General features: G+C 59.6%; 196 protein-coding genes, 5 tRNA genes, 10 pseudogenes and 1 riboswitch (2 of these 212 only partly in view). Of the genes and pseudogenes, 125 read left to right on the top strand and 86 right to left on the bottom strand.

Translation table 11 applies throughout. The annotated features are described in order from the left end of the window. The 3 genes in view from AB4N53_RS13580 to AB4N53_RS13570 are tightly spaced (at most 29 nt apart) and all read left to right on the top strand, a layout consistent with a single transcriptional unit that may run on beyond the window. Window positions 1-273: the final stretch of a GGDEF domain-containing protein gene (locus tag AB4N53_RS13580; protein WP_460121067.1), read on the top strand. 834 nt of this gene lie to the left of the window's left edge; the window shows 273 of its 1,107 coding nt (coding positions 835-1,107); its start codon lies beyond the left edge, outside the window; it ends in the stop codon at window positions 271-273. Beyond that, window positions 266-1,201 (top strand): iron-sulfur-binding ferredoxin reductase, encoded by a 936-nt coding sequence (locus AB4N53_RS13575; protein WP_460121065.1) that lies wholly within the window; start codon window positions 266-268, stop codon window positions 1,199-1,201. Before AB4N53_RS13580 ends, AB4N53_RS13575 begins: the two co-directional genes overlap by 8 nt. A 29-nt stretch (window positions 1,202-1,230) precedes the next feature. Beyond that, window positions 1,231-1,974 (top strand): enoyl-CoA hydratase-related protein, encoded by a 744-nt coding sequence (locus tag AB4N53_RS13570; protein ID WP_460121064.1) that lies wholly within the window; start codon window positions 1,231-1,233, stop codon window positions 1,972-1,974. 137 nt (window positions 1,975-2,111) lie between these two features. On the opposite strand, the gene AB4N53_RS13565 is transcribed toward AB4N53_RS13570, so the two are convergent. Both AB4N53_RS13565 and pyk read right to left on the bottom strand, forming a co-directional pair. Then, window positions 2,112-3,407 carry a hypothetical protein gene (locus AB4N53_RS13565; RefSeq protein WP_460121062.1) on the bottom strand — a complete coding sequence of 432 codons (1,296 nt, stop codon included), beginning with the start codon at window positions 3,405-3,407 and terminating at the stop codon, window positions 2,112-2,114. A gap of 201 nt (window positions 3,408-3,608) precedes the next feature. Next, window positions 3,609-5,060: a pyruvate kinase gene (gene pyk, locus AB4N53_RS13560; RefSeq protein WP_024014116.1), complete on the bottom strand. Its 1,452-nt coding sequence runs from the start codon at window positions 5,058-5,060 to the stop codon at window positions 3,609-3,611. 190 nt (window positions 5,061-5,250) lie between these two features. Between pyk and AB4N53_RS13555 the strand changes: the two genes are divergently transcribed. The 6 genes from AB4N53_RS13555 to AB4N53_RS13530 all read left to right on the top strand — a co-directional run bounded on the left by AB4N53_RS13555 (window position 5,251) and on the right by AB4N53_RS13530 (window position 21,605). Beyond that, the gene (locus tag AB4N53_RS13555; protein ID WP_016773461.1) at window positions 5,251-5,637 is read left to right on the top strand and encodes a tetratricopeptide repeat protein; all 387 of its coding nucleotides are present in this window, start codon (window positions 5,251-5,253) and stop codon (window positions 5,635-5,637) included. A 230-nt stretch (window positions 5,638-5,867) separates the two neighbouring features. Beyond that, window positions 5,868-6,227, top strand: coding sequence for a PilZ domain-containing protein (locus tag AB4N53_RS13550; protein WP_460121060.1), 360 nt, complete (start codon window positions 5,868-5,870; stop codon window positions 6,225-6,227). Between the two features lie 188 nt (window positions 6,228-6,415). After that, window positions 6,416-9,667, top strand: coding sequence for a hypothetical protein (locus AB4N53_RS13545; RefSeq protein ID WP_460121059.1), 3,252 nt, complete (start codon window positions 6,416-6,418; stop codon window positions 9,665-9,667). A gap of 140 nt (window positions 9,668-9,807) precedes the next feature. After that, complete coding sequence (locus AB4N53_RS13540) at window positions 9,808-13,422, top strand: Tc toxin subunit A (RefSeq protein WP_460121057.1); 3,615 nt, start codon at window positions 9,808-9,810, stop codon at window positions 13,420-13,422. Window positions 13,423-13,477: 55 nt separating this feature from the next. Next, window positions 13,478-17,602, top strand: coding sequence for a Tc toxin subunit A-related protein (locus AB4N53_RS13535; RefSeq protein ID WP_460121055.1), 4,125 nt, complete (start codon window positions 13,478-13,480; stop codon window positions 17,600-17,602). Beyond that, on the top strand, window positions 17,595-21,605 hold the full coding sequence (locus tag AB4N53_RS13530; RefSeq protein ID WP_460121053.1) for a hypothetical protein: 4,011 nt from the start codon (window positions 17,595-17,597) through the stop codon (window positions 21,603-21,605). The genes AB4N53_RS13535 and AB4N53_RS13530 overlap by 8 nt, the downstream gene beginning before the upstream one ends. Before the next feature lie 10 nt (window positions 21,606-21,615). Here AB4N53_RS13530 and AB4N53_RS13525 read toward each other — a convergent pair whose 3' ends face one another. From AB4N53_RS13525 to AB4N53_RS13500, 6 genes are read right to left on the bottom strand one after another with little or no spacing between them, the layout of a single operon-like run. Continuing rightward, on the bottom strand, window positions 21,616-22,944 hold the full coding sequence (locus AB4N53_RS13525; protein ID WP_460121051.1) for a DUF58 domain-containing protein: 1,329 nt from the start codon (window positions 22,942-22,944) through the stop codon (window positions 21,616-21,618). Further along, on the bottom strand, window positions 22,941-23,942 hold the full coding sequence (locus AB4N53_RS13520; protein WP_460121049.1) for an AAA family ATPase: 1,002 nt from the start codon (window positions 23,940-23,942) through the stop codon (window positions 22,941-22,943). The genes AB4N53_RS13525 and AB4N53_RS13520 overlap by 4 nt, the downstream gene beginning before the upstream one ends. Next, window positions 23,939-25,102 carry a DUF4350 domain-containing protein gene (locus AB4N53_RS13515; protein ID WP_460121047.1) on the bottom strand — a complete coding sequence of 388 codons (1,164 nt, stop codon included), beginning with the start codon at window positions 25,100-25,102 and terminating at the stop codon, window positions 23,939-23,941. Before AB4N53_RS13515 ends, AB4N53_RS13520 begins: the two co-directional genes overlap by 4 nt. After that, window positions 25,099-26,637: a DUF4129 domain-containing protein gene (locus tag AB4N53_RS13510; RefSeq protein WP_460121046.1), complete on the bottom strand. Its 1,539-nt coding sequence runs from the start codon at window positions 26,635-26,637 to the stop codon at window positions 25,099-25,101. The genes AB4N53_RS13515 and AB4N53_RS13510 overlap by 4 nt, the downstream gene beginning before the upstream one ends. Then, window positions 26,624-27,601: a stage II sporulation protein M gene (locus tag AB4N53_RS13505; protein ID WP_460121044.1), complete on the bottom strand. Its 978-nt coding sequence runs from the start codon at window positions 27,599-27,601 to the stop codon at window positions 26,624-26,626. Before AB4N53_RS13505 ends, AB4N53_RS13510 begins: the two co-directional genes overlap by 14 nt. Then, a complete protein-coding gene (locus tag AB4N53_RS13500) occupies window positions 27,598-28,314 on the bottom strand; it encodes an RDD family protein (protein WP_460121042.1) in 717 nt (238 codons plus the stop codon). The genes AB4N53_RS13505 and AB4N53_RS13500 overlap by 4 nt, the downstream gene beginning before the upstream one ends. A 267-nt stretch (window positions 28,315-28,581) precedes the next feature. Here AB4N53_RS13500 and sbcB point away from each other — a divergent pair, with 267 nt between their 5' ends. Further along, entirely contained in the window at window positions 28,582-30,012 is a 1,431-nt protein-coding gene (gene sbcB, locus AB4N53_RS13495; protein ID WP_460121040.1) for an exodeoxyribonuclease I, read from the top strand. A 97-nt stretch (window positions 30,013-30,109) separates the two neighbouring features. On the opposite strand, the gene mvaT is transcribed toward sbcB, so the two are convergent. Continuing rightward, entirely contained in the window at window positions 30,110-30,487 is a 378-nt protein-coding gene (mvaT, locus tag AB4N53_RS13490; RefSeq protein WP_016773476.1) for a histone-like nucleoid-structuring protein MvaT, read from the bottom strand. A 336-nt stretch (window positions 30,488-30,823) separates the two neighbouring features. Here mvaT and purU point away from each other — a divergent pair, with 336 nt between their 5' ends. Together purU and AB4N53_RS13480 are read left to right on the top strand one after the other, a co-directional pair. After that, entirely contained in the window at window positions 30,824-31,672 is an 849-nt protein-coding gene (gene purU / locus AB4N53_RS13485; RefSeq protein WP_016773477.1) for a formyltetrahydrofolate deformylase, read from the top strand. Between the two features lie 81 nt (window positions 31,673-31,753). Beyond that, the gene (locus AB4N53_RS13480; protein ID WP_460121037.1) at window positions 31,754-31,930 is read left to right on the top strand and encodes a hypothetical protein; all 177 of its coding nucleotides are present in this window, start codon (window positions 31,754-31,756) and stop codon (window positions 31,928-31,930) included. Here the strand turns inward: AB4N53_RS13480 and AB4N53_RS13475 are convergent. The 5 genes and pseudogenes from AB4N53_RS13475 to AB4N53_RS13455 form a co-directional block, all read right to left on the bottom strand. Further along, on the bottom strand, window positions 31,914-32,912 hold the full coding sequence (locus AB4N53_RS13475; protein ID WP_460121034.1) for a lysylphosphatidylglycerol synthase transmembrane domain-containing protein: 999 nt from the start codon (window positions 32,910-32,912) through the stop codon (window positions 31,914-31,916). The genes AB4N53_RS13480 and AB4N53_RS13475 overlap by 17 nt on opposite strands. Continuing rightward, window positions 32,909-33,667 carry a DUF2334 domain-containing protein gene (locus AB4N53_RS13470; RefSeq protein WP_460121032.1) on the bottom strand — a complete coding sequence of 253 codons (759 nt, stop codon included), beginning with the start codon at window positions 33,665-33,667 and terminating at the stop codon, window positions 32,909-32,911. Before AB4N53_RS13470 ends, AB4N53_RS13475 begins: the two co-directional genes overlap by 4 nt. Window positions 33,668-33,671: 4 nt before the next feature. Next, window positions 33,672-34,763 (bottom strand): glycosyltransferase family 4 protein, encoded by a 1,092-nt coding sequence (locus tag AB4N53_RS13465; protein WP_460125454.1) that lies wholly within the window; start codon window positions 34,761-34,763, stop codon window positions 33,672-33,674. Between the two features lie 195 nt (window positions 34,764-34,958). Continuing rightward, window positions 34,959-35,723, bottom strand: a complete 765-nt coding sequence (locus tag AB4N53_RS13460) for a methyl-accepting chemotaxis protein (RefSeq protein WP_425375757.1) — start codon at window positions 35,721-35,723, stop codon at window positions 34,959-34,961. Between the two features lie 141 nt (window positions 35,724-35,864). Then, a pseudogene (locus AB4N53_RS13455) lies at window positions 35,865-36,704 on the bottom strand (HAMP domain-containing protein); the annotation flags it as partial. 330 nt (window positions 36,705-37,034) lie between these two features. Here AB4N53_RS13455 and AB4N53_RS13450 point away from each other — a divergent pair. Then, window positions 37,035-38,522 carry a helicase HerA-like domain-containing protein gene (locus AB4N53_RS13450; RefSeq protein ID WP_460121030.1) on the top strand — a complete coding sequence of 496 codons (1,488 nt, stop codon included), beginning with the start codon at window positions 37,035-37,037 and terminating at the stop codon, window positions 38,520-38,522. 90 nt (window positions 38,523-38,612) lie between these two features. On the opposite strand, the gene AB4N53_RS13445 is transcribed toward AB4N53_RS13450, so the two are convergent. Beyond that, window positions 38,613-39,068 (bottom strand): DUF721 domain-containing protein, encoded by a 456-nt coding sequence (locus tag AB4N53_RS13445; protein ID WP_460121028.1) that lies wholly within the window; start codon window positions 39,066-39,068, stop codon window positions 38,613-38,615. A 308-nt stretch (window positions 39,069-39,376) separates the two neighbouring features. Here AB4N53_RS13445 and secA point away from each other — a divergent pair, with 308 nt between their 5' ends. From secA to AB4N53_RS13425, 4 genes are all read left to right on the top strand, one after another. After that, window positions 39,377-42,118: a preprotein translocase subunit SecA gene (secA, locus tag AB4N53_RS13440; protein ID WP_460121026.1), complete on the top strand. Its 2,742-nt coding sequence runs from the start codon at window positions 39,377-39,379 to the stop codon at window positions 42,116-42,118. A 121-nt stretch (window positions 42,119-42,239) separates the two neighbouring features. Then, window positions 42,240-43,457, top strand: a complete 1,218-nt coding sequence (gene argJ, locus AB4N53_RS13435; RefSeq protein WP_460121024.1) for a bifunctional glutamate N-acetyltransferase/amino-acid acetyltransferase ArgJ — start codon at window positions 42,240-42,242, stop codon at window positions 43,455-43,457. Window positions 43,458-43,616: 159 nt separating this feature from the next. Continuing rightward, the gene (locus AB4N53_RS13430) at window positions 43,617-44,249 is read left to right on the top strand and encodes a glutathione S-transferase family protein (RefSeq protein WP_460121022.1); all 633 of its coding nucleotides are present in this window, start codon (window positions 43,617-43,619) and stop codon (window positions 44,247-44,249) included. Further along, complete coding sequence (locus AB4N53_RS13425) at window positions 44,246-45,193, top strand: Nudix family hydrolase (RefSeq protein WP_460121020.1); 948 nt, start codon at window positions 44,246-44,248, stop codon at window positions 45,191-45,193. The genes AB4N53_RS13430 and AB4N53_RS13425 overlap by 4 nt, the downstream gene beginning before the upstream one ends. Before the next feature lie 113 nt (window positions 45,194-45,306). Here AB4N53_RS13425 and AB4N53_RS13420 read toward each other — a convergent pair whose 3' ends face one another. The 3 genes from AB4N53_RS13420 to AB4N53_RS13410 are packed head-to-tail and all read right to left on the bottom strand — an operon-like array spanning window position 45,307 to window position 48,894. Continuing rightward, window positions 45,307-45,891 (bottom strand): cob(I)yrinic acid a,c-diamide adenosyltransferase, encoded by a 585-nt coding sequence (locus tag AB4N53_RS13420; RefSeq protein WP_460121018.1) that lies wholly within the window; start codon window positions 45,889-45,891, stop codon window positions 45,307-45,309. 3 nt (window positions 45,892-45,894) lie between these two features. Further along, window positions 45,895-47,931: a sensor histidine kinase gene (locus AB4N53_RS13415; protein WP_460121016.1), complete on the bottom strand. Its 2,037-nt coding sequence runs from the start codon at window positions 47,929-47,931 to the stop codon at window positions 45,895-45,897. A gap of 45 nt (window positions 47,932-47,976) precedes the next feature. After that, window positions 47,977-48,894 carry a putative 2-dehydropantoate 2-reductase gene (locus tag AB4N53_RS13410; RefSeq protein WP_460121014.1) on the bottom strand — a complete coding sequence of 306 codons (918 nt, stop codon included), beginning with the start codon at window positions 48,892-48,894 and terminating at the stop codon, window positions 47,977-47,979. A gap of 140 nt (window positions 48,895-49,034) precedes the next feature. Between AB4N53_RS13410 and AB4N53_RS13405 the strand changes: the two genes are divergently transcribed. Continuing rightward, window positions 49,035-49,520, top strand: coding sequence for a YajQ family cyclic di-GMP-binding protein (locus AB4N53_RS13405; protein WP_016773491.1), 486 nt, complete (start codon window positions 49,035-49,037; stop codon window positions 49,518-49,520). Window positions 49,521-49,680: 160 nt separating this feature from the next. Then, complete coding sequence (locus AB4N53_RS13400) at window positions 49,681-50,523, top strand: mechanosensitive ion channel family protein (protein ID WP_460121012.1); 843 nt, start codon at window positions 49,681-49,683, stop codon at window positions 50,521-50,523. A gap of 113 nt (window positions 50,524-50,636) precedes the next feature. Here AB4N53_RS13400 and AB4N53_RS13395 read toward each other — a convergent pair whose 3' ends face one another. Next, complete coding sequence (locus AB4N53_RS13395; RefSeq protein WP_076563946.1) at window positions 50,637-51,986, bottom strand: OprD family porin; 1,350 nt, start codon at window positions 51,984-51,986, stop codon at window positions 50,637-50,639. Window positions 51,987-52,874: 888 nt separating this feature from the next. Here AB4N53_RS13395 and AB4N53_RS13390 point away from each other — a divergent pair. Next, a complete protein-coding gene (locus AB4N53_RS13390; RefSeq protein WP_460121010.1) occupies window positions 52,875-53,300 on the top strand; it encodes an HIT family protein in 426 nt (141 codons plus the stop codon). A gap of 3 nt (window positions 53,301-53,303) precedes the next feature. Then, entirely contained in the window at window positions 53,304-53,510 is a 207-nt protein-coding gene (locus AB4N53_RS13385; protein ID WP_039758193.1) for a SlyX family protein, read from the top strand. Between the two features lie 64 nt (window positions 53,511-53,574). Here the strand turns inward: AB4N53_RS13385 and AB4N53_RS13380 are convergent, their stop codons facing one another. Then, window positions 53,575-54,177 (bottom strand): cold-shock protein, encoded by a 603-nt coding sequence (locus tag AB4N53_RS13380; RefSeq protein WP_460121006.1) that lies wholly within the window; start codon window positions 54,175-54,177, stop codon window positions 53,575-53,577. Between the two features lie 311 nt (window positions 54,178-54,488). On the opposite strand from AB4N53_RS13380, the gene AB4N53_RS13375 reads away from it, so the two are divergent. The 19 genes from AB4N53_RS13375 to nadA all read left to right on the top strand — a co-directional run bounded on the left by AB4N53_RS13375 (window position 54,489) and on the right by nadA (window position 69,541). Next, on the top strand, window positions 54,489-54,959 hold the full coding sequence (locus AB4N53_RS13375) for a Dps family protein (RefSeq protein WP_016773497.1): 471 nt from the start codon (window positions 54,489-54,491) through the stop codon (window positions 54,957-54,959). A gap of 181 nt (window positions 54,960-55,140) precedes the next feature. Further along, window positions 55,141-55,479, top strand: coding sequence for a ribbon-helix-helix domain-containing protein (locus tag AB4N53_RS13370; protein WP_460121004.1), 339 nt, complete (start codon window positions 55,141-55,143; stop codon window positions 55,477-55,479). Between the two features lie 130 nt (window positions 55,480-55,609). Beyond that, window positions 55,610-55,831, top strand: a complete 222-nt coding sequence (locus tag AB4N53_RS13365) for an FmdB family zinc ribbon protein (protein WP_016773499.1) — start codon at window positions 55,610-55,612, stop codon at window positions 55,829-55,831. A 98-nt stretch (window positions 55,832-55,929) separates the two neighbouring features. Continuing rightward, window positions 55,930-57,705 carry an aspartate--tRNA ligase gene (gene aspS / locus AB4N53_RS13360; protein ID WP_039758189.1) on the top strand — a complete coding sequence of 592 codons (1,776 nt, stop codon included), beginning with the start codon at window positions 55,930-55,932 and terminating at the stop codon, window positions 57,703-57,705. A 119-nt stretch (window positions 57,706-57,824) separates the two neighbouring features. Further along, entirely contained in the window at window positions 57,825-58,571 is a 747-nt protein-coding gene (locus AB4N53_RS13355) for a YebC/PmpR family DNA-binding transcriptional regulator (protein WP_250607526.1), read from the top strand. Window positions 58,572-58,725: 154 nt separating this feature from the next. Beyond that, a complete protein-coding gene (gene ruvC / locus AB4N53_RS13350; protein ID WP_016773501.1) occupies window positions 58,726-59,253 on the top strand; it encodes a crossover junction endodeoxyribonuclease RuvC in 528 nt (175 codons plus the stop codon). 114 nt (window positions 59,254-59,367) lie between these two features. After that, on the top strand, window positions 59,368-59,976 hold the full coding sequence (gene ruvA, locus AB4N53_RS13345; protein WP_460121001.1) for a Holliday junction branch migration protein RuvA: 609 nt from the start codon (window positions 59,368-59,370) through the stop codon (window positions 59,974-59,976). Then, window positions 59,977-61,038, top strand: a complete 1,062-nt coding sequence (gene ruvB, locus AB4N53_RS13340; protein WP_024014087.1) for a Holliday junction branch migration DNA helicase RuvB — start codon at window positions 59,977-59,979, stop codon at window positions 61,036-61,038. Window positions 61,039-61,165: 127 nt separating this feature from the next. Next, window positions 61,166-61,633, top strand: coding sequence for a tol-pal system-associated acyl-CoA thioesterase (gene ybgC, locus AB4N53_RS13335; RefSeq protein WP_186530005.1), 468 nt, complete (start codon window positions 61,166-61,168; stop codon window positions 61,631-61,633). Beyond that, entirely contained in the window at window positions 61,623-62,318 is a 696-nt protein-coding gene (tolQ, locus tag AB4N53_RS13330; RefSeq protein WP_008080223.1) for a protein TolQ, read from the top strand. Before ybgC ends, tolQ begins: the two co-directional genes overlap by 11 nt. Before the next feature lie 23 nt (window positions 62,319-62,341). Next, window positions 62,342-62,794 carry a protein TolR gene (tolR, locus tag AB4N53_RS13325; protein ID WP_163012734.1) on the top strand — a complete coding sequence of 151 codons (453 nt, stop codon included), beginning with the start codon at window positions 62,342-62,344 and terminating at the stop codon, window positions 62,792-62,794. Beyond that, window positions 62,794-63,870, top strand: a complete 1,077-nt coding sequence (gene tolA / locus AB4N53_RS13320) for a cell envelope integrity protein TolA (RefSeq protein WP_460120999.1) — start codon at window positions 62,794-62,796, stop codon at window positions 63,868-63,870. The genes tolR and tolA overlap by 1 nt, the downstream gene beginning before the upstream one ends. Window positions 63,871-63,887: 17 nt before the next feature. Beyond that, window positions 63,888-65,168 (top strand): Tol-Pal system beta propeller repeat protein TolB, encoded by a 1,281-nt coding sequence (gene tolB / locus AB4N53_RS13315; protein WP_082367955.1) that lies wholly within the window; start codon window positions 63,888-63,890, stop codon window positions 65,166-65,168. A 52-nt stretch (window positions 65,169-65,220) separates the two neighbouring features. Then, complete coding sequence (pal, locus tag AB4N53_RS13310; RefSeq protein WP_003178634.1) at window positions 65,221-65,718, top strand: peptidoglycan-associated lipoprotein Pal; 498 nt, start codon at window positions 65,221-65,223, stop codon at window positions 65,716-65,718. Between the two features lie 6 nt (window positions 65,719-65,724). Then, on the top strand, window positions 65,725-66,561 hold the full coding sequence (ybgF, locus tag AB4N53_RS13305; protein WP_460120997.1) for a tol-pal system protein YbgF: 837 nt from the start codon (window positions 65,725-65,727) through the stop codon (window positions 66,559-66,561). Between the two features lie 167 nt (window positions 66,562-66,728). Then, window positions 66,729-67,376, top strand: a complete 648-nt coding sequence (gene queE / locus AB4N53_RS13300; protein WP_460120995.1) for a 7-carboxy-7-deazaguanine synthase QueE — start codon at window positions 66,729-66,731, stop codon at window positions 67,374-67,376. Window position 67,377: 1 nt separating this feature from the next. Beyond that, the gene (gene queC, locus AB4N53_RS13295; RefSeq protein ID WP_041479788.1) at window positions 67,378-68,070 is read left to right on the top strand and encodes a 7-cyano-7-deazaguanine synthase QueC; all 693 of its coding nucleotides are present in this window, start codon (window positions 67,378-67,380) and stop codon (window positions 68,068-68,070) included. A 63-nt stretch (window positions 68,071-68,133) separates the two neighbouring features. Then, window positions 68,134-68,209: transfer RNA gene (locus AB4N53_RS13290), tRNA-Lys, on the top strand. Window positions 68,210-68,482: 273 nt separating this feature from the next. After that, window positions 68,483-69,541, top strand: coding sequence for a quinolinate synthase NadA (nadA, locus tag AB4N53_RS13285; protein ID WP_093098981.1), 1,059 nt, complete (start codon window positions 68,483-68,485; stop codon window positions 69,539-69,541). A 133-nt stretch (window positions 69,542-69,674) separates the two neighbouring features. Here the strand turns inward: nadA and AB4N53_RS13280 are convergent, their stop codons facing one another. The 12 genes from AB4N53_RS13280 to arcD (AB4N53_RS13225) all read right to left on the bottom strand — a co-directional run bounded on the left by AB4N53_RS13280 (window position 69,675) and on the right by arcD (AB4N53_RS13225) (window position 84,383). Further along, window positions 69,675-70,163: an RDD family protein gene (locus AB4N53_RS13280; RefSeq protein WP_460120991.1), complete on the bottom strand. Its 489-nt coding sequence runs from the start codon at window positions 70,161-70,163 to the stop codon at window positions 69,675-69,677. A 97-nt stretch (window positions 70,164-70,260) separates the two neighbouring features. Next, window positions 70,261-70,473 carry a cold-shock protein gene (locus AB4N53_RS13275; protein ID WP_003227496.1) on the bottom strand — a complete coding sequence of 71 codons (213 nt, stop codon included), beginning with the start codon at window positions 70,471-70,473 and terminating at the stop codon, window positions 70,261-70,263. A gap of 403 nt (window positions 70,474-70,876) precedes the next feature. After that, window positions 70,877-72,001 (bottom strand): glycine cleavage system aminomethyltransferase GcvT, encoded by a 1,125-nt coding sequence (gcvT, locus tag AB4N53_RS13270; RefSeq protein WP_460120989.1) that lies wholly within the window; start codon window positions 71,999-72,001, stop codon window positions 70,877-70,879. A gap of 51 nt (window positions 72,002-72,052) precedes the next feature. After that, entirely contained in the window at window positions 72,053-73,429 is a 1,377-nt protein-coding gene (locus tag AB4N53_RS13265; RefSeq protein ID WP_016773512.1) for an L-serine ammonia-lyase, read from the bottom strand. A gap of 204 nt (window positions 73,430-73,633) precedes the next feature. Beyond that, window positions 73,634-76,486: an aminomethyl-transferring glycine dehydrogenase gene (gene gcvP, locus AB4N53_RS13260; protein ID WP_460120987.1), complete on the bottom strand. Its 2,853-nt coding sequence runs from the start codon at window positions 76,484-76,486 to the stop codon at window positions 73,634-73,636. A gap of 11 nt (window positions 76,487-76,497) precedes the next feature. Continuing rightward, entirely contained in the window at window positions 76,498-76,881 is a 384-nt protein-coding gene (gene gcvH, locus AB4N53_RS13255; protein ID WP_039758162.1) for a glycine cleavage system protein GcvH, read from the bottom strand. A 439-nt stretch (window positions 76,882-77,320) separates the two neighbouring features. Next, window positions 77,321-78,829, bottom strand: coding sequence for a sigma-54-dependent transcriptional regulator (locus AB4N53_RS13250; protein ID WP_460120984.1), 1,509 nt, complete (start codon window positions 78,827-78,829; stop codon window positions 77,321-77,323). A gap of 208 nt (window positions 78,830-79,037) precedes the next feature. Next, window positions 79,038-79,400, bottom strand: coding sequence for a DUF5064 family protein (locus AB4N53_RS13245; protein ID WP_460120982.1), 363 nt, complete (start codon window positions 79,398-79,400; stop codon window positions 79,038-79,040). Window positions 79,401-79,462: 62 nt separating this feature from the next. Further along, complete coding sequence (gene arcC, locus AB4N53_RS13240) at window positions 79,463-80,392, bottom strand: carbamate kinase (RefSeq protein WP_016770621.1); 930 nt, start codon at window positions 80,390-80,392, stop codon at window positions 79,463-79,465. A gap of 191 nt (window positions 80,393-80,583) precedes the next feature. After that, window positions 80,584-81,594, bottom strand: a complete 1,011-nt coding sequence (locus tag AB4N53_RS13235; RefSeq protein ID WP_126365799.1) for an ornithine carbamoyltransferase — start codon at window positions 81,592-81,594, stop codon at window positions 80,584-80,586. Window positions 81,595-81,663: 69 nt separating this feature from the next. Then, window positions 81,664-82,920, bottom strand: coding sequence for an arginine deiminase (arcA, locus tag AB4N53_RS13230; RefSeq protein WP_460120979.1), 1,257 nt, complete (start codon window positions 82,918-82,920; stop codon window positions 81,664-81,666). Between the two features lie 35 nt (window positions 82,921-82,955). Next, window positions 82,956-84,383, bottom strand: a complete 1,428-nt coding sequence (gene arcD / locus AB4N53_RS13225; RefSeq protein WP_460120977.1) for an arginine-ornithine antiporter — start codon at window positions 84,381-84,383, stop codon at window positions 82,956-82,958. A 438-nt stretch (window positions 84,384-84,821) separates the two neighbouring features. On the opposite strand from arcD (AB4N53_RS13225), the gene arcD (AB4N53_RS13220) reads away from it, so the two are divergent. Further along, window positions 84,822-86,249, top strand: coding sequence for an arginine-ornithine antiporter (gene arcD / locus AB4N53_RS13220; protein ID WP_460120975.1), 1,428 nt, complete (start codon window positions 84,822-84,824; stop codon window positions 86,247-86,249). 105 nt (window positions 86,250-86,354) lie between these two features. Here arcD (AB4N53_RS13220) and AB4N53_RS13215 read toward each other — a convergent pair whose 3' ends face one another. From AB4N53_RS13215 to gap, 9 genes and pseudogenes are all read right to left on the bottom strand, one after another. Beyond that, the gene (locus tag AB4N53_RS13215) at window positions 86,355-87,701 is read right to left on the bottom strand and encodes a CoA transferase (protein WP_460120973.1); all 1,347 of its coding nucleotides are present in this window, start codon (window positions 87,699-87,701) and stop codon (window positions 86,355-86,357) included. 191 nt (window positions 87,702-87,892) lie between these two features. Beyond that, window positions 87,893-88,420 (bottom strand): annotated as a pseudogene (locus AB4N53_RS13210) (methyl-accepting chemotaxis protein); the annotation flags it as partial. A 378-nt stretch (window positions 88,421-88,798) separates the two neighbouring features. Further along, a pseudogene (locus AB4N53_RS13205) lies at window positions 88,799-89,758 on the bottom strand (methyl-accepting chemotaxis protein); the annotation flags it as partial. 441 nt (window positions 89,759-90,199) lie between these two features. Continuing rightward, the gene (locus AB4N53_RS13200; RefSeq protein WP_460120971.1) at window positions 90,200-90,610 is read right to left on the bottom strand and encodes a YbaN family protein; all 411 of its coding nucleotides are present in this window, start codon (window positions 90,608-90,610) and stop codon (window positions 90,200-90,202) included. A gap of 152 nt (window positions 90,611-90,762) precedes the next feature. After that, window positions 90,763-91,359, bottom strand: a complete 597-nt coding sequence (locus tag AB4N53_RS13195; RefSeq protein ID WP_460120969.1) for a biliverdin-producing heme oxygenase — start codon at window positions 91,357-91,359, stop codon at window positions 90,763-90,765. Between the two features lie 110 nt (window positions 91,360-91,469). Then, window positions 91,470-94,055, bottom strand: coding sequence for a TonB-dependent receptor (locus tag AB4N53_RS13190; RefSeq protein ID WP_460120967.1), 2,586 nt, complete (start codon window positions 94,053-94,055; stop codon window positions 91,470-91,472). Window positions 94,056-94,177: 122 nt separating this feature from the next. Next, window positions 94,178-95,143, bottom strand: coding sequence for a FecR family protein (locus tag AB4N53_RS13185; RefSeq protein WP_460120965.1), 966 nt, complete (start codon window positions 95,141-95,143; stop codon window positions 94,178-94,180). 118 nt (window positions 95,144-95,261) lie between these two features. Continuing rightward, a complete protein-coding gene (locus tag AB4N53_RS13180) occupies window positions 95,262-95,789 on the bottom strand; it encodes an RNA polymerase sigma factor (RefSeq protein ID WP_460120963.1) in 528 nt (175 codons plus the stop codon). 223 nt (window positions 95,790-96,012) lie between these two features. Then, window positions 96,013-97,014: a type I glyceraldehyde-3-phosphate dehydrogenase gene (gene gap / locus AB4N53_RS13175; protein ID WP_016773526.1), complete on the bottom strand. Its 1,002-nt coding sequence runs from the start codon at window positions 97,012-97,014 to the stop codon at window positions 96,013-96,015. A gap of 220 nt (window positions 97,015-97,234) precedes the next feature. On the opposite strand from gap, the gene edd reads away from it, so the two are divergent. The 11 genes and pseudogenes from edd to AB4N53_RS13120 all read left to right on the top strand — a co-directional run bounded on the left by edd (window position 97,235) and on the right by AB4N53_RS13120 (window position 110,811). After that, window positions 97,235-99,061 carry a phosphogluconate dehydratase gene (gene edd, locus AB4N53_RS13170; RefSeq protein WP_016773527.1) on the top strand — a complete coding sequence of 609 codons (1,827 nt, stop codon included), beginning with the start codon at window positions 97,235-97,237 and terminating at the stop codon, window positions 99,059-99,061. Continuing rightward, complete coding sequence (locus AB4N53_RS13165) at window positions 99,058-100,017, top strand: glucokinase (RefSeq protein WP_460120961.1); 960 nt, start codon at window positions 99,058-99,060, stop codon at window positions 100,015-100,017. Before edd ends, AB4N53_RS13165 begins: the two co-directional genes overlap by 4 nt. A 180-nt stretch (window positions 100,018-100,197) precedes the next feature. Beyond that, window positions 100,198-100,929: a response regulator gene (locus AB4N53_RS13160; RefSeq protein WP_016773529.1), complete on the top strand. Its 732-nt coding sequence runs from the start codon at window positions 100,198-100,200 to the stop codon at window positions 100,927-100,929. Continuing rightward, window positions 100,919-102,388: an ATP-binding protein gene (locus tag AB4N53_RS13155; protein ID WP_039758121.1), complete on the top strand. Its 1,470-nt coding sequence runs from the start codon at window positions 100,919-100,921 to the stop codon at window positions 102,386-102,388. Before AB4N53_RS13160 ends, AB4N53_RS13155 begins: the two co-directional genes overlap by 11 nt. 207 nt (window positions 102,389-102,595) lie before the next feature. Continuing rightward, a complete protein-coding gene (locus AB4N53_RS13150; protein ID WP_460120958.1) occupies window positions 102,596-103,855 on the top strand; it encodes a D-mannose isomerase in 1,260 nt (419 codons plus the stop codon). A gap of 118 nt (window positions 103,856-103,973) precedes the next feature. Next, window positions 103,974-105,275 (top strand): ABC transporter substrate-binding protein, encoded by a 1,302-nt coding sequence (locus AB4N53_RS13145; RefSeq protein ID WP_024014061.1) that lies wholly within the window; start codon window positions 103,974-103,976, stop codon window positions 105,273-105,275. A 112-nt stretch (window positions 105,276-105,387) separates the two neighbouring features. Beyond that, window positions 105,388-106,296 (top strand): carbohydrate ABC transporter permease, encoded by a 909-nt coding sequence (locus AB4N53_RS13140; protein WP_016773533.1) that lies wholly within the window; start codon window positions 105,388-105,390, stop codon window positions 106,294-106,296. Beyond that, a pseudogene (locus tag AB4N53_RS13135) lies at window positions 106,289-107,131 on the top strand (carbohydrate ABC transporter permease); the annotation flags it as partial. The gene AB4N53_RS13140 and the pseudogene AB4N53_RS13135, both read left to right, overlap by 8 nt. A gap of 6 nt (window positions 107,132-107,137) precedes the next feature. Beyond that, window positions 107,138-108,298, top strand: coding sequence for an ABC transporter ATP-binding protein (locus tag AB4N53_RS13130; RefSeq protein ID WP_197892547.1), 1,161 nt, complete (start codon window positions 107,138-107,140; stop codon window positions 108,296-108,298). Window positions 108,299-108,491: 193 nt separating this feature from the next. After that, window positions 108,492-109,841 carry a carbohydrate porin gene (locus AB4N53_RS13125; RefSeq protein ID WP_039758111.1) on the top strand — a complete coding sequence of 450 codons (1,350 nt, stop codon included), beginning with the start codon at window positions 108,492-108,494 and terminating at the stop codon, window positions 109,839-109,841. A gap of 112 nt (window positions 109,842-109,953) precedes the next feature. After that, window positions 109,954-110,811, top strand: a complete 858-nt coding sequence (locus AB4N53_RS13120; RefSeq protein WP_460120955.1) for a D-hexose-6-phosphate mutarotase — start codon at window positions 109,954-109,956, stop codon at window positions 110,809-110,811. A gap of 143 nt (window positions 110,812-110,954) precedes the next feature. Here the strand turns inward: AB4N53_RS13120 and AB4N53_RS13115 are convergent, their stop codons facing one another. Both AB4N53_RS13115 and AB4N53_RS13110 read right to left on the bottom strand, forming a co-directional pair. After that, complete coding sequence (locus tag AB4N53_RS13115; RefSeq protein WP_460145128.1) at window positions 110,955-111,104, bottom strand: hypothetical protein; 150 nt, start codon at window positions 111,102-111,104, stop codon at window positions 110,955-110,957. Window positions 111,105-111,234: 130 nt separating this feature from the next. Beyond that, complete coding sequence (locus tag AB4N53_RS13110) at window positions 111,235-112,095, bottom strand: MurR/RpiR family transcriptional regulator (protein WP_169842436.1); 861 nt, start codon at window positions 112,093-112,095, stop codon at window positions 111,235-111,237. A 226-nt stretch (window positions 112,096-112,321) separates the two neighbouring features. Here AB4N53_RS13110 and zwf point away from each other — a divergent pair, with 226 nt between their 5' ends. The 4 genes from zwf (at window position 112,322) to AB4N53_RS13090 (ending at window position 115,923) form a co-directional block, all read left to right on the top strand. Next, the gene (gene zwf, locus AB4N53_RS13105; protein ID WP_016773537.1) at window positions 112,322-113,788 is read left to right on the top strand and encodes a glucose-6-phosphate dehydrogenase; all 1,467 of its coding nucleotides are present in this window, start codon (window positions 112,322-112,324) and stop codon (window positions 113,786-113,788) included. Beyond that, window positions 113,775-114,488, top strand: a complete 714-nt coding sequence (gene pgl / locus AB4N53_RS13100) for a 6-phosphogluconolactonase (RefSeq protein ID WP_460120953.1) — start codon at window positions 113,775-113,777, stop codon at window positions 114,486-114,488. Before zwf ends, pgl begins: the two co-directional genes overlap by 14 nt. Window positions 114,489-114,505: 17 nt before the next feature. Beyond that, window positions 114,506-115,171 (top strand): bifunctional 4-hydroxy-2-oxoglutarate aldolase/2-dehydro-3-deoxy-phosphogluconate aldolase, encoded by a 666-nt coding sequence (locus tag AB4N53_RS13095; RefSeq protein ID WP_016773539.1) that lies wholly within the window; start codon window positions 114,506-114,508, stop codon window positions 115,169-115,171. 170 nt (window positions 115,172-115,341) lie between these two features. Further along, entirely contained in the window at window positions 115,342-115,923 is a 582-nt protein-coding gene (locus AB4N53_RS13090; protein ID WP_460120951.1) for a peptidase associated/transthyretin-like domain-containing protein, read from the top strand. Here AB4N53_RS13090 and AB4N53_RS13085 read toward each other — a convergent pair. Together AB4N53_RS13085 and AB4N53_RS13080 are read right to left on the bottom strand one after the other, a co-directional pair. Continuing rightward, window positions 115,920-117,101: an aminotransferase class V-fold PLP-dependent enzyme gene (locus AB4N53_RS13085; RefSeq protein ID WP_460120949.1), complete on the bottom strand. Its 1,182-nt coding sequence runs from the start codon at window positions 117,099-117,101 to the stop codon at window positions 115,920-115,922. The genes AB4N53_RS13090 and AB4N53_RS13085 overlap by 4 nt on opposite strands. A gap of 30 nt (window positions 117,102-117,131) precedes the next feature. After that, a complete protein-coding gene (locus AB4N53_RS13080) occupies window positions 117,132-117,368 on the bottom strand; it encodes a DUF3820 family protein (protein WP_460120946.1) in 237 nt (78 codons plus the stop codon). Between the two features lie 206 nt (window positions 117,369-117,574). On the opposite strand from AB4N53_RS13080, the gene AB4N53_RS13075 reads away from it, so the two are divergent. Beyond that, window positions 117,575-118,042: a ferritin-like domain-containing protein gene (locus AB4N53_RS13075; RefSeq protein WP_460120944.1), complete on the top strand. Its 468-nt coding sequence runs from the start codon at window positions 117,575-117,577 to the stop codon at window positions 118,040-118,042. 126 nt (window positions 118,043-118,168) lie between these two features. Here the strand turns inward: AB4N53_RS13075 and AB4N53_RS13070 are convergent, their stop codons facing one another. Both AB4N53_RS13070 and AB4N53_RS13065 read right to left on the bottom strand, forming a co-directional pair. Further along, entirely contained in the window at window positions 118,169-118,639 is a 471-nt protein-coding gene (locus AB4N53_RS13070) for a MaoC family dehydratase (protein WP_003227420.1), read from the bottom strand. 42 nt (window positions 118,640-118,681) lie between these two features. Further along, window positions 118,682-119,626 (bottom strand): alpha/beta hydrolase, encoded by a 945-nt coding sequence (locus AB4N53_RS13065; RefSeq protein ID WP_460120941.1) that lies wholly within the window; start codon window positions 119,624-119,626, stop codon window positions 118,682-118,684. 224 nt (window positions 119,627-119,850) lie between these two features. Between AB4N53_RS13065 and fadD2 the strand changes: the two genes are divergently transcribed. Continuing rightward, complete coding sequence (gene fadD2 / locus AB4N53_RS13060) at window positions 119,851-121,539, top strand: long-chain-fatty-acid--CoA ligase FadD2 (RefSeq protein WP_460120938.1); 1,689 nt, start codon at window positions 119,851-119,853, stop codon at window positions 121,537-121,539. A 347-nt stretch (window positions 121,540-121,886) separates the two neighbouring features. Continuing rightward, entirely contained in the window at window positions 121,887-123,584 is a 1,698-nt protein-coding gene (gene fadD1, locus AB4N53_RS13055) for a long-chain-fatty-acid--CoA ligase FadD1 (protein ID WP_460120936.1), read from the top strand. A gap of 156 nt (window positions 123,585-123,740) precedes the next feature. Here the strand turns inward: fadD1 and AB4N53_RS13050 are convergent, their stop codons facing one another. Next, window positions 123,741-124,118: a hypothetical protein gene (locus tag AB4N53_RS13050; protein WP_016775519.1), complete on the bottom strand. Its 378-nt coding sequence runs from the start codon at window positions 124,116-124,118 to the stop codon at window positions 123,741-123,743. 195 nt (window positions 124,119-124,313) lie between these two features. Between AB4N53_RS13050 and AB4N53_RS13045 the strand changes: the two genes are divergently transcribed. The 3 genes from AB4N53_RS13045 (at window position 124,314) to def (ending at window position 126,161) form a co-directional block, all read left to right on the top strand. Beyond that, a complete protein-coding gene (locus AB4N53_RS13045) occupies window positions 124,314-124,505 on the top strand; it encodes a CsbD family protein (RefSeq protein WP_016775518.1) in 192 nt (63 codons plus the stop codon). Between the two features lie 163 nt (window positions 124,506-124,668). After that, window positions 124,669-125,625, top strand: a complete 957-nt coding sequence (locus AB4N53_RS13040) for a YihY/virulence factor BrkB family protein (protein ID WP_217862711.1) — start codon at window positions 124,669-124,671, stop codon at window positions 125,623-125,625. Continuing rightward, entirely contained in the window at window positions 125,622-126,161 is a 540-nt protein-coding gene (gene def, locus AB4N53_RS13035; protein WP_041479189.1) for a peptide deformylase, read from the top strand. The genes AB4N53_RS13040 and def overlap by 4 nt, the downstream gene beginning before the upstream one ends. A gap of 115 nt (window positions 126,162-126,276) precedes the next feature. Here def and AB4N53_RS13030 read toward each other — a convergent pair whose 3' ends face one another. Further along, window positions 126,277-126,699 (bottom strand): GNAT family N-acetyltransferase, encoded by a 423-nt coding sequence (locus AB4N53_RS13030; RefSeq protein ID WP_460120931.1) that lies wholly within the window; start codon window positions 126,697-126,699, stop codon window positions 126,277-126,279. Window positions 126,700-127,418: 719 nt separating this feature from the next. Here AB4N53_RS13030 and AB4N53_RS13025 point away from each other — a divergent pair. Together AB4N53_RS13025 and AB4N53_RS13020 are read left to right on the top strand one after the other, a co-directional pair. Further along, a pseudogene (locus tag AB4N53_RS13025) lies at window positions 127,419-128,144 on the top strand (PAS domain-containing protein); the annotation flags it as partial. Between the two features lie 54 nt (window positions 128,145-128,198). Then, window positions 128,199-128,738, top strand: a complete 540-nt coding sequence (locus AB4N53_RS13020; RefSeq protein ID WP_253505351.1) for a methyl-accepting chemotaxis protein — start codon at window positions 128,199-128,201, stop codon at window positions 128,736-128,738. A 136-nt stretch (window positions 128,739-128,874) separates the two neighbouring features. Here AB4N53_RS13020 and AB4N53_RS13015 read toward each other — a convergent pair whose 3' ends face one another. Further along, the gene (locus AB4N53_RS13015; RefSeq protein ID WP_460120929.1) at window positions 128,875-130,299 is read right to left on the bottom strand and encodes an MFS transporter; all 1,425 of its coding nucleotides are present in this window, start codon (window positions 130,297-130,299) and stop codon (window positions 128,875-128,877) included. 125 nt (window positions 130,300-130,424) lie between these two features. Continuing rightward, window positions 130,425-130,865, bottom strand: coding sequence for a PACE efflux transporter (locus AB4N53_RS13010; protein WP_336355249.1), 441 nt, complete (start codon window positions 130,863-130,865; stop codon window positions 130,425-130,427). A gap of 122 nt (window positions 130,866-130,987) precedes the next feature. Here AB4N53_RS13010 and AB4N53_RS13005 point away from each other — a divergent pair, with 122 nt between their 5' ends. After that, window positions 130,988-131,860, top strand: a complete 873-nt coding sequence (locus AB4N53_RS13005; RefSeq protein ID WP_460120926.1) for a LysR family transcriptional regulator — start codon at window positions 130,988-130,990, stop codon at window positions 131,858-131,860. A gap of 118 nt (window positions 131,861-131,978) precedes the next feature. Here AB4N53_RS13005 and gntR read toward each other — a convergent pair whose 3' ends face one another. Further along, window positions 131,979-133,010: an HTH-type transcriptional regulator GntR gene (gntR, locus tag AB4N53_RS13000; RefSeq protein WP_460120924.1), complete on the bottom strand. Its 1,032-nt coding sequence runs from the start codon at window positions 133,008-133,010 to the stop codon at window positions 131,979-131,981. A gap of 216 nt (window positions 133,011-133,226) precedes the next feature. Here gntR and AB4N53_RS12995 point away from each other — a divergent pair, with 216 nt between their 5' ends. Both AB4N53_RS12995 and AB4N53_RS12990 read left to right on the top strand, forming a co-directional pair. Then, on the top strand, window positions 133,227-133,760 hold the full coding sequence (locus tag AB4N53_RS12995) for a gluconokinase (RefSeq protein ID WP_460120922.1): 534 nt from the start codon (window positions 133,227-133,229) through the stop codon (window positions 133,758-133,760). 82 nt (window positions 133,761-133,842) lie between these two features. After that, window positions 133,843-135,195, top strand: coding sequence for a GntP family permease (locus AB4N53_RS12990; protein ID WP_016773551.1), 1,353 nt, complete (start codon window positions 133,843-133,845; stop codon window positions 135,193-135,195). Between the two features lie 177 nt (window positions 135,196-135,372). Here AB4N53_RS12990 and alaC read toward each other — a convergent pair whose 3' ends face one another. Continuing rightward, window positions 135,373-136,581: an alanine transaminase gene (gene alaC / locus AB4N53_RS12985; RefSeq protein WP_460120920.1), complete on the bottom strand. Its 1,209-nt coding sequence runs from the start codon at window positions 136,579-136,581 to the stop codon at window positions 135,373-135,375. A gap of 138 nt (window positions 136,582-136,719) precedes the next feature. Between alaC and AB4N53_RS12980 the strand changes: the two genes are divergently transcribed. From AB4N53_RS12980 to AB4N53_RS12970, 3 genes are all read left to right on the top strand, one after another. Beyond that, window positions 136,720-137,382 (top strand): LysE family translocator, encoded by a 663-nt coding sequence (locus tag AB4N53_RS12980; RefSeq protein ID WP_016773553.1) that lies wholly within the window; start codon window positions 136,720-136,722, stop codon window positions 137,380-137,382. Between the two features lie 69 nt (window positions 137,383-137,451). Beyond that, a complete protein-coding gene (locus AB4N53_RS12975; RefSeq protein ID WP_460120917.1) occupies window positions 137,452-137,937 on the top strand; it encodes a GyrI-like domain-containing protein in 486 nt (161 codons plus the stop codon). Window positions 137,938-138,025: 88 nt separating this feature from the next. Beyond that, the gene (locus tag AB4N53_RS12970) at window positions 138,026-138,514 is read left to right on the top strand and encodes a GNAT family N-acetyltransferase (protein WP_460120915.1); all 489 of its coding nucleotides are present in this window, start codon (window positions 138,026-138,028) and stop codon (window positions 138,512-138,514) included. 122 nt (window positions 138,515-138,636) lie between these two features. Here the strand turns inward: AB4N53_RS12970 and AB4N53_RS12965 are convergent, their stop codons facing one another. Together AB4N53_RS12965 and AB4N53_RS12960 are read right to left on the bottom strand one after the other, a co-directional pair. Beyond that, window positions 138,637-139,242: a pyridoxamine 5'-phosphate oxidase family protein gene (locus AB4N53_RS12965; RefSeq protein ID WP_460120913.1), complete on the bottom strand. Its 606-nt coding sequence runs from the start codon at window positions 139,240-139,242 to the stop codon at window positions 138,637-138,639. 18 nt (window positions 139,243-139,260) lie between these two features. Next, window positions 139,261-139,746, bottom strand: coding sequence for a GNAT family N-acetyltransferase (locus AB4N53_RS12960; protein ID WP_460120911.1), 486 nt, complete (start codon window positions 139,744-139,746; stop codon window positions 139,261-139,263). A 142-nt stretch (window positions 139,747-139,888) separates the two neighbouring features. Here AB4N53_RS12960 and AB4N53_RS12955 point away from each other — a divergent pair, with 142 nt between their 5' ends. Genes AB4N53_RS12955 through AB4N53_RS12945 form a run of 3 tightly spaced genes read left to right on the top strand, consistent with a single transcriptional unit; the run spans window position 139,889 to window position 141,921 of the window. After that, complete coding sequence (locus tag AB4N53_RS12955; protein WP_024014040.1) at window positions 139,889-140,314, top strand: YybH family protein; 426 nt, start codon at window positions 139,889-139,891, stop codon at window positions 140,312-140,314. 40 nt (window positions 140,315-140,354) lie between these two features. Continuing rightward, on the top strand, window positions 140,355-140,699 hold the full coding sequence (locus AB4N53_RS12950; RefSeq protein WP_039758054.1) for a YciI family protein: 345 nt from the start codon (window positions 140,355-140,357) through the stop codon (window positions 140,697-140,699). Next, complete coding sequence (locus AB4N53_RS12945) at window positions 140,692-141,921, top strand: RNA polymerase sigma factor (RefSeq protein ID WP_460120909.1); 1,230 nt, start codon at window positions 140,692-140,694, stop codon at window positions 141,919-141,921. The genes AB4N53_RS12950 and AB4N53_RS12945 overlap by 8 nt, the downstream gene beginning before the upstream one ends. A 146-nt stretch (window positions 141,922-142,067) precedes the next feature. Here the strand turns inward: AB4N53_RS12945 and AB4N53_RS12940 are convergent, their stop codons facing one another. After that, complete coding sequence (locus AB4N53_RS12940; protein WP_460120906.1) at window positions 142,068-142,922, bottom strand: LysR family transcriptional regulator; 855 nt, start codon at window positions 142,920-142,922, stop codon at window positions 142,068-142,070. An 89-nt stretch (window positions 142,923-143,011) separates the two neighbouring features. Between AB4N53_RS12940 and AB4N53_RS12935 the strand changes: the two genes are divergently transcribed. After that, entirely contained in the window at window positions 143,012-143,449 is a 438-nt protein-coding gene (locus tag AB4N53_RS12935) for a multidrug/biocide efflux PACE transporter (RefSeq protein ID WP_460120903.1), read from the top strand. A 128-nt stretch (window positions 143,450-143,577) separates the two neighbouring features. Here the strand turns inward: AB4N53_RS12935 and AB4N53_RS12930 are convergent, their stop codons facing one another. Further along, window positions 143,578-144,336: an SDR family NAD(P)-dependent oxidoreductase gene (locus AB4N53_RS12930; protein WP_460120901.1), complete on the bottom strand. Its 759-nt coding sequence runs from the start codon at window positions 144,334-144,336 to the stop codon at window positions 143,578-143,580. A 121-nt stretch (window positions 144,337-144,457) separates the two neighbouring features. On the opposite strand from AB4N53_RS12930, the gene AB4N53_RS12925 reads away from it, so the two are divergent. After that, window positions 144,458-145,354: a LysR family transcriptional regulator gene (locus AB4N53_RS12925; protein ID WP_460120899.1), complete on the top strand. Its 897-nt coding sequence runs from the start codon at window positions 144,458-144,460 to the stop codon at window positions 145,352-145,354. Window positions 145,355-145,485: 131 nt separating this feature from the next. On the opposite strand, the gene AB4N53_RS12920 is transcribed toward AB4N53_RS12925, so the two are convergent. Further along, window positions 145,486-146,508, bottom strand: a complete 1,023-nt coding sequence (locus AB4N53_RS12920; RefSeq protein ID WP_460120897.1) for a transporter — start codon at window positions 146,506-146,508, stop codon at window positions 145,486-145,488. Between the two features lie 275 nt (window positions 146,509-146,783). On the opposite strand from AB4N53_RS12920, the pseudogene AB4N53_RS12915 reads away from it, so the two are divergent. After that, window positions 146,784-147,473 (top strand): annotated as a pseudogene (locus AB4N53_RS12915) (methyl-accepting chemotaxis protein); the annotation flags it as partial. A gap of 165 nt (window positions 147,474-147,638) precedes the next feature. Then, window positions 147,639-148,406 (top strand): methyl-accepting chemotaxis protein, encoded by a 768-nt coding sequence (locus tag AB4N53_RS12910; protein WP_408005036.1) that lies wholly within the window; start codon window positions 147,639-147,641, stop codon window positions 148,404-148,406. Between the two features lie 181 nt (window positions 148,407-148,587). Here AB4N53_RS12910 and AB4N53_RS12905 read toward each other — a convergent pair whose 3' ends face one another. Together AB4N53_RS12905 and AB4N53_RS12900 are read right to left on the bottom strand one after the other, a co-directional pair. Next, a complete protein-coding gene (locus tag AB4N53_RS12905) occupies window positions 148,588-148,893 on the bottom strand; it encodes a PepSY domain-containing protein (RefSeq protein ID WP_030142484.1) in 306 nt (101 codons plus the stop codon). A 156-nt stretch (window positions 148,894-149,049) separates the two neighbouring features. After that, the gene (locus AB4N53_RS12900) at window positions 149,050-150,177 is read right to left on the bottom strand and encodes a glycerophosphodiester phosphodiesterase (RefSeq protein ID WP_460120893.1); all 1,128 of its coding nucleotides are present in this window, start codon (window positions 150,175-150,177) and stop codon (window positions 149,050-149,052) included. Window positions 150,178-150,397: 220 nt separating this feature from the next. Between AB4N53_RS12900 and AB4N53_RS12895 the strand changes: the two genes are divergently transcribed. The 5 genes and pseudogenes from AB4N53_RS12895 to AB4N53_RS12875 form a co-directional block, all read left to right on the top strand. Further along, window positions 150,398-150,724: a DUF2025 family protein gene (locus tag AB4N53_RS12895; RefSeq protein ID WP_460120891.1), complete on the top strand. Its 327-nt coding sequence runs from the start codon at window positions 150,398-150,400 to the stop codon at window positions 150,722-150,724. Window positions 150,725-150,817: 93 nt separating this feature from the next. Next, window positions 150,818-150,865: pseudogene (locus AB4N53_RS12890) on the top strand (DUF2025 family protein); the annotation flags it as partial. A 46-nt stretch (window positions 150,866-150,911) separates the two neighbouring features. After that, a pseudogene (locus AB4N53_RS12885) lies at window positions 150,912-151,052 on the top strand (DUF2025 family protein); the annotation flags it as partial. Window positions 151,053-151,142: 90 nt separating this feature from the next. Next, window positions 151,143-151,289, top strand: a pseudogene (locus AB4N53_RS12880) (DUF2025 family protein); the annotation flags it as partial. Between the two features lie 90 nt (window positions 151,290-151,379). Continuing rightward, window positions 151,380-151,526 (top strand): annotated as a pseudogene (locus AB4N53_RS12875) (DUF2025 family protein); the annotation flags it as partial. A gap of 108 nt (window positions 151,527-151,634) precedes the next feature. On the opposite strand, the gene AB4N53_RS12870 reads toward AB4N53_RS12875, so the two are convergent. From AB4N53_RS12870 to AB4N53_RS12860, 3 genes are all read right to left on the bottom strand, one after another. Further along, on the bottom strand, window positions 151,635-152,156 hold the full coding sequence (locus AB4N53_RS12870) for a DUF1003 domain-containing protein (protein ID WP_460120887.1): 522 nt from the start codon (window positions 152,154-152,156) through the stop codon (window positions 151,635-151,637). Between the two features lie 115 nt (window positions 152,157-152,271). Next, window positions 152,272-153,591 (bottom strand): methyl-accepting chemotaxis protein, encoded by a 1,320-nt coding sequence (locus AB4N53_RS12865; RefSeq protein WP_460120885.1) that lies wholly within the window; start codon window positions 153,589-153,591, stop codon window positions 152,272-152,274. 232 nt (window positions 153,592-153,823) lie between these two features. Continuing rightward, on the bottom strand, window positions 153,824-154,432 hold the full coding sequence (locus AB4N53_RS12860; RefSeq protein ID WP_460120883.1) for a TetR/AcrR family transcriptional regulator: 609 nt from the start codon (window positions 154,430-154,432) through the stop codon (window positions 153,824-153,826). Between the two features lie 211 nt (window positions 154,433-154,643). Between AB4N53_RS12860 and AB4N53_RS12855 the strand changes: the two genes are divergently transcribed. Beyond that, window positions 154,644-155,699, top strand: coding sequence for an MBL fold metallo-hydrolase (locus AB4N53_RS12855; RefSeq protein ID WP_460120881.1), 1,056 nt, complete (start codon window positions 154,644-154,646; stop codon window positions 155,697-155,699). A gap of 10 nt (window positions 155,700-155,709) precedes the next feature. Here AB4N53_RS12855 and AB4N53_RS12850 read toward each other — a convergent pair whose 3' ends face one another. From AB4N53_RS12850 to AB4N53_RS12835, 4 genes are all read right to left on the bottom strand, one after another. Continuing rightward, entirely contained in the window at window positions 155,710-156,027 is a 318-nt protein-coding gene (locus tag AB4N53_RS12850; protein WP_122602120.1) for a helix-turn-helix domain-containing protein, read from the bottom strand. After that, window positions 156,017-156,328 carry a type II toxin-antitoxin system RelE/ParE family toxin gene (locus tag AB4N53_RS12845; RefSeq protein WP_202883384.1) on the bottom strand — a complete coding sequence of 104 codons (312 nt, stop codon included), beginning with the start codon at window positions 156,326-156,328 and terminating at the stop codon, window positions 156,017-156,019. The genes AB4N53_RS12850 and AB4N53_RS12845 overlap by 11 nt, the downstream gene beginning before the upstream one ends. Before the next feature lie 98 nt (window positions 156,329-156,426). After that, window positions 156,427-156,744, bottom strand: coding sequence for a helix-turn-helix domain-containing protein (locus AB4N53_RS12840; protein WP_460120878.1), 318 nt, complete (start codon window positions 156,742-156,744; stop codon window positions 156,427-156,429). A gap of 93 nt (window positions 156,745-156,837) precedes the next feature. Further along, window positions 156,838-157,605: an AraC family transcriptional regulator gene (locus tag AB4N53_RS12835; protein ID WP_460120876.1), complete on the bottom strand. Its 768-nt coding sequence runs from the start codon at window positions 157,603-157,605 to the stop codon at window positions 156,838-156,840. 112 nt (window positions 157,606-157,717) lie between these two features. Between AB4N53_RS12835 and AB4N53_RS12830 the strand changes: the two genes are divergently transcribed. Continuing rightward, window positions 157,718-158,533: a sulfite exporter TauE/SafE family protein gene (locus AB4N53_RS12830; RefSeq protein WP_460120874.1), complete on the top strand. Its 816-nt coding sequence runs from the start codon at window positions 157,718-157,720 to the stop codon at window positions 158,531-158,533. Between the two features lie 102 nt (window positions 158,534-158,635). Further along, a complete protein-coding gene (locus AB4N53_RS12825; protein WP_460120872.1) occupies window positions 158,636-159,325 on the top strand; it encodes a DUF6933 domain-containing protein in 690 nt (229 codons plus the stop codon). A gap of 3 nt (window positions 159,326-159,328) precedes the next feature. Here AB4N53_RS12825 and AB4N53_RS12820 read toward each other — a convergent pair whose 3' ends face one another. Further along, window positions 159,329-160,315 (bottom strand): hypothetical protein, encoded by a 987-nt coding sequence (locus AB4N53_RS12820; protein WP_460120870.1) that lies wholly within the window; start codon window positions 160,313-160,315, stop codon window positions 159,329-159,331. A 188-nt stretch (window positions 160,316-160,503) separates the two neighbouring features. Here AB4N53_RS12820 and AB4N53_RS12815 point away from each other — a divergent pair, with 188 nt between their 5' ends. Further along, complete coding sequence (locus AB4N53_RS12815; RefSeq protein ID WP_460120868.1) at window positions 160,504-161,601, top strand: HNH endonuclease; 1,098 nt, start codon at window positions 160,504-160,506, stop codon at window positions 161,599-161,601. 136 nt (window positions 161,602-161,737) lie between these two features. Here the strand turns inward: AB4N53_RS12815 and AB4N53_RS12810 are convergent, their stop codons facing one another. From AB4N53_RS12810 to AB4N53_RS12800, 3 genes are all read right to left on the bottom strand, one after another. Beyond that, complete coding sequence (locus tag AB4N53_RS12810; RefSeq protein WP_460120866.1) at window positions 161,738-162,271, bottom strand: BRO-N domain-containing protein; 534 nt, start codon at window positions 162,269-162,271, stop codon at window positions 161,738-161,740. 348 nt (window positions 162,272-162,619) lie between these two features. Beyond that, the gene (locus AB4N53_RS12805) at window positions 162,620-163,870 is read right to left on the bottom strand and encodes a ribonucleotide-diphosphate reductase subunit beta (RefSeq protein WP_016773579.1); all 1,251 of its coding nucleotides are present in this window, start codon (window positions 163,868-163,870) and stop codon (window positions 162,620-162,622) included. A gap of 550 nt (window positions 163,871-164,420) precedes the next feature. Further along, window positions 164,421-164,681 (bottom strand): DUF2790 domain-containing protein, encoded by a 261-nt coding sequence (locus AB4N53_RS12800; RefSeq protein ID WP_016773580.1) that lies wholly within the window; start codon window positions 164,679-164,681, stop codon window positions 164,421-164,423. A 409-nt stretch (window positions 164,682-165,090) separates the two neighbouring features. Here AB4N53_RS12800 and acs point away from each other — a divergent pair, with 409 nt between their 5' ends. From acs to argR, 7 genes are all read left to right on the top strand, one after another. Continuing rightward, window positions 165,091-167,046 (top strand): acetate--CoA ligase, encoded by a 1,956-nt coding sequence (gene acs / locus AB4N53_RS12795; RefSeq protein ID WP_039757973.1) that lies wholly within the window; start codon window positions 165,091-165,093, stop codon window positions 167,044-167,046. 715 nt (window positions 167,047-167,761) lie between these two features. Further along, complete coding sequence (locus AB4N53_RS12790) at window positions 167,762-168,535, top strand: ABC transporter substrate-binding protein (RefSeq protein ID WP_024014020.1); 774 nt, start codon at window positions 167,762-167,764, stop codon at window positions 168,533-168,535. Window positions 168,536-168,626: 91 nt separating this feature from the next. Continuing rightward, window positions 168,627-169,316, top strand: coding sequence for an ABC transporter permease (locus tag AB4N53_RS12785; RefSeq protein WP_016773583.1), 690 nt, complete (start codon window positions 168,627-168,629; stop codon window positions 169,314-169,316). Beyond that, window positions 169,313-170,011: an ABC transporter permease gene (locus AB4N53_RS12780; protein ID WP_460120863.1), complete on the top strand. Its 699-nt coding sequence runs from the start codon at window positions 169,313-169,315 to the stop codon at window positions 170,009-170,011. The genes AB4N53_RS12785 and AB4N53_RS12780 overlap by 4 nt, the downstream gene beginning before the upstream one ends. Next, entirely contained in the window at window positions 170,011-171,123 is a 1,113-nt protein-coding gene (locus tag AB4N53_RS12775; protein WP_460120861.1) for a succinylglutamate desuccinylase/aspartoacylase family protein, read from the top strand. The genes AB4N53_RS12780 and AB4N53_RS12775 overlap by 1 nt, the downstream gene beginning before the upstream one ends. A 27-nt stretch (window positions 171,124-171,150) precedes the next feature. Then, window positions 171,151-171,915, top strand: coding sequence for an ABC transporter ATP-binding protein (locus AB4N53_RS12770; RefSeq protein ID WP_460120859.1), 765 nt, complete (start codon window positions 171,151-171,153; stop codon window positions 171,913-171,915). Window positions 171,916-172,161: 246 nt separating this feature from the next. Beyond that, entirely contained in the window at window positions 172,162-173,142 is a 981-nt protein-coding gene (gene argR, locus AB4N53_RS12765; RefSeq protein WP_041479242.1) for a transcriptional regulator ArgR, read from the top strand. 7 nt (window positions 173,143-173,149) lie between these two features. On the opposite strand, the gene AB4N53_RS12760 is transcribed toward argR, so the two are convergent. Continuing rightward, window positions 173,150-180,922: a dermonecrotic toxin domain-containing protein gene (locus AB4N53_RS12760; protein ID WP_460120857.1), complete on the bottom strand. Its 7,773-nt coding sequence runs from the start codon at window positions 180,920-180,922 to the stop codon at window positions 173,150-173,152. A 303-nt stretch (window positions 180,923-181,225) separates the two neighbouring features. Between AB4N53_RS12760 and AB4N53_RS12755 the strand changes: the two genes are divergently transcribed. From AB4N53_RS12755 to astE, 7 genes are all read left to right on the top strand, one after another. Continuing rightward, window positions 181,226-182,446 carry an aspartate aminotransferase family protein gene (locus AB4N53_RS12755; protein ID WP_460120855.1) on the top strand — a complete coding sequence of 407 codons (1,221 nt, stop codon included), beginning with the start codon at window positions 181,226-181,228 and terminating at the stop codon, window positions 182,444-182,446. Between the two features lie 225 nt (window positions 182,447-182,671). Beyond that, window positions 182,672-183,691 (top strand): arginine/ornithine succinyltransferase subunit alpha, encoded by a 1,020-nt coding sequence (aruF, locus tag AB4N53_RS12750; protein ID WP_016773587.1) that lies wholly within the window; start codon window positions 182,672-182,674, stop codon window positions 183,689-183,691. Window positions 183,692-183,742: 51 nt separating this feature from the next. Then, window positions 183,743-184,768: an arginine N-succinyltransferase gene (astA, locus tag AB4N53_RS12745; protein ID WP_460120853.1), complete on the top strand. Its 1,026-nt coding sequence runs from the start codon at window positions 183,743-183,745 to the stop codon at window positions 184,766-184,768. Next, window positions 184,765-186,234, top strand: a complete 1,470-nt coding sequence (gene astD / locus AB4N53_RS12740; RefSeq protein WP_460125449.1) for a succinylglutamate-semialdehyde dehydrogenase — start codon at window positions 184,765-184,767, stop codon at window positions 186,232-186,234. Before astA ends, astD begins: the two co-directional genes overlap by 4 nt. A gap of 163 nt (window positions 186,235-186,397) precedes the next feature. Further along, entirely contained in the window at window positions 186,398-187,744 is a 1,347-nt protein-coding gene (gene astB / locus AB4N53_RS12735) for an N-succinylarginine dihydrolase (RefSeq protein WP_236168357.1), read from the top strand. Window positions 187,745-187,800: 56 nt separating this feature from the next. Next, window positions 187,801-188,091, top strand: coding sequence for a hypothetical protein (locus tag AB4N53_RS12730; protein ID WP_016773591.1), 291 nt, complete (start codon window positions 187,801-187,803; stop codon window positions 188,089-188,091). A 12-nt stretch (window positions 188,092-188,103) separates the two neighbouring features. Next, entirely contained in the window at window positions 188,104-189,111 is a 1,008-nt protein-coding gene (gene astE, locus AB4N53_RS12725) for a succinylglutamate desuccinylase (protein ID WP_400557761.1), read from the top strand. Between the two features lie 132 nt (window positions 189,112-189,243). Here the strand turns inward: astE and AB4N53_RS12720 are convergent, their stop codons facing one another. Continuing rightward, on the bottom strand, window positions 189,244-189,753 hold the full coding sequence (locus tag AB4N53_RS12720; protein WP_460120849.1) for a 6,7-dimethyl-8-ribityllumazine synthase: 510 nt from the start codon (window positions 189,751-189,753) through the stop codon (window positions 189,244-189,246). A gap of 103 nt (window positions 189,754-189,856) precedes the next feature. After that, window positions 189,857-190,028, bottom strand: a riboswitch (FMN riboswitch). 277 nt (window positions 190,029-190,305) lie between these two features. Here AB4N53_RS12720 and ltaE point away from each other — a divergent pair. The 7 genes from ltaE to AB4N53_RS12685 all read left to right on the top strand — a co-directional run bounded on the left by ltaE (window position 190,306) and on the right by AB4N53_RS12685 (window position 196,266). Beyond that, window positions 190,306-191,310 (top strand): low-specificity L-threonine aldolase, encoded by a 1,005-nt coding sequence (gene ltaE / locus AB4N53_RS12715; protein ID WP_460120847.1) that lies wholly within the window; start codon window positions 190,306-190,308, stop codon window positions 191,308-191,310. A gap of 146 nt (window positions 191,311-191,456) precedes the next feature. After that, entirely contained in the window at window positions 191,457-194,072 is a 2,616-nt protein-coding gene (alaS, locus tag AB4N53_RS12710; RefSeq protein ID WP_056788068.1) for an alanine--tRNA ligase, read from the top strand. Window positions 194,073-194,162: 90 nt separating this feature from the next. Then, on the top strand, window positions 194,163-195,404 hold the full coding sequence (locus tag AB4N53_RS12705) for an aspartate kinase (protein ID WP_460120845.1): 1,242 nt from the start codon (window positions 194,163-194,165) through the stop codon (window positions 195,402-195,404). A 187-nt stretch (window positions 195,405-195,591) separates the two neighbouring features. Next, on the top strand, window positions 195,592-195,780 hold the full coding sequence (gene csrA / locus AB4N53_RS12700; RefSeq protein WP_002554426.1) for a carbon storage regulator CsrA: 189 nt from the start codon (window positions 195,592-195,594) through the stop codon (window positions 195,778-195,780). A gap of 62 nt (window positions 195,781-195,842) precedes the next feature. Continuing rightward, window positions 195,843-195,933 (top strand) — tRNA-Ser (locus AB4N53_RS12695). Between the two features lie 107 nt (window positions 195,934-196,040). After that, a tRNA-Arg gene (locus AB4N53_RS12690) sits at window positions 196,041-196,117 on the top strand. Window positions 196,118-196,189: 72 nt separating this feature from the next. Next, window positions 196,190-196,266, top strand: a tRNA-Arg gene (locus tag AB4N53_RS12685). A gap of 19 nt (window positions 196,267-196,285) precedes the next feature. Here the strand turns inward: AB4N53_RS12685 and AB4N53_RS12680 are convergent. Beyond that, window positions 196,286-196,798, bottom strand: coding sequence for a cell envelope protein SmpA (locus tag AB4N53_RS12680; protein WP_460138957.1), 513 nt, complete (start codon window positions 196,796-196,798; stop codon window positions 196,286-196,288). 321 nt (window positions 196,799-197,119) lie between these two features. Between AB4N53_RS12680 and mgtE the strand changes: the two genes are divergently transcribed. After that, the gene (mgtE, locus tag AB4N53_RS12675; RefSeq protein ID WP_016773597.1) at window positions 197,120-198,562 is read left to right on the top strand and encodes a magnesium transporter; all 1,443 of its coding nucleotides are present in this window, start codon (window positions 197,120-197,122) and stop codon (window positions 198,560-198,562) included. Between the two features lie 115 nt (window positions 198,563-198,677). Here mgtE and AB4N53_RS12670 read toward each other — a convergent pair whose 3' ends face one another. After that, the gene (locus AB4N53_RS12670) at window positions 198,678-199,004 is read right to left on the bottom strand and encodes an Arc family DNA-binding protein (protein WP_003178899.1); all 327 of its coding nucleotides are present in this window, start codon (window positions 199,002-199,004) and stop codon (window positions 198,678-198,680) included. A gap of 388 nt (window positions 199,005-199,392) precedes the next feature. Between AB4N53_RS12670 and phnN the strand changes: the two genes are divergently transcribed. Beyond that, entirely contained in the window at window positions 199,393-199,962 is a 570-nt protein-coding gene (gene phnN / locus AB4N53_RS12665) for a phosphonate metabolism protein/1,5-bisphosphokinase (PRPP-forming) PhnN (RefSeq protein WP_460120843.1), read from the top strand. Here the strand turns inward: phnN and AB4N53_RS12660 are convergent. Together AB4N53_RS12660 and AB4N53_RS12655 are read right to left on the bottom strand one after the other, a co-directional pair. Beyond that, window positions 199,937-200,116, bottom strand: a complete 180-nt coding sequence (locus tag AB4N53_RS12660; RefSeq protein ID WP_016773599.1) for a PA3371 family protein — start codon at window positions 200,114-200,116, stop codon at window positions 199,937-199,939. The genes phnN and AB4N53_RS12660 overlap by 26 nt on opposite strands. A 20-nt stretch (window positions 200,117-200,136) precedes the next feature. Next, entirely contained in the window at window positions 200,137-200,370 is a 234-nt protein-coding gene (locus AB4N53_RS12655; protein ID WP_460120841.1) for a hypothetical protein, read from the bottom strand. 298 nt (window positions 200,371-200,668) lie between these two features. Between AB4N53_RS12655 and AB4N53_RS12650 the strand changes: the two genes are divergently transcribed. Continuing rightward, window positions 200,669-200,745, top strand: a tRNA-Arg gene (locus tag AB4N53_RS12650). Between the two features lie 74 nt (window positions 200,746-200,819). Here AB4N53_RS12650 and AB4N53_RS12645 read toward each other — a convergent pair. Then, a complete protein-coding gene (locus AB4N53_RS12645; RefSeq protein ID WP_460125446.1) occupies window positions 200,820-204,956 on the bottom strand; it encodes a CheR family methyltransferase in 4,137 nt (1,378 codons plus the stop codon). Between the two features lie 395 nt (window positions 204,957-205,351). Here AB4N53_RS12645 and AB4N53_RS12640 point away from each other — a divergent pair, with 395 nt between their 5' ends. The 4 genes from AB4N53_RS12640 to AB4N53_RS12625 all read left to right on the top strand — a co-directional run bounded on the left by AB4N53_RS12640 (window position 205,352) and on the right by AB4N53_RS12625 (window position 210,655). Continuing rightward, window positions 205,352-206,956, top strand: coding sequence for a tetratricopeptide repeat-containing response regulator (locus AB4N53_RS12640; protein ID WP_016773603.1), 1,605 nt, complete (start codon window positions 205,352-205,354; stop codon window positions 206,954-206,956). After that, window positions 206,953-207,645 (top strand): sensor histidine kinase, encoded by a 693-nt coding sequence (locus AB4N53_RS12635; protein ID WP_016773604.1) that lies wholly within the window; start codon window positions 206,953-206,955, stop codon window positions 207,643-207,645. The genes AB4N53_RS12640 and AB4N53_RS12635 overlap by 4 nt, the downstream gene beginning before the upstream one ends. A gap of 316 nt (window positions 207,646-207,961) precedes the next feature. Beyond that, window positions 207,962-209,203 (top strand): glutamine synthetase family protein, encoded by a 1,242-nt coding sequence (locus AB4N53_RS12630; protein WP_460125443.1) that lies wholly within the window; start codon window positions 207,962-207,964, stop codon window positions 209,201-209,203. A gap of 69 nt (window positions 209,204-209,272) precedes the next feature. Further along, window positions 209,273-210,655, top strand: coding sequence for an MFS transporter (locus tag AB4N53_RS12625; protein ID WP_460120838.1), 1,383 nt, complete (start codon window positions 209,273-209,275; stop codon window positions 210,653-210,655). 73 nt (window positions 210,656-210,728) lie between these two features. On the opposite strand, the gene AB4N53_RS12620 is transcribed toward AB4N53_RS12625, so the two are convergent. The 4 genes from AB4N53_RS12620 to flgA form a co-directional block, all read right to left on the bottom strand. Next, entirely contained in the window at window positions 210,729-211,475 is a 747-nt protein-coding gene (locus AB4N53_RS12620) for a flagellar brake protein (RefSeq protein WP_041479276.1), read from the bottom strand. Window positions 211,476-211,564: 89 nt separating this feature from the next. Next, complete coding sequence (locus tag AB4N53_RS12615) at window positions 211,565-212,032, bottom strand: flagella synthesis protein FlgN (protein WP_041479278.1); 468 nt, start codon at window positions 212,030-212,032, stop codon at window positions 211,565-211,567. A 48-nt stretch (window positions 212,033-212,080) separates the two neighbouring features. After that, window positions 212,081-212,407 carry a flagellar biosynthesis anti-sigma factor FlgM gene (gene flgM / locus AB4N53_RS12610; RefSeq protein ID WP_016773609.1) on the bottom strand — a complete coding sequence of 109 codons (327 nt, stop codon included), beginning with the start codon at window positions 212,405-212,407 and terminating at the stop codon, window positions 212,081-212,083. A gap of 162 nt (window positions 212,408-212,569) precedes the next feature. Next, on the bottom strand, window positions 212,570-213,331 hold the full coding sequence (gene flgA, locus AB4N53_RS12605) for a flagellar basal body P-ring formation chaperone FlgA (RefSeq protein ID WP_217852925.1): 762 nt from the start codon (window positions 213,329-213,331) through the stop codon (window positions 212,570-212,572). Between the two features lie 82 nt (window positions 213,332-213,413). Here flgA and AB4N53_RS12600 point away from each other — a divergent pair, with 82 nt between their 5' ends. The 6 genes from AB4N53_RS12600 (at window position 213,414) to flgE (ending at window position 218,555) form a co-directional block, all read left to right on the top strand. Next, window positions 213,414-214,346, top strand: coding sequence for a chemotaxis protein CheV (locus AB4N53_RS12600; RefSeq protein ID WP_016773611.1), 933 nt, complete (start codon window positions 213,414-213,416; stop codon window positions 214,344-214,346). A gap of 46 nt (window positions 214,347-214,392) precedes the next feature. Continuing rightward, a complete protein-coding gene (gene cheR / locus AB4N53_RS12595; protein WP_460120836.1) occupies window positions 214,393-215,220 on the top strand; it encodes a protein-glutamate O-methyltransferase CheR in 828 nt (275 codons plus the stop codon). A gap of 370 nt (window positions 215,221-215,590) precedes the next feature. Next, on the top strand, window positions 215,591-216,001 hold the full coding sequence (flgB, locus tag AB4N53_RS12590; RefSeq protein WP_016773613.1) for a flagellar basal body rod protein FlgB: 411 nt from the start codon (window positions 215,591-215,593) through the stop codon (window positions 215,999-216,001). Window positions 216,002-216,004: 3 nt separating this feature from the next. Beyond that, window positions 216,005-216,448, top strand: a complete 444-nt coding sequence (gene flgC / locus AB4N53_RS12585) for a flagellar basal body rod protein FlgC (protein ID WP_016773614.1) — start codon at window positions 216,005-216,007, stop codon at window positions 216,446-216,448. Window positions 216,449-216,463: 15 nt separating this feature from the next. Continuing rightward, window positions 216,464-217,189 carry a flagellar hook assembly protein FlgD gene (gene flgD / locus AB4N53_RS12580; protein ID WP_460120834.1) on the top strand — a complete coding sequence of 242 codons (726 nt, stop codon included), beginning with the start codon at window positions 216,464-216,466 and terminating at the stop codon, window positions 217,187-217,189. Between the two features lie 31 nt (window positions 217,190-217,220). Then, on the top strand, window positions 217,221-218,555 hold the full coding sequence (gene flgE / locus AB4N53_RS12575; protein ID WP_056788088.1) for a flagellar hook protein FlgE: 1,335 nt from the start codon (window positions 217,221-217,223) through the stop codon (window positions 218,553-218,555). An 860-nt stretch (window positions 218,556-219,415) separates the two neighbouring features. Here the strand turns inward: flgE and AB4N53_RS12570 are convergent. Beyond that, window positions 219,416-222,310 carry a ribonucleoside-diphosphate reductase subunit alpha gene (locus AB4N53_RS12570; protein ID WP_024013986.1) on the bottom strand — a complete coding sequence of 965 codons (2,895 nt, stop codon included), beginning with the start codon at window positions 222,308-222,310 and terminating at the stop codon, window positions 219,416-219,418. A gap of 855 nt (window positions 222,311-223,165) precedes the next feature. Here AB4N53_RS12570 and AB4N53_RS12565 point away from each other — a divergent pair. Then, window positions 223,166-223,888, top strand: a complete 723-nt coding sequence (locus AB4N53_RS12565; RefSeq protein ID WP_415761767.1) for a response regulator — start codon at window positions 223,166-223,168, stop codon at window positions 223,886-223,888. Then, entirely contained in the window at window positions 223,885-225,495 is a 1,611-nt protein-coding gene (locus AB4N53_RS12560; protein WP_024013984.1) for an ATP-binding protein, read from the top strand. Before AB4N53_RS12565 ends, AB4N53_RS12560 begins: the two co-directional genes overlap by 4 nt. A 107-nt stretch (window positions 225,496-225,602) precedes the next feature. On the opposite strand, the gene AB4N53_RS12555 is transcribed toward AB4N53_RS12560, so the two are convergent. After that, window positions 225,603-226,328: a 4'-phosphopantetheinyl transferase family protein gene (locus AB4N53_RS12555; protein ID WP_460120831.1), complete on the bottom strand. Its 726-nt coding sequence runs from the start codon at window positions 226,326-226,328 to the stop codon at window positions 225,603-225,605. A 152-nt stretch (window positions 226,329-226,480) separates the two neighbouring features. Further along, complete coding sequence (locus tag AB4N53_RS12550; RefSeq protein WP_460120829.1) at window positions 226,481-227,272, bottom strand: dienelactone hydrolase family protein; 792 nt, start codon at window positions 227,270-227,272, stop codon at window positions 226,481-226,483. 143 nt (window positions 227,273-227,415) lie between these two features. Here AB4N53_RS12550 and AB4N53_RS12545 point away from each other — a divergent pair, with 143 nt between their 5' ends. From AB4N53_RS12545 to AB4N53_RS12535, 3 genes are all read left to right on the top strand, one after another. Beyond that, a complete protein-coding gene (locus AB4N53_RS12545) occupies window positions 227,416-228,021 on the top strand; it encodes a membrane protein (protein ID WP_039757849.1) in 606 nt (201 codons plus the stop codon). A gap of 149 nt (window positions 228,022-228,170) precedes the next feature. Continuing rightward, the gene (locus tag AB4N53_RS12540; protein ID WP_016773623.1) at window positions 228,171-228,848 is read left to right on the top strand and encodes a response regulator transcription factor; all 678 of its coding nucleotides are present in this window, start codon (window positions 228,171-228,173) and stop codon (window positions 228,846-228,848) included. Beyond that, window positions 228,845-230,191: an ATP-binding protein gene (locus tag AB4N53_RS12535; protein WP_024013980.1), complete on the top strand. Its 1,347-nt coding sequence runs from the start codon at window positions 228,845-228,847 to the stop codon at window positions 230,189-230,191. Before AB4N53_RS12540 ends, AB4N53_RS12535 begins: the two co-directional genes overlap by 4 nt. A 95-nt stretch (window positions 230,192-230,286) precedes the next feature. Here the strand turns inward: AB4N53_RS12535 and AB4N53_RS12530 are convergent, their stop codons facing one another. After that, on the bottom strand, window positions 230,287-230,686 hold the 3' end of the coding sequence (locus tag AB4N53_RS12530; RefSeq protein WP_460120826.1) for an AraC family transcriptional regulator. The gene runs 599 nt beyond the window's last position; the window shows 400 of its 999 coding nt (coding positions 600-999); the start codon falls outside the window, past its right edge; it ends in the stop codon at window positions 230,287-230,289.

The following is a 230,686-nucleotide window of genomic DNA, read 5'->3' as shown; positions in this document are numbered from 1 at the left end:
GCGCGCTATGGTGGCGAGGAGTTCGTGGTGCTAGTGCCCGACTGCGATGCCGAACGCCTGACCGCCTGTTGCGAGCGTTTGCGCATTGCCTTCAGCGAGGTTGAGTTGATGGGCTTGCAAGTGCGCAACCTGAGCCTGTCGGCGGGCATGACCCTGTTGGCGGTTGGCGATGATCTGGACGAAGCCTTGCAGCGCGCCGATCAGGCGCTGTACCGGGCCAAGCGTGACGGACGCAATCGTTGTGCCGCCGCGTGGGAGAACGTCGATGCCTGAATTGCGTGTCGGTGATCGGCAATGGACGGTTGATGCGGGCAGCAACCTGCTCGACAGTCTGAATCAGAACGGCGTCGCGGTGCCCTACAGCTGTCGCGCCGGCAGTTGCCACGCCTGTCTGGTGCAATGCGTGCAAGGCCTGCCCACTGACAACCGCCCGGACGCCTTGAGCGCCGAACAGCGCCAGCAGGGCTGGCGGCTGGCCTGCCAATGCCAGGTGAGCGAAGATCTGCAGGTGCACACCTTCGATCCGATTGCCGACGGTCGCCCGGCCGTGGTCGAGGCGCTGGACTGGCTCAGCGACAACGTTTTGCGTCTGCGTCTGGTCCCGCAACGGCCACTGCGTTACAGCGCCGGCCAGCATCTGGTGTTGTGGATCGGCCATATCGCCCGTCCGTATTCGCTGGCGAGCCTGCCGCAGGAAGACCGATTTCTTGAGTTTCACCTCGATTGCCGCCAGCCCGGCGAATTCGTCGATGCCGCACGCAAGCTGCAGATCGGCGACTCAATCCGCCTCGGCGAACTGCGCGGTGGCGCCTTGCATTACGATCCGGACTGGCATGCGCGACCGCTCTGGCTGCTCGCCGCCGGCACCGGTTTAGGCCCGTTGTTCGGCGTGCTCCGCGAAGCCTTGCGCCAGGATCACCAAGGCGCCATCCGCGTCATTCACCTGGCCCATGACGAACGCGAGCACTATCTGGCCAAACCCCTTGCCGCACTGGCCGCGCAGCGGGAAAACCTCCGCGTCGAACTGTGGACAGCGGCCGAGTCAGCCGCCGCTTTGGCGCAACTGCGCCTTGTTTCCCGGCAAACCCTGGCCTTAGTCTGCGGCTCGACGGCCAGTGTCGACGCCTTCGCCAAGCGTCTGTACCTGGCCGGATTGCCGCGCAACCAACTGCTGGCCGACGTGTTCCTGTCCCGTGGTTGAGCGCTGATATTTCAGACGCGAGACACGCCATGACCGAAGTCATCCTGCTGGAACGCGAGCGCGGTTTGCTGACCCTGCGCCTCAACCGCCCGGACAAGAAAAACGCCCTGACCCGCGCCATGTACAGCCGCCTCGCCGAGGCCCTGAAACAGGCCGACGATGACCCGCAAATCAATGCCGTGCTGATCAGCGGCAGCGCCGAGTGCTTCACCGCCGGCAACGACATCGCCGACTTCCTCGAGCAACCGCCGAGCGACCTCGACAGCCCGGTATTTCACTTCATGCTCAATCTGCTCGAATGCCGCAAACCGGTGATCGCCGCCGTGGCCGGAGCAGCGGTGGGGATTGGCACGACCCTGCTGCTGCACTGCGATCTGGTCTATGTCAGCCGCGATGCGCGCCTGCGCATGCCATTCGTCAATCTTGGTTTATGCCCGGAGTTTGGCTCCAGTCTGATCCTGCCGCGTTTGCTTGGGCAGGCCAAAGCGGCAGAATTGTTGTTGCTGGGTGAAAGCTTCAGCGGCGCACAGGCTGCGCAGTGGGGAATTGCGACAGACGCACTGGACAGTGGCGCGGCTGCGTTGAGCAAAGCAAGGGAAATGGCGCTGCGGTTTGATGAATTGTCGGCTGAGGCGGTGCAAATCAGCAAGCAACTGATGCGAGCGCCAGATCGCAAGTTGCTGCGCAAAGTGATTGAAGAGGAGGGCGCGTTGTTCACCCAGCGGCTGCGTTCGCCGGAGGCGATGGCGGCGTTGAGCGGGTTTTTTCGCTGAATCTTGAGACGCCTTCGCGAGCAGGCTCGCTCCCACAGGAGATTGCATTTCAAATGTGGGAGCGAGCCCGCTGGCGAAGGACCTGGCCAGCCAATAAAACTATCAATCAGGGGAATCCCGGCGATCCCGTCGCCAGCTCACTCGATTAGTCCACGGCCGACGCATGGAACCCGTTGGCCTTCGACTTGCCGCTGGCCGAGGAACGTCAGTTTACCCTCCGCGATTGCAGCCCCCCGCCAAACACCCCTCTCCATGTCGAACACTCGCCAGCCTTTGCCATCCGCAAAATCCGTGTCCAGTCTGCCGTCATCGATGAAGCTGGCAATAACATAGTTAAAACCAGAGGACAGGTGACTCAGCCCCGCAACAAGTATGTGTCCACTGCTCTGGATGGACGCGTCAAGCCATAGGGTGTCAATGCCTTGCAGTCTGCTCAGAAGTGGTTCGCCTGCGTTGAACTGGATGTTGGGTTTGCCGTCGGATTCCCGGCTGATCAATACGCCATGGTGTGCAGGCTCCGTATACCCAACGGATAACAGCCGCTTATTCGTCTGCCCGATAACTTTCAAGACATTGACGCTCAGCGAGTTTTCTACTGGATCCATCACTTCAAAGCCGTCATCGGCGAACGAGTCATCAATTTTCCCGGTGGCAGTCAAGCGGTTGAGTACTGCCCGGTAAGGATGATTGCTACGTACACAGCCCGCGAGCACGTAGGTGCCATCCTGTTTTGCCAATAGATCGTATAGCTCTGTGTGAGTGAAATTCGGGTGGAGAACGTAAGCGATTTCTCCCTGGTTGAATTCAACATCCCGTGTGCCGTCAGGCAAGAGTCGAATGACTGCTGTCGCTATTTTGTTTCCATCCCGACCTACGGTGGTATGCAATACGATCTTGCCGTCAGGCAGAACGGTTGACCGCTGGCTACCCGATTCTGAGTTCGTTGGGTTGAGTAGTTGCTGGTGCGTCTGATGTGCCGGGTCATCATCCGAGAGGTAAACAGCGACTTTGCCGGTTTTGTTGAATGCAGGATCAAGGTTGCCAGCGACGTCGAGACGCACGACTCCTATGGCACGCTTAAGGCTAGCCTGAAAGAAACTGCCGATGAGCAGCAGTTTGCCGTCAGCCTGTTCCACTATTTCGTTAGCGAAGGAATGCGATCCTTCCCCGTCCTCAAATTGACCGGTTACGTACCCGTTCTGGCCAAATTGAGTGTCGTGTACGCCATTGATATCCAGTCTGATCAGGTAGTAAGCGTTACCGGTCGATTGACCTATGCTTCCCGCGATATAGGTGCGTCCTGTTTTGTCGACCATCAAACCTCTCAGGACAAGATTTCCTAAAGCGTCGGGAGGTTTTTTCGGAGTGGCAACGCCCTGATTGCCAAACGTCGGGTCGAACTTACCTGGCGAGATGTTTGCCGCAATTTCCATCTTCAATCCTCCCTGATCACAAGTCGTGTCCAGTCTTGAGTGGTTGGGTGACGAAGTTGCACGCTAATCAGGAATGGCTCTCGCGACAACTGACAAAACTGACAGTTGAAGTTCTGCGAAAATTGGTTTTCAGCAACATGCAGGCAACAAAAAGCCCCGCCATTCACATGGCGGGGCTTTGGTGTTTCAACTTCCGATCACTCAGACCTGCGGATCACCGACATGCAGGATCTTCATGCCGTTGGTGCCACCGGTGGTGTGGTAGCTGTCGCCCTTGGTCAGGATGACCCAGTCGCCTTTTTCCACGACGCCGCGCTTGGTCAGCTCGTCGATGGCTTTCTGGCTGACTTCGTGCGGTTCCAGCGAGGCCGGATCGAACGGGATGGTGTAGACGCCACGGAACATCGCCGCGCGGGCCTGGGCTTCGCGGTGCGGGGTAAACGCGTAGATCGGCACCGAGGAGCGGATACGCGACATGATCAGCGGGGTGAAGCCGCTTTCAGTCAACGCAATGATCGCTTTGACGCCCGGGAAGTGGTTGGCGGTGTACATGGTCGCCAGCGCAATGCTCTCGTCACAGCGGCTGAACTCCTTGCCGATGCGGTGGCTGGAGGTCTTGCCGGTCGGGTGCTTCTCGGCGCCGACGCAGATGCGCGCCATCGCCTGCACGGCTTCCAGTGGGTACAGGCCAGCGGCAGATTCGGCCGACAGCATGACGGCGTCGGTGTAGTCGAGCACGGCGTTGGCCACGTCGGACACTTCGGCGCGGGTCGGCATCGGATTCTGGATCATCGACTCCATCATCTGCGTTGCCACGATCACCGCCTTGTTGTGGCGACGGGCGTGCAGAATGATTTTCTTCTGAATGCCCACCAGCTCGGCATCGCCGATTTCCACACCGAGGTCGCCACGGGCAACCATCACTGCGTCGGAAGCCTTGATCAGGCCGTCGAGGGTTTCGTCGTCGGCCACGGCTTCGGCGCGTTCGATCTTCGCCACCAGCCAGGCAGTGCCGCCGGCCTCGTCGCGCAGTTGACGGGCGTATTCCATGTCGGCGGCGTCACGCGGGAAGGACACCGCGAGGTAGTCGACTTCCATCTCGGCGGCGAGCTTGATGTCGGCCTTGTCTTTTTCAGTCAGGGCCGGAGCGGTCAGACCGCCACCACGACGGTTGATGCCTTTGTGATCGGACAGCGGACCGCCGATGGTCACCACGCAATGCAGCTCGGTGGCCGTGGCGGTTTCAACGCGCATCACCACGCGGCCGTCGTCGAGCAGCAGCTCGTCGCCAACGCCGCAGTCCTTGACCAGATCCGGGTAGTCGATGCCGACCACCTGCTGGTTGCCTTCGGTCAGCGGATGACTGGTGGAGAAGGTGAACTTGTCACCGATCTTCAGCTCGATCTTCTTGTTGGCGAATTTGGCGATACGGATTTTCGGGCCTTGCAGGTCGCCGAGCAGGGCGACGAAGCGGCCGTGCTTGGCAGCGAGGTCACGCACCAGCTTCGCGCGAGCCTTGTGCTCGTCGGGGGTGCCGTGGGAGAAGTTCAGACGGGCGACATCCAGACCAGCCAGAATCAGCTGTTCGAGAACTTCCGGCGAGTTACTGGCCGGGCCAAGGGTAGCGACGATTTTGGTACGACGGACGGACATGCAAAGACTCCTGAGTTCAAGCGCAGGCAGAGGCTACTATGGTCTAGGGGTGTAGTCATTGTTCGTTTGCACTACTTTTTGTGAAGAGCTTCGTTATTGCTTTCTTTATTGAACGCGGCAACTTTGCGACCAGCGCGCCTGAAGATTTCCGACCAGGGGTCGATACAGAGCACAAGACAGGAGAACCCCCATGCGATTGTTGCCCATTGCCGCCCTTGCCCTCAGCGTCCTCGCCGCGACGGGCTGCACCCGTTGGTCGATGAACCATCATTTGAACAACGCCTACAGCGCCTATGAGCGCGGCAATTGCGAGCAGGTGATGCTCGAGTTGTCCAAGGTCGAACGTGCCAGCCGCGCCCGGCCGTACGTGTGGCCTGAAGTGTCGATGATGCGCGGCCAGTGCCTGGAACGGCAGAAGCTCTACATCGACGCGGTGCAGACTTACCAGTTCATCATCGCTTCGTACCCGAACAGCGAATACGCCTACCGCGCCCGCGCGCGTCTGGAAACCTTGCAGAGCCTGGGCCATTACCCGACACGCAGCGCCGCTGCTGTGGTGCGGCCGACGCGCTTCTGACGGTGTTGCCCTACAAAATCTGGCCGTCTGTACAAGCTCCGCTATAGTCAAGGAAACCGCTCGCGAGCCTTGTCTCGATAGCGGCGCAACACCTGCGACTGGCAGTGGTAAAGGTGACGGCGCTATTGCGACCGTCACACCGGAAGCGGGGAGAGCGGGCCTGCTCCACAGGTTCGTTCCGAAGCACAGGTGCGGCTCCTTGCTGAGCCCTGCATGGCGAACAGCACATCATGTTTACCGACCGCCGGATCGAACGGCACCAATTGCCGTACTACCTCAGAGTATTCAACAGCGTCACCGACAGACCCGTCGGCTTTCTCGGCAATGTATCGGCGGACGGGCTGATGCTCATCAGCAACCTGCCGATGATGGTCGGGATGGATTTCCAGTTACGCGTCAAAGTCCCGGCCCGCGATGGCAGCCAGCAAGTGATCGATTTCAGCGCCTGCTGCGTGTGGTGCCATGAAGACGCCACGCCGTTGCATTACGACGCCGGCTTCATCCTGCGCCGCGCGCCGGCGGAATTCGGGCAACTGGTGCTGGCGTTGCAGCGCTACTTCAGTTTTCAACCGATGCCGGCATCGGCTTGATTGGAATCCGCTGAGTCCAGGTAGCCAGGTATCGAGCGTGCGCCCGCCGGTTAAATAGTTGTTTCGCTATTGTTATGACGTTTTTAATGCCAACAAGGTCTTTTCGACTGTCAGAACTGACAGTGGTCGCTCATTCCGCAGTCCCGTAGCTTCGGTGCAAGTTTGCCTACTTGCGCAGGAGCACTGAAATGGACAACGAGATTGGAAAATCCAAGAGCGGGAATGAGCAGGAGAGCGAGAATCAAGCTCACACCAACCGCTTAACGGACGAATCTCTCGCTGATAAGGCTTCCTTCGCAGGTGTGGGCGAGGGGGAACAATATTCCGAAGTGTTCTGGGCCAACACTGTCACCACTACCCTTTATCAGACTCACCCGCGCGTGCCTTCCCTGACTACCGAACTGAAGTGTCAATACAAGTTTGAAAATGGATGGATTTATGTAAGGACCTTAAGGTACAGAATGACTACCCGATATGGGAACTGGTATCGCGCCAATATTGATTTGGCGCTCAACGCTGGTGCATATGAACGCAAAAACTCACCAGACACGATGAGCCAAGACACACAGTGGCATGACTACTCAGCTCACTTGAGCGTGCCACTTGGGGCGTATGGTGTAGAAGTTTATCTGCAAATGCGTATTCAATATGACGGAACTAATAATGATGTCGGGCCTTCGGAGGGTTGGAATCAAAAAATCGTTCCCGCACCGCCGCCTTTCATAACATCACCGAAACCAGATCAACTGGTCAGTACGTCTTTCAATGTTCAGGGAAACGGTCATCTGCCTGCTGGTACTATCTATCTGTTCGGGCTGCGTGGCCCTTTTTCAGTCGCGTTGGCCACTGCGATTCCGACAGGGGGCGGTAATTGGATTGCGTCCATTACATTGCCCTCGGACATTACGTCGTTTTATGCAGTCCAGCAGATAGGTTCTGAGAGATCGCTTGGATCCGGTGTAGTCGCGATTCGAAAATTGCAGGTTGAAATAACCTCACCCTTGGCAAACACCCTGGTGAATCACTCGCAATTGGTTTTCAAGGGGACTCGTAACAGAGAAGCAGAAATTTCGGTACAGGACGCGCGCAATAACAATGTTACGTTGACCGTAAGCGACGATTCCAACACTGACACTTGGGCGCTTCCCCTTAAGTCTGGGATATTCGTCCCCTCCGGTTATTTTTTAGTCAGAGCAAAAAACCAATCGGCCGGTCAATCTGACTCTTACTCAAACGAAGTAGCCTTGAGGATGTTGGGTTTTCCCGCCATCGATTCCGAAGTTTTGCAAGAGGCGGCTTTCGACCTTGAAGGCGATAATGGATTGCTCGGCGCCAAGGTCGAAGTTTTCGAGGATCTGAGCAACGTCCTGTTAGGTGCAAGTGAGGAGCTGACAAACGCTAATTGGCGCGTCAAATTGAAAGGCTTGGCACCGGGTCCGCTCTCTCTTGTGGTGAGACAAACGCTCCAGGGTCTCTCCTCCGGGGCACTCAAGGCGCATGGCTTCCGCATTCGTCCGCCGACGCTTGAAATACCCAAGTACGAATTTCCTTTCGCACAAACAGTGCAGTTCTCCGGCGCCGGCCACTACAACCCGAAACTCGCCACGCGAATCCGGTTTATCGTCAAAAGTTTCCCAGGCCCCACGCCACCGAACACGCCTCCCCTCGTCGACGTGCGAAACGATGGTTCCTGGGTCGTAACAGCAACAGGCTGGGGGCTGGGCAATTATTCAGTCGAGGTCGTGCAGCAGATCGCCGACAACGCCAGCGGCTGGATCGACTCGCATGCCTGTCAGTTTGATGTCAAACACTGGATTCCACAGGTCAGCGAAGTCACTCATACCCCAACCTATCGTCCGGTGTTCAGCGGCAAGGGCTACCCAGGTGCGACTGTCCGGTTTATTCGTCCTGACGGCTGGGAAATTGCTCCCAGCACGGTCGTGGTGAATGAGCGGTGGTCAAGCGCTACCCTTGATGAGTTGGGGCCGACTAAAGATCAGACAATCGGCATTCACCAGTCCATAGCGAATGTAGGTGCACCTGAACCCCTCGTGTATTCCTTTTCCATCCCGCCTCAGGCGCCAGGCCTGAATGATCCACAGGAAAACGGCCAGTCGCCAATATTTACCGGCACCTGCTGGCCGGGTGCCGAGGTACTCCTGGCCTTCAACGGCGACGGTCGGTATGTGGCTGAAACGGATGAGGGTCAATGGCGCTACGAAAAGCCCGGTGGTTTTGTACCGGGTCAATACACCGTCACTGTCACCCAGATTGCTGCCGAACAGGAGTCGGTTGCGGTCAGAAAAGACTTCGCGGTCAGCCGAAGCGTGCTGAAACCGCAGATCGACACACCGCTGGAAGGTGCCGTGGTCGCAGCGGATCTGATTGTGACCGGCAGCAACGGCATGGCCGGCGCCTCGATGCAATTGCGCGATGCGCAATATGGCAATGCACTGGGGCAACCACTGGACTTGACCGCAAATGGCCCCTGGTCGATCAACCTGACCGATCTGTCGCGGCGTTGGTACAGCATTGATGCGCAGCAAACGCTGGAGGAGCAGAAATCCGAGCCCAGTGATCCGCGTGCATTCACGGTAGCGCTACTCGCCCCACAGATCACCGTTCCCGAGCAGGACGGCACCATGCCGCGCGATGGCAGGATTGAGGGCACCGGTTGGCGCGGCGCCTACGTTGAAATATGGGACGTGGATGCGAACGTGCAACTGGCCGCCGATATCGAAGTCCAGCCTGATGGTTCCTGGCACTGGGAGTTGAAACAGTTGACCGGACACCATCAACTCTGGGCCCGGCAAGCGTTCGCGGGGACCCGGTCCGAAGAAAGCCCGATACGCAGCTACAGGGTTGTCCCGAACGCTCCTTCCATCGAAACCCCAACCGCCGACGATCATGTGGGCAGGCGAGTGTGGGTGTGCGGTTTTGGCGTACCCGGCGACAAAGTACTGGCGACACTGGGCGATGCCCGGGGCGAGGCCGTGGTCGCGGACAATCGCACCTGGTCGATGCTGTTGAACCTGAGTGTTGCAGGCGGCAATCACGCGTTGCAGGTGATTGCTTCATCCGCAGAGTTTCAATCTGAGCCGACCCTGCAGCAGCTGGCGGTGGGCACTTATCTGCCAGTCATCGAGGCGCCGCAACCAGGGCGCCAGGTCGATCGCAACCCTTGGTTCCGAGGACATGGTCGCCCGGGTGTCGGCCAACTGGTGAGCTGGTTCAATCCTGAGGTGGTCTGGCTCGAGCACGTTCCAGTGGACGGAGGGCAATGGCAGGGCCAGTCAGGACAATCGCTGCCGGCAGGTAACACTTGGTGCTGGTTTCACCAGACGCTCACTGATGACCAAGGAGAAACAGTGTCAGAGCGGGTGCTGAGTTCGCGTTTCGAGGTTGACGCTGGAGACGCGCCAGCGAAACAGCGTCGGTAGAACCCGATGAACGGTAGACAAACCTGTCAGTTCTGACAGGCGACAGTTGGCGGTCATGAGCGCTTAATTCCAGTCAATCCGACGTCGCTGCGGACAATTGGCGAGGTGGTTCAGCGCCGTCATACCCAAGGATACCGATCATGGCAGATACGCTTCGTCCCGCTCAGCAATTGCTGGACCAGATATTCGGTGAGTCAGCGTTCGCTGAAAACACCGGCCTGGCAAAGCTGCGTGCCGACCTCCAGGACAGCTCGATTTTCCCGCTGGTTAAACACAACGCCGAGGGTTTGATCAGCCGATATGGTCTGAGTCCCGTTGATGCACAAAGAATCATCCGGCCACTGCGCTCTATGGCCACCTATATCTTGCGCCAGTACATCGAGCACACCCAGCGCGGGAGCCACAGGGCGCCAGCCGAGTCTTTCAGTGGGCTGCTTTCCATAGTCGACGGTCCCAATCTGGAGCGCCTGTTTACCCCCGGGTTTGAACAGATGTGTCCTGTGGGTTCGCCCGAGGCTATTGATTCGCTGCAGGCGTATCTGGTGAACCTCTACCAGTTCGTTGACGAGATCGAGGTTGCAGGCGACCCCGCAAGCAAGCCATTGCACGATCGGCGAGCGGACCTCAAGCACCTGTTGATCGACGAGCAATCGGTGCACCAGCGCGTGTCTTCGGTCGAAGTCAGTAGTTCGATCCTGCAGACTTTCATCGACTCGAACATTCCGATAGAGGATCAGCGAGAGGCACTGATTGCTGCGCGTTATCCCAATGGTCTGCCCTACTACCAACCCTGGAGCACCATTGAAGAAGTGGTGCGCGCCCATGAGCTGTTGGCAGGTGATTTTGTGCGGGCTATCGATTTGCTGTCGCCTGGTTTCCTTCGTTCGGATAACTGGGTTGCCGGGTCAGGGGCTGCATGGGCGCATGACACGGGCCTGGGGCCCTATCAGCGCAAGCTTCTGACAGAGCCTTTCATCCCGTTCGACGCCGAAGTCTATGGGAAATTTTATACCGACAACTTCGGCGTTGAAGGCACGGATGTGTTCAACCTCAATCAGGTCAAGTTTTTTTGCGAACGGACGAAACTCGATACGCCAATGCTGACGCGCCTGTTATCGGTAGGTGCTTTCGAATCGGAACGCTCGCCAAATGTGCGGTACGACATCGCCGATGACGGTACATCCGAAAGCGGACGCTACGGTTCGGTTTATATCAATGGCGGTAAGCATCCCGGTATTGGTTTCTATGACGGTGGCAGTCAATACGCGCGAATCTACCTGGCGCCCTACACCGCTCAGGGCCTGAACGGTTTCGACCGGATGAACCGCAAGTTACGCCTGGATAAATGGTTTGAAATGCCCAGTGGCGAAGTGGATGACGTCGTGGCGGCCTTGATCAACGCCGAGCGTCGCGGCGCGGGAAACAAGCAGTGGGCGATCTCCGAAAACGTCGTTCATGGTCTGGGTCTGTTCCAGCGGTTACGCAAGCATTACAACTGTTCTGCGGCGGATTTCGCCGTGTTCGTCGACCAACTGGCGATCTATGGTCGCGGCGAAGCACTCTCGCAGTTCGATCGGATCTTCAATAGTCTGGGAAGTCACAGGGCCCCTTTTGTACTTGACGGTGAAGGCTTTGACTGGGTGCCCGCGCCGGGCATTGTCGACCTGACGATCAGTCAATTGTGCAGCGGACTGGGTATCAACCTTCAGACCTACGCCTACCTGGCTCTCGCCGTGGCCGGCGCCTACACGCCCAATCCGAAGTTGCCGCGCAGCAGGGCAGTCATTTCGAGCTTCTATCGACTGGTGGCACTGGCGCGAATGTTCGGGATCACGCCCGTAGAAGCGATTTCGCTGTTGAGCCTGGTCGGTGGGAAAGCGTGGCTTGACGGTCTGGCGGGAGAACCGAGCATCGATCCCGCAGGGGAAGGTCCGGATGCCTTGCACCTGATCGAAGCCATGCACACCTGTGTCCAGTGGTGCCGTCAAAGCGACCTGCCGGTGCTTTGGATGTTGCAGCACGTCTCGCCCTTGCTGCCGGTGAGTGAAGCAACGGATCGCGACTTGCAGTTTTTTGAACAGGTTCGCGGCTTGCTGCCCGCAGCGCTATTTTCCGAGAGCGCCCTGATGATGGCGGGCGTGCCAGTTGCAAGGGTTGATAGCTGGGTGCAATTGCTGTCGATCGAGGCCGCAGGTCTGCAGCCCCTGATTGATGATGATGGTCTGCTGCTGTCCCCACCGGGGACAGCTGAGGAATACCGCCTCTTTGTCCTGAACAAACTTCGCTGGGCGATCAGGACCGCTCTCGGCGACCTGCCCCCCGCAGAACTTGAAACGACACTCGCGATCATGCTGACAGTTTTCAATCAGGCCAGCGAGGCGCAGTCATCGATAGTCCAGGAAACCCTTGCCGTTTACGCCAATATTGCAGCCGAGCAAGTCCTGTCAACGCTCAATTGGGCTGGCGCGACAGTGTTCGGGTTATTGCGTCAGATAAAAGACTTGCCGATGACCGAAGCCGAACAACCGCGTCGCGCACGCAATGAAAGTCCCCCTGAACTGCTTGGACTTCTTGCCCAAGTGCGCCGCTTCAGTGAAATCGTCACACAGCTCGGCTTGAGCGCAAGTCTGCTGGAGGACTACCTGGCCTATGGATCACAGGCCTGGATCGGCCATCCGCCGGAAGATTTTTCGTTGTCCACACTTTACTACCTGACGGTGATGACCCAGGCGATTGCCATCAGCGAGCAGCCTGAGCAGGACTTGCTGGACTACTTTCAAGAGGTCAATGAGCTGCGTGAAGATCTCAGCGGTGATGCACTGACGCTGGCGCAAAAGGCAGCGGAAGTCAGGCTGGCGCTCTTTTTGGGCTGGAGTGTGCAAGACGTGCATGAATGTCTCTTGCACATAGTGCCGGCGACCAAGGTGCTGAAAAATCTTCCTCAGCTGGACGTTCTGATGCGCCTGCGCAGGCTGTCTGCAGAGAGTGGCATGGATGCCAAGACCATGCTTCTGATCGGCAAGCTGCCGGAAGAAGACGTCAGCAATGCATATGAAGCGGCTGCCGAGTTCGCCCTGCTCAGCGAAACCGAACCGCTGGTTCCCGTTATTCCGGGGGCGGGCGATCTGGATCAACTGGTCAACGTGGTCTGGACATTGAGCCCTGCCACGGTCATCGCCAACAAACCCGGTGAAAAAGCCACATATACCGTTACTGTCACCGACGCCAATAACAAGCCGCTCAGTGGCCTTCGCCTGAACTGGCAAACGACGCTGGGCGACATTGTCAGCAACGACACCAATCTAGAGGGTGTACTCACCGCGACCTTCACGCCGGGGGCGTTGCCGGGCAGAGAAACACCGCTCTTCTGGCCTGCACTGTTCGAACCGAGACCCGCAGGCCCCGTTGATATTGTCGTGGACCTGACCTCCATGACGCCTGAGAAGACATCACAGCTGCCGCCTGGCAGTGTCAGGATCGGCCAGACTGTCGCATTCAGCATCCAGTTGCTGGATGACTACGGCAATCCCGGCAAAAAACGCAAGGTTGAGTGGAGCTGGAGCTTGCCATCGCCAAGCGAAGGAGTCGCGGTCATTGAACCGGATCATGGCGTTACCGATGAGCAAGGCCGCTCACAGGTAGTTGTCTCCAGCCATACCGGCGGCACGTTCGAAATCATCGTGAGAAGCGCTGATAGCGGCATTGCAGCCTATTTCGATCCCATCACGTTCGAAGATAACGAGCCGGCTTCCTGAGGGTATCGCTTTTTCACACATTTGAACTCAAGCCATATTCCAAGGAGAGAGGACGATGAATTCGCATGTCACTGGCACGCTGCTGGAGAAACACCGCTCGGCATTGATCGATTTTTGTATCGGCGCACTCGCGCGCAAATCCGGGCATGATTTCCTCAAAACAGAGGCGGATCTGTCGGAGTTGTTTCGCACCGACGTGCAAAACACCCTGGCCGTAGAAACCTCCTACGTGGCAGAGGCGACGAGTTGCGCTCAGCAGTTCATCGATGCGGTATTGCACAAACTTGAGCCGGGTTACCAAAGTCACACCTTCAACCCCGAACTGCTTGAGCGTTGGAAGCTGGAAAGAACCTATTCCGAATGGGCCGCAGCGCAATTGATCCAGACTCATCCTTCCAGCTATATCAACGCCTATGTGCGTCAACGCAAAACCAGCCTGTTCAGGATTCTCGAAAACGATCTCAACCAGACCCGCCTCAGTGCCGATTCGGTTCTGATCGCGCTGCGCAACTATCTGCAAGCCTTCGAGCGGATCTGCAATCTTGATGTGATCAGTGGCTACATGGACGGCCTCGGGCCTGCCGACTCTGTTTATTGCTTCATCGGCAGAGAACGCGTTCCTCCGTACCAGTACTACGTACGCAAAGTTCGCGTCGAACTGCTCAAAAGCAGTCGCGCGGTCAATCCGGCGGCTTGGGATGAATGGCAAGCTGTCGATATTCCAGCGGTGAACGGTGTCCTGGACATGCGCCCGCTGATCTGGAACGGCCGGCTTTGCGTGGTCTGGGCTCAGTGGCGTGACAAAGTCACCGGCAAAACCGCGGAAGACTTCATCCCCCACAAGCTGGACATCAACCTGGCGTTCATGACCGAGAACGGCCAGTGGTCGGCACCGCTGAGTCTGCACAGTTCAGAACATGCCGACCCAGTGACGCGCCCCGATCCGGTCCGGCTGATCGCCACGATCTGGACCGACCATCAACACCCCAAAGGCAAGCTGGGGGTGTTGCTGACGGGGACGGTGATGGGAGCAGCAGTTGATGAAAATGGCGACCGGGAAGAGGGCAGGGCAGAGCCCAGCCCATTCAACCAGTTCGCTGTGTTCGATGTGCTGATGCGCCCTGTCACGGATTCAGGCGCATGGCTGACGTCTGCCCGGGACGACCGCTTTCTCACTGCCGAGACAGTTCAGCACCCACTGGGCAGCCAGGTCACCATCGTCAGCGAAGATGCCCCGGCCGGCAGCATGACGCCGTATCTGGATCTGAATGTCTTCGCGTTGCGAGTGGGTGAAAACGATGTGCTGACCGTCGATGGTCTATGCCGCCCGACCCCACTGGATGGCAACGACGTGATGATGAAGCTGACAATCCTCGGGGATCCGCCGGCTGGTGATCCGCCGCCTGTTGAAACCATGCAGAAACCCGCAGGCAACTGGACAATGCCACTGGGCAAATTCACGCGGACAAAAGGCACATGGCCAAATCCCACGAGTTTCTCGCTGGGCACTGATGCAGCGGGATACGGCAGGAAAAAATTCGATCTGAGCATCGTCGACCTGATGGACTTCATCCCGCCAACCCTGTTGAAAAACACCATCGATGCGGCGCAGTTTCTCGACCTCAACCTGGGCGCGGACTACGCCCTCAAGTATGTGCGGCTCAATTCCCTGTTCGGCCCCGAACTGGTGCAGCGCGCCAATATTTCTCCGGACGCGGTTCTGGATTGGCAAACGCAGCACCTGAAAGAGCCGGGTCCTACAGGCATTCCTGCATTCGAAGAACCCAACGGGCCTTTTGACGGTGCCAATGGCCTGTTCTTCTGGGAACTGTTTTTCCACGCGGTGCATCTGGTGGCAACACGACTGCGCGATGAGGATCGGTTCAGCGATGCGCAGCAATGGCTGCATTACCTGTTCGCTCCCCACGCTCCTGCCGACCCCGACACGGTGCCAGATGCCCGTCCGAGCTACTGGCGTTGCCGTCCGTTGACCGGTCCAGGCAACTCTGGTGCCGAGAGCCTTGCCCCGCTGGACCCGGATGCCATCGCCTATTCCGAGCCGAAACATTACAGGCTTGTAGTATTTGTCGAATACGTGAAAAACCTGATGGCATGGGGAGACTGGTATTACCGCCAGTTGACTCGCGAAAGTCTTGCCGCTGCCCATCTGCGTTACGTACAGGCCGGTTTTTTCATGGGCAAGCCACCCTCGGGGAGTACCGTCAGCCGTTGGCAGGCGGTCACTTTGGGGGCGCTGCTGGAAGACTGCAGCAAACGCCCGGATCTGGAAAAGTTTGAAAGCGAATTTCAGTTCAGTCTGGCAGACATTCCCGCAGGCTCTGATGTCGCCCCACAGTTGGGCCTGTTGGCCTGCGGCCCTTTCAAAATTCCGATCAATCAGGTGTTGGTCGACTGGATCGAGGCGCCGCAAAAGCGCCTGTTCAATCTGCGCAACAATCTGACCATTGACGGTCGTCCGCTGGACATACCGTTGTTCAGCCCGCCGGCTGATCCCAACCAGTTGTTGCGTGACCGGGCAGCCGGCAGCAATGGCAGACCGCGCTCGATGGGGCAGACGCGGGTCATCGCTTTCTATTGGCGGGTAGCCTTCGAACTCGCCTTGCGGGCGGTGGAAACCATGCAGCAGTTTGCCGCAGAGATACTCAACGTGCTGGAGCGCCGTGATCGCGCTGAACAAGAGGAACTGCAGCAAAGCCATCTCGTCGAGCTGGGCAATTACGCGCTGACCGTGCAAGAGCAGACCATTGCCCAGATGGAGGCGGTAGTCGTATCGCTTACCGAAAATCGGCAAAAAGCCGTCGAGCTTGCTCAAGCGTATGCGACACGCTACGAAGAAAACGTATCGGACGCCGAGTATGCAGTCATGTCCAACCTGCAACGCTCCAAGGAACTGGCGATGCAGTCTTCTGCGCTCAGAACGGCGGGCGGAGCGGTCGCAGCGCTGCCGAAGATTTTCGGCATGTCCAATGGCGGCGCGCTGCCTGAGCAAATACTGTTTGCCTCTGCCGACCTGTTCAATATTTTGTCGATCGGCGCGCAGGCGGATGCCGACAAACAAGGCACCAACGAAACCTATCGCCGGCGACGCAATGACTGGGCACTGCAACGTGACCAGGCACTGGCGGAGGTACGCGCAATCGATGCGCAAATCGTAGCGCAGAATCATGCTGTGGCCGCCGCCCGAATCAACCTCGCACAGACGCTCAGGGCGAACGGTCAGGCGGTGACGATGTACAACTTCCTGAAAAAACGTGCGACCAATGCCGAGCTGTTCAACTGGATGCTCGGCCAGCTCAAGGCGTTGCACTATCAGGCCTACGATGCGGTGGTCAGCCTGTGCCTCAGCGCACAGGCGTCACTGAGCGCGGAAACGGGTAATTACGCAGTAAACCCGCCGCCCCAGGTGTTGCATGACCAATATCATGGACTGACCGCCGCCAATCATCTGCGCAATTACCTGCTGCTGCTGGAGCGTGAGTATGTGCAGCGCACCGAGCTGAAGCTGCAATTTGTGAGGACCATCTCGTTGCGCTCGTTGTGCGATGACGTTACTGACCCTCAACCCGGTATCGAAAACTGGGCGCACGCGCTGAAGCAGCTATGCGATACCGGAGCGCTGGAATTCAGACTCACGCAGTTGCTCTTCGACCGTGATTATCCGGGGCACTACTGCCGTCAGATCAGTTCAGTGGCTGTCACGCTGCCGGTCGTCGCCGGGCCATTCGAGAACACGCGAATGATTTTGACGCAGGTGAGCAATATGACGGCCACTCAGGCCACGGCGCAATCGGTACAGTATTTGCTCGACCCGACAGGGGATGTAGCGCCCGTCGATGTTGTGCATAACGTGCGCAGCGGTCAGCAAATCGCGATTTCGCTGGCCGTCGGTGATGACGGCACGTCTGCGGTGAAACCGGAAGAGGGCCTGCTGCGGCCTTTCCAGTTTACCGGCCTGATCGGCACCTTCTCGTTGTATTGCCCCTGGTTTGACCGGGCTCGCCAGGCGCAACAGCTTGCCAGCCTGACTGACATCATTTTCGAGATTCACTACACAGCCAGAGCCGGCGACCCGACGTTTACCCAAAAAGTCATGGATCTGGTGATTGAAGCGGAAGAAAACGCAGAAGCTGCGGGCAAGGGAGGGCGCGGTCATGCCTGAAGCGATCATCCATGCACGCGAGAACCTGGTGAACGATGGCGAGTTTCTCCAGGGTTTGAGGCTGTGGCAGAAGCAGGGGCGCGTCGATAAGGAATCCGAGCCTTATCAGGGTAAGGATCAATCCTTTCTGGCTGCGCGTAACGAAGGCAAAGCGTGGCAAGACATCACCTTGCCCAAGTCATCGGCTGACGATACGCGTTATGTCCTGAGCTTCCTCTGGGAAACCCGCCACACTCAGCCGGGCTTGCTGTCGGTGCACAAAAATGGCGTCCGGGTCGAACACTTCGAGCTGCCGCCCGGCAACGCCCGCGACCGCGAGCAGGACCAGATCCGTCTCAACGCCGGGCTCCCGCTGGATTTGAAACCGAACCTTTTCCGTGAACCGTTGATGTCATCGTTTGTTGCGGGCGATGTTTTGCGAATCGAGATAAGCAGTCCGAAAAACGCCCCTTCCTCACGGGAAAAAGTCTGCATCACCTGCATTGATCTGCAATTGGAACTTGATGAACCGAAAGTGCAGAGCATCATCCTGGATGGACATGCCCGCACGGCCGGCGCTCCGCTTTATCTGTGCCTGGGCTCCGAGATCCTCGGCGGGCACCGGGTGCGGTTCTGCCTGGCGGATGATAGTCCGTGGCTCGGCACTCAGGCAGCACTGGCCATTGCGAACAATCCCATGGGAGCAGTCACTGCTGAGCCCCGCTGGGAAACCAACCAGCCACTGACCGACGAATGGGTCATCAACTGCCCGCTGCTGGACGATGCGCAAGACTATGCATTCACATTGAACCTGATCAATCAGTACACCGCCGAGCCCTATGCGATGCAGGTGTCTTTGGGGCATCACCGTCTGGTGTTTCAGGAAACGCGAGAGGCGGCTTATTACCCGTTGCTCGGCGAAAGTGTTTCCCTGGGCGTGAAAGTGGTGTCGCCTTACACCGGTCAGGGCGTTGGCGGGCGGACTGTAAACTGGTCGATCGCGGGTGACGTCATTGGCGCCTGCATTACCGATCAGCAGGGTTGGGCGTATATCGATTATTCGCCCACCAGCGAGCATGTGGGCGATGTGGTGATACAGGCTTCGGTTGCAAGTCCTTATGACGTTGACGGGGTGGCGAGGGAAGATTTCGCGGTCAAGGTTCTGGCTGAAAGCCCATGGCTGCATCTTGTGATTTTTGAAAACGGGGTCATTACCGAATGGCCGGAGGACGGCTACCCAAATCGTGGTTCGGCGCACATCATTGATGTATCCATACCCAGGGACAACCCGTTGCGAGACCTGCCGATTTCGCTGCATTGGTCCGGCGACCCCGCCGACGATTTGGGAATAGCCGTCGAGCCGGCACTGGGTGAATGGCAAGAACCAGCGGCCGGCCTGCGTTGGTCGCTTGCTGCGCAGGACAAGGTCGATGGCCAGTTCGGTCTGTTTCTGGTGTGCTCCAGATTACTGAAACCGTCACCGATAAAACGCATGTTCCTGGCACGCAACAAAGTCGAAATCGGCGAGGTCCGCGACGCGGACAGATCGCCCGTACTGGATGAAAACGAAAGCGCGCTGCTGCGGCTGCAGGTCATTCATCACACCGACAGCGGCGAGAAAAACGGCGTCATCGGCGCGCAGGTCGAATGGAGCATGCCGGGGGGCCAAACCGTCCATACGACCTCAGGCTGCGACGGCTGGGCGGGGGCGTGGTGCAAGCCCCTGGAGGTGGGGGAAACCACCGTCGATGTCAGCGTCAGGGCGCATTCCCAGGCGCCATCCGTTCCCTGGTCATTCAAGGTCAATGCGATCGCGACCAGCCCCTGGAACAGCAGGGTGCGGATTTTGCTTGATGGTGCCGAGGTCGAGCGCAACACCCTTGGCCTGCTCTGCCATCGCGGGCAGAAACATGAGCTGGAGATCTTGCCGCTTACGGAAGATTGGCGTGACCGCAACGTCAGCCTGCACTGGCGCGGCGACGATCCTCGGATCGGTCTGCACATTCCTGAATTGGATGTGGCCAGACCTCTCACCGGTCAAGGCCTGAGGTGGACGCTCGATGCTACTGAAAGTGACGTGAGCAGCCTCTTTCAATTGAGGCTGCACATTGACGGCAACGAGGCGGATCGAGAGTTGACCGGGCGGCTGTTCTGGCAGGAACCGAGCCGGGAAATGAGCCTGATGCTCGACCAGATCCACGCCGCGCTGGATACACAGGCTTTTTATCCGTGTCTCGCAGCGGCGCACGACTTCAAGGTCCTGCCCCAGGCTTTGAGTCCACTCACCGGGCTGGATATCGCGTTGGTATGGTCGGGAACTGCGGCAGAGGAACTGGACGCGCAAGTATTTCCAGCATTGGACTCGACGCAGAAATTGACTGACGGTGGTTTCGTCTGGTCGCTGGATTTCTCCCGTAGCGCCCGGCCCGGGAAGTTTCAGTTAACCGTGTCGCTGCCCCAGCTGGCCCTGTCATCAGAGGGCAAACCCATGGACCTGGCGCACAACAAGCTGCGAATCGCGCAATGGCACGAGACCACGGTGACTCCGGTGGTGGGTGGAGAATCGTTATGTCTGTGGGCTCGTGTGATCTCGGCATTCTCAGGCCTTGGTGTCGGCCAGATTCCGGTGCAATGGAAGGGCAGCGCCGAACAGGTCGAGCCCACCGATGAGGAGGGGTGGAGTGCTTATGCCCACGCGCCTGCAGCCGCCGGAGAACAGGCAATCACCGCAGCGATATACAGCCCTTATAACGCGTCCAGCGAACAGCGCTCGATGAAGGTCAGGGCATTGGCCAGCGATCCCTGGAAGGGCCTCACGATCAGCGTTGACAGGGGAGAGCCGCAAGCCTTTGGTGAAAAAGTCCTGTTCGCACGCCGCTCGCTTGATTACCGGATCGAAGTGAATGCCGACGAGGGAAGTCAGTTATTCGAACGCAATCTGAGCCTGGGTATTGCCGACAGAGGGCCATCTGCATTTGGCATCCGCGGTCTTGACTCCGTATTGGGTGTCCCGAAACCCTTCAGCGATTCCGGCCTCGTGTACGAGTTCAGCGTTGGCGACGAGAACAACGGTAGCTTCGGTTTTTATTGTGCTGCCGAAGATCTGGCAAGTCTGTCGCCGATTCATGCCGTCTCGGTGGGCGAAGGCTCGCAAATGATGACCATCGCCGAGCGCTCGCGAGTTCTTCGGACACTGTTCTGGGGTGACACCGTATCCGAGCAGATTACGCTGGTCTCGATTGACGGGAACAAGCCGATGCGCGGCACAACGGTGGTCTGGAGCCATCCGGATTTCGGTGAGCGGGTCACCACGACCGACTATTACGGCGTGGCGCGCATTGCTTTTGTGCCTACTTCTCCAGGCGCTTGGTCGCTGACGGCGAGGGCGGGGGATGGGCTATATTCGGAGTCGCTTTCGTTGCCGTTTTTTCTCCAGGAGCCTCGAGAGATCAAAGAGCTGGTCTGTGATGAACCTTCCGGTTATCCCGGGCAAAAGATCATCGTTCAGGCGTTGGTGGTTTCGGCTATCACCGGCGAACCTTTGAGCAATGTCGAAGTGATGTGGGATTACGACAACAAAGCCTTGCCGGCGACCAAGACGGGAGCCGACGGCTGGGCCACGCTTGGCTTCATCCTGGAGGCGCCGGGGGAGGCGGCCCTATGGGCGACGGTAACGGGAGGGGTTGCGGGCTGGGATGTGAGTTGGCTGGCACTAAATATCGTTGAGCGTGCAGCGGCCGTAGCGTCTGTTGTTGCGTCGCGAAATCCGGTTCCCTTGCAGACATACGTCAGCATGACTGCATTGATTGTGGCCAAGGGAAGCCAGGAACCCATGCCCGGACGAAGAATCCTGGCCTCCACTAATGGAGCAACGTTCGTTCAAGCTCTTACCGATCATCAAGGGCGATACACCTCCCATTGGCGCCCGATGAGCATTGACGAGAAGATTTCCCTGGTCGTCAAAGTAGAAAACAGCGACGGTACTTCGCACAGCGGCGCTGTGTATGTTTCGGTCACCAGTTGAACTGAAACTGTCAAATCGCAGCGGTTTTTTTCCATTGCATGTAACGCGTCACCAGCTCGGCCCCCAGCTCGGCGGGCCGGACATCCATCACCGTGATTCCATGAGCCGTGAGCCGCTCATGCTGTTGCGAGCGGTCATTCAGGAAGTCGATGGTGCCGCAGTAGGCGAGCGCCTCGGGCAGCGTTTGCACCGGTGCCTGACGTAACGTGTCCAGCGCTTCTTCGCGCAGACTGGCCACCAGCACCCGGTGTGTTGCGCTCAACCGTCTGACCGCGCCCAGCAGTTGATCATCGTCATCGCGCACATTGGTCACCAGCACCACCAATGCCCGGCGTTTTTGTCGGGCCAGTAACTGGCTGGCGGCGGCCTGATAATCGGCAGGGCGTCGCGTAGGTTCGAGGTCATACACGGCGTTGATCAAGACGTTCAGCTGGCCGCTGCCTTTGACTGGTGTCACATGGCGCGGCGCATCACCGGCAAAGGTACTCAGCCCCACCGCATCCCCCTGTCGCAGCGCAACATAAGCGAGCAACAGACAGGCATTGAGCGCGTGATCGAAGTGCGACAGCTCACCGTCCTGGCTGCGCATCTGCCGGCCGCAATCGAGCAGAAAGATGATCTGTTGATCGCGTTCATCTTCGTACTCCCGGGCAATCGGCGTGCGTTGGCGCGCGGTGGCTTTCCAATCGATCTGGCGCAGGCTGTCGCCTTCGCGGAATTCGCGCAGTTGATGAAATTCCTGACCCTGCCCGCGACGTTGCCGCTGGCGTATGCCGAGCTGGCTCAGCCAGTTGTCGACGGCGCGTAATTCACCCCCGTAGAGCCGGGTGAAGTCGGGATACACACGGGTCTGATCGGCGACCTCGATCAGGCGTTTGCCTGACCATAAGCCCAAGGGACTCGGCAGATTGACTTCGCACTGCTCGAAGCGCAGATGCCCGCGTCTGGTCGGGCGCAGACGGTATCGGATCTGGCTCGAATGACCGGGTTGGAGCTCGACGACCAATGGCAGATGTTCGAACGCGAGGCCCTCGGGGACGTGGTCGAAAAGATCGATGTTCAGTGGCTCGGCAAACTCATGGGCAACTTCCAGTTGCACCTCTGCCCAGCGCCCCAGTGCCAGGCTGCCGGGTATTTGCCGTCTGATGCGCGGCGAGGGCAGACGTCTGAGGCGCACCGCGTCAATAACGGCCAACGCCAGAAGTGCGAGCAGTAACCCCCAGTTGATCGAAATCAGGCTCGAGGGGAGCTCTGTGTCGAGTGCCTGAAGTGCGCCGAGCACAATGCTGAACACCAGCAGCAGCGCCAGCCAGATCAGCAGCAGTCGCGAGGGTTTCACAGGCGCGGCGCCGGCACTTGGTCGAGCAATTGCGCAAGCACCTGATCGACCTGCAGACCTTCGATGTCCAGCTCTGGTGCAACACGCACGCGGTGGCGCAGCACCGCCAGCGCGCAGCCTTTGATGTCATCCGGAATGACAAATTCGCCGCCGCGCAACAACGCCCGGGCACGAGCACACCGAACCAATGCAATCGAGGCGCGCGGTCCGGCGCCGAGGGTCAGCCCCGGCCAGGTGCGGGTGCTGCGCGCCACACGCACGGCATAGTCGAGGACCTGATCGTCCAGCGGCAAATCACTGGCGATGCGTTGCAGGGCTTGCACGTCCTTGGCCTGCAACACCGTGCGCAGCGGTTGCACATCGAGCATGTCGGCGCGGGTCGAACGACAGACCTGACGGACCATGTTCAACTCCTGATCGGCGTCGGGATAATCCATGCGCACCTTGAGCATGAAGCGGTCGAGTTCGGCTTCCGGCAGTGGATAGGTGCCTTCCTGTTCGATCGGGTTCTGCGTCGCCAATACCATGAACGGTTGCGCGATGGGCAGCGCGCGACCTTCGAGTGTCACCTGACGTTCCTGCATGGCTTCGAGCAGTGCCGCCTGGGTTTTCGCCGGGGCGCGGTTGATCTCATCGGCCAGCAGCAGATTGGTGAATAACGGGCCTTTGCGCAGCTTGAACTGTTCGGTCTGCAGGTCGTACACGGCGTGACCGGTGACGTCGCTGGGCATCAGATCGGGGGTGAACTGGATGCGCGCAAACTCGCCGCCGAAACAGCGTGCCAAGGCCCGCACCAGCAAGGTCTTGCCCAGACCGGGCACGCCTTCGAGCAGCACATGGCCGCCGGCAATCAGCGCGGTCAGGACGTCGTCGACCACCGCTTCCTGGCCGATCAGTGCCTTGTTCAATTCGTTGCGCACCGCCTGCGCCAACTGGCTGGCACGCTGGCGTTGCTGGGCGGCATGCGTCGCGCTGCCGGGCTCGATCTGTTCAGTCATAACGCGTTCCTCAAAGTTTGCAGATGAGCGACCTGACGGCTGAATTCGGCGCTGGACAATCGCTGCTTCGGTCGTGGGCTCAGGGCCTGGCTGATGGCGCGGGTGGGTTGCCGGGTCAGGCGCGATAGCGCCAGCCATTGTTCGGCCACATTCAATTGATCAAAACCGGGATGGCGGCGGCGGGCACGGCGCAGGATGTCTTGTTGCAAGGCTTGCAGCAGCGCCTGCTGGTCGTTGTGGCGCAGGAGGAAATCGGCGCTGGCGCGCAAATGTTCGAGCAATTGTCGGCGACCCGCTGGCGCCGGCATTTGCACGGGGCCGTGACGCACGCCGGCCTGCCACAAACACAGGCCGATCAAGGCGAACAGGGCGACGATAGCCTGCGGGAAGTAGCGCCAGAGCAGCGTCCACAAACCGTCGTGCACCGTGTTGTAAATCAGCGTGACGTCGGTGTCGGCGCTCAGGTACCAGAGCAGCCAGGCGTTGTCGTATTTGCCGATAGCCGGGGTTTTCCACAGCTCGGCATCGGTGACCACCGTGATCGTGCCGAGGCCGTACACCCGTTGCATCATGTGCGTGGCTTTGGCGCTGTTGGCCCAGGCTTGCGCGACATTGTTCGGGTCGTCGAGGTGGAAGTCGGTGTCGAAACCGGCGTAGGCCGGCGCGTCTTCATCTTCCAGATACAGTTTGGTCAGTTTCGGGAAGCGGTCCTTTTCCCCGTCCTCGGGAGGATCTTTCAAGTCCTTGCTCAGCGATTGGTGCAGTTGCACCTTATCGAGCAGCAGATCATTACTTTGCCCGGTTTGCGCATCCCACAACGATTCGGCGACGAACACCAGACGTCCTCCGGCGCGAGTCCAGTTCAGCACCTGATCGACTTCACGCGGCGTCATCCGTGCGCGCTCGCCGAACAGCAACAAGGTGTGGCTGTGCGGATCAATCTGCGGCAGCACCGTCAAGGTCTCGGCGTGGCTGACCGCGAGGCCGCGCTCGCGCAGGAAAATTTCTGCCGCCAGATACGGGTTGGCTTGCGCCGTGGGGGAGGGGCCGTGATCGACGACTTCCTGATACGGGCGTGCTTTGAGAAACAGAAAAAGACTCAGACCGCCGAGCAGCAACAGCGCCAATGCACCCAGCGACCAGCCGATGCGCCGGTTCAATGCCGAGCCCCTTCACTGAACAATTCACGCCAGCCGTTGCACAGTTCGGCTCGCAGGTGCGCGGCCGGAACCCGGTGCCCGTAGGCCATGTTCTGCCAGTGAACAGTGAGGTTGCGGCTATAGGCGAGCAGGTCCGGGCGTTGCAATTGCTCGATGCGGTTGAGGATCTGGCTCTCGGTGTCGGCGGCTTTGAGCGTCAGGTCGAAATCATGCAGCAGATGGCTGAGCAGGCCGCGATAGAGCAGGCCCAGCGCGGCGCGAGGTTCGCTCAGCCACAATTGTTCAGCACTGGCGGCGATGTCATCGGGAAGGGTTTCACGGTTCAGATCCAGCCCGAAGACGTGTGGCGGCGCCGGTGGTTTGCTGCGCGAGGGCAGGTTCGGGCGACGACTGACGAAGGCCCGGAGAAATTCGCGATAACGCCAGACCAGCCAGCCCAGCGCGGCAATCAGCGCGCCCCACAACAGCACTTCAATCACGTTCGCCAAGGCATCAAGGTGTCGACCGTCGAGCCAACCGAGAAGGGTTTTCAGCCACTGCGGAGCCTCACCCGGTTGCGCGTCCTTGGCCGGGCTTGCCGGGTCGTCTCCGAAGCGATAGCGGGTGACGCTTTCCTTGTTCTTGAACGGCGGTTGTTCGAGCAGCGACTGGATGCTGTCGCGCGATGCCTGACTGGTCAGCGGCTGATTGAGCAACCGTGGAGCATCCGGCGCATCGCTGGCCCATACCGGTTGCAGGTTCGGCAGCAGCAGACACGCCGCCAACAACACACCGAGCACGCCGTTGTTCAAGCGCTGGCGCAAACGGCGGAAGACCAGCTCTATGTCCCAGGCTTCCAGTTGCGTGCGCCGGTTCAGGTAGAGGCTGAAGCCGCAGGCGACATAGATCGGCTCCCAGACGACCAGAATCAGCGCGTAAAACGCGTTGGTCAGGTGTTCCAGCCAGCGCCAGTCCTGATCGGCGGCGAGCAGCAGCGACTGCCAGTCCCAGTCGGTTTCGATCTGCTGCGGCAGCAACATATAGAACAGCAGCATCAGGCCGATCCACAGTGCGGTTTCCAGATGCACGCCAATAATCGTCAACCATTGCGCAGCGCCGCCGTTGCGTTGCAGCAGCACCTGCAGCCGTTGTTGCCTGGCCTCGCCGTCGAGACCTTCGAGTTGCATCACCGGCAGTACAAAGCTGCGGCTCAGACTCAGCCGGCGCCAGGTCAGACTGGCCAGCAGTTGCGGCTTGAGCAGGCGCGGCCATTCACGCAAGGCTTGTTTGAGGGTTGGCGTTTCACCGAACAGCGCTTTGGAGAGGATGTACAGCGGCAGGCGTTCGTAGGCCGGTTTCAGCCACCAGAAAATGAACACCGCCAGCGATGGCGACTCCCACAGCAGCAGGCTGAGCAGAGCGAACAGCGGCAGGGTGACGATCGCCCAACTGGTCATCAACAACCGGCGATGCTGCTGGCTCATCAATACGCCCAGGTCCATGGCTTCCCAGGTCGTGCGCGGGCGGATCACCACGCTGGCGTCACTCAGGCGCATGGCGGGTCCTTCCGGCAAACAGCAGATATACCGCGACGGCCAGCCACAGAGCAGCGCCGACGGCGTATTTGGTCAGCGGCGTGACACTGGTTTTCGACGACCAATAAGCCTCGATAAATGCAGCGGTCAACAAGAACAGCATGACCCCGCACACCAGCCTTACGCTTTTGCGCGCAGCCAGGCGCAGTGCCTCATCGCGCGTCAGGCGTCCCGGTGCAATCAGCGCCCATCCCAGCTTCAGGCCCGCTGCTCCGGCGAGAGCGATGGCGGTCAGTTCGAATGCACCGTGAGCGATCACGAACGACCAGAAGGTCTGGCCAAAACCGATTTCGCTGAGGTGTCCGGCCACCGCGCCGATGATCATGCCGTTGTAAAGCAGGAAGAAACCACTGCCAACGCCCATCAGCAAACCGCTGGCGAAGGTCTGAAAGGCAATGCCGATGTTGTGCATCACGTAATAGCCGAACATCACCCAGTCTTCACTCGCCGCTCGCTCGGCCGAGCGTCCGAGGTGGCCGGCAACGGGGTCGTACATGCCTTGCATCTCGCGCACCTGTTCGGCCGGAATAAGGTTGTAGATCAGTTCCGGGAACAGGTAAACCAGCACCGCGAAACCGATCAGGCTGCCGAAGAACAGCAGGCTGGCGACCGCGACGAAGCGCCACTCTTCGCGCACCAGTCGCGGGAAGTCGGCGAGAATAAAACTGATGATTTGCGCACCCAGGCGACTGCGATGCCGATACAGCTGTTGATGGCCGCGCAGCACTTGCTGTTGCAACGAATCGATCAGAAAACTGCTGTAGCCGCGCGCCTGGGCCAGGGCCAGATGGTGGCAGAGACGCCGATAGGCCTTGGGGAAATCGTTGACTTGCGCTGTGTCTTTGCCTTGTTCGAGGCGTTCGAGCGCCACGGCGAAGCGCTCCCATTCGACCTTGTGGCGACTTTCGAACAGGCTCTGCTTCATGGGGTCGGCCCCAACAGACTGCGCGCAATGCCATTGAGTTCGGACACCGCTTTGGGCGCAGAGATATGCAGCGGCTGAGCCAGCAATGCCGCCAGCTCATTGACCCGGGCCGGCGATAGCTGCGCCTGACGTTCGGCGAAACCGAGCACCGCGCGTTGTTCGCGTAGCGTGAGTGCAAAGGGGCAGGGGCGAGGTTCGGCGTCAGGCAGTTGCGGGCGGCTCAGCGGCCTCTCGCTGTAAACCACCAGCGTGCCGGCGGCAAGATCGCCGAGGCGCTTGAAGGTCGGGTGTTGCAGGCAACTGAGCGCACCGAGGAAATAGCCGAAGGGCAGCAGATCGACAAAGCGCAGCAGGTTGCGCAGCAGTGAGGCCGACCAGCCGATCGGCGTGCCGTCGTCGTGCACAACGCGCAAGCCCATGCACTGTTTACCCGGCGAGCGGCCCTGACGCAGCACCTCGAACAACACCATGTACCACCAACTGATGGCAAACAGCAGTAAAGAGCCGAGGCCCATGCCAAGCTTGCCGAGAAATGCCAGTGCGATAAACAGCACGCCCAGAATCAGGCCGCGAATGCCCAGATCGATGGCGAATGCCACGGCGCGCACCATCAACCCGGCAGGGCGCAATGGCAGGTCGATGCCTTCCGGCGTTTCGACCTGATGCCGCGTATCCAGCGGTGCTTTCCTTGGCGGTGCTGTGGGCTCGAGCATGGGCTACCTGATGTTCGCCTGTTCGGGATGCAAGTGCGCCTGATGCTAGCAGCCTCTCGGGTGTGGGAGCGAGCCTGCTCGCGAATGCGCAGGATCAGTCAGCCTATGTGCAACTGACGGAAAGCCTTCGCCAGCAGGCTCGCTCCCACAATATCGATGCATTCCAGTTGTAGGAATCTGGAGAAATTGCCGTTCCAGGGCTACGAGGCTGGCCGTGTTAACCCTGAAACGCCTAGACTTCGCCGATCTACTGTTCAGGATTCGCCCGTGACTTCAATCTTCTGGTACGACTACGAAACCACTGGCATCAATCCGCGCAACGACCGTCCGCTGCAAGTGGCCGGGATCCGCACCGACCATGCGCTCAACGAAATCGACGAGCCGGTCAATCTCTACTGCCAGCCCAGCGAAGACATCCTGCCGCACCCGGCGGCGTGTGCTATCACTGGCATCACTCCCGGTCAGCTCGCTGAAAAAGGCCTGAGCGAAGCCGATTTCATGACTCGCGTACATGCGCAATTGGCCGCGCCGGGCACCTGTGGCGCCGGTTACAACACCTTGCGTTTCGACGATGAGATGACCCGCTACAGCCTGTATCGCAACTTCTTCGACCCCTATGCGCGGGAATGGCAGGGTGGCAACAGTCGCTGGGATCTGATTGATGTGGTGCGCGCCGCCTATGCACTGCGTCCTGATGGGCTGGTCTGGCCGACCGATGATGAAGGCCGCGTGACTTTAAAGCTTGAACGCCTCACTGCCGCCAACCATATCGATCACGGCCATGCCCACGAGGCGCTATCGGATGTGCGCGCCACCATTGCGTTGGCGCGGCTGATTCGCGAGAAACAACCCAAGCTCTACGAGTGGCTGTTCCAGTTGCGCAGTAAACAGAAAGTGATGGATCAGATCCGCCTGTTGCAGCCACTGGTACATGTGTCCGGGCGGTTCTCGGCGGCACGCAGTTATGTCGGCGTGGTGTTGCCGCTGGCCTGGCACCCGAAGAATCGCAACGCCTTGATCGTCTGTGATCTGCATCTGGACCCGCAGGGGTTGCTCGACCTGGATGCGCAAGCCCTGCGTCAGCGTCTTTATACCCGCCGCGATGAGCTGGCCGAAGGTGAGTTACCGGTACCGCTCAAGCTGATTCATATCAATCGTTGCCCGGTAGTGGCGCCGTTGGCGGTACTGCGCGCACAAGATCAGCAGCGCCTTGGGCTGGACATGGCGCTTTATCAGCAACGGGCAGTGCGACTAACTGACGCACAACAAGTCTGGAAAGATAAAGTCGCGGCGATTTATGCCAGCGAAGATTTCACTCCCAGCGAAGATCCCGAGCAGCAGTTGTACGACGGATTTATCGGTGATCGTGATCGGCGTCTATGCGAACAAGTTCGAACGGCTGATCCTCTGCAATTGGCGCAAGAGCAGTGGCCTTTCGATGATGAACGTTTGCCTGAATTACTTTTTCGATATCGAGCACGCAACTTTCCCGACACCCTGGATGTTGCCGAGCAGGAACGCTGGAGATTGTTTTGTCAGCAGCGTCTGACGCAACCCGAGGCAGGCGCGCCGAATACCGTGCAGTCATTTATAGAAGCTGCCGAGCAATGGTCGCTTAGTGCGACGCCAATCCAGCGCGAGGTACTCAATGACTGGCAGAACTATGTCCAGGCATTACGCAAACGTTTGAATCTTTGAAATCGAACATACCCGGAATTAATTTGCGGGCATAAAAAAACGCCAGCGCAAGCTGGCGTTCTTTTGTTCGCGGATCGCTCTGCGAAGGCGTCGCGGCTTAGCCCAGCAGGGTCGCCCAGCCTTCAACCACGTCACCGCCCCACTTGGCTTTCCACTCTTTCAGAGTCTTGTGGTTGCCACCTTTGGTTTCGATGACTTCACCGTTGTGCGGGTTTTTGTATTGCTTAACTTTGCGTGCACGCTTGGTGCCGGTAGTTTTTACTGCGCCGCCACGTGGAGCCTTGGATTTGGCTTCCGGATCCAGCAGCGCGATGATGTCACGCAGCGACTTGGAGTATTCGCCCATCAGCGTGCGCAGTTTGCCTTCGAATTCCAGTTCAGCTTGCAGTTTGTCGTCTTCGGACAGGTTCTTCAGACGGGCTTGCAGCTCTTTGATGGCTTCTTCGGTGGCGCGATATTCGTTGATCAAGGACATGAGTACTACCTTTTGTAGAATGCTGAATGACAGGGGACAGTGCCGCAATAATAGTCAGGCTGTTTCATCAAGTAAACATTTAGATCGGCTTTTTATTTAAATGAGTTACAGGAATTAGCCGTGAATTGAATGTTCAGTTAAATAATGTGATGCAGTCAGCACAGATATTTACAGTTGTCTGACAAAAGTCTCGCGAAAGCGTCACGGTCTTGACGAATACCTGCGTCAGGAAGTCGTTTCGCCTAGCTTCGTTGCGCCCGGCGCGCATGCGTACTGCAGTTTTTCTGCACAGTCGCTAGAATGGCGGCCTTTGTGAAGTTCTGGAGTTTCCCCCTCATGCGCACTTTTCGGCTGGTGATATCTTGCCCGGACCGCGTTGGCATCGTTGCCAAAGTCAGTAATTTTCTGGCCTCTCATAACGGCTGGATCACCGAAGCGAGCCACCACTCTGACAATCAAGTGGGCTGGTTCTTCATGCGTCACGAAATCCGTGCCGATTCGCTGCCGTTCGGTATTGAAGAGTTGCGCGAGAAGTTCGCACCGATCGCCGAAGAGTTCTCGATGGACTGGCGCATCACTGATACCGAGCAGAAAAAACGCGTGGTGCTAATGGCCAGCCGCGAATCCCACTGCCTGGCCGACCTGCTGCACCGCTGGCACAGCGACGAACTGGACTGCGAAATCTCCTGTGTGATTTCCAACCACGACGACCTGCGCAGCATGGTCGAATGGCACGGCATCCCGTACTACCATGTGCCGGTCAATCCACAGGACAAGCAGCCAGCGTTCGACGAAGTGTCGCGCCTGGTCAAGCAACACGATGCCGAAGTGGTGGTGCTGGCGCGCTACATGCAGATCCTGCCGCCGGACATGTGCCGCGAATACGCACACAAGGTCATCAACATTCACCACAGCTTCCTGCCTTCGTTCGTCGGCGCCAAGCCGTATCACCAGGCGTCCCTGCGTGGCGTCAAGCTGATCGGCGCGACCTGCCACTACGTGACCGAAGAGCTGGACGCCGGTCCGATCATCGAGCAGGACGTGGTACGAGTCAGCCACAGCGACAGCATCGAAGACATGGTGCGTTTCGGCCGTGACGTCGAGAAGATGGTGCTGGCCCGTGGCCTTCGTTATCACCTGGAAGACCGCGTGCTCGTGCACGGCAACAAGACGGTTGTGTTCTGATCGAGCACTGCATGCTTGAAAATCCAGGGGCCTGGGCGTTGAATCGCTCAGGCCCTTGTCATTTGAGCCCGAGGAAAAGCCATGAACGATCTACTGGACAAAGCCACTTCAAAAGCGCCCGCCACCCTCGGCGAGGGTTGCCTGAGTCGTTACGACCCGGATGACATGAGCCCCGAGGACGGCACCGAATTCCCCGGCGCCGCCGAGTTGTGGGAGCAGCTGCAGCAAGAGCAGGACGAACCTAAGAAGCCTGCCTGACGTTCATCAACTTCTTCAGCAACGGCTTGCCCAGCATCAACACGAACACCGGGCCGCCAACCAGCAGATAGAAGTAATACGTCACCACACGCCAGATCAGGATCGCCGCCGCTGCGGTGGATTTGCCCACCATTGGCGCCAGCAGCGCTGCAGAAGTCAATTCTGCTGCCCCCGCACCGCCGGGCAACAGGCTGAATTGACCGGCGCCCAGCGATAGCATTTGCACCAGAAAACTCCACGCCCACTGCAAGTCGGCGCCGAGCCCGCGTAGCGCCAGATACAGCACGCTATAGCGCAACAACCAGTGCACGCAGGTCAGGGCGAACACCTGGACAAGCGTCTGCCAAGGCAGCTTCAAGGTATCGGTAAACGCCGCGAGAAAATGCAGCAACTTGCGCGCCCAGCGTCGACGCGTACGCGCTGTGACGTTCATCCCCGCCAACAGCCGCCCGCTCAAACGGATCAGGGCACGGTGATAGCGCGCAATCAACACGCAACTGCACAAGCCGCCGAACAGCGACACCGCGCTGACTGTCAGCAGCCATTCGAGCCGATCGCTCAGGTGCTGGAACAGCGCGTAAATCAGAATTGCGCTCAGCGCACAGAGAAAGAACAGCAGATCACTGAGCTGATCCATGGCAAACACCGCACTGCCTCGCGCCGGACGTACTCCGCAGCGCGCCAGCAACGCCATGATCGTCAGCGGCCCGCCACTGCCGCCGGGCGTGGCGCAATAAGCGAACTCTGCCGCCATCACCACACCGAGGCTCTTCAAGGGGGCGACCTTGTCACGCTGGTCGCCGAGCAACAAACGCAGGCGCAGGGTATTGATCCCCCAGCACAGCAGAATCATGCCGAACATGATCAACAGCCAGTTCAGCGGAAAACTGCGCAGGCGCGACCAGGTTTCGCCGCCGCCGAGCAGCACCGGAATCATCACCGCCGCGAGCAGGCCGATCAGCAACAACAGGCTGCGCTTCATGCTGCGCGTTCCAGCTGACCGTGTTGGCGGGCAAGCCAGTCGATCTTGGTCAGCGGCACGCGTCCGTCTGCCAGCAGGCGTTGTAAGGTGTGTAGCCAGTAATCACGAGAAAAGCGGTGGCGCATGTCCACCGGATGCAGTCCCAGGCGAATCACCGGTGCCTCGCGCCAGCGCTGTTCACGCTGGTCGCTGAGGATTTTCGACAAGCCGCGACGCCAGGCACTGCGCGCACTCCACACCAGCCCCGGTGCATCTATGGCGCTGAAGTCGGGCAAGCGATAAAGATGCTGCGGATCGCTGGTGTAGCTGAGCGGTAATTCGCGCAAGGCGTGGCGGGTGCCGTCGCTCATCAGCCAGGCCGGGGCGACGAAACCCTGCACCGGCCAGTCGTAGCGCTGAAACATGTCCAGACCCGCGTGCAGGCGGGCCAGGGCTGCTTCGCGGGACAGACGGTAGAACTCGCCTTCATGGGTGTAGACCCGGCGCATGAACCAGTCGCGCGGGTTGTGCGACATGGGTTCCTGATCGTCGTGGTAATAACCGTGCAGTGCCAGTTCATCGCCACGAGCGACCCGGGCATCGAGCACTCGGCGAAACGCAGGGTTGGCGTCGAGCGCATCGTGGCGGTGGAAGTCCGGCACCACCAGCCACGTCATCGGCACATCACCCAAGGCATCGACAGCCTCGACGAAGGGCTGGTAATCCGCCCACGTCGAGGGCGCCACATCATGCAACACCAGACATACGGCTTTCATGTGTTCAACCATTGGCCACCCGTGGCAGCGTATGGCCGAGCACGGCGTGATAGTGGCTGAGCAGGCTGTCGACCACGGTGTCCCAGGCATAATGCCGTTCGACGTGCTGGCGCGCCTGTTGACCGAGGCGGACGCAGCCGCGACTGAACAGCTCGCGCACGGCATTGGCCATGGCTTGCGGGTTATTCGGTGCACAGAGCAGACCGCAGGAGTCGTTGACGATTTCTTCAAACGCCCCGGCCGCCACCGCCACCACGGGAATGCCGCAGGCCATGGCCTCAAGGATGACCAGCCCGAATGTCTCCTGGTCGCCGGCATGCACCAGTGCGTCGGCGCTGGCCATCAGCCGCGCGACTTTCGGCGCCGGGCAGAATTCGTCGATGACGCTGACGTTATCCGGTACCGCAGCGGGCATTGAGGAGCCGACCAATAGCAAGTGATAACGCGGGCCGAGACGCTGCATGCACTTGAGCAACACCGGCAGGTTTTTCTCCTTGGAACCGCGCCCGGCGAAGATCAGCAGGCGGGTGTCTTCGGCAATCCCCAGTTCGGCGCGCAGGCCGGGATCGCGCGCATCGGGGTGAAAAGTGTGCAGATCCACGCCCAGCGGTTGCACATGAACATTGCGTACGCCGAGCCCGGTGAGCTTGTCAGCCATTACCTGACTTGGCGCGAGAACGCGGTCGAAATTGCCATAGAGACGAGTGACGTAAGCCTCGACATTCGGCGTGACCCAATGGCCCATGCGATTGCCCACCAGCAGCGGCAGATCCGAGTGATAAAAGCCGATCACCGGCACATCCAGTTGCCGCCGCGCATCCAGCGCCGCCCATGCGGTGAGGTAGGGATCGCCAACTTCGATCAGATCCGGCTGCAAATCCTGCAGGACGTTGCGCCAGGGCGCCAGGCGCAGGGGGAAGCGATAGCCTTTGCCGAAAGGCAGGGCAGGCGCTGGAACCGTGTAGATGTCGTCATGTTCACCCAGTCGCGCGCCGGGGATCAGCAGGCTATGACGAATACCGCTGCGGTCGCCGAGGCGACGGTGTTTGGCATCCAGATAAGTACGCACGCCTCCGCTGGCCGGGGCGTAGAACATGGTGATGTCGGCGATATGCACGGTGAGCAACCCTCCGCTGCGTTGTTCTCCCTTGGTTGACCGTTATCCAGAATAGATGTTCGGTCGGGATCGCGCGGTGCAGGGCACATGCAAAAAGATCGCAGCCTTCGGCAGCTCCTACAATTGGAATGCGTTTCCCCTGTAGGAGCTGCCGAAGGCTGCGATCTTTTGCTCTTAAATCCTGAAGCTGCCCACCAGTTGCTTGAGACGCGAAGCCTGCTGCTCCAGATCCGAGCACGCGCGCAAGGTCGCCTGCAGGTTCTCCACGCCTTCCTGGTTCAGCGTATTGATCTCAGTAATATCGACGTTGATCGACTCGACCACCGCAGTCTGCTCTTCAGTCGCGGTCGCCACCGACTGGTTCATCCCGTCGATCTCACCGATGCGCAAGGTCACGCTGTTCAGGCGTTCGCCGGCAAGGTTGGCGATCTCCACGCTGTCCTGACTGTGGCGCTGGCTGTCGCTCATGGTGCTCACCGATTCCCGGGCGCCGACTTGCAGCTCCTCGATCATGGTCTGCACCTGTTGCGCCGATTCCTGAGTGCGGTGCGCGAGATTGCGCACTTCGTCGGCCACCACAGCAAAACCACGACCGGCCTCACCGGCGCGCGCTGCTTCGATCGCGGCGTTCAGCGCCAACAGGTTGGTCTGCTGGGAAATGCTGGTGATCACTTCGAGAATCTGGCCGATGTTGACAGTCTTGCTGTTCAGCGACTCGATGTTGGTGCTGGACGCGCTGAGCATGCTCGACAGTTGATTCATCGCCTTGATGCTGCGCTCGACCACTTGCTGGCCATCCTCGGCCAGACCCCGGGCGTCGCTGGCCTGATTCGATGCTTGCGCGGCGTTGCGGGCGATTTCCTGGGCGGCGGCGCCGAGCTGATTGATCGCGGCGGCGACGCTGCTGGTGCGCGACGCTTGCTGATCGGAGTTGTACATCGACGAGTTCGACGCAGCGACCACGCGCAGGGCTACTTCGTTGACCTGGCCGGTGGCCGAGGACACTTCGCGGATCGAACCGTGAATGCGCTCGACGAAGCGGTTGAACGCGGTGCCGAGGATGCCGAATTCATCGTTATTGACGATGTTCAGGCGTTTGGTCAGGTCGCCTTCGCCGTCGGCGATGTCTTCCATGGCGCGGGTCATCACGTGCAGCGGCTGGATCAGCAGGCGAATGAGCATGCCGAGCAGGGCAATGATGATCGCCACGGCAATAATGGTCGCGATCACCGCCGAGGTGCGGAATTCGCTGAGCATCGCGTAGGCCTGGTCTTTATCGATCGACAGGCCGATGTACCAGTTCACCGACGGCAGGCCTTTGATCGGGGCGAAAGTGACGATGCGGGTTTTGCCATCAACCGTCACTTCGCTGAAATCGCTGCTGATGCGCGGGGTGTCCTGCGGATAGGCTTCCTTGAGCGACTTCATCACCAGAGCCTTGTCCGGGTGGACGAGGATCTTGCCGTCGGCGCTGACCAGAAACACGTAGCCCATGCCGTCGAAATCCCGTGCGGCGAGGGTATCGATCAGCGACTGCAGGCTCAGGTCGCCGCCGACCACGCCAACGCTCTGCCAGGCCTTTTTCGACGCGGTGGCGATGGAGATGATCAACTGGCCGGTGGCCGCATCGATGTAGGGTTCGGTCAGGGTCGACGTGCTGCTGCTTTCGGCGCCTTTATACCAAGGGCGCACGCGCGGATCGAAACCGTCCGGCATCTTCACGTCCGGGCGGATGGTGAAATGCCCGGTGGCATCGCCCAGGTAGGTGGCCATGAACGTCGAGGTCAGGCTTTTCTGTTCGAGCAGGCTGGCGACCGTGGCAGGTTCCGGATTGATGGCGATGTTCTGCGCGGCGTTCTCGATCAGCAGGATGCGCCCGCTGAGCCAGGTCTGGATATTGCCGGCGGTGACCTCGCCCATCTCGTTGAGGTAATTGTTCAGGTCATCGCGGATCGCATTGCGCTGCAGCCAATCGTTGTACAACGTGAACGAGGCGAAAGCGGCAATGACGATGAGGGCGGCGGCAAGCAAAATCTTATGGCTGAAGCGCAGGTTTTTGTTCATGGCTTGGGGTTCCGCTAAGGTCTTAATGTCCTGGGCGTGCTTTGATAGAGACGCGCACTATGGGCAAGGTTGAAAAACTGAAATTTCCGGCTCTCCTTAGGGAAATGTCCGACCCGATTTTCTGACGGGCCTGTCCAATTGATGTATCGGCCATGTGTCATCAAAGATTAACCATTGGGTGAGAAAATGCCTGACTCTTCGCAACTCGTTATCGGCGCTGATCCGGCCGCGCAACCCATCGCTCAGGCCATGCGCCTGGCCAACCGCCACGGGCTGATTGCCGGCGCCACCGGCACCGGTAAGACCGTGACATTGCAGCGTCTGGCCGAAGCGTTCAGCGACGCCGGTGTGGCGGTGTTCGCCGCCGACATCAAGGGCGACCTCTGCGGGCTCGGCGCCGCTGGCAACCCGCAGGGCAAAGTGGCCGAGCGCATCGCCGGCATGCCCTGGCTCGGTCACACGCCGCAGGCTTATCCCGTGACGCTGTGGGACATCCACGGTGAATCCGGTCATCCGCTGCGCACCACCCTGAGCGAAATGGGGCCGCTGCTGATCGGCAGCCTGCTGGAGCTGACCGACAGCCAGCAGTCGGCGCTGTACGCGGCTTTCAAAGTGGCGGATCGCGAAGGCTTGCTGTTGCTGGATCTCAAGGATCTGAAAGCGCTGCTCAATCACCTCAAGGACAATCCGCAGCTGCTGGGCGAAGATGCGGCACTGATGACCACCGGTTCCAGCCAGGCGCTGCTGCGCCGTTTGGCGACGCTGGAACAGCAGGGCGCCGAAGCCCTGTTCGGCGAGCCGGCGCTGCAACTTGAAGACATCCTGCAACCGGGCGCCGATGGCCGTGGACGCATCCATCTGCTCGACGCCAGTCGGCTGGTGCACGAAGCGCCGAAGGTTTACGCAACGTTCCTGCTGTGGTTGCTGGCCGAGTTGTTCGAGCAACTGCCCGAGCGCGGCGATGCTGACAAGCCGCTGCTGGCGCTGTTTTTCGATGAGGCGCACTTGCTCTTCGGCGATACGCCCAAGGCTCTGCAAGAAAGGCTTGAGCAGGTGGTGCGCCTGATCCGTTCCAAGGGTGTTGGCGTTTACTTCGTCACCCAATCGCCAGCGGATCTGCCGGATGACGTGCTGGCGCAGTTGGGCTTGCGCATTCAACATGGCCTGCGCGCGTTCACCGCGAAAGAGCAGAAATCCCTGCGCGCCGTGGCCGATGGTTTTCGGCCGAATCCGGCATTCGACAGCCTGTCGGTGCTGACCGAACTGGGGATTGGCGAGGCGCTGGTGGGCACGCTGACCGAGAAGGGCACGCCGGAAATGGTCCAGCGCGTGCTGGTGGCTCCGCCGCAATCGCGGATCGGCCCGCTGACTGAAACCGAGCGCACCGTGCTGATCGCTGGCTCGCCGTTCAAGGGCCGTTATGACAAGCCGATCGATCGTGAGTCGGCCTATGAGATTTTGATGGGACGCAAAGGGCTGGCGCCCGAGGCTGAAACATCAGAGGGCAAACCGGCGGCCGAAGAGCCGAGCCTGGCTGATCGCGCGGGAGAATTCCTCGGCACGGCGGCAGGGCAGGCGCTGAAATCAGCCATGCGCCAGGCGGCCAATAACCTTGGCAAGCAGTTGGTACGCGGGTTGATGGGGTCTCTGCTCGGAGGCAGCAAGCGCCGCTAAAAGCAAAGATCGCAGCCTTCGGCAGCTCCTACAGTTGAAATGCATTCATTCTGTAGGAGCTGCCGAAGGCTGCGATCTTTTGATTTTGCTTCAGGCTTTCCCCTTGGCATGCGCCGCCAGCCGCTCCAGCGCCGCGCGCAGTCCCGGATCGCTGATCCCGTCGGCCGTCGACTGAATCGTCTCCGCCGCACTGCTCGACAAATCCATCGTGTGCCCAGTTGCCCGATGCTGCACGATCGGCGGGCGTACGCTGAATTTGATCCGGGTCAGGTTGGCGAACTCTTCGAACAGCTGCAACTGCCGTTGCAGGCGTTTTTGCTGGTAGCGCAGGCGCGTTGCCCAATGGCCGTCAGTGACCACCAGCGACAGTTCGCCCTCACGCCACTTGGCCACCCGGCAATGTTCACGGGCGGCCGGTTGCAGCTGGCTTTCGAGCAGACGCTGCAAATGCTCCAGGCGCTGGGCATGGCCGAGGATGGCTTTCAGCGGTTTGGCTTCGCGTAGCAGAACGGCGGGGGCTCTGGCCGTGAGAGGGCGAAACGCCATGATTAAACACCTGAAGTCACAGAGGCGCCATGTTAGCAGAAAGCTGTGGAACCTCTGGCCCATTGCTTTTGTCCCTGCTTTGCTCATTAAATCAACGCCTGACTTCTTTCCCTCGACGGGTTGAAGTTGAGCAAAACGCCCCTATTTTAAGTGAGCCCCGTCAAAGCGCAGTGCCAGCATCGTGGAACATCGCCACTTTCCTCACCACCGTTTCCGGGTAGAATGCTCGTTCGCATGCGGCCATGAGGGCTGCACGGGCGACTCACGGGGCCGCCCTCCATCCCTTTAGTGTGGAAGATCCTGCCGATATGTTTGCGCCTTTGTTAAAGAAACTTTTTGGAAGCAAGAACGAGCGTGAAGTCAAACGCATGCTCAAGACGGTGCAGCTCGTCAATGCCTTCGAAGAGCAAATGGTGGCCCTTTCGGACGATCAATTGCGCGCCAAGACCGCCGAGTTCAAGGCCCGTATCGCCAAAGGGGAAACCCTCGACAAGCTGTTGCCGGAAGCCTTTGCCGTAGCCCGCGAGGCCGGCAAGCGCGTGATGGGCATGCGCCACTTCGACGTGCAACTCGTCGGCGGCATGACCCTGCACGAAGGCAAGATTGCCGAAATGCGCACCGGTGAGGGCAAGACCCTCGTCGCCACCCTGGGTGTTTACCTCAACGCACTGTCCGGCAAGGGCGTGCACGTTGTGACCGTGAACGATTACCTGGCCCGCCGCGACGCCAACTGGATGCGCCCGCTGTATGAATTCCTCGGCCTGACCGTCGGCGTCGTGACGCCGTTCCAGCCGCCGGAAGAGAAGCGTGCCGCCTACGCCGCCGACATCACCTACGGCACCAACAACGAATTCGGTTTCGACTACCTGCGCGACAACATGGCGTTCAGCATGGATGAAAAATTCCAGCGCGAACTCAACTTTGCCGTGATCGACGAAGTCGACTCCATCCTCATCGACGAAGCGCGTACCCCGCTGATCATTTCCGGTCAGGCCGAGGACAGCTCCAAGCTGTACACCGAGATCAACAAACTGATCCCGCAGCTGGAACTTCACGTCGAGGAAGTCGAAGGCCAGGTCACCAAGGCCGGCCACTACACCGTTGACGAAAAGACCCGTCAGGTCGAACTCAACGAAGCCGGTCACCAGTTCATCGAAGAAATGCTCACCCGCGTCGGCCTGCTGGCCGAAGGCGAGAGCCTGTACTCGGCGCATAACCTTGGCCTGCTGACTCACGTCTACGCCGGTCTGCGTGCGCACAAGCTGTTCAACCGCAACATCGAATACATCGTTCAGGACGGCCAGGTCGTACTGGTCGACGAACACACCGGTCGTACCATGCCGGGCCGTCGTCTGTCCGAGGGCCTGCACCAGGCTATCGAAGCCAAGGAAGGTCTGAACATTCAGGCCGAGAGCCAGACCCTGGCCTCGACCACCTTCCAGAACTACTTCCGTCTGTACACCAAGCTGTCCGGCATGACCGGTACCGCCGACACCGAAGCGTTCGAATTCCACCAGATCTACGGTCTGGAAGTCATGGTCATTCCGCCGAACAAGCCGTTGGCGCGTAAAGACTACAACGACCTGGTGTTCCTCACCGCCGAAGAGAAATACGCGGCGATCGTGGCCGACATCAAGGAAAGCATGGCCGCCGGTCGTCCGGTGCTGGTGGGTACCGCGACCATCGAGACCTCCGAGCACATGTCTGAATTGCTCGTCAAAGAAGGCATCGAACACAAGGTTCTCAACGCCAAGTTCCACGAAAAAGAAGCTGAAATCATCGCTCAGGCCGGTCGTCCGGGTGCGCTGACCATCGCCACCAACATGGCCGGTCGTGGTACCGACATCCTCTTGGGCGGCAACTGGGAAGTGGAAGTCGCTTCGCTGGAGAACCCGACTCCTGAGCAGATCGCCCAGATCAAGGCCGACTGGCAGAAGCGTCACCAGCAAGTGCTGGAATCCGGGGGCTTGCAGGTGATCGCTTCCGAGCGTCACGAATCGCGCCGTATCGACAACCAGCTGCGTGGCCGTGCCGGCCGCCAGGGCGATGCCGGTTCGAGCCGCTTCTACCTGTCGCTGGAAGACAGCCTGATGCGCATCTTCGCCTCTGACCGGGTGAAGAACTTCATGAAAGCCCTGGGCATGCAGCCGGGCGAAGCGATCGAGCACCGCATGGTGACCAACGCGATCGAAAAGGCGCAGCGCAAGGTTGAAGGCCGCAACTTCGACATCCGCAAGCAACTGCTCGAGTTCGACGACGTCAACAACGAACAGCGTAAAGTGATCTATCACATGCGTAACACGTTGCTGGCCGCTGACAACATCGGTGAGACCATCGCCGATTTCCGTCAGGACGTGCTCAACGCTACCGTCAGCGCGCACATTCCGCCGCAATCGCTGCCAGAGCAGTGGGACGTGGCCGGTCTGGAAGCGTCGATCGAAAGCGATTTCGGCGTGAAGCTGCCGATCCAGCAATGGCTCGACGAAGACGATCACCTGTACGAAGAAACCCTGCGCGAGAAGCTCATGACCGAGCTGATGGCGGCGTACAACGAGAAAGAAGACCAGGCCGGTGCCGAGGCGCTGCGCTCGTTCGAGAAGCAGATCGTCCTGCGCGTGCTGGACGACCTGTGGAAAGACCACCTGTCGACCATGGATCACCTGCGTCACGGCATTCACCTGCGTGGCTATGCACAGAAGAACCCGAAGCAGGAATACAAGCGCGAGTCGTTCACGCTGTTCTCCGAACTGCTCGATTCGATCAAGCGCGACTCGATCCGCGTGCTCTCGCACGTTCAGGTTCGTCGCGAAGATCCGGAAGCCGAAGAGCAACGCCTGCGTCAGGAAGCCGAAGCACTGGCTGCGCGCATGCAGTTCGAACACGCCGAAGCGCCGGGGCTGGATCAGCCGGAAGCGCTGGGTGAAGACGTCGATGTGGCACTGGCCACCGCCGCTGCCCCGGTGCGCAACGAGCAGAAGCTGGGCCGCAACGAACTGTGCTACTGCGGTTCGGGCAAGAAATACAAGCATTGCCACGGGCAGATCCAGTAAAACCCGTTTCAATCGCTGAACACCCCGCGCCGCGACCGGCTCCTGCCGTCGCGGCGTTTTGCCATTTATCCCACCGTCCTTTCCCGTGGCGGTGCTGACATCATTAGTAAGGAGCGCATTCATGGCTGTTGGTCTTGGTCCTTTGCCAACGTTGCACCCGGTTGCCGGTTTTGAACTCGGTATCGCCTCGGCCGGCATCAAGCGCCCGGGGCGCAAGGATGTAGTGGTGATGCGCTGTGCTGAAGGTTCGACCGTGGCTGGCGTGTTCACCCTGAACGCGTTCTGCGCCGCGCCGGTGATCCTGGCAAAAAAACGCGTACACAATGCCGTGCGTTATTTGCTGACCAACACCGGCAATGCCAACGCCGGCACCGGCGAACCGGGTCTGGCCGCCGCCGAGCGCACCACTGCCAAACTCGCTGAGCTGACCGGCGTCGATGCCAGCCAGATTCTGCCGTACTCCACTGGCGTGATCGGCGAGCCGCTGCCGGTCGAGAAGATCGAAGGCGCACTGCAAGCCGCGCTGGACGACCTGTCCGAGAACAACTGGGAAGCCGCAGCCACCGGGATCATGACCACCGACACTCTGCCGAAGGGCGCCAGCCGCCAGTTCGAGCATGACGGCGTGACCATTACTGTTACCGGCATCAGCAAAGGCGCCGGCATGATTCGCCCGAACATGGCGACCATGCTTGGCTACATCGCCACCGATGCCAAAGTCTCCCGCGAGGTGCTGCACAACCTGATGCTCGACGGCGCCAACAAGTCGTTCAACCGCATCACCATCGACGGCGACACCTCGACCAACGACTGCTGCATGCTGATCGCCACCGGCAAAGCCGCGTTGCCGGAAATCACCCGCGCTGAAGGCGAGCTGTTCGGCAAGCTGAAGCAGGCGGTGTTCGAAGTGTGCATGGACGTCGCCCAGGCCATCGTGCGCGACGGCGAAGGCGCAACCAAGTTTGTTACCGTCGAAGTGAATGGCGGCGGCAATCATCAGGAATGCCTGGACGTCGGTTACACCGTGGCGCACTCGCCGCTGATCAAGACCGCGCTGTTCGCCTCCGACCCGAACTGGGGCCGGATCCTCGCCGCCGTTGGCCGTGCCGGTGTGGCGGACCTGGACGTGAGCAAGATCGACGTGTTCCTCGGTGACGTGTGCATTGCCAGCCGTGGCGCCCGCGCCGCGACCTACACTGAAGCCCAGGGCTCGGCGGTGATGCAGCAGGAAGAAATCACCATCCGCATCGAACTGGGGCGCGGTGATTGCAGCGAAACCATCTGGACCACCGACCTGTCGCATGAGTACGTGAAGATCAACGCTGAATACCGTACTTGACCTGATCCGGGACCGAGCCGCTCCATTCGCGAGCAGGCTCGCTCCCACAGGGTATTCTCGCTGCAGTTCGGTTTTCTGTGGGAGCGAGCCTGCTCGCGAAAACGGCGATCCGGACACAACCCATTCAGAAGCATTCCTCTGACGAAAAGGCGCCACACCATGTCCCTGCACCTGATCATCGGCGACAAACTGCTTTCCTCCTGGTCCCTGCGCGCGGCGCTGGCGCTGGAGCTGACCGGCGCGCCCTACAGCGAAGAGCTGATCAGGCTCGGCAAGCCCGACACCCGCGAGCGCCTGCTCAAGCATTCGCCGACCGGCAAAGTACCGCTGCTGCAAACCACCCGTGGCACCATCGCCGATTCGCTGGCCATCGCTGAATACCTCGCCGAGCAGTTTCCGTCCGAGCAACTCTGGCCGAGCGATACCTTCGCTCGCGCCCAGGCCCGCTCGGCCTGCGCACAAATGCACAGCGGCTTCTTCGCGATGCGTAACCACATGCCGTTCAACCTGAGCCAGGACGCACCGCTGAACCCGGTGCCGCCGGAAGTGAAGGTCGATATTGAGCGCATGCTCGCGCTATGGGCCGAATGCCGCGCGGCAGCGACGGAAGAGGGGCCTTACCTGTTCGGTCGTGTCAGTCTCGCCGATGCCTTTTTCGCGCCGATCGCCGTGCGCCTGCGCACCTATCAGGTGAAGCTGCCGACAGTCGACGAAGCTTATGTTGAAACCGTCTACCAATGGCCCGCCTTCAAAGCGTGGCAAAAGGCTGGACTGGAGGAATTGACCCCGTGAAACGCGTCCACGTCGCCGCTGCCGTCATTCGTGACGGCGCCGGCAAAATCCTTATCGCCCGCCGTGCCGACACTCAGCATCAGGGCGGCTTGTGGGAATTTCCCGGTGGCAAGGTCGAGGCTGACGAGTCGGTCGAATCGGCACTCGCTCGCGAGCTGCATGAAGAGCTGGGCATCGTCGTTGATGCTGCCCGTCCGCTGATCAAAATTCGCCACGATTACCCGGACAAACAGGTGTTGCTGGATGTCTGGGAAGTCTCGGCGTTCAGCGGCGAGCCCCACGGTGCGGAAGGCCAGCCGCTGGCTTGGGTCACTGCCAGGGAGTTGATCAACTACGAGTTCCCGGCGGCCAATCAGCCGATCGTCGCGGCAGCGCGTTTGCCTGCCGAATACCTGATCACTCCGGAAGATCTGGAAGGCCCGGCCTTGTTGCGCGGCATCCAGACGGCGATTGCTGGCGGCATCAAACTGATCCAGCTGCGCGCACCGAACGGCTACGACCCGAAATACCGCGATCTGGCGGTGGATGCGGTGGGCCTGTGCGCCGGCAAGGCGCAGTTGATGATCAAAGGGCCCTTCGAATGGCTCGGCGATTTCCCGTCAGCCGGTTGGCACATCACCGCTGCGCAACTGCGTAAATACGCAGCGGCAGGACGTCCGTTGCCGGCCGAGCGCTGGCTCGCGGCATCCTGCCATAACGCCGAAGAGCTGGCGCTGGCCGAGCAGATGGGCGTCGACTTTGTCACCCTGTCACCGGTGCAGCCGACGCTGACGCACCCGGATGCGCAGCCGTTGGGGTGGGAGCAGGCACAGGCATTGATCGACGATTTCAGCAAACCGGTGTTTCTGCTCGGTGGAGTAGGGCCGGCGGAGCGCGAGAAAGCCTGGCGTGCTGGGGCTCAGGGTGTGGCGGGAATTCGGGCGTTCTGGCCGGATCCAGTGTAAGGGTTACCGACCTCTTCGCGAGCAGGCTCGCTCCCACAGTGGATTGCATTTCTCCAGTCAGAATGCAGTCAAATGTGGGAGCGAACCTGCTCGCGAAGGCGCCCTGACAGGCGCTACTTTCCTTCAGGTTTAGCAGCCGGCTGCCACAAAATCTCCGCCACTCCCTGCCGCCGCGCAATCAACCGCGCCACAACAAACAGCAAATCCGACAGCCGATTGATATACGCCAGGCCAACCCCGGCCAATGGCTCGACCGAGTTCAAATGCTGACAGCGCCGCTCGGCACTGCGCGCCAGGCTACGGCAGACATGTGCCTGCGCAATCAGCATCGAACCACCCGGCAAGATGAAGTTCTCCAGCGGCCCCAGCTCTTCATTCCACACATCGATCGCCGCTTCCAGTCGCTCGATTTCGGCCTCATTCAGCGCCTGATATTCAGGCATCGCCAATTCGCCGCCGAGGTCGAACAGGCGATGCTGACACGGCGCCAACACTTCGAAGATTTCATTCAGTCCCGGGTGCACTTCACGCTCGGCGAGCAAACCGGCGAGCAGCACGCCGACCTGACTGTTCAGCGTATCGACCTCACCGATCGCCTCGATGCGCGGGTGATCCTTGGGAACGCGGCGGCCATCACCGAGGCCGGTTTCGCCTTTGTCGCCGGTGCGGGTGTAGATCTTCGACAAGCGAAAGCCCATGGGTTACCTCGGTAGTGAATTGGTTTCGGTGGTCAACGGCGCAGGTTGCGCCAGCGGCAGACGCAGGGTGAAGCAAGTGCCCTGGCCGGGCGCCGACTGCACTTCCATCTGGCCCTTGTGATTGTTGGTGATGATGAAGTACGACACCGACAGACCAAGCCCCGTGCCCTGGCCGATTTCCTTGGTGGTGAAGAACGGCTCGAAGGTACGCTTGCGCACGTTCTCGCTCATGCCGATGCCATTGTCCTCGACCTGGATCTCGGCCCACGGCGGATTGAGCCGGGTGCGCAGAATGATCCGGCCCGGCTCGCTGTCGTCTTCGCGCTGATGAATCGCCTGCGCGGCGTTTTTCAGCAGATTGAGCAGCACCTGTTCCAGCTCATTGGCGGTGCCCGGCACCGGACCCAAGGCCGGGTCGAACTGGCGGATAATCGCCTGGCCCTTGAAGTCGAAACCGATGGCCAGATCGAAGTCGTTGCCGGCGATTTCCACGGCTTGATCGATCAGCGCCGGCAGATCGCACGGCGCCATTTGTCGGGTGCTGCGGCGGCTGAAGCTGAGCATGTGCGTGACGATTTTTGCCGCACGGGCGCCGGCCTGTTGAATGCCGTCGAGCAATTGCGGGACTTCGCGGCCTTGCAGGTAGCGGTTCACCGTGTCCAGTTCGATGCCCAGTTGCTCGGCGGTCTCGATGTTCTTCGGCAGATCCGCCGACAGACGCCGCCGGATGTTCTGCACGTTGTGCAGGATCGCACCGAGCGGGTTGTTGATTTCGTGGGCCATGCCGGCGGCGAGGCCACCGACCGAGAGCATTTTTTCCGACTGCACCATCATCTCTTCCAGCGACAGACGCTGAGTGATGTCGTCGATGCGGATCACCACGCCGCGCCCGGCACCGCCCATCAGCGGATAAAAAGTCAGTGCGTAGTGTTTGGGTTCATCGTCCTTGAACCAGGTCACCCGGTCGACCTTGGCCACGGTGTGCTGTTCGACGGTGGCCTTGAGCTGCGGCAAAAACGGTTTCAGCGGTTCGAAGGCGAGGAAGATCGGTTGGTTCAGCGCCTCGTCCAGACGCGTGCCGGAGAGCGCGCTGGCTTCCTGGTTCCACTGGGTGACGTAAAGCTGCTCGTCGAGGGCGATCAGCGCCGACGGCATCGAGTCGATGATGCTATTGAGGTAATTCTGGAAGCCGGTGAGTTTCTTCTCGATCTTGCTGCGCACCTGGACTTCCAGCTCCAGTTTGCGGTTGGTGTGGCGGGTTTCCTCGGCCAGCCCCTGGGCCTGATCGTAGGCGGCCTGCGAGTCGTCGCGGGCGCGTTTGAGCTGCTGCTCGCGAGCTTCGATGCGCGAAAGCATGGTGTTGAAGGCCTCGGCCAGACTGCCGATTTCGTCATGGTTACCGCGTGCGGCGCGCAGCGCGTAGTTTTCTTCGCGGGTGACCTGCCGGGACAATTCCTCAAGCTGATGAATGGGGCGGGTGATCAGACGTTTGATCTGCCGGGCAATCACCAGCCACAACAAAACGCTGAAAATCAGGATGCCGAGGCTGGCGGTCAGCGTGCCGGTGTAGAACGCCATCGGCAGCTCGCTACTGGCTACCAGCAACAGATGCCCCGGCGCAGCACCGGGACGGGGCAGGGTGATCAGTTGATTGCTGCGAAACTCGGTGAGTTGCCAGGCTTCGACATGCCGATAGCGCTCCGGCAAGTGAAGTTTGTCGCCGCGCTGCACCTGCGCCAGACGTTCACCCTTGCCGTCGTACAGGGCGGCGGCGCGCAGCGGTGAATAACTGTCGAGCTCCTTGAGCAGGCGCTCGGCGCTGCGCGGCGACTCCAGCGCATCGCTGACCAAACTCGGATTGGCTATCAGCCGGCCGATGGTCTGCAAGGCTTGTGGCGCCATGCTTTCCTGAGAAATGTAGTAGGCGGCGCTGATAAAGGTCAGGTTGGCGACCAGCAGAACCGTGGTCAACAACACCAGCAGGGCGGCCAGCAGTTTCTGGCCGACCGGCAGGTTTTCGAGGCGCTGGCGCAATGGCATCAGGTTTATCGCAGCAGGGGAACAAGTCGTCAGCCTAGCGGCTGCTCAGTCGCTGGGCAATCCACGCTTGTGCAGATGAGCGACCAGACGTTGCTGCAATTGGTGCAGATGCGGCAGGTGCAACTGATGGCGCTCGGCGACTTTGCAGGCGTGGCCCAACAGATAGCTGATCTCGGTGCGGCGCTGGTTGGCGACGTCCTGATACATCGAAGAATAATTGGCGGCGGTGGCGTGGATCACCCGTTCGACTTCTGCATGCAGATTCTCCGCCGCCGCAGGTTGGCCGCAACGTTGGAGCAGTTCGGCCAGTTCGGCGCAGAGTGTGGCGACTTCGCAGTGATGCTCGCTCAGCCCGCCGTTGCGGCAATCGTGGAGCACGGTCAGTGGGTTGATCGCGCAGTTCAGCGCCAGTTTGCGCCATAGCCGAGTGAGGATATCAGCACTCCATTCATGGGGAATGTTCGCCGCTTGCAGGTCATCCAGCCAGATCGGCGCCAGCGGATTTGCGCCATCGCCCAGCCAGTTGAAACCGTGGCCGGCGAACACCACGCGCCAATCGCCAGCGCGGAACGCGCCCTCGGTGCTGGACGCGCTGATGCAGCGCGCTTGCGGTACCCGCGCGGCCACGGCGTCCTGACTGCCGAGGCCGTTTTGCAGAAGGATCAGTTCGGCGTCCGGAGCGAGGCGTGAAGCGAGACGGGCGACGGCCTCTTCGGCGTCATAGGCCTTGCACGCGACCAGCAATCGGCGAATGGGCTCGGGGCTGTCAGGGGTTTCGCCGGGAACTGCATAAGTGTGAGCTTGTCCGTTTTCTACCAGGGTTAATCCGCCCACTGTCTCGTAGCTTTGCAAGCGCGCCGCATCGCGCAGGATCAGGCGCACGGGCAAGCCGGCGCGGGCCAGACGTGTCGCCCAGAGTGTGCCGAGACTGCCGGCGCCAAGTACGTGCCAGGTGGTCGACATCAGTTTTTTGCTCGATTGCTTGCAGGCATGTGCGGCTCGCCGTATCGGTAGGAAAAGACCCGTTATAATGAGCCCGATTTTAACCGCAAGCCAAGCGCGCTCCATGCACATCGAGCGCGCCTTTTTATTGGAGAGATTACATGCCGTCGTTCGACGTGGTATCCGAACTGGACAAACACGAACTCACCAACGCGGTCGAGAACGCCGTGAAGGAACTCGATCGTCGTTATGACCTGAAAGGTAAAGGCAGCTTCGAGTTCAAGGAAAAAGACCTGACTGTCAGCCTCACCGCCGAAGCGGCTTTCCAGCTCGAAGCGATGATCGAAATCCTCAAACTCGCGCTGACCAAGCGCAAGATCGACGTGCAGTGCCTTGAGGTCAAGGACGCCTACGCTTCCGGCAAGCTGATGAAACAGGACGCCATCCTCAAGGAAGGCATCGACAAAGAGCTGGCGAAGAAGATCGTCGGCCACATCAAGGAAGCCAAGCTCAAGGTCCAGGCCGCCATTCAGGGCGAGCAGGTGCGTGTCACCGGCAAGAAGCGCGACGACCTGCAGGAAGCCATCGCGGCCCTGCGTGCCAAGGAATTCGGCATGCCGCTGCAGTTCAACAACTTCCGCGACTAAGCTTGGTCTGAAGGCTACGTGGGAGCGAGCCTGCTCGCGAATGCGGTGTTTCATTCAGCGAAGAGTTGACTGACACACCGCTTTCGCGAGCAGGCTCGCTCCCACAGTTGTTTTGTTGTTTTGAATACACCCCGGGAAGCCGGAAATCAGGAGATAGAACATGGATTTGAATGCGGAAGTGGACCACCTGGTCAAAGCGTCCCAGGCGTGGATCCCGATGATCATGGAATACGGCAGCCGCGTACTGCTGGCAGTGATTACCCTGGCGATCGGCTGGTGGCTGATCAACAAGGTCACGCAGAAACTCGGCGGTCTGCTGGCTCTGCGCAATGCCGATCTGGCGCTGCAAGGCTTTATCAGCAGCCTGGCCAACATCATTCTCAAGGTGCTGCTGATTGTCAGCGTCGCGTCGATGATCGGCGTCGAAACCACCTCGTTCGTTGCGGCTATCGGTGCTGCCGGTCTGGCGATCGGACTGGCCTTGCAGGGCAGCCTGGCCAACTTCGCTGGCGGCGTGCTGATTCTGCTGTTTCGTCCGTTCCGCATCGGTGACTGGATTGAAGCCCAAGGCGTGGCGGGCACCGTCGACAGCATCCAGATTTTCCACACCGTGCTGCGTACCGGTGACAACAAGACCATCATCCTGCCCAACGGCAACCTGTCGAACGGCATCATCACCAACACCAATCGTCAGCCAACCCGCAAAGTCGTGTTTGATGTGGGCGTGGATTACGAAGCGGATCTGCAGAAGGCCCGCCAGGTATTGCTGGATCTGGCCAAGGATCCCCGCGTCATGCAGGACCCGGAGCCACAGGCGGTGATTTCGACATTGGGTGACAGTTCGATCACGGTGTCCCTGCGCGTCTGGGTTAAAACTGCGGACTATTGGGATGTGATGTTCATGTTCAATGAACAGGCGCGTGATCGTTTGAAGAGTGCTGGTATTGATATTCCTTTTCCGCAGCGGGTTATACGTGTAGTGCAGGAATCGGCGGCGCAATGATAGGTTGCTAGCTAACTACTTGCTTTGGTAGTCAGTCTTTAAAACAAGTGAAAATAAAAAAGGCCCATCAGAAGATGGGCCTTTTTTTATGCTGTGAAACTAACCACTGACAATTACAAGATGTTCAGCGGGTACTCGGTGATCAGACGGAACTCTTTGACGTCGCCTTCACCTTCGTCGGCGTTGGCAACGTGCCAAGCTTGACGAATGCGGAAGGACAGGTCTTTAGCCGGACCGCTTTGAACAACGTACTTGGCTTCAAAGTTGGTTTCGTGGTGTTTGCCATCTTCACCATACAGACCGGCGTAAGCGCTGCCAGCTGGAGTGTTGGTACCGTCGATATCCCAACCTTTGACGTAACGAACCATGAAGCTCAGGCCAGGAACGCCGTACTCGGCCATTTTCAGGTCGTAACGGGCTTGCACGGATTTCTCGCCAGCGCCGTTGAAGTCAGAGTACTGGATGGAGTTGGCAAGGAAGATCGAGTCGCCACCACGGTTGTTCTTGCCCACGCCGATGTAGTCGAACGGGGTGTCGCCGTTGACCTTCTGGAACGCCAGGGTGAAGGTGTGCGCTTTGAGGAACGACAAAGCGGTTGCCAGCGAGAACGTGGTGTTGCTGATGTCGCCCGCTTCGGCGCTACCGGTGTCGGTGGTGCGGTAGATGTTGAAGTCGGTGTTCAGCGAAGTATCACCACCGAACGGGGTGGTGAGGTTCACGTTGGCGTAGTACTGGTTCCAGATGTCTTCCAGCTTGGCGCCGTACAGCGATGCAGTGAGGTTGTCAGTGATCGAGTACTTGCCGCCGAAGTAGTCGATGTTGTTCGCTTCAACACCGGCGTAGGTAGCGTAGAGGCCGCCATCGCGTGCGTTCTTGTCCTGGCTGGAGCCGGAGTAGAAGTGGCCGGCTTCCAGGTCCAGATCTTTGACTTCGCTGCTCTGCAACTGGAAGCCAGTGGCAGTTTGCGGAAGGATACGGGAACCGCCGACAGCGAACACTGGAGAGGTGCTTGGCTGCATGTCGCCGAATTTCAGTTCGGTCTTGGAGACGCGGAACTTGATCGAAGCGCCTGCTTTGCCCTGACTGTCATTGACGTCGCGAGCATAGCCGTTCGCCTTGACGGTATCGCTACGGCTCATGTTGCCAGTACCGGAGGTACCGTCACCGCCATCCAGTTTCAAGGCCAGATAGCCGTAGGCATCGATACCTACACCCACGGTGCCCTGGGTATAACCGGAGGTGAAGTTGCCGAGGAAACCCTGGGTCCAGTCTTTCTGGTCACGGCCACCGTTCTTGTTGTCGCGGTTGAAGTAGTAGTTCTTCAACGTCTCGGTGAGTGTCGCGTCTTCAACGAAACCTTTGGCTTCTGCCTGGTCACTTACAAACGGGGCGGCCGTAGCCAACTGCGAACTGGCTGCTGCTGCAACTGCCAGTGCGATCATGCTCCACTTCATCACGCGCATCGTGATTTGCTCCTTTGGTTTTAGAAGAGTACTGCCGTCCCACCTGTTTTATTATCTGGGCGGCTCTTTCTTTTTGTGTCGGCGCAAACTTATATCACGCCGACAATGTTGGCGATACTTGCGAAACCAACCTTTCAGCTTCTTTACGGCGTTGTCGCGAAAGGAGCGCTGGATGTCGCAAATTCACAGTACCGATGCAGCCGGACTGACAACTTTATCGCTGTTTCCGGGCCTTTTTGCATCGCTAAAAAAGAGTCCCTGGCAAAACACTTGAATCTCCATCGGGCAACCCTGCCACTGTTTTTATTGGCTTCAGGCGACCACTTCCAGTGGTGCGCTTATAGTCCATACGGTTACTAATGCAACAAGCGTGCACAAACCGCGAAATTGCTGCGGTTATTTTTCTGTGGGGCGCCCGCATATGTGAAAACCTTGTGAAAACGGGGCCTCGAGCCTCTTTTGTCACACGCTTGACGTGGTTTGCCCAATGGTGTTGCAACGCACCAAAGGTGCGCGGGACAGCAAAAAACGTTACCGGTTCACCCCATATTGAGTATTTGGCGGATGCTCGACCCAGTGAGCGTAGACGTGTTGTGCAGTTTTGGTGCAAAAAAATCACAATCAAGCCTTGGTCAATCCGCAGGCGACTGACCTGAGGCATGGCAGATCAAGGATTTTCCTGCGGCTCTTCACGTCAAGGCTCATGTCCAGGCCTGTATTGGTGCGTGGCCTGGATAAATGTCTCATGTCGGCGCGCTTGGCGAATTACTGCCGGGGGGAGCGTGAAGCCCGCTGCATTCGCAGGTATGCTGCCGTCCTGTCGCTTGGCGCGCCGCCTTTTTGGTGCCGCCGCTAAGCTGAGTCATAGGATCAACGGGAGTGCTCACAGTGTTTGCTTTGGATTCACGACTTCAACAGGACACCCTGGTCATCGGTGACTTTCCGTTGTGCCGGCTGTTGCTGTCCAACGACAGCAATTACCCGTGGTTCATCCTGGTGCCTCGGCGCGAGGATATAAGCGAGTTGTTTCAGTTGGATGTCGCCGATCAGCAGCAGCTCTGGCGGGAAACCACCACGCTGGCCGAGTTGCTCAAGGATTCGTTCGACGCTGACAAGCTGAACGTCGCAACACTGGGTAACGTTGTCAGTCAACTGCATATGCATGTCATCGTGCGTAAACGCAATGATGCTGCGTGGCCGGCGCCGGTCTGGGGCAAACACCCGGCCAAGCCTTACAGCGCCGAGCAGGTTGCGGCCATTCGCGAACGCTTGCGTCTGGTGCTGACCGAAGAATTCACCTTTGTGGAGGGCTGAGTCATGAGCCTTGAAGAGCGCGTAACCGATCTGGAAAGCCGTCTGGCCTTTCAGGATGACACCATTCAGGCATTGAACGATGTGCTGGTGGCCCAGCAGAAAGTCATCGAGCGCCTGCAATTGCAGATGGAAGCGCTGATCAAGCGTCACGAAGAAATGGTCGGGCAGTTCGGTGCTTTTGAAGAAGATGCGCCACCGCCGCATTATTGAGCCATTCGGCAGGCATAAAAAAACCGCGGACAGCCAGGCTGTTCGCGGTTTTTTTTGCTTTGGATCAGCGACGCGGCAGAGCGGCGATCACGTCCTCGGCTTGCAGGCCTTTGTCGCGGTTCATCACCGAGAACTCGACGCGCTGGCCTTCGACCAGAACACGGTGGCCTTCGCCACGAATGGCGCGAAAGTGCACGAAAATATCATCGCCGGAATCTCGGGAGATAAACCCGAAACCCTTGGAAGTGTTGAACCACTTTACGGTGCCGGTATCGCGATTGCTCATGTCATAGCTAGTCGGCGCAGCGGCCGGTGACGATTTGTAAAAGCTGACGGCCAGGTGCAGCAGCACGGCAACCAGGGCGATCACCAGGCTGAACAATACGGCTGGCTGGCCAGCGATGACCGGCATCGGTGCGATCAAAGTCAAGGTTTGCAGGACGACAGTCAGCACCAGAAGGGCGCTGACCAGATTTTGCAGATGCTGGCGCGGGCCTTTGTTCCAGTAGGGAATCACTGGAGCGATAACCAGGTTCAGCAGGCCGAAAAAGGCCAGGTAAAGTGCATCGGGCTGTTGCAGGTAAGGAACGGCTTCGGCTTTCAGGCTGGGTATGAACGACAGCAGCAAGGCTGCTGCGCCCATTAGCAGGTGGACGATTTTCAACATTTTGATTGGCTCACGTTATGACGGCTCACAAGGAAGAGCTGAAGGCGCACGGTTCGCTTCAGGACAAAATAAGAGGCGGTGGACACGTACACGGCATCAGCCTATGCGCAACGCCCCGGAAAATAGGGCATGGCGACACACTGCCTATTTAACAGCAAAGCCTGCGGCTACTCAAATCAGCCCGGCCAGCGGCAGCGAAACGGTCGATTTGTCGCAGTCCGATCACTGATTCATAGCTGCGAGCCGGCGCTTGCCTTGCTAAAGTGGGGGCGAACCTGCTGGATGAATTCACTCATTGTTAGGGGGTAAGCATGGCCATTGATATCGGTATCAGTGAAGAAGACCGCAAATCCATCGTCGAAGGGTTGTCGCGACTGCTGTCGGACACCTACGTGCTGTATCTGAAAACCCATAACTTTCACTGGAACGTCACCGGCCCGATGTTTCGCACGCTGCATTTGATGTTCGAGGAGCAGTACAACGAATTGGCGTTGGCCGTCGATTCGATCGCCGAGCGTATCCGTGCGTTGGGCTTCCCGGCGCCGGGTGCCTACGCGACCTACGCGCGTCTTTCTTCTATTAAGGAAGAAGTGGGTGTGCCGAGCGCCGAGGACATGATCAAGCAGTTGGTCGAGGGCCAGGAAGCCGTGACCCGTACCGCACGCGGTATCTTCCCGCTGTTGGACAAGGTCAGCGACGAGCCGACCGCCGATCTGCTGACCCAACGCATGCAGGTGCACGAGAAAACCGCGTGGATGCTGCGCGCGCTGCTCGAAGAGTGATCCGGCCGCTGCGGACGGCTTGAGCTCGTCCGCACGCTGTCCAGACTCTTACCATTGTCGTTGGCTTATCCTACGAGGCTGGTCAACAAGTCGTATGGCGCTAACTTTGTCACTGGGTTTTTATGAAGGCGCAGGATGTTGCCTTATAAATCAGCAGTCATGGCAAAGGAGTGTCAACGCTATGGTAGAAGGAGACAGGCGAAGCGACAGGATGTCGGCTTCGCGGCACGTTATAAAAGTCGACCCGTTTGTCAGCGAGTTCGACATGAATCTGATCCGGCCGTTGTCGCGATCGATTCGCCTCAATGGTTTTGCGACCTGCCTGCGACTCGAACAGGTCTACTGGAATATCCTCGGCGGCATGGCCGAGGCCAATCATTGTTCGATCAGCACACTGCTGTCCCATGTCGACCGTGAGGTGCATCTGCGTCACGGTGGGGTAAAAAATTTCAGTGCGCTGGTACGCGTGGTTTGCGTCATGAACGGGATCAAAGACCTCGCACCCGCCGTTTCGCGCTGAAACGGCGGTTGCAACGAGGTTGCGGGCTGTGCAGTGTTACGGCTGCACAGCCCGCATTTAATCGATATAATCCCGCGCTTTCGCCGCAAAGCTCCGCGCGCGGCAGCAATCTGATCGCCGAGACACCCCCATGCCAATGTACGATTACCAATGTGCTTCCTGTGGTCATCAGTTGGAAGCCATTCAGAAGATCAGCGACGCACCGTTGGTCGACTGCCCTGCCTGCCAGGCGCCCGAACTGAAGAAACAGCTGTCCATGCCGGGTTTTCGCCTCAGCGGCAACGGTTGGTACGAGACCGATTTCAAGACCGGAGCCAAGAAGAATCTGGCCGGTGGCGACAAAGCTGACTAGGGTTCAAACCCTGAACGAACGACACGCGTGAGTGGCCGCCTTGCTTGAAGGCGACAGTTACTCCACCGAATTTCGAATTACGAGAAGCGAACCACACCATGATGCGCAGCCACTATTGCGGCCAACTGAACGAAAGCCTGGAAGGCCAGGAAATTACCCTTTGCGGATGGGTTCACCGTCGCCGCGACCACGGCGGGGTGATTTTCCTCGACATCCGTGATCGTGATGGTCTGGCCCAGGTGGTGTTCGATCCGGATCGCGCCGAGAGCTTCGCCGCCGCCGATCGCGTGCGCAGCGAATACGTCGTGAAAATCACCGGCAAGGTGCGTCTGCGTCCGGCCGGGGCGACCAACGCCAACATGGCTTCGGGCATGATCGAAGTGCTGGGTTACGAACTCGAAGTGCTGAACGAGTCCGAAACCCCGCCGTTCCCGCTCAACGAGTTCTCCGACGTTGGCGAGGAAACCCGCCTGCGCTATCGCTTCCTCGACCTGCGTCGTCCGGAAATGGCCGAGAAGCTGCGTCTGCGCTCGCGCATGACCACCAGCATCCGCCGCTTCCTCGACGAAAACGGCTTCCTCGACGTCGAAACGCCGATCCTGACCCGGGCCACCCCGGAAGGTGCGCGTGACTATCTGGTGCCGAGCCGTACCCACGCCGGTTCGTTCTTCGCCCTGCCGCAATCGCCGCAGCTGTTCAAGCAACTGCTGATGGTGGCCGGCTTCGACCGTTACTACCAGATCGCCAAGTGCTTCCGTGACGAAGACCTGCGTGCCGACCGTCAGCCGGAATTCACCCAGATCGACATCGAGACCAGCTTCCTCGATGAAAAAGAGATCATGGGCCTGACCGAGCAGATGATCCGTAACCTGTTCAAGGAAGTGCTGAATCTGGAATTCGGCGAATTCCCGCACATGACCTTCGAAGAAGCCATGCGCCGCTACGGTTCGGACAAGCCGGACCTGCGTATTCCGCTGGAACTGGTTGACGTTGCCGACCAGCTCAAAGAAGTTGAATTCAAAGTGTTCAGCGGCCCGGCCAATGATCCGAAGTGCCGCATCGCCGCGCTGCGCGTTCCAGGCGGGGCGAGCATGCCGCGCAAGCAGATCGATGACTACACCAAGTTCGTCGGCATCTACGGTGCCAAGGGCCTGGCGTACATCAAGGTCAACGAGCGCGCTGCCGGTGTTGAAGGTCTGCAGTCGCCGATCGTGAAAAACATCCCGGAAGACAAGCTCAACGTGATCCTCGATCGCGTTGGCGCAGTCGATGGCGACATTGTGTTCTTCGGTGCCGACAAGGCCAAGATCGTCAGCGAAGCCCTGGGCGCGCTGCGGATCAAGCTCGGTCACGACCTCAAGCTGCTGACCTGCGAGTGGGCACCAATGTGGGTCGTCGACTTCCCGATGTTCGAAGAGAACGACGACGGTAGCTTCTCGGCGCTGCACCACCCGTTCACCGCACCGAAGTGCACCCCGCAGGAGCTCGAAGCCAACCCGGCCGGCGCACTGTCCCGTGCGTACGACATGGTGTTGAACGGCACCGAGCTGGGTGGCGGTTCGATCCGTATCCACCGCAAGGAAATGCAGCAAGCGGTATTCCGCCTGCTGGGCATCAACGAAGCGGAGCAGGAAGAGAAGTTCGGCTTCCTGCTCGATGCGCTGAAGTACGGTGCACCGCCGCACGGTGGTCTGGCCTTCGGTCTGGACCGTCTGGTGATGCTGATGACCGGCGCCCAGTCGATCCGTGAAGTGATCGCCTTCCCGAAAACCCAGAGTGCTGCCGACGTGATGACGCAGGCTCCGGGCGTCGTGGATGCCAAGGCATTGCGCGAGCTGCACATTCGCCTGCGCGAAACGCCAAAGGCTGAGTAAGACGGGCCTGAAGGCGCATCTTCGGATGCGCCTTTTTTCTTTCTCAGGTCGAATTTTTCAATTGCCGGCCGCTGCCTCGGCAGGGCGGGCAAGGTTTCAAAGAGCATTCGGAGCAAGTTATGGCAGGTCATTCCAAGTGGGCAAACATCAAGCACCGCAAAGAACGTCAGGATGCCAAGAGGGGCAAGATCTTCACCAAGTGGATCCGTGAACTGACCGTTGCGGCCCGTCAGGGTGGCGGTGATCCGGGTTCCAACCCGCGTCTGCGCCTGGCCCTGGACAAGGCTTTGAGCGCGAACATGAGCCGCGACATCATCGACCGCGCCGTCGCGCGCGGTGCCGGTGCCACCGAAGCGGACAACGTTGAAGAACTGACCTACGAAGGCTACGGCCCGGGCGGCGTCGCGGTGATGGTCGAGTGCATGACCGACAACCGCAACCGTACCGCCGCAGCTGTGCGCCATGCGTTCAGCAAATGTGGCGGCAACCTCGGCACCGACGGTTCGGTGGCGTATCTGTTCGAGCGCAAGGGCCAGATCAGCTTCGCCCCGGGCGTCGATGAGGACGCACTGACCGAAGCGGCACTGGAAGCGGATGCCGATGACGTGGTCTCCCACGAAGACGGCTCGATCGACGTGTTCACCTCGTTCACCGGTTTCTATGCAGTGCGTAACGCGCTGGAAGCGGCCGGGTTCAAGGGCGACGACGCGGAGATCGTCATGCAGCCGACCACCAGCGCCGAACTGGATCTGGAAGGCGCCGAGAAGGTGCTCAAGCTGATCGACATGCTTGAGGATCTGGATGACGTGCAGAACGTCTATTCCAACGCGGATATCCCGGAAGACGTGGCTGCTCAGCTTGGCTGATAAGCGACTAGTCTTCCTTGTGGGAGCGAGCCTGCTCGCGAAAGCGGTGTGTCATTAGCACCTGTATCTGCTGACATACCGCCTTCGCGAGCAGGCTCGCTCCCACATTTGCTATTGGCTGTCAGGTAAATCGTTTTATGAATCTGCAGGCGTTATGACTCTAATTCTTGGTATCGACCCCGGTTCGCGCATCACCGGTTACGGGATCGTTCGCGATACCGGGCGCGGCGGCTGCATTTACGTGGCTTCGGGCTGCATTCGCACCGGGTCCGGCGAGCTGCATGAGCGTCTGCAAATCGTCTATCGCGGTGTGCGCGAGATCATCAAGACCTACGGCCCGGTGACCATGGGCATCGAAAAGGTGTTCATGGCGAAAAACGCCGACTCGGCGCTCAAACTCGGTCAGGCGCGCGGCGCGGCCATCGTCGCGGGCGCCGAAGAGTGTCTGGAAATCGCCGAGTACACCGCCACGCAAGTCAAACAGGCCGTGGTCGGCACCGGTGCGGCCAATAAGGAGCAGGTGCAGATGATGGTCATGCACATGCTCAAGTTGACCAGCAAGCCGCAGATCGACGCCTCCGACGCCCTCGCGATCGCCATTTGCCATGCGCACACGCGCTCAAGCCTGCTACCGCACGGTCTGGGAACCGCACGCAGTCGTGGCGGGCGCCTGCGTCTCTGATAGCATCAGCATCAATTTTCCTGAAAGTGGCGTTGCGGTGCCTGTGTTGTCGGCGTGCAAGCCACCTTCAATCGTCGCCAGCCCACGGCTGGCCAGCGCTCAAGGATTCAAAACGTGATTGGACGCTTGCGCGGCACCCTGGCTGAGAAACAGCCGCCGCACCTGATTCTCGATGTGAATGGCCTCGGCTATGAGGTGGAAGTGCCGATGACCACCCTTTATCGGCTGCCGTCGGTCGGTGAACCGCTGACCCTGCACACCCATTTGGTCGTACGCGAAGATGCGCAATTGCTCTATGGCTTTGCCGGCAAGCGTGAGCGAGACTTTTTCCGCGAACTGATTCGTCTCAACGGCGTAGGGCCGAAACTGGCACTGGCATTGATGTCGAGTCTGGAAGTCGATGAACTGGTACGTTGCGTACAGTCCCAGGATACCTCGGCGCTGACCAAGGTGCCGGGGGTTGGCAAGAAGACCGCCGAGCGCCTGCTGGTCGAATTGAAAGACCGCTTCAAGGCTTGGGAAACCACGCCGGCGATGTTCGCGCTGGTGCCGAATCAGCCGGATGGGCCGGCGCCGGTCAATAGCGCCGAGACTGATGCGGTCAGTGCGTTGATCTCGTTGGGCTACAAGCCGCAGGAAGCGAGCAAGGCGATTTCCGCGATCAAAGACAAGAACCTGAGCAGCGAAGACCTGATCCGCCGCGCTCTGAAGGGAATGATTTAAGTGATTGAAGCTGATCGTCTGATCGCCGCCGCGCACAGCCCGCGCGAGCGCGAAGAAGTCCAGGACCGGGCCATTCGCCCGGTCAGTCTGGCCGACTACATTGGCCAGCCGACCGTGCGCGAGCAGATGGAACTGTTTATCCAGGCCGCCCGTGGCCGGAGCGAATCCCTCGATCACACCTTGATCTTCGGCCCACCGGGGCTGGGCAAGACCACGCTGGCGAACATCATTGCCCAGGAAATGGGCGTGTCGATCAAGAGCACCTCCGGGCCAGTGCTGGAACGCCCGGGTGATCTGGCCGCGCTGCTGACCAATCTAGAGCCGCACGACGTGCTGTTCATCGACGAAATTCATCGTCTGTCGCCAATCGTTGAAGAAGTGCTGTACCCGGCGATGGAAGATTTCCAGCTCGACATCATGATTGGCGAAGGGCCGGCGGCGCGCTCGATCAAGCTCGATCTGCCGCCGTTCACTCTGGTCGGCGCAACCACCCGCGCGGGCATGCTGACCAATCCATTGCGTGATCGCTTCGGTATCGTCCAGCGTCTGGAGTTCTATAGCACAGCGGATCTGGCGACGATTGTCAGTCGTTCGGCGGCCATTCTCGGTCTGCCGCTGGATCCGGAAGGTTCGTTCGAGATCGCCCGTCGCGCCCGTGGCACCCCGCGAATTGCCAACCGTCTGCTGCGACGGGTGCGCGATTTTGCTGAAGTGCGCGCCAAGGGCCACATCACCAAAGCGGTGGCGGATCTGGCGCTGAACCTGCTGGACGTCGACGAACACGGTTTCGATCACCAGGACCGGCGCCTGCTGTTGACCATGATCGAGAAGTTCGACGGCGGTCCGGTTGGTATCGACAGTCTGGCGGCGGCGATCAGTGAAGAACGCCACACCATTGAAGACGTGCTCGAGCCGTATCTGATCCAGCAGGGCTACATCATGCGCACGCCACGGGGCAGGGTGGTGACCCGGCATGCCTATCTGCATTTCGGTTTGAATGTTCCGTCACGCATGGGCGAGATGCCCGTGGCAGACGAGTTTCTCGACGCCGTCGACGATTGATACACATTTGTTGGTGATTTATTCAGGGTTTGTACTGTCAGACGACGGTACTTTTGCGTTAAAGCTTTGAAACCACGAAAAACAGTTGTCTGGCCGGATTGGCAACCTGAGGAGTAAGCACTAGAGTATGCGCGCGCAAAACGGGCTTGAGCCGTTCGCACATCGTTGTCGCGTTTATTACGAGGACACCGACGCGGGCGGCATCGTGTATTACGTTAATTACCTCAAGTTTATGGAACGGGCTCGAACCGAGCGGCTACGGGAACTGGGTTTTGCCCAATCTGCGCTCGCCGGAGAGGACCTGTTGTTCGTCGTGCATTCCAGCGAAGCGCGCTACCACGCGCCGGCGCGACTGGACGACGAACTGCTGGTAAGCGCTGATGTAATCGAATTGAACCGTGCCAGCCTGCGCTTCAAACAGCAGGTCAGGCGGGCCACGGATAATGTGCTGCTCTGCGAAGGGCAGTTTTTGGTGGCCTGCGTGCGCACCGACAGTTTGAAACCCCGGGCCCTTCCCGAAGACCTGCGTGCGGCCTTCGCCGACGCGGTCGGCCCGGGTACACACTCAAAGCAGGAGATAAAGCGTGGAAGCTAACGTCGTCGACCATTCCTCCATGTGGAGCCTGGTCAGCAATGCCAGCATCGTGGTGCAGTTGGTAATGTTGACCCTGGTGGCCGCATCGGTGACCTCATGGATCATGATCTTTCAGCGCAGCAATTTGCTGCGTGCCGGTCGACGCGCCCTGGAGAGCTTCGAAGAGCGCTTCTGGTCGGGTATCGACCTGTCCAAACTGTACCGTCAGGCCGGCAGCAACCCTGATCCGGATTCGGGCGTGGAGCAGATCTTCCGTGCCGGTTTCAAGGAATTCTCCCGTCTGCGTCAGCAGCCAGGCGTCGATCCTGAAGCCGTGATGGAAGGCGTCGCCCGTGCCATGCGCGTGGCCATCTCGCGTGAAGAAGAGAAACTCGAGCAGAGCCTGCCGTTCCTCGCCACCGTTGGATCGGTCAGCCCGTACATCGGTCTGTTCGGTACCGTGTGGGGGATCATGAACTCCTTCCGCGGTCTGGCCAGTGCTCAGCAAGCGACCCTCGCCACTGTTGCCCCGGGTATCGCCGAAGCCCTGATCGCCACGGCGATCGGCCTGTTCGCTGCGATCCCGGCGGTCATCGCTTACAACCGTTTTGCTGCTCGCAGCGAAACCTTGCTGGGCCGCTACTACACCTTCGCCGATGAATTCCAGGCGATCCTGCACCGCAAAGTGCACACCAGCGAAGAATAAGCAGGTATTTCCCGATGGCTTTAATCGCTCGAGCTCGCAAAAAGCGCAAGCCGGTCGCCGAGATGAACGTGGTGCCCTACATCGACGTGATGTTGGTGCTGCTGGTCATCTTCATGGTGACCGCGCCAATGCTCAATCAGGGCGTGAAAGTTGATCTGCCCAAGGTTTCCAGCGAAGCCTTGCCGCAGGACAACAACACCCAGGTCCTGACCATTTCGATCAAGGCTGACAAGACCTACTACTGGAACCTTGGCAGCGAAGTCGACACCGAGAAGCAACAGGACAGGGCCATGACCCTGCCGCAAATGACCGACGCGGTGACCAAGATCATTCGCACTGGCACTGAAAACGGCAAACGCACCCAGGTGTTCATTCGTGGCGACAAGACTGTCGACTACGGCGCCGTCATGGGTGCAATGGGCGGGTTGCAGAAAGCCGGGGTCGGTAACGTTGGTCTGATTACCGAGGCCCCCTGATGCAGCAACAGCGAGAGCCGTCCGCCTCGGAAAGCTACTTCTGGCCTAGTGTTCTGGCAATTGTCCTGCACGTGCTGGTGTTCGGCATGCTGTTCGTCAGTTTTGCCTTCACGCCCGAACTGCCGCCGGCCAAGCCGATCGTCCAGGCGACTCTGTACCAGCTGAAATCGAAAAGTCCGGCGACCACCCAGACCAATCAGAAGATTGCGGGTGAGGCGAAGAAAACTGCCGCGCGCCAGACTGAAGTCGAACAGCTCGAACAGAAGAAGATCGAGCAGGAAGCGGTGAAGGCGGCGGAACAAAAGAAAGAGGAAGCGGCTCAAAAGGCCGAGGAAGCCAAGAAGGCCGACGAGGCGAAAAAAGCGGACGAGGCGAAAAAGGCTGATGAAGCCAAGAAAGCCGACGACGCGAAGAAAGCCGAAGCGAAAAAGGCCGAAGAGAAACAATTGGCTGATATAGCCAAGAAGAAGGCTGAAGACGAAGCGAAAAAGGCTGCTGAAGAAGAGGCGAAGAAAGCCGCTGCTGAAGAAGCCAAGAAGAAGATCGTCGAAGACGCGAAGAAGAAAGCCGCCGAAGACGCCAAGAAGAAAGCTGAAGCTGAAGAGGCGAAGAAGAAAGTCGCCGAAGATGCGAAGAAAAAGGCTGCGGCTGACGCTGCCAAGAAAAAGGCCCAGGACGCAGCTCGTAAATCGGCTGAGGATAAAAAGGCCCAGGCATTGGCTGAGTTGCTTTCGGACAAGACGGATCGGGCAGCGACCAAGGCCGATGAACTTGGCGACAGCGTCGCGGGCGATTTCGATGATCTGATCAGGCTGCGTGTTTCGGAAGGCTGGAATCTTCCACCTTCGGCACGTAAAGGCATGAAGGTAGAGCTTCGAATCAGTATGTTGCCGGACGGTACCGTAACGGGCGCCACGGTCACGAAGTCCAGCGGCGATGCTTCGTTTGACGCTTCGGCGGTAGCTGCAGTCAAGAACATCGGGCGGTTGACGGAAATGCAGGGCTTGAGCCCTAGTGATTTTGCTCCGTATCGTTCATTCAAGATGACATTCAATCCTGAGGATTTAGGCTTGTGAGAAATATTCTTCGATCAATGCTGGTCGTTATCTGCTGTCTTGCAGGGATAGCGGTAGCAGACGAAAAGAACATCCTGATCAGCAGTGGCACTGACCGGGCAACTCCGATCGCCGTCGTACCGTTCGGCATGCAGGGCGGTGCCGTGCTACCGGATGACATGGCCGAAATCATCGGTAACGATTTGCGCAACTCGGGCTACTACGCGCCAATCCCCAAGCAAAACATGATCAGCCAGCCAAGCCAGCCGAGCGAAATCATCTTCCGTGACTGGAAGGCACTGGGCGCTCAATACGTAATGGTCGGCAGCATCGCTCCAGCCGGTGGTCGCTTGCAGGTGCAGTGGGCACTGTTCAACGTAGCCACCGAGCAGAAAGTGGCGGACGGCAGTGTTTCCGGCACGACCGACCAGATCCGTGACATGGCGCACTTCATCTCTGATCAGTCTTTCCAGAAGCTGACCGGTATTGACGGTGCCTTCTCGACACGTCTGCTGTACGTAACGGCCGAGCGTTTCTCCGAGAAGAACACGCGCTACACCCTGCAGCGCTCCGACTATGACGGCGCCCGCGCAGTGACTCTGCTGCAATCGCGCGAGCCGATTCTGTCGCCGCGTTTTGCACCGGATGGCAAGCGTATCGCCTACGTGTCGTTCGAGCAGAAGCGTCCGCGTATCTTCATGCAGAACATCGACACCGGTCGCCGTGAGCAGATCACCAACTTCGAAGGCCTCAACGGTGCGCCAGCCTGGTCGCCGGATGGCAATCGCCTGGCGTTCGTGCTGTCGAAAGACGGTAACCCGGATATCTACGTGATGAACCTCGGTTCGCGTCAGATCAGCCGCGTAACCAACGGTCAGGGCATCAATACCGAACCGTTCTGGGGCAAGGATGGCTCGACCATCTACTTCACCTCGGACCGTGGCGGCAAGCCGCAAATCTATAAAACCAGCGTCGGTGGCGGTGGTGCCGAGCGTGTGACGTTCGTGGGTAACTACAACGCCAACCCGAAACTGTCGGCTGATGAAAAGACTTTGGTGATGATCCATCGTCAGGATGGCTTCACCAATTTCAAGGTGGCAGCTCAGGATCTGCAGAGAGGTAGTGTAAAGATCCTCACTGATAGCACTCTGGACGAGTCACCTACTGTTGCGCCCAACGGCACCATGGTAATCTACGCCACCCGCCAACAGGGCCGGGGAGTCTTGATGCTCGTGTCCATTAATGGACGCGTGAGGCTCCCGCTTCCTACCGCTCAAGGCGAAGTCAGAGAACCGTCCTGGTCCCCTTACCTGAAGTGAGCGGGCGCTACACGTTTTACTTAACACACTGGGGTTCATTAGGAGTTTCACGATGGAAATGCTGAAGTTTGGTAAATTTGCTGCGCTGGCTCTGGCCATGGCTGTAGCTGTAGGTTGCTCGTCCAAAGGCGGCGACAACGCCGGTGAAGGCGCTGTTGATCCAAACGCTGGTTACGGCGCAAACACTGGTGCCGTTGACGGCTCCCTGAGCGAAGAAGCTGCTCTGCGCGCAATCACCACCTTCTACTTCGAATACGACAGCTCGGACCTGAAGCCAGAAGCCATGCGCGCTCTGGACGTTCACGCCAAAGACCTGAAAGCAAACGGCGCTCGCGTTGTTCTGGAAGGCAACACCGACGAACGTGGTACTCGTGAGTACAACATGGCACTGGGCGAGCGTCGTGCGAAAGCCGTTCAGCGCTACCTAGTACTGCAAGGTGTTTCCCCAGCTCAGCTGGAACTGGTTTCCTACGGCGAAGAGCGTCCAGTTGCTACCGGCAACGACGAGCAGTCCTGGGCCCAGAACCGTCGCGTCGAACTGCGTAAGTAATTCGATATGCGAACGTGCCGTCGTGCTGTAACTGTTCTGGCTCTCAGCCTCGCGCCGCTTGCGGCGTGGGCTGCGGTTCCTGTGGTCGATGACAACTCCGGTTATAACAATAGCGGGAGCAGTTATCCGCCTGCGGGTTACGGTACGAACGGCGCCTATGCCGGGGGAGCGGCTTCGGCCCCTGCCTCGGCACAAGGCATGCTGTTCAACCAATTGCAACAGATGCAGGATCAGATCTCGCGCCAACAGGGCGTGATCGAAGAACTGCAGAATCAGGTTGCGCGCATGAAGCAGGAATCCCTGGAGCGATACCAGGATCTTGATCGGCGCATAGGATCCGGCGTTGCACCAGCCGCGAGTCCCGAGAATTCTTCTGCCGGTGGCGATGCAAGTGCTGCCGGTGCTGCCGCAGGGGCGGGTGCTGCTGCGGCCGCCCAAGCCCCTGCTGCGGGTAGCGAACCGGCTGATCCGGCCAAGGAAAAGCTGTATTACGATGCCGCTTTCGACCTGATCAAAGCCAAGGATTTCGACAAGGCCAGTCAGGCCTTCGCCGCTTTCCTGCGCAAATACCCCAATAGCCAGTACGCGGGCAACGCCCAGTACTGGTTGGGCGAAGTGAACCTGGCCAAGGGTGATCTGCAAGGTGCAGGTCAGGCCTTTGCCAAGGTTTCGCAGCTGTATCCCAAGCACAACAAAGTGCCGGACTCGCTGTACAAGCTCGCTGACGTAGAGCGCCGCCTCGGTCACACCGACAAGGTCAAAGGCATTCTGCAGCAGGTGGTGTCCCAATATCCGGGCACTTCCGCCGCGCAGCTGGCCCAGCGTGATTTGCAGCGCATGTAAGCCGGTTCATCCGTGTTTTGAAGAAACCCGCGCTTGTCGCGGGTTTTTTCGTTAGAATTCACGCCCTTTTTCTGAAACACGCTTCTTGCGGTCTACGCGTTGGCGGGATTGCCTGAAGTGCCTGACGGAGGCGGACAGCCTGTTTAGCTGTTACGCCCGTGGCGACTATGCAAGACACATTGAGAATCACCGAAGTTTTCTACTCGTTGCAGGGGGAAACTCGGACTGCCGGGCTGCCTACGGTTTTCGTACGCCTGACCGGTTGCCCGTTGCGTTGCCAATATTGCGACAGTGCTTATGCATTCAGCGGCGGTACTGTCCGCACCCTCGACGACATCCTTGAGCAAGTGGCCGGATATCGTCCGCGCTACGTTTGTGTCACTGGCGGTGAGCCGTTGGCTCAGCCGAACGCCATCGCTTTGCTTGAACGGTTGTGTGATGCCGGTTACGAGGTTTCGCTGGAAACCAGCGGCGCCCTCGACGTATCCGCTGTCGATCCACGTGTCAGTCGCGTCGTCGATCTGAAAACGCCGGGCTCGAAAGAAGCCCACCGCAACCGTTACGAGAACATCGAACTGCTGACCCGCAACGATCAGGTGAAGTTTGTCATCTGCTCGCGGGAAGACTATGACTGGGCGGTATCGAAGCTGATCCAGTACGGGCTTGATCGACGTGCGGGCGAAGTGCTTTTCTCCCCAAGTCATCATGACCTCAATGCCAGGGATCTGGCGGATTGGGTGGTGGCAGACAACCTGCCAGTGCGGCTGCAACTGCAGTTGCATAAATATCTATGGAATGATGAGCCGGGGCGCTGAGATGATTGAACAACTGAACACTACCGAAAAACGTGCCGTTATCCTGCTTTCGGGCGGCCTCGACTCGGCCACCGTCGTGGCGATGGCACGCGCCGAAGGCTACGCCTGCTACACCATGAGCTTCGATTACGGCCAGCGGTCCCATGCCGAATTGCACGCCGCCGCCCGCGTCGCTCGCGATCTGGGTGTGGTCGAGCACAAGGTTATCGGGCTGAACCTCAATGGCATGGGCGGCTCGGCGCTGACTGACACCAGCATCGATATCCCGGAAGAATTGGGCGAAGGCATTCCGGTGACTTACGTACCGGCGCGTAACACCGTGTTCCTGTCGCTGGCATTGGGTTGGGCCGAAGTGCTCGGCGCCCGCGATATCTTCATCGGCGTCAACGCGGTGGATTATTCCGGCTATCCCGATTGCCGCCCTGAATTCATCGAGTCGTTCGAGCGCATGGCCAATCTGGCAACCAAGGCCGGCGTGGAAGGCAACGGCTTCCGCATCCAAGCGCCACTGCAGAACCTGAGCAAGGCGCAGATCGTCCAGGCTGGGGTGAAGCTCGGCGTGGATTATGGCCTCACGGTTTCCTGCTATCAGGCCGATGATGACGGCCGCGCCTGCGGCAAATGCGACAGCTGCCGCCTGCGTGCAGAAGGCTTCGCGGCGGCGGGTGTGAGCGATCCAACTCCTTATTTTTAATCTTTTTCAAAAAAGGTGTTGAATAGTCCTTAAAAATCAGTATTATACGCGCCACCACACAGCGGGTCGTTAGCTCAGTTGGTAGAGCAGTTGGCTTTTAACCAATTGGTCGTAGGTTCGAATCCCACACGACCCACCATATTTGGCGGTTTAGAAAATCCGGAAGGCCCACGAAAGTGAGGATTTCCGGGTTTTTTTTTTGCCTGCAATTCGGGCGTTCGATGTTTCAGTGCGGCCCTGCCTGACACAGGTCAGAATCATCTTTTGTATCAACGGGATATTCTGTAGCCTTGCGCAGCTTCAACGCTGTCCCGTGCCTGATGATACTCACTCTCCCGGCGGTACCCTCTAGCGGTCCGGAGCCGGGTGTATACTCGACTTTCGCGCGAATGCGCCTGCAGGTCTTGCGAACATGACGCAGATTTCCGAACGCCTTCTGGTTCAAGCTCACCTCGATGCCAAACAGCCCAAACCGCTGACGGCAGAGGAGGAGGCCTACTACCGTTCCGCCATCGCCGCCGAGCTCAAGGCTCAGGACGCGGTGCTCGTGGCTCACTTCTATTGCGATCCGGTGATTCAGGCTCTGGCCGAAGAAACCGGCGGCTGTGTTTCCGACTCCCTGGAAATGGCCCGCTTCGGTAATGCCCATCCGGCCAGGACCGTGGTGGTCGCCGGCGTGAAATTCATGGGCGAGACGGCAAAAATTCTCAACCCGGAAAAGCGCGTGCTGATGCCAACCCTGGAGGCGACCTGCTCGCTGGACCTGGGCTGCCCGGTCGACGAGTTCTCGGCATTCTGCGATCAGCATCCAGAGCGTACCGTAGTGGTTTACGCCAACACCTCGGCCGCAGTGAAAGCGCGGGCTGACTGGGTGGTGACTTCGAGCTGCGCACTGGAGATCGTCGAAAGCCTGATGGACAACGGCGAGACGATCATCTGGGGCCCGGACAAGCACCTGGGCACTTACATCCAGCGCAAGACCGGTGCAGACATGCTGCTTTGGGACGGCGCCTGTATCGTTCACGAAGAGTTCAAGTCCAAGCAGCTCGAGGACATGAAAGCGTTGTACCCGGATGCGGCGATTCTGGTCCATCCCGAGTCGCCGACTTCGGTGATCGAGCTGGCCGACGCCGTAGGTTCAACCAGTCAGTTGATCGCCGCCGCGCAAAGCTTGCCGAACAAGACGCTGATCGTCGCCACCGACCGGGGCATCTTCTACAAGATGCAGCAGCTGTGCCCGGACAAGGTCTTCATCGAAGCGCCAACGGCCGGTAATGGCGCGGCGTGCCGCAGTTGCGCGCACTGCCCATGGATGGCGATGAACACCCTTGAGCGCACGCTCAAGAGCTTGAAGGAAGGCACCAACGAGATCTTTGTCGATCCGGCGCTGATTCCCCAGGCGATCCGCCCGTTGAAGCGCATGCTGGACTTCACCCAGGCGGCACGGATGAAGCTGGCGGGTAACGCCTGATTTTCAGGCAACGCAAATCAAATGTGGGAGCGGGCTTGCTCGCGAAAGCGGTGTATCAGTCACCATTGAAATTGACTGATACGACGCCTTCGCGAGCAAGCCCGCTCCCACATTGGTATTCGGTGTCGGGAAATTATTTGCTCTTCTTCGGGATCCGCACCACGCGTGTATCCGAATAGATGTCATGCCAGGTGCGCTTCTGCTTGTCGAGCAATGACCATAAGAAACCCAGCCCGATACACAGCCATGACGCGATCGACACCATAAAGCGCAACAGCGCCTGCCACAGGCTGATGGCCGTGCCGTCGGTGTTCTGCACGCGAATGCCCCACACCTGCATGCCGAGTGTCTGCCCGCCATGGGTCCAGAACTTGGCGAAAAAGCCGAACAACACTAACAGCAGCACCGTGGAATAGAGTGGATCGCCATCGAGCTGGCCGGCATCGGTCATTGCCCGCAGACGTTCTTCGCCGACAATGGCGGCCTGGATCAGCTTGTAGATGAATCCGGTGACGATCAGCAGGGCGGTGCACAGCAGGAAGTCGTAGAACATTGCCGCCAGACGACGACCGAGAGCAACGGGAGGAAAGTCCCCTTGCGGCGTGAGCAGGTGTTTCGACATGGCAGCCTCGGGACGCGAATGGAAGCGCCATTTTACGGATTGGCGCGCACAAAAAAGCCCCTGATATCAATATCAGGGGCTTTTTCGTATCAGAAGATCAGGCTTCTGCTTGTACTTCGTCAGCCTGCATGCCTTTCTGGCCTTGCACAGCAACGAAAGTCACTTTCTGACCTTCTTTCAGGCTTTTGAAGCCGTTGCCCTGAATGGCGCGGAAATGTACGAACAGATCCGGACCGCTTTCTGGAGTGATAAAACCAAAACCTTTCTCGTCGTTAAACCACTTGACGGTACCGCTCTGACGTGTGGACATTTCTTATTTCCTTTGACGCATAAATTGATGACAGCCCCTTTCACATGAAAGAGTACTGGAGCTGGTTGCAAGGAGTAAGAAGACGTCGAGCGGGATGTAGCTAACTTGTAGGCTACTGCCCAGGTCACGATTCCAAGCTGACCCATGCAAACACAGTGGACAAACTCTACGCCAACTACGGGAGAAAAAACAAGCCCCGCGAAGGCCCCGGTTTTACTGCCCTTCATGGCAGTTCGTCAGTTAACTAGTTGAGTCTTAGACGATTGCCTGGTTGTATTTTCAGCAAACGTTATAAGCAACGTTCATATCCGAAAAAGATGTTAAAAAACGCACTGTTTTATGGCGATTGCGTTACACATTAGTGCACGCATAACGCAATCGCGTTACTTATAGAAACAGTCGATCAACCACGATAGTAGCGTTGTGGAACAAATGGCATTTTGCTTACAAGCATTTGCACCTTTTTCCCACGGACGATGGCCCACACGGGCGTGTCTAGAGCAACGTAGGCGCTGTCGAGGTAACCCATTGCCAATGGCCCGCCCAAAGTCGGACCGAAGCCACCGCTGCAGACGCTACCGATGATCTCGCCGGCCTCGTTGACGATCTCTGCGCCTTCACGCACCGGGGTGCGTTCCTGGGGCAGCAGGCCAACGCGTTTGCGTGCGACACCGTTTTGTTGTTGCGCGAAGATTTGCTCTGCCCCCGGGAAACCGCCGGCCCGTGCGCCGTCGGCGCGGCGTGGCTTGGACATCGCCCAGAGCAGGCTGGCTTCAATGGGTGTGGTCTCGGTGTTCATGTCGTGGCCGTACAGGCACAGGCCGGCTTCCAGGCGCAGCGAATCACGGGCGCCGAGGCCAATGGCCTGGACCTCTGGTTCGGCGAGCAGGGCGCGGGCGAGTTTTTCCGCTTCAGCGGCCGGTACCGAAATTTCGAAACCGTCTTCACCGGTGTAGCCCGAACGGCTGACAAAGCAGTCCACGCCCAGTAACGATACGCGGTTTAATTGCATGAAAGTCATCTTCGCCACATCCGGAGTAAGACGCGCCAGCACCGTGACGGCTGCCGGGCCTTGCAGGGCGAGCAGGGCGCGCTCTTCGAACAGCGCCGTAATGGTGCACTGATCGCCGATGTGTTTTTGCAGGTGCGCGAGATCCTGATCCTTGCAAGCGGCGTTGACCACCAGGAACAGTTCGTCGTTGCCAAGGTTGGCAACCATCAGGTCATCGAGGATGCCGCCGCTTTCGTTGGTGAACATCGCATAACGCTGCATGCCCACCGGCAGGTCGATGATGTCCACCGGCACCAGGGTTTCCAGGGCTTTGGCAGCATTGGCGCCGGTCAGGCGAATCTGGCCCATGTGCGAGACGTCGAACAACCCGGCTTGCTCACGGGTGTGCTGGTGTTCTTTCATCACGCCCAGCGGGTATTGCACGGGCATGTCGTAGCCGGCGAACGGCACCATGCGCGCGCCAAGTTCGAGGTGCAGCGCGTGCAGCGGGGTTTTCGACAGTTGTTCTGTGGACATGCGGAACTCCTTGATTCAAACCAACCCTCTCCCGCAGGAAGAGGGGGCTAATTAGCATTCGATAATGTTGACTGCCAAACCGCCGCGGGCGGTTTCCTTGTATTTGCTTTTCATGTCGGCGCCGGTCTGGCGCATGGTGCGGATGACTTTGTCGAGGGAGACGAAATGCTGACCGTCGCCACGCATGGCCATGCGCACCGCGTTGATCGCTTTCACCGAGCCCATCGCATTGCGCTCGATGCACGGCACCTGCACCAGGCCCCCAATCGGATCGCAGGTCAGGCCGAGGTTGTGTTCCATGCCGATTTCCGCAGCGTTCTCCACTTGCTGCACGCTGCCGCCGAGTACCTCGCACAGAGCGCCGGCGGCCATCGAACAGGCCACGCCGACTTCACCCTGACAACCGACTTCGGCGCCGGAGATCGAAGCGTTTTCCTTGTAAAGAATGCCGATGGCCGCAGCGGTCAGCAGAAAACGCACGACGCCGTCGTCATTCGCCCCGGGGATAAAGCGCATGTAGTAATGCAGCACCGCCGGAATGATCCCCGCCGCGCCATTGGTGGGCGCAGTGACCACGCGTCCGCCGTTGGCGTTTTCTTCGTTGACCGCCAGTGCATAAAGGTTGACCCAATCGAGCACCGACAGCGGATCGCGCAGGGCTGATTCGGGGTTCTTGCACAATTGCCGATGCAGCGCCGCCGCCCGGCGCTTGACCTTCAAACCGCCCGGCAAAATGCCTTCGTTACGACAGCCAGCGGCGACGCAGTCCTGCATCACTTGCCAGATCTTCAGCAGGCCGGCACGGGTCTCGGCTTCCGGACGCCAGGCGCTTTCGTTGGTCAGCATCACTTGGCTGATCGACAGCCCATAGGTGGCGCAATGACCGAGCAAATCCTTGGCACTTTTGAACGGGAAGGTCAGTGGCGTGGCGTCTTCGACGATGCGATCGGCACCGGCGGCATCTTCATCGACAACGAAACCACCGCCGACCGAATAGTACTCGCGACTGCGGATCTGAATCCCCGCCGCATCGAAGGCGCGAAAGATCATGCCGTTGGGGTGATAGGCCAACGGTTTGCGGATCATCGCCAGGTGTTCTTTCTCGTTGAACGCAATGCTGTGTTCACCGAGCAGGTTCAGTCGTCCGTTGCCGCGAATTTCCTGCAGGCGGGCGGCGACGGTTTCGGTGTCGACGGTATCTGGATGTTCACCTTCGAGGCCGAGCAGCACGGCTTTGTCGCTGCCGTGGCCTTTGCCCGTCGCGCCGAGCGAACCGTACAGCTCGACCCGCACGCTGGCGGTGCTGGTCAACAGGTTTTCACGGCGCAAACCTTCGGCGAAACGCGCAGCCGCGCGCATCGGGCCGACGGTGTGGGAACTGGAGGGACCGATGCCAATCTTGAACAGGTCGAACACGCTTAACGACATGAGTGGTTCTCCGGTTTCTTGTTATAGGGATTGGCACAGTTTGAGATCGGTGCAGATCCCTTGTGGGAGCGAGCCTGCTCGCGAAAGCGTCGGATCAGCCACCATTTACGCTGGCTGAAATGGCGACTTCGCGAGCAGGCTCGCTCCCACAGGGAGATCTAGGGTGTTGCTGAAATCGGGGCCGATATTCAGCCCCTCATTCCATTAAGCATAGCTTTCGATCGACGGGCAGGCGCACACCAGGTTGCGGTCGCCGAAGACGTTGTCGACACGGCCGACCGGCGGCCAGTATTTGCCTTCGATCAGCGACGCGACCGGATACACCGCTTGCTCGCGGCTGTACGGGTGGGTCCATTCGCCAACCAGTTCCGCTGCGGTGTGCGGGGCGTTTTTCAGTGGGTTGTCTTCCTTGTCCAGCGTGCCGTTTTCGACTGCGCGGATTTCTTCGCGGATGCGGATCATGGCGTCGCAGAAGCGGTCCAGTTCTTCCTTGGATTCGCTTTCGGTCGGCTCAATCATCAATGTGCCGGCGACCGGGAACGACATGGTCGGGGCGTGGAAGCCGAAGTCGATCAGGCGCTTGGCGACGTCATCGACGCTGATGCCGCTGCTGTCTTTCAACGGACGCAGATCGAGGATGCACTCGTGCGCCACCAGACCGTTGCTGCCGGTGTACAGCACTGGATAGTGCTCTTCCAGACGACGGGAAATGTAGTTGGCGTTGAGAATCGCCAGCTGCGAAGCGCGCTTCAAGCCAGCGCCACCCATCATGCGAATGTACATCCAGGTGATCGGCAGAATGCTCGCGCTGCCGAATGGTGCCGCGCAGACCGCGCCTTCCTTGCGTTCCATCTGGCCGTGGCCGGGCAGGAACGGGGTCAGGTGCGATTTGACGCCGATCGGGCCAACGCCCGGGCCGCCACCGCCGTGAGGGATGCAGAAGGTTTTGTGCAGGTTCAGGTGCGAAACGTCGCCGCCGAACTTGCCCGGTGCGCAGAGGCCGACCATGGCGTTCATGTTGGCGCCGTCGATATACACCTGGCCGCCGTTGTCGTGAATGATCGCGCAGATCTCGCGGATGCCTTCTTCGAACACGCCGTGGGTCGACGGGTAGGTGATCATCAGCGCGGCGAGGTGCTCGCGGTGCTCGATGGCTTTGGCGCGCAGGTCTTCGATGTCGACGTTGCCGCGGGCATCGCACGCGGTGACGACCACGCGCATACCGGCCATTTGTGCGGTGGCCGGGTTGGTGCCGTGGGCCGACGACGGGATCAGGCAGATGTCGCGGCGCTCGTCGCCACGGCTCTGGTGGTAGGCGCGAATCGCCAGGAGACCTGCGTATTCACCTTGCGAACCAGCGTTCGGTTGCAGCGAGATCGAGTCATAACCGGTGGCGGCGCAGAGCATCGCTTCCAGCTCATCGGTCAGTTGCTGGTAACCGGCGCTTTGTGCGGCCGGGGCGAACGGGTGCAGTGCACCGAATTCGGCCCAGGTCACCGGGATCATTTCGCTGGCGGCGTTGAGTTTCATGGTGCACGAGCCCAGCGGGATCATGGTGCGATCCAGCGCCAGGTCCTTGTCCGCCAGTTTGCGCAGGTAGCGCATCAGCTCGGTTTCCGAGTGATAACGGTTGAACACCGGGTGGCTGAGGATCGGCGACTGGCGCACCAGCGCAGCAGGGATGGTGCTCTGCACCGAGGCGGCCAGCGCAGCGAAGTCCGGCAGGGTCTTGCCGTCGGCGAACAGGCCCCACAGGGTTTCGATGTCAGTTTGAGTAGTGGTTTCGTCGACCGACAGGCCCAGACGTTCAGCGTCGATGACGCGCAGGTTGATCTGCGCAGCGTGCGCCTTGTCGTGCAGCGCGGCGGTGTGTGCGCCGGTGGCGACGGTCAGGGTGTCGAAGAAACTGGTTTGCTCGACTTGAGCGCCCAGCGCGGTCAGGCCCTTGGCCAGAATCGCGGTCAGGTGATGCACGCGGTTGGCGATCTGGGTCAGACCTTTCGGACCGTGGTAGACGGCGTACATGCTGGCAATGTTGGCCAGCAGCACTTGGGCGGTGCAGATGTTCGACGTGGCCTTTTCGCGGCGGATGTGTTGCTCGCGGGTCTGCATCGCCAGACGCAGCGCCGGTTTGCCGAAACGGTCAACCGACACGCCGACCAGACGGCCCGGCATGTCACGCTTGAATGCATCTTTAGTGGAGAAATAAGCGGCGTGCGGGCCACCGAAGCCCAGCGGTACGCCGAAGCGTTGCGCCGAACCAATCGCTACGTCGGCGCCGAATTCGCCCGGTGCGGTCAGCAGCGTCAGGGCCAGCAGGTCAGCGGCCACGGCCACCAGAGCGTTGGCGGCGTGGAAGCGCTCGGTCAGCTCTCGATAGTCGAACACATCACCGTTGCTCGCCGGGTATTGCAGCAGCGCGCCGAAGAATGGCGTGACGTCAGTCAGTTCGCGCTCATCGCCCACGACCACGTCAATACCGAGCGGCTCGGCACGAGTGCGCAGGACGTCTAGGGTCTGCGGATGGCTGTGGATCGAGGCGAAGAACTGGTGGCTGCCCTTGTTCTTGCTCAGGCGTTTGCAGAAGGTCATGGCTTCGGCAGCGGCGGTGGCTTCGTCAAGCAGGGAGGCGTTGGCGATCGGCAGGCCGGTGAGGTCGCTGATCAGGGTCTGGAAGTTCAGCAGCGCTTCGAGACGGCCCTGGGAAATTTCTGGCTGGTACGGAGTGTAAGCGGTGTACCAGGCCGGATTTTCCAGCAGGTTGCGCAGGATCGGCGACGGCGTGTGGCAGTTGTAGTAGCCCTGGCCGATGTAGGTCTTGAACAACTGATTCTTGCCGGCGATGGCTTTGATCATCGCCAGGGCGTCGGCTTCGCTGAGGCCGTCGTCCATGCCGAGCACGCTGGTGCCCTTGATACTTTCCGGGATGACGCTGGCGCTCAGGGCTTCGAGCGAGTCGAAACCGAGGCTGTTGAGCATGGCTTGCTCGTCACCGGCGCGCGGGCCGATGTGACGGGCGATGAATTCGTTGGCGGTGCCGAGATTGATGGCGGTCATGGCGTAATTCCTCAGGCTTCGGCTTGGGCTTTGATCAGACGGTCGTAAGCATCCTGATCGAGCAGTTTGCCGACAGCGGCGGCGTCGCTTGGCTGAAAGCGGAAGAACCAGCCTTCGCCCAGCGGATCTTCGTTGACCAGCTCAGGAGCGTCTTGCAGTGCCGGGTTGACTTCCAGCACGTCGCCATCGAGCGGCATGTACACGCCGCTGGCGGCTTTCACCGATTCCACGGTGGCGGCTTCAGCGCCTTTTTCGTAAGCCTGCAGCTCAGGCAGTTGCACGAACACCACGTCGCCCAGGGCGTTCTGCGCGAAAGCGGTGATGCCGACAGTGACACTGCCGTCGGCTTCGGTGCGCAGCCATTCGTGATCTTCAGTAAAACGCAACTCGCTCATGGAAACTCCTCAGGGGCCAGACTCGTCTGGTGGACGCGGTGGAAAGCTTGGGGCGTGGAAGCCCTTTTTAGATGAAGAGTGGAGTAGCAAGAATGCGGCCAAGGTTGATTTAGCTATATAAATCAACGGCTTGCTTGTTTTTGGCGTTTATTGGGATGTTGCTGTTGTAGCGAAATCGCTACAGCTTGGGGCGAGGAGAAAAGCTGAACGGGATCAAAGCGTTGCGCAGCGCAGGTCATAGGCGGGTGTAGCGATATCGTTCCGCTGTAGCGCTTTCGGTACAGGTGGAGGTCGTTTTTAGGCGGGCAATATCATTCCTGAATTGAAAACCCGGACTGCAGGAGCTGCCGAAGGCTGCGATCTTTTGATCTTGATCTCTAAAAACAAAATCAAAAGATCGCAGCCTTCGGCAGCTCCTACAGGGATATCGATGATGATCTCAAGGTTTATTGGGAATGCCGTACTTGCGCAATCGGTGGGCGATGGCAGTGTGCGAGGTTTGCAGGCGGCTCGCCAATTGCCGGGTCGAGGGGTAGCTGACGTAGAGCTTTTCCAGCAGTTCTCTCTCGAACGATTCGACCGCTTGTTCGAGGCTGTCGACGTCGGTATCGGCCTGGCGCGCCATCGAAGTGCCGGCGATGTCGAGGTCGCCGATATCGACCAGGCTGCTCTCGCAAATCGCCGCTGCGCGGAAAATCACGTTCTGCAATTGCCGCACGTTGCCCGGCCAGCGATTGCCGAGCAGCGCGGGGTAAGTTCCCGGCGCGAGGCGGCAGACCGGGCGCTGGATCTGCGCACAGGCCTGCTGCATGAAGTAGCGCGCCAGCAACAGAATGTCCTGACCGCGTTCGCGCAGCGGCGGCACTTCGACGTTGAGCACGTTGAGGCGATAGAACAGGTCTTCGCGGAACAGGCCTTCGCTGACCATTTTTTCCAGGTCGCGGTGGGTCGCGCTGAGGATGCGCACGTTGACCTTCACTTCACGATCACCACCGACGCGGCGGAAGCTGCCGTCGTTGAGAAAACGCAGAAGTTTGGCCTGCAAGTACGGCGACATCTCGCCGATTTCATCGAGAAACACCGTGCCCTGGTTGGCCAGTTCCATCAGCCCCGGCTTACCGCCACGCGCCGCGCCAGTGAAGGCGCCGGGGGCGTAGCCGAACAGTTCGCTTTCGGCGAGGTTTTCCGGTAGCGCCGCGCAGTTCAACGCCAGAAAAGGAGCGCTGTGCCGCGCACTGATCGCATGGCAGGCACGGGCCACCAGTTCTTTACCGGTACCGGTTTCGCCCTGAATCAACAACGGTGCATCAAGGGCGGCGACCCGTTGCGCACGGGCTTTGAGCGTGCGGATCGCCGGAGACTCGCCGAGCAGCGCGTCGAAGCCTTCGGCGTGATCGTGATGCAGTGCCGAGAGCTGCTCGCCGATGCGGTTCGGTTGATAGAGGGTCAGCAGGGCGCCGGCGTCGGTGATCGGCGTGGCGTCGAGCAACAGTGTCTGGCCGTTGACGGTGATCTCGCGCAGCGGCAGGCGAAAGCCGTTTTCCAGCAGGGTGTCGAGCAGACCAGGATCGTTGAACAGCGCCGAGACACTTTCGCCGGCCGGTTCGCGACCGTACAGGGCAATCAACGCCGGGTTCGCCAGCAGCACCTTGCCGGCGCTGTCGAGGGCCAGCACCGGGTCGGTCATCGCCGCGAGCAGGGCATCAAGCTGCAAGTGCCGGCGCTGGCCGGGCAGGATATCGACCACGGTCACCGCTTCCACGCCGAGTACGCGAAACAGCGCATCCTTGAGTTCTTCGAGTACTTGCGGGCTGAGGGTCGGCGCGTCGATGTAGACGTTCGGCGGGATCATCTCCACCGCATCCAGATTGAGATTGCGCCCACCGAGGATAGCCAGGACTTCCTGGGTGATGCCGACGCGGTCGATGAAGCTGACGTGGATACGCATGGGGCGGTTCAGTGATCTGCAAAGCGGAGGGGGGCAAGTATGCCTTGGGGCGGGCTAATGATGAAATCTGCGCCGACTTTCGTCACGACACAGACCCGGTGGGAGCGAGCCTGCTCGCGAAAGCGGTGTGTCAGACAAGGCGATATTGCCTGATAGAAGGCTTTCGCGAGCAGGCTCGCTCCCACAGGGGGAATGTGGTGGATTCGGGTTATTCGAAATGCTCGGGATTGACCGGATCCCCGGACTGCATATTCAACTTCTGCCGAATGTCTTCAAACATCAGGTCGTAATGCTTGTGCACCGAGCCGATCTGGCTGTGGGTCTTGGGGATGCCGTATTTCTCGGCGATCCGGGTGACGTCGCGGGCAAAGTTGTAGGCTTCTTCCTTGGGCAGGAAAAACATCTCCTTCACGTCCTTGCCTTGCATGCTGCCGTGCAGGGTGAACTGAATCCCTTTGCCTTTCTGCGGGTCGGTGAACACTTCATAGTCGAGGCAGACGTTGTAATTGACGTCATCGTCGGTCAACGCGTGTCGCTCGATATGCAGATGACCGGGTTCGAATTGGGCCATTGAGCTACTCCTTTGAAGGCATGGGCGCGGGGCAGGCATTGAGTCTGCCCCGGCATTTATTGTTATCGGTAGCTGATCCCCGGCTTCGCCGTGCTGACCCGCGTACCGGCGGTGCCCTGGACGATGGCTTCGATATCGGCCAGCGAACCGATCACCGCGACCTTGCCAGTATGGCGCGCGAATTCACAGGCTGCCTGCACCTTCGGTCCCATGGAACCGGCGGCGAACCCGAGGCGTTCGAGCTCGTCCGGGTGGGCTTCGGCGATGGCTTTCTGCGTCGGCTTGCCGTAGTCGATGAACGCCGCGTTGACGTCGGTGGCGATCACCAGCAGGTCGGCTTCCAGTTGCTCGGCGAGCAACGACGAACACAGGTCCTTGTCGATCACCGCCTCAATGCCTTTGAGGTTGCGCTGCTCGTCGTACATGGTCGGAATCCCGCCACCACCAGCGCAGATCACGATGCTACCCTTGTCCAGCAGCCACTTGATCGGGCGGATTTCGAAGATGCGTTTCGGCCGTGGACTGGCGACGACGCGGCGGAATTTGTCGCCATCGGCAGCAATTGCCCAGCCTTTCTCGGCGGCGAGTTTTTCCGCTTCGGCTTTCTCGTAAACCGGGCCGATCGGCTTGGTCGGGTTCTTGAAGGCCGGGTCGTTGGCGTCGACTTCGACTTGGGTCAGGAGGGTGGCGAACGGCACTTCGAAGTCGAGCAGATTGCCCAGTTCCTGTTCGATGATGTAGCCGATCATGCCTTCGGTTTCGGCGCCGAGCACGTCCAGCGGGTATGGGGTGACGGAGGTGTACGCCGCCGCTTGCAGCGACAGCAGGCCGACTTGCGGGCCATTGCCGTGGGCGATGACCAGTTGGTTGCCGGGGTGGATCTTGGCGATTTGCTCGGTGGCGATGCGGATGTTGGCGCGCTGATTGTCAGCGGTCATCGGCTCACCACGGCGGAGCAGGGCGTTACCGCCCAAGGCTACGACGATACGCATGGTGCATGTCCTTCTGTGCAGAGGAATGGCAAACGATTCGATCCCCTGTCGTAACCGGAATCCCTGTGGGAGCGAGCCTGCTCGCGAATGCGGTATGTCATTCAACAGTGATGTCGTCTGATTAGACGCTTTCGCGAGCAGGCTCGCTCCCACATCGGGTTTCCGGTTCCTTCAGTGAGAGCGCTGGGGCGTCAGAGATCAGCCAGGGTCGAGACCAGAATCGCCTTGATCGTGTGCATGCGGTTTTCCGCTTGCTCGAAGGCGATGCAGGCTGGCGACTCGAACACGTCGTCGGTCACTTCGATGCCGTTTTTCAGATGCGGATACTGCTCGGCGATCTGTTTGCCGACCTTGGTGTCGCTGTTGTGAAAGGCCGGCAGGCAGTGCATGAACTTGGTGCGCGGGTTGCCGGAGGCTTTCATCAGCTCGGCGTTGACCTGATACGGCAGCAGTTGCTGGATACGCTCGGCCCAGGCTTCCACCGGTTCGCCCATCGACACCCAGACATCGGTGTGAATGAAGTCGACGCCTTTGACCGCTTCTTTCGGATCTTCGGTGAGGGTGATGCGCGCGCCACTTTCCTCGCCGTATTTTTTGCAACGCGCCACCAGATCGTCCAGCGGCCACAGGGCTTTCGGTGCGCAGATGCGCACGTCCATGCCGAGCTTGGCGCCGATCAGCAGCAGCGAGTTGCCCATGTTGTTGCGCGCATCGCCCAAGTAGGCGTAGCTGATTTCATGGATCGGCTTGTCGGCGTGTTCGCGCATGGTCAGAACGTCGGCGATCATCTGAGTCGGGTGATATTCATCGGTCAGGCCGTTGAACACCGGCACACCGGCAAACTTGGCCAGCTCTTCGACGATTTCCTGTTTGAAGCCACGGTACTCGATGGCGTCGTACATGCGCCCGAGCACGCGGGCGGTGTCCTTCATGCTTTCCTTGTGGCCGATTTGCGAAGAGTTCGGGTCGATGTAAGTGACGTTGGCACCTTGGTCATAGGCCGCCACTTCGAACGCGCAACGGGTACGGGTCGAAGTTTTCTCGAAAATCAGGGCGATGTTGTTGCCCTTCAGGTGTTGTTGCTCGGTGCCGGTGTATTTCGCGCGTTTCAGATCGCGGGACAGGTCGAGCAGGTAACGCAGCTCGCGTGGGGTGTGGTGTTCCAGGCTCAGCAGGTTACGGTTGTGGATGTTAAACGCCATGATGATTCTCCTTGGATTCGGTAATCGGCCCGGCCGCTACGGGATAAGTGCGGCCGGGGAGACGGTCGTTTAGTAATCGATCGGGTCGCGGATGATCGGGCAGGTCATGCAGTGGCCGCCGCCACGGCCGCGACCAAGTTCGCCAGCGCTGATGGTGATGACCTCCACGCCAGCCTTGCGCAGCAGGGTGTTGGTGTAGGTGTTGCGGTCGTAGCCGATGACCACGCCGGGCTCCATCGCCACCACGTTGTTGCCGTCGTCCCATTGCTCGCGTTCGGCGGCGAAGCTGTTGCCGCCGGTTTCCACCACGCGCAGTTTCGGCAGATTCAGCGCCGCCGCGACGGTGTCGAGGAAGCTGCCTTCTTCGCGGCGGATGTCGATGCCGCCCTGTTTGCTTTCATCAGGGCGCAGGGTGAAGGCGACGATCTGGTTGACGACTTCCGGAAAGATCGTCACCAGGTCGCGGTCGCAGAAGCTGAACACGGTGTCCAGGTGCATTGCCGCGCGGGATTTTGGCAGGCCGGCGACGATGACTTTTTCCACCGCTTTGTTGTTGAACAGGTTCAGCGCCAGTTGGCCGATGGCCTGGCGCGATGAGCGCTCGCCCATGCCGATCAGCACCACGCCATTGCCGATCGGCATGACGTCGCCGCCCTCAAGGGTGGAGTTGCCGTGATCCTTGTCCGGGTCGCCGTACCAGATCTCGAAGTCGGCGTTGGTGAATTGCGGATGGAATTTGTAGATGGCGGTGGTCAGCAGGGTTTCCTGACGGCGCGCCGGCCAGTACATCGGGTTCAGCGTCACGCCACCGTAGATCCAGCAGGTGGTGTCACGGGTGAACTGGGTGTTGGGCAGCGGCGGCAGGATGAAGCTGGAGTGGCCGAGGAAGTCGCGGAACATCTGGATGGTCTTGCCACCGAAGCTGTCCGGCAGATCATCGGCCGACACACCGCCAATCAGGAATTCGGCGATGTGCCGTGGCTCAAGGCTTTTCAGCCAGGATTTCACTTCGCTGATCAGGCCCAGGCCCACCGAGTCGGCCGTCACCTTGCGCTCGAGAATCCAGTCCAGCGCTTCGGGGATGGCGACGATGTCGGTCAGCAGGTTGTGCATTTCCACCACGTCGATGCCGCGCTCGCGCATCTTGGTGACGAAGTCGAAATGATCGCGCTTGGCCTGCGCCACCCACAGCACGTCATCGAACAGCAGTTCATCGCAGTTGTTCGGGGTCAGCCGCTGATGGGCCAGACCTGGGGAGCAAACCATGACTTTACGCAGTTTCCCGGCTTCGGAGTGGACGCCGTACTTCACTTTTTCCGTGGTCATTTCTGTGTTCCTCCAGATGACAATTCAATCAGGGGTTACAGCGTCAGGAAGCCATCGTAGAGACCGTAGGCCGCCACCACGGCGCCCACGACCACTGCGGCGAAAATCAGCTTCTCGACGTTGGTGAAAACCGGTTGTCTGAGTTCCAGCTTGGCCTTGGCGAACAGGATTGCGCCGGGCGCGTAGAGCAGGGCCGACAGCAGCAGGTACTTGACCCCGCCGGCGTACAGCAACCACACCGCATAGATCAGGGCGATACCGCCGATGATCAGATCCTTGCGCCGCTCGGCGGCAAAGCCTTCGTAGCTCTCGCCGCGCACCGCCAGCAGCAGGGCATAGGCCGCCGACCACAGGTACGGCACCAGAATCATCGAGGTGGCGAGGTAGATCAGCGACAGGTAAGTGCTGGCCGAGAACAGTGTGATGATCAGGAACACCTGCACCATGGCGTTGGTCAGCCACAGGGCGTTGACCGGCACATGGTTGGCGTTTTCCTTGCGCAGGAACTCCGGCATGGTGTGGTCTTTGGCGGCGGCGAACATGATCTCCGCACACAGCAGCACCCACGATAGCAGCGCGCCGAGCAAGGAGATGATCAGACCGACGCTGATCAGCACCGCCCCCCAGTGACCGACCACATGCTCAAGCACGGCGGCCATCGACGGGTTCTGCAGTTTTGCCAGTTCCGGCTGGGTCATGATGCCCAGCGACAGCACGTTGACCAGCACCAGAAACAGCAGCACGGTGATGAAGCCGATCACGGTGGCCTTGCCGACGTCCGAGCGTTTCTCGGCGCGGGCGGAGAAGATGCTTGCGCCTTCGATGCCGATGAACACCCAGACGGTGACCAGCATCATGTTGCGCACCTGGTTCATCACGCTGCCCAGGTCAGGGTTTTTCACGCCCCAGATGTCGGCGGTGAAGATGTCCAGTCTGAACGCGAAGACTGCGATCAACACGAACAGCAGCAGCGGCACGACCTTGGCGATGGTGGTCACCAGGTTGATGAACGCCGCTTCCTTGATCCCGCGCAACACCAGGAAATGCACGCCCCACAGCAGCAAGGACGCACCGATCACCGCCGCCGGGGTATTGCCTTCGCCGAAGATCGGAAAGAAATAGCCGAGGGTGCTGAACAGCAGAACGAAGTAGCCGACGTTGCCCAGCCAGGCGCTGATCCAGTAGCCCCAGGCCGAGGAGAAACCCATGTAGTCGCCGAACCCGGCCTTGGCGTAGGCGTAGACACCACCGTCCAGGTCAGGCTTGCGATTGGCGAGGGTCTGAAAGACGAAAGCGAGGGTGAGCATGCCGACTGCGGTGATGGCCCAGCCGATCAGCACTGCACCGACGTCGGCGCTGGCGGCCATGTTTTGTGGCAACGAAAATATCCCGCCGCCAATCATTGAACCGACTACCAGTGCAACCAGTGCACCGAGTCTTAGTTTTCCGGGCGCTTCAGACATTTGCATGACTCCATTGCAGGAAAGGAGAGCTCACAGCCTAGTACTGTTGTCTGTTCGAACAGCTGACATGGATCAGTGCATGGTCACATTCCATTGTTAATGAATGACTTATCCACCCGTTGCGGGCATAAAGCTGCGGTCTGAAAGGCCCGAGCCAGAGGCGTTTCGCTAACGCAATTGGGAATAGCTATTAATGCTTTCGAACTATGACGCTAGTTGCTTTTCCGCGTTTGGCAAATGTCCGTCATCTGTTTTCACTGCGGAATTGATTAATCAGGAACAGCGCACAAAACCGTCTTAAACGTGCTAAGCGTTATCGTAGTCGGCTATATATAACGGTGCGAGATTCGGCATTACCTGATAAACGTCATCTACCCTTAGGCTTTTAGTCAGCTGTTGTTACAAATAAATAACAACGGCTCGTTCAAGGAGATCTGCATGTCGCAACCGACGCAAAAGCTGCGCCTTGGTGCGTTGATCGCCCTGGTGGTGGGGTCGATGATCGGCGGGGGAATTTTCTCGTTGCCGCAGAACATGGCGGAGCGCGCCGATGCCGGGGCGATTCTGATCGGTTGGGGCATCACCGCGATCGGCATGCTGACCCTGGCCTTTGTCTTTCAGACCCTGGCCAACCGCAAGCCGGAGCTGGACTCCGGCGTCTACGCCTACGCCAAGGCCGGGTTCGGTGATTACATGGGTTTCTCCTCGGCCTGGGGTTACTGGATCAGCGCCTGGCTGGGCAACGTCGGCTATTTCGTCTTGCTGTTCAGCACCCTCGGCTATTTCTTTCCGGTGTTTGGCCAGGGCAACACGCCGATCGCCATCGGCTGCGCCTCGGTACTGTTGTGGGCGGTGCATTTTCTGGTGATGCGCGGGATCAAGGAGGCGGCGCTGATCAACCAGCTGACCACCGTGGCCAAGGTCGTGCCGCTGATCATGTTCATCGTCATCGCTGCGGTGGCGTTCAAGGCTGACATCTTCACCCGCGACATCTGGGGCCGCAGCAACCCGAACTTCGGCGGGGTGATGGATCAGGTGCGCAACATGATGCTGGTCACCGTGTTCGTGTTCATCGGCATCGAAGGCGCCAGCGTCTACTCGGCCCGCGCGGAGAAACGCAGCGACGTCGGCCGCGCCACGGTAATCGGTTTTCTCGGTGTGCTGGCGCTGCTGGTGCTGGTCAACGTGCTGTCGCTGGGGATCATGAGTCAGCCAGAGCTGGCCAATTTGCAGAACCCCTCACTGGCAGCGGTGCTGGAGCACATCGTCGGGCCGTGGGGCGCGTTGCTGATCAGCATCGGGCTGGCGATTTCGCTGTTGGGCGCGCTGCTGTCCTGGGCCTTGCTTTGCGCGGAGATCCTTTTCGCCACGGCCAAGGACAAGACCATGCCGGCGTTCCTCAAGAAGGAAAACAAGAACCATGTGCCGGTCAATGCGCTGTGGCTGACCAACGCGATGATTCAGATTTTCCTGCTGATCACACTGTTTTCGGCGGGGACTTACACCAGCCTGATTTACCTGGCCTCGTCGATGATCCTGGTGCCGTATTTGTGGTCGGCGGCCTACGCGGTGCTGCTCAGCGGGCGCGGCGAAACCTACGAACACGCCTCGGCCGAGCGCACCAAGGATCTGCTGATCGGCGCCATCGCCCTGGTTTATGCGGTGTGGCTGTTGTATGCCGGGGGAGTGAAATATCTGCTGCTGTCGGCGCTGCTGTATGCGCCGGGGGTGATTCTGTTTGCCAAGGCCAAGCATGAACAGGGCCAGCCGGTTTTTACCACGGTGGAGAAGGGGATTTTTGCCTGCGTGGTGATTGGGGCGGGGCTGGCGGCGTATGGGTTGTATAGCGGGGTGTTGAGTTTGTAGGCGGGTTTGCTTCGGCAGGTCAGGCCCCTTCGCGAGCAGGCTCGCTCCCACAGGACTACGCGAATCCAAGTGGGAGCGAGCCTGCTCGCGAAGGCGGCCTCAAAATCACCACTGCGCCTGATGCGACCCCAACTCGGCGGCCGGCAGATCCCACCGCACCGCCGTCCCGCTGATCTGCACCGGCACGCGCAACCTCCGCGCCGGGCCCCACGCGGTGTTTTCAATCGCCGGATCCTGATCCAGCGCATCTTCAGCCCGCAGCGGATCAAGCATCCCCGGCCCATGCTCGATCAACAGCTTCGCCGTACGTGCCAGCGACAACCGCGCCGATCCACCTGGGCCATTGGCCAAACGCTCCGTCAGCAACTTGATCGCACTCGCCGCCAGCAGATACCCGGTCGCATGATCGAGCGCCTGGACCGGCAGTGGCGTCGGTTTATCGCTGTGTTTCCAATGCTGTCCGGCCTCGGCGATGCCGCTGCTCATCTGCACCAGGCTGTCGAAGCCTCGGCGGTTCTGCCAGGGGCCGCTCCAGCCGTAGGCGTTGAGGCTGACGTCGATCAGGCCCGGTGCCAGTTGCCGACGGCGTTCAACACCAAAGCCGAGGTGCTCCAGAGCGTCGGCACGATAGCCGTGCAGCAGGATGTCGGCGTCTTGCAATAAACCTTCGAACACTGCGCGATCCGCCGGAGTCTGCAGGTCCAGCCGCGCGCAATGTTTGCCGACGGTCATTTCCGGAACCACGCCGGGTTCGTTCCAGCTCGGCGGATCGATGCGCAGCACGTTCGCACCCAGCCCGGCGAGAAAGCGGCTGGCGGTGGGACCGGCGAGGACGCGGGTCAGGTCGAGCACCTTGATCCCTGCCAGAGGCCGTGCGATCGAGCCTTGCCATGTGCTGCGGTTCTCGTCCGTCTGCTCAATGAATTGCACCAGCGGTTCGGCATTCACTGCCTGCCCTTGCGGGTGCTGCTGCCACTGCGCCCAACTGCGCATCTCGGCGGCGCAGCCCTTGGCGTCGACCACCGCCTGTTCAAGATCCGTGCTGGCCCACTGTGCGACTTTCGCCGCCATTGCGGCACGATCGGCGCAGGCGCCGAGCACGCGTTCAGCGGCGGCGCGGTGGTGCGGGGCGTTGGTGTGCAGACGGATCCAGCCGTCCCGAGTCGCATAGTCGCCGGCGATCGCGTCCCACAAGGGCGGCACCTGCCAGCCGATCGGGCGAAGCGAGGTGGAGAACCAGAACGAGGCCAGACGGCGGTCGACTGCAACCGCAGGCAAGTGCCCGGTTTGCTGATGGAGCAATTCGCTGACCGCTTGCCCGGCAGCGGCGATGCTGGCGCAGGCCAGTTCGGTGACCGCGAACGCCGACGTCAGGGCGCCGTCACTGGTGAAGGGGATCGGCGTGCGCGGCAGGCCGAGTGCGGTTTGGATGGACGTGAGCAGATCAGTCATCGAAGGCCCTCCGGAACGAGAGGGCGATGATAGTGCAAAAGAATCGCGGTTTAGATGAAACCAGGATTTGAACCCATTTCCCCTGTGGGAGCGAGCCTGCTCGCGAAGGCGTCGTGTCAGTCAACACAGATGTTGGATATGACGACCTCTTCGCGAGCAGGCTCGCTCCCACAGGGATTTATGCTGGATTGTTACACGCGGAACTGATCCATCAATTTCATCTGCTGGCTCGCCAGGCTGTTGAGCTGGCTGCTGATTGCCGCCGATTCCGTGGCTTGTTCGGTCAGGGTTTCGGTCACGGTGCGAATTGCCGAGACGTTGCGGTTGACCTCTTCGGCCACTGCGCTCTGCTCTTCGGCGGCGCTGGCGATCTGCAGGTTCATGTCGCTGATCACCGTCACCGCGTCGCTGATCTTGCCCAGTGCATCAACGGCCTGACGAATCTGCCCGGCGTTGTTGTGCGCCTGGGTCTGGCTTGAGTGCATGGTCGCGACCACGCCACGGGTGCCGGTCTGGATGCGCTCGATGACGATGCGGATTTCTTCCACCGAGTCCTGCGTGCGCTTGGCCAGGTTGCGCACTTCATCGGCGACCACGGCAAAACCGCGACCGCTTTCGCCGGCGCGGGCGGCTTCGATGGCGGCGTTGAGAGCCAGCAGGTTGGTCTGTTCGGCGATGCTGCGAATCACTTCCAGCACCGAGCCGATCTGCTCGCTGTTGACCGCCAGCGCTTCGACTTCGGTCACCGCTTTGCTGACTTCATCGGCCAGTTGATTGATGTCGCGGGTGCTGCGCTCAATGATCGCCATGCCGTCCTTCGCCGACTGGTCGGCCCCCTTGGCCGCATTGGCTGCGTTCGAGGCACTGTTGGCAACGTCGTGGGCGGTAGCGCTCATTTCGTTGGACGCTGTGGCGACCTGATCGATTTCGCGGAACTGCACCTGCATGCCCTCGCTGGTCTGGCGGGCGATTTCCGACGATTGATCGGCCGTACCGCGCGCTTCGGTGATGCTTTGTTTGATCTGCGCGATGGTCGGCTGAAGCTTGTCGAGGAAGCGGTTGAACCAGTTCACCAGTTCGCCCAGTTCGTCTTTCTTGCTGTAGTTCAGGCGCTGGGTCAGATCGCCTTCGCCGCTGGCGATGTTTTTCAGCATGTCGGCGACGCTGTTGATCGGACGGGTGACACCGGAGGCGGTGAGCCAGATCAGCAGCAGGCCGACCAGACCGGCCACGCCCGCCACCAGCAGGGCAGTGATCACGCCGGTTTGTTGTGCGTCATCCAGTACTGCTTGCAGCTTCACCGAGTCGGCCAGCAGCACGTGCTCGGGCAGGTCGATGACCACGCCCCAGGCGCGCGAATTGCCGATCGGATCAACCGGGTAAACCGCACGAATCAAATCGCCCTGTTCGAGGATTTTCGCCGTACCGCTGCCGACCAGTTGCAATACATCCTTGCCATCGGCGCCGAGGGTGTCGCTGATTTTTTTGCCGACCCGCGTCGCGTCAGCGCTGTCGGCCGCCAGCACGCCGCTGCCGGAGACGATCAGCATATGCCCGGCGTTGTTGAACAGGCTGCGCTGCGAGTCGACGGCGGCGGCTTGCAGGGCGTCGAGGGCGATGTCGACACCGACCACGCCGATCGCTTTGCCGTCGACCATCACTGGGACGGAAATGGTCGTCATGAGCATTTCCTTGCCACCGACGGTGTCGGCATACGGGTCGAGCAGACAGGTGCGCTTGTTGTCGCGAGGGCAGGTGTACCAACTGTTGTACGGCGTGCCGCTGACGCTGAGGGTGGTCTTGGTCAAGTCGTCCTCGACCATGATCGTATTCAGCGCGGCGCCGGCGGCACGGCTCCAATACGAGGCGAAGCGCCCGGCTTCGTTGGATTGCCGCGCGGCGTCGTTGGCGAATTCGCTGTCCTTGCCGTCGAGGCCGTTGGGTTCGAAGGCCAGCCAGATACCGAGGACTTTATCGTTGCGCTCGAAGGCGGTTTTCAGGCTCTGGTTCAACTCCTCACGAACAGCGCCGGCTTCAAGCGAACGCTTGGCCGCCATCGTCCGCAGATCCTTGATCTGGTCGGCGAGGGCGGTGACCACCAGCAGGCTTTCGCCAAAGGTTTTCTGCACCCGCACCGCTTGTTCGGCGGCCTTGGCCTGCAGCAGGTTCTGCACGCTGGCGGTGAGCAACTGGTTGCTGGATTGACTGACCAGCTCGTCGTTCTGGTTGGTCTGGTAGATGTTCATGCTGACAATCAGCACCACCACTCCGAGCAGGCACAGGCCGGAGAGCAGGACGATTTTCAGGCGAATGGAAAGAGAGTCGAACATGGGGCGATCTCGCGAATGGAATAAACAGGTGGCTGGGCCGGGAGCCCGGTTTGCCAAATCCATTCAGCGCCATTCCATCCTCATCGGCGTCAAGCGAAACGGCATGAGGCGCTTGCCGACGGACGGTCGCCGCTAAACGTTTGCGCAGGAGAAAGTGCCGAAACGGCTTTAATTACAGGAATGTTTCGCGACTGTGACGGGCGTCTCCGGGCGCGACCAGATCCACAGATTGCCCAGGCCCATGCCGACAATCGCCAGATAGATCGGCCAGCCATGATCGAGCATCACCAGCATCAAAGTGGCGCACAGCAGCATGCTGACGGTGGCGCTGACCTTGGCCTTGCGCGCGATGATCCTGCCGTTGCGCCAGTTACTGAGGATCGGCCCGAACAGACGGTGATTTTCCAGCCACGCACTCAAGCGCGGCGAACTGCGGGTCGCGGCCCACGCGGCAAGGAGGATGAACTCGGTGGTCGGCAGACCGGGCACGACGATGGCGATCAGGCCAATGCCGAGGCTGACGTAGGCCAGCAGACCGAACAGCAGACGGGCGAGTTTTGATGGGGCGGGTGCGGGCATGGGCTCAGCGGCGGCTTCTGAAGCGGAACGGAGATCTTACAGACTTACGCGAACCCCTGTAGGAGCTGCCGAAGGCTGCGATCTTTTGATCTTTAAAGCAACATCAAAAGATCGCAGCCTTCGGCAGCTCCTACATAGGGATAAGAGTTGCTTCAGGCCACTGCGGCTTCGACCGCATAAGCCCGTTCCAGCAGCACGGTGAAGCGGTTGAACGCATCCAGTGCGCCTTGTTCCACTTCTGCTTCTTCCTCTGCCGTGAACGGCAGCGCATCGAGGGTGCGCACAAAGCTTTTCCAACCCTCGGCGCGGCCACCTTGCGGTTCAGCCAAATGCCGCGCGCCAAAGGTTTCGCTCAACTCCAGCGCCACCGCGCGCTTGATCAGGAACGCCGCACCGAGCTTCGAACCCTCCGACACAAAGATCCAGCCCAGCGCTCGCGCCTTGCTCGGGTTTTTCAGTGCGCCGGCCACCGGCGCCGGGACTGCGGTGTCGAGGTCGGCGAGGTCGGCCTTGGCCGCTTCGGCGCGGCAACGGGCCGGCAGATCCGGGACGATCGCGGTCAGTTCGGCATCGTTGTACAGCTCGACCAGTTCCGCCTGGAACAGGTATTGCGCGACGACGAAACGGGCGAAGCTGGCGCGGGTTTCGAACGGTGCGTGGGCTTTGACCAGCGCATCGAGTTTGCTGTGCGGCTCATGGGTGATCTGGTTCAGGCGTTGCGAACGCAGGGCTTTTTCCGAGGCAGTCATGGGGGTGTCCTTGATAAATGAGGCGCTTGATAACAAGACGTACGGGCGGGCGCCGGACAGTAAAAAAACCTCACTGCGCAGCGATTACATGCGCAGTGAGGCTGGGCTGATCAGATGTCCCAGATCAGATTGATCGCGAAGTTGCGTCCCGGTTGGGTGAGGCGATCGAGGTTGGCCGGTTGCGTGACCGAGGCTTCGCCGACGCTGTCGTATCCGCGCACGTCATCCCACAGCCAGTACTTCTTGTCGGTCAGGTTGTATATGCCGCCGCTGACGGTGACGTCGTCGCTGACCTTGTAATAGCCGGCCAGATCGAGAATGCCGAAGCCCGGGGTCTTGAATTGGCTGCTGACGCCGTCCGGCGACTTGAAGTTGCTGTCGTCGACGCGATCCTTTTTCTTCACTACAGTCCAGCTCAGCAGGCCGCCATAGGTGTCCTGGTCGTAACCGAGACCGAAGACCCCGGTAAGTGGATTGACGCTGTTGATCGGTTCGCCGTTGTCGTTGTTGCGACCGTAGGCGTAGGCGATCGAACCCTGGGTATACAGACCTTGCGGCGCACCGAACGCATCCAGGTTCAAGCGTCCTTTGACCTCCGCGCCCTTGATCGTGGCGCGCTTGATGTTGTTGCTCTGGAAGGTCAACTGATCGTCGCCCGGCTTGACCGCGTCCTCGTTGATGAAGTCGCGGTACTTGTTATAGAACACCGCGACGTCGAACGAGCCCTGCTCGAAATTGCCGCGCAGGCCGGTTTCGAAACCTTTGCTTTTTTCCGGTTCAAGGTCGGAGTTGGGTGCGACGGTGTAGCCGCTGGTGTTGTTCTCGAATCGGCCGTACAGGGCTTTCGCCGTCGGGGTGCGGAAGCCTTCGGCGTACTGGCCGTACCAGGTGTAGTGTTCCGTCAGCGCATAGGTCAGGCCGAATTTCGGCGAGACTTTGTGCCAGGTCTTGTTCTTGTCGCTGACCGTGCCCTGGCCGTCGGCGTTCACGGTGTTGAGGAACTCTTCAGTGATGTGCGGTTTGAGTTGGGTGTAGTCGTAGCGCAGGCCCGGCAGGAAGGTCCAGTCGTTCCAGCTGATCTGGTCTTGGGCAAACAGGCTGTAGGTGTTGATGGTCGGATCGGGGAAATCACTGGCCTTGGCCAGCACGTCCGCCGCACTGGTCGCGCCAATCGCCGTGCAGCCACGACCGACCGCCAGGCATGTGCCGTCGCCGCTGCGTGAACCGGTGACTTTCTGTTGCTTGATCGTGGTGCCGTAGGTCAGCAGGTGATCGGTGTCAGCGATGGCGAAGGCCTTGTCCAGCTGGGCATCGAAAACCCACTGTTTTTCCTCGTAGATCGTGTCGCGAGTGCGCAGCACCCGACGCGTCATCGGGAAGTAATACTCTTCGGTGCTCTGGTCGGTCTTGGCGATCTGGTGGTTGAGGCTCCACTTGACGTTATCGACCAGCAGGCTGTCGAGCGCGAACGCGTGTTCGATACCGAAACGCTCGCGGGTGATGGTGTCGTTGCCGGTACGCCACTGGTACATGCCGCCGGGCAGGACGCTGCTCGGAATGGTCGGCGCGCCGTTGAAATACGGGCCGCCATAGGCGCTTTTCTGGTCGGTGTCGCGATCGTCCTTGTACTTTTCGTAGGTCAGGCCCAGGCGCGAATCATCGTTGTAGTTCCAGCCGAGCTTGGCCAGGACGTTGGTCGCGCGCACGTCTTCCGGGTTGGCGGCGGTGCGCGCAAGGCCGGTGCCGCTATTGCCGCCAAACGATTCGCTTTCGTGGCCGTCGCGCTGGCTGTAATGCAGCAGACCGTCGAACTCACCGCTGCGGCCGGCGACGGTGGCAGATTTCAGCCAGCTGTCGTCGGCGGAGCTGTAACCGCTTTTCAGGCGCGCGCCAACGTCCTTGCCCGGCTTGATGATGTCGTCGGCGTCCAGCGTGTAGTAGCTGACTGCGCCGCCGATGGCGTTGCTGCCGTACAGCACCGAGGCTGGGCCACGGAGGATTTCCACACGTTTGACGATTTCCGGGTCGACGTAGTTGCGCTGGCTCTTGGCGTATGGGCCGTTGAAGAACCCATTGGGGATTTCCACGCCATCGACCTGAGTCAGGATGCGGTCGCCGTCGATGCCGCGAATGTTGTAGCCACTGATGCCGCCACGCTGGCCGGCACCGCCGACGGAAACGCCCGGCTCGTAGCGCACCAGATCCTTGATGCTGTTGACGTTGTTGCGGTCGAGCTCTTCGCGGGTCTGCACCGTGACGGTTGCGGGTACGCTGTTCACCGATTGTTCTTGGCGGGTGGCGCTGATGGTCACCTGATCGAGATTGAGCGCGCCGCTGCTGTTGCGTTTCTCCAGCACGACATTGTTGTTGCTCAGTTTGCGGAAGCTCAGATTGGTCCCCACCAACAGGCGCTCGAGGGCTCTCTCCGGCGGCAATGAACCGCGCACGCCCGGCGACGAAACGTTCTGCCCCAACTCTGCCGGCAAGCCGATCTGCCAACCGGTAACGGCGGTAAAGGCATTCAGCGCCGAGACCAGCGGTTGCTGGTTGATGGCGAACGAGTAATCGCCCATGTTGCGCGCCGGTTGCTCGGTGGCTGCGAGCAGCGGCGCGGAGCCGGCCATGAGCATGGCCGCAGTCAGCAGCGACAGCACGCGGGAAGGGGAAGCAGTCTGGCGGGTAAGGCGTGAGGACATCGATAGCGCTCCGTGTCGCACGAATCTTTATAGGTGCTGATCAGCATGGTCAGATGCGAATCAATTGCATTGGCTATAACGAGACGTACTGCCGTTGGCTATCGAGTAAAAATAATTCTCATTTAGTTCAGGATCACCAGCGCGGGGAATTCCTGCAGGCGCGCCGAGGTGATGTGGGCGAGGGAGCGGACCACGTCCAGCGGCTGGTCGAGACGGTAATTGCCAGTGACGGCGACGTCGGCCAGTTGCTCGTTGTTGTTGATGATCCAGCCCGGATAGTAGCGGCGCAGCTCGGCCAGCACCTGATTCAGCGGGCAGTTCTCGAACACCAGGCGGCCTTCAACCCAGGCCAGATCGGCATTGGCGTCGAGCTTGGCCGGGCGGTCGAAGCCGTTGGGGCCGATACGAATGCTTTCCCCGGCACGCAGACGCACGCGAGCGTCAGTGTGAGTGGCGCGCAGATCGACATCGCCGCGCTGCACATTCACCTGCGCGACGCCATCGAGGTAGCGCACGGCGAACGCGGTGTCGTGGACGCTGGCCGTTACCGGCCCTGCGTCGATCTCCAGCGGCTGATTGCGCCCGCTGGCGATCTCGAAAAACGCCTCGCCCTGAAACAGCCGGGCGACGCGTTGTTGATCATTGATGGTGCTGGAAAACGCCGAGTTGGTATTGAGCAGAACCTTCGAGCCGTCTTCCAGTTGCAAGCGCTGACGCTCGCCGACTACGGTCAGATGATCGGCCTGCAGACGCATCGGCAGGTTGCTGAAACTGAACAGACCGAGCACCAGCACCGCAGCGCTGGCCAGCGGTTTCCAGTGCGGGCGCAAGCGTTTGAGAAAAGTGATTTTTGCCGGTTTTGCCGCCAGAGCCTCGGCGCACAGCGCGACTTGCGGGCCGTCCCAGATCGCCTGGGCCCTGGCGAACGCCTCGGCATTCAACGGATCAGCCGCCAGCCAGGCATGAAATTGCCGGGTCTGTTCCGCGTCCGGGCTGCCGAGCACGATGAGCCAGTCCAGCGCCTGGTCCATTGCAGCTGCAGCGTCCCGCGCCGAATCGGGCGAAGGCGAGCGGTGGGTGTCCGTCACGGTGGTTCCTCAGGGCTTCTGGCGAAGCAAGGCTTCTGGCGAAGCAGTTTCTAGCTTCAAGCTGCAAGCTGCAAGCCGGATGCAATACTGCTTTTTGTTTTTACTTGTAGCTTGCAGCTCAAAACTTGCCGCTGGCGTTATGTCGTTCGGCAACGCCGATGCAGATCGACATGATCAGTTTCAATTCTTTCTGCACAGTGCTCAGCGACACCCTCAGTTCATCGGCGATTTCCTGATAGCTGTGCCCGTGCAGGCGGCTGAGGATGAAGATCTGTTGCTGGCGGGGGCTGAGTTGACTGAGGCTCACGTTCAAACGCTCCAGCAGTTGTTCGGCGTGGGCGGCGTCTTCGGCGCTGCTGGCGGGCGCGGCGATGCTCTGCACCACCTCCTGCGGTACATCGTCGACCATGGTTCGCGCGTGGATCTTGCGCGCACGCAAATGGTCCAGCGCCAGATTGCGCGCGGTCTGGAAGACAAAGGGTTCAAGGTGATCGATGGCCCGCTCGCTCAACGCCCGCGTCACGCGCAGGTAGGTCTCCTGCAACAGGTCTTCAGCGGTGCTGTGATTGTTGACCATCCGTTCCAGCGTGCGCAGCAGGGAAGTGCGCTGGGCAAGGAAGACGTGGTTGAAGCGCGATTGACTCACGGGAGGACCTGATCCATTTCGAGCGAATGATAATGCTTATCATCCAGCCGAATGGTCAAGTGCTGATTTGTCTGAGAACGGTAAAGCTCTGGGTAAAACAGGACCCCTGTAGGAGCCGCCGAAGGCTGCCATCTTTTGATCTTGTTTTTGAAAAGTCAAAATCAAAAGATCGCAGCCTTCGGCAGCTCCTACAGGGATGTGCGTCAAATCAAGGAGCGCCGGTTTATTCGGCGTTACACAACGCCAGGCAGTTATCCAGCATGCGGTTGGAGAAGCCCCATTCGTTGTCGTACCAGGCGAGCACCTTCAGCAACTTGCCGCTGACCTTGGTGTGGTTGGCGTCGAAGATCGACGACAGCGGGTTGTGGTTGAAGTCGCTGGAAACCAGCGGCAAGGTGTTGTACCCGAGAATTTTCGAATGCTGACTGGCCGCTTTCAGCAGGGCGTTGACTTCGTCGGCGCTGGCTTCTTTCTTCAGCTGCACGGTGAGGTCGACCAGCGACACGTTGATCACCGGTACGCGCACAGCCATGCCGGTCAGTTTGCCCGCCAGTTCCGGCAGCACCAAGCCTACCGCTTCGGCCGCGCCGGTCTTGCTCGGGATCATGTTCTGCGTGGCGGAACGGGCGCGGTACGGGTCGCTGTGATAGACGTCGGTGAGGTTCTGGTCGTTGGTGTAGGCGTGAATGGTGGTCATCAGGCCGCTTTCGATCCCCAGCTCGCGATGCAGCACCTGCGCCACTGGCGCGAGGCAGTTGGTGGTGCACGAAGCGTTGGAAATGATCTGGTGCGACTGACGCAGAATGTCGTGGTTGACGCCATAAACGACCGTGGCGTCAGCGCCTTTGGCCGGGGCAGAAATGATCACCTTGCGGGCGCCGGCGCTGATGTGCGCGGCGGCTTTGGCACGGTCGGTAAACAAACCGGTGCATTCGAACACTACGTCGATTTTTTCTGCGGCCCATGGCAGGTCGGCAGGATTGCGAATGGCGCTGACCGCAATGCGGTCGCCATTGACCGTCAGGCTTTCGTTATCGTGCGCCACTTCGGCGTCGAAAGTGCCGTGGACGGTGTCGTATTTGAGCAGGTGGGCATTGATCGAGCTGTCACCCAGATCGTTGATCGCGACGATCTGCAGGTCTTGACGATAGCCTTGGGTATACAGTGCGCGCAGGACATTACGGCCGATGCGGCCGAAACCATTGATTGCAATTCGAAGAGTCATGGAACAGCGCCGCCGTCGTTTTGTTGTTGGAATTACAAGATTATTCGCATAAAAATAGAAAACAAGCCTTTTTAGTGGCAATATTTTGTTTTATCTACAACGAGTGACCTGAATCAACTGGTCCGAATGGTCAAAAAAGCCGTCTGTCATTCCAACAACAACGGCGTTTGATCAGCATAGACAATCAGGTCGCCACATCCGTTAGCCTGGAGTTCTACACATGCATCCCCGCGTTCTTGAGGTCACCGAACGGCTTATCGCCCGCAGCCGCGCCACGCGTCAGGCTTACCTTGCATTGATTCGCGGCGCTGCCACCGACGGTCCGATGCGCGGCAAGCTGCAATGCGCCAACTTCGCCCACGGCGTGGCCGGTTGCGGCACTGAAGACAAGCACAGCCTGCGGATGATGAACTCGGCGAACATCGCCATTGTGTCTTCGTATAACGACATGCTTTCGGCGCACCAGCCGTACGAAGTTTTCCCGCAACAGATCAAGAATGCCCTGCGCGAGATCGGCTCGGTCGGCCAGTTCGCCGGCGGCACTCCGGCGATGTGCGATGGCGTGACCCAGGGCGAGCCGGGCATGGAATTGAGCCTGCCGAGCCGCGAAGTGATCGCCATGTCCACCGCCGTGGCGCTGTCGCACAACATGTTCGACGGTGCGCTGATGCTCGGCATCTGCGACAAGATCGTGCCGGGCCTGATGATGGGTTCGCTGCGTTTCGGCCATCTGCCAACGATCTTCGTACCGGGCGGGCCGATGGTTTCGGGGATCTCCAACAAGGAAAAAGCCGACGTCCGCCAGAAGTACGCCGAAGGCAAGGCTACCCGCGAAGAGCTGCTGGAATCGGAGATGAAGTCCTACCACAGCCCGGGCACCTGCACGTTCTATGGCACCGCCAACACCAATCAGTTGCTGATGGAAGTCATGGGCCTGCACTTGCCAGGCGCCTCTTTCGTCAACCCGAACACACCGTTGCGCGACGCCCTGACCCGCGAAGCCGCGCATCAGGTCACGCGCCTGACCAAACAGAACGGCAACTTCATGCCGATCGGCGAGATCGTCGACGAGAAAGCACTGGTCAACTCCATCGTTGCCCTGCACGCCACCGGCGGCTCGACCAACCACACCCTGCACATGCCGGCCATCGCCATGGCCGCTGGCATTCAACTGACCTGGCAGGACATGGCCGACCTTTCCGAAGTCGTGCCGACCCTGAGCCACGTCTACCCGAACGGCAAAGCCGATATCAACCACTTCCAGGCAGCGGGCGGCATGTCGTTCCTGATCCGCGAACTGCTCGGCGCCGGCCTGCTCCATGAAGACGTCAACACCGTGCTCGGCCATGGCCTGAGCCAGTACACCAAAGAGCCGTTCCTCGATAACGGTGAGCTGGTCTGGCGCGAAGGCCCGACCGACAGCCTCGACGAAAACATTCTGCGTCCGGTGTCCCGTGCGTTCTCGCAAGAGGGCGGCTTGCGGGTGATGGAAGGCAACCTCGGTCGCGGCGTGATGAAGGTTTCTGCGGTTGCGCTGGAAAACCAGATCGTCGAAGCACCGGCAATGGTCTTCCAGGATCAGCAGGACTTGGCGGACGCATTCAAGGCCGGTCTGCTGGAGAAGGATTTTGTCGCCGTGATGCGCTTCCAGGGCCCGCGTTCCAACGGCATGCCCGAACTGCACAAGATGACGCCGTTCCTCGGCGTATTGCAGGATCGCGGCTTCAAAGTGGCGTTGGTGACTGACGGGCGCATGTCCGGCGCCTCGGGGAAAATCCCGGCGGCGATTCACGTCAGCCCGGAAGCTTATGTCGGTGGCGCTTTGGCGCGCGTGCAAGAGGGCGATATCATCCGCGTCGATGGCGTCAAAGGCACTTTGGAACTGAAGGTCGACGCCGCCGAATTTGCAGCGCGCGAACCTGCCAAAGGCCTGTTGGGCAACAACATTGGCAGCGGCCGCGAGCTGTTTGGCTTCATGCGCATGGCCTTCAGCTCGGCGGAGCAGGGCGCCAGCGCCTTTACTTCTGCCCTGGAGACGCTTAATTGAAACTGGCTTTGGTCGGTGACATCGGAGGCACCAACGCGCGGTTCGCGTTGTGGCAAAACCAGCAACTGCAATCGGTTCAGGTGCTGGCCACGGCCGACTTTGCCAGCCCGGAAGAGGCGATCAGTCTCTATCTGAGCGAGCTCGGTCTGGCGCCGGGCTCGATCGGCTCGGTGTGCCTGTCGGTGGCAGGTCCCGTGAGTGGCGATGAATTCAAATTCACCAACAATCACTGGCGGCTCAGCCGCAGCGCGTTCTGCAAGACCTTGCAGGTCGAGCAGTTGTTGCTGACCAACGACTTCTCGGCGATGGCGCTGGGCATGACCCGCTTGCAGCCGGGCGAATTCCGCGTGGTCTGCGAAGGCACACCGGAGCCGTTGCGCCCAGCGGTGGTCATCGGCCCGGGCACAGGCCTGGGGGTCGGCACCTTGCTCGATCTCGGCGAAGGCCGCTTTGCCGCGTTGCCGGGCGAGGGCGGCCACGTCGACCTGCCGCTGAGCAGCCCGCGTGAAACCCAACTGTGGCAGCACATCCACAACGAGATCGGCCATGTCAGCGCGGAAACCGCGTTGAGCGGCGGCGGCCTGCCGCGGCTGTACCGGGCGATCTGCGCGGTGGATGGCCATGAGCCGAAGCTGGAGACGCCGGAAGCGATCACCGCCGCCGGCCTGGCCGGTGACCCGATCGCTTTGGAAGTGCTCGAGCAATTCTGCTGCTGGCTCGGTCGCGTCGCTGGTAACAACGTGCTCACCACCGGCGCGCGCGGCGGCGTGTTTATCGTCGGCGGGGTGATTCCCCGGTTCGCCGATTTCTTCCTCGCCAGCGGCTTTGCCCGCTGCTTCGCCGACAAGGGCTGCATGAGCGACTACTTCAAAGGCATCCCGGTGTGGCTGGTCACGGCACCGTATTCCGGCCTGGTGGGCGCCGGCGTGGCGCTGGACCAATCAATCCCGACCTGAAATGCAATCCAATTGTGGGAGCGAGCCTGCTCGCGAAAGCGGTGTGTCAGTCAACAGATCTGTTGAATGTTAAAACCGATTCGCGAGCAGGCTCGCTCCCACAAGGGTTTCTGTAGTGTTTGTTAGTTTGATGCTTAAGGCATAATCCGCCCCAACTCCAACAACAAGGATGCCTTCGAAGTGAGCTCAGTCAACAAGTCGATATTGTTGGTCGATGACGACCAGGAAATACGCGAGTTGCTGGAAACCTACCTGACCCGTGCCGGGTTTCAGGTGCGGGCCACCGCCGATGGTGCCGGTTTTCGTCAGGCGCTCAACGAGGCGCCCAGCGATCTGGTGATCCTCGATGTCATGCTGCCCGACGAAGACGGTTTCAGCCTGTGCCGCTGGGTGCGCCAGCATCCGCGTCAGGCGCAGGTGCCGATCATCATGCTGACCGCCAGTTCCGACGAAGCCGACCGGGTGATCGGTCTGGAACTCGGCGCCGACGACTACCTCGGCAAACCGTTCAGCCCGCGCGAACTGCAAGCGCGGATCAAGGCCCTGCTGCGCCGCGCGCAATTCGCCCACGAACGCAGCGGCAGTGAAGTGCTGGTCTTCGACGACTGGCGCCTGGACACGGTCAGCCATCGGCTGTTCCACACCGACGGCGAGGAAGTGATTCTTTCCGGCGCCGATTTTGCTCTGCTGAAACTGTTCCTCGACCACCCGCAGCAAATCCTCGACCGCGACACCATCGGCAACGCCACGCGTGGCCGCGATCTGATGCCGCTCGATCGCATCGTCGACATGGCCGTCAGCCGTCTACGCCAACGCCTGCGCGACACCGAAAAACCGCCACGGCTGATCCGCACCGTGCGCGGCAGCGGTTATCAGTTGGCAGCCAATGTGGTTGCCGGCAATGCTCACTGAGGCGCTGCGCAAGTTCGCCAGCCGGGTGCCGGTGCCGCGCTCACTGCTCGGACGAATGCTGCTGCTGACCCTGCTGGCCGTGTTGTTCGCGCAGACGCTGTCGAGCGTGATCTGGGTGTCACAATTACGCGCCACTCAACTCGAAGGTCTGGTCACCAGCGCCCGTAGCCTGGCGCATTCGATGACCGCCAGCGTCAGCTATTTCCGTTCCTTGCCTGTGGCCTATCGGCCGCTGGTGCTCGATCAATTGCGCAGCATGGGCGGCACCCGGTTTGTCGTGACGCTCAATGACAAACCGCTGGGCATGGACGTGCTGCCGGTGACGCCGCGCAAGGCTGCGGTGATGCAGGCGGTGGACGAAGTGCTGCGCCAGTCTCTGGGGCATGACACGGATATTTCGGTGACCTTCGTCAGCCCCGAAGACCTGCGGATTTTCAACGCCGGGCTGAAGCTCGATGAGCTGCCGCGCTCGTGGGCGCATTACGCCCTGACCCTGGAACCGGTGAATCCGCCGGTGCTGGTCACGCAGATTCAAATGGCGCCGGGCGAGTGGTTGTACATCGCCTCTTTGCTGCCGGAGCCCTACACCAGTCTCGAAGAGCAAGGCCTGCCGGCGCAGCAGGTGTGGTTTATCGTCCTCACCAGCGGCTTTCTGTTGTTGTTCATCGGCCTGCTGGTGCACTGGCAGAGCCGGCCGCTCAAGCGTCTGGCGCGGGCGGCGCGGGATCTGTCGCTGGGCGCGGATGTCGAGCCGGTGGCGGAGGGCGGTGGCAGTGAAGTGGTTGAAGTCGGCCGCGCGTTCAACACCATGCGCGAACGCATCAGCCGCTACCTGACCGAGCGCAGCCAGTTGTTCAGCGCGATTTCCCACGACCTGCGCACGCCGATCACCCGCCTGCGCTTGCGCGTCGAACTGCTCGAAGACGAACAGCTGCAAGCCAAGTTCGGTCGTGATCTGGATGAGCTGGAGCTGCTGGTCAAAGGCGCGCTGCAATGCGTCAAGGACACCGACATCCACGAGAACATCGAGCCGGTGGATCTCAATCACGTCCTCGATTGTCTGGTCGAGCCTTACCTGGCGCCGAACGGCAATGGCCGCGTCACTCAGCATGGCCGCGCGCTGTCGGCATATCCGGGCAAACCACTGGCGCTCAAGCGCTGCATCGGCAACCTGATCGACAACGCCTTGAAGTACGGGCAGAACGCGCATCTGCACATCGATGACGATGACAGCGCGTTTGTTTTGCACGTCGACGACGAAGGCCCGGGCGTGCCGCAGCAGCGGTTGGAGCAAGTGTTCGAACCGCACTTCCGTTTGGCGGGGCAGCAGCAGGGCTACGGACTGGGTCTGGGCATCGCGCGCAATATTGCCCATAGCCATGGCGGCGAGGTGACGCTGCAGAATCTGCGTGAGGGTGGGTTGCGGGTGACGTTGCAGTTGCCGCGCTCGGTTGATTGAAGATCAAAAGATCGTCCGATCGCGGCCCGAGCCTTCGGCAGCTCCTACATTTGGAATGCATTTCCATGTAGGAGCTGCCGAAGGCTGCGATCTTTTGATTGTTGAAATGTAACGACTCAGTGACAAACCCCGTCCCCTTCGTTACAAGCCCGCCCCGACCCGTTGTTTAGACTGCCCGCAGTCCTAACAACAAAAAAGGGTCACTCCATGGACACCTTTCACCCAGACTTCAGCAGTTGGCTGAACGCTCCTGCCCACCAGCAATGGCTTGCTACCGAAGGCTTGCGTCTGCTGGAATTTGCCAAGGCTGCGAAGCTCCCCGAAGGTTTCGGCAACCTCGACGAGCGCGGCCGTTTGCCGGCGCACGCGCAAGCCGAAACCATGAACACCGCGCGCATGACCCACAGCTTCGCCATGGCCCACATTCAGGGCCTGCCGGGTTTTGCCGAACTGGTCGACCACGGTATCGCCGCGTTGCGCGGGCCATTGCGTGATGCGTTGCACGGCGGCTGGTTTGCGGTTGCCGAACATCGCGACGACAACACCGGCAAGAACGCCTACCTGCACGCCTTCGTCGCGCTCGCCGCCAGCTCTGCCGTGGTCGCGCAACGGCCCGGCGCCCAGGCATTGCTCGATGACGCGATCGACATCATCGACACTTATTTCTGGAGCGAAGAAGAGGGCGCCATGCGCGAATTCTTCAACCGCGACTGGAGCGAAGAAGAAGCCTATCGCGGCGCCAACAGCAACATGCACGCGACCGAAGCGTTCCTTGCGCTGGCCGATGTCAGCGAAGATCCGCGCTGGCTGGTGCGCGCCCAGCGCATCGTCGAACGGGTGATCCATGGCCACGCTGCGGCCAACGATTACATGGTCATCGAACACTTCGATCGCGACTGGCAACCGCTGCGCGAATATAACCACGACAACCCCGCCGACGGTTTCCGTCCTTATGGCACCACGCCGGGCCACGGTTTCGAGTGGGCGCGCTTGCTCCTGCATCTTGAAGCCGCGCGAGTGCAGGCCGGCATGCTCACGCCCGGCTGGCTGGCCCTGGATGCGCAAAAACTCTTCGAGAACAACTGTCGGCACGGCTGGGATGTCGATGGCGCGCCGGGCATTGTCTACACCCTCGACTGGGATAACCGGGCCGTCGTTCGCCATCGCCTGCACTGGACGCACGCCGAAGCCAGCGCCGCCGCCAGCGCCTTGCTCAAACGCACCGGCGACGCGCAATACGAAACCTGGTACCGGCTGTTCTGGGAATTCTGTGAGACGAATTTCATCGACCGTTGCAACGGCAGCTGGCATCACGAACTCAATCCGCAGAATGTGCCGAGTGCCGATATCTGGCCGGGCAAGCCCGATCTGTATCACGCCTGGCAGGCTGTACTGATTCCGCGATTGCCGCTGGCGCCGAGCATGGCCACGGCTTTGGCGCAGTTGTCCCGGCCTGCTCCTGTGTAACCATGTCGTGACATTTACGCGTCCCTTCGTTACCTGCGAAGCGAAACGCTCTGTTTAAACTCCGTGCAGCGCAAGCACCAGACTTGCAATGCATAACAACAAGAAAGGTACATTTCGAATGAATGCGATTTCTCGCCTCGCTACTGTCATTTCTGTCGCCTCCCTGTTCCCGCTCGCAATCCTGCCGCTCAGTGTCTCCGCTGCCGATTCCAAAGGTTCGGTCGAAGTCGTGCACTGGTGGACCTCCGGTGGCGAAAAAGCCGCTGTTGATGTGCTCAAGGCCCAAGTCGAAAAAGACGGTTTCACCTGGAAAGACGGCGCTGTCGCCGGTGGTGGCGGTGCGACTGCCATGACCGTGCTGAAAAGCCGCGCCGTTGCCGGCAACCCGCCTGGCGTTGCGCAGATCAAAGGCCCGGACATCCAGGAATGGGCGTCGACCGGTCTGCTCGACACCGACGTGCTGAAAGACGTCGCCAAGTCGGAAAAGTGGGACAGCCTGCTCGACAAGAAAGTCTCCGATACCGTGAAGTACGACGGTGATTACGTGGCCGTGCCGGTGAACATTCACCGCGTGAACTGGTTGTGGATCAACCCGGAAGTCTTCAAGAAAGCCGGCATCACCAAGAATCCAACCACCCTCGAAGAGTTCTACGCGGCTGGCGACAAGCTGAAAGCGGCGGGCTTCATTCCGCTCGCCCACGGCGGTCAGCCTTGGCAGGACAGCACCGTGTTCGAAGCCGTGGTGCTCTCGGTCATGGGTGTGGATGGTTACAAGAAAGCCCTGGTCGATCTCGACAACAAAGCGCTGACCGGCCCGGAAATGGTCAAGGCGCTGACTGAGCTGAAGAAAGTCGCGACCTACATGGACGCTGACGGCAAAGGCCAGGACTGGAACCTCGAAGCGGCCAAGGTCATCAACGGCAAGGCCGGCATGCAGATCATGGGTGACTGGGCCAAGTCCGAATGGACCGCCGCCAAGAAAGTCGCCGGCAAGGACTACGAGTGCGTAGCGTTCCCGGGCACCGACAAGGCGTTCACCTACAACATCGACTCGCTGGCCGTGTTCAAGCAGAAGGATGCCGGCACTGCGGCCGGTCAGCAGGACATCGCCAAAGTCGTGCTGGGTGAGAACTTCCAGAAAGTCTTCAGCATCAACAAAGGCTCGATCCCGGTTCGCAACGACATGTTGAACAACATGGACAAGCTCGGCTTCGACTCCTGCGCACAGACCGCTGCCAAGGATTTCCTCGCGGACGCCAAGTCCGGCGGCCTGCAACCAAGCATGGCGCACAACATGGCGACCACGCTGGCCGTGCAGGGCGCGTTCTTTGACGTAGTCACCAACTACATCAACGACCCGAAAGCCGACCCGGCCGATGCGGCGAAGAAACTCGGCGCGGCAGTTCAGTCAGCCAAATAGGCGCCTTGACGGCGAGCTGCAAGCTTCAAGCTGCAAGTTAAAGGCTTGCGCACTGCTGGTCTTGTAGCTTGCAGCTTGCAGCTGTTCTTCTCTTTCTTTTCTGGATTTCCCCATGAGTTCTGTTGCTGTGTTCAGCAAGGCCTCGCCGTTCGATGCATTGCAGCGCTGGCTACCGAAACTGGTGCTGGCGCCGAGCATGTTCATCGTGCTGGTGGGCTTCTATGGCTACATCCTGTGGACGTTCATTCTGTCGTTCACCACCTCGACCTTCCTGCCCAACTACAAGTGGGCCGGCCTGGCGCAATACGCGCGGTTGTTCGACAACGATCGCTGGTGGGTGGCGAGCAAGAACCTCGCCGTGTTCGGCGGCATGTTCATCGGCATCACTCTGGTGATCGGCGTGTTGCTGGCGGTGTTCCTCGACCAGCGCATTCGTCGCGAAGGCTTTATCCGCACCATTTACCTGTATCCGATGGCGCTCTCGATGATCGTCACCGGTACCGCATGGAAATGGCTGCTCAACCCGGGCATGGGCCTGGACAAATTGTTGCGTGACTGGGGCTGGGAAGGCTTCCGTCTGGACTGGCTGATCGACCCCGATCGCGTGGTCTACTGCCTGGTGATCGCCGCTGTGTGGCAAGCCTCGGGCTTCATCATGGCGATGTTCCTCGCCGGCCTGCGTGGCGTCGATCAATCGATCATCCGTGCCGCGCAGATCGACGGCGCGAGCATGCCGCGCATCTACTGGAAAGTCGTGCTGCCGAGCCTGCGTCCGGTGTTCTTCAGTGCGGTCATGATCCTGGCGCACATCGCGATCAAGAGCTTCGACCTCGTTGCGGCAATGACCGCCGGCGGCCCGGGTTATTCCTCCGACCTGCCAGCGATGTTCATGTATTCCTTCACCTTCAGTCGCGGCCAGATGGGCATGGGCTCGGCCAGTGCGATTCTGATGCTCGGTGCGATCCTCGCGATCATCGTGCCTTACCTGTATTCCGAGCTGAGGACCAAGCGTCATGACTAGTCTTGCTGCCAAACCCGCTATCAGCTTGAGCCGCATCGCGATCTACGCGGTGCTGATCTTCGCGGTGTTTCTCTATCTGGTGCCGCTGGTGGTCATGTTGCTGACCAGCTTCAAGACCCCGGAAGACATCAGCACCGGCAACCTGCTGAGCTGGCCGACCGTGGTCAGCGGCATCGGCTGGGTCAAGGCCTGGGCCACGGTTGACGGCTACTTCTGGAACTCGATCAAGATCACCGTACCGGCGGTAATCATCTCCACCGCCATCGGTGCGTTGAACGGTTACGTGCTGTCGATGTGGCGCTTTCGTGGTTCGCAGTTGTTCTTCGGTCTGCTGCTGTTCGGCTGCTTCCTGCCGTTCCAGACCGTGCTGCTGCCGGCCTCGTTCACCCTCGGCAAGATGGGCCTGGCGAGCACCACCACCGGCCTGGTCTTCGTCCATGTGGTCTACGGTCTGGCGTTCACCACGCTGTTCTTCCGCAACTACTACGTGAGCATTCCCGATGCGCTGGTCAAGGCTGCGCGACTGGATGGCGCGGGGTTTTTCACGATTTTCCGCCGCATCATTCTGCCGATGTCGACGCCGATCATCATGGTCTGCCTGATCTGGCAGTTCACCCAGATCTGGAACGACTTCCTCTTCGGGGTGGTGTTCTCCAGCGGTGATTCGCAACCGATCACCGTGGCGCTGAACAACCTGGTCAACACCAGCACCGGCGCCAAGGAATACAACGTGGATATGGCAGCGGCGATGATCGCCGGCCTGCCGACCCTGCTGGTCTATGTGGTCGCAGGCAAGTATTTCGTGCGCGGGCTGACGGCCGGCGCGGTCAAGGGGGTAATCATGGCTACGCTTGAACTTCGCAACGTAAACAAGACCTACGGGGCCGGCCTGCCGGACACCCTGAAGAACATTGAACTGTCGATCAAGGACGGTGAATTCCTGATTCTCGTCGGCCCGTCCGGCTGCGGCAAATCGACCTTGATGAACTGCATCGCCGGTCTGGAAACCATCACCGGCGGCGCGATCATGATCGGCGACCAGGATGTCAGCGGCATGAGCCCCAAGGATCGTGACATCGCCATGGTGTTCCAGTCCTACGCGCTGTACCCGACCATGAGCGTGCGCGAAAACATCGAGTTCGGCCTGAAGATCCGCAAGATGCCGCAGGCAGCGATCGACGAAGAAGTCGCCCGTGTGGCCAAGCTGTTGCAGATCGAACACCTGCTCAACCGCAAGCCGGGCCAGCTCTCCGGTGGTCAGCAACAGCGCGTGGCGATGGGCCGTGCCCTGGCGCGGCGTCCGAAGATCTATCTGTTCGACGAACCGCTGTCCAACCTCGACGCCAAGCTGCGCGTCGAGATGCGCACCGAAATGAAACTGATGCATCAGCGTCTGAAAACCACCACGGTCTACGTGACCCACGACCAGATCGAAGCAATGACGCTGGGCGACAAAGTGGCGGTGATGAAGGACGGGATCATTCAGCAGTTCGGCACGCCCAAAGACATCTACAACAACCCGGCCAACCTGTTCGTGGCGAGCTTCATCGGCTCGCCGCCGATGAACTTCATCCCCCTGCGTCTGCAGCGCAAGGACGGTCGTCTGCTGGCGCTGCTCGACAGCGGCCAGGCGCGCTGCGAATTGCCGATGAGCATGCAGGACGCCGGTCTCGAAGATCGCGAAGTGATCCTCGGCCTGCGCCCGGAGCAGATTGTTCTGGCCAGCGGCGAGGGCAATGGTCTGCCAAGCATCCGCGCGGAAGTGCAGGTCACCGAACCGACCGGTCCGGACACGCTGGTGTTCGTCAATTTGAATGACACCAAGGTCTGCTGCCGACTGGCGCCGGACGTGGCGCCGCAGGTGGGCGAAAGCCTGACGCTGCAGTTCGATCCATCGAAAGTGTTGTTGTTCGACGCCAATACCGGCGAGCGTCTGGGCACTGCCGGCCAACCGCAGACCGATGCGCGGTCTGCGAACGTCGCCCAGTTCAAGGGGCGCTGAGGAACAAATGTGGGAGCGAGCCTGCTCGCGAAAGCGGTCTGACATCCATCATTGATGTCGCCTGTTCCACCGCATTCGCGAGCAGGCTCGCTCCCACAAAGGAGCACGCAGTGCCCGGCCTGTCGAGCACTGCACTTTATGTAAACCGCGTTAGATAAAAACAGTTAATAACAATAAAGACGAGGATGTAGGGATGAAAAAGAAACACGTCAATGCCCGGTTGATCTGCCAGGTTTCAGCGGCAGCTGCACTGGTGCTGGCCGGTAATGCAATGGCGGCGGATGCGTTCAGCTCCGACTCCAAGTGGATGACCGGCGACTGGGGCGGCGAACGCACCAAGCTGATCGAGCAGGGTATCGACATCAAGGCCGACTACGTTGGTGAGATGGGCGCCAACCTGCACGGCGGCTATGACGACGACAAGACCGGGCGCTACAGCGACCAGTTCGGCCTCGGCGTGGCCCTCGACCTGCAGAAACTGTGGGGCTGGGACAACACGCAAGCGAAGATCCAGCTGACCAACCGTAACGGCTACAACATCTCCAACGACCGCGTTGGCGATCCGCGTGCCGGCACCCTCAGCTCCTCGCAGGAAGTCTACGGCCGTGGCCACATGGTGCGTCTGACCCAGTTGTGGATTCAGCACCAGTTCTTCGACAACAAGCTCGACGTCAAGGCCGGTTATTTCGGCGAAGGCGAAGACTTCAACACCTTCCCGTGCGATTTCCAGAACCTGGCGTTCTGCGGTTCGCAAGTGGGTAACTGGGCGACCAACATCTGGTACAACTGGCCCGTCAGCCAGGCCGCGATCCGTGTGAAGTACAACATCAACGACGAGCTCTACGCGCAAATCGGTGCGTACAACCAGAACCCGTCACAGCTGGAACACGGCAACGGCTTCAAGCTCAGCGGCAGTGGCACCAAGGGTACCGTTCTGCCGGTTGAATTGGTCTGGTCGCCGAAGGTCAACAGCCTGCCGGGCGAATACCGCGTCGGTTACTACAAGAGCACGGCCGATGCCGACGACGTTCGCGAAGACGTCAACGGTTTCGACGCGGCAACTACCGGTGACGCCTACAAATCGCACAACAGCAAAAGCGGTTACTGGTTCGTTGCTCAGCAGCAACTCACCAGCCACAACGGTGACGCGACTCGCGGCTTGAACATCGCCGCCAACGCGACCTTCCACGACAAGGACACCAACTTCATCGACAACTACCAGTCGGTGATGTTTGTCTACAAAGGCCCGTTCGATGCGCGTCCGAAGGATGACATCGGTATTGGCGCTGCACGTATCCACGTCAACAAGGACGTCAAGCGCAACGCTGAACTGCTGAACGCTTCCAACGGTGTGTCCGACTACGACAACGCCGCGTTCTCGCCAATTCGTGAAACCGAATACAACTACGAGCTCAACTACGGCTTCCACGTCACCAACTGGCTGACCGTGCGTCCGAACCTGCAATACATCACCCATCCGGGCGGTGTGGATGAAGTCGATAACGCTTTGGTCGCTGGCCTGAAAATTCAGTCTACGTTCTAACGCGTCTGCGATAAGCTCCTCTCTATGTGCGCATATTTGCGGACAGCCAAGGCTGTCCGCTTTTTTTGGGGCTGGCGCCGCCCGGTGAAAGTCGAGTTCAGGATCGTGGCAAATGCATGAGCATCCGCTACAACGCTTCTTCAAATCCCTGCGTGAACAACCGGTGTTCGCCTGGGAGCGCTATCAGATGCGCGACGTGCTGGTGATCGATCATCCGCTGTGTCAGGCGGTGTTCAGTCGGCAGGGTGCGCAGTTGCTGCACTTTCAGCCGCGTGGGCAGAAGCCGTGGTTGTGGTGCGCGGCGAAGTGGCCGCATGTCGGCGCGATTCGCGGTGGCGTGCCGGTGTGCTGGCCGTGGTATGGCCGTCATCCGAGCGAAAACGCCTGGCCGTCGCACGGTTGGGCGCGTCTGCTCGACTGGAAGTTGCTCGACAGCAACAGCGCCGAAGACGGCGTGCGCCTGCACTGGCAATTGCAACTGTGCGATTGGCAGGTCGACCTGCACGCGCATTTGGGCGAGCGCATGGAATTGCGCCTGAGCACCGAACATCAGGACGACATGCCGTGCCAGTTGAGCCAGGCTTTGCACGCTTACTGGCGTATTGGCGATGTCGGCGAGATAGCGCTGTCTGGGCTCGAAGGCGCGCAGGGTTACGACCAGTTGAATCGCCAGGTTTGCCAGCAGGAAGGTGAGTTGCGCGTGGAGGGCGGTTGTCAGCGGGTGTTTCAGCATGACGGTGAATTGCAGCTCAAGGATCACGCCTGGCAGCGCGAGTTGTGCATCGATACCGGTGACAGCGGCGACACCGTCGTCTGGCATCCCGGCGCGCGGCCGTTGCTGGGAGTGAGTTGGGACGAGATTTCCGAATTTGTCTGCGTGGAGGCAGCGGCGGGTGGCACCGACAGTCTGCACCTGGCGCCGGGGGAGAAGGCCCATTTGAGTTTGCAGGCGTGGGCTGCGGCCTGTTAGGTGGTGAGTCGGCTGACGCCTTCGCGAGCAAGCCCGCTCCCACACTGGATCTTCAGTGAACATTGAATTTGTGTTCAAAATAGATTCCCTGTGGGAGCGGGCTTGCTCGCGAAGAGGGCGGATCAGTCAGCCGAGATTCCGGATCAATTGAATTCGTCACCCACCGGATACCGGCTGGCATTCAAACTCTCTTTGATCTTGCGCAGATGCGGCTGGAAATCCACGCCACGGCGCAGGGTCATTCCCGTTGCCAGCACATCCAGCACCGTTAACTGAATGATCCGCGAGGTCATCTTCCGGCAGCGGAATGTTCAGGCTCCCACACTGGATCTTCAGTGAACATTGAATTTGTGTTCAAAACAGATTCCCTGTGGGAGCGGGCTTGCTCGCGAAGAGGGCGGATCAGTCAGCCGAGATTCCGGATCAATTGAATTCGTCACCTACCGGATACCGGCTGGCATTCAAACTCTCTTTGATCTTGCGCAGATGCGGCTGGAAATCCACGCCACGGCGCAGGGTCATTCCCGTTGCCAGCACATCCAGCACCGTTAACTGAATGATCCGCGAGGTCATCGGCATATAGATGTCGGTGTCCTCCGGCAGCGGAATGTTCAGGCTCAGGGTACTGGCCTTGGCCAGTGGGGAATTTTCCGCAGTCAGGCCCAAAACCGAAGCGCCGTTCTCCCGGGCGATCCGCGCCACTTCCACCAGCTCACGGGTGCGCCCGGTATAAGAAATGATCACGAACAGTTCCCCGGTGTGCGCCACCGAGGCAATCATCCGCTGCATCAGCACATCGGCATGCGCGGTGACCGCAAGGTTGAAGCGGAAGAACTTGTGCTGCGCATCGAGCGCCACCGGGGCTGAAGCGCCGAGGCCGAAGAAGTGGATCTGCCGCGCCTGGATCAACAGGTCGACGGCGCGGCTGATCAGATTCGGGTCCAACGCCTGGCAGGCGCTGTCCAGGGATGCGATGGCGCTGCCGAAAATTTTCTGCGTGTAGGCCTCGGGATTGTCGTCGGCTTCGACCGCACGGCTGACGTACGCCGCGCCACTGGCCAGGCTCTGCGCCAATTGCAGCTTGAGCTCGGGATAGCCGCTGACGCCGAACGAACGGCAGAAACGGTTGACCGTCGGTTCGCTCACCGAGGCGGCCTGGGCGAGGGCGGCGATGCTGAAGCGGGTGGCCTGCTGCGGGTTGAGCAGGATCACCTCGGCGACCTTACGTTCGGCCTTGTTCAGCTCTTCAAGGCGACTCTGGATCTGTTCCAGTAAATTTCGCACGCGGTCCATATGGAATTCCTGATTCACCGACGCAGAGTTGCGTCGGGCTATGCAAATTGGGCCTTTGATATGGCCCGTGACGGTGGCCTATCCTACTGATGCGTCCGGGCGACCACCACTCGGATTGAGTATTCTGCGAAAATGTTGTGGTTATTACTACATTTTCCCTTGAGTGATGCCTTGAAAAAAGGTATTTGTAGCTTAACTTGATAAAAGAACAAACATCATGCCTTCCATTACGGTTGAACCGTGCACCTTTGCCTTGTTCGGCGCGCTTGGCGATCTGGCCCTGCGCAAGCTGTTTCCTGCCCTCTATCACCTTGACGGTGCCGATCTGCTGCACGAGGACACGCGCATCATCGCGCTGGCCCGTGAGCCCGGCAGCGAGCAGCAGCACATGGCGTTCATCGCCGCCGAATTGCGCCGTTACGTCGGCAAAGAGCTGAACGAAACCGTGGCCGAGCGCTTTCTCGCGCGCCTGACCTATCTGCACGTCGACTTCCTCAAGGCTGAAGATTACGTAGCGCTGGCGGAGCTGGCTGGCAGCAGCCAGCGCATGATTGCCTACTTCGCCACTCCGGCGGCGGTGTACGGCGCCATCTGCGAGAACCTCGAGAAAGTCGGTCTGGCCGAAAATACTCGGGTGGTGCTGGAAAAACCGATCGGCTCTGACCTGGAGTCGTCGCGCAAGGTCAACGACGCGGTGGCGCAGTTCTTTCCGGAAGACCGCACTTACCGCATCGACCACTACCTGGGCAAAGAGACCGTTCAGAACCTGATCGCCCTGCGTTTCGCCAACAGCCTGTTCGAAACCCAGTGGAACCAGAACTACATTTCCCACGTGGAAATCACCGTGGCCGAGAAGGTCGGCATCGAAGGCCGCTGGGGCTATTTCGACAAGGCCGGCCAACTGCGCGACATGATCCAGAATCACCTGTTGCAGCTGCTCTGCCTGATTGCCATGGACCCGCCGGCCGACCTGTCCGCCGACAGCATCCGTGACGAGAAAGTGAAAGTGCTCAAGGCGCTGGCGCCGATCAGCCCGGAAGGCCTGACCACACAAGTGGTGCGCGGCCAGTACATTGCCGGCCACAGCGAAGGCAAATCCGTTCCGGGTTACCTCGAAGAACCGAACTCCAACACTCAGAGCGATACCGAAACCTTCGTCGCCCTGCGTGCCGACATCCGCAACTGGCGCTGGGCCGGCGTGCCCTTCTACCTGCGTACCGGCAAGCGTATGCCGCAGAAGCTGTCGCAGATCGTCATCCACTTCAAGGAACCGTCGCACTACATCTTCGCCCCTGAGCAGCGTCTGCAGATAAGCAACAAACTGATCATCCGCCTGCAACCGGATGAAGGTATTTCCTTGCGCGTGATGACCAAGGAGCAGGGCCTGGACAAGGGCATGCAACTGCGCAGCGGCCCGCTGCAACTGAATTTCTCCGACACCTGGCGTAGCGCGCGGATCCCCGATGCCTATGAGCGGTTGTTGCTGGAAGTGATGAACGGCAATCAGAACCTGTTTGTCCGTAAAGATGAAATCGAAGCCGCGTGGAAGTGGTGTGACCAGCTGATCGCCGGGTGGAAGAAATCCGGTGACGCGCCCAAGCCGTATGCGGCCGGGTCGTGGGGGCCGATGAGCTCCATTGCATTGATCACGCGGGACGGGAGGTCGTGGTATGGCGATATCTGAAGTGCAACTGCCGGCGGGCGTGACTGCCCGCGAATTCAACAGCCCGGTGCTGCTCGCCGAAGGTCTGGCGCTGAACGTCGCCAAGCAACTGAGCGACGCCATTGCGGCACGCGGCAACGCGGTGCTCGTGGTGTCCGGCGGACGCAGCCCGGTGGCGTTTTTCCAGCACCTGGCCAAGCAGGAGCTGGACTGGTCGAAGGTCGTGATTACCCTGGCCGACGAGCGTTGGGTGCCCGTCGAGCACGCCGACAGCAATGCCGGCTTGCTCAAGCAGTATCTGCTCAAAGGCCCGGCTGCCAAGGCGCAGTTCCTCAGCCTCTACAGCGCGGCGGCCAACGTCGAGCAGGCTGCTGAACAGGCCGATCGTCTGCTCGGCGAACTGCCGCCGATCGATGTGCTGGTGCTGGGCATGGGCGATGACGGTCACACCGCTTCGCTGTTCCCCGACAGCCCGAACCTCGCAGCAGCCCTGCAAGCCGATGGCACGCGCCGTTGCTGGCCGATGCTGGCGCCCAGCGTGCCACGTCAGCGCCTGACCATGAGCCGTGCGCTGCTGGCCTCGGCCCGGCACAAGATTCTGTCGATTTCCGGTCAATCGAAACTGACCACCCTGAATGCCGCGCTGGCATCCGATGACGTCGCGGCCATGCCGGTGCGCGCGTTTCTGCAACCTACGTTAGAGATTTACTGGTGCCCATGAGCCAAGGAACAGCCGCTATGACAACCCCATCCCCGACCGTTTCCATGGCGGACAAAGTTGCCCTGATCGACAGTCTCTGCGCCAAGGCGCGGATTCTGCCGGTGATCACCATCGCCCGCGAACAGGACGTGCTGCCACTGGCTGACGCCCTTGCCGCTGGTGGCCTGACCGCGCTGGAAGTGACCCTGCGTTCGCAGTTCGGCCTTAAAGCGATCCAGATCCTGCGCGAACAGCGCCCGGAATTGATGACCGGTGCCGGCACCGTGCTCGATCGCAACATGCTCGCGGCGGCGGAAGCGGCAGGCTCGCAATTCATTGTCACCCCGGGCATCACCCGCGACCTGCTCGAAGCCAGCGTCGACAGCCCGATTCCGCTGTTGCCGGGCATCAGCAACGCCTCGGGGATCATGGAAGGCTACGGCCTGGGCTATCGCCGCTTCAAGCTGTTCCCGGCGGAAGTCAGCGGTGGCGTGGCGGCAATCAAGGCGCTCGGCGGCCCGTTCGGCGAAGTGAAATTCTGCCCGACTGGCGGCGTCGGCCCGGCCAACATCAAGAGCTACATGGCGCTGAAAAACGTCATGTGCGTGGGCGGTAGCTGGATGCTTGATCCGGAGTGGATCAAGAACGGCGACTGGGCCCGCATTCAGGAATGCACCGCCGAAGCCCTGGCGCTGCTGGACTGATTGTTACCTGACACTTCGTTGTGTGCTTTACGGCTTTATGGTGCGCTTGGTCGGCGCACCTTTTTTTTGCGCTGAAAAAAGAGCCGGTACACGCCGCGATACATAGTTACTGCACGCTGGCTTTTTCACGGAGTTAACCTGCGTTCATCTTATGGAAGAGAGAACGCCTCATGGACGACTTTCAGTCTCTGACCCTTACGCCACAATCTCCTTATCAACCGAAGCCGCTAATCCCTGGCCGTGCCGATTGGCCTGCAGCCGAACCTGAGGTGCGCAATATCAGTCAGGGTGTCCAAGGCCTGCCGCTGATCCTGCGTCTGTCGCTGGTCGATGCGATGACCAGCGAGCCGGTCATCGGCGCGCTGGTGCGCATTCAACAGCGTGTCGATGGCGACATCAGCCTGGGCGGCAGTCAATCGACTGACAGCCATGGCATCGTCCGTTTCACCAGTGTCTATGCCGATCGACCGGCGCACGGCGCTGCTTGCCTGAAGCTGAACGTATTCATTCCCGGCGACGAAGCAGGCGCACAAGTTCACCACGAGGCTTGGGCCGGCACCTTGCATTTGCCCGGCCGCTGCGGCTGTGAAGCTGCCGCCGAGGACGCCTTGCGGTTGGTTTTGCAGCCGATCGCCGGCGCCGATCTTGAAGACGGTGCCTTCGCCTGCCAGACGCTCGGCATCGACACCTTCGCCGTGTCGTCGCAGCTGGGTCTTGAAGGCTACGAAAAAAACTTCGGTGCGCGGTTCTAGCGCAGTTGGTCCAGCGCCCGAACCAACTGCTCAATCTCGTTAACCGTGGTAGTCAGCCCCGGGGTTATGCGAATGCACGGCCCGCACGCGGCGCCGGTGCGCACCACGGTGAACAGGTTGAACTCGCTGAGCAGACGCTCGGCCATGACCTGCTGATCGGCATGCCGGGTGAAGCGCAGCGCGGTGATCGCGCAATACAGTTGCGGATCATCCGGCGTCAGCACTTCGATGCCAGGCAGGTGCCGCACGGCGCTGACCCACAGGCTGCGCAGGTAATTCAGGCGTGCGCCCTTGGCAGCAGCGCCGCCGAGGGCGTCGTGCTCTTCGAACACCAGTGGCAAGGTCATCAGCGCCGGGATGTTCGGCGTGCTGTACGAGGTCCGCGCGCGAATATCGGTGAGCGGATAATGCATCTCGCCCATGTCGGGATCGATGTCGGCCAAGCGCTGCGGTGAGATGTAAATGAAACCAAGCGTCAGCGGCGCGCCGATCCACTTGTGCAGGTTGTAACCGGCGAACGCGATGCCCAACGCTTGCAGATCGAATTCGATCTGGCCGAGGGCGTGGGCACCGTCGAGGATGATGTCGACGCCATGCTCTTTGGCCAATGCGGCGATGGCCTGCACCGGCATGACCAGTCCGGTGCGGTGAGTGACATGGGTCAGGGCCATCAGTTTCAGTTTCGGGTGGCGGACAAAAGCCTCGCGGTAGCTTTGCAGCAGGCTGTCAACGCTGGCCGGATGTCGGTGGACAATCTCGATGACCTCAACGCCACGCTGTTTCGCCAGCCAGCGCATGGCGCCCTTGACCGTGTCGTACTCGAGGTCGCAGATCAGCACCTGATCGCCCGGTTGCAGGCGATTGTAATTGCGGATCAGCGATTGCAGGCCTTCGGTGGCGTTGCGCGTCAGGGCTACGCTTTGCGCGCGTACGCCAATCAGCTCGGCCAGTTGCGCGCGGATCTCAAGATTGTCGTGCTGCTCAAAGCGTTGCCGCGCATAAATCGAGTTGCTGGTGTTGATCAGCTCGATGTTGCGCTGGTACTCCTCGATCACCGTGCGCGACATGCGTGCGAAGTAACCGTTTTCCAGATTGACCGGGCCGGGCTGCACATCGTATCGGTCGGCAAAGGTTTGCCAGAAGGCTTCGTCACGGGCGCGGCGGGTGTTGTCAGGCATGGTCGGCAAGGCTCAAGAGGGAAGGGCGCGTCAGTGGCGCGGGGCGGGTTTGCCGTGTTTGGTGCGCAGCGGTTCGAGCAGGTCGGACAGGCCGTTGTGGTCGATCTCCTGCATCAACGCCAACAGGCCACCGAGTTCACCGTGGGGAAAGCCTTCACGGGCGAACCAGTTCAGATAGGGGCCAGGCAAGTCGGCAATGATTCGGCCTTTGTATTTGCCGAAAGGCATCTCGCGGGTGATCAGCAGTTCGAGTTTTTCCGGATTCATCAGCGCGCTTCGTTGGTTTTCAGATCAGTCTGGAAAATACAGGCATTCTGCATGCAGGCCAAATGACAGATCATGCAAAAAACCAGCATTCAGTTGGTTCAATCTTTCGTAAGTTATTGAATTTAAACGATTAATCTATGAAAGCGAAGCTGGCACGCACACTGCAATATCCCTTGCATCTTCAACCCATCGCAAGGAATTGAAAAATGACCGACATGAATAAAGAAGCCATTTCTGTACTCAACGACCTGATTGAAACCTGCAAGGACGGTCAGGAAGGGTTCAAGACTTGCGCCGAAGACATCAAGCACCCAGAACTGAAAACCCTGTTCGTGCAGCGCTCTGCCGATTGCGCCACCGCAGCGGCCGAGCTGCAGGCTCAGGTACGTTCGCTGGGCGGTGATCCGGAAACTTCGACCAGTGTTGCCGGTGATCTGCACCGTCGCTGGGTCGATGTAAAATCCATGTTCACCGGCAAAGACGAAGAGGCTGTGCTGAACGAAGCCGAGCGCGGTGAAGACCATGCCCTGAAGGCTTACAAGGAAGCGCTGGAAAAAATCAGCAAGCACAATCTTGTGGGTATTCGTGACCTGGTTGAGCGTCAGTACCACGGTGTACAACGCAACCACGACCAGGTGAAAGCCCTGCGTAACCAGGCGCGTGCAAAGTCTTAAGCTGCACTGAAACAACTGTGGGAGCGGGCTTGCTCGCGAAGAGGTAGTGTCAGCAACATCTTCGTTGCGGGACGCACCGCATTCGCGAGCAAGCCCGCTCCCACATTCGTTATGTGTCCTCGATAATCAACCGATACTGATCGCCGGCAATGTCGGCAACGTCACCGTCTGCTGTTTGCGTGGCGCGAGAATTTCCGCCTCGCCATCCACCACCAACTCATCACGCTGATTGAATACGCGAGTGGCAATGCGCACGCGGAATTTCGGCAGCTTCTCCAGAATCTCCAGACGCACTGTCAGCGTATCGCCGATCTTCACTGGCTTCTGAAAGCTCATCTGCTGACCGATATAAATGGTGCCCGGCCCTGGCAATTCGCAGGCAACGGCGGCGCTGATCAGCGCACCGCTGAACATGCCGTGTGCAATGCGTTCCTTGAACATGCTGGCTGCGGCAAACTCGGCGTCCAGGTGCACCGGGTTGTGGTCGCCCGACATCGCGGCGAACAACTGTATGTCGCGCTCTTCGACAGTCTTGCTGTAGCTGGCGGTCTGGCCGACTTCGAGGGCTTCGTAAGGGATGTTGGTTACCTGGGTCATCGGTTTTGATTCCTGTGACGGATTCAGTGAATCCACAAAAAATTATTCGCTGCGCTGCGGGCGCCGGTGGCTCAGGGCCTGATCGATCCAGGCGAGCACATCAGCGGTCACTTCGTCGCGATTGCTTTCATTGAACAATTCGTGCCGGGCCTGCGGGTAGATCTTCAGTTGCAGATGCTGGCTGCCGGCCCTGCGCAAGGCATTGGCCAGATCTGTCAGACGCTTGCCCTCGCTCACCGGATCACATTCGCCGCCGATCACCAGCAGCGGCAGGCCCGGATCGATCTGCGCGAGATTGGACGCTTTGCTGATTTGCTGCAAGCCGCCGAGCAGGTCGATCCACAGCTGATTGGTGCAGCGAAAGCCGCACAGCGGGTCGCCGGCGTACTTGTCGACCTCGGCCGGATCGCGGCTTAGCCAGTCGAAACGGGTGCGCACCGGTTTGAATTTATTGTTGAACGAGCCGAACGACAGCCACTCGATCAACGCGCTGCGGCCCTTGCCGCCCTGGCGCAGTTTTTCCAGCCGGGCAATCTGCCGCGCGGCGCGATAGAGGGCCACTGGCTGGTAATTCGAACCGCTGAGAATCGCCCCGTGCAGGCTGGCGCTGTGGTGCAGCAGATAGGCCTGGGCGATGTAGCTGCCCATGCTGTGGCCGAGCAGGATGATCGGCACGCCGGGATGCTGCTGGCCGATGTGCTGGTTGAGGCTGGCCAGATCGCCAACGACCTTGCACCAGCCATCGTCGTCGGCGAAATGGCCAAGGGTGCCGTTGTCAGCGGTGCGGCCATGGCCGCGCAGATCCGGGGCGTAGACGCCATAGTCTTTGTCGCAAAACGTGTCAGCGAGGCGGGCGTAGCGAGCGCTGTGTTCGGCCATGCCATGAGCGAGAAGAATCACCGCTTTCAATGGCGTGGCCGGCAGCCAGCGGTTGACGTACAGGCGGCTGCGGTCACTCGCGTCCAGCCAGAAGGTGTCGTGGGTCATGGCGATTCCTTTGCTCAGCATCGCCACAGTGTATAGCGCGTCTGATCAGCCTACGCCACGGCAGGAAGATTCACGCGATCAATGAGGGCTTGCGTCATATTTGCCTCAATGGCCATAGCTGCTAGTGTCCGTGAAGCTCCGCTTTGTGCTTTTTGCCTTCAATGGACGAAGCAGAAACGACAGAAGCGGCTCCCGGATCGGCTCAGGTAAAGAGGACAAGAACAATGCAACCTGATTTCTGGAATGACAAACGCCCGGCCGGCGTACCGCTGGACATCGACATGGGCGAGTTCAAGTCGGTCATCGAAGTGTTTGAGCGTTCCTGCAAGAAATTCGCTGACCGCCCGGCGTTCAGCAGCATGGGCATCAGCCTGACCTACGCCGAACTCGAGCGTCAGAGCGCGGCATTCGCCGGTTACCTGCAGGCCCATACCGATCTGGTGCCGGGGGATCGCATTGCGGTGCAGATGCCCAACGTTCTGCATTATCCGATTGCCGTGTTCGGCGCCCTGCGCGCCGGGCTGATCGTGGTTAATACCAATCCGTTGTACACGCCACGGGAAATGCGCCACCAGTTCAAGGATTCCGGCGCACGCGCGCTGGTCTACCTGAATCTGTTCGGGCAGAAAGTCCAGGAAGTGCTGCCCGACACCGATATCCAATACCTGATCGAAGCGAAGATGGGCGACCTGATGCCCACCGCCAAAGGCTGGCTGGTCAACACCGTGGTCAGCAAAGTGAAGAAACTGGTGCCCGAGTATTCGCTGCCGCAAGCGACCTCGTTCAAAAGCGCGCTGCGCATGGGGCGTGGTCTGGGCATCAAGCCGCTGAACGTCGGCCTCGATGACATCGCCGTGCTGCAATACACCGGCGGCACCACCGGCCTGGCCAAGGGCGCGATGCTCACCCACGGCAATCTGGTGGCGAACATGCAGCAGGTGCGCGCCTGTCTGGCTCAGCTCGGCCCGGATGGCCAGCCGCTGTTGCGCGAAGGCCAGGAAGTGATGATTGCACCGCTGCCGCTGTACCACATCTATGCCTTCACCGCGAATTGCATGTGCATGATGGTGTCGGGCAACCACAACGTACTGATCTCCAATCCACGCGACATCGCCGGCTTCATCAAGGAACTGAAGAACTGGCGTTTCTCGGCGCTGCTGGGTTTGAACACCTTGTTCGTTGCGCTGATGGATCATCCCGACTTCAAGACCCTGGATTTCTCCAGCCTGAAGCTGACCAACTCCGGCGGCACTGCACTGGTCAAGGCCACCGCCGAGCGCTGGGAGCAGATGACCGGTTGCCGTATCACCGAAGGCTACGGCCTGACCGAAACCTCGCCAGTGGCCTGCACCAACCCCTACGGCGATCAGTCGCGCCTGGGCACTGTCGGCCTGCCGGTGCCGGGCACGCTGGTGAAAATCATCAACGATGACGGCGTCGAACAGCCACTGGGCGAGCGCGGCGAGCTGTGCATCAAGGGCCCGCAGATCATGAAGGGCTACTGGAACAAACCCGAGGCCACCGCCGAAGTGCTGGATGCCGAAGGCTGGTTCAAGTCCGGCGACATCGCCGTGATCGACCCGGACGGTTTTGTCCGCATCGTTGATCGCAAGAAGGACATGATCATCGTCTCCGGCTTCAACGTATACCCCAACGAAATCGAAGACGTGGTCATGGCCCACCCGAAAGTCGCCAACTGCGCGGTGATCGGTGTGCCGGACGAGCGCTCGGGGGAGGCGGTGAAGCTGTTTGTCGTGGCGCGGGAAACCGGCGTCAGCCTGGAAGAGCTGAAGGCTTACTGCAAAGAGAATTTCACCGCCTACAAGGTGCCGAAACACATCGTGCTGCGTGAGTCGTTGCCGATGACGCCTGTAGGGAAAATTCTGCGGCGCGAGTTGCGGGATATCGCCTAGGCCTGAACCGCAGCGTTTGTGACATTCGCGAGCAGGCTCGCTCCCACAGGTATAGATGTTTTCCGTGGGAGCGAGCCTGCTCGCGAATCTTTTGTGCCCGCTGAATTCGGGGGTTGCAGGGACTTATAGGATTTTTGCTCTAAAATGACCGCTGGTAAGTCTTGAGTCATAAATATGACTGTAGGGCCCACGTTTGGCTCTGGTCGACCCTTGGCAAAGCTGCTACTCTCGGCGCGCTTTGTGACTTCTCGGCCTGTAAAACGCCGGATTCACCAATACAAAACACACACCAATAATAATCGCATCAAATGCGGTGAAGAATTCGCGTTGCTGAGGAGTGGGCTTCCATGATCGAAGACTTTTGGAAGGATAAGTACCCGGCTGGAATCGCAGCCGAGATCAATCCAGACGAGTATCCGAACATTCAGGCAGTGTTGAAGCAATCCTGCCAACGCTTCGCCAACAAACCGGCTTTCAGCAACCTGGGCAAGACAATCACCTACGGTGAACTGTACGAGCTGTCCGGTGCCTTTGCCGCGTACCTGCAACAGCATACCGACTTGCAGCCCGGTGATCGAATCGCCGTGCAACTGCCCAACGTCCTGCAATACCCGGTCGCGGTCTTCGGTGCCATTCGCGCCGGGCTGATCGTGGTCAACACCAACCCGCTGTACACCGCGCGGGAAATGGAACATCAATTCAACGACTCTGGCGCCAAAGCGCTGGTGTGCCTGGCGAACATGGCGCACCTGGCCGAAGCCGTGGTGCCGAAGACCGGGGTCAAGCACGTCATCGTCACCGAAGTCGCCGACCTGCTGCCACCGATCAAGCGCCTGCTGATCAACAGCGTCATCAAGTACGTGAAGAAAATGGTTCCGGCCTATCACTTGCCCAAGGCCATCAAGTTCAACGACGTCCTGAGCAAGGGCCACGGCCAGCCAGTGGCCGAAGCCAACCCGCACAGCGGCGACGTCGCGGTGCTGCAATACACCGGCGGCACCACCGGCGTGGCCAAGGGCGCGATGCTCACGCACCGCAACCTGGTCGCCAACATGCTGCAATGCAAGGCGCTGATGGGCTCCAACCTCAACGAAGGCTGCGAGATCCTGATCACGCCGCTGCCGCTGTATCACATCTATGCGTTCACCTTTCATTGCATGGCGATGATGCTGATCGGCAACCACAACATCCTGATCAGCAACCCGCGCGATCTTCCGGCGATGGTCAAGGAACTGTCGAAGTGGAAGTTCAGCGGTTTCGTCGGTCTGAACACGCTGTTCGTGGCGCTGTGCAACAACGAAGGTTTCCGCAAGCTGGATTTCTCCGCACTGAAAGTCACCCTGTCCGGCGGCATGGCCCTGCAACTGGCGGCGGCCGAGCGCTGGAAAGCCGTGACCGGTTGCGCCATCTGCGAAGGCTACGGCATGACCGAAACCAGCCCGGTGGCCACGGTCAACCCGATCCAGCACATCCAGATCGGCACCATCGGCATTCCGGTGCCGTCGACCCTGTGCAAAGTCATCGACGATGCCGGTGTCGAGCAGCCGCTGGGCGAAATCGGCGAGCTGTGCGTCAAGGGCCCGCAAGTGATGAAAGGCTACTGGCAGCGTCAGGAAGCCACCGATGAAATGCTCGACAGTGACGGCTGGCTGAAAACCGGTGACATCGCGCTGATCCAGCCGGACGGCTACATGCGCATCGTTGATCGCAAGAAGGACATGATTCTGGTGTCCGGCTTCAACGTCTATCCGAACGAACTGGAAGACGTGCTGGCGACTTTGCCGGGCGTGTTGCAGTGCGCGGCGATCGGCGTTCCGGACGAAAAATCCGGTGAGGCAATCAAGATTTTCATCGTCGCCAAACCGGGTGTGACCCTGACCAAAGAGCAGGTCATGGACCACATGCGTGCCAACGTCACCGGCTACAAGGTGCCGCGTTCGGTGGAATTCCGCGATGCGCTGCCGACCACCAACGTCGGCAAGATCCTGCGCCGCGAATTGCGGGATGAAGAGCTGAAGAAGATCAAGGCCAAGTCTGCCGCGTAAATAAAAAGCCCCGCAGATGCGGGGCTTTTTGTTGGTGCAGACTGTAGATGTGCGTTGCCTGTGATGCCGTCTTCGCGGGCAAGCCCGCTCCCACATTTGACCGTATTCCACTGACGAACGCGGTTGAGTGTGGGAGCGGGCTTGCACGCGAAGCTGTTACTGACGAAACGGCGCAAAATTCACATTGGTTCCGGCCGGTCGCATGTCCTGCAGATACGAATCCTTGTCCGCACTCAATTCCAGGCTCAGCGCCGCCTTGCGTTTGCCTTCGTTGCGAATCACCAGGCCTTCGAGCTTTTCGCGCAGGAACACCGTTGGCACTTTCAGGTGCAGCAACTCATCGGTGGCCGGGGTGTGCAGCAGCAGGTGAATCCACTCGTACTGACCGATGGCCAGACGCGACACCGGCAGGTCGAACCACCAGATGTTGCGGTTACGGTTCAGTTCGGCGAAGTGGCAGTTGTTGGTGCCGAGCACGGCGCCGCCCAGTTCCTGGTTGCGACGGGCGATGGCCTGGGTTTTATTGAGCTTCATGACATTCCTGCGAATCGGTGTGCCGGGCGCGACGCCCGTAGGCTGAGCATTCTCCGGGCAACGCTGGCAAACATAAAGCGCAACCTGCGTGTCACGACGAAAAGCCGGCAAAAATAAATGAAACTTGGCGCAAAGCGCACCGGTCAATCGTTACGTAATGACTTTTCTTCCCTTTATGCTTCACGGAGAAACACCATGAGTAGCACAGGCGATAAAGTAAAAGGCATGGCCAACGAAGCCGTCGGCAATATCAAACAAGGTGTCGGCAAAGCTACTGACAACGACAAGATGCGCGCTGAAGGCAAAGTTCAAGAGAAAAAAGGCGAAGCCCAGCAAGCGGTCGGCAACGCCAAGGACGCTGTGAAAAAAGGCGTCGACAAGGCGTAAGCGAGCCTTGAACGAATCACACGAGCGGCCATCCAAGGATGGCCGTTTTTGTACCAGAACCCTGCGGTCATCCGCCAAAGGATCGCCAAGTAGGCTACCTTGAGGTAAAAAACGGCCCCTGAGTCGCCACGACTTCAACCTTTTGCGGCGCAAGGAGACGCGAATGATATTTCCGGACATGAAAGGTCTGCCCCTGCACCGGGTGATGGTGCGCACGGTCACTGAGTTCGTCGATGACGAAATGTCGACCTACGCCTCGGCACTGGCCTACCAGATGCTGTTCTCGCTGTTTCCGTTCATTCTCTTCCTCATCGCCCTGATCGGTTTCCTGCATCTGCCGGACTTTTTCTCCTGGCTTCGTCTGCAATCTGAACTGGTCCTGCCGCCGCAAGCGCTGGAGCAGGTCAACCCGGTGATCGACCAGTTGCAGCAATCCAAGGGTGGCCTGCTTTCCATCGGTATCGTCATCGCCCTGTACACCGCGTCCGCCGGCGTGCGCCTGATGATGAGCGCAATGAACGCCGCTTACGACGTGGTCGAAGGCCGGCCGGTCTGGAAGCGTTTTCCCCTGTCGATCGTCTATACCGTCGGCATCGCTGGCATGCTGCTGATCGCCGCTGCGCTGATGGTGCTCGGGCCGCAGGTGATGGGCTGGATTGCCGCACAAGTGGGGCTGGAATATTTCATCGTCACGGTGTGGACGATTGCCCGCTGGCCGGTGATCGTGATTCTGATGATGGTCGCGGTGGCGCTGATCTATTACGTGATGCCCGACGTCAAACAGGAATTCCGTTTCATCACCCCAGGTTCGGTGCTGGCCGTAGTGGTGTGGATCCTTGCCTCGTTGGGGTTTGCCTTCTACGTGAAAACCTTCGCCAACTACAACGCGATGTATGGCAGCATCGGGGCGATCATCGTGCTCTTGCTGTATTTCTACATTTCCTCCGCAGTGCTGTTGCTCGGCGCGGAAATGAATGCGGTGATCGAGCACATGTCCGCCGAAGGCAAGGAAAAGGGCGAAAAAGCCCCTGGCGAGCCCGACGAATCCCCCAAACAACACGTCTCGGGCCTGGGCCGCGATCATTCGCTCAAGCCGGACACTGACGAAGCCCGACCATGATTCGTGAAATTCTGAAAATGGGTGATGAGCGCCTGCTGCGCATCGCCGCGCCGGTACCCCCGGAAATGTTCAACAGCGCCGAGCTCTGGCAACTGATCGACGACATGTTCCAGACCATGGAAAGCGTCGGCGGCGTTGGCCTCGCGGCGCCGCAGATCGGCGTCGACCTGCAACTGGTGATCTTCGGCTTCGAGCACAGCGAGCGCTACCCGGACGCTGAAGCAGTGCCGCAGACGATTCTGATCAATCCGCTGATCACGCCGTTGAATCCGCTGATGGAAGAGGGTTTCGAAGGCTGTCTGTCGGTGCCGGGCCTGCGCGGCGCGGTGGATCGCTATCAGCAGATTCGCTATGAAGGCTTTGATCCCAAGGGCGAGCCGATCGTACGCGTGGCCTCAGGGTTTCATGCGCGAGTGGTGCAGCATGAATGCGATCACCTGATCGGTCGGCTGTATCCGTCGCGGATTACCGATTTCAGCAAATTCGGCTTTACCGAAGTGCTGTTCCCGGACCTTGATCCCAACGCGGACGACTGATTGTCAGAACACCATCAACCCCTGTGGGAGCGAGCCTGCTCGCGAACGCGGAGTATCAGAACCAAATTCGGCGCTGACACACCGCATTCGCGAGCAGGCTCGCTCCCACAGGGTTTCAGCGTAAATCTGCGGGATTGAGCCCCATCGCAATCATCGGCTTGCTGCGCGCATACCGGCTCAACCGCTCGGCCATCGCCTGTGGCAGCAGCGGGTCGAAGCTGAAGCCGCGCCGCTCATAGAACCCGCGCAGATCCGGATGGCAGAACAGCCACACCGGCGCGTCCACCTGAGCAACCGCCGTCGCAATCAACTGCGCAGCGACTCCCTGCTCACGACATTGCGGATCAACAAACAACCCCGTCAGCCAATGCCCGCCCGCTACTGGACGCAGGCACAGCGCCGCGACAATCTCGCTGCGCCTTGCGACCCACAGCTGCGCCTCGCGCACGGCTTTCATCGACGACTGGTGGCTGCGGTAGAACTTGTTCATCAGCGGCCACAACGATTCGTCGAGCTGGCTGTAATGGATCTCGGACATGGTTCGGACTGTCGGTTCGAAAAGCGCCGATTATAAAAGAACGCGCGGCTCGGGATAGGTGTATACCTGATCTCACATCCCTGTGAGTGGAGTACTGATCATGTCCAAAGGTATGGATTCAAAGAAAGCCGCGAAGAAGAAACCGGCCAAGACCGCGATTGAAAAACGCGCAGAGAAGAAAGCCAGGAAAGTCGACATTTTCGGCCATTGATCAAACCCTTCGGGAGCCCGGTTCGCGGGCTTCCGCTTCGCTGGCGAAAACGTCCGTTTTCACCACACTGTTTCCCGCGCTGAACCGTTTCTTGTGCAAAAACTGCCAGATACTGGCCGACTAGTGGCCTTGCGTCCGGCGTCGGACTGGCTATGCTTGCAGGTAACTAACCATGTCGACCGTCATGCCAAAACCTGGACGGCACAGGTTGGTCCGTGATTCATGCTGCCAGAGTGCGCCATTCAAGGCACCGACACTGAACCAACAAGGAGCGTCGTCTAAATGGAAGTTCTTCTACGCGTTAGGGCTGGCCCGCATGCGGGCTATCAAGAAAAGGATGTCTTGATCAGAGCGTCGCTGCACGAACCCTCCGATTGATCATCATTTATCACCTGACAACTTCCTCCTGTGGAGGAAGGCGTGTGCCTGTTCTGTGGAACGTAGTGATGGATCTTGCAAGACCTGAACTTTCATCAAATCAAAAGAACGCGCGGAAGGTGATACAACCATGTTCAACCTACATCACAAGGCTGACCTGCGGGAAATCGAGCGTTTCAGCTGTGCGCTGACCGAGGCCAACGCGAAAATCGAAGCGATCAGCCGCTCGATGGCCATGATCGAATTCACCCCGGAAGGCATCGTTCTCGACGCCAACGAGAACTTCTGCAAGACCATGGGCTACAGCGCCGAAGAAGTGCGCGGCAAACACCATCGGATCTTCTGTGAAGAAAGCTTTTATCGCAGCGAGGACTACGCGAAGTTGTGGCGCGACCTGGCCCGTGGTGAACCGCTCAGCGGCACTTTTCTGCGCCTGAACAAGAGCGGCCGCGAGATCTGGCTCGAAGCCAGTTACATGCCGGTGTTCGGGCCCGACAAGCAGGTCAGAAGTGTTATCAAAGTGGCGGCGGACATCACCGCGCGCATCAACAAAGAACATGAAGAAGAAGCCATGCTCGCGGCGATCGGCCGTTCCATGGCGGTGATCGAGTTCACCCCCGAAGGCAATGTCATCAGCGCCAACGACAACTTTCTGCAGACCATGCAGTACTCGCACAATGAAATTGTCGGCCAGCACCATAGCCTGTTCTGTCACCGTGCCGAAGCTGAATCCGCGCAATACAAGGCGTTCTGGGCTTCGCTCAATCGCGGCGAATATCACTCGCACCGTTTCGAGCGCAAGAACAAGTCCGGGCAGATGGTTTATCTGGAGGCTTCGTACAACCCGCTGTTCGACGCCAAGGGCCGCTTGTACAAGGTGGTCAAGTTCGCCAGCGACATTACCCGGCAGATGACCACCCTGCAAAACGCTGCGGAATCGGCCCACAGCACCTCGGTACAAAACGACGCCTGCGCGCAAAAAGGCTCACAGGTCGTGCAGCAGACCGTGCAGATCATCCAGGACATTTCCCGCGATCTGAACGAAGCGGCGGTGAGCATCGATGCGGTCAGCAAACAGTCGGACATCATCGGCAGCATCGTCCAGACCATTCGCGGCATTGCCGATCAGACTAATTTGCTGGCGCTCAATGCCGCCATCGAAGCGGCGCGGGCCGGTGAGCATGGACGCGGTTTTGCGGTGGTTGCCGATGAGGTGCGTAGCCTCGCCGCGCGGACCAGTCAGGCGACGGTGGAAATTGTTGATGTGGTGCGCAAGAACCACGATCTGTCGCTGAGCGCGGTATCGAGCATGCAATCGAGCCTGAGCCGCACCGGGCTGGGCGTGGAACTGGCAAACGAGGCCGGCGAGGTGATCCTTGAGATTCAGCAGGGCTCGCGGCATGTGGTGGATGCGATCAGTCAGTTCAATGAAACCCTGCAATTGAACTGAAATGTTTCAACGTCACCAATAACCAATGTGGGAGCGAGCCTGCTCGCGAAAGCGTTATGTCAGCCAGTACATGCCTTTCTGACACGACGCCTTCGCGAGCAGGCTCGCTCCCACAGTTGATTCATGTGTTGGTCTTTCAGCGATGCGCAATATTTTCCAGCGCCAGATTACGCGTTCGCGGGCCAAACCAGCCGATGGTCAGCATCACGATCAACATGCTGCTGACGATGAATGCCAACACTCCCGGCGTGCCGAAATTGTCCAGAAACATGCCGATCAGCAGACTGCTGAACACCGTCGACAAGCGACTGAACGAATAGCAGAATCCGACCGCGCGAGCACGGATGTTGGTCGGGAATAGTTCGCTCTGATAGGAGTGATAACTGAAGCTCAGCCAGGCGTTGCAGAAGGTGATCATCACGCCGCAGAAAATCAGCCCGAACGCGCTGGTCTGCAGGGCGAACAGGGTGCCGAAGGTCATCGCGCCGAGGGCCGAGCCGACGATCTGCCATTTGTTTTCGAAACGGTTGGCGAACTTCACGAACAGCAATGGCCCGAGCGGGTAGGCGAGGGTGATGATGAAGGCGTACATCAAACTGTGGGTGACGCTCACGCCTTGGCCCGAAAGCAGCGCCGGCAACCAGTTGCCGAAGCCGAAGAAACCGATCGCCTGAAAGATGTGGAAGACGATAAGCATCAACGCGCGGCGGCGGTAGGGCGGCTGCCAGATATCGGCGAAACGGCCCTTGCCTTCGACATCGACCGGCACCGGTTCCGGCGTATCGAGCGCTTTGCCGTGGTCCTTGGCGCAGCGCGCTTCGAGGTCATCGAGAATGCGCTTGGCTTCATCGAAGCGACCGTGTTGCGCCAGCCAGCGCGGCGATTCCGGCAAGCGCTTGCGCAGCCACCAGATGAACAGCGCAAACACTGCGCTGGCCAACACCACCCAACGCCAGCCTGACACCCCGAATGGCGCTTGCGGCACCAGCCACCACGACATCAAGGCCACCGCCGGCACCGAGAGGAACTGCACGAAAAATGCGAAGGCAAACGCCGAGCTGCGCATGCGCTTGGGCACCAGTTCCGAGAGGTAAGCGTCGATGGTCACCAGCTCGATACCGAGGCCGATGCCGACCAGAAAGCGCATGCCGATGATGCCCAGCGCCGAGGTCTGAATCCCCATCAGCACTGTCGCCACCGTGTACCAGATCAGCGCGAAGGTGAAGATCGCCCGGCGGCCGAAACGATCCGCCAACGGACTGAGCAGACTGGCGCCGAGGAACAGGCCGAGGAAGGTCGCCGAGGCAAACGCCGCCTGATCGGAGAAACCGAACACCCCCTGATTGCCAGTGGCGAACAGGCCGTCGCGAATCAGCCCGGGGCTGATGTAGGCGGTCTGGAACAGATCGTAGAGTTCGAAAAAACCACCAATCGACAGCAGCGCCACCAGACGCCAGATGGTGGCGACGGCGGGCAGCCGATCGATGCGGGCGGAAATTTCGGCGGCACGTACCGGGTCGATGCCATCACCGGGCACGGCGGCAGGAGCGTGAGCAGTCATAAGCTGATCCATTTTTTATTGATGGAAAAGCTTAGCCTGCTATCGGTGTTTGCGGATTGTGAATGTCAACGGTTTACCCGGTTGAACCGCTGATTTCTCGCAATATTTTCTTACCAATTGGTGATTTATGCCGCAGCGGCAGAATCGGGCAGCGCCGAGCTCGGCAGGCCGAAGATCCGGTCGAACAGCCAGTTGAACACGAACGTGTAGCACGGGATGAAAATGATCAGCGCCAGATCCAGCAGGAATGCCTGCACCAGACTGATGTTCATCCACCAAGCGATCAGCGGAATCAGAAACACGATCAGCGTCAGTTGAAAGCCGACCGCATGGGCGATGCGCCGTTTCACCGTGCGGGTGCGCGAGACCTGGCGGCTTTCCCAGCGTTCGAACAACGAGGTGTAGATGAAATTCCAGGTCACCGCGATGCTGGTGATGATCACCGCCAGCGGCCCGGTGCTGCCCGGCGATGTGCCCGACAGCAAGGCTAGACCGAGCGCCGAGAAGGTCATGCCGATCACCTCGTAAAGCGACACGTAGACCAGTTTGCGTTTCACGCCTTGCATGCAGATTTGCCTCTTTCTTGCTTGGAGATGGCCAGCAGGGCTGGCGAAGGCGACGAAAGATAGCTTCAATAGCCCTGACAGAAAAAGTCGGCAGCTTTCAGTTTTGTTGATAGGTGGGGAATTTGAATTTCAGCAGCGACAGCATCGAGTTGTTTCTTGCAGTCATCGAGCGCGGCTCGTTTTCCGCCGCCGCGCGGCAATTGGGCAAGGTACCGTCGGCGGTGAGCATGGGCATCGCCAATCTTGAAGCGGAACTCGGTTACCCATTGTTCGACCGCAGCCACCGCGAGCCGCAACCCACGGCGATGGCGCAGTCGCTGGTGCCGCACGCGCGTCTGATCGCCGAGCAGCTCAAGCAGCTGCAAGTGCACGCGGTGGAGTTGTCGCTGGGGCTGGAAAGCAGATTGTCGGTCGGCGTGGTTGCGGACCTTGATCGACGCCGCTTGCTCGCAGCGATCAAGGTGATTGCCGAGCGGTATCCGTTGCTCGACATCGAAGTGCTGACCGCGCCACAGGATGATGTGCTGGCGATGTTGCACGCTGGCCGGGTCAACGTCTGCCTGGCGTTCGCCGGTTTGAGTGTGAATGCGCTGGAACGGTTTCAGTTTGTCGGCAGCGAACGGATGATCGCGACGCTGGCGGCGGACAGTCCGTTGTTGCAGGGGCGGGATGTGTTTCTCGAAGATCTGGTGCAGGTGCGGCAGATCATCGTCGCCAGCCGCGACTTGCCGATCAGCGAGACACGGCCGTTGGTGGCTGAGTCGTACTGGCGCACGGACAACCTCCAGACAGCGATGGAGATGGTTGAAGCGGGACTGGGTTGGGGCAATTTTCCGCTGTCGGTGGTGCAGCCGTGGCTGCAGGCCGGGCGCTTGAAACGGCTGAATTTTCGCAACATCGAAAATGGCCTGGTGCTGCCGGTGCACGCGGTGTGGCTCAAGAGTCAGCCCCTGCAGAAAGGCGCGCAGGCCCTGGTGGACCTGCTCAGCCATTGAGCCCAACACAAAACCCTCTGTAGGAGCTGCCGAAGGCTGCGATCTTTTGATCTTGTTCTTGAAAGCAAAATCAAAAGATCGCAGCCTTCGGCAGCTCCTACAGGGGATCGCGTGAGTTTCAGGTACTCTCGCGAACCTTCAGCTCAAAGCCCATATCCTCGACCGGCCGCGCCACTTTGTTACCCACCATCAACGTCAGCATCTGCTCCGCCGCGCGCCGGCCGATCGCCTCGCGCGGGGTGTTGATGCTGCTCAGGCGCGGCACCATGTGCTCGGACATCGGCAGATCGTTGAACCCCAGAATCGCAATCTGTTCGGGAATTTTGATGCCGTTGCGCAACGCTTCCAGCAGCGCGCCCTGGGCCAGGTCATCGTTACCAAAGAAAATCGCATCGACGTCCGGATGCGCCGCCAGCAATTGCAGGAACAACTCGCCGCCCAAGCCCACCGACGAAGCACGCGGCGTCAGCACTTCCAGATCCGGGTCATAGCGGCCAGCCTTCTGTAATGCCTTGCGGAAACCCTCACCGCGCAACAAGGTGCGCTGATCCAGCTGCGCGCCGATGTAGGCCAAGCGCTTGCGCCCGCGAGATAGAAGGTGTTCGGCGGCGGTCTCCCCGGCGCTCAACTGCGAAAAACCCACGCAATTGACCCCGGCGGCGCTGTCCAGCTCCATCATGTACACGCAGGGAATATTGCTGGCCTCGATCATCCGCCGCGAACTTTCCGTGCGATCAAACCCGGTCAGCAAAAAGCCGCGCGGCTGATAGGCCATGTAGTTGCGCAGCAGGTTTTCTTCTTCATCGCGCGAATAGTGGAAGTTGCCGATCAGTACTTCGAAGCCCTTGGGCGTCAGCACCCGATGAATGGCTTCCAGGGTGTCGATGAACAGCAGGTTGGACAGCGACGGCACCAGCACCACCACCGAATGGCTCTGCGCCGAGGCCAGTGCGCGGGCGGCGGGGTTGACCACGTAGTTGAGTTCGAGCGCGGCTTTCTGCACTTTTTCCACCAGTTCGGTGGCCACCGTGCTGACCCCGCGCAAGGCGCGCGAGGCAGTGATCGGGCTGACGCCGGCCAGGCGGGCTACTTCATTGAGGGTCGGACGGCCGGTGGTGCGGGTATTTTTATCGTTCTTGGGGGAGGTCATCGGGCGGCTTGCCAAACAAAAATCAAGGCACTAAGGTAGCGCTGTCCTGATGCAGCTGCAAATGCGTGAGCGCGGTCCTGCCTGATCTGTGCTTTTTGGCGTCGGGAACAAACCTGCTGCAACCCAAAAAAACGACAAGAAGGCGTCGGCAACTTCTGCCTGTGCACTAGAGTCATAGCTAGCAAAGGTAGCGCTGTCTGCGCGCTGAGGTGTTATATGAGTCATCCCATCACCGCCCTGGTCATCATGGGCGTTGCCGGTTGCGGCAAGACGTGCGTCAGCGAGGCCCTGTGCCAATTGAGCGGCGCCACTGCCATTGAAGGCGATACTTTCCATCCGGCCGCGAACATCGAAAAGATGAGCGCGGGGATCCCCCTGAACGACGAAGACCGCGCTGGCTGGCTCGACAGCCTGTGCGATGAACTGCGTCGCGTCGATGCCAAAGGCCAACGCCCGGTGTTGACCTGCTCCGCCCTTAAACACAGCTATCGCGAACGTCTGCGCAGTGCCTTGCCGGGCCTGGGCTTCGTGTTTCTTGAATTGACCCCTGAAGTCGCCGCTGAACGTGTGTCCCACCGTCCGGGCCACTTCATGCCGGCGACGTTGATCGAAAGCCAGTTCGCCACCCTCGAATCGCCCAAGGGCGAGCCGCTGACGTTGGCGTTGAATGCTTCGATCCACAGCGTTGAAGAACTGGCATCCGAGGCTCACGTCTGGTGGCAGGCCAACGGTCTGAAACAGGCGGTATGAGTATGTTGAAAAAGACAGCGCTGTCCTCCCGACTTCTGTTCAACCCGCTTTAATAACAACAACAATCCAGGAGACACCCCCCATGTTTGGCATGTCCCACGAGACGTTCCTGCTGCTCGATGCGGTGGTCACGGTAATCGGCCTGATTATCCTGATCACCAAATTCAAGATTCACCCCTTCATTGCCCTGACCATCGCCGCCGCGTTCCTCGGCCTGACCTCGGGCATGCCGATCAATACCATCATCAAGGCGTTCCAGGACGGCTTCGGTGGCGTGCTCGGTTTCGTCGGCATCATCCTCGCCCTGGGCACCATGCTCGGCAAGATGATGGCCGAATCCGGCGGCGCCGATCAGATTGCCCAGACCCTGATCCGCGCCTTCGGCAAGGATAAGGTCCAGTGGGCGATGATGTTCGCTGCGTTCCTGGTGGGCATTCCGCTGTTCTTCGAAATCGGCTTCGTGCTCCTGATTCCGCTGGTGTTCATCGTTGCGCGGCGCACCGGTGTGTCGATCATCAAGATCGGTATACCGCTGCTCGCCGGCCTCTCAGCGGTGCACGGTCTGGTGCCGCCGCACCCGGGCCCGCTGCTGGCCATTGGCGTGTTCGGCGCTGATATCGGCAAGACCATTCTTTACGGTCTGATCGTCGCGCTGCCTACCGCAATCATTGCCGGTCCGATCTTCGGTACCTTCATCGCCAAGCACATTCCGGGTCACCCGAATCAGGAGCTGGTCGATCAACTGGCCCGTGAAAACGATTCGGCCAACCTGCCAAGCTTCAGCATCACCCTGGTCACCGTGCTGCTGCCGGTGTTCCTGATGCTGCTGAAAACCTTCGCTGACGTGGCGCTGCCGGACGGCAACTTCTTCCGCATCTGGATGGACATGATCGGTCACCCGATCTCCGCACTGCTGCTGGCGTTGCTGCTGTCGCTGTACACCTTCGGCTACAAGCAGGGCATCGGTTCCAACCAAATGCTCAAATGGCTCGACGCAAGCCTGGCGCCTACCGCTGCGATCATTCTGATCATTGGTGCGGGCGGTGGCTTCAAGCAGATGCTGGTGACCAGCGGCGTGGGTGACGTGATCGGCCACATGGCGGTCAGCGCGCAGATCTCGCCGATCCTGCTGGCATGGCTGGTGGCGGCGGTGATTCGTATCGCCACCGGTTCGGCCACTGTGGCGACCATCACTGGCGCGGGTATTGTGGTGCCGGTTGTCGGCATGATTCCGGGCGTCAACCGTGAGCTGCTGGTGTTGGCCACCGGCGCCGGCTCGCTGATTCTGTCCCACGTCAACGACGCCGGTTTCTGGCTGGTCAAGCAGTACTTCAACATGACCGTGGCCGAAACCTTCAAGACCTGGACCGCGATGGAAACCATTCTGTCGGTAGTGGGCCTGGGCTTCATCCTGCTGTTGTCGCTGTTCGTTTAAGCGGCCGTTTGCAGGCACAAAAAAACCGCAGCGATGCGGTTTTTTTGTGGGTAATGAACTTGTAAACACGGCACCTGTAGGAGCTGTCGAGTGAAACGAGGCTGCGATCTTTTGATTGTAAAAAACAAGATCAAAAGATCGCAGCCTTCGGCAGCTCCTACAGGGGATGTGTGTCAGTTATTTGCTAACTAACCCATCCGCGCGGAACATCCCGCGAATCCCGCGCACGGCCTGGCGGATGCGGTCCTGGTTTTCGATCAGCGCGAAGCGCACGTGGTCATCGCCGTACTCACCAAAGCCAACCCCCGGCGAGACGCAGACCTTGGCTTCGGCCAGCAGTTTCTTGGCAAACTCCAGCGAGCCCAGATGCGCATACGCCTGGGGAATCTTCGCCCAGACATACATCGACGCTTTCGGGTTCTCGACCATCCAGCCCAGTTCATGCAGGCCCTTCACCAGCACGTTGCGACGCTGACGATACTGCTCGGCGATGTCGCGCACGCATTGCTGATCGCCTTCCAGTGCGGCAATCGCCGCCACTTGCAGCGGTGTGAAGGTGCCGTAGTCGTGGTAGCTCTTGATCCGCGCCAGCGCGCTGACCAGTTCCGGGTTGCCGACCATGAAACCGATGCGCCAGCCGGCCATGTTGTAGCTCTTGGACAGGGTGAAAAACTCCACCGCAATGTCCTTGGCCCCCGGTACCTGCATGATCGACGGCGCTTTCCAGCCGTCGTAAACGATGTCGGCGTAAGCCAGATCGTGCACCACCAGAACGTCGTACTGCTTGGCGAGGGCGATCACCCGCTCGAAGAAATCCAGTTCCACGCACTGCGCGGTCGGGTTCGACGGGAAGCCGAGGATCATCATTTTCGGCTTGGGGATCGAGCCGCGAATGGCCCGCTCCAGCTCATCGAAGAAATCCACCCCCGGCACCAGCGGCACCGAACGCACCTGAGCGCCGGCAATCACCGCGCCGTAGATGTGAATCGGATAGCTCGGGTTCGGCACCAGCACCGTGTCGCCCTGGTCCAGTGTCGCCAGCATCAAATGCGCCAGGCCTTCCTTGGAACCGATGGTGACAATGGCTTCGCTTTCCGGGTCGATATCGACTTCGTAGCGCTGCTTGTACCAGTTGGAAATCGCCCGGCGCAGGCGCGGAATGCCTTTGGACGTCGAGTAACCGTGGGTGTCTTCGCGTTGGGCGACCTGCACCAGTTTTTCGACAATGTGCGGCGGCGTGGCGCCGTCGGGATTGCCCATGCTCAGGTCGATGATGTCTTCACCACGGCGGCGAGCGGCCATTTTCAGCTCGGCGGTGATGTTGAACACGTAAGGAGGGAGTCGATCTATGCGCGCAAAGCGGCGCGGCGAACCTTGTTCGGCCATTGTTGCCTCGGATAACGTAAGCGCCCGGAACCGTCCGAGCGACGCTGGTCACTGCGGTGACCTGTGGCGGAAGATAAGGGCAGTGATGGCATACTGTCCAGCGCGGTTGTAAACATTTTTTTCAAGGAAAATCGGTCAATGGAATTCACCAGCGGCTTCTTGCTGAGCCTTTCGCTGTGCCTGGACATCGGCGTAGCCAATATCGCGATGATCACCCTGGCCATGCAGCGCGGCTACTTTCAAGGCTTCGCCCTGGGCCTGGGCACCTGCGTCGGCGACCTGATCTATGCGGTGCTGGCGCTGGCCGGCATGACGGTGCTGCTGCAGTACGAAACCGTGCGTTGGGTGCTGTGGATTGGCGGCTCGGCGCTGCTGATCTACTTCGCGGCGAAGATGATTTACTCGGCGATTCACCATGAAGCGCTGCTGGCTGAAACGGCGGAAGTGGGGCAGAACTCCCATCGCAAGGAATTCTTTCGCGGCATCTTTCTCGCCATGTCGTCGCCCAGTGCGATTCTCTGGTTTGCTGCTGTCGGCGGTACGTTGATCGCCCGATCCGGTGGCGGCGGTCCGTTGAGTTCGGCGCTGTTTTTGGGCGGCTTTCTTTGCGCCGGGCTGCTGTGGTCGGCCGGTCTGTGCTTCGCGGCGAGCCATGGCGGCAAGCTGCTGGGCGACAAGCTGCTGCGCTACTCCTATCTGGCATCGGCGGCGATCTTCTGCTATTTCGCGGTCTACGTGATCGTTTCCGGATACAACGAGTTTGTCGGCTCGGGCGCCGTCGAGCAGTTGCATTCGCTGTAAACGTGCGAAACGGGTCGGGCTTTCTATACTCCCAGCCGAACCCACTTTTCCGTTCTGAGGAGTCGCGTCATGGATGAACAGAAACGCGTCGAAATAGCCGAACCTCGCTTCGAACATGGGCAGTTTCTGCTGATTGCCGGTTTCGGCGGGCGATTCACTCAGCAAACCACCGAAGACATTCCCGCGTTGTGGGAAAAACTGATCCCGCACTTGGGAAAAATCCCCGCGCAAGTCAACGAAGTGACCTACGGCGTTTGCTGCAACGCGGACGGTGAGGGCGGTTTCGAATACATCGCCGGTGTGCAGATCGACAAACTCGACGACCTGCCTGAAAAATACCGCTGGGTTGAAATCCAACCGCAGCAATACGCAGTGTTCGAGCACAAGGGATCACTGACGCAACTCCCCGACACCTTCCAGTACATCTGGAATACTTGGCTGCCGCAGTCCGGTTACGAAGCGGCGGACGCCCCGGAATTCGAGCGCTACAGCGAGGATTACAACCCGAAACTCAACACTGGCACGCTGGAAGTCTGGCTGCCGATCAAGGCCTGAGCGGCGTAACAATGGAGGCGGAGCATGTCGGCCCCGGTGTTTCTGCTTTATGCTGGCGGGCCTTGTTTGCACAGATTTTTGAGTTGCCATGAACACCGTGATCCGCAACGTCAGCGCCGCCGACCTCGACCGCTGCTACGCCATCGAAACCGTCGCCTATGAAGGCGACGAAGCCGCCACCCGCGAAAAGATCGCCACGCGCATCGCCACCTGGCCGGACGGCTTCATCGTCGCCGAGGTGGACGGCGTGGTCGCCGGTTTCATCAATTCCGGCGCGGCGTTTGACGTGCAGATGTCCGACGAGGCCTTCAAGGAACTGATCGGCCACGACCCGAAAGGCCCGAACGTGGTGATCATGTCGGTGGTGGTGGACCCGGATTACCAAGGGCAGGGCCTGGCCAAGCGTCTGCTCGGCGAGTTCATCGAGCGCATGCGCGCCATGGACAAAGCGACAATTCATCTGATGTGCAAGGAACAGCACATCGCGCTATACGCAGGTTTCGGTTTTGCCTACATCAAACCGTCCGAATCCGACCACGGCGGCATGGCGTGGCACGAGATGATCCTGACCCTGTAACGGCCCGTGGAGATCCCTTGTGGGAGCGGGCTTGCTCGCGAAAGCGCTGGGTCAATCAACATCAATTTACATGACACACCGCCTTCGCGAGCAAGCCCGCTACCACATTAGATTGCGGTGGGTCAGTAGAGGCTATCGAGCACCCGTTTCGGCGCTTCACGATCGTAGGTGTCGGCGTCGAACTGGCCATCATTCAGGCGCTTGTGAAACGCGCCAGCAGACGGCAGCGCCGAGCGCGGCTGGTGCGTTTCGGGATTCCACGCATCCGAGCGCACAAAGGCTTTCGAGCAGTGAAAGAACGCTGCGTCCACCGTCACCAGCAACACGGTTTTCGCCGGTTTGCCATTCACCGCAAAACTCTCAAGCATTGCCGGTTCAGCGCTGATCAAGGCCGTGCCATTGACCCGCAATGTCTCGCCGATCCCGGGAATGATGAACAGCAGCGACACCCGCGAATCGTGCAGCACATTGCGCAGAGTATCGATGCGGTTGTTGCCCGGGCGATCCGGCAAGGCCAATGTGCGTTCGTCCAGAATCCGCACGAACCCGGCCTTGTCACCGCGCGGCGAATTGTCCAGGCCGTCGGCGCCGATCGAGCTGACGATCACCAGCGGCGACAGCCGTACCATCGCTTGATAATCCTCGTTGAGAAAGCCGATCTGCTTGCGCACGGCACGTTCGTGGGGTTCGCCGTAAATGGCTTCCAGTGCTTCGATTGAATCGATCATCCTGCATCCCTCTACGATCTAGAAAAACAGCCCCATCCGCCGCTCGTAACCGATCCGGCCCTTGTACGCTTCGCCGCTGTCGACGTAGCCATGCTTGGCGTACAACGCAATCGCCGCCTCATTGTCGGCATCCACTGACAATTCCAGCCCCCTGATTCCCGGCCAGGTCTGGCGCGCGATTGCGGGCAGTGCTTGCAGGCAGGCCTTGCCGTAGCCTTTGCCTTGCGCGCGCCGATCGACCTGCAGAGCATGCAATGTGGCGCTGTGTTCGTCGGCCCAGTCGGGCAATACCGGCGGGCGCTTGAGCAGCAGAAACGCCACCGGTACGTCGTCCGCCAGCAGGGCAAAACCTTTCACGCCGGGGCCGGGTTTCGACAGCAGGGTGTGCAAGGCTCCGTGGATGTCACCGGAGAACTTGATTTGCTCGGGGTGGATTTCAATCGCCGCGACTTGCTCACGCTGCAAAGGGCTGAGGCTGTCGTAAGGCACGAGTTGAGCTGACACGGGAATTTCCTTTTTCCTACAAGGAGTGAACCTAGGATTCTAGCGACATTGTCGTCGGTGAATTTTTTTTGTTTGCCCTGTCGATCTGCGCATTGGGCAAACGACTAAAGGTGTCTTCACAACAAAAACCACGGAGAACACCATGAGCGCACAAAGTGAAATCCAGACCCTGATCAACACCTACCGCGAAGCAGTGATGGCCAAGGACGTCGAGAAAGTCATGGCCCTGTACGCCGACGACATCGTCTCGTTCGATGCGATCAAGGCCCTGCAATTCAAAGGCAAAGCGGCGTACCGCGCGCACTGGGTCGAGTGCATGGAAATGTGCCCCGGCCCGCACATCTTCGAGTTCCACGAAATCGCCATCGAAAGCGCCGACAACATCGCTTTCGCGCACTGGGTGGCCAATTGCGGCGGCACCAACGACAAGGGTGAAACCCAGAGCTGCTGGATGCGCGTGACTGCATGTTATCGGCAGGTCGGCGGGGCGTGGAAGATTGCCCACGAGCATTGGTCGGCACCGTTCGATCCGATGAGCGGCGCGACGCTGTTTGATGTAACCCCCTGATCTTCAGCCATAGTTGATCCGTTCGAATCAGGAGATCACCATGAAATACCTATGCCTGGTCTACAGCGATGAACGCCTGCTGCACACCTCGCCTGACAGCCCGGAGGACGCCGAATGCTGGGCCTACGCCGAGTCGATTCAGGGCAGCGGGCGGATGATCGCCGCCGAAGCGCTGGAATCGGTGGAGACCGCCACCACGGTACGCATGCGCAACGGCAAGGTGTCGATCACCGACGGGCCTTTCGCTGAAACCAAAGAGCAACTGGCCGGTTTCTACCTGATCGATGCCAAGGATCTCAACGAAGCCATCCAGGTTGCCGGCAACATTCCGGCAGCCCGGGTCGGTAGCGTTGAAGTGCGCCCGGTGCGGCAGTTGAATGTCTGACGTCAGGGCGCGGGTCGAGCAGGTCTACCGCGAGGATTCGCGGCGGATTCTGGCCACGCTGATCCGCCTGCTCGGTGATTTCGACCTCGCCGAAGAGGCCTTGCACGAGGCGTTCTTCGTCGCGGTCGAGCGCTGGCAGCGCGACGGCGTGCCGGATAACCCGCGTACCTGGCTGGTCTCGACCGGGCGTTTCAAAGCCATCGATGTGTTGCGTCGGCGCGCGCGGTTCAAGGCGTCGCAACCGTTGCTGCTGGCGCAGCTCGATGAGCTGGAACAGGCTGACTGGAGTGGCGAAGACGTGGAAGACGATCGCTTGCGGCTGATCTTCACCTGCTGCCACCCGGCACTGGCCGCAGATGCGCAGGTGCCGCTGACCTTGCGCGAAGTCTGCGACCTCACCACCGAGGAAATCGCCCGTGCTTTTCTCTCGGCGCCGGCGGCGATTGCCCAGCGCATCGTCCGCGCCAAAGCCAAGATCCGCGACGCGAAAATCCCTTATCAAGTGCCCACTCTGAACGAATTACCCGAGCGCCTCGACAGCGTGTTGCGGGTGATTTATCTGGTGTTCAACGAAGGCTATTCGGCTTCGGTCGGCGCCGAGCTGACCCGCGAGGACCTGACGCGCGAAGCGATTCGGCTGGGGCGCTTGCTGATGGAGTTGCTGCCGGAGCCGGAAGTCATGGGTTTGCTGGCGCTGATGCTGCTGCACGAATCACGCCGCCCGGCACGCACCTCGCCGAGCGGTGAACTGGTGTTGCTCGACGATCAGGATCGCTCGTTGTGGGATGCCGGGTTGATGGCCGAAGGCTGCGCGCTGGTGGAGCGCGCGCTGACTACCCGCAGGTTCGGGCCGTATTGCCTGCAAGCGGCGATTGCAGCGGTGCATGCCGAAGCGCCGTCGGCGGCAGAAACGGACTGGGAGCAGATTGTCGGTCTGTATGACGTCTTGCTGCGCGCGGTGCCGTCGCCGGTGATCGAGTTGAACCGGGCGGTGGCGTTGGCCAAGCGTGATGGAGCGTTGGCGGGATTGTTGTTGATTGAAGGGATTTTGGCGCGAGGGGAGTTGCAGGATTACCACTTGGCGCATTCGGCGCGGGCGGAGTTTTGCCGGCAGTTGGGGCGGGTCGAGGAGGCGCGTAGCGCTTATCTTCGCGCGCTGGAGCTGACGCGGCAGGCGCCGGAGCGGCGGTTTATCGAGGGGCGACTGAGGGGCCTGGGTTGATCTGGAAGCTGAGTCGGTGCGGCTGGCCCTTTCGCGAGCAGGCTCGCTCCCACAGGTGATTGCATTCCTCTTTTTGGAAGGCTCGCTCCCACAGGCGAGCGCATTTCAAGTGTGGGAGCGAGCCTGCTCGCGAATGGCAGCACCGCTTATTCAAGCATCTTGCTGAGCAACCAACTCCCCGCCGGCCCCGGCGGATACAAGCGCGACCACAGGGCGTCGACAAACACCGGTTTCGGCCAGCCGCGCACATTCAGTTCAATCAGCGAATCATTGGCATAACGCTGCACCAGCCACCTTGGCAACGGTGCCCAGCCAAAGCCTTTTTCAGCCATCTCCAGCAACATCAGATAACTCGGCGCCGACCATACCCGGCCTTTACCACGGCTGTCATATGGATTGACGATGGTCGCCAGGCGCAACTCGCGATGTTGCTCGAGGATCTGCTGGTCGACATGCTCAAGCTTGGCCAACGGATGCTCGCGGCTGACGAACAGGGCAATCTCCGTGCGCTCGGCCACGGTCGAGGTCACCAGGTCCGGCGGGTAGTTGTCCTGCATTTCCGCGAAGGCCAGATGCGCTCGACCGCGCTGCACCAGTTCGATCAGGTCGTCACATTCGGCAATCAGACATTCCAGCTCCAGCTCCGGGTAACGCTGCTCGAAACCCACCAGTGCCGCCTCGAAACGATACGACTGATAGGTATCGGAAATCGCCACGGTCAGCTTCGGTTCCACACCTTGGGCCAATTGCCGTGCGCTCATTTCCAGGCGACTGGTCGCGGCCAGAATCGCCTCGGCTTTCTGCAGCATCACGTGGCCGGCAGGGGTGAGTGTCGGTTTGCGGCTGCTGCGGTCGAACAGTTGCAGGTCAAGATCGATTTCCAGACTGGCGACCGCCGCGCTGATGGTCGATTGACTGCGGCCCAATTTACGCGCCGCTGCGGAAAACGAGCCTTGCGTCGCCGCCTGGACAAACGCCAGCAGCACTTCCTGGGAAGCCATGAACTATCGCCCTGATCGATGGTTATTGGTTATGAAGTATCGGTATTCGGTTGGATCATGGCAACCGTCGTCAAACAAGGAGTCAAGCCATGACTGCCCACAAGTCCATCACCGAACGTGTTTTCCAGGCGGTTGGTTTCGAGTTTCTCGCAATCCTGATCTGCACGCCGCTGCTCGCATGGATCATGCAAAAGCCGCTGCTCGACATGGGCGCCGTGACCGTACTGATTGCGCTGTTGGCGCTGGCGTGGAACGTGGTGTTCAACCGTTTTTTCGACCGTGCATTGGCGCGGATGAATCTCGCGCACAACGCGTGGGTCCGTGTAGTGCATGCGTTGCTGTTCGAAGGTGGGCTGATCGTGATGGGCGTGCCGCTGATTGCCTGGTGGCTGTCGGTCAGCCTGTGGCAGGCGTTGTTGCTCGACATCGGCGTGCTGCTGTTCTTCCTGCCGTACACCTATGTCTATCACTGGGGTTATGACGTGCTGCGCGAGCGCTTCATCGCCCGCCGCACCTATGGAACCTGACGCCGATCCTCCTGTAGGAGCTGCGGAACGCTGCGATCTTTTGATCTTGTTTTTGAAAAATCAAAGTCAAAAGATCGTCCGATCGCGGCCCGAGCTTTCGGCAGCTCCTGCAGATTCGGTGTTTGAAGTCAGAGAAACATGCCGCCGGATGCCTCGACCCGCTGACCGTTGATCCACTGTCCGCCCTCTGACAGCAGCAGCGCCAATGCCCCGCCAATATCATCCGGCAGCCCCACACGACCCAGCGCAGTGTTGCTCGCAACCATCGCGTTGACAGCGCTGTTGTCGCGCACCGCGCCGCCGCCAAAATCGGTTTCAATCGCACCCGGCGCCAGAATGTTCACGCCAATCTGCCGCGCGCCAAGCTCCTTCGCCTGATAGCGGGTCAGCACTTCCATCGCACCTTTCATTGCCGCATAAGCGCTGTACCCCGGCAGGCTGAAGCGGGTCAGGCCACTGGAGACATTGACGATGCGCCCACCGTCGTTGATCAGTGGCAGCAGTTGCTGAGTCAGGAAAAACGGTCCTTTCAACTGTACGTTCATCAGCAGATCGAACTGCTCCGGCGTGGTTTCGCTGAACAGCGCGTGCACGCCGATGCCGGCATTGTTGATCAGGAAATCAAAGCGCTGGCGCTCAAAGGTTTGCCCCAATACCTGTTCAACCTGCGCGGCAAACGCGGTGAAGTTTTCGCTGCGGCCGACGTCCAGTTGCAGCATCGCCGCGTTCGCGCCGAGTGCCTGTAATTCGCTGACCAGAGTCTGCGCTTCGTCAGCGCGGCTGTTATAGGTGCCGATGATGTCGATGCCTTGCGCGGCGAGGTGCAGGGCGGCGCTTCGGCCGAGGCCACGACTGGCGCCAGTGATCAATGCGATTTTGCGATTCATGCGGACTTCCTCGATTGCGTTGAGTGGGGATGGAAGAAGTTTATTTATCCGCCCTGAGGTGATAAACACAGCAAAAGCGGAATCACTGATCGGGTCAGCCGAACAATCACCGGGGCTTTTCATGAACAAACTTGAACTGCTGCGAACATTCGTCAGGGTCAGCGAACTGTCGAGTTTCACCCTTGCCGGTGAAAGCCTCGGCCTGCCGCGTTCCACCGTGTCCGAGCAAGTGCAGGCACTCGAAGCCTTGCTCGGCACGCGGCTGTTGCAGCGCACCACGCGCAAGGTGCAGGCCACTCAGGACGGCCTGGTGCTGTATGAGCGCAGCAAGGACTTGCTTTCGCACATGGATGAGATCGAAGGGTTGTTCCGTCAGGACGAGGCGTCGCTGACCGGGCGCATCCGCGTTGATATGCCGAACATCCTCGCGCGACGATTGATCATGCCGCGCCTGCCGGAATTCATGGATCGCCACCCGAATCTGCAGATGGAAATCAGCAGCACCGATCGCCGTGTCGATCTGCTCAGCGAGGGTTTCGACTGCGTGTTGCGCATCGGCGCGCAGCCGGATCAGTCGGTGGTCGCCCGGCATCTCGGCGATTTCCCGATGGTCAACTGCGCCAGTCCCGCTTATCTGCAACGCTACGGCGTGCCGCAGTCGCTGGAGGATCTGGCGCAGCATCGGCTGGTGCATTACGTCGGCGTACTGGGCTCGCGTTCGGAGGGGTTCGTCTATGAGGAAAACGGCGAGGTGCGGCGCGTGGCGATGGCTGGCAGTGTCACGGTCAACAGCACCGATGCCTACGAAGCGGCGTGCCTGGGCGGTTTCGGCCTGACCCAGGTACCGCGCACCGGCATGCAACCGCATCTGGAAAATGGCCAACTGCTGACCGTACTGCCGCAATACACCGCACCGCCGATGGCGATTTCATTGTTGTATGCGCGCCAACGACATTTGCCGCTGCGGGTGCGGGTGTTTATGGATTGGCTCAGCGATGTGGTCCGCTCAACGCTCTGACTGACCCAAACCGATTCAAATGTGGGAGCGGGCTTGCTCGCGAAGGCGGTGTGTCAGACGCATCTGTATCACCTGACACACCGCCTTCGCGAGCAAGCCCGCTCCCACAGGAATCTTCGGTGCATGTGAAATCAATAATCCCCACGCTTGCGAAACGCCCAGCGTCCGGCGATCACCGTGAACGTCGCCACCAGCGCGACCAGCACCCAAAACCCATGCGGGTCCTGGGACAGCGGTACACCCCCCACATTCATCCCGAAAAAACCGGCAATGATGTTGATCGGCAAGGCCAGCACCGTCACCACCGTCAGGGTGAACAGCGTGCGGTTGCTTTGTTCGTTGAGGTTGGCGGCGATCTCTTCCTGCAACAGTTTGATCCGCTCGCCGAGGGCGGTGAGGTCGTTGATGATCAGCGCAAACTCCTCGGTGGATTTGCGCAACTCCTTGACGTCCTCCTTCTGCAACCACGGCGGCGGACGATTGAGCAGGCGCAGCAGCGAACCCGGCTCCAGCGCCAGCAGCCGTTGCAGACGCACCAGCACGCGGCGATTGGCACCGAGTTCGGCGCGGTTGGTCGACAGGCGCGAGGAGAGCAATTCGTCTTCGACCTGATCGACACTCAGGCTGGTCTTGCGCACGATCTGCGTCAGCACTTCGCCCTGATCGCGCAGCAGATGCACGAGCAGTTCCGAGGGCGAGCGAAAGCATTCGCCGGCCTTCACCGACGAGCGCAACTTGTCCACCGAGTGCAGCGGTTGCAGGCGCGCGCTGACGATGAGTTTGCTGCGCACGCAGACCCACAGCGTCGACACATCCGAGGAGACCATGCTGCTGAGGTTGAACACCACATCGTTGACCACCGCCAGCAGCGCCGAATCGACGTGCTCGATGCGCGTTGAACGCGAACCTTCGTGCAGCGCTTCGAAAAACTCCTCGGGCAATTGCAGATGACTTTTCATCCAGCGCTCGCATGCGGCATGGGCCAGATTTAAGTGCAGCCAGAGAAATTCGCCGCTGTCGCTGTCATCCTGCAAACAGCGCAAAGCCGTCGCCGAATCGAGCTCTCGCCCGCGCTCACCGGGCAGAAAACGAAAGCCGTAGAGCAAGCCAAACAGGTCCGGATCGCGATGGCTGATATCGAGGCTGTGGTTCATGGCGGCTCGCTGCGAGGAGGGTGTCTGGGGCAGGATTTTCAGGTTCACCTGAGCGGCATCATCGCAAGCCAACATGACCGTTTTGTGACAGCAAAAAGACGTCAAATCAATGTGTTACCGGCCGTCGGAAGTTTCTCAAGGAAGGCTCTGGCGCGCCGATCTCAGGTGAGTTAGGTTGCGCGCCATTGGCTTTTTGCCACGGTGCGACGACAGGGAAGTCCGGCCATTTTTCACGTCCGCTCGGGCGTGCTCATCCCTGCTTCGAGTACCTTGCAATGCTGCAAAAATCCCTGAGAGCGCAAATTCTCGCCCTGCTGAGCGGCAGTCTGTTGGCGATGCTGTTGATCGCGCTGGCCTGTTTCCATTTCCTCTCCAATGGCGTGCAAAGCTACAGCCAGTTGATTGCTGGCCCGTTGCACACTTCGCAACTGATCGATGAAGCCAACCTGCAATTCAAAGTGCAGGTGCAGGAGTGGAAAAACGTCCTGCTGCGCGGTAAGCAACCGGCGGATCTGGCGAAATACTGGAGCCAGTTCGAAGAGCGCCAGCGCGACGTGCAGAACATTCTCGGCGAACTGGCCGGCCAGAAAGGCATCGAGGCCAATCTCAAATCACGTATCGAACGCTTGCGCGAAGAGCATCGCCAGTTGGGCGCGGCCTATCAGAAAGGCCGCGATGCCTACGTCGCTGCCGGTGGTGATCCGAGCGCCGGCGACGCTGCGGTCAAAGGCGTCGACCGCGCCACCAGTGAACAGATGAGCGCGTTGGTTGCCGAGCTGCGCAAGCAGGGCACCGAGCAATCGGCATTGATCAGTGCCGGCGCCGATCGCACCGTGTGGCTGGGTCTGTTGGTGATGCTCGCGTCAGGCTTGCTGATCGGTCTGCTGAGCCTGTGGCTGGTCAGCCGCAACCTGATCGAGCCGATCCGCAACCTCATCGATTACGTCTCCCGCTTGAGCCGTGGGCAGTTGGCCGAGCGCGTTGTCAGCGAGCGTCGCGATGAGCTGGGCAACCTTGCCGCCGCAGCAAACACTCTGCGCGATTTTCTGGCGGACACCTTCACTCGGTTGCAACGCAGCGCCAGTGATCTGGACAGCGCCAGCGGCGAGTTGAACGCCATCGCCACGACGATGGCCGGCGGCACCAGCGAGCAATTCAACCGCACTGATCAAGTGGCCACGGCGATGAATGAAATGTCCGCCACGGCGCAGGAAGTCGCCCGACACGCCGCCGATGCCGCGCGCGCTGCCGACGATGCCGATCAGTCGGCGCAGCAGGGTGAAAAGGTCATGCAGACCACCATCCATTCCATCACGCAGATGCGCGGCGAAATCGCCAACACCGCCACGGTGATCCGTCGCCTCGAGACCGACAGCGGCCGTATCGGCAAGGTGCTGGAAGTGATTCGCGGCATCGCTGAACAGACCAACCTGCTGGCGCTCAACGCGGCCATTGAAGCGGCACGGGCGGGTGAGGCCGGGCGGGGTTTTGCCGTCGTCGCCGATGAGGTGCGCAACCTCGCTCAGCGCACGGCGGAGTCGATCATCGAGATCAACCAGATCATTCAGAACGTGCAGACCGGGGCTGTCGATGCCGCGCAGGCTATCGAGAGCGGCCAGGCGCGCAGTGACGAAAGCGTTGAGCAGGTGACTCAGGCTGGCGCGATGCTGGAGCGCATCACCTTGGCCGTGGAGGCGATTCGCGACATGAACCGCCAGATCGCCACGGCGGCTGAGGAGCAGACTTCAGTGGCCGAGGATATCTCGCGCAACCTGACTGAAATCACCGCGATTGCCAGCACCAACCTGGACAACGTGCAGCGCACCGAAAGTGCCAGTCAGAATCTGCATGGGTTGTCGGGGCAGTTGAATGAGGTGACGGCGCGGTTGAGTGCCTGATTGCGAGTTCTGGCGTCCGGCAACTTTTGTAGGTCTTCGCCTGCTCGAGATGGCGTTGGAACAGTCAACATTGATGTCGCTGACGCTGCGCTTTCGTGAGCAGGCTCGCTCCACATGATTAACGGCAGGCATAAAAAAGCCGCACGATCTTTCAATCGTGCGGCGCTTTAACAGCGGTCTATCAAGTATCTTGCTTGTTGCTCAGCACTTTACCGGTGGTGGCATCAAAGTCTACGTCAAACTCTTTGCCGTCAGCGGTTTTAAGTTCAACTTCGTACTCATAACCGTTGAAGTGGTTATCCAGGTCGGTATCGGTAATCGTTGCGCCCGGGTGCAGTTTCAGTGCTTCGGCGTTCATCGATTCCAGCGACTTGATCTTGCCGTCCTTGACCAGTTGCGGGATCTGGTCAATGCGAACATCAGCCTGAGCCAGGCCAGCGGTGAGGGTCAGGGCAGCGGCGGTAAACAGGGCAGTCAAAGTTTTCATCGGTTCATTCCTTGGCAGTGCGTTGAAGTGGTTGATCTGTGTAAGTGGGTTCAGATTAACCAGCGCAACTTAACTCTCCCTTAAATCTCTGCATCGCGATAAAACTGCTCTTTTTGGGAGCGAGCCTGCTCGCGAAGCAGGCGACTCGATAACAGGTTAGAAACCGTTCTTCTTCAATACCTCGTCAACACTGCCAACAGCCGGACGCTTATAAAACTTGAGCAATTCACTGGCGCGGTTGGTAAAGATGCCATCAACCCCCGACGCCATGACTTTCTCGTAGTCCACCGGCTCGTCGACCGTATAAACATGCACCAGCATCCCTTGGTCGTGGGTGTACTGATTCATCCACGGCTGCACCAGATCGGAATAGCTCTGGTCACCACCATGGGTCAGCTTCGCCGATGGACCAGTGCCGATCGCGCCCTGGGCTTTGGCGTAATCGACCCATTGCTTGAATTCAGCTTCCGACTTCGGTTCCTGTTTGCCGTAGAAAACGTTTTTGTCTTTCTCACCGGACGCGGCAAACGTCACGGCGGATTTGGGCTCGATGCTGCCTTCGCCGACCCACAACAGCAGGATCTTCGGCACCTGGGGCATTTCCTTTTCCAGCAATTGCAGGCTGTTTTTATCGAAGGTCTGCAGGATCACCTTGCCTTTGCCCTGACCGACGCCCAGCGCACTTTTCGCCAGTTTCGAACCGGCCGGGCTCAACCAGCCGCGATCCTGGAGTTTTTCCTTGAGGTCATGTTCGATGCCGGGAAACAGCTGCGGCTCTTTGGTTTCGATGTACAGGCCCGGTTTGTGCTGCGGGTTGGCGCGGGCGATGTCGATGATTTCATCGAGGGTAAGAATTTTCAGCCCGGCGTAGGAAGGGCGGGCGCGATCCGGGTACTTGGTGTTGAACCAGCTGCCGGCATCGAGGGTTTTCAGCTCGGCCATGGTGAACGCGGTGGCCGGGCTGTCCTTGCGCTCGGGGAATTTGCTGGCGACGTCAGTGGTGCGTTGCAGGTTGTCATCGTGCAGGGCGAACAGCACGCCGTCCTTGCTGCGCTGCAAATCCATTTCCAGGTAATCGGCGCCGAGGTCACGAGCCAGTTTGTAGGCCGCTGCGGTGGATTCCGGAGCATCGAACGACGCGCCACGGTGGGCGATTACCGCCGGATGCGGAATGCCATGGGCGGCAGCGATTGCCTTGGGCTCCGGGTGGCTGGCGGCATGCGCCTGACCGAGGCCGAACAACAGACTCAGCACCAGAGCGCTTCGGGTAAAAGTGGCAGGCATGGTCGAGTTCCTTTCGCAGGTATTTTTCGAGACGTACCTTTTAACAACTGAAGCGCCGCAGGGCTATCGCCAGACCGACATAAACCGAGCAAAACGGAAATTTCCTGCACTTTTGTGGCGCTGTTTGCAGTACGCTTGCCCTCGGCAGACGCCCCGGCAGAGGGCGCGCCGCTGCGTTGCCCTGCGTGTAAACCATCGATCAACTTTCGTGAGGTTTACCATGCGCATCACCTCCCAACTCATCTGCCAGGCCGCCGACGATCTCAAAGGCTTCGTCGGCCTCAACCGCAAGACCGGTCAATACATCGTGCGCTTCAGCGAAGATTCCTTCGGCATGGACGTCGCCGACGACGGCATCATTGCGGCCAGTGAATTCGTCTGGGCAGCGACGTCAGACACCACCATGACGCTCAAGCGCGAGTTGATTCAGTTGCTGCTCGATCAACACATCGACGAGCGCATCAACATCACCGAACCGTTGCGGGTGTACATGAGCAAGGTTGAAGTGCCGGAGATTGTTGCGGTGCGAAGTCTGGTGCGGGGTTGAGTTTTTGCAGTGTGGTTGCGGGCCTCTTCGCGAGCAGGCTCGCTCCCACAGGGATTTTGTGAACGCTACAGATCCAATGCGGGAGACACCACCATGACGCTCAAGCGCGAGTTGATTCAGTTGCTGCTCGATCAACACATCGACGACCGGATCAACATCACCGAACCGTTGCGGGTGTACATGAGCAACGCTCAAGCGCGAGTTGATTCAGTTGCTGCTCGATCAACACATCGACGAGCGCATCAACATCACCGAACCGTTGCGGGTGTACATGAGCAAGGTTGAAGTGCCGGAGATTGTTGCGGTGCGAAGTCTGGTGCGCGGTTGAGTTTTTGCAGTGTGGTTGCAGGCCTCTTCGCGAGCAGGCTCGCTCCCACAGGGATTTTGTGAACGCCACAGATCCAATGTGGGAGACACCACCATGACGCTCAAGCGCGAGTTGATTCAGTTGCTGCTCGATCAACACATCGACGACCGGATCAACATCACCGAACCGTTACGGGTTTACATGAGCAAGGTTGAAGTGCCGGAGATTGTGGCGGTGCGGAGTCTGGTGCGCGGTTGAGTTTTTGCAGTGTGGTTGCGGGCCTCTTCGCGAGCAGGCTCGCTCCCACAGGGATTTTGTGAACGCTACAGATCCAATGTGGGAGACACCACCATGACGCTCAAGCGCGAGTTGATTCAGTTGCTGCTCGATCAACACATCGACGACCGGATCAACATCACCGAACCGTTACGGGTTTACATGAGCAAGGTTGAAGTGCCGGAGATTGTTGCGGTGCGAAGTCTGGTGCGCGGTTGAGTTTTTGCAGTGTGGTTGCGGGCCTCTTCGCGAGCAGGCTCGCTCCCACAGGGATTTCGTGAACGCCACAGATCCAATGTGGGAGCGAGCCTGCTCGCGAAGGCGGCCTTAGTTCTGGCACACGTGAGCGTGCAACTCGCTGGTCAGGCCTTCGATGCGCTCGGTGAGGGTTTTCGTCATTTCGGAAAGGCGGGTGTTTTGTTCCAGCAACGCCAGCAATTGCGCGGAATTCTTCGCCGCCTCAGCCTGACGTTCGGTATTGGCCTGTGCCAGCGCTTCGCGGTGCTGCGCATCGGCGTCAGCCTGCGCTTTATCTCGCGCGGCCTGACGGGTTTGCGCAAGCAGGATCAATGGCGCGGCGTAGGCCGCCTGCAGGCTGAAGGCCAGGTTCAGCAGGATGAACGGGTAGACGTCGAATTGAGTCACGCCCCATACATTGAGAGCGATCCATACCGCAACGATCAAGGTTTGCGCTCCAAGGAACAGCGGCGTGCCGAAGAATCGCGCAAAGGCTTCGGCGCGCAGGGCGAAGGCGTCGTTGCCGAAGGTCGTATTCAGATGGGCGTGGGGGCGGTGGAAGCGCAGGTGATCGATGGGGGCGTTGGATATTTCGGATTTTTCGTTATTCATGGGGCTCTCGGCGGGGCTTGGGACGTGTCGTCACTATAGCTCTGCGTTGTGGCGGACGACCTTCGTGGGCAAGCCCGCGAAGGTCGCGACTCGTTCTATCGACCCTGCACAAACCTCAATTCGGCACCCGCTCATTGGCAAACATGCTCACTGCATCCACCGCCTCACTGGCGCCATCGCGAATCTGCAGAATCACCGTGCCGGCCTGATTGGCCAGTTCCACGCCCTCTGCGGCGCGGTCGCGGGTGCCTTGCATGCTCTTGATCGCCTGCCGTGTTTCGCTCTGGATCAGACTGATCATGGTGGAGATCTCGGCGGTGGAACCGCTGGTGCGCGCGGCCAGTTGCCGGACTTCATCGGCCACCACGGCAAAGCCGCGACCCTGTTCACCGGCGCGTGCCGCCTCGATGGCGGCGTTGAGGGCGAGCAGGTTGGTCTGATCGGCGATCGCGCGGATGGTGTTGACGATGGCGGTGATCTGTTCGGAGCGCTCGCCCAGTTGCGCGATCAGCGTTGAGGACTGGCTGATGTCCTCGGCGATTTCGCGCATTTCGCTGGCAGCCTGTTGAATCACCTGCGTACCTTGCTCGGCGACTTTTCGCGTCGCCACCGAGATGTGATAAGCGGTGCTCGCACTGCGCGCGTCCTGCTCGTGTTGTTCGACACGGGCGGTAACGTCAGACGCGAATTTCACGACTTTGTACAAGCGCCCCGAAGCGTCGTAGACCGGGTTGTAGTTGGCTTCCAGCCAGACGATCTGACCGCGCTTATCCACACGCTCGAACTGCCCGTGGAAAAACTCGCCCTGATTCAGGCGCCGCCAGAAATCCTGATAGGCGCCGCTGTTGACCAGCGCCGGGGTGCAGAACAAGCGGTGATGCTGGCCTTTGAGCTCTGCGAGGTTGTAACCCATGCGCGTGAGAAAATTCTGGTTGGCGGTAAGAATGTTGCCGTCCAGATCGAACTCGATCACCGCCATCGCGCGATCGATCGCCTGCAACTTGGCGTTGGCCTCGTTCTCCTGCTGCACCTTGGCGGTGACATCCATCGCGTACTTGACCACTTTGACCACCCGTCCCGACGCATCCTTGATCGGGTTGTAACTGGCCTCGAGCCAGATCGGCTGGCCTTTGCTGTCGACTCGTTCAAAAGTGCCGGACTGGAACTGACCGTTTTTCAAGCGCGACCAAAGCTCGGTGTATTGAGCACTGCGACCGAACTCTGGTGTGCAGAAGTGCCGGTGCGGCTGGCCGATCGCCTGGGCAGCCGTGTAGCCCATGGTCTTGAGGAAATTGTCATTGGCACGCAACACCATGCCATCAAGATCGAACTCGATCACCGCCATCGAACGGTTGATCGCTTCGAGCATTGCAGCTTGGTCAAAAACGGTGTGTTGCAATTCAGCGAGGGCGGCTTTCTGGCGATTGAAAAACATGCTTGCGATACTCGGGAGTGGGAAAAATCAAAAGGATTCAGTCCCTATTCCTGCGCCGGCAGACCGAAATGCACGGACGGCATTCGGTGGTGACTGCTCAATGCCAGCGTTCCGTTACTGGCAGATGGCTACTTATACAAAACTTAATAAAGTTGTACAAGAAAGGAATTTTTCACAAGTTTGTATAACTTTTTCCAAGATTAGTTGTACAGGTCTCGGCGCACCTTGGGAATCAGTGCTGGTACCGCGCCAGGAACATCTCCAGTGCAGACTCGGCAACCGTGTTCTGCGCGTCTGGATCAAGGGCCGCGCGGCCGAGTGAGATCTGCGGCCAGAACGCAAACGCCTTGAGCAACCCTTGCACTTGATGCGCGGCAAATTCCGGGTCCACCGGTTTCAGCCGGCCGTCGGCTTGTGCTGCGCGTATCCAGACAGTCAGGCCTTCCTCGCGCTCGCCCATGCGCTCGATCATGTTTTGCGCGCGCTCTGGGGAATGAATGGTTGCCGCAATCGCCACCCGGGCAAGGGTGAGAAAATTCTCGTCAGCCATCATCTGCACCTTTTCCCGCAGCATCTGGCGCAGTTGCTCGTGCAGTGGTTGCTCGCGGTTGTAGCGCACCGACGGCTCGGCAATGATCCGCGCCCACAACTGATTAAGGATCTCGGCGAACAGCTCTTCCTTGCTCGGGAAGTGGTTGTACACCGTCCGCTTCGACACGCCGGCCGTTGCGGCGATCTTGTCCATGCTGGTGATTTCGAAGCCGTGGGCACGGAATTCGGCGATCGCCGCCTGGATGATAGCTTCGCGTTTGCGGTCGGTGAGGCGTTGTGGAGCGGTCATGAGCGGACTTCAGCAGAGAAGGGAGGAAATTACACTCGGCAGTTTACTTGGCGCCGGCTTTGATGCAACCTAGAAACTACACCGCTCAGTGTAATGTTGCGTTAATCCTCGCACCTTACAAACCAGAGCGTTTGGCCTTTGCGTGCAGCTTGGCCATTTTCATTTCCCGTGGAATACCGTGCAGCACACGGTTTTTCGGAGTCGTTCAGTCATGGCCAATCCAGTCTCCCTCCCGGACAACACTCCCACGCCTGAGGCCTCGCGCCAGGATCAAGGGCTGTTTCGCAATCATGCGCCGGTGCAGCGCGAAGGCCTGCGTAAGATGTTGCGGATCATGTGGAACATGATTTTCCACAAGCCGCGCGACACCCGTCCGAGCGCCGCCATTCCCGTGCAGCCGCTTACACGCGAAGATCTGCTCGCAGCGCCCAATCACAGCGTTTACCGCTTGGGGCACTCAACGCTGTTGCTGAAGCTGCGCGACAAATTCTGGATCACCGACCCGGTCTTCGCCGAGCGCGCCTCGCCGGTGCAATGGGCGGGTCCGAAACGTTTCCATCAGCCACCGATCAGCATCGACGAGTTGCCGCCGATCGAAGCGGTGATCCTCTCGCACAACCATTACGACCATCTCGACTACGAAGCGGTAGTCAAACTCGCCGCCAAAACCACCTACTTCCTGACTCCACTCGGCGTGGGCGACACCCTGATCAAATGGGGCATCGACGCCAGCAAGGTGCGCCAGTACGACTGGTGGCAGGGCACCGAAATCGCCGGCATCCGCTTCGTCGCCACCCCATCGCAGCATTTCTCCGGCCGTGGCCTGTTCGACGGCAACAGCACGCTGTGGGCGTCATGGGTGATAATCGATGCCGACACACGAATCTTCTTCAGCGGCGACAGCGGTTACTTCGACGGCTTCAAACGCATCGGCGAACAATACGGCCCGTTCGACCTGACCCTGATGGAAACCGGCGCCTACAACGTCGAATGGCCCCACGTGCACATGCAACCGGAAGAAACCCTGCAAGCCCACATCGACCTCAAGGGCCGCTGGCTCTTCCCGATCCACAACGGCACCTTCGACCTGGCCATGCACGCCTGGCATGAACCCTTCGACCGCATCCTTGCCCTCGCGTGGGAACGCAGTATTGCGATTACCACACCGCGAATGGGGGAGGCGTTCAACCTTGCGCATCCACAACGGGGGAGTGCGTGGTGGATGGCGGTTGAAGAGGAGGGGGAGGCGCTTGCTCAGAATGCCTGACGCGTTCGCCTCAAGCGAATACCACCTCAATACGGCCCTCTTTCCGTGATCGGGGGGCCGATTTGACTACAATTTGCACATCTCGTCCGAGACGTGAAAGGCATTCCATCATTTTGGCCTCACTGATTCCGCGAAATTTGCCACGCAGCATTTCGGAAAGCTTGGGCTGTGAGAGTCCCAAGATTTCTGACGCCTGAATCTGAGTGAGATGACGCGCCTTAATGATTGCGCCAATTTTCGCTGCGAGCTGCGACTTCACCTGCATTTCACTTGCATTGGGTAAGTCCAGATCGTGATAGACGTTTCCGCTACCTACTTCAATCTCCATGGTTTTCTGATCCTTTCGCATGTTCCTGGGCGGCTCGAAGTCTGTTTCTGATCAGATCAATGTCCGACTGGGCGGTTTTAATCCCGCTTTTCGACTTTTTCTGAAAGCAGTGCAAAACGTAAATTGCACTGCCAAAACGAACCGTATAAATGGCGCGGTAGGTGTCGGTGTCGAAGTCTTCTATCAACTCCAGGACACCTGCGCCTCCGAACCCTTTCAATGGCTTTGCATCTGAATACTTCAGGCCACATTGAGCCAGATCCAGTGCGTGACCAAAAACGTCTTGGACCTCTGTGGGCATCTGCTTGAGATCTTTTTTACTACTGCAGACCCACATAAGCGGCTTCCTTGCACTCATGCGAAATATACCTATTTTGGAATAATTATCAAATTGCCATTTCAGTCAGCCATCGCAAAATCCCCACGCCCCACCGATTCCCCCGCCATACCCTGCGCCCTGACACTGCGCCCCGGTGCAAACCCCGGGAAGAACACCAACCCCTGCGCTTCAAACCGATAAGCCAGTGCCAGTCTCGCGGCGTCCGCTACGTCCAGTTGCGCTTCGAACCGCTGGATATCTGCCACCGCCACCTCGGCCTCGCGCGACAGTTGTTCAACGCTCCAGCCCAGCATGGCGCGGGCCTGGACGCAGTGGGTCGGGGTGAATTGGAAAAGGGCAATGCGTTCGAGGACGTGGTTCATCGCAAGAGAGGCCATGGTGTGCTCCGGGCTCAAAAGTGCTGATTGAAAATGTACTGTGTTTTTGTACAGTTGTTTTCGGCCGGGATCAAACGCAATTTTTGAATTTGCCTACTTCGCCGGCTCCAACCAGACGGACGGTGCCTGACCCAGCACTCGCCGAAACATCGTGGAAAACGCCGCCGGACTCTCATAGCCGAAGTCCAGAGCAATCCGCGTCACGGATTTCCCTGCCGCCAGCCGTGCCAGTGCCTGAATCACGCAGGCTTGCTGGCGCCACTGACGAAAGCTGAGCCCGGTCTGCTGCCGAAACAATCTGTTAAAGGTACGCAAGCTTATGTGTAACTGGTCCGCCCAATGCTGCGGGGATTGATGGATGTTGGGCATGTTCAGAAAGATCTGACACAGACTGAGGAGCTTTCCTTCGACGGGCATAGGAATGTGTAGGGGAAGGGGCGCACTGCGCGTCAGTTCATGCAACAGCAAGTTGATCAGCATACCGTCGCGGCCGGCCTGGTCGTACATCAGCGGCACGTCCACCGCTTCCATCAGCAAATGCCGCAGCAGCGACGACACGCTCAGCACTTGGCAGTCCGGGCCCAAATCCACCGGGCCCGGTTCGATATAGAGGCTGCGCGTGCTTACCCCGAGCATCAGCACCTCGTGGGCCACGCCCGGCGGGATCCACACCGCACGCTGCGGCGGCACCACCCAGTTACCGTTCTGAGTGCTGACCTGCATCACGCCAGTGGCGCCGTAGAGCAATTGCCCACGACGATGTGTATGAAACGGGAGTAGGTGGCCGTGGGAATAATCGGTACCGATGGCCACGACCGGGCGAGGCGTGTCATCGAGCTGATTGATCGAAATATTGCGCATCAGGCGTGTTCCAACGATTGGCGTAAACGCGAACATTATTGGCCCAACTACTGAAGCCGGCCAGTGCATCACGCTCTAATGTCCTGGGCTCCCCCGATCCTGGACGCCCTCCATGTTCTACCTCCTGCTTACGCTGTTCGGTTGCCTCACCGGCATCAGCGCCGTGCTCTTCGGTTTCGGCGGCGGCTTCGTCATCGTGCCGCTGCTCTATCGCGTGCTCACCGCTAGCCACGCAACTGACGACCTCATCGCACAATCGGCCATGCACATTGCCGTAGCCACTTCGACCTGCGTGATGATCGTCAACGCCCTGATCGCTACACGCAAACACCAACGTGCCGGCAATCTGCTCCGGGAATACCTTTGGCCATTGGGCGGGTTTATTGGCGTGGGCGCTGTCGTTGGCGCCATTGCTGCGATGTGGGTCAGCGGCGAAGTGATCCGCTACGCATTCATCGCCTACCTGGGCGTGACCATCGTCGATTGCCTGCTGCGTCGAGGATTTCTCGCACAGTCCCAAACGACAATCCCACGGCGACTGACCACCAGGGAAACATCCGCCGGCGGCGTAGGCATCGGCGCCATCGCGACCTTCCTCGGCGTAGGAGGAAGCGTCATGACCGTGCCGCTGCTGCGCCGCTGCGGCCTGAGCATGTCGCAAGCGACGTCCATGGCCAATCCGCTCAGCGTGCCGGTAGCGCTGGCCGGCACGCTGACGTACATGGCGCTGGCCGGTTTCACTGGGGCTGATTTGGGCGTTTGGTATGTAGGGTATGTCGATGTGTGGGCGTTTGCGCTGCTGACGGTTGGTTCGTTGCTGGGGGTCAGATTGGCTGCGCCGTGGATAGGGCGGATACCGGATCGGGTGCATGCCCAGATCTATGTCGGCTTACTTTTGATCGTGATGCTGGGTATGTGGACAAGATGAGCTACCGCTGATATCGAAAGTCGACCGTATGAAATTGAGTAGGTCGAAGAGATCGTTCGAGATTACTGACCCAATGTCACCCGCGTTTCCAAGAGAATCTGAATGTTGATCTTCAATTGCACCGAAGCCGCCAGCAAGTTTTTCAGCCGAGTCCATAAAGGCAAAATGATCACGCCGGTGGATACCAAACCGCCGTCATCAGTTATTGAGGATGATGAGCTGAATGGTGCGGACGAACAGTGGCTGGTCCATGCGATCACTGTGCAGCGCAAACATGTGTTGTTGGCCATTCATGTCAAAACCCGTTATTGCCTGATCCTGGCCGATGCCAAAAAGGCCGACGCCGAAGGGTTTGTGGCGTGGTTTAACCAGCCTTGGCGCGAAGGTTTGATCCGCGATGCAATCAATCATGACCTCATGCAATGGATCGACGCGGGGACGATGACCGATCGTCTAGAGCTGAGCCGCGAGCATCGTTTTTATCGCCGTGGCCATCGCAGCGCACAAAAGCACATCGAACAAATCGCCTGGTTCTTCGAGGATTGCGCGACAGAGTGGGGTTGCTTGCCCCAAGGCGAACGTGCAGCCATCGGTTTCGACGCGCAAATGAACTCGCAAATTCGAAACACCAAGGACCGAAAGGATTACTTCCGCCCTGATGAAGAAATGCTCGCGCATTGGTTGCGGCAGTATTGTGGGGTGGAAGAGCTGGGCGTTCAGGCTGCACTTGAGCGACGCAGGGAGGCGGAGCGGGAGATTCGAGCGTTTGGGGAAGGGTTGCGCATCAACTGAACCTCACTCCAACCCCGGCGCTTCACGAATAATGAAGTGATCCAGGTTCTCGATATTGGCATTGAAGACCTCGAACGGCTTTTCGGGGTTCTTCTTGCCGGGCACCTGCTTCAACTCCGGTGTTACGCCATAGAAGAAACAGAACAACGCCTTGTCGCTATCCACCGCGTGCTTGATCTCCTCCAGAAACGCCTTGCGCTTGCGGTAGTTGTCGATCAGCTTCTTGTTCAGATAAACGCTGACCGGATACGGCTTCTTCTTACTGTCTTCGGGCTTCTTGAACCAAACCTTGTCCTCGAAATCGATCCGAAAACTGGCACTGTGGAAGTCCTCGATCTTCTTGATCCGCCCCCAGTAAATCAGCCCCTTGTTGTCCGTCAGATATTCAATCTTTTTGAAGAATGAACTGTACGGCGCCGTATGCTCGCCAATCTTCAACGGCATGCGCTTGAGCAAGTCCTTATCGGCGAAGTTGGAAACAAAACATTCCACCGGATGCGCAAACACACTGGTCTTGTCCGGCGCCGACTCACGACCCACCGACTCTTTACCAGCGTCCGCCGCCGCCCGCGCCGGCTCATCGCGCAACACATCAGCCACCCCCGCTGGCGTGACAGGCTTGCGCACATACTCACGCCGGGTCAGTAACAACTCCGATGGGAAGTGTTCCTCACGCCCGTCATCCACCTCGCCATCGGCTGTCTCAACGCCAGACGCCGACGCCTTCAAACTCACGTACGGACAACCCGCCACATGCTGCGTAGTGGGCAGATTCTTGAAGTGCGGCGTGCGCACGTAATTCACGTTCTTGGCGTTGAACGTGCCCAGTTCGTTTGACGCCTCGAACGCCGAACGACAAGCATCGTTGGGGCACTGGAAGTTCTCCTTCGCGGAGTCGAAGGCAACCGTCTCATCGAAATTGAGATCGCGAACATCATAGATCGACAACTTGTCGTCGAGGCTGAGGCAGTAGGCGAGATCGAATTTCATGGTGGGGCTCGGATCCTTGAGGAGAAGATGGCGCATTAAGACGAGTAAACGAGTTAGGGGGAGCACGCCGATATTAAAGGCAACGCCTGGAAATAGTGGCTCTTTGCTCTGTCATGTATTGAAACCCTTTTGTAGTTTGGCGACTATAGGAAATTTCCTACAGCCATTGACTACAAAGGGCGGCACTCGTGGTGATCAAAGCGGTCTCGAAGGAACGAATAGGCAGCGCGATGCTGGAGTTTGATCACAAATTTCGGAGTAGGCCTGAGTGGCAAGGCTGGGAAAAAAACCAATCGCATCGTTATGCCATTGACGCGGGCGGGGCCCTGTATCCAGCGAAGAAAATTGTCTCTTTGGCGACTGGCATTGCGGTAGGCGATTTTTCGGGTGGACATCCGACCAACAGTTACCTTAAGAAGCGAGGCTTCACTATTGTGGAGTTACCTCGTGAAGAAGGTGAGCTTTTGTTGCAGTTCACGCCAGGGGTTGTTTATGACCGAAAAACTGAAATCAATGGGCCGTTCGGTGGTAGTCGCCAAAGTGGCATTGCAGCGTCAGCTATCTATCCAGTGATTTTTTTGTTTACTGGCGACAGCGGTGAACAATACGGTTATGCAGATCGTTGGGACGACGGCGCATACCTTTACACGGGTGAAGGACAGCGAGGTGCGATGACTTTGACTCGTGGCAACCGCGCCATTGCTGAGCATGCCGTGGACGGCCGAGCACTGCATTTGTTTAAGTCACTCGGCAAAGGTAAAGGCTGCGCTTATGTAGGTGAATTTTCTTGTGCAGATATGTTCACGCGGATTCAACCTGATGTTACTGGCCAGGATCGTGCGGCTATTGTTTTTCGACTAGTCCCAGTCGGTATTTCTGGCGGAACGATTGAAGTTGGTGACGAGTACGGGGACAAGGCTGACCTTCCCGAGTCTCTGGCTGCTGCGCGGCTGGTCGCGGTGGCTGCGTGTAAGCTTAGCAGTGATGGATTCGGGCAATCCGCCCCCCGTAAGATTTATCAGCGTAGCCGGAAGGTCTCGTTCTACGTATTGATGCGTGCTCAGGGAATATGCGAAAGCTGTGAGATGCCTGCTCCATTCTTGAAGAAAGATGGCACACCCTATTTAGAACCTCATCATGTGAATAGGCTCTCCGATGGTGGTTTAGACCACCCACGGTATGTGGCAGCTGTATGTCCAAGTTGTCACCGGGAAATTCATTCTGGGGTGCATGGCGCATTGGTGAATCAGAGATTGAAGCTTCGGTTGGAAGCAATTGAAGGTTGAATATTCCAATCACGGTTGTTCTTTTTTCTACCCATACGATCGCCGAGGGTGCGAACCCTCGGTCGATATTGAAAGGCTGTCATGAACTGCTTATGAAGAGTCGTGGGGCTCGAAAGTGCTCCTATAAACACGTCACCTAGCCCATTGAGCGCTTCGAAGATTGGAACGCCTGAGCAACTCGTCGCCACCAAGGTCGAATCGTAGTTGCTCTCCGCTGCGTCTGATCATTTAACAGGTGCGGCATATCCCGTAGCCGAATCCACCCCTCATCCTGCCAATGCAGCAAACTCAGTGACATTTCCGGCCAATCCAACAAGCTCAACATTGGCCGATTCGAATGTCCTGAATCTGCAGCGTCGCGCAAGGTTGGCACTACCTCATTGGTCAACCACTCACGCAGCAACCGATTTCCCGGTACGTAGTGATACACCAACAGCGCGTACACCCCAGATTCACTAAGCATCAGTTGCTGTTCGGGTTCTCGAAAGTACTCAATCCACATAATGCGGCGTTGATCGCTATCTAGCTTATTGACCACCCGATCATTCAGATGGAAACCAATCAGGCGGCCGACATCGCGGGCGGAAAACCAAGGCTGGTTTTCCCATAGAAGGGCATGTAGAGAAAGATTGTGGCGAGAGAAAACAGTTACCGAGCATGGATCAGACATATCTATGACCTCTACGTTATGGATTTTGGGAGGACCTGACCCCAACGTAGAGCTGACATAAGAAATCCCAACGAGCAGAGCAGTTACCACCGACGAATTCCACGTCTGTGTCACTGACCAAGCTTTCTACGTTGGGCGTTTCTTAGGCACCTGCGATAGAGCTTAGTAGTGTGCGTGGCAGGCTTCAATGGGAAGCGACCGTAAGTGCTGTAGGAGATTGAGCGCTGTGACGTAGGCGTAAAAAGGCTCGCCGATCGCCCACAAAAAAGCCCCGATCAGATCGGGGCTTTTTGCTTTCTCGACTTGTCGACTCAGGCAGCAATCGTCAAATCATGCCAACCGAGACTATTAGTCCCAGCTCAACGCACCACCAGTTTGGTATTCGATCACGCGCGTCTCAAAGAAATTCTTCTCTTTCTTCAAGTCCATAATCTCGCTCATCCAAGGGAACGGGTTAGTTGTCCCTGGATATTCCTCTTTCAAACCAATCTGCGACAAACGACGGTTAGCGATGAACTTCAGATAATCCTCCATCATCGCCGCGTTCATACCCAATACGCCGCGAGGCATGGTGTCACGCGCGTATTCGATCTCCAGCTGCGTACCCTGCAGGATCATCTGGGTCGCTTCTTCCTTCATTTCGGCGTCCCACAGGTGTGGGTTTTCGATTTTGATCTGGTTGATCACGTCGATGCCGAAGTTCAGGTGCATGGATTCGTCGCGCAGGATGTATTGGAACTGCTCGGCGACGCCGGTCATTTTGTTGCGGCGGCCCATGGAGAGGATCTGGGTGAAGCCGCAGTAGAAGAAGATGCCTTCCAGAACGCAGTAGTAGGCGATCAGGTTGCGCAGCAACTCTTTGTCGGTTTCCGGGGTGCCGGTTTCGAACTTCGGATCGGAGATCGAACGGGTGTACTTCAGGCCCCAGGCTGCCTTTTTCGCGACCGATGGGATCTCGTGGTACATGTTGAAGATTTCGCCTTCATCCATGGCCAGCGATTCGATGCAGTACTGGTAGGCGTGGGTGTGGATCGCCTCTTCGAACGCCTGGCGCAGGATGTACTGGCGGCATTCCGGGTTGGTGATCAGGCGGTACACGGCCAGGACCAGGTTATTGGCTACCAGGGAGTCGGCTGTGGAGAAGAAGCCGAGGTTGCGCATGACGATGCGGCGCTCGTCGTCGGTCAGGCCTTCCGGGTTTTTCCAGAGGGCGATGTCGGCGGTCATGTTGACTTCTTGCGGCATCCAGTGGTTTGCGCAACCGTCCAGGTACTTCTGCCAGGCCCAGTCGTACTTGAATGGCACGAGTTGGTTGAGGTCGGCGCGGCAGTTGATCATGCGCTTTTCGTCAACGGCGACACGGGCGGAGGCGCCTTCGAGTTCGGCGAGGCCTTCGGCGACGTCGAGGGAGTTCAGTGCAGCCTTGGCGCGGGCCACGGCGGCCGAGTCGTCGGCGGTGACGGCGCGGGCTTCGAGCGCGGCGGCGCCGCCAGCGTTGTCGAGGCGGTCCATGTTGGCTTCGCTTGCGTGGCCGGCGTTGGCGCCTTTCACGGTTGCGACTTCACTGTCTTCTTTATCGAATTCGTCCCAGCTCAGCATGACGTGTCGTCTCCTGCGTGAGGGCTTGTGCCCGTGTGAAACCTGATGGGTTGGTTTTTCACACGGCCAAACAAGCCGCGTTGGATGTCGTTTTTTGCAGCGCTGCACGCAGGCAAATAAACAGAAATTTTGACGGGTTCCGAGAGCCTCTGATGGGCGCAATCAGCGTCTGGCACTGTTGCGGGGCTTCAGAATGGCTTTTGCTCCCTGTAAGGGAATATTGCTGACCCGTATGGGGCGGCATTATAGGGAAATTTTTACCGGCGTGGTGCGGCGAATCGGCTCATGGCGAGGCCGAGGAGGGGGCGGATTTCGATCCGACCGAGGGATTACAGGGCTTTGCGCGGAGTCGACCCTGGCAGATTTTTTTTCGTTAATTTTTTGGCAGGTGTTTTTTTGTTTAAAAAATAGCCAGAAAATCGGGTTTTTCACTATATCTAGTGTTTTGCAACCGTTTTTAACGGCTCCAGACACAACTGAGCCCGACCTAAGCCGGGCTGGAATCGACCCTCAATGTAGCGCTGAGCGAACCGATTCGGTGCAGTCTGATTCAGTTTGTGCAGCCATTGCCCATGATGCTGTAGCGCAGGATGTGGCGTTGGCCTTTGGAGTCGTCGTATTCCATTTTTGCCGGTACTACTTCACAGACATTTGGAATTTCGCTCATCGATACAACTTTGGCGATGTCCAGGTGTGTGGAGTAAGTGTATTCCTCGATCACCGGTTGTTGCTGTGCGACATCAGTCGGGACCTCGTCTGCCATGGCGGTTGCGCACAGACTGCTGAGGGCCAGAACCAATAAAGCTTTCATTGCTAATTCACCTTTTTGAGGTCGAGTGGGGTCACGCAACCTTTTTAGGGTTGCGTGTGGAGCTTGGGTATTTGATGCGTTACTTGGAGAGCTGGATTAACGGCCTTCGTGGGGGCTGTAACGTTGTTAATCGCGGTTGCCTTGTTGGCGAGGTGAATTTTAGGGCGGTGGGGCCGGGGTAAACAGAGCAGGTTTTGATAAACACTTTTGGCATATTTGGTAACAATCCCTCGCACGGCCCATGCAGGAGCTGTCGAGTGCAACGAGGCTGCGATCTTTTGATCTTGCTTTGAAGATCAAAAGATCGCAGCCTGCGGCAGCTCCTACAACCATCGTCGAATGGTTCTATGGGCCCCACCCGGCTACAACGGGGTCATACAAAAACAACTATTACACCGAGGTAGGAAAGATGAGTGCGGCTTCTCTGTATCCCGTTCGTCCCGAGGTTCTGGCAAACACGCTGACTGACGAGGCGACCTACAAAGCCATGTACCAGCAGTCGGTCGTCAACCCGGACGGCTTCTGGCGCGAGCAAGCCCAGCGTCTCGACTGGATCAAGCCTTTCACCACGGTGAAACAGACGTCCTTCGACGATCACCATGTCGACATCAAGTGGTTTGCCGACGGCACCCTGAACGTTTCCTACAACTGCCTCGACCGTCATCTGGCCGAGCGCGGCGATCAAGTCGCAATCATCTGGGAAGGCGACGATCCTTCCGAAAGCCGCAACATCACCTACCGCGAACTGCACGAGCAAGTGTGCAAACTGGCCAACGCCCTGCGTGGCCAGGACGTGCACCGTGGCGACGTGGTGACCATTTACATGCCGATGATTCCCGAAGCCGTGGTCGCCATGCTGGCCTGCACCCGGATCGGCGCGATTCACTCGGTGGTGTTCGGCGGTTTCTCGCCGGAAGCCCTGGCCGGTCGCATCATCGACTGCCGCTCGAAAGTGGTGATCACCGCTGACGAAGGCATCCGTGCCGGCAAGAAGATTTCCCTCAAGGCCAACGTCGACGACGCCCTGACCAACCCGGAAACCAGCAGCATCCAGAAAGTCATCGTGTGCAAGCGCACCGGTGGCGACATCAAGTGGAACCAGCATCGCGACATCTGGTACGAAGACCTGATGAAAGTCGCGGGCACCGTCTGCGCGCCGAAAGAGATGGGCGCTGAAGAAGCGTTGTTCATCCTTTATACCTCCGGCTCCACCGGCAAGCCGAAGGGCGTGCAGCACACCACTGGCGGTTATCTGCTGTATGCGGCGATGACCCACGAGCGCGTGTTCGACTACCGTCCGGGCGAAATCTACTGGTGCACCGCCGACGTCGGCTGGGTCACCGGCCACAGCTACATCGTCTACGGCCCGCTGGCCAACGGCGCGACCACCGTGCTGTTCGAGGGCGTGCCGAACTACCCGGACATCACCCGGGTGGCGAAGATCATCGACAAGCACAAGGTCAACATCCTCTACACCGCGCCGACCGCGATCCGCGCGATGATGGCTTCGGGTCAGGCCGCCGTGGAAGGCGCTGACGGCAGCAGTCTGCGCCTGCTCGGATCGGTCGGTGAGCCGATCAACCCGGAAGCCTGGGACTGGTACTACAAGAATGTCGGCAAGTCGCGTTGCCCGATCGTCGATACCTGGTGGCAGACCGAAACCGGCGGCAACATGATGAGCCCGTTGCCGGGTGCCCACGCGCTGAAGCCGGGTTCGGCGGCGCGTCCGTTCTTTGGTGTGGTGCCAGCGCTGGTCGACAACCTCGGCAACATCATCGAGGGGGAGGCCGAAGGCAATCTGGTGATTCTCGATTCGTGGCCGGGCCAGGCGCGTACGCTGTACGGCGATCACGATCGTTTCGTCGATACCTACTTCAAGACCTTCCGTGGCATGTACTTCACCGGTGACGGCGCGCGTCGCGATGCCGATGGTTACTACTGGATCACCGGGCGCGTGGACGACGTGCTCAACGTGTCCGGCCACCGCATGGGCACCGCCGAGATCGAGAGCGCGATGGTTGCGCATCCGAAAGTCGCTGAAGCGGCGGTGGTGGGCGTGCCGCATGACATCAAGGGGCAGGGCATTTATGTCTATGTGACCTTGAAGAACGGCGAGGAGCCGACCGAGCAATTGCGCCTGGAGCTGAAGAACTGGGTGCGCAAGGAGATCGGCCCGATTGCTTCGCCGGACGTGATCCAGTGGGCACCGGGATTGCCGAAGACCCGTTCGGGCAAGATCATGCGCCGCATCCTGCGCAAGATCGCCACGGCGGAATACGACGGGCTGGGGGATATCTCGACCTTGGCGGATCCGGGGGTGGTGCAGCATTTGATTGATACGCACAAGACGATGAATGTTGCTTAAGTAGCGGTTTGATGTGCTGAAAAGCCCTGTTCGGTGTATGCCGGGCGGGGCTTTTTTGTGTCTGGTGGATTTGTGTCGAGCGGACCGGCCCCTTCGCGAGCAGGCTCGCTCCCACAGTTTGACCGAGTACCGTCAGACAAATGCAGATCCCTGTGGGAGCTGGCTTGCCAGCGAAGGCGATCTGTCAGACACCGCAGTAGTCAGCTGTAGGAAACCGCACCAACCCAACCAATAATTATCGACCTGCGCCGTAGGCCCTTTGCTTCTGTTACCCGGCCCAGGCCAATGTGTAACCGCCCGCGCCAAACCGGGGCGAAGGGAAACGCTGCGCCCCGTTTTAGAGCCTCAAAAGCCTCGCTGAAAAATAAGACATAACGCTGCGCTTGCCGGATTAGAAGGGTTTGCGAATAATGGGCCCGCAACTTGCAATATGTATCGGTTCACTGTCTTTCGCTCTTGCATGAAATTGCAGGGCTGTCAATGAGCTCAAACCGCTTTCTCGGTGCATCTGTAATTAGTTGTCGCATTGAAGAAATATCGGCTTCGGGCCTGTCGTTAGAATGCCGATCACTCGCTCATCGTGGCTGACGTTGAAATCGCCTGCGGTTTCAATGGGAAATTTCCGCCGATGCGCAACCGATTTCCGATTCACCCATTCGCATATTGGGCTGTCGCTCACTCTGCCGTTTTTGCCCTTTACCGATGGAGTCCCAAGATGAAGAAACTTGTGCTGCTTGGCGCCCTGGCACTGTCAGTGCTGTCGCTGAATGCCGTCGCTGACGAAAAACCTGTGAAGATCGGCATCGAAGCGGCTTACCCTCCATTCGCTTCGAAAGCACCGGACGGCAGCATCGTCGGTTTCGACTACGACATCGGCAACGCGCTGTGCGAAGAAATGAAGGTCAAGTGCGTGTGGGTCGAGCAAGAGTTCGACGGCCTGATCCCGGCACTGAAAGTACGCAAGATCGACGCGATCCTGTCGTCGATGTCGATCACCGAAGATCGCAAGAAGTCGGTCGACTTCACCAACAAGTACTACAACACCCCGGCGCGTCTGGTCATGAAGGCCGGCACTCAGGTCAGCGAAGGTCTGGCTGAACTGAAGGGCAAGAACATCGGCGTACAGCGTGGTTCGATCCACGAGCGTTTCGCCCGCGAAGTCCTCGCTCCACTGGGCGCCGAGATCAAGCCGTACGGCTCGCAGAACGAAATCTACCTCGATGTGGCCGCCGGTCGCCTCGACGGTACCGTGGCTGACGCAACTCTGCTCGATGACGGTTTCCTGAAAACCGACGCCGGCAAAGGCTTCGCGTTCGTCGGCCCGGCCTTCACCGACGTCAAATACTTCGGCGACGGCGTAGGTATCGCGGTGCGCAAGGGCGACGCCCTGAAAGACAAGATCAACACTGCCATCGCGGCCATCCGCGAAAACGGCAAATACAAAGCAATCCAGGACAAGTACTTCGCCTTCGACATCTACGGCAAGTAAGACGTCTCTGCGACAAGTCCGAAATGGCGCAAGCAACAGAATCTCTGCGGTTTGCGCCATTTTTTCATCCCAACTTTCGAGGACCTGAATCATGTTGAAAGGCTACGGGGCTGTCATCCTCGATGGCGCATGGCTGACGCTTCAGCTCGCCTTGTCGTCCATGGCTCTGGCCATCGTTCTCGGGCTGATCGGTGTCGCGTTGCGCCTGTCGCCAGTGCGCTGGCTGGCGTGGCTGGGCGACCTGTATTCGACGGTGATCCGCGGCATTCCCGACCTGGTGCTGATCCTGCTGATCTTCTACGGCGGTCAGGACCTGCTCAACCGCGTTGCGCCAATGCTTGGCTATGACGACTACATCGATCTGAATCCATTGGCTGCCGGCATCGGCACCCTCGGTTTCATCTTCGGTGCGTACCTTTCGGAGACGTTCCGGGGTGCGTTCATGGCGATCCCCAAAGGCCAGGCCGAAGCGGGCATGGCGTACGGCATGAGCAGTTTTCAGGTGTTCTTCCGGGTGATGGTGCCGCAGATGATCCGTCTGGCGATTCCGGGTTTCACCAACAACTGGCTGGTACTGACCAAGGCCACCGCGCTGATTTCCGTGGTCGGTCTGCAAGACATGATGTTCAAGGCCAAGCAGGCGGCGGATGCCACGCGCGAGCCTTTCACCTTCTTCCTCGCAGTGGCAGCGATGTACCTGGTGATCACCAGTGTCTCGTTGCTGGCATTGCGTCACCTTGAGAAGCGCTACTCGGTAGGCGTAAGGGCGGCTGATCTATGATCTTCGACTACAACGTCATCTGGGAGGCACTGCCGCTGTACTTCGGCGGCCTGCTGACCACCCTCAAACTGCTCGCGCTGTCGCTGTTTTTCGGCTTGCTCGCGGCGTTGCCGCTGGGGCTGATGCGCGTCTCGAAAAACCCGTTCGTCAATGGCGCCGCGTGGCTGTACACCTACGTGATCCGTGGCACGCCGATGCTGGTTCAGCTGTTCCTGATCTACTACGGTCTGGCCCAGTTCGAAGCAGTGCGCGAAAGCTTCTTGTGGCCATGGCTGTCGAGCGCGACGTTCTGTGCGTGCCTGGCCTTTGCGATCAATACCAGCGCCTACACCGCGGAAATCATCGCCGGCAGCCTCAAGGCCACGCCGAACGGCGAGATCGAAGCAGCCAAGGCCATGGGCATGTCGCGCTTCAAACTGTACAAGCGCATTCTGCTGCCGTCGGCCCTGCGCCGCGCGCTGCCGCAGTACAGCAACGAAGTGATCATGATGCTGCAGACCACCAGTCTGGCGTCGATCGTGACCCTGATCGACATCACTGGCGCGGCACGTACCGTCAACGCGCAGTTCTACCTGCCGTTCGAGGCGTACATCACCGCTGGCGTGTTCTACCTGTGCCTGACCTTCATTCTGGTCAAGCTGTTCAAACTGGCTGAGCGTCGCTGGTTGAGCTATCTGGCCCCGAGGAAGCACTGATGGAACGTATCGACCACGAACTTCCATGGAGCCATCTGGGCAGCGAGCGCAAGCTGTCGGTATTTCGTTTCGGCAGTGGCGAACGCAAGGCCTACATTCAGGCCAGCCTGCACGCCGACGAATTGCCGGGCATGCGCACCGCCTGGGAGCTGAAAAAACGCCTCGGCGAACTTGAGGCCCAAGGCTTGCTCAACGGTGTGATCGAGCTGGTGCCGGTGGCCAATCCGCTGGGGCTGGGGCAATTGCTGCAAGGCAATTTCCAGGGCCGTTTCGAAGCGGGCAGCGGCAAGAACTTCAACCGTGACTTCGTCGAGCTCAGTGCGCCGGTCGCGGCAGCACTGGGCGACAAGCTCGGTGATGATCCGCATGCCAACATTCGCTTGATTCGTCAGGCAATGAGCGACCATCTGGCGGCGCTGCCGGCCGCTGAAAGTCAGTTGCAAGGCATGCAGCGTCTGTTGCTCAGCCATGCCTGCAGCGCCGACATCGTGCTGGATCTGCATTGCGACTGTGAAGCCGCGCTGCACTTGTATGCGCTGCCTCAGCACTGGCCACAGTGGCGTTCACTGGCGGCCCATCTGGATGTGAAAGTCGGCTTGCTCGCGGAAGATTCCGGCGGCAGCTCGTTCGATGAGGCCTGTTCGGCGCCATGGCTGCGGTTGTCGCGTCTGTTCCCGCAGGCGCAGATTCCGTTGGCCTGTATGGCAACGACCATCGAGCTCGGCGGTCAGGCTGATACCGATCCTGCGCAGACGCAGGCCTGGGCTGAAGGCATTCTGGCGTTTCTGGCCGAGCAGGGCCTGATCAAGGGGGAGTGGCCGAAACCGGCGAATGAACCGTGCGAGGGCATGCCGTTCGAAGGCACCGAAATGCTGTTCGCGCCGCATCCGGGCGTGGTGAGCTTTTTGCGCAGGCCCGGTGAGTGGATCGAAGCCGGCGAGGCGCTGTTCGAGGTGATCGATCCGCTGGCGGATCGCGTCAGCACCGTGTGTGCCGGCACGTCCGGGGTGCTGTTTGCCATCGAACGACTGCGTTACGCCCAATCCGGTTTATGGCTGGCCAAGGTGGCGGGGCGCGTGGCGCTGCGCCACGGGCATTTGCTCAACGACTGACTGACTGTTTTTGTGAGAACCGACCGCATGTACAAACTTGAAGTCCAAGACCTGCATAAACGCTATGGCAGTCACGAAGTGCTCAAGGGCGTGTCCCTGAAAGCCGCCGCCGGCGATGTGATCAGCATCATCGGCTCCAGTGGCTCCGGCAAAAGTACTTTCCTGCGCTGCATCAACCTGCTCGAGCAGCCGCACGCCGGCAAGATTCTGCTCAACAACGAAGAGCTGAAACTGGTGGCGAACAAGGACGGCGCGCTGAAAGCTGCTGATCCGAAGCAGCTGCAACGCATGCGTTCGCGCCTGTCGATGGTGTTCCAGCATTTCAACCTGTGGTCGCACATGACCGCGCTGGAAAACATCATGGAAGCGCCGGTTCACGTGCTCGGCGTACCCAAGTACGAAGCGCGCGAAAAAGCCGAGTACTACCTGAACAAGGTTGGCGTGGCCCATCGCAAAGACGCCTTCCCGGGGCACATGTCCGGCGGCGAGCAGCAGCGCGTGGCGATTGCCCGGGCGCTGGCGATGGAACCGGAAGTGATGCTGTTCGACGAGCCGACCTCGGCCCTCGACCCGGAACTGGTTGGCGACGTGCTGAAAGTCATGCAAGCGCTGGCGCAGGAAGGCCGCACCATGGTCGTCGTGACCCACGAAATGGGCTTCGCCCGTGAAGTGTCGAACCAGTTGGTGTTCCTGCACAAAGGCGTCGTCGAAGAAAGCGGCAACCCGCGCGAAGTGCTGGTCAACCCGCAGTCGGAGCGCTTGCAGCAGTTCCTGTCGGGCAGCCTGAAATAAATCAGGGCTGCCGTTGTGCACCAGATTAGGTCATGCTTCGCGATCTCAAGCCTGACCCAGATCCCCTGTAGGAGCTGCCGAGTGCAACGAGGCTGCGATCTTTTGATCTTGTTTTTCGAAAATCAAAAGATCGCAGCCTTCGGCAGCTCCTACATGGATCTGCGTCGGACTCAGGATTTGTATTCATTTCCGGGCTAGCATTGGCCCATGCCTTCATCACCGTTGTTCGTTTCGGATTGCCCGCCCATGACTGCCCATCGTATTGGTTTCCTGATTTGGCCCAGCACTAAAGCGTTGACGCTGGCGCTGGCGGAGGAGGCCTTGCGTGTTGCGCAGCGGGTGCACCCGGACGTGGTTTACGAACTGTCGTTCTTGCAGGCCGAGCCGCAGACCGAAGGCGCCTGGCAGCTGCCCGGCGAGCCTTGGGCCGGCAAGCTTGAGAACTTTCAGAAACTCTTTCTGCTCGCCGATGAGCCGCCGACCACTTTGGCTCCGGCGCTGAGCAGTGCGCTCAAGCAACTGGTGCGCGCCGGTTGCGTGATCGGTGGTCTGTCCGCCGGTGTCTATCCACTGGCCCAGCTCGGTTTGCTCGACGGTTATCGCGCCGCCGTGCACTGGCGCTGGCAGGACGATTTTGCCGAGCGCTTCCCCAAAGTCATTGCCACCAGTCACCTGTTCGACTGGGATCGCGATCGCCTGACCGCTTGCGGTGGCATGTCGGTGCTCGATCTGCTGCTGGCAGTATTGGCCCGTGATCACGGCGCGGAACTGGCCGGTGCGGTGTCCGAAGAACTGGTGGTCGAGCGCATTCGCGAGGGCGGTGAGCGTCAGCGCATTCCGTTGCAGAATCGCCTCGGCTCCAGCCATCCGAAGCTGACCCAAGCGGTGTTGCTGATGGAGGCCAATATCGAAGAGCCGCTGACCACCGACGAAATCGCCCAGCATGTGTGCGTATCCCGTCGGCAGCTGGAACGGATCTTCAAGCAATACCTCAACCGCGTGCCGAGCCAGTACTACCTCGAACTCCGCCTGAACAAGGCCCGGCAGATGTTGATGCAGACCAGCAAGTCGATCATCCAGATCGGCCTGTCGTGTGGTTTTTCTTCGGGGCCGCATTTCTCCAGCGCTTATCGCAATTTCTTCGGTGCCACGCCACGGGAAGATCGCAACCAGCGGCGCAGCAGCAGTCCGTTCGAATTGTCGTCAGTGCCACCGGAGCGTGGCTGATCGCCGATCAGTGATAACGGTTGAACTCCACGCCGACGGAAATATCCGACCCGTCGCTGTCATCGAGCGACGGATTCAGGTTGACCCGACCTGCCTGCTCTTCAAGCAAACGCATTTGCCGTGCTGTGTTGTAATCGGTCAGGCGTTGCCGACTCTGCGGATTCAAGATATTGCCGCTGAAGTCGTAGTGTGTCGCCACTTCGCCGGGGCTGGCTGGAAACTCGCTGGGCAACTCGCTGATGATGTTATCGGCCAGATTTACCGACCTCAGACCAGTGAGGTCGAACAGCCCGGCGGGCGTTTCGCTCAGCCCGACGTTGTTCAGACGCAACACGCGTAAATTGCCCAGTCGGCGCAGGTCAGGCGTATTGCCGAGCGGGTTATTGCCCAAATCCAGCGAGACGAGATTGTTCATGCCGGCGATGGCGTCTGCGGTTTGCCGTGAAAGCGTGATCTGGCAGTCGGGCAAGCTCAGGTTCACCAGGGAGTCCAGACCGAGGATCGCGGGCGGGATTTCCCGCAGCGGGTAATTGCGAATATCCACCACGCTCAGCTTCGGAAAGAGTTCCACCAGCCGATTGACGCCGGGTGGCGGAATGGCTGTGCTCGACAGTTGCAGCTGTTCGATATAGTCGAAACGCCCGATCAACGGCGGCAGCTCGCCAGTGAATGACAAATCGCAGACAAAGGCTTTGTCCAGCAGCGATTTCGGATAGCGGCGCAGGCGTGCTTCGAGATCTTTCTTGAAGCGTTGCCGGCTGGCTGACTCCCGGCGCAACGCTTCGCCGGTCAGTGGCGAGCGCAAAACCGGGTCGTGCGCAGTCTCGTTGCTCCACGTATCAAGCCGGGTGATCAGGCGCATCATCTCGGTCTGCCGGCGCGCCAGCTCGATACGTCCGTCAGCCAGCGTGCCCGGTAGGCGATACAGCAGGTCATTGGCTTTCAGGCCAGTCAACGACGGATACAGCGATTGAATCAGGCTCAGGTCAGCCTGTTCGCCCCACACGCCAAAATTGTCCCCCGTGGTCTGAAAGGTCGCCTTGATGCGGTCTCTGGATGCCGCGGACAGCGGATTGGCGCCGATGTCCATGCCATGACCGGAGTAAGGAACGAGGTCGTCCGGCAACTCGGTAATGTTATTGTCGTTCAATAGCGCGGTGTTCAGCTGCGGTAGCTGCTCAAGCCCTGCAGGCACGCGGTCGATTCCGGTACGGATCAGGTCGAGGAACCTCAGGCTGGTCAACGCTGAGACGTCGGGGGTGACTTGTAAAGAATTGCCGAACAAGTCCAGCGACTTCAAACGGTCAAGCGTGGACAGCGTCGCTTGCCCCGCCGCATCGAGCGTAATCTGGCATCTGCTCAGCATCAGGGTTTCCAGCGACGGTATCCTCTCCAGCGCTTTCGGGATCCGGCCCAGGGGCATGTCTGTCAGTTCCAGACCATTCAATCCGCTGAAACTTCTAAGGAAACTGTCAGGAGCTGTCAGTCCCGAGTTGCCTTTGATTTGCAGATGGGTGACGTGGCTGAAATCCGCGCTCAACGGCGGCAGTTCGCCCGCAAACCTTGCGTTCGCTTCGAACCTGTCCAGGCGTAATGCCGAGTTCCCGGTGCGTCTGCCGCGCCAGAGCCCTTCGAGTCGCGTACCGAATTGCCGTCTGGCGACAAGCTCCGCCGCTCGCTCTTCGGTGTTCCAGAGTTGTCCTGTGGAAGGGTTGCTGACAGGCACTTGCTCGCACCAGGTGTTGAGGTCGCTGATCATTCCGGCGATTTCCGTTTCCCAGCGCAGCAATTGCGCGGTGCCGGCCTGCAACGTACCGGGGAGACGGTAGATCATGTTGCTGGCCGAGTAATTGTCCAGCAGCGGAAACAGCCTTTGCGCCAGGGCTATATCTTCTGGATCGGGTCTGACCCCAAAGTTGCGACCGTGTCTGGCATGGTATTGCTTGATGAGCTCGCGGGTAGCGCGGGACAGTGGGTTGTCACGCAGGAACATACCTTCGGCGCGTTGTGAATTCGCTTGGAATAAAGCCTCGGGCAGTTCTGTGATGAGGTTGTCATTAAGGTACGCGTGTCGCAAAAGCGGGTGATCGACAATGCCTTCGGGCAGGGCGGTCAGGCCCGTATTCATCAGGAAGATATCCTCCAGCGCCGGCATTGCCCGCAGATCCGGGGCCGTGGCCAACGGGTTATTGCTCAGATCCACCAGCTTCAGGGCAGGCCGCGAATTGAGCACATTCTGTCCGGCGCTCGTGAGCCTCACGGCGCAATGAGGCAGGCGCAGTTCCTTGAGTGTCTGCAGGTCTGCGACAAAAGCTGGAATTTCGTTCAGAGCGATGGCTTTGAGCTCTAGAACCTCAAGGTTCGGAAATTGTTCAACTAACGCCCCGATGGTACGGATTGCAGCGTTTCCGCTGAGTTTCAGGCTTGCAACGTGGCTGAAATCCGCCGTCAACCGTGGCAGGTCGCCAATAAACTTCAGGTCGGCTGAAAAAAACGCTCCTCGTTCTCCAGTCTCGCTCGACCGCTGTCGCCATAATGCTTCCAGATTCAGTTTGAACTCGGTACGCGCCACCGTCTGCGCCTGTACATCAACGACGGACAGCAACTGACCGGTAACCGGGTGTGTGGCCGGGATTTGCTGTGTCCACCGCGTGAGATCGAGTTGCATCTGCTCCAGCTCTGCACGCCATTGTTCGAGCTGGGTACGGCTATCCGCCAGATTGCCGGGCAGGTCATAAATCATATCGCTGGCTTCTTGCTGGTCGAGCTCGGGAAACAGCTGGCGGGCAAGGGCAATGTCCTGAGTATCGGCACGCACATCGAAATCGTTTTGATGGAGGCGGTAATAGGATTTGATCTTGTCGCGCGCGGCGGCCGACAACGGATTGTCGGAAAGATAGATGCCGTCGCTGCGAGTCGCCGAAACCTCGAACAGGGCGTCGGGAAGTTCGGCAATGCGGTTGCCGGTCAAAACCGCAATCGGCTGGTTCGGGTGGCTGACCAGTCCATCGGGAACCTTGGTAAGGCCGCTGTTGGAGAGGTCGATATATCCCAGTTCAGGCAGCAGGGTCAGATCCGGAAACGTCCCCAGTGGGTTGTCGCCCAGGTCCAGCCTGCGCAGACTGGTCATGGATACCAGGGCGGCCTGGTTTTCGGGGGTGAGGACGATCCCGCAGTTTTTCAGCTCCAGATCGATCAGCCTGGGCAGGCCGATCCCTGTGACCGCCTGTGGATCCAGTTCGACGTTGTCCAGGCGTAGAGCAGTCAGGTTGGGAAAGCATTCCACGAAACGCGCGACGGCCGTGATGTTCCGATTGCCGCTCAGGTTCAGCTGGGAAATGTGCTCGAAATTGGCGCTGATGACGGGCATCGCGCCGCTGAACTGCGCGAGTGTGTTCAACTCTTCAGTGCGACCAAGTGCGGTCCGGCCGCGCCACAATTGCTCAAGCACCTGGGCAAAGGCGCGTCTGGCGTTTGCCTCGCGAGTGCGTTCATCCACAGGCGTAGGTGTGCCCGACTCCGGACCGGCGGCAGACGCCTGATCGATCCATTGGTCCAGTTCGGACTTCAGTTGGCCGAGCTCTGTTTCCCAGAGCGACAATTGGGCGCGGCCCTCTGCCAATGTGCCGGGTAACCGGTACAACACGGCGGTGGCCTGCTCGGCGTCGAGCGTCGGGAACAAGTCGATGGTGCGTTGCATGTCTTGCGGCACGGGGCGCACGCCAAAGTGTCTGCCGGTGTGGTTGTAGAAGGTTTTCACCCGTTCGCGAGAGGCGGTCGACAACGGATTGTCAGCAAAGGTGAAGCCATTGCCAAGAGAGCTGGGGAGGTTGAAAAAACCCTCGGGGACGCGCGTGATCCGGTTGCCGTCGAATTGCGCGGAGATCAGCCGCGGGTGATCGAGTATGCCATCCGGCACAGCGTAGAGTCCGGTATTGGACAAGTTGACGTAACGCAGCGAAGGCAGCGGGTGCAAGTCGGGGGGCAGGCCCAGCGAATTGCCTTGCAGATCGAGCAGAGTAAGTTGCGGTAGAGAAGCCAACACCGATTGGGTGGTGGTTGTCAGGCTGATTCGGCAATTGCGCAGTTTCAACTCCCGAAGCGACGGCAGCGAAGTGAGCGCTTGAGGCAGGCTTGGCAGGTTGAGATTGCGCGCATCCAGAGTCTGCAACTGGCTGAAAGATCGCAAAAAACTGTCGAGAGAGCCGATGGTGGTGTTGCCATCGATCGCAAGTGCGGTGATGTGGCTGAAATCGGCCGACAGGACCGGCAAGTCACCCATGAAACCGTGGGTGAGCAGCACGGCATTGTGCGAAGCCCTGCCCTGGCCGATGACGCTTTCCTGTCGCCAGCCCTTAAGCAATTGTTCCCTGAGCAATCTGCGGTTGCGGATTTCCGCGTCTCGCTCAATGGGCGTGAGCACGCTGCCCGTCTCGGGGTGTCGGGCGGGCGGACTGTTGGCCCAGACCTGCAGGTCGTTCTGCAGTTGCAGGTAATCGTTTTGCAAGCGCAGCACTTGCGCGCGCGGGCCGGACGGACTGGCACGCATGCTTTGCGCGAGTTCCTCAATTCTCCAGTCCGGCAGCCTTGGATACAGGGACCGTATATCTCCCTCAAGAGTGCGCAGTGGCTGCATACCTTCCAGCACGGTCGGCGGGGAAAGACGGGAGTACCCTTCGACACCCAGTAGCCGTAACGTATCGACTTCTGGTGGCGTGACCGCATCGGCCGACAGCACCTGCCGCAGCTCGTGGCGTGCCAGCGTATGTTCGCGAACGGCGATTTTCAGCGACTCTCCCTGACCGATGCGCAGGTCGAGACTCTGGCGCTCACTGTCGGGCAGGGCATAGAGCAGGCTGGAGTACAAGTCGCTGAACGAATGCAGTGCCTGGCCGCGATCATCATAAGGTTGATAACGACCATCGTCGCTGCGCACGAGGACTTTCTGCCCGGGGGCCTCCTCGCGTCCGATGCTATCGAGCAGCGGGCCGTCGTAGCGACCGTCGCGGATTTCGATGCGCACGTCGCCGCTCCAGCCGGGCAATAGTTTAAGGCTGTGCAGGGCGAGGGCATCGGAATCGGGATTGCTCACCGAGCTGAGCTCCAGCCCTTCGTAGGCGCGGGTCACGCGCACTTCCTGACGGGCCAGTTGCAGCAGCTCCTGTTGATGCGGCGAAATCAGGCCCCGGTGCAGCTGCAACATTTCGCTTCCGGTGGCGGTGTCGAGCAGTTCGCGGGTCACACTGTCCGGTAGCTCGGGAGCGTAGGCCTGGAGCGGCTGCGCCAATGGATCGTCGATACGCTGCAGCGCCTGATAGCGCGATTCGAACAGCGTGCTTCTGTGGGTTTGCGCAAGGCCGGCCAGTTGCTTGCGCAGGGTCCGGCTGCGAACGTCCAGTGATAGCGTCAGCGCAAAGGGTTCGGCGAGCAAGGCTTTGATTTGCGCTTCGTCGAGGACCGCGAGCAAGGATTTGAGCAGGTCGCCGCCGATCAGCCGATCCTGCCTCAACTCGGTCAGGGGCAGGCTTTCGTCTGCGGAGGATTGCCAGAGCAGTTCGCCGTTGCGATCAACCAGACGCAGCCGCCGGTTGCTCGGCCAACGGCCATGGTCGGTAAGCAGTTGCAACTGGGTGACCGGATCGGCACGCAAAAAATCTTCAGACGTTTCGCTGTCCATCTGATCGATGAAGCGCTGCAGCTGCTGGTCGATCTTGAAGCGCTGAATGCTATCGGCGAGCAGCGGCGGGACGCGTTCCTGATTGACATGCATTTTGCGCAGGACGTCTTCGCTGGTACCACTGACCTGCAGAATGGTTTCCCGCTCGGCCGGCGAAAAGCTTTCCACCGATGGGCCGAGGCGGCGCAGTGCGGTTTCGCCGTCCCACTCGAGCGGTTGTTCGAGCTCGGTGTGCCAGGCACCCTCTCCGTTGTGGCGGACCAGCGGTTGGTAGGCGTCGGGTCGGCTGGGGTGTTCGATGCGGTACTGCCCGGGTACCGCGTCGGCTTTCACCGAAAAATGCGCATCGTCGACGGCCAGCAGTTGCTTGTCCTGATGGGCGTGCAGACCGAGCGCGTCGGGTTGCGAATCGGCGGGTGGACGCAGTGGGTGCTTGTAACGCTCAAGATCGGGCTGCCAGTAGCGGGTTTCGCCTTTGGCCAGCTTCACCGGTTTGAAACGGTCGATGAACGCCACGACTTCCTTGGGCAATGCCTTGCGAAATTCGCCCGCGCCAATCGCGCCACCCACCGCAAACAGGCCCAGCTGAATCATCGATTCGACGGTGCCCATCAGGTGTTCGATGGCTTCGGTGTTGCGCCCTTGTGCCCATTCGACGATGCCTTCGAAGGTTTCGTCGAGCAGTTGATAAGCCATGTACGCCATCATCGCTTCGCCCAGCACCGGCACGAAGGGCGCGACGATCAGGGCAGCGGTCTGGGCGATGCTGGAAAGGATATTCACCACCGAATCCCAGAAGGCCCAGCGCGCGCGTTGATCGACCCAGGCCGTCGGGACGGCGATGACTCGGGCATCGTTGAAGACTTTGTTCAGTTTGGCCTGATGCAGGTGTTGCCACAGATCATCGTAAAACGGCACAAGCGCACTCTGCAGATCGGGCCGCTCCACAGGCGCTTCGCGCCAGGCGGGCAGGGCGCTGCCGGGCTCGGGCCGATGCCATTTGATTTCGCTCAGGCGGCTATTGAGCAGGCCGAAAAAATTGCCGCGCTGCTCGTGGTTGACGAAGCGGCTGAAGAACTGTTGGTACTCCTTGGAGCGCAACTGGCGCGTCAGCTCGACGAGCATCGCCGTCGGCGACGCGTATTCCTTGAACGGGTGCTCGGGGTCGTTCGGCACATAAGCCACGACGCGCGCTGCGTTGCGCGTCATGTACAGATCCGGAGCGAACACCACGATGCCGGTGAGCGGTGCGCAGAGCATCGTCACGTCATGACACAGCATGGGGGCACCGTCGACGTAGATGCCTGTCAGGCCGTCCAGCATGTCGTCGATCAGGCGAAAGTGATTCTCCGATACGTCCCGGTTCATTCGCGCCCACTGCAGCGCGGCTTTCATCGCCGCTTTTTCGCTGGCGTCCAGTCTGGCGCGCAGGCTCGAGGCGAGCGCGGGGTCGGAGTAACCGAGATTTTTTTCCAGGCTGGCCTTGTACTGCGCACCGATATCCAGTCGGCGGCACAGTTGGGTGAACGCCGGGATACTCAGTCTGGCCTTCACCTCTGGCAATGCCTCGAACTGGCCGCTCGCCGACGGCGCAGTGGTGAAGGTCGATGCGGCTTCGAAGGCGTATTCATGGGTTTCGCGCTCTTCGAAGTTGTGGAGTGCGGCGTCCAGCAACGACACCGTCCACACGCGGGCACCGGTGCTGATGGCAAACCATGGTGTCGTCACCGGAATGTACAAGCGCACAAAGGTTTTTCTGACATCCACATCGAGATTCAAGCAGCTTTTCAGTTCCGCTTTGAGCAGAGGCTCGGCGAAAGCGGCGGCGTCCTGCAGATGTTCCAGGTTTTTGTCTACCTCGCTCTGCGCGGTGATAGTCGTCGCAGTGAGTTCTTTCATCACGGCGTGTTGCTCGGCGGGAGCGGACTTGAGCGCCTCAGGCACTAAAGGCGCGCTGTTTTTCAGTGCCTCGCGGCGGGAGGCGGAGGTAGTGCCGAGCCATTGGGGAATCGCGTTTTTCAGCGGTTGATAATGCTCGTCCGGATGTCGTGGTTCGGGCGTCTTGCTAGAGGTTGTCGGTGAGGGTCCATCAGACAGGTGCATGAGCATTCCTTGGCATTGAGAAGAACCCTCAGCAAATCAGCAGCAAGCGCTCGTCGTGCGGTACATATTTATGTCTCTGCCGCGAGACTGACTTGGTATTCTGCGCGGCCTGCCGCAAATCGGCCGCGCCCGGTAAACTGCGCCTTTGCGACGCTATATGTCGCATTGCCGTAAACCCGGGAAAATCCGGGGTTTGCGCTATAAGAAGTTGTCGCTTGGCGACAAGGCCGGGCACCCAACTGTCCTTACAATCCCCTCATCGCTCGCCAGTTCCAGGCGGGTGTTCCTCTTCAGGAGACTCCGATGTCCGTTGAGCACGCTGCGGTACAACGCGCCGATTTCGACCAGGTAATGGTTCCCAACTACGCGCCTGCCGCTTTCATTCCGGTGCGTGGCGCCGGTTCCCGGGTCTGGGATCAGGCCGGCCGCGAGCTGATCGACTTCGCCGGCGGGATCGCCGTCAACGTATTGGGCCACGCGCATCCGGCGCTGGTCGGCGCGTTGACCGAACAGGCGAACAAGCTGTGGCACGTGTCCAACGTGTTCACCAACGAACCGGCCCTGCGCCTGGCGCACAAGCTGATCGACGCCACGTTCGCCGAGCGCGTGTTCTTCTGCAACTCCGGCGCCGAAGCCAACGAGGCCGCGTTCAAGCTGGCCCGTCGCGTCGCATTCGACCGTTTCGGCACCGAGAAATACGAAATCATCGCTGCGCTGAACAGCTTCCACGGCCGTACCCTGTTCACCGTTAACGTCGGTGGCCAATCGAAGTACTCCGACGGTTTCGGCCCGAAAATCACCGGTATCACCCACGTTCCCTACAACGATCTGGCCGCGCTGAAAGCTGCGGTGTCCGAGAAGACCTGCGCGGTCGTGCTCGAGCCGATCCAGGGCGAGGGCGGCGTGCTGCCGGCGGAGCTGGCTTACCTGCAAGGTGCCCGCGAACTGTGCGATGCGAACAACGCGCTGCTGGTGTTCGACGAAGTGCAGACCGGCATGGGCCGCAGCGGCAAGCTGTTCGCCTACCAGCATTACGGCGTGACCCCGGACATCCTCACCAGCGCCAAGAGCCTGGGCGGCGGTTTCCCGATCGCGGCGATGATGACCACCGAAGCGCTGGCCAAGCATCTGGTCGTCGGCACCCACGGCACCACCTACGGCGGCAACCCGCTGGCTTGCGCGGTCGCCGAAGCGGTGATCGACGTGGTCAACACCCCTGAAGTGTTGAGCGGCGTGAACGCCAAGCACGACAAGTTCAAGACCCGCCTGCAACAGATCGGCGAGAAATACGGCCTGTTCACCCAGGTGCGTGGTCTCGGTCTGCTGATCGGTTGCGTGCTGAGCGAAGCGTGGAAAGGCAAGGCCAAGGACATTTTCAACGCCGCCGAACAGGAAGGCCTGATGATTCTCCAGGCTGGCCCGGACGTGATCCGTTTCGCCCCGAGCCTGGTGGTGGAAGACGCCGATATCGACGCAGGTCTCGACCGCTTCGAACGTGCTGCTGCGAAGTTGACGCAAGCCTGATGGACCTTTCGGTGCCTGAAGGTTTTCAGGCGCCGATCAAATTTGCAAAGCCGGGCTGGATCAAATGTGGGAGCGGGCTTGCTCGCGAAAGCGGTGGGTCAGACAGCGAAAATGTTGACTGATACAACGCTTTCGCGAGCAAGCCCGCTCCCACACTGATCGCTGTTCAAACAGTGCGAGCCCGGTTTTTTTCTGTGATTTTTATAAGAGTAAAGGAGTGACACCATGCTGGTGATGCGCCCCGCGCAAATGGCTGATCTGGGCGAGGTACAGCGTCTGGCTGCGGACAGCCCGATTGGTGTCACTTCCTTGCCGGATGACGTGGAACGTCTGAGCGACAAGATCGCCGCGAGCGAAGCTTCGTTCGCTGCCGAAGTGAGCTTCAACGGTGAAGAGAGTTATTTCTTTGTCCTTGAAGATTCAACCACCGGCAAACTGGTCGGCTGCTCGGCCATTGTCGCTTCCGCCGGTTACTCGGAGCCGTTCTACAGCTTCCGCAACGAGACCTTCGTTCACGCCTCCCGCGAGCTGAAGATCCACAACAAGATCCACGTGCTCTCGCAGTGCCACGACCTGACCGGCAACAGCTTGCTGACCAGTTTCTACGTGCAGCGCGAACTGGTCGGATCGCCGTGGGCCGAGCTCAATTCCCGTGGCCGTCTGCTGTTCGTCGCCAGCCACCCGGAGCGTTTTGCCGATTCGGTGGTGACCGAGATCGTCGGTTACAGCGACGAGAATGGCGACTCGCCGTTCTGGGACGCGATCGGGCGTAACTTCTTCGACCTCAACTACGCCGAAGCCGAGCGCCTGTGCGGGCTGAAAAGCCGCACCTTCCTCGCCGAGCTGATGCCGCATTACCCGATCTACGTGCCGCTGCTGCCGGATTCCGCCCAAGAGGCGATGGGCCAGGTACACCCGCGTGCGCAGATCACCTTCGACATCCTGATGCGCGAAGGCTTCGAGACCGATCACTACATCGACATATTCGACGGCGGCCCGACCCTGCATGCACGCGTGTCGGGGATCCGTTCGATCGCCCAGAGCCGCGTGGTGCCGGTGAAGATCGGCGAGCCGGTCAAAGGCGCCGGGCGTCAGTATCTGGTAGCCAACGCGCAGTTGCAGGATTACCGCGCGGTGTTGCTCGAGCTGGACTACGCGCCGGGCAAACCGGTGACGCTGGATATGGAAGCGGCCGAAGCCCTGGGCGTCGGTGAAGGTGCCAGCGTGCGCCTGGTGGCGGTTTAACGCCTTAGCGAGTTTCACGGGTGGCGCGAGCGGCCCGTTTGAGGAGATAGCATGATTGTTCGTCCCGTACGCAGCAGCGATTTATCCGCGCTGATCGACCTGGCCCGCAGCACCGGCACCGGCCTGACTACCTTGCCGGCCAACGAAGAGCGCCTGACCCACCGGGTCGGCTGGGCCGAGAAGACCTTTCGCGGCGAAGCCGGGCGGGGTGATGCGGACTATCTGTTCGTGCTCGAAGACGATGACGGCCGCGTGGTGGGGATTTCCGCCATCGCCGGTGCGGTCGGCCTGCGTGAGCCCTGGTACAACTTCCGCGTCGGTCTGACGGTCAGCGCTTCGCAAGAGCTGAACATCTATCGCGAAATCCCGACGCTGTTTCTGGCCAACGACCTGACCGGCAATTCCGAGCTGTGCTCGCTGTTCCTGCACGCCGATTACCGCAACGGCCTGAACGGCCGGATGCTGTCCAAGGCGCGCATGCTGTTCATCGCTGAGTTCCCGGAACTGTTCGGCAACAAGATCATCGCCGAAATGCGCGGCGTGTCCGATGACGCCGGGCGCTCGCCGTTCTGGGAAAGCCTCGGTCGCCATTTCTTCAAGATGGAATTCAGCCAGGCCGATTACCTGACCGGCGTCGGCAACAAGGCGTTCATCGCCGAACTGATGCCGAAATTCCCGCTGTACACCTGCTTCCTCTCGCCGGATGCGCGCAATGTCATCGGCCAGGTGCACCCGGACACCGAGCCGGCACTGGCCATGCTCAAAAGCGAAGGTTTCAGCTATCAGGGTTACGTCGACATCTTCGACGCCGGCCCGGCCATCGAATGCGAAACCGCCAAGATCCGCGCGGTGCGTGACAGTGAAGCGCTGGTGCTGGCCGTGGGTACGCCGGGCGATGACGCCACGCCGTTCATCATCCACAACCGCAAGCGCGAGGATTGCCGCATCACCGCTGCGCCGGCGCGTCTGGCGGCGGGGACCCTGGTGGTCGATCCGCAGACCGCGAAACGTCTTCAACTCAGCGCCGGCGACCAAGTTCGCGCCGTGGCGCTGTCCGCTGCACGGGAGTCGAAATAATGAATTCGCTATACATCGCAGGTGAGTGGCTGGCCGGTCAGGGCGAAGCCTTTCAATCACTGAACCCGGTGACCCAGCAAGTGCTGTGGGCGGGCGAGGGCGCGACTGCCGCGCAGGTCGAATCGGCGGTGCAGGCTGCCCGTCAGGCATTTCCTGAATGGGCGCGTCGTACACTCGAAGAGCGCGTCAGCATCCTCGAAGCCTTCGCTGCTGCGTTGAAAAATCACGCTGACGAATTGGCTCGCACCATTGGTGAAGAAACCGGCAAACCGCTGTGGGAGTCCGCCACTGAAGTGACCAGCATGGTCAACAAGATCGCGATTTCGCTGCAGAGCTACCGTGAGCGGACCGGCGAGAAGAGCGGCCCATTGGGCGACGCCACCGCCGTATTGCGCCACAAGCCGCACGGCGTGGTTGCGGTGTTCGGCCCTTACAACTTCCCCGGTCATTTGCCTAACGGCCACATCGTCCCGGCATTGCTGGCCGGTAACACGGTGCTGTTCAAGCCCAGCGAACTGACGCCGAAAGTCGCCGAGCTGACGGTCAAGTGCTGGATCGAAGCCGGTCTGCCGGCAGGCGTGTTGAACCTGCTGCAAGGGGCGCGGGAAACCGGTATCGCGCTGGCGGCGAACCCGGGTATCGACGGTCTGTTCTTCACTGGTTCGAGCCGCACCGGCAATCACCTGCACCAGCAATTCGCCGGGCGCCCGGACAAGATTCTTGCGCTGGAGATGGGCGGCAACAACCCGCTGGTGGTCGATCAGGTCGCTGATCTCGACGCGGCGGTGTACACGATCATTCAGTCGGCATTCATTTCCGCCGGCCAGCGCTGCACCTGCGCCCGCCGTCTGCTGGTGCCGCAAGGCGCGTGGGGCGACAGCCTGCTCAAGCGTCTGGTGCAAGTCAGCGCGACCATTGAAGTCGGTGCGTTCGATCAGCAACCGGCACCGTTCATGGGCTCGGTGATTTCCCTCGGCGCGGCGAAAGCGCTGATGGATGCGCAGGAACAACTGCTGGCCAACGGCGCGGTGGCGCTGTTGGAGATGACTCAGCCACAAGCGCAGTCGGCCTTGCTGACTCCGGGCATTGTCGATGTGACGGCAGTCTCTGAGCGTCCGGACGAAGAACTGTTCGGGCCGTTGCTGCAAGTGATCCGCTATACCGATTTCGGCGCGGCGATCACTGAAGCCAACAACACCGCTTATGGGCTGGCCGCCGGTTTGCTCTCGGATTCCGAAGCGCGCTACCAGCAGTTCTGGCTGGAAAGCCGCGCCGGCATCGTCAACTGGAACAAACAACTGACCGGTGCTGCGAGCAGCGCGCCGTTCGGCGGCGTCGGCGCCTCGGGCAACCATCGCGCCAGTGCCTACTACGCAGCGGATTACTGCGCGTACCCGGTGGCGTCGCTGGAAACCCCGAGCCTGGTGCTGCCTGCCTCGCTGACACCCGGCGTGAAAATGGCGTAGCGCCCATTCGCGAGCAGGCTCGCTCCCACAGGTTCAGTGGTGTTCACACATTTTGTGTCCAACCTAAATCCTGTGGGAGCGAGCCTGCTCGCGAAGGCCGCGCCTCGGTCGCAAAGAATAGTTACTGAAGCCTATAACAACAGATTCTCGTGGAGCCTCGCTGATGAAATCCTATGAAGTCAATTTTGACGGTCTAGTGGGGCCGACCCATAACTACGGTGGTCTGTCCTACGGCAACGTCGCCTCGCAGAGCAACAGTCAGCAATCCTCGAATCCGAAGGAAGCGGCGCTGCAAGGTCTGGCAAAGATGAAAGCGCTGATGGACATGGGCTTTCAGCAAGGCGTACTGGCTCCGCAGGAACGTCCTGATGTCGCCGCGCTGCGCCGCCTGGGCTTCAGTGGCACGGACGCGCAAGTGATCGAGCGCGCCGCCAAAGAAGCCATGCCGCTGCTGGTCGCCAGTTGCTCGGCGTCGAGCATGTGGGTGGCCAACGCCGCCACGGTCAGCCCGAGCGCCGACACCGCTGACGGCCGCGTGCACTTCACCGCCGCCAACCTCAATTGCAAATACCACCGCAGCATCGAACACCCGACCACCAGCCGCGTGCTCGGCGCGATGTTCGCCAATCAGCAGCACTTCGCCCATCACGCCGCTTTGCCGGCAGTGGCGCAGTTTGGCGACGAAGGCGCGGCCAACCACACGCGTTTCTGCCGTGAGTACGGTGAAGCGGGCGTCGAATTCTTCGTGTTCGGCCGCAGTGCATTCGACAACCGGTTTCCGGCGCCGCAGAAATACCCTGCACGCCAGACCCTCGAAGCCTCGCAAGCCGTCGCGCGTCTGCATGGTTTGCGTGACGAAGGCGTGGTTTACGCGCAGCAGAACCCCAACGTCATCGATCAGGGCGTGTTCCACAATGACGTGATCGCCGTGGGCAACGGTGAGGTGCTGTTCTATCACGAGGACGCCTTCCTCGAGACCGACAAGATGCTCGCCGAGCTGCAAGGCAAACTGGCCAAGGTCGGCGGTAACTTCCAGTCCGTGTGCGTGCCGCGTTCGGCGGTCACCGTGGATGACGCGGTGCGTTCCTACCTGTTCAACAGCCAGTTGCTGTCGCGTGCCGATGGTTCGATGCTGCTCATCGTGCCGCAGGAATGCCAGGCGAACGAACGTGTCTGGGCTTATCTGCAAAGCCTGACCAGCTCGGGTGGAATGATCCGCGAAGTGAAGGTCTTCGATCTCAAGCAAAGCATGCAGAACGGCGGTGGCCCGGCGTGTCTGCGTCTGCGCGTGGCGCTGAATGAAACCGAACTGGCGGCGGTCAATCCAGGGGTTATCATGACGGCCCCGTTGTACGGTTCGTTGACCGCATGGGTTGAAAAGCACTACCGCGACCGCCTGAGCGAAACCGATCTGGCGGATCCGCAGTTGCTGCTTGAATGCCGGACGGCACTGGATGAACTGACGCAAATCCTTAAACTGGGCGCGGTTTATCCCTTCCAGATCAATTGATCGTCGGCGCGCTGCCTGAACGTGGCGCGCGGCGTGTCACCCAAGAGAGTAAAAACATGAGCGATTCCCTGCAGCTGATCCTTGAAGACACCGACGGCACGCAACTGCAAACCTCGTGCACCCGCGTGGCGGTCATGTGGCAAGGCAAAGAGCTGTGGATTCAGCAGGACGGCCGTGGCCAGCTGCTGATCGGCGTGGACGTCGAGGAAGGTGACGAAGAGTACGCCAACCTGCTGTTGCGCCCATTGGCGACTAATCTGGTAAGTCTGCAACTGGAAATGGAACCGGCTGACCTCGGCGCTGACGAGGATCACGTACACGGCCCGGATTGCAACCACGACCACTAAGGAAACCGCTCTATGCTCGCCCTCGGCAAACTGCTTGAACTGACCCTCGCCGGCCGCGAACCGGCGGAGAAGACTCAACTGACTGTCGAAGGCGTGCGCATGCGCTGGTTGAGCGAAGGGGCGCTGGAAGTCCGGCCCCCGGAAGCGCGCGACAATGGCCTCGACCTGCTGCTCTCGGCAGGTATCCACGGCAACGAAACGGCACCGATCGAGTTGCTCGATCGGCTGCTGCACGACATCGCACGCGGCGATCTCAAGCCGCGCGCACGCATTCTGTTCCTGTTCGGCAACCCGGAAGCGATTCGCAAGGGTGAGCGTTTCGTCGAGCAGGACGTCAATCGGCTGTTCAACGGTCGCCACGAACAAAGCAGCGGCTCGGAAGCCTTGCGCGCCTGTGAGCTGGAACGCCTGGCGGCGAGTTTCTTCAGCAAGCCCGAGCGCCAGCGTCTGCACTACGACCTGCATACGGCAATTCGCGGTTCGAAGATCGAACAGTTCGCCTTGTACCCGTGGAAGGAAGGGCGCCAGCATTCCCGTCGCGAACTGGCGCGGCTGCGCGCTGCCGGCATGGAAGCAGTGCTGTTGCAGAACAAACCATCCATCGTGTTCAGCTCGTACACCTACGACAAGCTCGACGCCGAAGCTTTCACCCTGGAACTGGGCAAGGCGCGGCCGTTCGGGCAGAACGATGGCGTCAACGTCTCACTGCTGGAAACCCGCCTGAAGCAGATCATCGAAGGCACTGAGCCGGAGACAGAAGAAGGGCTGGACGGCTTGCAGCTGTTCAGCGTGGCGCGGGAAATCATCAAGCACAGCGATGCGTTCCGCCTGAATCTGCCGGCGGACATCGAGAACTTTTCCGAGCTGGAACCGGGTTATGTGCTGGCCGAAGACCTGGCCAATACCCGCTGGGTGATCGAAGAGCAGGGCGCACGAATCATCTTCCCCAACCCCAAGGTCAAGAACGGCCTGCGCGCCGGTATCCTGATCGTACCGGCCACCGACGAAAACCTCGGCTGATTTTCCGGTCAACACCAACCACTGTGGGAGCGGGCTTGCCCGCGAAGGCGGTCTAATCAGCACCTTATATGCTGACTGATACACCGTCTTCGCGAGCAAGCCCGCTCCCACATTTTCGTCCGGTGTCGTTCGTTACACCGTTACAGCGCGCGGCTCGGTACGGCGCAATGCGCGAATCTTCTGCAACGTATCGGCGCACGTCCGCGCTGCTTCCTGACCCTTGTGCACAAAGTGCTCGAAGAAGAACTTCTGGTGCTCCTCGCCCGAATGGAAGTGGTGCGGGGTCAGCGACACCGAGAACACCGGCACTTCGGTTTCCAGCTGCACCTGCATCAGGCCACTGACCACCGATTGCGCGACGAATTCGTGGCGATAAATGCCGCCGTCCACCACCAGAGCGGCGGCGACGATGCCGGCGTAACGGCCGGATTTGGCCAACAGCTTGGCGTGCAGCGGCATTTCAAAAGCGCCGCCGACTTCGAAGAAATCGATGTCCGATTCCTGATAACCCTGCACCAGCATTTCGGCGATGAAGCCTTTACGGCTCTGGTCGACGATTTCCTTGTGCCAGCAGGCCTGGATGAACGCGACGCGCTCGCCCTGTGGGTGTTTGCTTTTGCTGTCGATAGCGGTGGGTTGCATGTTCTGACTCCTGTTTGTGTGAAAAACAGGGCGTTATGAATCGAAAGGGATGCAAGGGTGCGAGCGCAGGCACGGATGCACGCGGACGGCCCTTTGGCGTCGATCCCGTTCTCTCTTCATCCGGACTATGACCGTCGGCCCCGGAATCACACCGGGTCTGCTGACCTTGCCGATGCCCCCGACTCAAGTCGTGTGCAACGCCAAGCGCTCGCGGGCTATGCGCATTGCGCGCAATTACCGCCGGTGGGGAATTGCACCCCGCCCTGAGAACGTTTGTGCCGCCCATAGGCGGGCGGCGGCAAGTTTGTAACACATATTTCCCGGCCATGCACATGACACTGTGGGAGCGAGCCTGCTCGCGAAAGCGGCTTCACATTCAACGAATATGCTGACTGTTACTCCGCTTTCGCGAGCAGGCTCGCTCCCACATGGGCTTTGTCTTCTCAAGGAAGAATGGGATTTTTCCTCGGTCAAGGGTTGATTAATCTGCGCGATGACCGCAGTAATCCCACTTCACAACGGGATTTCCCCTGCTGACCAGAGGCCAGGTTCATGAGCGTTATCGATCTTCGCAGCGACACCGTCACCCAACCGACTCCCGCCATGCTCGATGCGATGACCGCAGCGGACACCGGAGACGATGTGTACGGCGAAGACCCGACGGTCAATCGCCTCGAGGCCGAACTGGCCAAACGCCTGGGCTTTGCCGCCGCGCTGTTCGTGCCGACCGGAACCATGAGCAACCTGCTCGGCCTGATGGCGCACTGCGAGCGGGGCGACGAGTACATCGTCGGTCAACAGGCGCACACCTATAAGTACGAAGGTGGCGGGGCGGCGGTGCTTGGCTCGATTCAGCCGCAGCCGCTGGAAGTGCAGGCCGACGGTTCGCTGGATCTGGATCAGGTCGCCGCCGCGATCAAGCCGGACGATTTCCATTTCGCCCGCACGCGTTTGCTGGCGCTGGAAAACACCATGCAGGGCAAAGTCTTGCCGCTGGAATATCTGGCACGCGCCCGACGCTTTACGCAGGAGCACGGTTTGCAACTGCACCTCGATGGCGCGCGGTTGTACAACGCGGCGGTCAAGCTCGGCGTCGATGCCCGGGAGATCACCCAGCACTTCGATTCGGTGTCGGTGTGCCTGTCCAAAGGCCTTGGCGCGCCGGTCGGTTCGGTGCTGTGCGGCTCCGAGCAACTGATCGGCAAGGCGCGGCGTTTGCGCAAAATGGTCGGTGGCGGCATGCGTCAGGCCGGGTTGCTCGCGGCGGCTGGCTTGTACGCACTGGATCATCACGTCGAACGGCTGGCGGATGACCATGCCAACGCGCAGTTGCTCGCCGAGGGTCTGCGTGAGGCCGGTTTCGTTGTCGAACCCGTACAAACCAACATGGTTTATGTGCAAATGGGCGACAGAGCCCAAGCACTCAAGACCTTTGCCGGCGAACGCGGTATCAAGCTCAGCGCCGCTGCGCGGTTGCGCATGGTCACGCACATGGACGTCAGCCGCGCGCAAATCGAACAAGTGATCGCGACATTCGTCGAGTTTTCACGCAAGTGACAGCGTCAGCCGTCCAATTGACCGTTTCTATCGTATAAACACGCTGTACCCCGCGCGCAGGGCCGATATAATGCGGCCCTTTGCCGTCGTTTCGTCTCATGACGTTTCGAACAGGCCTTTGGCCGCAGCCTCCGTGGAAGAACCTAATGAAAAGCGCAGAAATCCGTGAAGCCTTCCTTCGCTTCTTCGAAGAGCAAGGCCACACCCGTGTAGCCTCCAGCTCTTTGATTCCGGGCAACGACCCAACCCTGCTGTTCACCAACGCGGGGATGAACCAGTTCAAGGACTGCTTCCTGGGCCAGGAAAAACGTGCGTACACCCGTGCCACCAGCAGCCAGAAATGCGTGCGCGCCGGCGGCAAGAACAGTGACCTGGAAAACGTCGGTTATACCGCGCGTCACCACACGTTCTTCGAAATGCTCGGCAACTTCAGCTTCGGCGACTACTTCAAGCACGACGCGATCACCTTTGCCTGGACCTTCCTCACCGGCGTGCTCAAGCTGCCGAAGGAAAAACTCTGGGTCACTGTCTACGCCACCGACGACGAAGCGTATGACATCTGGACACAGAAAATCGGTGTGCCGGCCGAGCGCATGATCCGCATCGGCGACAACAAGGGCGCTCCGTACGCTTCCGATAACTTCTGGACCATGGGCGATACCGGCCCGTGCGGCCCGTGCACCGAGATTTTCTACGATCACGGCGAGCACATCTGGGGCGGCCCGCCGGGCTCGCCGGAAGAAGATGGCGACCGCTACATCGAAATCTGGAACAACGTGTTCATGCAGTTCAACCGGACCGCCGATGGCGTGTTGCATCCGTTGCCAGCGCCGTCGGTGGACACCGGCATGGGCCTGGAGCGGATCAGTGCGGTGATGCAGCACGTCAACTCCAACTACGACATCGACCTGTTCAAGAACCTGCTCAAGGCTTCGGCTGAAGCGATCGGCTGCGAAAACGGCGATCAGTCGTCGCTCAAGGTCGTCTCCGACCACATTCGTTCGTGCGGTTTCCTGATTGCCGACGGCGTGCTGCCGTCCAACGAAGGTCGCGGTTACGTGCTGCGCCGGATCATCCGTCGCGCCTGCCGTCACGGCAACAAGCTCGGCGCCACCGGCAGCTTCTTCTACAAGATCGTCGCGGCACTGGTCGCCGAAATGGGCGAAGCCTTCCCGGAACTGAAGAAGCAGCAAAGCAACATCGAGCGCGTGCTCAAGGCTGAAGAAGAGCAGTTCTCCAAGACCCTGGAGCACGGCTTGAAAATCCTCGAGCAGGATCTGGCCGAACTCAAAGGCACCGTGGTGCCGGGCGACGTGGTGTTCAAACTCTACGACACCTACGGTTTCCCGATGGACCTCACCGCCGACATCGCCCGCGAACGCGGCCTGACCGTCGACGAAGCCGGCTTCGAGCGCGAGATGGAAGCGCAGCGTGTGCGCGCGCGTTCGGCCAGCTCGTTCGGTCTGGACTACAACACCCTGGTCAAGGTTGATGTGGCCACCGAGTTCACCGGTTACGCCGCCACCAGCGGCTCGGCGAAAATCGTTGCCATCTATAAGGATGGTCAATCGGTCGACGTGCTCAGCGAAGGCCAGGAAGGCGTGATCGTGCTTAACCAGACGCCGTTCTACGCCGAGTCCGGTGGCCAGATCGGCGACTGCGGTTTCATTCAGGCCGGCAGCAGCCGCTTCGACGTGCGCGACACCACCAAGACCGGCGGCGCATTCCTGCACCACGGTGTGCTGGCCTCGGGCAGCCTGACCATTGGCGCACCGGTGGAAACCCACGTCGACGCCGAAGTGCGTCACGCCACCGCGCTGAACCACTCGGCTACGCACTTGCTGCACGCCGCGCTGCGTCAGGTGCTCGGTGAGCATGTGCAGCAGAAAGGTTCGTTGGTCGACAGTCAGCGCCTGCGTTTCGACTTCAGCCACTTCGAAGCGATCAAGCCAGAACAAATCAAGCAGCTGGAAGACATCGTCAACGCCGAGATTCGCAAGAACTCCGCCGTTGAAACCGAAGAAACCGACATCGAAACCGCGAAGAACAAAGGCGCCATGGCGCTGTTCGGCGAGAAGTACGGCGACAGCGTGCGCGTGCTGAGCATGGGCGACTTCTCGGTTGAATTGTGCGGCGGTATCCACGCCAACCGTACCGGCGACATCGGCCTGCTGAAAATCATCAGCGAAGGCGGTGTGGCATCGGGCGTGCGTCGTATCGAGGCGGTCACTGGTGCTGCGGCGCTGGCCTACTTGAACGCGGCAGAAGAACAACTCAAGGAAGCGGCCAGCCTGGTCAAGGGCAGCCGCGACAACCTGATCGACAAGCTCTCGGCGGTACTGGAGCGCAACCGTCTGCTGGAGAAACAACTCGAGCAGTTGCAGGCCAAGGCAGCCAGCGCAGCGGGCGACGATCTGTCGGCCTCGGCGGTGGACGTCAAGGATGTGAAGGTGCTGGCCGCCCGTCTGGACGGTCAGGATGGCAAGGCGCTGCTGGCGCTGGTCGATCAGCTGAAAAACAAACTCGGCCGCGCAGTGATCCTGCTCGGCGGTGTCCATGAGGAAAAGGTCGTACTGGTTGCAGGCGTAACCAAGGACCTGACTGGCCAACTCAAAGCCGGTGATTTGATGAAACAGGCTGCTGCGGCAGTGGGCGGGAAGGGCGGTGGTCGTCCGGACATGGCGCAGGGCGGTGGTGTCGATGCCGCTGCGCTGGATGGCGCACTCGCGCTGACCGTTCCATTCGTCGAGCAGGCTTTATAAGACGGCTCGCCGGGCCCACAGTCTAGTGGCGGGCCCGGCGACTGTTCGAAAGATTATTGGGCGCCCTTCATGGGCAGAGGCGGCTTTGAAATGGCTTTGATCGTACAGAAATTTGGAGGCACCTCGGTCGGCACTGTCGAGAGAATCGAGCAGGTCGCCGACAAGGTTAAGAAATTCCGCGATGCCGGCGATGACCTGGTGGTTGTGCTGTCTGCAATGAGCGGCGAAACCAACCGTCTGATCGATCTGGCCAAGCAAATCAGTGGCGAGGCGCAACCGGTTCCGCGCGAGCTGGACGTGATCGTGTCGACCGGTGAGCAGGTGACGATTGCCTTGTTGGCTATGGCGCTGATCAAGCGCGGTGTGCCGGCGGTGTCGTACACCGGTAATCAGGTGCGGATCCTGACTGACAGTGCGCACAATAAAGCGCGTATCTTGCAGATTGATGACCAGAAGATTCGCGGTGATCTGAAGGCTGGTCGCGTGGTGGTTGTCGCCGGTTTCCAGGGTGTCGACGAGCACGGCAACATCACCACCCTCGGTCGCGGCGGTTCCGATACCACGGGCGTGGCCCTGGCAGCTGCCTTGAAGGCCGATGAATGCCAGATCTACACCGACGTCGACGGTGTCTACACCACCGACCCGCGTGTGGTGCCGGTCGCTCAGCGTCTGGACAAGATCACCTTCGAAGAGATGCTGGAAATGGCCAGCCTTGGTTCCAAGGTGCTGCAGATCCGTGCGGTGGAATTCGCCGGCAAGTACAACGTTCCGCTGCGCGTACTGCACAGCTTCAGGGAGGGTCCGGGCACCCTCATTACTATTGATGAAGAGGAAACCATGGAACAGCCGATCATTTCCGGCATCGCTTTCAACCGCGATGAAGCCAAGCTGACCATCCGTGGCGTGCCAGACACCCCGGGCGTGGCGTTCAAGATTCTCGGCCCGATCAGTGCCGCGAACATCGAAGTCGACATGATCGTGCAGAACGTCGCGCACGATAACACCACCGACTTCACCTTCACGGTGCACCGCAACGACTATCAGGCCGCACAGACCGTGCTGGAAAACACCGCTCGCGAGATCGGTGCCCGTGAAGTGGTTGGCGATACCAAGATTGCCAAGGTCTCGATCGTCGGCGTCGGCATGCGTTCCCACGCGGGCGTGGCCAGTCGCATGTTCGAATCCCTGGCCAAGGAAAGCATCAACATCCAGATGATCTCGACTTCGGAAATCAAGGTTTCCGTAGTGATCGAAGAGAAATACCTGGAACTGGCCGTGCGCGCGCTGCACACGGCTTTCGAACTGGATGCTCCGGCCCGTCAGGGCGAGTAATCCGCTTCTGTGAAGGGCGCGGTCTGACCGCGCCCTTTATTTTTGAATGGCGCGAGCCCCGGAACTGTTCTTTTGCTCGCGCTGGTCAATACTCAGGCATGTAGGGCTACGATCGCTGCGGTTGTAGGTCGGGTGCCTTTTTTTTGCAGACTGTTGTCCCTGAAATGAATGGCGTAAGGAGAAAGGTATGCTGATTCTGACTCGTCGGTGCGCGGAAAGCCTGATTATCGGTGACGGCGAAATCACCGTGACCGTGCTCGGCGTCAAAGGAAACCAGGTGCGTATCGGCGTCAACGCTCCGAAAGAGGTTGCGGTGCACCGTGAGGAAATTTACCTGCGTATAAAGAAAGAGAAGGACGAAGAACCAAGCCATTAATTTTTATCGATTTTTATGTTTGCAAACGGGGAAGAAGCTGGTTAATATACGCCCCGTGTTGCGGAGAGCTGGCCGAGTGGCCGAAGGCGCTCCCCTGCTAAGGGAGTACACCTCAAAAGGGTGTCGGGGGTTCGAATCCCCCGTTCTCCGCCATTATTTGCTTAGTACGTCGTAATCTGGCTTTTTCTGTAAGTTGTTGAAAATACTAGAAAAAGTGTTTGACATAGAGATTAGACGGCCTATAATGCGCGGCAACAAATGCACTCGTAGCTCAGCTGGATAGAGTACTCGGCTACGAACCGAGCGGTCACAGGTTCGAATCCTGTCGAGTGCACCATTTAAGAGTTATTTGCTGTAAGGTGAGTAACTCGGTTTCAGCCAGTTGTGGTCTGGTCTAAAAACACAAAATGCACTCGTAGCTCAGCTGGATAGAGTACTCGGCTACGAACCGAGCGGTCACAGGTTCGAATCCTGTCGAGTGCACCATATACCAAGAAGCCCGCGTTTAACGCGGGCTTTTTGCTGTCCGGGATTTGGCTTTTCCCTTCACGCAGCCTCTTTCATCAAAATCAATTTGAGCACTGCGGCCTCGCTTGAGGTCGTAACGATAGCTCGTGGTCGACGTGCGCGTGTTGACCTTGTCCGGCTTGCCCAGTGCGCTTTCGACATCACGCTGGCTCATGCCGGCAATCACCCGCCGGTTGATGATTGCTTCGCGCCGCTGCCTGTTGTCGATCAGGTTTCCACATTGGTGTTCGGCGCCGCCGACGATACCCGGTTCGCGCCCCGTGTCATTCAGGCCTGTCACAGCTTCGTGGTTGGACTCCGGCATGATTGCCACCCAGCCGGGAGAATAGGGATGAACCTCCTGAATCGAAAACTGTTCGCCGGCTGCGCAGCTCATCGATGTAAAGGTGATTGCGCCGTCAGTGGCCTCGCAGCGATGAAGCGTGGCGGCTTTGGAGGGGATGACAGGGAGCAGGGCGGTCAGTAGAAAAAGCGCGGGTTTTGATGGCATTCGATGTCCTCCTTGACGATCTACGCTCAAGGGTAGTCGCTGCTTTTTGCATTGCCGGTGTGTTTTCTTTTCAAGATGAGTCGTCGCATTTGCACGGATCACGCAAGCGCTCAGGTATGTTTCGCAAGCGCTTGTTTCAGCCGTGATTTTTTCAACGTTTTAAACCGTCAGGCGTGTATCATTGCGCCCGTCAGCCCCGCCGGGGCTTATGGAAAACCTCCATGGACTTACCCAGTAGTTGTTCAGTAAACCGTTTCACCAATCATGAATTGACTGATTGATCCTTCCGGCGTGCCCCGCTGCTGGGAGTGGAGTTCGCCTATGTCCGAAATCGAAGTAAAGAAAACACAGGAAAGCCTGCAGGACCGCTTGGCTCAGGTCGTCGAGTTGCTGCAGCGCCAGCGTGTCGTTGAAGACCTGACTCATCGCCAGGAAGGTCCGCACCACGACCGTGTGGAAAACCTGGTTCACCGGCAAAATCTCGTCGAGCTGCAACGCAAGCTCGATGACCTGCACTCCGCCGACGTCGCCTACATCCTCGAAGCCTTGCCGCTGGACGATCGTCTGACGCTCTGGCAACTGGTCAAGGCCGATCGCGACGGCGACATTCTTCTCGAAGTATCCGATTCCGTCCGAGAAACGCTGATCGCCGACATGGACGATCACGAGCTCCTGGCTGCGGCCAAGGACATGGACGCCGACGAACTCGCTGACCTGGCCTCCGAGCTGCCGCGAGACGTTGTCCATGAGCTGATGGAGAGTCTGGATAACCAGCAGCGCGAACGCGTGCGCTCGGCTCTGTCCTACGACGAAGATCAGGTCGGTGCGCTGATGGACTTCGAGATGGTGACGATCCGTGAGGACGTCAGCCTTGAAGTGGTTCTGCGCTATCTGCGTCGCCTCAAAGAGCTTCCTGGTCATACCGACAAACTGTTCGTGGTCGATTACGACGGCGTGCTCAAAGGCGTGCTGCCGATCAAGCGGCTGCTGGTCAACGATCCGGAAAAACAGGTGGCCGAAGTGATGGCCAGCGATCCGGTGAGCTTCCACCCGGATGAAGACGCTTACGACGCCGCTCAGGCATTCGAGCGATACGACTTGATTTCCGCCCCGGTGGTCGATAAGAACGGCAAGCTGATCGGTCGTCTGACCATCGACGAAATGGTCGACCTGATTCGTGAGGAAAGCGAAAGCGAAGTCCTCAACATGGCCGGTCTGCGCGAAGAGGAAGATATCTTCGCCTCGGTGTGGAAGTCCCTGCGCAACCGTTGGGCGTGGCTGGCGGTGAACCTGATCACTGCATTTGTGGCATCGCGGGTGATCGGTCTGTTCGAAGGTTCGATCGAGAAATTGGTGGCACTGGCGGCGCTCATGCCGATCGTCGCAGGTATCGGCGGCAACTCCGGTAACCAGACCATCACCATGATCGTGCGCGCCATGGCGCTGGATCAGGTCAGCACCGGCAACACCTCGCGCTTGATGCGCAAAGAGCTGGCGGTCGGTTTGATCAACGGTCTGGTCTGGGGCGGGGTGATCGGTGTGGTCGCTTACATGCTCTACGGCAGTTGGTCGCTCGGCGTGGTGATGACGGCAGCGATGACGCTCAATCTGTTGCTGGCGGCGTTGATGGGCGTGTTGATCCCGATGACGCTGGCCAAAATGGGCCGCGATCCGGCGATGGGCGCCAGTGTGATGATCACGGCAATGACCGACAGCGGGGGGTTCTTCATCTTCCTCGGGCTGGCGACCATCTTCCTGCTCTGATCTGTAGTGAATGAAAAGCCCGTCAAATCGACGGGCTTTTTTACGCCTGCGAAATCTCAAAACCGAGGCAAAAAAAAGCCAGCAATCAAGCTGGCTTTAATGTGTTCGGTATCACTCAGGACGCGTCTGCGGCCATCTCGGCGTCATGGGCGATCAGCGACACCAGGGCGTTTTGCTGACGGTGCGACAGCTGACGGAAGCGTTGCAGCAGCTCGCGCTCGTGCAGCGACAGCTCAGGGCTGTCCAGGCGCATGCTCAGCTCTTCGCCCAGTGCGCCTTCCTGAATAAGACTCTGCTCAAGGCGCGCAATGATCTCGGAGTTCATGCTGCGATGATGATTGCGAGCCACCTCGGCAATGCGTTCACGCATTCCGTCTGGCAGACGTACGACAAACTTGTCAGCCGTACGGCTGGAATAAATTGCCTGTTTCAATGGGCGCATATATTTAACCGGTTAGTTCAGGGGAGCGGTTCTCGGGATTGGCCGCAGGATGTGTGGTAGGACAAGCATCCGGACCAATTGGTTCAACCTGAATTGTTAAGAGGCCGGCATCATGCCTCAAAATTGCCAGATCATTGGCGTCAATTCTGTGACAAATATTGAGCCGGGTAAAGGCGTAATGCCAGCACCAGTTGTCAGAAATGCGGACTGGTTGGAAAACTTTCCATCCTTGCGTATCACCGCCCGATTTTGAATGCACATTCGTTGATGTCCGCAGACCTCGGAACGTGCATGCTATGCGGCTCGCTATTCTTGATCCCTATGTGTACACGATAGTGGCAATTTGCCGATTTACTAGAGGCAGCACCCGTCGGAGGGCGTTTTCAGGATGGATGGCAAGCTTTTTTACCTGATGGGACCGTCCGGCTCGGGCAAGGACAGCCTGATCGAAGCATCGCGTGAGCCACTGCGGGGGTTGAACTGTGAAGTGATGCGTCGGGTGATTACCCGATCGACGGAGTCCGTCGGCGAAGATGCAATTGGCGTGACGCCTGAAGAGTTCGGCCGGCGACAACAGGCCGGGGCGTTTGCCTTGGCCTGGCAAGCCAACGGTCTTTCATACGGCATTCCAAGGGAAATGGACGAACGGTTGCAAGCGGGCCGGCATGTGCTGGTTAACGGGTCGAGAGCGAACCTGCGTCAAGCGCTGGAGAAGTATCCAGCGCTGGTGCCGATTCTGCTGACAGTCAACGATGAGGTCTTGCGTGCGCGCCTGCTCAGACGTGGCCGGGAAACTCCTGAGCAGATCGATGCGAGGCTGGGTCGCAATGCGCTGTTCAAAGACCGAAGATCCAGCGACAGCCCCGTTCATCAGATCGACAATTCCGGTGACCTTGCTGTCGCGGTCTCTTCGTTACTGGAATTGATTCGGCTCAACGCAGAACCGGATCGAACTTGATCTTGCGCCCCGCAATCAGCGCCAACACAAACAGCACCGCAAACACGCCACAGCCAACCAGAGGCAAGGTGACTTCCGTCTCCTCGAACAGCGCCAGGTGGGTAACGCCACTCAGTAAAGCGAGGATCAGAAACCCGGTCGCCGATTTGGACATGTTGTACTCCTGAATATATTTCAAAAAACCAGACGTTCGGTGGCTGGCGCCGAGGCTTGCTCAGGTTCGCTGACCATTTGCGGAGAAGCGTCGCTGCGTTCACTCAAAACTGCCCATTGCGGCGCTTTCTGCACTTGCAGGTAATGCGGCATGCGCTGCGCTACCGGCTGCTCGACGTCAGCCTTGGGGAAAAAGTGCGATCCGAGCAAGAAAGCCAAAGCCGCTGCGTTTGCAAGCAAGAGGGTGCTGTTCATGGCACGACGCTCCAAATTGTTCTTTTTGATAGAACAGGCATAGCAGTCGCCGTGCCAACAGTGTAACGGCTGATAAGTCCTTTAAAAACAATGGTTTGGTAGGTTTTTTGGCGCGACACTGATTGCAATCTGCAATGACTGCATTTTCGCGCAGTGCAATTTGCCCGGTAAAAGTTCCCGCAATCTTCCAGGGCGCTTGCCTACACTTAAAAAGCCCTACGGACGACATGACAAAACAGGGGCTGGCCGTTAACATGCACGCCGTCTGTCGCGCCGCGTCCAGCGCGCGTCAATCAGTGTCTCAGTAGCTCAATTGGATAGAGCATCCCCCTCCTAAGGGGAAGGTTGCAGGTTCGAACCCCGCCTGGGACACCACTTCTTCAAAAACGAAAAGCCCCGCCTCACTTAATCGTGTGGCGGGGCTTTTTGCGTTGTAGCGCTGGCGAGCTCTACAGCAACTCCGAGCGGCGCAATGCCTCGATGGTTTCAATCAGGTCGTCGTACGCCACCGGTTTACCCAGATGCTGATCGAACCCGGCTTCACGGGACTTCTGCATGTCGCTCTGAGTGCCATAACCGGTGAGGGCGATCGCCGGTACGTTTTTCGCCAGCGGCAGCTTGCGCAGTGCAGCCATCAGTTCATAGCCGGTCATGACCGGCATGCCGAGGTCGGAGATGATCAGATCGTAGCGCGTGTTCTCAGCGTCTTTCAGCGCTGCTACGGGATGGTCGAAGGCCGTCACTTCGGCATCTTCCATTTCCAGGAGCATTTTCAAGGTCTCCAGCACTTCCGGCGAGTCGTCGACCAGCAGGATGCTCAAGCCATCGAGCTTGCCGGAGGCCGGTTCAATCTCGGCTGCTGCAGCGGTTTCTTCGACATCAGTCGACAGTGGCAGGCGAACGGTAAAGGTACAACCGGCGCCCAGCCCCGGCGAAGCAACCTTGACCGTGCCGTGCTGGGCTTCGGTCAGTTGTCGCACCAGTGACAGGCCGATGCCCAAGCCTTCACGTTGATGGTTGGTGTGCTGTTTTTCCGCCTGGCCGAACAGGTCGAAGACGTGTTCTAGGTTCTCGGCAGCGATACCGACGCCGTTATCCTTGACGTCCAATTGCGCCGTTTTCCCGCTCTTACTGGCGATCAGCTCGATGCGGCCGCTCGGTGGTGTGAACTTCAAGGCATTGTTGACCAGATTCCAGATGATCTGCTCGACCCGGGTCGGGTCGGCATGAATGATCAACGGTACTTCAGGCAATTGCAGGTCGATGCGCGTGGCGTGCTGCTCATTGAGCACTACCGTGTGGATGTCACGCAGAACGGCGCTCAGATCGACACGCGCCAATTGCAGTTTGAGCTTGCCGGTGCGCACCCGTGCTACATCAAGCAGGTCGTCGATGATCCGCGCCTGGCTGTTCACGGCATCGCAAATGGTGTTGACCGCTTTGGTCGCCGGTCCGGCGGTGCGGATCATTGGCAAACGGCGCAACAGTTCGGCGTTGAGCTGGATCAGGTTGAGCGGGTGCTTGAGCTCGTGAGACATGACCGCGAAGAACTCGTCACGCAGGGACACCGTATTGCGCGTCTGCGCCAGTTCCTGGGACTGTTGGTCCTGCTGGCGCTTGTGTCCGGTCAGATCGCGGGCGATTTTTACATAGCCCTGCAAGCGGTCGCCGCTGAGCCGGGTGACCTCGCCGCTGCAGAAGAAACGGCTGCCATCCTTGCGCACATGCCAGCGCTCATCCTCCGAGCGGCCGTGCTGGCGGGCGGTGGATAGTTCACTTTCAGCCATGCCGGCAGCCCGATCTTCGGCTGTGAAGATGAAGTCGTAGTACTGACCTTCGGCCTCGTTTTTGCTGTGGCCAAAGATCAGTTCGGCGCCTTTGTTCCAACTGGTGATCAGGCCCATCTCGTCGAGGATGATAATCGCATAATCACGCGTACTCTCAGCGACCAGACGCATGCGTTCTTCGCCCAGGCGCAGCTCTTCCTCGGCTTCGCGGCGCTTGCTGATGTCGATGAAGGTCAGCACCGTGCCGTCGATATGGTCTTCGCTGGAGCGATAGGGCAGCAAGCGGGCGATGTACCAGCGGTTATCGGTGCTGTTGACCTCGCGTTCGATCATGTTCAGCGATTCGAACACTTGCGCCGCATCCTCGGTCATCGCCGGGTAATTCAGGCGATGGGTGATGTCCAGCAGTGAACGGCCGGTGTCTACCGGCAGCATGCTGAAGATGTCGGTAGCGCGCGGCGTGAACCATTTGATGCGCATGCTGCGATCGACGAACACGGTAGCAATGTCGGTAGAAGCGATCAGATTGGTCAGATAATCGTTGATCTTGTCGGTTTCTTCGACTTTGGTCTTCAGCTCGTAGTTGACCGTCAACAGCTCTTCATTGATTGACTGCAACTCTTCCTTGCTGGTCTCGAGCTCTTCGGTGGCCGAGCGCAGTTCTTCGTTGATCGCCTGCATCTCCTCGTTGGAAGCCTTGAGCTCTTCGCTGGAGATTTCCGACTGTTCGATGGTGTCCTGCAAATGCAATTTGGTGCGTTGCAGCTCACGTTCGAGGTTGGAGAGCACTTGGCTTTCAGTCTGCAGCACCGTGGTCAGCGCCTGCTCGTGCGCGTCGATCTCCGTTTCTTCGAAGGTCACCAGCACGCACTCGCTGTCGAAGTCGTCGTCCTTGTACGGCTGCGCAATCAGCGTGATGCGGTACTGACGCTCCTCGCGCTTGAGCAGCACCTCACGCGAGCGCACGGTGAGGTTGCTTTGCTGCACCTGGAACAGCGTCGTGCGGATTTCCAGGCGCAACTCCGGCAGGATCAGCGTCAGCAAGTTGCGTGACAGCTCGCCGCCGACATGCCGCAGGAAGCGCCCGGCGGATTCGCTCATGTGAAGGATATCGGCATTGGTGTCGACGATGATGCTCGGCGGGGCGAAGCGTTCTATGGCGCGGCGGTGGATATCGGCAAACGACAGTTTGACGGGCTCGATGGCTTTCGATGGCGGTCGGGAAACGCTGGTGCGCATATAACCGCCACGCGGCATGGTCGGGGTGCGGCGGCTGTTCGCGGTACCGGTCTTGGCGCGGAAGATGCGGTTGCGCTTGTCCACGGGCGCGAACAGTTCATGGCAGGCATCGGCGCTTTCCGAGGTGCCGAGAAACAGGAAACCACCCGGTCGCAGGGCGAAGTGGAACATCTGCAGGATTTCCCGCTGCACCTCGCGATCCAGGTAAATCAGCAGATTGCGGCAAACGATCAGGTCGATCTGCGAGAACGGCGGATCGGACAACAGGCTGTGCTTGGCGAACAGCACTTTCTCGCGGATTTCCTTGCGAATCCGGTAGTGGTCATCGTCTTTGACGAAATAATGCCGAAGGCGTGTTGGCGGTACGTCGGTGACGATGGCTTGCGGATAGGTGCCGGCGCGGCCAGTGGTGATCGCGCGTTCGTCGATATCGGTGGCGAACACTTGCAGGTTGGCCTTGCTGCTTTGTACCTGCATCTGATCATCGAGCAGGATCGCCAGGCTGTAGGCTTCCTCGCCGGTCGAGCAGCCGGCAGACCAGACGCGCAGTTCTTCTTTTTCCGACGAGTCGGCAACCGATTGCACCAGTTGCGGCAGCACATCGCGCTCAAGGGCTTCGAAGGCTTCGCGGTCACGGAAGAAGTTGGTCACGCCGATCAGCATGTCGCCGAGCAGGGCCTTGGATTCTTCCGGGGTGTTTTGCAGGTAGTCGTAATAGGCGCCGAGGTCAGACTGGCTGGTGACCTGCATGCGCCGCTCGATGCGGCGCAGCACGGTGGCGCGCTTGTAATGTTTGAAGTCATGGCCGGTGCTGCTGCGCAGGTACAACAGGATTTCATGCAGGCGTTGTTCGGCGATCGACGCCTCGTGTTCGTTTGCAGGCTTCAAGGCTTTCAAGTCGGGATCATTGGCGCTGGGTAATTTGATGTTCTGAGAGTTGCGCCACAGCTCCATCAGTTTCTGCGGCATCTCGACCACTGGCAGTATCAGATCGACCATGCGCGTCTCGATGGCGGCGCGCGGCATGCCGTCGAACTCGGCGTCTTCCGGCACTTGTACCAGCGTCACGCCACCCTGTTCCTTGATTCGCGACAAGCCCACCGCACCATCGGAACCGGTGCCTGAAAGCACCAGGCAAAAAGCCCGCTCGCGATGCACATCGGCCAGATCGCGGAAGAACAGGTCGATGGCAGTGTGGCGCGCTTGCGGTGAGCCAGCGGGGCTGACGCGCAGGTAACCGTCATTCATCGTCAGCGAGTGCGCCGGAGAAATCACGTACACGCAGTTCTTTTCGATAGGCACCGGCTGCGTCACTTGCAGCACCGGCATGCGCGTCGATTCCTGAATGATCTGGTCGGCGATGCTCTGGTGATCGGGCGACAGGTGCAGAATGATCACGAACGCCATGCCACTGTCCTTCGGCATATGCTCGAAAAACAGCTTGATCGCTTGCAGGCCGCCTGCTGAGGCGCCGATGCCCACCACCGGGAAATTCAAATGGCTGGGCGTCAGGTCCTTGCGTTCGGGCGCAGAGGGCGAGGCAGGGGGTTTCGAGGTCATCACTTCGGCCTTTTTTTGTGGCGGTACAAGCGTATCGCGGACGTCCGGGGGCGCAGGTAATTGAGCAGAATAAACCTCATTTGCGGATCTGCCTGCTCTTTTGAAGGACAAATGTGCTGCCTGTGTTTTTGACATCCGGTGATTGGCAACCGTGCCGATTAATTTTCCGGTGTGATGATCGGTGGTCGTTCGTCGTTAATTTCGATCCTCGGACGCTTCGACAATCTCAACGAAGAATCTTGAGCACCACCCTCAGGCCCGGGCATTTTTGGCCGATAACCCGAACGGTGAGTTCAGACTCCAGCGAAATCGCTTGATGGCGCATGGCCTCCAGCTATCATCTGCGCGCCTGAAATCGCCTCGGTTCGTTTTCTTCAATTGCCTGGAAATCCTCGATGTCGTCGTATCACCAAAAAAGCTTTCTGATCGTCGATGATTTTTCCGATTTCCGCAGTTCCGTGCGTTCGATGTTGCGTGAGCTCGGCGTCAAGGATGTCGATACTGCCGACACTGGCGAGCAGGCGCTGAAGATGTGTTCGCAGAAGTCCTACGATTTCATTCTTCAGGACTTCCACCTCGGCGACGGCAAGAAGAACGGTCAGCAGGTGCTTGAGGACCTGATGTCGGAAAAGCTCATCAGCCACGAAGCCGTTTTCGTCATGGTCACCGCCGAAACCAGTCAGGCGATGGTGCTCAGTGCGCTGGAGCATGAGCCGGATGCGTACCTGACCAAGCCGTTCAACCGTTCCGGACTAGCCCAGCGTCTTGAGCGTCTGGAGCAACGCAAGACGTTGCTCAAACCGATTCTGCAGGCCCTCGATCGCGGTAAGCCGGTCGAGGTACTCAATGCCTGTATCGCCCTGTGCAAGCAGGACATCCGCTATTCGCCGTTGTGCCTGCGTTACCGCGCCGATGCGCTGCGCGACATGAATCAGAACGAAGCGCTGGAGCGACTCTACGACGGCATCATTGCCGACCGTCCGTTGCCGTGGGCCTTCGCTGGATTGGGCAAGTTGCTGTTCAAACGCGGGCAGGTCTCGCAGGCCAAAGAGGTCTATGAAAAGGCCTTGAAAGTGTTCCCGATGATGCCGGCGCTGTATGACGGCATGGCCGATGTGCTGGTGGCCGAAGGCGACAGCAAAGGCGCGCAGCGGGTGCTGGAAGAAGCGATTCGTCTGTCGCCGCTGGCGGTGCGCCGTCAGGCTTTGCTCGGCAAACTGGCGATGGCCAACGAAGATTTCGAAACCGCCTCGCGTGCTTATCGTCAGGCCGTGGCGCAGGGCGCGCAGTCGCGTTTCAAGGACCCGGAAAGCAATCTCGGCCTGGCGCACGCGCTGATCAGCAAGGGCAGCGATCGCGGCCTCGACACGCGCACGCGGCTGGAGATCAACACTACGCTCAGTGCCGTGGCCAAGGAGAACCCGAGCGATCCCGGCCTGCAAATCCGTGCGCGACTGATGAAAGCCACCAGCCTGCTGCTTAACGACGCTGAAACCGCCGATAAGCTCACCGAACAAGCACTGATGCGCCTCGATGGCATGGAGCAATTCATGAGCCCCGAGGCGGCATTGCTGGTGGCCAAGCAGTTGCAGATGCTCGGTCAGGCCGAGGCGGGCACTTCGATGCTCAAGAGCTGCGCGGAGATTTACGGTGATGACCCGGCCGTGATGAAAGACATTGCCAAGCTCACCGACGATCCGACGATTCTCAGTTCGAGTAACGCTGCGGCCGATCTCAACCGCCAGGGCGTGCGCGTATACAAGACCGGCAATCTGGTCGAGGCCCGCGAGGTGTTTCGCAAGGCGCTCAAGCTGCAACCGAAAAACATCAGTATTGCGCTGAACCTGGCCCAGTCGCTGCTGCACGGCACCGACACCAGTGTGCCGTCGGCGGAGCTGGAAGAATGTCGGGCCTGCCTGAAACTGGTGGGCCTGATGCCCGACACCGACGCGCGGTTTGCGCGTTATCAGAAGCTGAAAAGCAAGGCGTTTGGCGAATGAACCCAATTGATCCGGCGCTGGATTTTTCCACGGTGATTGCCTCCACCGTTCACGACATGAAGAACTCCCTGGCCATGCTGATGCAGGCGCACAGCCAGTGGCTCGCACGTTTGCCGAAAGAGCTGCGCGACGGCTCGGAGCAGGGCGTGATCGATTTCGAGTTCGCCCACCTCAACGGCATGCTCGTGCAGTTGCTCGGGCTGTACAAACTCGGCGTCAACCAGTTGCCGCTGCAGCCGGCGTATCACGAACTCGACGATTTCATCGAGGCGCAACTGGCCGCGCATCAGGAAGTGTTCGCCAGTCGCGGCATCATCGCCACTTATGAAGTCGACCCGTTGAGCCCGCTGGGTTTCTTTGATCGCGAGCTGATCGCTTCGGTGCTCGGCAACTGCATCAACAATGCGATCCGTTACGCCCGCGAGTCGCTGCTGATTACCGTCAGCGATGAAGCCGGGCAATTGGTGCTGAGCATCAATGACGATGGCGACGGCTATCCGGCAGAGATGCTCGAGCGTCAGGCCGATTATGTCCAGGGCATCAATCACAGCAGCGGCAGCACCGGGCTGGGTCTGTATTTCGCCAATCGCATCGCCGCGCTGCACCAGCGCAACGGCGTGGAAGGGCGCACCGAAATCAGCAATGGCGGGCCGTTGGGTGGTGGAGTGTTCAGTCTCTATCTGCCATGAGGTCTGGTGTAGGAGCTGCCGAAGGCTGCGATCTTTTGATTTTAAAAAGCAAGATCAAAAGATCGCAGCCTCGTTGCACTCGTCAGCTCCTACGCAGCTCCTACGGGTTCTGCAGGATCGGGATTTTTGTGGGCGCTGCTTGATATTCCGAACAGCCGCAGCCTATTTTGTCCGGGTCGCCGTTCGCGGCTCGCACAACAACAAGGATTGCGTCATGACAACCGATGGCCAGGGTTCACTCGCGCAGCGATTGACCGGCATTGATGAGATTGAATGTGTCACCCCGGATCTGAACGGTGTGCCACGGGGCAAGGTGATGACCGCCGAGGGTTTTCTCGAGGGGCGGCGTTTGCAGTTGGCGCGGGGTGTGCTGCTGCAATGCATCATGGGCGGCTATCCGCCGGCGCGGTTCTACGGCAGCGACGACGGCGATCTGGCGCTGGTTGCCGATCCTGCGCAGATTCACCGTTTGCCCTGGAGCGACGAGCCGCGTGCCATGGCGATTTGCGACGCCGACGAACTGAGCGGGGGGAGCTCAAGCCTCTCGACCCGTGGCCAGCTCAAAGCCGTCATCGCCCGATATGCCGCGCACGGTCTGGCGCCGGTGGTGGCGACCGAACTGGAATTTTTTGTCTTCGCACCGAACACCGATCCGACTCAGCCGTTCCGTCCGCCGATTGGCCTCGACGGCCGCCGCGAGGATGGCCAGTCGGCGTTCAGCGTCAGTTCCAACAACGGTCTGCGGCCGTTCTTCAGCGAAGTGTATAAATGCATGGCCGCCCTCGGCCTGCCGCGCGACACCTTCATGCATGAAATGGGCGTCAGCCAGTTCGAGATCAATCTGCTGCACGGCGACCCGCTGCTGCTGGCCGATCAGACGTTCCTGTTCAAACACCTGCTCAAGGAAGTCGCGCTCAAGCATGGCCTGAGCGTGGTGTGCATGGCCAAACCGCTGGCGCACACGCCAGGCAGTTCAATGCATATTCACCAGAGCATCGTTGAAATCGGCAGCGGCAGGAATGTCTTCACTGACTCGAACGGCGAGCCGACGTCGATGTTCCGCCACTTCATCGGCGGGCAACAGGCAGGCCTCGCCGATTTCACCGCACTGTTTGCGCCCAACGTGAATTCCTATCAGCGCCTGTGTCATCCGTACGCGTCGCCGAACAATGCCTGCTGGTCCCATGACAATCGCGCCGCCGGCTTGCGTATTCCCGCCAGCTCGCCGGTCGCACGTCGGGTCGAAAATCGTCTGCCGGGCGCCGACGCCAATCCGTATCTGGCGATCGCCGCCAGTCTGGCTGCGGGTTTGCATGGCATCGAGCAGGAACTGGAGCCGAGCGCGGCAATCCAGGGTGAATTCACCGTGCCGGATAATCTGGCCTTGCCGTGTACCTTGCACGCCGCGCTTGAGCGTCTGAAACGTAGCCAGTTGGCGAGGGAACTGTTCGGGTCGGAGTTCATCGAAGGCTACATCGCTTCGAAGACCATGGAGTTGACCAGCTTCTTTGATGAAATCACTCCCTGGGAGCGCCGTGTGCTGGCCGCCCAGGCCTGACGTATCGCTGCTGCCGGGCAGTCGTTCTGACTGCTCGGTATTTACTGCAAGGAGCCGCTCGGAACGCCGATGCGCCAAATCTGGAAATCCTTTCGAGCGCTGTATTTCGCCTCGCTGATGATGTTGATCGGCTCAGGCCTTCTTTCTACTTATCTGGCTTTGCGTCTGGCCGCCGACAACGTCGACGGGCTGTGGGTCGGTGCGCTGATGGCGGCCAACTATTTCGGTCTGGTGCTGGGCGGCAAGATCGGCCATCGCCTGATTGCCCGGGTCGGGCATATCCGTGCGTACTCGGCGTGTGCCGGGATCGTCGGCGCGGCGGTGCTCGGCCATGGTCTGGTGGACTGGCTGCCGGCGTGGCTGGTGCTGCGGACCATCGTCGGTCTCGGCATGATGTGTCAGTACATGGTCATCGAGAGCTGGCTCAACGAGCAGGCCGATGCCAATCAGCGCGGGCTGGTGTTCAGCGGTTACATGATCGCCTCGTATTTGGGCCTGGTGCTGGGCCAGCTGATTCTGGTCATGCACCCCGGCCTCGGTCTGGAACTGCTGATGCTGGTCGCGCTGTGCTTTGCCCTGTGTCTGGTGCCGGTAACGTTGACCCGACGGATTCACCCGGCGCCCCTGCACCCCGCTCCGATGGAGCCGCGCTTCTTCATCAAACGCGTGCCGCAATCGCTGAGCACGGTGCTCGGCGCCGGTCTGATCATCGGTTCGTTCTACGGTCTGGCGCCGCTGTATGCCTCGCAGCAGGGGCTGTCGACCGAGCAGGTCGGTCTGTTCATGGGTAGCTGCATTTTTGCCGGTTTGCTGGTGCAGTGGCCGTTGGGCTGGTTGTCCGACCGTTATGACCGTGCGCTGCTGATTCGCTGCTTTGCCGGGTTTCTGGCGGTTGCGGCGTTGCCGTTGGCGATCATGCCGCAGGTGCCGCTGGAGGTGCTGTTCGTCGTCGGCTTCTTCTGTTCGCTGGTGCAATTCTGCCTGTATCCGCTGGCGGTGGCGTTTTCCAACGACCACGTCGAAGGCGATCGCCGAGTGTCGCTGACCGCCATGTTGCTGGTGACTTACGGCGTCGGCGCGAGCATCGGGCCGCTGCTGGCGGGTGTACTGATGAAGTTTCTCGGCAGTCAGAGCCTGTATGCGTTCTTCAGTTTCTTCGCGCTGGTGCTGGTCTGGCGGATTCGTCCGAAAGCGGTCACCAACCTGCACCAGGTCGACGACGCACCGCTGCATCACGTGGCAATGCCGGACAGCATGTCGAGCTCGCCGCTGGTGGCGGCGCTTGACCCGCGTGTCGATGAGCAGGTGGTGCAGGAGCAGATGGTCCAGGACCCGGCGCCGAGCAATCCCGAACCGGAGCCCGAAGCTCAGCCGGGAGCGGTCGTTGAAACCGAACCGGACAGCGGCGATGACGACAAGCCTGCGCCGGATATCAGTGGCGGCAGGCCCTGAGCCGAAGATAAACGTCCGCGCATGAAAAAGGGCAGTCCCGCACAGGACTGCCCTTTTTATTGATCGCTGCGACTCAGAGATCGTCTTTGTCGAAACGCCGTGCTTCACGTTGCAACTGGTAAACAAAACGCTCGACGTTGCGCGCAGCCTGGCCACTGATGTTGTGGAAGCGCAGCCCGGCGAAGGTGATGTTGAGTTTTTCTTCGAAATGCAGATAGCGCAGTTCGACCGATGTTGGCTGGTTGCCGAACAGCGGCGGGGCGATCAGGCGATCGTAGACCTGGCCCAGTTGCAGGCGATCAGTGATGTCGCCTTCGAAGCGGAATTTGCAGCCAGTGGCGGAGATATCCAGCAGCTTGCCGTGCAGAGGAACCTTGAGCTTTTCGCCGCCCAGTTCAACGCTGACCAGATCGGTGAGCTTCAACGCAGCGCGGAAGGCGTTACGGCGCTGGTGATAGACCACTTCGCTTGGCAGGTCGCCGGTGTAGAAACGGTCACCGTCGGATTCTTCGATGTTCAGCGTGCCGTTGCATTCCCAGGCGATGCGCACGCCGTCATGAAAGCCTTCGACCTTGAACGGTTCGCCAGCCTGGAGGAAGCGCTCGCCATCGCGCGGGATCATTTCGTCCAGTGCGATCGTTGCGGTTTCGCGGTCGACCTTGATCAGGTAACTCTGAAAGCGCTGGCTGCGTTCATGGAAGGTGATGATCAGCGGATCGTGGCTGTCTTGCAGCTGGCGCAGGTTGCTGGAGATTTCCAGTGGCGTGGTGAGCACCTTCGGAGGCTGCGGAGCATCATCCGCGCTTAGGGTGTTGGACACGGTTCTTCAATCTCCAGACAAAATAAGACGACTGGCCAGTATTTTGCCAGCATGTTGCGCAAGTGGATAGTGCAGGGCCAGCGAATGGCTCATGCCTGGCTGAGCGTTCGCGGCTTGACCGGTTTGGCAAAGGTCCCGCTGGCGTCGTACAGCGCTGGCGGCTCACCGCCGGTGAGGATCTTCAGCTGATTGGCGGTGGTCGCCTGCTGGATCTGGATCGACTGGCCGTTCTTGACGTTGGCCGCCTGGCATTGGGCGATCAGCGCGGTCAGGGCATCGCCCTGGGTCAGCAACTGGTCGCCAATGCTCGACTGGCTGGCCAGTTGCTCAAGACCTGTGCGATCGGTCGGCAGGTTGAGGCTGGCGAGGATTTCGCTGCGCTTGCGGCCATGCTGCTCGAGCAGAATGATCAACGCTTGCTTGGTCGCCAGAATTTCTTCCAGCAACGGCATGTCGCGACCATGCAAAGCGAGGGATTCGGTTTGCAATAACTCCAGCAATTGTTGCGCTGGAGCAAAGTCGTCGTTGATCAGTTGCAATAAGTTAGTGTCGTGCATGGCTGGCCTTGGGGTTTAAGCGTCCAAAAGCCTGGCGCCGGCAAAAGCCTAGCGCTGGGCTTCGAAGTTGAGCAGTTTGCTGGCTACACGGTTGCTGTCGACTTTATAGCTGCCATCGGCAATCGCGGCTTTCAACTCGGCCACACGGGCTTTGTCGACAGCAGGCTGATCGCGCAGCTTGTCAGTGACCTTCTGCAACTGTTGAGCCTCATTGCTGAGGTGTACCGACTCCCCGCTTTTGGCGACATTGGCCTGTTCGGCCTGGGTATTCAGCGGCGCGGAGGGGCTGTTTTCAGCGCTTTCCTTGGCGTTGCTGGTACGTGTGCTGCCGGTTAGTGACGAGGAACTGTTCAATCGGTTGAAATCGATAACCATGATAAAAAACCTCTGGGAATTTGGACGCTTGCCATGTTTTCGGCTATCCCCTGAAAAACTTTAGGCCCAATCAACCATAAGCTTGCATGCGCCGTTGCGAGACCTGCTGCGGCACAGTTTAGGGAAGCGACGGGATCGGCGCCAGTTTTCTCCTCGAGGCTTTTACATGGCCACTTCGACCTGTCCCGGCGCAATCACCTGCGCCTTGATAACTCTTTGAGAATTAAGGTTTTTTACTCGAATCTGTTCTTTCATGCCGCCATTGGAGAGCGCTTCGCCCGGCATGCGTACGGCAAGGGTGCCACTGCGCGCAGTGATCACCACTTGGTCACCCTTGCGCACGACTTCGGCCTGTTCCAGATGCACCAGTGTGATGACCTGATCGGCGACCGTTGGTCGGGTAAGTTTCTGCCCGATCGCTTCGTCGACGGAGGTCAGGAAACCCTGATTGATCGTGCTGACATCGCGCTCGCGCAAAGTCACATCCTGCGGCTCGATAATGCCGGCGCGTTTCAGCGGACGAGTGGTCGTTACGATCTCGCGAAACAGGCGGACTTGAGCGGGTACGAACACCGTCCAGGGCGAACTGCCTTCGCAGCGAACCTTCACCGTAACGCGCCCCAGCGGGCGTGCCGGGCTCTCCAGAGTCGCTGTCAATTCCTTGTCGCACATGGGCATGCGCATGCGCGGGTCGAGCTGGTTGACTTCGATTTCGTAGCGGCCTTCGGTTTGACTGGAAGCCAAATAGTCTTCTACGGTGAATTCAAGAAAGCCCTGAGTCACGCCGATAAGCATATCAGGCAAGGTAACCGCATCTGCATTGGCAGGACTGCCAGCAAGCGAGCAGCAAACGGCGGCCACCGCGCAAAGCCCTTTGCGAAGGGTAGAGGTCAGGCGTCGGGAAAATGTCGTTTGAGCGTTCATACGAGTTAAAAAGCAAGCGCCGTGCCGTTTAGCAATGAATGTGCGTCGCAACAACACTTGGCGTTGATGTAGGAGTCTGGGCATGGCTGGTGTAATGGATTCGGTGAACCAGCGCACGCAACTGGTAGGGCAGAATCGCCTCGAGCTGCTGTTGTTCCGTCTCGACGGGCCGCAGCTCTACGGGATCAACGTGTTCAAGGTGCGGGAAGTGTTGCAGTGCCCGTCCCTGACCTTGATGCCCAAATCCAGTCCTGTCGTGTGCGGGGTAGCGAATATACGGGGAGCGACCATTCCGATCCTGGATCTGGCAATGGCAACGGGCTCCGGTGCGTTGAAAGACAAGAACAGCCCGTTCGTGATCATCACGGAGTACAACACCAAGACCCAGGGTTTCCTGGTCCGCTCGGTGGAGCGCATCGTCAACATGAACTGGGAAGAGATCCATCCGCCACCCAAGGGCACCGGTCGCGATCATTACCTGACCGCTGTGACGCGGGTCGACAACCAGTTGGTCGAAATCATCGACGTCGAGAAGGTGCTGGCTGAAGTGGCGCCGACCCCGGAAGCGATTTCGGTGGGCGTGGTCGATGTCGAGACGCAGACCAAGGCGCTGTCGCTGCGGGTACTGACGGTCGATGACTCGTCGGTGGCGCGCAAGCAGGTCACGCGTTGTCTGCAGACCATCGGTGTCGAAGTGGTGGCGCTGAACGACGGCAAGCAGGCGCTGGATTACCTGCGCAAGCTGGTCGACGAGGGCAAGAAGCCGGAAGAAGAGTTCCTGATGATGATTTCCGACATCGAGATGCCGGAGATGGACGGGTACACCCTGACGGCGGAAATCCGCGGCGACGCGCGCATGCAAAAGCTCCATATCATCCTGCATACTTCGTTGTCGGGGGTATTCAATCAGGCGATGGTGAAGAAAGTCGGTGCTGATGACTTTCTGGCCAAATTCCGTCCTGATGACCTCGCATCCCGGGTAGTCGACCGGATCAAAGCTGCAGATATCAGCTAGGGACCTTCTGTCCCTGGCGTTCAACACGATTTAAGAGGCGGCATCATTGTCTACGGGTAATTTGGATTTCGAACAGTTCCGGGTCTTCCTGGAAAAAGCCTGTGGCATTCTGCTCGGTGAAAACAAGCAGTATCTGGTCTCGAGCCGTCTCAACAAACTGATGGAGCAGCAAGGCATCAAGTCCCTGGGTGAGCTGGTACAGCGCATCCAGACCCAGCCGCGCAGCGGTTTGCGCGAGCAGGTGGTCGATGCCATGACGACCAACGAAACCCTGTGGTTTCGCGACACCTATCCGTTTGAAGTCTTGAAGAACAAGGTACTGCCGGAAGCGATCAAGGCCAGCCCCAACCAGCGTCTGCGGATCTGGTCGGCGGCCTGCTCGTCGGGGCAGGAACCGTACTCGCTGTCGATGTCGATCGACGAGTTCGAGCGCAGCAACCTTGGCCAGTTGAAGATGGGCGTGCAGATCGTTGCCACTGATCTGTCGGGGCTGATGCTCAATAACTGCAAGACCGGCGAGTACGACAGCCTGGCGATCGGTCGAGGTTTGTCGCCGGATCGCCTGCAGCGCTACTTCGACCCGAAGGGGCCGGGGCGCTGGGTGGTCAAGGCGCCGATCAAGAGCCGGGTGGAATTCCGCTCCTTTAACCTGCTCGACAGCTACGCAGCGCTGGGCAAGTTCGACATCGTGTTCTGCCGCAACGTGTTGATCTACTTCTCTGCCGAAGTGAAGAAGGACATCCTGTTGCGCATTCACAGCACGTTGAAGCCGGGCGGGTACCTGTTCCTTGGCGCTTCGGAAGCGCTGAACGGTTTGCCGGATCATTACCAGATGGTTCAGTGCAGCCCGGGGATTATCTACAAGGCGAAATAAGCGGTTTGCGCTGATACAAAAAACGGGAAGCCCGCAAAGGCCTCCCGTTTTTTTATGCCCGAATTATTTTCCACGAACACCACAAACCCCCTGTGGGAGCAGCCTGTTCGCCAAAGCGGTCTGTCCGTAAGACAGTTGGCGCCTGACACGCCCCCTTCGCGAGCAGGCTCGCTCCCACACGGATCTGCGCTGACCTGGCAACGACGGCAAGCGGCAGAAAAGCGGCATCCGGCGGTAACCGGTTGCCGCTTTTCTGGCATTGCCGCTTTGCCTGTTCGGCGCAAAGCCCCGGAATACGGGGGTTCTTCCATTTGGCACGGCGCTTGCTAAAGCTCAGATACGAAAAACCGGTCACCTGAAGGTTCCCGACATGAGCATCAGCTTCGACAAAGCGCTGGGCATTCACGAAAAGGCATTGGGCTTCCGCGCCCAGCGTGCCGAAGTGCTGGCCAACAACATCGCCAACGCCGACACCCCGAACTACAAGGCGCGGGATCTGGATTTCTCCAAAGTGCTCGAAGCACAGACCGAGAAGACCAAGACCGGCGGCCACTTTGCCCTGAACATGACCAACAGCCGGCACATCGAGGCTGAAGGGCTGGGCAACGGCGACGAGTCGCTGATGTATCGCACGCCGATGCAGCCTTCTATCGACCAGAACACCGTCGACGCTCAACTGGAACAGTCGAACTACGCGGAAAACGCCGTCGGCTTCCAGGCCAGCTTCACCTTGCTCAACAGCAAATTCAAAGGGCTGGTGTCAGCCCTGCGCGGAGAATAATCCATGTCCCTGTCCAGCGTTTTCAACATTGCCGGCAGCGGCATGAGCGCGCAGACCACGCGTCTGAACACCGTGGCCTCGAACATCGCCAACGCCGAAACCGTCTCGTCGAGCATCGACCAGACCTACCGCGCCCGTCACCCGGTGTTCGCCACCATGTTCCAGGGCGGCCAGGCCGGCGGCAGCAACTCGCTGTTCCAGAACCAGGACGCGGCCGGGCAGGGCGTGCAGGTACTCGGCGTTGTCGAAGACCAGAGCAACCTCGAAGCGCGCTACGAGCCGAACCATCCGGCTGCCGACGCCAAGGGCTACGTTTACTACCCGAACGTCAACGTGGTGGAAGAAATGGCTGACATGATTTCCGCGAGCCGGTCGTTCCAGACCAACGCCGAAATGATGAACACCGCCAAAACCATGATGCAGAAGGTACTGACCCTCGGTCAGTAATAAGGGGCGAGTGCCATGAGCGTTACGGATACCACCAGCAGCCTGAGCATGAATGACATCCTGGCCAACTCGTCGAAGACGAGTAGCACTACGTCGGGTGGCATTGCTTCGGCGACCAACAGTGCCACCGGCGGTCAAGCGCTGGGCAAGGATGCATTCCTGCAGTTGCTGGTCACCCAGCTGAAAAACCAGAACCCGCTCGACCCGCAGGACAACAGCGCCTTCGTCGCGCAGTTGGCGCAGTTCAGCAGCCTTGAAGGCATCACCACGCTGAACTCCACTGTCAGTGGCCTGGCCGGCAACTACAACTCGTCGCAGGCGCTGCAAGCGTCGTCGCTGGTCGGTCGCAACGTGATCGTGCAGACCAACACCGCCCAGCTCGATGACCCGAGCAAAGGCCTGACCGGTTCGGTCACCGTGCCTTCGTCGATTGCCGGCGGCACCGTGACCATTACCGACAAGGACGGCAAGACCGTGCGCACCATCGACCTGGGCAGCCGCGCTGCCGGCGATGCCAGTTTCACTTGGGACGGCAAGGACACCGCCGGCACCGTGGTTCCGGTCGGCACTTACACGTTCAAGGCCAACGCACCGATCAACGGCACCGCGACCGACCTGGCGACTTACCTGCCAGCGACCGTCAACAGCGTGACGATCAGCCAGACCGGTGGCGAGCTGATGCTCAACCTGGCCGGCAAGGGCACCGTTGCCCTGTCCAAAGTACAAACCATTGGTATATAGAGCCGACTAACCCGGCACGAAGGAGTGGAACATGTCTTTTAACATCGGCCTTAGCGGTCTCTATGCCGCCAACAAACAACTCGACGTAACCGGCAACAACATCGCCAACGTCGCCACCGCCGGTTTCAAATCCTCGCGCGCAGAATTCGAAGACGTCTATTCGTCAACTCGTCTGGGCAGCGGCAGCAAAGTCATCGGTAACGGCGTACGCCTGGCCAACGTTTCCCAGCAGTTCACCCAGGGTGACATCAACAACACTGGCAACGTGCTGGACATGGGCATCAACGGTTCCGGCTTCTTCACCATGAGCAACAACGGCTCGATCTCGTACACCCGTGCCGGTACGTTCAAGGTCGACAACGCCGGTTACATCACCAACACCGACTACACCTCGCGTCTGCAGGGTTACGGTGTGGATGCCAACGGCAAGATCATCAACGGCGTGTTGACCGATCTGAAGATCGACACCTCGAACCTGGCGCCGAAGTCGTCTTCTGCGGTGACCTCGAGCATCAACCTCAATTCGTCTTCGCCAGTGATCGTCGATACCGGCGCCAGCGCCGTGACGTTCGACCCGTCGAAGCCGGAAACGTACACCAAGTCGTTCAGCACACCGATCTATGACACCCAGGGCAACGCCCACGTCATGGACCAGTACATGGTCAAGACTGGCGGGAACACCTGGAAGGTTTACACCCTGGTCGATGGCCGTAACCCGGACGCTACCGGCAGCAACCCTGTGACCACTGCGCCGGTCGCTTCGACATTGTCGTTCGACAGCTCCGGCAAGCTGGTTCAGGTGAGCACGCCTAACCCGGCGGATCCGGCCAACCCGATCATCAGCAGCGATCTGAAGATGACCGGCTGGGTGCCGGGCACTGTGACCAATGGCGTGTTTACGCCTAACGGCGCGGCAGCGAACCCGAATGGCGTGACCATCTCGATGGCCAACACCACGCAGTACAACGCTGATACCTCGCGTACGATCCCGACTCAGGATGGTTACGCCACTGGCCAGATCACTAACCTGACCATCGACGGCACCGGTACGCTGTTCGCCAACTTCAGCAACAACCAGAGCAAGGCGATCGGTCAGGTTGCGCTGGCCAGCTTCACCAACGAACAGGGCTTGCAGGCTGTCGGTGGCACTAGCTGGAAAGAGACTTTCGCTTCGGGCATTCCGGGCTACGACGCGCCGAAGACCGGTACGTTGGGTGAGGTGGTGTCGAACTCGCTGGAAGAGTCGAACGTTAACCTGACCAATGAGCTGGTTGATCTGATCAAGGGTCAGAGCAACTATCAAGCGAACGCGAAGACCATTTCGACGCAGAGCACGATTATGCAGACCATTATTCAGATGACCTGATTCGGGTTTCTGACTGGTTTTTTGGGCCCCTCGGTTTTGAGGGGCTTTTTTTTGGGTCGTGGCGGCCTTTGGGCCGACCAGGCTGTTGGGGTTTTGGGTGTATATCCGTTTCTGCGGGTGTTGCTGATTACGGTTTCGCCCTTACGGCGACTTACTTTTTTACAAGCGCCAAAAAAAGTAAGCAAAAAACGCTAGCTCCTACGTTCGGCCCGCTCGCTGGGGCTCGGGGTACCTTCGCTCCGGGACTGATCCGGGCGCAGCGGCTACGGTTTGCTTCGCTGCACCTCCTTCCGCTGTGTCTGGCTGCGCCAGACGGTCGCTGCGCTCCCACGCCCGGATCAATCCCTCCACTCAGCCTTCCGACGTCGCCGGTGGATCAAGATCAAGAGCACTCGAGCTTGCGCTCATTGTTGAGTGGTGCGGCTTCGCCGCGGGCAGCTGCGCTGCTTTGCCTTTTTGTGGGAGCGAGCTTGCTCGCGAAGGCGGCCTGTCAGCCGACCTGTTCTTGAAGTGGTACCCAATCCAACTGTAGGAGCTGCCGAAGGCTGCGATCTTTTGATCTGGCTTTTGCTTTTGCTTTGGCTTTGGCTTTTGATCCGGCTTTTGATCTTTTGCCCCTTCGGCAGGCTTCGTTACGGGATCGATCCGGGGGGGGAGCGCAGCGACCGTACGACCAGGTCTCTGAAAAGGTGACTCGCTGTAAGAGCGAAACCATAAGAAGCCGTTTCCGCAGCAACGGATATTCACCCAAGCCCAAACCAACCCCCAAAAAACAAACCCCCGACAAACCGGAAGTCTGTCGGGGGTTTTCTTTTGCTTTGAGATATCAGGCGTCTTGCAACGCCTGGTCTCAGCTCAGCTTACTGGCAAGCTTCGCAATCCGGCTCGTCAATTGCGCAGGCCTTTGGCACTGGCGCCGGGCCTGCCGGAGCGGCCAGAACCGAATCGTCGCCGTGGTTGCCGCCGCTGGAAACAGCGTTCAGCTTACCGGTGTTGATGGTCGACTTCTCGGTGCTGGTCGCGGCCAGGGCACGGAGGTAGTAGGTGGTTTTCAGACCACGGTACCAGGCCATGCGGTAGGTCACGTCGAGCTTCTTGCCCGATGCGCCGGCGATGTACAGGTTCAGCGACTGGGCCTGGTCGATCCACTTCTGACGACGGCTGGCGGCGTCAACGATCCACTTGGTGTCCACTTCGAACGCGGTCGCGTAGAGCTCTTTGAGTTCTTGCGGGATGCGCTCGATCTGCTGCACCGAACCGTCGTAGTACTTCAGGTCGTTGATCATCACCGAGTCCCACAGACCGCGAGCCTTCAGGTCGCGAACCAGGTACGGGTTGATCACGGTGAATTCGCCCGACAGGTTCGATTTCACGTACAGGTTCTGGTAGGTCGGTTCGATCGACTGCGAGACGCCAGTGATGTTGGCGATGGTCGCGGTCGGTGCGATGGCCATGATGTTCGAGTTACGGATGCCTTTCTGTACACGGGCGCGAACCGGTGCCCAGTCGAGGGTTTCCTTCAGGTCGACGTCGATGTACTTCTCGCCACGCTGTTCGATCAGGATCTGTTGCGAATCCAGCGGCAGGATGCCCTTGGACCACAGCGAACCGTTGAACGTCTCGTAGGCGCCGCGCTCGTCGGCCAGGTCGCAGGAAGCTTGGATCGCGTAGTAGCTGACCGCTTCCATCGACTTGTCGGCGAACTCGACGGCAGCGTCGGAGCCGTAGGCGATGTGCTGCAGGTACAGAGCGTCCTGGAAGCCCATGATGCCGAGACCGACCGGACGGTGGCGGAAGTTGGAGTTCTTCGCTTGCGGCACCGAGTAGTAGTTGATGTCGATCACGTTATCGAGCATGCGCACGGCAGTGTTCACGGTGCGTTGCAGCTTGGCGGTATCGAGCTTGCCGTCGACGATGTGGTTCGGCAGGTTGATCGAGCCCAGGTTGCAAACGGCGATTTCGTCCTTGTTGGTGTTCAAGGTGATCTCGGTGCACAGGTTCGAGCTGTGGACCACGCCGACGTGCTGCTGCGGGCTGCGCAGGTTGCACGGGTCTTTGAAAGTCAGCCATGGGTGGCCGGTTTCGAAGAGCATGGAGAGCATCTTGCGCCACAGGTCTTTGGCCTGGATGGTCTTGAACAGCTTGACCTTGCCCGGGTACTCGGTCAGCGCTTCGTAGTACTCGTAGCGCTCTTCGAAGGCTTTACCAGTCAGGTCGTGCAGGTCCGGAACTTCGGATGGCGAGAACAGGGTCCACTTGCCGTCATCGAAGACGCGCTTCATGAACAGGTCAGGGATCCAGTTGGCGGTGTTCATGTCGTGGGTACGACGACGATCGTCACCGGTGTTCTTGCGCAGCTCGATGAACTCTTCGATGTCCATGTGCCAGGTTTCCAGGTAGGCACACACCGCGCCTTTGCGCTTGCCACCCTGGTTCACGGCCACAGCGGTGTCGTTCACCACTTTGAGGAACGGCACCACGCCTTGCGACTTGCCGTTGGTGCCCTTGATGTACGAACCCAGCGCACGAACAGGCGTCCAGTCGTTGCCCAGACCACCGGCAAATTTCGACAGCATGGCGTTGTCGTGGATCGCGTGATAGATGCCCGAAAGGTCATCCGGCACGGTAGTCAGGTAGCAGCTCGACAGCTGTGGACGCAGAGTACCGGCGTTGAACAGGGTCGGGGTCGAAGCCATGTAGTCGAACGAGGACAGCAGGTTGTAGAACTCGATCGCACGGTCTTCTTTCTGCTTTTCTTCGATCGCAAGACCCATGGCCACGCGCATGAAGAAGATCTGCGGCAGTTCGAAACGCACGCCATCCTTGTGGATGAAGTAGCGGTCGTACAGGGTCTGCAGGCCGAGGTAGGTGAATTGCTGATCGCGCTCGTGGTTGATCGCCTTGCCCAGTTTTTCCAGGTCGAAGGTGGCCAGCACAGGGTTCAGCAGTTCGAACTCGATACCTTTGGCGATGTACGCCGGCAGGGCCTTGGCGTACAGGTCGGCCATTTCGTGATGGGTGGCGCTTTCGGCGACTTCGAGGAAGTTCAGGCCTTCGGCACGCAGGGTGTCCATCAGCAGGCGGGCGGTGACGAACGAGTAGTTCGGCTCGCGCTCGACCAGGGTACGGGCGGTCATCACCAGGGCGGTGTTGACGTCGGTCAGGGCCACGCCGTCATACAGGTTCTTCAGTGTTTCGCGCTGGATCAGGTCGCCGTCGACTTCTTCCAGGCCTTCGCAGGCCTCGGTGACGATGGTGTTCAGACGGCCCATGTCCAGCGGCGCCAGGCTACCGTCGGCACGCGTGATGCGGATCGACGGGTGCGCATTGACGGCAGCTTCGGCCGGCGCGTGGGCAGCGCGTTCTTTCGAACGGCCGTCGCGGTAGATCACGTAGTCACGGGCAACTTTCTGCTCGCCGGCACGCATCAGGGCCAGTTCGACCTGGTCCTGGATTTCTTCGATGTGGATGGTGCCGCCCGATGGCATGCGACGCTTGAAGGTCGCGGTGACCTGCTCGGTCAGGCGCGCAACGGTGTCATGGATTCGCGACGAAGCGGCAGCGGTGCCGCCCTCAACTGCGAGAAACGCTTTGGTGATAGCGACGGTGATCTTGTCATCAGTGTAAGGAACGACAGTGCCATTACGCTTGATCACGCGCAGCTGGCCAGGCGCGGTGGCTGCCAGATCCGAAGTCGAATCGGCGGCCTGCGGCAAGGTGCCCTGCGGGTTCTCGCGAGTTGTGTCGGTTTGCATGGGGGGTGGTCTCCACATTCTCTATGTTTGTTTGGCACCGTCATGGTGCTCACCGTTCTGTACCGAAGCACTGCAACCGACGGGCGTCGGCATTACAAACTTCGGAACAGTAGGAAAAAGGCTGCAACGCCGCATCCTTGCCGAAGTTTTGGTTACGAGCCGAAGCTCGCCACCGGATTCCTTCGCGGGTGGCAGTCATGACTGCAACACCCATACCGTTTTGTCCGTTTCGGACCAAATAAAACGGTGCCATCCGCCAGTGCGGTTTGGGCTTGAAAAAACTCGTTCGTTCTACCGGAAACTGGCCATAAAGCACTTGAGTTTCAGGCCTGAAATGTGGTTGGGCGATTTAGACGAAAACCCTATATGTAGGGTCTGCGTTTTCGCGGTGCTACAAGATAATGCGTTTCAGGGGAGGATTGCAACGTACTACCTGTGGATAAGCCTGTGCGTAATTTGTGTAAGAAACAGGGAAAACGCGTGTAGGCCGCTAACCTGCTGAGCCAGACCGTTTGTCACTGTTTTTTTGCCTGGAAAAACGCTTCAGCGGTTTTTTAAGGGCGCGAACCCTACCACACAATTCCGCCTCGTCCGAACGCATTTACCGACTTGTTTTCCGGGTGGCCGGCGTTTATACAATCGCTGGTTGCACTGGGATTTTTATCCTCCCGAAATATGACAGCTGATCGGGAGGACTCATGTAGGAGCTGCCGAAGGCTGCGATCTTTTGATTGTGATTTTTCAAGAGCAAGATCAAAAGATCGCAGCCTCGTTTCACTCGTCAGCTCCTACAGGAACCGCGTTCATTCAGCGAAACCTTCATATATCAATAAAAACAGCAAGCAGAGGTCACCGGTGGAGCAACAAACCTGGCAGGTATTGATCGTCGAGGATGACCAGCGACTGGCCGAGCTCACCCGCGATTACCTGCAAGCCAATGGCCTGCGCGTCGAGATCGAAGGCAATGGTGCGCTGGCGGCGGCGCGGATCATCAGGGAGCAACCGGATCTGGTGATCCTCGACCTGATGCTGCCCGGCGAGGATGGCCTGAGCATTTGTCGCAAGGTGCGCAGCCAGTACGACGGGCCGATCCTGATGCTCACCGCGCGCACCGACGATGCTGATCAGATTCACGGCCTCGATCTTGGTGCCGACGACTATGTGTGCAAACCGGTGCGTCCGCGCTTGCTGCTGGCGCGCATCCAGGCGTTGCTGCGACGCAGTGACACACCGGAACCGGCGGCGGAAAAATCCCGGCGTTTGCAATTCGGTCCACTGGTGGTCGACAACGCGTTACGCGAAGCCTGGCTAAGCGACAACGGTATCGAGCTGACCAGCGCCGAGTTCGACCTGCTCTGGCTGCTGGTGTCCAACGCCGGGCGGATTCTTTCCCGCGAAGAAATCTTCACTGCATTGCGCGGCATCGGCTACGACGGCCAGGATCGCTCGATCGACGTGCGCATCTCGCGCATCCGTCCGAAAATCGGCGATGACCCCGATCATCCGCGGCTGATCAAGACCATCCGCAGCAAAGGCTATCTGTTCGTACCGGAAGCCTGCGCAGACCTGGCGCTGTGAATTCGATCTTCCTGCGCATCTACGGCGGCATGTGCGCCGCGCTGATTCTGGTGGCGGTACTCGGCGTGCTGGCGCTGAACCTGCTCAATCAGGTGCGCAGCGAGCAATACCGCGAGCGCCTGGCCCACGGCACTTTCTCGCTGATGGCCGATAATCTGCAACCGATGAACCAGACCGAACGCCATCGCGCGTTGCTGGTGTGGGAGCGGCTGCTCGGTATTCCGCTGACGCTGAAGAAATTCTCTGAAACCGACCTCGATCTGGCCCAGCGCACCCGTGTGCTGCGCGGTCAGGCGCTGGTCGAGCAGACCGGGCCACATGCGGCCAAGGTCTATCGGCTGATCAGCGAAAAAGAGCAAATGATGCTGGTGGGCGAGGTGCAGCAGATCAGCGAGCAACTGGCCCGGGCGACCATTTACCTGCTGGCCGATGAGCTGGTGCGGGTACCGGTCGGCGAACAGCCCAAGCGTCTGGCGCAGATAAAGCAGGAAAAAGGCTTCGGCTTCGATCTGCGTCTGGTCACGGTAAATGACGCCGACATGGACGAAGACCAGAGCCGCCGCGTGGCCGAGGGCGATACGGTGATGGCACTGGGCAAGGGCGGCGATTCGATTCGCGTGTTCGCCGGCATGGTCGGTACGCCGTGGGTATTGGAAATCGGCCCGTTGTATCAGATGAATCCGTACCCGCCGGAATGGCTGGTGCTGATTGCCGCTCTGGGTCTGACGCTGATCGGTCTTATCGTTTATCTGCTGGTGCGTCAGCTCGAACGGCGTTTGCGCGGCCTCGAAGCGGCGGCCACGCGCATCGCCAAGGGCAGTCTGGAAACGCGTGTGCCGGCGCGCGGAGCCGACTCGGTCGGGCGGCTGGCGTCGGCGTTCAATGGCATGGCCGAGCACTTGCAGCAACTGCTGGCGATCCAGCGAGAACTGGTGCGGGCGGTCTCCCATGAGTTGCGCACGCCGGTGGCGCGGTTGCGTTTCGGTCTGGAGATGATCGGTACGGCGACCACCCCGCAGGCGCTGGAGAAATACCGCGAAGGCATGGATCACGACATCGAAGACCTCGATAAGCTGGTCGACGAAATGCTCACTTACGCGCGGCTGGAGCAGGGCTCGCCGGCGCTGACCTTCCAGCGCATCGACCTGGATGCACTGGTCAATCAGGTGATCGAAGAATTGGCGCCACTGCGCGCCGAGGTCACGGTGCAGCGCGGTTTGTGCCTGTCCTCTGCCGACAATGACGGCGCCTGGGTCGAGGCCGAGCCACGTTATCTGCATCGGGCGCTGCAGAATCTGGTAGGCAACGCGATGCGTCATGCGCATTCGCAGGTGACGGTGAGTTATCAGGTTGGCCAGTTGCGCTGCCGCATCGACGTCGAGGATGACGGGCCGGGCGTGCCGGAGGTTGCATGGGAGCGGATCTTCACGCCGTTTCTGCGCCTCGACGACAGCCGCACGCGGGCGTCGGGCGGGCATGGTCTGGGGTTGTCGATTGTGCGACGGATCATCCACTGGCACGACGGCCGCGCGATCATTGGCAAGAGCAAGAGCCTGGGTGGGGCGTGTTTCAGTCTGAGTTGGCCGAGGAATCAGGAGCGCCGTTGAGATTCGGGATACCGCCTTCGCGAGCAGGCTCGCTCCCACATTTGAAATGCAATCCCCTGTGGGAGCGAGCCTGCTCGCGAAGGGGCCGTCTCAGGCAGTACAAATCCCTAGGCAGGAATACTGACCAGACTCAACAACTGCCCATCCTGCACTCCAAACTGCGCCTCCAACTCCGATCCATTGCGCCATTCGCTGGACAAATCAGTCAGCAACCGCAGCCTGACCTGGCCTGCCTCAGTCCATTCCAGCACTTCGGCATGTTCGAAATAAAAGCGCTGCTGCACGATCGGGTACAGCGCCTTGAACAAACTCTCTTTCACCGAAAACGTCAGAGTCACCAGCAGCGTCAGTTGATCCTGCGACCCTGCCGCCATGCGCTGCATTTCCGCCGGTGTAAGAATTTCCCCGGCCAAACGTTCGGCGCGCTCGTAACTCAACAGGTTTTCCAGATCCATGCCCAGGCCGCGCCAGTGCTGCTTGTTGGCGACAATCGCTGCGGCGCGTCCGGTGCTGTGGGTGATCGAACCGCAAATGTGCGCCGGCCACACCGGGGCGCGGTCTTCGCCGATCGGCGGGACGATATTCAGGCCTTCGAGTTGTTGCAGGGCGGCACGAGCGCAGATGCGCCCGGCGAGAAACTCGGCCTGACGCTTGGCCACCGAGCGCTGAATACTCGGCGGCGCGAGCACAGCGCTGCGTTGGAAGTCATCGCCGAGCAACTGTGCCGGGTCGAAGTGAGTGCTGAGCAACACGGTATCGGCCAATACCGTCGGCAACGGCCAATGGCTGTCGAGTGCAGTGCAGCAGGCGGGCAGGGCGGGGGTGGTATGCATGGCGGGCATTTTGCCGGTTAGTCGGGGCGAGGTCGAGATCGGCGGTGAAGCCTTCGCGAGCAGGCTCGCTCCCACGGGGGATCATCTGTGCGACAGATATCCGGTGTGGGAGCGAGCCTGCTCGCGAAAACCGCGCCTCGGTCGTTACTGACTCAACCGAAAATCTTCTTGAAGAACGCCTGCATATCCGCCCATGACTTCTCGTCCGCCGCCTTGTTGTAACCAATGTCCGGCCCGCCATGCTCGCCATGGCTCAGGCGATCGGCATCCGGGTTGCTGAAACCGTGTTTGGCGCCATCCAGACTGACGAATTGGTAGTCCGCCCCGGCCTTGTCCATCTCCGACTTGAACGCGGTGACGTTGTCCTGAGTGACCATGCTGTCCAGCGCACCATGCTCGACCAGAATCTTCGCCTTGACGCTGCCCGGAGTCGCCGGCGTCTTGGTTGCCAGCGCGCCATGGAAACTCACCACGCCGGCCAGCGGCACACCCTGACGCGCCGCATTCAGCACCACGGCGCCACCGAAGCAATAGCCGATGGCGGCGATTTTGTTCGGGTCGGTCCGCGCCTGTTTCTTCAACAGATCGAGCCCGGCGGCGAAGCGTTTACTGGCGGCGTCGGCATCCTTGGTCGCTGCCTGCATGAAGGCCATGGCGTCTTTCGGATGCTCGGTGTTCTTGCCTTCACCGTACATATCGATGGCCAGCGCGCTGTAGCCGAGCCCGGCGAGATCCCGCGCGCGACGCTTGGCGTAATCGTTCAGGCCCCACCATTCGTGGACCACGACAACGCCGGGGCGTGGGCCTTTGATCGCGTCGTCATAGGCGTAGTAGCCGATCAGTTGGCTGCCGTCGGCGCTTTGATAAGGGATTTCTGCAGTCTTTATCGCAGCCTGGGTGAGGCTGCTGACCGCCAGCAAAGTGAGGGCGAGGAACAGGCGCATGGTCGGGTCTCCTTATTGAAAGTGGTCAGAACAGCCTAGTCGATCCGGTTCAGGTCAGGTTCAGAGACGGTTCAGGGGCCGTACAGGGGCGGCTCAGTAACCTTGCGCCATACCCAAACAGCACTGTGAAAGAGGAAATACCCATGACTCGTATCAACAAACTGCTGCTGGCTTTTACCCTGTTAGGCTCCAGCATCGCGGCGAATGCCGACGACACCAGCAACTTCGCCGGCCTGACGTTCGGCCAGACCAGCGACAAGATCGACAAGTCCCATGCGCTCAACAACAACCTTGGCCACCCCAACGCCACAGGGGCCATCGACGGCAACAACACCTACGGCATGCGCCTCGGTCAGCAAAACAGCCAGGGCCGCTACTACGCCACCTACGACAACGTTTCCGGCTCGCACAATGGCGTTAAACTGCGCCAGGAAAATCTGCTCGGCAGCTATGACCTGTTCTACCCGGTGGGCGGCAGCACCAAATTGTTCGGTGGCGCCACGGCCGGTCTGACCAAGCTGACGCAGGATTCGCCAGGCTTCAGCCGTGACAGCGACATCGGTTACGCCATCGGTGGCCAGGTCGGTGTGTTGCAGCAAGTTTCGCAGAACACCTCGGTGGAACTCGGTTACCGTTACCTGCGCAGCAACGCCAGCACCGAAATGAAAGAGAGCGGCGGCAGCAAACAGGGCTCGCTGGACTTGACCAGCAGCGCGCAGACCTACCTGTCGGCCAACTACTATTTCTAAGCGGTTGTCGTCGATTGAATGTGGGAGCGAGCCTGCTCGCGAAAGCGATGTTTCATTCAACATAATCGTTGACTGAATGACCGCATTCGCGAGCAGGCTCGCTCCCACAGGTGTGTCACTGGAGTGGGTGATTTAGCCCGGAGAGTTTTATGAAACTGTTGGTTGTCGAAGATGAGGCGCTGTTGCGTCATCACCTGCAAACCCGCCTGACGGAGAGCGGCCACGTGGTCGAGTCCGTGGCCAATGCCGAGGAGGCGCTGTACCAGACCGGCCAGTACAACTTCGATCTGGCGGTGATCGATCTCGGCCTGCCGGGCATGGGCGGCCTCGACCTGATCCGCCAGTTGCGCTCGGGCGGCAAGACCTTCCCGATCCTGATCCTCACCGCGCGCGGCAACTGGCAGGACAAGGTCGAAGGGCTCGCCGCCGGTGCCGACGATTACGTGGTCAAGCCGTTCCAGTTCGAAGAGCTCGACGCACGCCTGAACGCATTGCTGCGGCGCTCCAGCGGCTTTACCCAGTCGACCATCGTTGCCGGGCCTTTGCTGCTCGACCTCAATCGCAAACAGGCCAGCCTCGATGAACAACCGCTGGCGCTGACCGCCTACGAATACCGCATCCTCGAATACCTCATGCGCCACCATCAGCAGGTAGTGCCCAAGGATCGCTTGATGGAGCAGCTGTATCCGGATGACGACGAGCGCGATCCGAATGTCATCGAAGTGCTGGTCGGCCGTCTGCGCCGCAAACTCGAAGGCCCGGCCGGATTCAAACCGATCGACACCGTGCGCGGCCTCGGTTACCTGTTCAATGAGCGCTGCACTTGATCCGTTCCCTTCGCGTTCGCTTGATGCTCGCCGCCACCACGTTGGCGGTATTGTTCATGCTCGCTTTGTTGCCGGCGATGCAGGGCGCCTTCAGCCTTGCCTTGCAGGACTCGATCGAGCAACGTCTGGCCTCCGACGTCACCACATTGATCTCCGCCGCGCGGGTGGAAAACGGTCGGCTGGTGATGCCGTCGCAATTGCCGGACGAGCGCTTTAACCTCACCGATTTCCGCTTGCTCGGCTATATCTACGACCGCGACGGCAAACTGGTGTGGCGCTCGAAAGCCACCCAGGAAGAACAGATCAACTACAAACCGCGCTACGACGGCCTCGGCAATGAGTTCGCGCGGATTCGTGAAGCCAGCGGTCAGGAGTTCTTCGTCTACGACGTCGAAGTCAAACTGCTCGGCGGCAAAAGCGCAGCGTTCAGCATCGTCGCTCTGCAACCGGTGCGTGAATACGAAACCACCCTCGAAGGCCTGCGCGAAAATCTCTATCTGGGCTTCGGCGCGGCGTTGCTGGTCTTGCTGGCGCTGCTATGGATCGGCCTGACCTGGGGCCTCAAGGCCTTGCGCCGCTTGAGCCAGGAACTCGACGAAATCGAAGGCGGTACTCGCGAAAGCCTGACGGAAAAACACCCGCGTGAACTGCTGCGCCTGACCGGCTCGCTCAACCGCTTGCTGCTCAGCGAGCGCCAGCAACGCAGCCGCTACCGCGACTCCCTCGACGACCTCGCCCACAGCCTGAAAACCCCATTGGCGGTGCTGCAAGGCGTCAGCGAAGACATGGCCCAGCGCCCTGAAGACCGCGATCAGGCGTGGGTGCTGCAAAGTCAGATCGAACGCATGAGCCAGCAGATCAGCTACCAACTGCAACGGGCCAGCCTGCGCAAAAGCGGCCTGGTGCGCCATCAGGTGCGCCTGCAACCGGTGCTCAAAAGCCTCTGCGACACGCTGGACAAGGTCTACCGCGACAAACATGTGCGCGTGACCTTTGATCTGCCGGAGCATTGCTACGTGCCGATCGAGCAGGGCGCCTTGCTGGAAATGCTCGGCAATCTGCTGGAGAACGCCTATCGCCTGTGCCTCGGCGAAGTGCGAGTCAGCGTGCGCGAGTCCTTGGCCGGGATCGAATTGTGTGTCGAGGACGATGGCCCGGGTGTGCCACTTGATCAGCGTGCGCGAATTCTCGAACGTGGCGAACGCCTGGACGCCCAGCATCCCGGGCAAGGGATCGGGCTGGCGGTGGTCAAGGACATCATCGAAAGCTACAACGCCCGTTTGGCTTTGGGCGATTCACCGATGGGCGGGGCGGCGTTCAGGATTCATTTTCCTGCGGTGTGAAGGTCGGCAGTGCCGGCCTCTTCGCGAGCAGGCTCGCTCCCACCTTGAAAGGCATTCCCCTGTGGGAGCGAGCCTGCTCGCGAAGGCGTCTGGCTTCACAACTCCTGCGCCCGATAAGCCCCTGGTGTCAGCCCCGTCCATTTCTTGAATGCCCGATGAAACGCCGACGGCTCGGAAAATCCGAGCTGCTCGGCAATCTGCTGCAACGACAGATCCGCCCGGCCCAGATGATAGATGGCGATATCCCGCCGCAGTTGATCCTTGAGCTCCTGAAAACTCGTGCCTTCCTCACGCAAATGCCTGCGCAAGGTCTGTGGACTGATGTGCAAATGCGCGGCGACGGCTTCCAGATCCGGCCAATGTGCCGCGTCTCGGCTGAGCAAACGACGCAGGCGACTGCTCAGGCTGTCGCCGTCGTCCGGGCGTGAGAGCAGGTCGGCGGGGGAACGTTCGAGGAAGTGCTTGAGCGTGCGTTCGTCCTGCAACAGCGGCATG

Source organism: Pseudomonas sp. H3_E04, from assembly GCF_054668915.1.
This window is presented reverse-complemented; position numbering and strand designations above follow the sequence as displayed.

Coding starts and splice junctions, on each gene's coding strand:
- AB4N53_RS13575 (WP_460121065.1), top strand. CDS start 266: ATGCCTGAATTGCGTGTCGGTGATCGGCAATGGACGGTTGATGCGGGC.
- AB4N53_RS13570 (WP_460121064.1), top strand. CDS start 1,231: ATGACCGAAGTCATCCTGCTGGAACGCGAGCGCGGTTTGCTGACCCTG.
- AB4N53_RS13565 (WP_460121062.1), bottom strand. CDS start 3,407: ATGGAAATTGCGGCAAACATCTCGCCAGGTAAGTTCGACCCGACGTTT.
- pyk (WP_024014116.1), bottom strand. CDS start 5,060: ATGTCCGTCCGTCGTACCAAAATCGTCGCTACCCTTGGCCCGGCCAGT.
- AB4N53_RS13555 (WP_016773461.1), top strand. CDS start 5,251: ATGCGATTGTTGCCCATTGCCGCCCTTGCCCTCAGCGTCCTCGCCGCG.
- AB4N53_RS13550 (WP_460121060.1), top strand. CDS start 5,868: ATGTTTACCGACCGCCGGATCGAACGGCACCAATTGCCGTACTACCTC.
- AB4N53_RS13545 (WP_460121059.1), top strand. CDS start 6,416: ATGGACAACGAGATTGGAAAATCCAAGAGCGGGAATGAGCAGGAGAGC.
- AB4N53_RS13540 (WP_460121057.1), top strand. CDS start 9,808: ATGGCAGATACGCTTCGTCCCGCTCAGCAATTGCTGGACCAGATATTC.
- AB4N53_RS13535 (WP_460121055.1), top strand. CDS start 13,478: ATGAATTCGCATGTCACTGGCACGCTGCTGGAGAAACACCGCTCGGCA.
- AB4N53_RS13530 (WP_460121053.1), top strand. CDS start 17,595: ATGCCTGAAGCGATCATCCATGCACGCGAGAACCTGGTGAACGATGGC.
- AB4N53_RS13520 (WP_460121049.1), bottom strand. CDS start 23,942: ATGACTGAACAGATCGAGCCCGGCAGCGCGACGCATGCCGCCCAGCAA.
- AB4N53_RS13510 (WP_460121046.1), bottom strand. CDS start 26,637: ATGCGCCTGAGTGACGCCAGCGTGGTGATCCGCCCGCGCACGACCTGG.
- AB4N53_RS13505 (WP_460121044.1), bottom strand. CDS start 27,601: ATGAAGCAGAGCCTGTTCGAAAGTCGCCACAAGGTCGAATGGGAGCGC.
- AB4N53_RS13500 (WP_460121042.1), bottom strand. CDS start 28,314: ATGCTCGAGCCCACAGCACCGCCAAGGAAAGCACCGCTGGATACGCGG.
- mvaT (WP_016773476.1), bottom strand. CDS start 30,487: ATGTCCTTGATCAACGAATATCGCGCCACCGAAGAAGCCATCAAAGAG.
- purU (WP_016773477.1), top strand. CDS start 30,824: ATGCGCACTTTTCGGCTGGTGATATCTTGCCCGGACCGCGTTGGCATC.
- AB4N53_RS13480 (WP_460121037.1), top strand. CDS start 31,754: ATGAACGATCTACTGGACAAAGCCACTTCAAAAGCGCCCGCCACCCTC.
- AB4N53_RS13475 (WP_460121034.1), bottom strand. CDS start 32,912: ATGAAGCGCAGCCTGTTGTTGCTGATCGGCCTGCTCGCGGCGGTGATG.
- AB4N53_RS13470 (WP_460121032.1), bottom strand. CDS start 33,667: ATGAAAGCCGTATGTCTGGTGTTGCATGATGTGGCGCCCTCGACGTGG.
- AB4N53_RS13465 (WP_460125454.1), bottom strand. CDS start 34,763: ATGTTCTACGCCCCGGCCAGCGGAGGCGTGCGTACTTATCTGGATGCC.
- AB4N53_RS13460 (WP_425375757.1), bottom strand. CDS start 35,723: ATGTACAACTCCGATCAGCAAGCGTCGCGCACCAGCAGCGTCGCCGCC.
- AB4N53_RS13450 (WP_460121030.1), top strand. CDS start 37,035: ATGCCTGACTCTTCGCAACTCGTTATCGGCGCTGATCCGGCCGCGCAA.
- AB4N53_RS13445 (WP_460121028.1), bottom strand. CDS start 39,068: ATGGCGTTTCGCCCTCTCACGGCCAGAGCCCCCGCCGTTCTGCTACGC.
- secA (WP_460121026.1), top strand. CDS start 39,377: ATGTTTGCGCCTTTGTTAAAGAAACTTTTTGGAAGCAAGAACGAGCGT.
- argJ (WP_460121024.1), top strand. CDS start 42,240: ATGGCTGTTGGTCTTGGTCCTTTGCCAACGTTGCACCCGGTTGCCGGT.
- AB4N53_RS13430 (WP_460121022.1), top strand. CDS start 43,617: ATGTCCCTGCACCTGATCATCGGCGACAAACTGCTTTCCTCCTGGTCC.
- AB4N53_RS13420 (WP_460121018.1), bottom strand. CDS start 45,891: ATGGGCTTTCGCTTGTCGAAGATCTACACCCGCACCGGCGACAAAGGC.
- AB4N53_RS13415 (WP_460121016.1), bottom strand. CDS start 47,931: ATGCCATTGCGCCAGCGCCTCGAAAACCTGCCGGTCGGCCAGAAACTG.
- AB4N53_RS13410 (WP_460121014.1), bottom strand. CDS start 48,894: ATGTCGACCACCTGGCACGTACTTGGCGCCGGCAGTCTCGGCACACTC.
- AB4N53_RS13405 (WP_016773491.1), top strand. CDS start 49,035: ATGCCGTCGTTCGACGTGGTATCCGAACTGGACAAACACGAACTCACC.
- AB4N53_RS13400 (WP_460121012.1), top strand. CDS start 49,681: ATGGATTTGAATGCGGAAGTGGACCACCTGGTCAAAGCGTCCCAGGCG.
- AB4N53_RS13395 (WP_076563946.1), bottom strand. CDS start 51,986: ATGCGCGTGATGAAGTGGAGCATGATCGCACTGGCAGTTGCAGCAGCA.
- AB4N53_RS13385 (WP_039758193.1), top strand. CDS start 53,304: ATGAGCCTTGAAGAGCGCGTAACCGATCTGGAAAGCCGTCTGGCCTTT.
- AB4N53_RS13380 (WP_460121006.1), bottom strand. CDS start 54,177: ATGTTGAAAATCGTCCACCTGCTAATGGGCGCAGCAGCCTTGCTGCTG.
- AB4N53_RS13375 (WP_016773497.1), top strand. CDS start 54,489: ATGGCCATTGATATCGGTATCAGTGAAGAAGACCGCAAATCCATCGTC.
- AB4N53_RS13370 (WP_460121004.1), top strand. CDS start 55,141: ATGGTAGAAGGAGACAGGCGAAGCGACAGGATGTCGGCTTCGCGGCAC.
- AB4N53_RS13365 (WP_016773499.1), top strand. CDS start 55,610: ATGCCAATGTACGATTACCAATGTGCTTCCTGTGGTCATCAGTTGGAA.
- aspS (WP_039758189.1), top strand. CDS start 55,930: ATGATGCGCAGCCACTATTGCGGCCAACTGAACGAAAGCCTGGAAGGC.
- AB4N53_RS13355 (WP_250607526.1), top strand. CDS start 57,825: ATGGCAGGTCATTCCAAGTGGGCAAACATCAAGCACCGCAAAGAACGT.
- ruvC (WP_016773501.1), top strand. CDS start 58,726: ATGACTCTAATTCTTGGTATCGACCCCGGTTCGCGCATCACCGGTTAC.
- ybgC (WP_186530005.1), top strand. CDS start 61,166: ATGCGCGCGCAAAACGGGCTTGAGCCGTTCGCACATCGTTGTCGCGTT.
- tolA (WP_460120999.1), top strand. CDS start 62,794: ATGCAGCAACAGCGAGAGCCGTCCGCCTCGGAAAGCTACTTCTGGCCT.
- tolB (WP_082367955.1), top strand. CDS start 63,888: ATGCTGGTCGTTATCTGCTGTCTTGCAGGGATAGCGGTAGCAGACGAA.
- pal (WP_003178634.1), top strand. CDS start 65,221: ATGGAAATGCTGAAGTTTGGTAAATTTGCTGCGCTGGCTCTGGCCATG.
- ybgF (WP_460120997.1), top strand. CDS start 65,725: ATGCGAACGTGCCGTCGTGCTGTAACTGTTCTGGCTCTCAGCCTCGCG.
- queE (WP_460120995.1), top strand. CDS start 66,729: ATGCAAGACACATTGAGAATCACCGAAGTTTTCTACTCGTTGCAGGGG.
- queC (WP_041479788.1), top strand. CDS start 67,378: ATGATTGAACAACTGAACACTACCGAAAAACGTGCCGTTATCCTGCTT.
- nadA (WP_093098981.1), top strand. CDS start 68,483: ATGACGCAGATTTCCGAACGCCTTCTGGTTCAAGCTCACCTCGATGCC.
- AB4N53_RS13280 (WP_460120991.1), bottom strand. CDS start 70,163: ATGTCGAAACACCTGCTCACGCCGCAAGGGGACTTTCCTCCCGTTGCT.
- AB4N53_RS13275 (WP_003227496.1), bottom strand. CDS start 70,473: ATGTCCACACGTCAGAGCGGTACCGTCAAGTGGTTTAACGACGAGAAA.
- gcvT (WP_460120989.1), bottom strand. CDS start 72,001: ATGTCCACAGAACAACTGTCGAAAACCCCGCTGCACGCGCTGCACCTC.
- AB4N53_RS13265 (WP_016773512.1), bottom strand. CDS start 73,429: ATGTCGTTAAGCGTGTTCGACCTGTTCAAGATTGGCATCGGTCCCTCC.
- gcvP (WP_460120987.1), bottom strand. CDS start 76,486: ATGACCGCCATCAATCTCGGCACCGCCAACGAATTCATCGCCCGTCAC.
- gcvH (WP_039758162.1), bottom strand. CDS start 76,881: ATGAGCGAGTTGCGTTTTACTGAAGATCACGAATGGCTGCGCACCGAA.
- AB4N53_RS13250 (WP_460120984.1), bottom strand. CDS start 78,829: ATGCGTATCCACGTCAGCTTCATCGACCGCGTCGGCATCACCCAGGAA.
- AB4N53_RS13245 (WP_460120982.1), bottom strand. CDS start 79,400: ATGGCCCAATTCGAACCCGGTCATCTGCATATCGAGCGACACGCGTTG.
- arcC (WP_016770621.1), bottom strand. CDS start 80,392: ATGCGTATCGTCGTAGCCTTGGGCGGTAACGCCCTGCTCCGCCGTGGT.
- AB4N53_RS13235 (WP_126365799.1), bottom strand. CDS start 81,594: ATGGCGTTTAACATCCACAACCGTAACCTGCTGAGCCTGGAACACCAC.
- arcA (WP_460120979.1), bottom strand. CDS start 82,920: ATGACCACGGAAAAAGTGAAGTACGGCGTCCACTCCGAAGCCGGGAAA.
- arcD (WP_460120977.1), bottom strand. CDS start 84,383: ATGTCTGAAGCGCCCGGAAAACTAAGACTCGGTGCACTGGTTGCACTG.
- arcD (WP_460120975.1), top strand. CDS start 84,822: ATGTCGCAACCGACGCAAAAGCTGCGCCTTGGTGCGTTGATCGCCCTG.
- AB4N53_RS13215 (WP_460120973.1), bottom strand. CDS start 87,701: ATGACTGATCTGCTCACGTCCATCCAAACCGCACTCGGCCTGCCGCGC.
- AB4N53_RS13200 (WP_460120971.1), bottom strand. CDS start 90,610: ATGCCCGCACCCGCCCCATCAAAACTCGCCCGTCTGCTGTTCGGTCTG.
- AB4N53_RS13195 (WP_460120969.1), bottom strand. CDS start 91,359: ATGACTGCCTCGGAAAAAGCCCTGCGTTCGCAACGCCTGAACCAGATC.
- AB4N53_RS13190 (WP_460120967.1), bottom strand. CDS start 94,055: ATGTCCTCACGCCTTACCCGCCAGACTGCTTCCCCTTCCCGCGTGCTG.
- gap (WP_016773526.1), bottom strand. CDS start 97,014: ATGACTCTTCGAATTGCAATCAATGGTTTCGGCCGCATCGGCCGTAAT.
- edd (WP_016773527.1), top strand. CDS start 97,235: ATGCATCCCCGCGTTCTTGAGGTCACCGAACGGCTTATCGCCCGCAGC.
- AB4N53_RS13155 (WP_039758121.1), top strand. CDS start 100,919: ATGCTCACTGAGGCGCTGCGCAAGTTCGCCAGCCGGGTGCCGGTGCCG.
- AB4N53_RS13150 (WP_460120958.1), top strand. CDS start 102,596: ATGGACACCTTTCACCCAGACTTCAGCAGTTGGCTGAACGCTCCTGCC.
- AB4N53_RS13145 (WP_024014061.1), top strand. CDS start 103,974: ATGAATGCGATTTCTCGCCTCGCTACTGTCATTTCTGTCGCCTCCCTG.
- AB4N53_RS13140 (WP_016773533.1), top strand. CDS start 105,388: ATGAGTTCTGTTGCTGTGTTCAGCAAGGCCTCGCCGTTCGATGCATTG.
- AB4N53_RS13130 (WP_197892547.1), top strand. CDS start 107,138: ATGGCTACGCTTGAACTTCGCAACGTAAACAAGACCTACGGGGCCGGC.
- AB4N53_RS13125 (WP_039758111.1), top strand. CDS start 108,492: ATGAAAAAGAAACACGTCAATGCCCGGTTGATCTGCCAGGTTTCAGCG.
- AB4N53_RS13120 (WP_460120955.1), top strand. CDS start 109,954: ATGCATGAGCATCCGCTACAACGCTTCTTCAAATCCCTGCGTGAACAA.
- AB4N53_RS13115 (WP_460145128.1), bottom strand. CDS start 111,104: ATGACCTCGCGGATCATTCAGTTAACGGTGCTGGATGTGCTGGCAACG.
- zwf (WP_016773537.1), top strand. CDS start 112,322: ATGCCTTCCATTACGGTTGAACCGTGCACCTTTGCCTTGTTCGGCGCG.
- pgl (WP_460120953.1), top strand. CDS start 113,775: ATGGCGATATCTGAAGTGCAACTGCCGGCGGGCGTGACTGCCCGCGAA.
- AB4N53_RS13095 (WP_016773539.1), top strand. CDS start 114,506: ATGACAACCCCATCCCCGACCGTTTCCATGGCGGACAAAGTTGCCCTG.
- AB4N53_RS13090 (WP_460120951.1), top strand. CDS start 115,342: ATGGACGACTTTCAGTCTCTGACCCTTACGCCACAATCTCCTTATCAA.
- AB4N53_RS13085 (WP_460120949.1), bottom strand. CDS start 117,101: ATGCCTGACAACACCCGCCGCGCCCGTGACGAAGCCTTCTGGCAAACC.
- AB4N53_RS13080 (WP_460120946.1), bottom strand. CDS start 117,368: ATGAATCCGGAAAAACTCGAACTGCTGATCACCCGCGAGATGCCTTTC.
- AB4N53_RS13075 (WP_460120944.1), top strand. CDS start 117,575: ATGACCGACATGAATAAAGAAGCCATTTCTGTACTCAACGACCTGATT.
- AB4N53_RS13070 (WP_003227420.1), bottom strand. CDS start 118,639: ATGACCCAGGTAACCAACATCCCTTACGAAGCCCTCGAAGTCGGCCAG.
- AB4N53_RS13065 (WP_460120941.1), bottom strand. CDS start 119,626: ATGACCCACGACACCTTCTGGCTGGACGCGAGTGACCGCAGCCGCCTG.
- fadD2 (WP_460120938.1), top strand. CDS start 119,851: ATGCAACCTGATTTCTGGAATGACAAACGCCCGGCCGGCGTACCGCTG.
- fadD1 (WP_460120936.1), top strand. CDS start 121,887: ATGATCGAAGACTTTTGGAAGGATAAGTACCCGGCTGGAATCGCAGCC.
- AB4N53_RS13050 (WP_016775519.1), bottom strand. CDS start 124,118: ATGAAGCTCAATAAAACCCAGGCCATCGCCCGTCGCAACCAGGAACTG.
- AB4N53_RS13045 (WP_016775518.1), top strand. CDS start 124,314: ATGAGTAGCACAGGCGATAAAGTAAAAGGCATGGCCAACGAAGCCGTC.
- AB4N53_RS13040 (WP_217862711.1), top strand. CDS start 124,669: ATGATATTTCCGGACATGAAAGGTCTGCCCCTGCACCGGGTGATGGTG.
- def (WP_041479189.1), top strand. CDS start 125,622: ATGATTCGTGAAATTCTGAAAATGGGTGATGAGCGCCTGCTGCGCATC.
- AB4N53_RS13030 (WP_460120931.1), bottom strand. CDS start 126,699: ATGTCCGAGATCCATTACAGCCAGCTCGACGAATCGTTGTGGCCGCTG.
- AB4N53_RS13020 (WP_253505351.1), top strand. CDS start 128,199: ATGACCACCCTGCAAAACGCTGCGGAATCGGCCCACAGCACCTCGGTA.
- AB4N53_RS13015 (WP_460120929.1), bottom strand. CDS start 130,299: ATGACTGCTCACGCTCCTGCCGCCGTGCCCGGTGATGGCATCGACCCG.
- AB4N53_RS13010 (WP_336355249.1), bottom strand. CDS start 130,865: ATGCAAGGCGTGAAACGCAAACTGGTCTACGTGTCGCTTTACGAGGTG.
- gntR (WP_460120924.1), bottom strand. CDS start 133,010: ATGACCTCCCCCAAGAACGATAAAAATACCCGCACCACCGGCCGTCCG.
- AB4N53_RS12995 (WP_460120922.1), top strand. CDS start 133,227: ATGAGTCATCCCATCACCGCCCTGGTCATCATGGGCGTTGCCGGTTGC.
- AB4N53_RS12990 (WP_016773551.1), top strand. CDS start 133,843: ATGTTTGGCATGTCCCACGAGACGTTCCTGCTGCTCGATGCGGTGGTC.
- alaC (WP_460120920.1), bottom strand. CDS start 136,581: ATGGCCGAACAAGGTTCGCCGCGCCGCTTTGCGCGCATAGATCGACTC.
- AB4N53_RS12980 (WP_016773553.1), top strand. CDS start 136,720: ATGGAATTCACCAGCGGCTTCTTGCTGAGCCTTTCGCTGTGCCTGGAC.
- AB4N53_RS12975 (WP_460120917.1), top strand. CDS start 137,452: ATGGATGAACAGAAACGCGTCGAAATAGCCGAACCTCGCTTCGAACAT.
- AB4N53_RS12970 (WP_460120915.1), top strand. CDS start 138,026: ATGAACACCGTGATCCGCAACGTCAGCGCCGCCGACCTCGACCGCTGC.
- AB4N53_RS12965 (WP_460120913.1), bottom strand. CDS start 139,242: ATGATCGATTCAATCGAAGCACTGGAAGCCATTTACGGCGAACCCCAC.
- AB4N53_RS12955 (WP_024014040.1), top strand. CDS start 139,889: ATGAGCGCACAAAGTGAAATCCAGACCCTGATCAACACCTACCGCGAA.
- AB4N53_RS12950 (WP_039758054.1), top strand. CDS start 140,355: ATGAAATACCTATGCCTGGTCTACAGCGATGAACGCCTGCTGCACACC.
- AB4N53_RS12945 (WP_460120909.1), top strand. CDS start 140,692: ATGTCTGACGTCAGGGCGCGGGTCGAGCAGGTCTACCGCGAGGATTCG.
- AB4N53_RS12940 (WP_460120906.1), bottom strand. CDS start 142,922: ATGGCTTCCCAGGAAGTGCTGCTGGCGTTTGTCCAGGCGGCGACGCAA.
- AB4N53_RS12935 (WP_460120903.1), top strand. CDS start 143,012: ATGACTGCCCACAAGTCCATCACCGAACGTGTTTTCCAGGCGGTTGGT.
- AB4N53_RS12930 (WP_460120901.1), bottom strand. CDS start 144,336: ATGAATCGCAAAATCGCATTGATCACTGGCGCCAGTCGTGGCCTCGGC.
- AB4N53_RS12925 (WP_460120899.1), top strand. CDS start 144,458: ATGAACAAACTTGAACTGCTGCGAACATTCGTCAGGGTCAGCGAACTG.
- AB4N53_RS12920 (WP_460120897.1), bottom strand. CDS start 146,508: ATGAACCACAGCCTCGATATCAGCCATCGCGATCCGGACCTGTTTGGC.
- AB4N53_RS12910 (WP_408005036.1), top strand. CDS start 147,639: ATGGCCGGCGGCACCAGCGAGCAATTCAACCGCACTGATCAAGTGGCC.
- AB4N53_RS12905 (WP_030142484.1), bottom strand. CDS start 148,893: ATGAAAACTTTGACTGCCCTGTTTACCGCCGCTGCCCTGACCCTCACC.
- AB4N53_RS12900 (WP_460120893.1), bottom strand. CDS start 150,177: ATGCCTGCCACTTTTACCCGAAGCGCTCTGGTGCTGAGTCTGTTGTTC.
- AB4N53_RS12895 (WP_460120891.1), top strand. CDS start 150,398: ATGCGCATCACCTCCCAACTCATCTGCCAGGCCGCCGACGATCTCAAA.
- AB4N53_RS12870 (WP_460120887.1), bottom strand. CDS start 152,156: ATGAATAACGAAAAATCCGAAATATCCAACGCCCCCATCGATCACCTG.
- AB4N53_RS12865 (WP_460120885.1), bottom strand. CDS start 153,591: ATGTTTTTCAATCGCCAGAAAGCCGCCCTCGCTGAATTGCAACACACC.
- AB4N53_RS12860 (WP_460120883.1), bottom strand. CDS start 154,432: ATGACCGCTCCACAACGCCTCACCGACCGCAAACGCGAAGCTATCATC.
- AB4N53_RS12855 (WP_460120881.1), top strand. CDS start 154,644: ATGGCCAATCCAGTCTCCCTCCCGGACAACACTCCCACGCCTGAGGCC.
- AB4N53_RS12850 (WP_122602120.1), bottom strand. CDS start 156,027: ATGGAGATTGAAGTAGGTAGCGGAAACGTCTATCACGATCTGGACTTA.
- AB4N53_RS12845 (WP_202883384.1), bottom strand. CDS start 156,328: ATGCCCACAGAGGTCCAAGACGTTTTTGGTCACGCACTGGATCTGGCT.
- AB4N53_RS12840 (WP_460120878.1), bottom strand. CDS start 156,744: ATGGCCTCTCTTGCGATGAACCACGTCCTCGAACGCATTGCCCTTTTC.
- AB4N53_RS12835 (WP_460120876.1), bottom strand. CDS start 157,605: ATGCGCAATATTTCGATCAATCAGCTCGATGACACGCCTCGCCCGGTC.
- AB4N53_RS12830 (WP_460120874.1), top strand. CDS start 157,718: ATGTTCTACCTCCTGCTTACGCTGTTCGGTTGCCTCACCGGCATCAGC.
- AB4N53_RS12825 (WP_460120872.1), top strand. CDS start 158,636: ATGTTGATCTTCAATTGCACCGAAGCCGCCAGCAAGTTTTTCAGCCGA.
- AB4N53_RS12820 (WP_460120870.1), bottom strand. CDS start 160,315: ATGAAATTCGATCTCGCCTACTGCCTCAGCCTCGACGACAAGTTGTCG.
- AB4N53_RS12810 (WP_460120866.1), bottom strand. CDS start 162,271: ATGTCTGATCCATGCTCGGTAACTGTTTTCTCTCGCCACAATCTTTCT.
- AB4N53_RS12805 (WP_016773579.1), bottom strand. CDS start 163,870: ATGCTGAGCTGGGACGAATTCGATAAAGAAGACAGTGAAGTCGCAACC.
- AB4N53_RS12800 (WP_016773580.1), bottom strand. CDS start 164,681: ATGAAAGCTTTATTGGTTCTGGCCCTCAGCAGTCTGTGCGCAACCGCC.
- acs (WP_039757973.1), top strand. CDS start 165,091: ATGAGTGCGGCTTCTCTGTATCCCGTTCGTCCCGAGGTTCTGGCAAAC.
- AB4N53_RS12790 (WP_024014020.1), top strand. CDS start 167,762: ATGAAGAAACTTGTGCTGCTTGGCGCCCTGGCACTGTCAGTGCTGTCG.
- AB4N53_RS12785 (WP_016773583.1), top strand. CDS start 168,627: ATGTTGAAAGGCTACGGGGCTGTCATCCTCGATGGCGCATGGCTGACG.
- AB4N53_RS12780 (WP_460120863.1), top strand. CDS start 169,313: ATGATCTTCGACTACAACGTCATCTGGGAGGCACTGCCGCTGTACTTC.
- AB4N53_RS12775 (WP_460120861.1), top strand. CDS start 170,011: ATGGAACGTATCGACCACGAACTTCCATGGAGCCATCTGGGCAGCGAG.
- AB4N53_RS12770 (WP_460120859.1), top strand. CDS start 171,151: ATGTACAAACTTGAAGTCCAAGACCTGCATAAACGCTATGGCAGTCAC.
- argR (WP_041479242.1), top strand. CDS start 172,162: ATGACTGCCCATCGTATTGGTTTCCTGATTTGGCCCAGCACTAAAGCG.
- AB4N53_RS12760 (WP_460120857.1), bottom strand. CDS start 180,922: ATGCACCTGTCTGATGGACCCTCACCGACAACCTCTAGCAAGACGCCC.
- AB4N53_RS12755 (WP_460120855.1), top strand. CDS start 181,226: ATGTCCGTTGAGCACGCTGCGGTACAACGCGCCGATTTCGACCAGGTA.
- aruF (WP_016773587.1), top strand. CDS start 182,672: ATGCTGGTGATGCGCCCCGCGCAAATGGCTGATCTGGGCGAGGTACAG.
- astA (WP_460120853.1), top strand. CDS start 183,743: ATGATTGTTCGTCCCGTACGCAGCAGCGATTTATCCGCGCTGATCGAC.
- astB (WP_236168357.1), top strand. CDS start 186,398: ATGAAATCCTATGAAGTCAATTTTGACGGTCTAGTGGGGCCGACCCAT.
- AB4N53_RS12730 (WP_016773591.1), top strand. CDS start 187,801: ATGAGCGATTCCCTGCAGCTGATCCTTGAAGACACCGACGGCACGCAA.
- astE (WP_400557761.1), top strand. CDS start 188,104: ATGCTCGCCCTCGGCAAACTGCTTGAACTGACCCTCGCCGGCCGCGAA.
- AB4N53_RS12720 (WP_460120849.1), bottom strand. CDS start 189,753: ATGCAACCCACCGCTATCGACAGCAAAAGCAAACACCCACAGGGCGAG.
- ltaE (WP_460120847.1), top strand. CDS start 190,306: ATGAGCGTTATCGATCTTCGCAGCGACACCGTCACCCAACCGACTCCC.
- alaS (WP_056788068.1), top strand. CDS start 191,457: ATGAAAAGCGCAGAAATCCGTGAAGCCTTCCTTCGCTTCTTCGAAGAG.
- AB4N53_RS12705 (WP_460120845.1), top strand. CDS start 194,163: ATGGCTTTGATCGTACAGAAATTTGGAGGCACCTCGGTCGGCACTGTC.
- csrA (WP_002554426.1), top strand. CDS start 195,592: ATGCTGATTCTGACTCGTCGGTGCGCGGAAAGCCTGATTATCGGTGAC.
- AB4N53_RS12680 (WP_460138957.1), bottom strand. CDS start 196,798: ATGCCATCAAAACCCGCGCTTTTTCTACTGACCGCCCTGCTCCCTGTC.
- mgtE (WP_016773597.1), top strand. CDS start 197,120: ATGTCCGAAATCGAAGTAAAGAAAACACAGGAAAGCCTGCAGGACCGC.
- AB4N53_RS12670 (WP_003178899.1), bottom strand. CDS start 199,004: ATGCGCCCATTGAAACAGGCAATTTATTCCAGCCGTACGGCTGACAAG.
- phnN (WP_460120843.1), top strand. CDS start 199,393: ATGGATGGCAAGCTTTTTTACCTGATGGGACCGTCCGGCTCGGGCAAG.
- AB4N53_RS12660 (WP_016773599.1), bottom strand. CDS start 200,116: ATGTCCAAATCGGCGACCGGGTTTCTGATCCTCGCTTTACTGAGTGGC.
- AB4N53_RS12655 (WP_460120841.1), bottom strand. CDS start 200,370: ATGAACAGCACCCTCTTGCTTGCAAACGCAGCGGCTTTGGCTTTCTTG.
- AB4N53_RS12645 (WP_460125446.1), bottom strand. CDS start 204,956: ATGACCTCGAAACCCCCTGCCTCGCCCTCTGCGCCCGAACGCAAGGAC.
- AB4N53_RS12640 (WP_016773603.1), top strand. CDS start 205,352: ATGTCGTCGTATCACCAAAAAAGCTTTCTGATCGTCGATGATTTTTCC.
- AB4N53_RS12635 (WP_016773604.1), top strand. CDS start 206,953: ATGAACCCAATTGATCCGGCGCTGGATTTTTCCACGGTGATTGCCTCC.
- AB4N53_RS12630 (WP_460125443.1), top strand. CDS start 207,962: ATGACCGCCGAGGGTTTTCTCGAGGGGCGGCGTTTGCAGTTGGCGCGG.
- AB4N53_RS12625 (WP_460120838.1), top strand. CDS start 209,273: ATGCGCCAAATCTGGAAATCCTTTCGAGCGCTGTATTTCGCCTCGCTG.
- AB4N53_RS12615 (WP_041479278.1), bottom strand. CDS start 212,032: ATGCACGACACTAACTTATTGCAACTGATCAACGACGACTTTGCTCCA.
- flgM (WP_016773609.1), bottom strand. CDS start 212,407: ATGGTTATCGATTTCAACCGATTGAACAGTTCCTCGTCACTAACCGGC.
- flgA (WP_217852925.1), bottom strand. CDS start 213,331: ATGAACGCTCAAACGACATTTTCCCGACGCCTGACCTCTACCCTTCGC.
- AB4N53_RS12600 (WP_016773611.1), top strand. CDS start 213,414: ATGGCTGGTGTAATGGATTCGGTGAACCAGCGCACGCAACTGGTAGGG.
- flgB (WP_016773613.1), top strand. CDS start 215,591: ATGAGCATCAGCTTCGACAAAGCGCTGGGCATTCACGAAAAGGCATTG.
- flgC (WP_016773614.1), top strand. CDS start 216,005: ATGTCCCTGTCCAGCGTTTTCAACATTGCCGGCAGCGGCATGAGCGCG.
- flgD (WP_460120834.1), top strand. CDS start 216,464: ATGAGCGTTACGGATACCACCAGCAGCCTGAGCATGAATGACATCCTG.
- flgE (WP_056788088.1), top strand. CDS start 217,221: ATGTCTTTTAACATCGGCCTTAGCGGTCTCTATGCCGCCAACAAACAA.
- AB4N53_RS12570 (WP_024013986.1), bottom strand. CDS start 222,310: ATGCAAACCGACACAACTCGCGAGAACCCGCAGGGCACCTTGCCGCAG.
- AB4N53_RS12555 (WP_460120831.1), bottom strand. CDS start 226,328: ATGCATACCACCCCCGCCCTGCCCGCCTGCTGCACTGCACTCGACAGC.
- AB4N53_RS12550 (WP_460120829.1), bottom strand. CDS start 227,272: ATGCGCCTGTTCCTCGCCCTCACTTTGCTGGCGGTCAGCAGCCTCACC.
- AB4N53_RS12545 (WP_039757849.1), top strand. CDS start 227,416: ATGACTCGTATCAACAAACTGCTGCTGGCTTTTACCCTGTTAGGCTCC.
- AB4N53_RS12540 (WP_016773623.1), top strand. CDS start 228,171: ATGAAACTGTTGGTTGTCGAAGATGAGGCGCTGTTGCGTCATCACCTG.